Source organism: Streptococcus sp. CF8_St5-11, from assembly GCF_024295625.1.
In the GTDB taxonomy this organism is placed as follows: Bacteria; Bacillota; Bacilli; order Lactobacillales; family Streptococcaceae; genus Streptococcus.
Genome location: NZ_JANCOJ010000001.1, coordinates 230,685 through 461,370 on the forward strand (window position 1 = coordinate 230,685; position 230,686 = coordinate 461,370).

Sequence of the window (230,686 nt, forward strand, 5' to 3'; positions counted from 1 at the left end):
CTTTCGATATTGTCAATGGCTTGTTTAGCCTTCATGAAACGGAAAGAATTGTTATAGCCTTCCGCTTCAAACAGATTGTTTTCAATATCAGCAAATGAATTTAAGGATAAATCTACCCATTTTTGATTCCATTCACGAAATGCAATTTGACTTTGACCAATCAAATGCATGTTTTTTACGGCCTCTACTTCATCGTTGACCGGAAGGTTGTATAACTTTTCTTTTCGTTCTTCCAGTGCTGCCAGTAAGGCTTCATTTCGTTTTCTCAAAATGACTGCAACCACATATCCTACAATCAAGATAAGGGCGACAATAAAGATGAGAACAATTAGTCCACTAGACATATAAAAACTCCTTCATCGTATTACTTGAACGTAATCCTAGTAATTATACCATAAAATATCCATTAATGGGAAGCGTTCGGTGAATTTTATACATCGAGTGTACTATATTCAGCGTTTTCTTCGATAAATTCACGACGTGGTTCCACGCGGTCCCCCATCAACATATCAAAGATCTTATCTGCTTCCGCAGCATCGTCTACTGATACTCGTGCCATCAAGCGGTGTTCTGGATTCATGGTTGTTTCCCATAATTGGTGATCATCCATTTCTCCAAGACCTTTATAGCGTTGGATGGTTGGTTTTGAGCGACCTTCTGAATAACGTTCCATAGCTGCAGCTAATTCAGCTTCTTGGTTGGCACCAGGTTGGATATATTCTTTGATTTCACTACCGACTTTGACCCCATAGATTGGTGGTTGCGCAATATAAACATATCCCGCTTCCAAGACTGGTTTCATATAGCGATAGATCAAGGTCAATAGAAGGGTTCGGATATGAGCACCATCGACATCGGCATCGGTCATGATGACTAATTTTTGATAACGCGCTTTTGTAACATCAAATTCGGCACCAAATCCAGTTCCCATAGCAGTAAATAAACTACGGATCTCTTCATTGGCTAGAATTTTATCCATACTGGCTTTTTCAACGTTCAAGATCTTACCACGGATTGGGAGAATCGCTTGGAATTCCCGATTTCGACCAGATTTTGCAGATCCTCCGGCTGAATCCCCTTCGACGATAAAGAGTTCTGTTTCTTGTGGATTATTTGAAGAGCAATCTGCCAATTTACCAGGTAGGTTGGAAATCTCAAGCCCTGATTTCTTACGGGTCACCTCACGCGCTCGCTTAGCAGCTACGCGAGCTTTCGCCGCTAAAATCCCTTTTTCGACGATTTTCTTAGCAATTTGCGGATTTTCCAAAAGGAAATCAGAAAAGGCATCACTAAAGAGTCGATTGGTAATCTTAACAACTTCTGAATTTCCAAGTTTGGTCTTGGTTTGTCCTTCAAACTGTGGATTTGGATGTTTAACCGAGATCACTGCTGTTAAGCCTTCTCGAACATCTTCCCCAGTTAGATTGTCTTCGTTTTCTTTTAAGAGTTTATTTTTCTTAGCGTAATCATTGATCACACGAGTGAGAGCTGTACGGAAGCCCTGTTCATGAGTCCCACCTTCATGGGTATGAATGTTATTGGCAAAACTCATGACCGTCTCATGGTAGCCTGTGGTATATTGCATAGCCACTTCAACGGTAATATCATCCATTTCACCATCTGTGTAGATTGGTTTTTCAAAGATGACATCTTTGTTTTCATTGATGTATTCGACGTAACTAGAGATCCCACCTTCGTAGTGGTAATGCTTTTCTTGCTCCAGGCCTTCTCGCTTATCCGTCAAAGAAATACGCAAGCCACGATTCAAAAAGGCTAATTCTTGAATCCGTTTATTTAATTTTTCAAAATCATACTCGGTGGTTTCCGTGAAGATTTCTGGGTCTGGAATAAAGTGGACGGTTGTCCCTGTCCGATCTGTCTCCCCGATGACTTTCAAATCATCCACAACGTGTCCACGTCGATACTCTTGGTAATGGATACTGCCATTTTTATAGACGCGAACATCGAGGGATGTGGAGAGGGCATTCACGACGGATGACCCTACCCCGTGAAGACCACCAGATACCTTGTAGCCGCCTCCGCCGAATTTTCCTCCTGCGTGAAGTACGGTAAAGACAGTTTCGACGGCAGGTCGACCTGTCTTTTCTTGGATATCCACTGGGATCCCACGACCATCATCGACAACCGTGATCGAATTATCTGCTTCAATGAAAACTTCAATATGGCTAGCAAAACCAGCTAAGGCTTCGTCAATCGAGTTATCTACGATTTCCCAGACCAGATGATGAAGACCTTCTTTTGAGGTAGAACCAATATACATCCCCGGACGCATCCGAACGGCTTCTAGTCCTTCCAAGACCTGAATCTGACTGGCATCATATTCTTGCGCTTGAATTTCTTGCTGTTTATCCTCTGTCATAATTTCCCTTTTCTATTCAAATATAAACTGGTGTAAGTGGGGCATGGTGTCAAATAAATAGGTTGAAAGCCCTGCAGCCTTCCCAGCTTCAATATCGATCGGACGATCTCCGATGACCAGACCGTCTTGAATGCCATATTTTTCCTTCAAAAAAAGCATAGAGGCTGGGTCTGGTTTTCGAGGAAAGCCCTCGTCTGCTGTTACAATCTCCGTAAAGTAGGGTGCAATGCCTGTCTGTTCAATAAGGGTCAAAACTTGGCGATCCCGATGAGATACCAAAAAATGGCGTCCTCCATGTGCTTGGATCTCTTCTAGTAACTCTTTTGCTCCCTCAAATAAGACCGGCTCTTGCAAGCCCAAGGCTTCTTTTTTCTTGTATTCCGTACGAAAATTGGAAATATGAGGGGCAAAGGTTTGAATTGCATCCTGTGTTGAGATTTTTAATGCTGCATAAACAGAATCATGATCGGCTTGGATGTGAAAGTCCTTCAATGTCGCTACAAAGGCATTTGTGGACGTTTCGTAATTATCCAATAGCGTCCCACCAAGATCCCATATAAAATCATGATAATTCATAGTCAATATTATACCACAAATGGACAAAAAAAATAAGCTAAAACCCTCATTTAGGGGGGATTTTAGCCATTTTTTACGGTCATTTCATTTTAAATCATAGAGAAGTCATTTCCCGTCATAGAATGTAAACTTTCACCAGAAAATATGGTGTCCAAAAGAGCTCTTTTAAGCATCTCCAAAGACATCTTGATAGAGCATTCCTTGACGAAGGCTTTGGGCATCTCCTCCAAATTGCTCTACCAAGGCATAAGCCAAGGCAAGCGCAGTTGAAGGACCACGACTGGTCAAGAGATTCCCGTCTTTCACCACTGTTTCTTTCTGATAGTGCCCATCTTGAATCTCTTCTTCAAAACCATCGTAACAGGTATAGTGTTTATCTTTTAAGAGGCCGGCACGTGCCAAGACAATTGGTGCTGCACAAATCGCAGAAATGATTTTTCCTTTTCTACTTTCTTCTTGAAGAGCTGCAATCAATTCCGGATTATCCCGCAAATTCGCAGCTCCTGGCATCCCACCTGGTAAGAAGATTCCATCATAATCTGACAGGTCCCCATTCCAAAGGCGATCTACTTCCACTGTGATCTGGTGAGAACCTGTGACCGTTTCTTCCATCCCAACGAGGTCACAGTCGATCCCAGCACGTCTCAAAACATCGACAATGGTCAAGGCTTCAATTTCTTCAAAACCGTTTGCTAAAATCGTTGCTACTTTTTTCATTTTCATTCCTTCTTTCTATCTATTGCGCCTTTTTAAGGACTACTTTTTTACGGATTGGAGGCCCTTCTTCTGGCTCTTTCTTTTTGCTACTATGATTATATATTGAAAGGACCAGACCAATACCAATCAGATTACTAATAATAGAGGACCCACCTTGTGAGATAAAGGGGAGGGGAATCCCCGTCAAAGGGAGAAGACCCGTTACTGCTCCAACATTTTCAAAAATATGAAAGACCAGCATCATAATAAATCCAATGGAAATATAGGTATAAAATTGGTTATTGGACTGGAGGGTAATTTTTAAAATGCGGTAAATCAGGGTCACATATAAATTCAACAGCACCAGAGCTCCAACAAAGCCAAAGTCTTCTGCTACTACTGTAAAAATCATATCACTTTCCCGTACGGGAACCAATAAATTGGAGACATTAAAGCCTTGCCCAAAGAGGCCACCACTTGCAATGGCTAACTGTCCTTGCGCCTGCTGGTAGGTGGTGGTTTGTGCATAGTCAAAAGGATTTAACCAGGCTAAAATACGGTTCATCTGATAGGTTGGCATCCCTACTTGCTGGTGCAGAAAAGCTCGCCCCCCTTCTGAAAGAAAGAGGAAGAGAAAGCCTGCTAACCCACCTGCTAAAAGCAAGATGACCGGCAAGATAATTTTCCAGGAAACTCCTGAAACGAGCACTAAGCCCGCAAAAATGGCCAAGAATACTAAGGCCGTTCCCAAGTCCTGCTGGAGAGCCAATAAGGCAAAGACCGGAATCGTATAGATGGTCAACTCTAGAATCAAAAACCAATCTTGTCGTAATAATCGCTCACGCCCCTTATTTCTTTGCAAAAATCGGACAATAGAGCGTGACAGCATCAGGATGAAGGGGATCTTCATAAATTCTGAGGGCTGAAATAAGGTGATGTTCCCATAAGCCACCCAGTTTTTAGCTCCTGTTGAAGCTACCAAGTTGGGATTATAAAAAACAAGGGGAAGAACCATCAAGGCCAGGCCAAGCAGGTAAAGAAAGGGAGTGATTTTCCAAAGAAATTTCGTGCTAAAAATGGTCACAATCAGGCAAATGACGCATCCCACACCAATCCAGGCCAATTGCTGCCCTAAAAAAGGCCACACCATTTGGGGATAGTCATGAGAAACTGCTACATAAACAGATAAAATCCCAAGCATGAGAAGGGCGAAGACAATCCCAATGATCGAATAATCCAGGTGAATCGTCCAAAAATGATGTTTCTTCATTCACGTTCCTTTCTGTGAGAATCATCAAATCAATTAATAGAACAACATTTGTAGAATCAAGCTAGATCCTGCTACACAAAACCAAGCAATCAACCCTACTAGAAGGGGGGCTGCTCCTGCTGCACGGAACTGTTTCCAAGAAACCTTGCTTCCGATTCCGACCAAGGCCATGGCCATAAAGAGGTGAGAAAGGTCCTTAAGGTAAGGAAGAACCACTTTAGGTACCAAGCCGATAGATGAAAGAATAGAAGCCACAATAAACCAGATGATGAACCAAGGAATAATTTTCTTTAACATTCCTTTGTTTCTTCCTTGTTGCTTGCTCCGATACCATTTTAAACCGATCAAGCCTAAACAAACTGGTACAATCATCAGGGCGCGTGTTAACTTAACAATGGTCGCCATTTCACCCGCCGCTTTACTATAAGAAAACGCTGCTGCTACAACTGATGACGTATCGTTAATGGCTGTTCCTGACCAGAGGCCAAATTGAAAATTAGACATATGCCATACATGCCCTAATACTGGAAAGATAAAGACAGCCAAAATGTTGAAGAAGAAGATAGTTGACATAGATAAGGCAATTTCCTCTTCGTCTGCTTCAATGATCGGAGCAGCTGCTGCGATAGCAGATCCACCACAAATAGCCGTTCCAAATCCAATTAAGGTCCGTAGGTGAGATTTCAGATGGAAGACTTTCCCAAAGATCATCGCTGCAAGAAAGGCAACTGTTATTGTTGGCAGACTAATCTTCAAAGAAGACAAGCCTGTAGAAGCAACCGTCGCAATCGGCAAGCTAAATCCCATGAAGATAATCGAATACTGCAATAATTTCTTACCAGACCAGTTCAGTCCTGGTCGTGAATTCTCTGGCAAATCTACTAATTCATTGAGGACAATTCCTAAAATCAAAGCAAAGACACTGGAGCCAATGATGGGAAAGAAAGTTCCCAATAACATGGCACAAAGAGCCAGTACAAATGCAATTGCAAGTCCAAATCCTTTATTTTTCATTCTCTCAATTCCTTTCAAAAAAGTCAGCTGCTTGCTCAACAAGCCGCTCTCTCACTGTTGTGTGAAGGGGCAACACTTGCTGCAAGCCATCTAAAATTTGTTTTCCATATCGTTTGGTCACCACCCGCTGATCCAATAAGAGGACCAACGATTCCTGGTCTTGAAAACGGCTGGTTCTCCCAATAGCCTGTTTGAGCCTTAAAATCGCGACCGGAAGGCTATAGTCATAAAAGGGATTTTTCCCCTGTTCTCTGAGTTGGGTATTCAGCTTTTGAACCATATAATCTTTAGGGTTGTCAAAAGGAAGGCGCGTGATGATTTGAATCACTTCTTTTTGTTGGGAAAAATCGACTCCCTCCCAAAAGCTTCCTGTTCCCAATAAAATAGAGCTTTCTCCTCGGTCAAATCGTCGCTTAATATTAGCTGCATCGCCATTTCGATACTGGGCCAAATGAGGAAAGTTCAAGGCGTTTGACGTCTCCAGTAACAATTCTTTTGAGGTAAACAAAAGAAAAATTGGTTTTCTTAGAGGAAAAAGTTCATCGATGAGCTGACAAATTTCTCCTGCATACTCCACAGAAGATAAAGAAACGACATCTGGAAAATCTATCGGCACTAACAATTCCTGGTGTTGTTTGACTGTTATTGGCACCCGGTAGATTTGCTGCTCTTGGTATCCCAAAAGGGCAGGTAAATGCACCTTTTTACTGATCGCGATCGTTGCTGATACAAAGAGCACGGGCACTTCTTCAGGAACAAACTCCTTAAAGGATAGCAAGTCCTCAACTCCTCCGTGGAGACGAAGAATCTGGTGGCTTTCGACCACTTCCTTGTCCATCCAAAAGGTTTGGTAGCGCTCATCAAACAATTCCCTTAGATTCTCTAATGATTCGTTTTTTAATTCTGAGACATCCTGTCGAATTTTTGCCACTGTTTGATCTGATAAGATCGCTGTTTTTCCTTGTACAACTTCCTTAGAGCAGGCATTTAATTCAAATTGAATACTTTCCAGCAAACGCCGTTGCAGCAGATCTTTTTCCTCTTCGATGGCGTGTTGCAAGCTTAGAAGAAGAGATTGCAAGGTTTCTTCTCTCTGTGAAAACTGCTCCAAAGCAAAGAAGAGTTTTTGCGCTTCATCCACTACCAGAACAGATTCTTGAAGTAGACTCTTATCATCTTCTAGACGAGTTAACAGATAGGCATGATTGGTCAGAATTACCCGGCTTGTTTTCACTTTTTCCTGGCCGAGGCACCAAAAATCTTCCTGATAAAAAAGCGAACGTTTCGACAATTGGCCATCGTGGCAAATGTCAGCTACAAAATGAAGATGACGATAGAGTTGACCAATTTCACTGAGCTCTCCCGTTTCCGTCATCGTCAGCCAAACCAACAGTTGCATTTTAAAGCGTCGGATCATCCCATTATCTGACTCACTCTGTAAGGCCTCATAAAATTTATCGAGTTGGATGTAATCCTTGGGACTTTTCAGGCTATGAAAGGGAATTTGGAAAAGATCTTGGATGGTCTTTCCTTCCTTCTTCATAATTTGATCCTGAAGAATTTTAGTCGGAACACTGACAAGAATGCGTTTGGAGGTTTTCGCCAAAAGCGTTAATAGATAGGCATAGGTCTTCCCAATACCCGTTGGCGCTTCAATAAAACTCGGAAGTGGCTGTTGCAAACTGTCCTCGATATAGGCAACAAATTCTCTCTGCTCCGGATAAGCCTCCATTCCCAACAGCTGCATATTGAGTTCAAACTGTTCAGACAAATGACGACTTTTTAAAAACTGCTGTGGCTTTCGCAGATAGAGACCATGAACCTCTACTAAATGAGCTGGTAAAAAAAGGCTACTGTCTTCAAGCGCATCTTCTATTAAGAGTCGTGATTCATAAATCAAACAATCTGCCATCGAAAGAAGTTTTTCGATCAATCCTCTTGGTAAGCTCGCAATTTTCTCTCTCAATTTCAACAGCAGCTGGGCTGTTGCCATAGCATCCGCTAGAGCGGAGTGAGCATGGTACAACTCAATTTCCAGTTCAGCCGCAAGCGCTCCTAAATTGTAGCGTTCTAAAGTCGGATAGAAAATTTGAGACAATTCAACCGTATCAATCCGAGGAGTCGTTAGCTCAAATCCTTCCCAAAAGAGGGCTTCTGCCAATAAATTCGCATCAAATTTGACATTATGGGCCACAAAGACGGCATCTTCTATTAATTCAAAAATTTCTTTTGCCACTTGTGCAAACTCTGGTGCTTTTTTCAAGCGAGCATCTGTCAGGCCAGTCAATTGTTTGATATGCTCATCCAATCGTTCATGGGGATTCACATCCGTCTCATAGGATTGCCTAATCCTCCCATCTTCGATGATGACAATCCCAACCTGAATGATCTTAGCATTGCTTCCAGCACTGGTCGCTTCCAGATCCACAATGGCATATTTCCGTTTCTGTCTTGTCATAATACTTAAAATTATATCACGTTTGAGCAAGCTCTGCAGATTTTTTTCTCCTTTCAGGCTGACTTCAATCCTGTTATTTTCCTCGCAATTTGATACACTATTCTAGAAAGGAGTCCTTATGAAAATCTATCGTACTGTTAATCCTGTAGCTTATGAAAACACCTACTACCTTGAAAATGACCACTCCCTCATTCTTGTCGATCCAGGTAGCGACTGGGCGACTATTCAAAAACAAATAGATCGCATCGGAAAACCAATCGTAGCGATTCTTTTAACCCATACGCATTATGATCACATTATGAGTCTTGAAAAGGTTCGTCAAACCTATCGTTTCCCACCTGTTTATGTCCATTCAGCAGAAGCCAGTTGGTTGTCTTCTCCTGTCGATAATTTATCTGGTTTGGATCGTCATGCGGATTTAGAAGATGTTGTATGCAAGGAGGCCGACTTCCTTTATGACATTCGCTCCGATTACCAGATAGCTGATTTCCACTTTTATGTTCTGGAGACACCAGGCCACTCTGCAGGAGGAGTCTCCATCGTCTTTCCTGAGGATCACCTGGTTCTATCCGGTGACGCCCTTTTTCGCGAAACCATTGGACGGACCGATCTTCCAACAGGGAACGCGACACAGTTGCTTAGCAGTATCAGAGAAGAACTCTTTACCCTTCCATCTTCCTACACTGTCTATCCGGGTCATGGCCCTGAGACTTCTATTGGTCACGAGAAGATGTTCAATCCCTTCTTTAGACAATCCTAAAGAGTCCTTATCATCCTTCCTGTCCTCATAAAAGTAGACAAAAAAAGCAAGTGCGAACTTGCTTTTTTATTATATCTTAAGAAAACGTCTCATGGAGATTGAAGAACCAATCGCTCCAATCAAAATTCCTAATCCAAAGAGGCCACCGACCATGATCGGTACCAAGAGATGAGGACTATAGAGATACAAGTTTTGATCTGCCAAATTATTGTTCATAGATGTATAGACAACATTATAAACGTAGAAGACTAAAGCTGAAGGAACCAAGGCTCCCAAAAGACCGATCCAAGCACCTTCTAAAAGGAATGGTGCACGAATATAGCCATTTTTTGCTCCTACCAGTCGCATAATCTTAATCTCACGACTACGTGAAATGATGGTAATCCGAATGGTATTTGAAATCAAGAAGACTGCGATGAAGATCAATAAAGCTACACCAATCAAGCCCCAGTTTCGGATGAAGGTTCCAAGAGCAAACAAGCGTTGGGTATCGACCCCACCATCTTTAACTTCAGAGACCCCTTCAATTTTTTTGGCATCAGCCGAAACTTGCTTTACATATTTAGGAGCTGTTGTCTCTACATAATAAGCATCATAGAGAGGATTGGCATCTCCATCAAAAATCTTCCAGTTGTTCCCAGCCGTTTTGATCAGTTTATCATACTGCTCTTCCTTGCTAGAAAAATCAACCTTGTCAACATGCTTCATGGCTGTCAGAGCATCGTAGACCTTATGGTAGTTTTCATTGGTCACGGTTTGACCGTCTTTTTCAATCTGCTCGCTCTGATCTTGAATATCCTTGCGCATGTATACTACAACCCGCACACTGTTTTGAATATCATCTGAAAGCTTGATGGTATTGGCAATAACTGAGGCGAAAATAGCAACCAAGCTAAGGGTAATCATAACCGAGCTGACCGCTGCAATCGTCATCCAACCATTTCGTTTCAAGCTTTTAAGCGATTCGATTAAGTGTCGGAAAAATCTTCTAATCATCGTATCCGTACTCTCCTTCCGCTTCATCACGCACTACACGACCATTTTCAATCGCGATGACACGGTGACGTAAAGTATTTACAATCTGGCTATTGTGGGTCGCCATCAATACTGTGGTCCCTTGCAGATTAATCCGCTCCAAAAGATTCATGATTTCCCATGAATTATCTGGGTCCAAGTTCCCCGTTGGCTCATCCGCAATCAAGACTTTCGGATTGTTGACGATCGCACGAGCAATCGCAATCCGTTGTTGCTCCCCACCGGACAATTCATTCGGGAATGAGCGGACCTTGTGTTTCAATCCGACAAGATCCAAAACTTCCATCACACGCTTTTTAATATTGCGACGGCGCTCACCGATAACTTGCATAGCGTAGGCAATATTTTCATAAACGGTTTTCTTTGGAAGCAATTTATAATCTTGGAAGACCACTCCCACATTGCGTCGCAACATAGGAATATCGCGTTTTTTGATTTTATCCAAATCAAAATCAGCTACTTTCAAACTTCCTTTATCGTGTTTGACTTCACGGTATAAAAGTCGAATAAAGGTCGACTTCCCTGCACCAGAAGGTCCTACGATGTAGGCAAATTCTCCTGGTTCAATTTGGACAGAGACCCCGCGAAGGGCCGTCGTCCCGTTGTCATACTTTTTGACAACATCTTTCATTTCAATCATTGACATGTAATGAAATTCCTTTCATTCTTTTCTGGTTGATTCCCTCGAGGTTATTGGAGACGCCATTTAAGGTAGGCATCGATAAAGCCATCGATATCTCCATCCATCACCTTGTCTACCTGCGCTACTTCGTAGTTGGTCCGGTGATCCTTAACCATGGTGTAAGGGGTAAAAACATAGGAGCGGATTTGACTTCCCCAGGTGATTTCTTTTTTATCCCCTTTTAGAGAATCCACTTCTGCTGCTTTTTTCTCTTGCTCTAATTGGTAGAGTTTAGCCTGCAACATCTTCATCGCACGATCACGGTTCCCGTATTGGGTTCGATCCACGGTGGATGCCACTACAATCCCTGTCGGAATGTGGGTCAAGCGCACCCCTGTAGAGACCTTGTTGACGTTTTGTCCACCAGCTCCACCAGAGCGGAAGGTATCCATCTTGATATCATCATCACGAACTTCAACCTCGATGGTATCGTCTAATTCGGGCATAACCTCAACAGATGTAAAAGACGTATGACGCCGTTTAGCAGAGTCAAATGGAGAGATTCGAACCAAACGGTGTACCCCCATTTCAGATTTCAGAAGACCGTATGCATGTGGCCCTTCAAAAGATAAGGTCACAGACTTGATTCCAGCCTCATCTCCAGCCTGATAGTCCAAGACTTCAACTTTAAAGCCGTGAGCATTTCCAAAACGAGTATACATCCGAAGAAGCATGTCGCCCCAGTCCTGAGCTTCTGTTCCTCCTGAACCTGGGTGGATTTCTAAGATGGCATTATTATTGTCATAAGGTTCAGACAATAGTAAGGTCATCTCATAGCTGGTCATACGTTTATCCAGCTCCTCCAACTTCTCGATCAATTCTTCCTTGACCGAATCGTCTTCTGCCAAAAAGTCCAGTAAGATTTCTGACTCATCAAAGAGATCCACCATTTGATGGAAATTTTCATAGGTCTGCTTGAGTTCATTTAATTCTTGAGATGTCTTTTGCGCAGCAATATTATCATCCCAAAAATCAGGTTCTGTCATTTTATTTTCGAAAATGGCAATTTCTTCTTCCAATGCCTCTAAGTCAAAGAGACCCCCTGAAAGAAGCTAATTTTTCACGATTTGCGTCAATTTTTTGACGAATTTCTGAAATGTCCATAAGTACCTCTTTCTATGTATCTAGTCTATTATATCATAACCTTCACTATTTGCCCACCTTCCAATATTGGATCTGCTAGTTGACCACTGCCAAGCCAGCTGATTTTCAGCATTTTTTCTATTCATTTGTAACCTAAATGTTAGAAAAAAAGATCCTCTTATGCTAGACTGGTAGCATGACAACAGTAGCTTTTATGTCCGATTTACATATTGATTCGAACAACTTCGGCAAAGAAGAATTAGAGACCCTGATCACTCTTTTCAAGGACAAAAAAATTCAACATCTCCATATTGCAGGAGATATTGCCAACGGCTTTGAAAAGACCTCACAGGAATTTTTAGACCAACTTCAATGTCACCTTCCTGTGACCTTTAGCTTGGGAAATCATGATATGCTGGGCCTATCAGAAGAAGCCATAAGACCTTTTGAATTTCAAAAGATTCCCTTCTCCAATCATACGCTTCTTGCTTTTTCGGGCTGGTATGACTACAGCTTTGTTCCTACCGTCTCTCCCCAAAAACATCTTCAAACCAAGAATCTGTTTTGGTTTGACAGACGCCTCCAACGAAGGGGATCTGATCCAGCCATTACCAAAAATCTTTTGCAAGAGCTGGAACAAGAGCTCATGCAAGTGGATCAACCCTTGATTATCGCCATGCACTTTGTTCCTCATAGTCAGTTTCTCCTGCGCCACCCTTATTTTGAACGCTTTAATGCTTTTCTAGGTAGCCAAGCCTTTCATGATCTGTTTAGGCAATATCCTGTCAGAGAAGTGATTTTTGGTCATAGCCACCACCGAATGCCAGCAACAACGATTGACAACATCACCTATCATGCTAGACCTTTAGGCTATGTCCGAGAATGGGAGCTCTGCAAACAATTTTTCGAAGCTTTTCCTGAATATGATTTTTCAAAACGATACGATCCCTACAAACGCTATCGCAGAATCAAAGACCTCCCCGAATTTAAAGCATACAAGAAAAAAAAGCTCGCTCATGAATTTTCTCAAGCCATGGCGATCCTTGAACTATAAAAAAATTGGTTCCTTCGGAACCAATTTTTTTACTCTTCTGTATCCAAGAGATTTTTTGCAACGATTGCAGCCAGAACACCACCGACAATTGGAGCCAAGATAAAGATCCAAATTTGTTGAAGGGCTGCACCACCAACAAAGAGGGCAGGTGCCAAGCTACGAGCTGGGTTAACAGAAAGTCCTGTAATGTTCAAACCAACAAGAATAATCAAAGTCAAGCTCAAACCGATCACAAGACCAGCGATCTTGCCATTACCTTTGGTAGCTGATGTCACTGTCATGATGACCAAAATAAAGATAAAGGAAGCAATTACTTCAAACAAGAATCCGCCAAATGGAGTCACACCCTTCGCTAGGGCATTTTCACCAAGACTAGCTGTTGACATACCTGAATTTGACAAGAGGAAGAGTACTGTTGCAGATGCGAGAACCGCCCCCACTACTTGAGCTGCAATATAATTAACCAAGTCCTTTGAAGACAAGCGTTTGTTCACAAACATGGCAATCGAAACAGCCGGGTTCAAGTGGGCACCAGAAACAGTCCCAATTGAGTAAGCTGCTGCAACAATGGATAAACCGAATGCCAAGGCTATTCCTAAATGTCCCAGACCTTCTGTTCCATTTCCAAAAACAACTGCGCCAGTCCCGATAAAGACAAGCATAAATGTGCCGATTACTTCAGCAAAAAACTTTTTCATAACTAAGTTTCCTTTCTTCAAACTGTTGACTAGTTTATCAAAAATCCACACGTACCTCAAGAAATATGCCCAGTATATTTTGCCCGCAAAAAAGCCATCCGAAGATGACTTTTCATGATTGTTTAAATAGCGTTTTTATCTTTTCCAAGCGCTCGTTGGACTGCTTTAACAATCTCAACAAGGACCACGATCATAAGTGCTCCTACGGCAACAACCATCCATTGAGTCAAGCTCAAGTTTGAAACGTGGAAGAGATTATTAAATCCAGGAACCAAAATTGTCACCACAAAGAGGACGAAGGCAACTGGAATAGACCAGTTAAAGGTCTTGTTCGTAAAGAGTCCCACTTTAAAGATTGATTGGTAAACCGACTTAACGTTAAAGGCATGGAGCAATTGGATCAAACCGAGAGTTGCAAAAGCCATGGTAAGGGCATCCGCATGGATTTCAGTATGACTTTGGTGCTCTGGGAAGAGAAGAGCCCAACCATAAACACCTAAAACTAGCATGGTTTGGAAGATCCCTTGATAAATGATTGCTCCGAAGACACCACCATCAAAGAAGTTAGACTTACGCCCACGAGGTTTGTGAGTCATGACACCTGGTTCAGCAGGCTCTACCCCAAGGGCGATAGCTGGTAAAGTATCAGTTACCAAGTTGATCCAGAGAAGATGCACTGGTTGCAACACATCCCAACCAAACAAGGTTGCAAAGAAGATAGTGAAGACCTCAGCCATATTAGCAGACAAGAGATATTGGATGGATTTTTGGATATTTGAGAAGACCTTACGTCCTTCTTCAACCGCTACGATAATAGTTGCAAAGTTATCATCGGCAAGGACCATATCAGATGCTCCTTTAGAAACTTCTGTACCTGTAATCCCCATACCGATACCGATGTCAGCTGTCTTAAGTGAAGGTGCATCGTTGACCCCATCACCCGTCATAGCGACAACCTTACCTTCATTTTGCCAAGCTTTAACGATGCGAACCTTGTGCTCAGGTGATACACGTGCGTATACAGAGTATTGCTTGAAGACTTTTTGGAATTCTTCATCAGTGAGTTCATTCAATTCAGCACCAGTGAAGACATGGTCTTCTGTATCATTTGGATCGATGATTCCGAGACGTTTGGCAATAGCTTCAGCTGTATCTTGGTGGTCACCCGTAATCATGATTGGGCGGATACCTGCTTCTTTAGCGACACGTACAGCTTCTGCAGCTTCTGGGCGCTCAGGGTCAATCATGCCGACCAAACCAGAGAAAATGAGATCAGACTCAACGATTTCAGATTCCAAGGTTGGAATTTCATGGCTTGTCTTATAAGCCATCATCAAGACACGAAGGGCTTGTTTAGCCAAGTCTTTGTTGGTTGCAAGGATAGCATTTTTATCCTCTTCTGTGATTGGACGAACTTCCCCATTGACTTCAATACGAGTCACGCGCTTGAGCAATTGATCAGGAGCACCCTTGACAGCGATAAAGTAAGAACCGTCTGCTTCCTTATGAATGGTAGACATGAGTTTACGGTCTGAGTCAAATGGCAATTCAGCCACACGTGGCTCATCCTTCAAGACTTCACGAACATCAAAGTTGTGGTCCAAACCAAACTGTACAAGAGCTGTCTCCGTTGGATCCCCAATCAGCTTGCCAGATGGGTCCACCTTAGTGTCATTGGCAAAGTTCATGATACGTAGCGTATTGTTGTTAGCAGCAATTTCAGATGCCGAGCTTTGCAATTGACCGTTGGTATAAACTTTTTCAACCGTCATTTGGTTCATGGTCAAAGTACCTGTTTTATCAGATGCAATGATTTCTGTTGAACCAAGCGTTTCAACCGCTGGCAATTTACGGACAATCGAATTACGTTTTGCAAGGGTTGTAGTTCCCAAAGATAGAACGATGGTTACAATGGCAGGGAGACCTTCTGGAATAGCTGCAACCGCAAGGGCAACCGCCACCATCAAGCCTTCTAATGGGTGTTCGCCACGAACAAAGACACCAACCAAGAAGGTAATCACTGCAATCACAATGATTAAGTAAGTCAAGGCCTTAGATAATTGTTCCAAGCTTTGCTTCAACGGTGTCTCTGTCTCGTCGGCATTAGCCAACATATCTGCAATCTTACCAACTTCTGTGTACATACCAGTGTTTGTCACGACACCAATACCACGACCGTAAGTTACGTTTGAGTTTTGGTAACCCATATTAACTCGGTCCCCAATACCAGCATCTGCTTCTACCATTTGAGTAATATCCTTTTCAACCGGTACAGACTCACCAGTAAGAGCAGCTTCTTCGATTTTAAGAGACGCCGCTTCAAGCAAACGCATATCGGCAGGCACCACATCTCCAGCTTCAAGCAAGACGATGTCCCCAGGCACCAATTCTTTTGAGTCAATCTCAATAACATGACCATCACGACGAACACGAGCCATCGGGCTAGACATATTTTTCAGAGCTTCAATGGCTGCTTCTGCTTGCCCTTCTTGGTAAACCCCAAAGGCAGCATTCAAGACTACAACAGCCAAGATGATAATGGCATCCGTTAGACCGTCCATTCCTTCTGTAATCACAGAAAGTGCCGCTGCCGTAAGCAAGATGATAATCATCAAATCCTTAAATTGATCAAGGAATTTAGCTAGTAGGCCACGTTTCTCTCCCTCTTCCAACTCATTACGACCATAAGTCGCTAAGCGTTCTTGAGCTTGAGCAGTTGACAAGCCTTCAATTGAAGAGTCCAATTCCTTTAGAACTTCTTCTTTACTCTGTGTATAAAACAAAGCTTTATTTTGTTCTTTTGACAAAATAATTTCCTCCTTATAGCTTTCTACTAGGTCTCTTTTGCACAAAAAAGAGACCTGTTTGAAAAAACAAGTCTCGCCGTTTAATATAGTGCCGGAAATAATTTCGTAATGACGACACTATCGCGGAAAACCGCCAGCTACTCCCTTGAGTGGTTTTATTATACCATTTTTATAGAATAAAGCAAGCGGGATCTCTAATAATTTAATGAGGATTATTCTTCCCATTCCACCAGTAATTGATAATCGGCAAATTCCTGTTCTCCATCGAGAGTTAACAAGCGATAAGAGACTTGCAAATGACCTGCTTCTAATTGAAAGAGGTCTGTTGTAATCAAAAACTGCTGAATGCCCATCGGAGTTGGGATGATTGCCCCACCATATTCATTTTTGTAGAAACGCATGATGGATTTAGGACTTGAGAATCGTGTCATGACCAATTCATCATTGGAAAATTTCAAAGCAACCTTTTCATCTTCTTCATTGGTATACAAGAGATATTGAAAACCTGCTTTTTCCTTCCATTCACCTTGATAGTACTGATCAACAATTTCCATTTCTTCTCCAAATCGAATGGTATTTTGAATGCGAATCTGCATCTTTGTCTCCTTCTCTTCTTTTCTTGCCTTACTATTCTATCAAATTTTACGCATTTTGACTGCCCCTATTAGCCTCTAGATCGCAAAATAGGCTTTTTTTTGCTATAATAGACCCATGAATGAAAAAGTCTTTCGCGATCCCGTTCATGATTACGTTCATGTGGATCATCCCATCATTTATCAATTAATTAATAGTAAAGAATTTCAACGACTACGCCGCATCAAACAACTGGGGACATCTGGTTTTACCTTCCACGGTGGGGAGCATAGTCGTTTTTCTCACTGTCTTGGCGCCTATGAAATTTCAAGACGTATTCTGTCTATTTTTGAGGAAAAGTATGCAGAGCAATGGAATTCTGATGAAAACTTACTGACCATGACAGCCGCTCTTCTTCATGACATTGGACATGGTGCCTATTCTCATACCTTCGAAGGACTCTTTGGAACCGATCATGAAAAGATGACCCAGCTGATCATCACCAGTCCAGAGACGGAGGTCAATCAAATCCTCTTACAGGTAGCACCTGATTTCCCAAACCGTGTAGCCAGCGTCATTGATCATACCTATCCCAATAAACAAGTGGTGCAATTGATTTCTAGTCAAATTGATGTGGACCGGATGGATTATTTACTGCGGGATGCCTATTTTACGGGTGCTTCCTATGGAAAATTTGACTTGACCCGTATTTTGCGTGTCATTCGACCGATTGAAAATGGTATTGCCTTCCAACAAAATGGCATGCACGCTGTCGAGGATTACGTGGTCAGCCGTTACCAAATGTATATGCAGGTCTACTTCCACCCGGCTACTCGTGCCATGGAAGTCCTCCTTCAAAATCTACTCAAACGCGCTAGAACCATTTATCCAGATCAGAAAGAGTATTTTCAACTGACTTCACCTCGCTTGATTCCATTTTTTGAAGAAGAGGTCACCATTCAAGACTACCTAAATCTAGATGACGGTGTGATGAATACCTATTTCCAAGTCTGGATGGATAGCCCGGATACCATCCTGTCTGATCTTGCTCAGCGCTATATTAATCGGAAAGTCTTCAAATCGATTCTATTTACAGAAGATAAGCGAAAAGACTTAGCAATCCTTGAAAAACTGATTAAAGAGGTTGGCTTTAATCCAACCTACTACACAGCTATTCATCAAAATTTTGACCTGCCTTACGATATTTATCGACCAGAGCTTGAAAAACCACGGACCCAGATCGAGATGATCCGAAAAGATGGGAGTCTCGCTGAATTGTCTCAGTTGTCTCCACTCGTCGCTGCTTTAGCAGGAACTCGCTATGGGGACAACCGCTTCTATTTCCCAAAAGAAATGCTGGAGGTTAATGGACTTTTCAGTAAGCAAGTAGAGGAATTCACTTCCTATATCACCAATGATTATTTTACAGGAGAGACGGATGTCCATTAAATTAGTTGCGATCGATATCGACGGTACACTTCTCAATTCAAAAAAAGAGATCACACCTTCTGTATTTGAAGCCATTCAAGACGCTAAAGCCGCAGACGTTAAAATCGTGATCACAACCGGTCGTCCTATTGCAGGGGTCTCAAAACTTTTAAAAGGACTCCATTTGATGGATCCTGGAGACTATGTCATTACCTTTAATGGCGGTCTGGTGCAAGAAACTGCTACTGGAAAAGAACTCATCAAAGACCTTTTAGATTATGAGGACTATCTCGATATCGAGTCTCTTGCTAACAAACTCCAAATCCACTCTCATGCTATTACTAAAGACGGCATCTATACCAGCAATCGCGATATCGGACGCTACACCATTCATGAATCTCAACTGGTCAATATGCCCCTTTATTACCGGACGCCTGAAGAAGTTCGTGAGAAAGAATTTGTCAAGGCCATGTATATCGATGAACCAGACATTCTGGATGATGCGATTGCAAAAATCCCTAAAGAATTTAAGGATCGCTTCACCATGGTCAAATCAGCTCCTTTTTATTTAGAAATTCTAGGGAAAACAACCAATAAGGGATCAGCCCTTCTTCATTTAGCTGAACGACTTGGAATCCAGCAAGAAGAAACCATGGCCATCGGAGATGAGGAAAATGACCGTTCCATGCTAGAAGTCGTGGAACATGCCGTCGTTATGGAGAATGGCAATCCAGCTCTTAAAAAAATTGCTACACATATTACCAAATCAAATGATGAATCTGGCGTTGCATACGCCATTAGAAAGTGGGTATTATAAGAAATGTACCATTACCAGCTAGGAATTTCTGCTAGTGAGCATGATGACTTTGTTATTCAGAGTGACCAAACCAATCTCTTACAAAGCAGCTCATGGGCAAAAATCAAAGATAATTGGGGAAATGAACGGGTTGGTTTTTATCAAGAAGACCAATTAGTCGCTGTTGCAAGCATCTTGATTCAACCCCTGCCACTTGGCTTTTCCATGCTTTACATTCCTCGAGGCCCAATCATGGATTACCAAAACAAAGAGCTGGTTTCATATGTGATCCAGTCCCTTAAAAAAATTGCCAAACAATACAAGGCCTTGTTTGTGAAATTTGATCCAAGTCTTTTCTTGAGTAAACACTTGATTGGACAAGAAAAGACGGAAGCTCCTGCTGTGCAAGCGATGATCGACACCTTAACTAAAGAAGGGGTTGAATGGACTGGCCGAACCAGTGATATGGCAGAAAATATCCAACCACGCTTTCAAGCAAATATTCACAAAGAGTTTTTCACTGAGCAAGATCTTTCAAAATCTACTCGACAAGCCATCCGAACTGCTCTAAACAAAGGGATCCAAGTCCAATTTGGCGGGACTGAATTGTTGGAGGACTTTGCTTCTCTCATGAAAAAGACTGAGGCTCGTAAAAGCATTCATTTACGTGGAAAAGACTACTACGAAAAACTGCTCACAACCTACCAAGGACAATCCTACATTACTTTGTCTACGCTAGATCTCGAGAAACGGAAAAGCTCCCTTACAAAAAATCTTGAAAAAAATAAGGCAGAGGCTGAAAAATTCACAGAAAAAACAAAGCCTGGCAAGGTTGAGAATAACCAAAAAGAAAAAGAGCGGATAGAGGAAGAACTGCAATTTCTTGAACAGCATCTCCAAGCAGGTATACAGGTTGTTCCTTTATCTGGGACCTTAACCCTTGAATTCGGTGGGACATCTGAAAATGTTTATGCAGGGATGGATGAAGAATTCCGCCGTTACCAACCTGCTATCCTCACCTGGTATGAAACTGCCCAACACGCTTTCGACCGTGGTGCTTCTTGGCAAAATATGGGGGGGATTGAAAATTCACTCGATGGTGGTCTCTATCATTTCAAATCAAAATTTAATCCTGTCATTGAAGAATTTGTTGGGGAATTCAACCTCCCAACCAGTCCACTTTATCCACTTGTAAACAAAGTCTACAAGATCCGGAAAAAATTAAGGAGTAAATAAAGTTACATGACTCTTACGACAATTTCAAAAGAAGAATTTACCTCATTTGCAAATACTGTTTCCCATCGCTCTTTTATCCAGTCTGCTGAAATGGCAGATCTGCTTGAAAAGCGAGGAAACACGGTCCAATTTATCGCTTGGAAACAAGAAAATCAAGTCCAAGTGGCAGCAATCTTGTACAGTCTTCCTATGACAGGTGGTCTCCATATGGAAATCAATTCTGGCCCCCTTTACCAAGAGGAAGCTATGCTAGAACCCTTCTATGCAGCCTTAAAAAACTATGCGAAAGAAAATGGGGCTATTGAACTAGTTATCAAGCCTTATGATACCTATCAAACCTTTGATAGTGACGGCAATCCAACCAGTGAAGAGCAAACTCATTTTATGGATACCCTTAAAAACTTGGGCTATCAGCATGATGGTTTAACAACAGGTTATCCAGGAGGAGAAGGTGATTGGCATTATGTGAAAGATATGGAGGGCATCACCGAAAAAAATCTTCTCAAGAGCTTCAGTAAAAAAGGAAAGCCACTTGTCAAAAAAGCCAAATCTTTCGGTATTGAACTGAAACGATTAAACCGGGATGAACTGCAACTCTTTAAGGATATTACTTCCTCTACCAGTGACCGTCGCGACTATCAGGATAAGACCTTGGATTATTACCAAACTTTCTATGACAGTTTTGGCGACAAAGCAGATTTCATGATCGCAACGCTGAATTTCCACCATTACTACACGAATCTTGAAAAAGACCAAGGAAAACTAGCTCAGAAGATTGAGAAATTACAGAAGGATCTTGAAGTCAACCCCAATTCAGAAAAAAAACAAAATCAACTTCGTGAATTCTCTAGCCAGTTTGATACCTTTGAGGTGAGAAAGAAGGACGCAAAAGAATATATTGAAAAATATGGAGATCAAGACGTCAATCTTGCAGGTAGCCTCTTCGTCTATATGCCACAAGAATCCACCTATTTATTCAGTGGCTCTTATACAGAATTTAATAAGTTCTATGCTCCTGCTGTTCTCCAAGAATATATGATGCTTGAAACCATCAAACGTGGTATCCCAAGATATAACTTCCTTGGTATTCAAGGAATCTTTGACGGGTCAGATGGTGTGCTTCGTTTCAAACAGAATTTCAATGGCTACATCGTCCGTAAGATGGGAACCTTCCGTTATTACCCAAGTCCTCTGAAATACAAACTGATTTCTCTCATTAAGAAACTATTAGGACGTTCCTAACTCAAAAGACCAGCTTTGAAGCTGGTCTTTTCTACTATAAAAAAGACAAAAAAGACGAGAAATCTCTCGCCTTTTAGATGTTATTATTTAACGAAGTCAAGCAATGCCAAGAAGCTTTCTGGATCAAGTGATGCACCACCCACAAGAGCTCCGTCAACGTCTGGACAAGCCATGTATTCAGCAACGTTTTCAGGTTTAACTGAACCACCGTATTGAACACGTACTTTATCAGCCACTTCTTGACCAAAGTCAGCAGCTACAACGTCACGAACAACTTTACACATTTTTTGTGCGTCGTCTTGTGAAGCTGATTTACCAGTACCGATCGCCCAGATTGGCTCGTATGCGATAACTGTTGAAGCGACTTGTTCTGCAGTCAATCCAGCAAGAGCAGCTGAAACTTGAGCTCCTACGAATTCTGCTGCTTTACCAGCTTCGTAAGTTTCAAGGCTTTCACCACAACAGATGATTGGAAGCATACCGTTCGCAAAGATTGCTTTTGCTTTTTTGTTGATATCTTCATCAGTTTCATGGAAGTAGTCACGACGTTCTGAGTGACCGATAACAACGTAGTCAGTGCCGATTTCTTTCAAAACTTGTGGGCTAGTTTCACCAGTGAAGGCACCAGCATTTTCAAAGTAAGTGTTTTGGGCAGCAACTTTAAGGTTTGAACCTTTAGCAGCAGCAAGAACAGTTGTCAAGTCAACTGCAGGAGCTGCGATACCAGCTTCAACAAGGTCAGCTGAAGGAAGTTTTGATGCTACAGCTTCAACGAATGCTTTTGCTTCTTCTGGATTTTTGTTCATTTTCCAGTTACCAGCGATAAATGGTTTACGTGACATTTCACATACCTCTTTTTTCTAATTTTATACTATCTATTTTACCATAATTTTCGTCATAATGAAAGGTTGCACAAGCTCATTTTAATTTTTACCAAAATAAAAACCCCGTCTTCACGGGGTTTTCTGTCTGTCTATATAATTGTTAATCTGGGAACTAGATCGAATTAAGCTTCGATTTCAGTAACCATACCTGAACCAACAGTACGTCCACCTTCACGGATTGAGAATGTAGTACCTTGTTCAACGGCGATTGGATGGATCAACTCAACGTCGATAGTCACGTTATCACCAGGCATTACCATTTCAGTTCCAGCTGGAAGTTCGATAGATCCAGTTACGTCAGTTGTACGGAAGTAGAACTGTGGACGGTAGTTGTTGAAGAATGGAGTATGACGTCCACCTTCTTCTTTAGTAAGGATGTAAACTTCACCTTTGAATTTAGTGTGTGGGTTGATTGAACCTGGTTTAGCGATAACTTGTCCACGTTCGATTTCATCACGTTGGATACCACGAAGAAGCACACCAACGTTATCCCCTGCAAGACCTTCGTCAAGTTGTTTACGGAACATTTCAACACCAGTAACAACTGCTTTTTGGATTTCGTCTTTGATACCAACGATTTCGATTTCATCGTTGACACGAACAACACCACGGTCGATACGTCCTGAAGCAACTGTACCACGTCCAGTGATTGAGAATACGTCTTCGACTGGAAGAAGCAATGGTTTGTCAGTATCGCGTTCTGGTTCTGGGATGTACTCATCAACAGTATCCATCAATTCCATGATGATGTCTTCATATTTAGAGTCACCTTCAAGAGCTTTAAGAGCTGAACCTTGGATAACTGGAAGGTCATCACCTGGGAAATCGTATTCTGAAAGAAGGTCACGGATTTCCATTTCAACCAATTCAAGCAATTCTTCATCGTCAACCAAGTCAACTTTGTTCATGAAGACGATCAAGTGTTTAACACCAACCTGACGTGAAAGAAGGATATGTTCACGTGTTTGTGGCATTGGTCCGTCAGTTGAAGCTACTACAAGGATAGCTCCGTCCATTTGAGCGGCACCAGTGATCATGTTTTTAACGTAGTCCGCGTGTCCTGGAGCGTCGATGTGAGCGTAGTGACGTTTAGCAGTTTCGTACTCAACGTGTGCAGTGTTGATGGTGATACCGCGTTCGCGTTCTTCTGGAGCAGCATCGATAGACGCATAGTCTTTAGGTTGGTTAACTGATGAAGGCAAGCGACGTGCCAAAACAGTTGTGATTGCTGCAGTTAGGGTAGTTTTACCGTGGTCAACGTGTCCGATTGTACCGATGTTAACGTGCGGTTTACTACGATCGTATTTTTCTTTTGCCATTTGAGTAAAAGCCTCCAATAAAATATATTTTATAGATAGACAGTAGGCAATACAGTCTAACTTTCCTTACTATTCTATCGAATTTTAGATAAAATTGCAAGCCTTTTACCTATATTTTCTTAATTATTCCTCTTCTTTTCTTTTATTTTATCAGCTTGCTGAAAGATCCTGTTCTAGCTTTGAAAATTCTCATTTAAAATCTTCTATTCAAGCCCAATACGTACCTTTTGCGCCTTTGGGTTCAGGGAATAAAAAAATCGGAACAGTCGTTCCGATTTTTTTAACCTGAATTACGTAATCCTGTAGCCACTCCATTGATCGTAATATGGATTAGCTTGTCTTGATCGGCTGGTAATTGGCCGGTCCGTTGACGTCGAATCAGTTCTAACTGAATATAGTTCAAGACGTTAAAGTACGGCATCCGATAGTCCAAACTTTCTTTCAGATAAGGGTTCTCCGCGAGCAACTCGTCTTGTTCCTCAATCATCAAGATGATGTCCTTGGTCAATTGCCATTCATGTAAGATAATCTGATAGATATTGCGAACTTCTTCTTCTTCACACAATTGGGCGTACTCAAAGGCAATATCCATGTTGGCTTTGGATAAGACCATGTCCACATTTGACAAGAGAGATTGGAAGAAAGGCCAGTTTTTATACATGTATCGAAGGGTTTCGATATTCTCAGGATCCTCATCGATAAATTCCTTAAAGCTAGAACCTACTCCGTACCAACCAGGGAACATCACCCGACTTTGTGACCATGAGAAGACCCATGGGATAGCACGCAAACCACCGATTTCTGTAATGGTCTTACGAGCAGCAGGACGTGAACCAATATTAAAGCTTGAAATTGCTTTGATCGGACTTGATTCAAAGAAGTAGTCATAGAAGTGCTCATTTCCAAAGACCAAATCACGATAGATATCGTAACTGCGATTCACGACTTTATCCATGACTTCCCCGAAACGATCAAACATAGAGAATGGACTCTTTTGTTCGGCAATCATTCGGTTAATGGTTGCAGAGACGAGCATCTCAAGGTTGTAGTAGGCAGCATCTTTATTTCCATATTTATTGCCGATCACTTCCCCTTGCTCAGTTAAGCGGATACGGTCATTAATGGATTTCAATGGTTGAGAAGTGATGGCTTCATAAGTAGGACCTCCACCACGACCAACAGTACCACCACGACCATGGAAGAAGGTAATCTTCACTCCAAACTCGTCACCGATAGCAGTCAATTGTTGTTGGGCTTTAAAGAGGGTCCAACAAGAAGACAAGTATCCACCATCTTTGTTGGAATCAGAGTAACCTAACATAATCTCTTGGTAGTTGTTCTTAGAAGCAATCCAACGTTTGGCAATCGGAAGAGACAAGTAACTTCTCATGGTTTCTTCTGAATGATCCAAATCTTCGATCGTTTCAAACAACGGTACGATTTGAACGCGAGCTTTTTCTGTATCGACTAAGCCCACTTCTTTCAGCATCACAGCCAATTCCAACATATCTGACACACTGGTTGCATGAGAAATGATGTTTTGACGAATGACTTCTTCTCCTAAACGATCCTTCAATTCACGGGCTGTTTGGAAAATCGCCAATTCTTTTTCAAGCAGTTCAGATTTTTCAGCATGAGTTGCTGATAAAATACGTGGGTCTTCTAAAAGTTCTTTCAGGAGAACTTGACACTTTTCATCCTCTGATAAATCAGAATAGTGGTCATTAATCCCTGCTGATTTCAGCAATTCTGCCACACAGGCTTCATGTACACTCGAATCCTGGCGCATATCAATAGAGGCCAGATAGAATCCAAAAACATCGATGGCTTCTAGAAGTTCTGCAAACTCACCAGAAATTAAATACTCTGATTTGTTTTCTAACAAGGAATCTTTGATCTTTTCAAGGTCTTCTTTAAATTCTTGAGCTGATGCATAAGCTGGAGCTTCTTTCTCAGAAATTTTCTTTAGAGCTCCAGAGATACGATTGCCGATATAATCAGAAACTGGCCCTTGTTGATGAGCATTTGCTCCTAATAACCTCTCGACAGCATAACGATCTTCTCTAGTTTCCCCAACCATAGTCCATTCTTTTAAATTGACCAAAGTCTGGATCAATTTTGACTGGATATAGTGGAAAGCCCGACGGTAAGGTTCTTTTTCACGAAAGACGGATGTATCACTTGATAGGGCGGCCATTTCAGCTACTGCTTCACTTGTTTTAGAAAGACTCGTTGAAAGGGAGAAATGACGGTATAATTTTGAAATCTTTTCGATGTAATAGTTCAAAATGACTTCACTTTGAATAGTTGCTGAACGCTTCAAGGTCTCAGCTGTTACAAACGGATTCCCGTCCCGGTCTCCCCCAATCCACATGCCCATTGTGATCGGACGTGGTTGTTCAAGCTCTAATCCATGCTCTTTTGCCAAGCGTTTGTATTCCAACATCAGATTTGGAACAGCTTGTAAGAAAGAGCTATTGTAATATTCCATGACATTGGTGATTTCATTAGTAACCTTCAATTTTTTGTCACGAATCATATCCGTTTGCATCATGATTTCGATATTACAACGGAGGTTGTTATACCACTTATTCTCATTCATTAAACCAGCTTTAACATCCCGATGCTGACGAAGAAGAGCATGAATATGATTGGTTAGATCCAGCATGGTTTTTCTTTGCACTTGAGTTGGATGGGCTGTTAAAACAGGTACAATATTGAGATTTTCAAGAATTTCCTGTGCATCTTCATTTTTTGCAACTTCTTTAATGGTTGAAGAAAGTTTTCCGAGGTATTCACCATCCACGTTATTCAAATGATTGATTTCATAGGCCAAATCGACATCTTCTGAGATGTTAATCAAGAGTGGTAAAATAGCAAAATAACGTGAAATCACTGTCATTTCTTCATTTGTCAAATGTTCCACTAGTTGATTCAACTCACGATAGTTCTGTGTTTTTGATAGATCCTTCAACTGCCTAATTTTATCAAAGGTTTCCGGACGAACCAAATTTTTCGTAATATCATCTAATAAATTGGTTAAGATTTCGGCTTCTTCTTTGATAATATCTTTATTTGTGAAATTCTCTAATTTTTGTAAGACCATTTTTTCTCCTTTTTGAATAGCCATTCAACAATTCCCTTTTAATAATAAGGTTTGATTTTACCTTTTTCTTCAAAAACCATGCCTTCTCGTTCCATCCTAGCCCGTTTTTCACTAGCGTCGATATTCAAAACGAAAGCAATCGCTACGGATAAGACCCATAAGCTATTTCCCCCTTGGGATAAGAAGGGGAAAGTCACTCCTGTAGACGGAATCAAACCAGAAATTCCTCCGATGTTAATGAAGGTTTGCACTAAGATCATCCCACCGATCCCAATGGCCATCATCGAATTAAAAGGATTCTTTGCTCGAATACCGACTAAAATGATCCGAAGAATTAAGAAGAATAAGAGAGCAAGGATCAAACTAGCTCCAACAAAACCTAATTCTTCAATCACAATCGCAAACACAAAGTCTGTGTGCGCTTCTGGTAAGTAACCTTGTTTTTCAATGGAATTTCCTAGCCCCAAGCCAAACCAACCACCGTTACTCATGGCATAGTAGGAATTAGCTAATTGGTGACCTGCGCCAGACAAGTCATTAAAGGGGTTAAAGAAGGCACTAAAGCGTTTGGCTACATAACCAAAGACTGGAATTTTAGCGACACGGTCCACACCGATAATCCAAATGGAACCAAGGACAATGGACGATACTCCAACAACTAAACCAAGTAAAGAGGTAAACCAACGGTAGCCCACTCCACTAGCCGTAATCATGATCAAGACCGTTAAGGCCAAGATCGTCGCATTTCCCAAGTCCGGCATAATCACAACGATTCCAATCAGAATCAAGGTCAGCCAACGCCAATCGTTTAAATTCCTTGGAATCCATTCATTGTGGGTCAAGGCTTGATAATCATAATCGCGTATCTCGTCTTGTCGTTTAGAAAAGATCAAGGCTAGATACCAGACTAAGATCACCTTGAGGTATTCTGCCGGCTGGATACTAAACCCTCCAGGAATCGTCAACCAACCGTGAGCTCCATTGACGGTATCTGTGATAAACCTAGACAGAATCAACAAAATCACTTCAATAAAAATGACAAAAGCCAGCACTTTTTTATTTCGAAGGAAGTTTAGGCTAAATTTATAAATCAAGGCGATGGTTAGGAGACTTAGGATAAAAAAGAGCCCCTGTGTCCGGACCATCCGAATCGAACTCACTCCACTTTGAATTGCCAAGGCACTTGTTGTCGAATAGACAACAATCAAGCCAATGATGGATAAAATCAAATAGGGAATGAGGATGGAATAATTTAAAAGATGTCTTTTTTCAATTTTCATAATTCACCATATTCCTAATATTCAACCTTCATTATATCATTTTTAAGAAGCAAAACCAAGGAAAGGCCAGAAAAGATTCGGCTTCTTCCCCATTTTCAAGAAATATTCTAATCATTCTTCTTATTTTCATATATTTTTATCCTTTTTCGATGAAAAGATTCCTTTTTTTTTGAAAATAATGGCTGAAATCAGCATCTTTTAAGCATTAAGTTTTGCCTTTTCGTTTTTTTTACGGTAAAATGTTTCTGTATGAGAAAAAGGATAAAACCCGTTGTTCTCTTGGTCTTTTTTATCGGTTTCATTTCTTTTCTCGTTCTTTCACGAACGATTGCCGATCTGCAAGCCAGAGAGCGACAAGAAACAACCCAAACGATTCCGAACTCCAATACACCTAAAAAAACAACCACTGCAAGCTCTTCTTCTCAAAAAGAAGAAGACATCAATCCAGAACTGGTTGGCCGTCCGATCATTGATATCTCAGGCTGGCAATTGCCTAGTGAAATTGATTACGATGTCCTTTCCCAAAATGTGGGAGGTGTAATCGTACGTGTCCATAGTGGGGCTCAAGCTAAAAAGGAAAATGCAGCAACCTACTTAAATGGTCTGGATAAATCTTTTAAAACCCATATCCAAGAATTCCAAAAACGAAATATCCCTGTCGCAGTCTATGCTTATGTCGCTGCTAAGGATAAAAAAGAAATGGAAAAAGAAGCAGAGGAATTTTACAAGGCTGCTTCTCCTTACAAACCGACCTACTATTGGTTAGACGTTGAGGAAAAAACCATGAAGGATATGAATGCAGGCGTTGAAGCTTTCCGAGCAAAACTACAAGCTTTGGGTGCAAAAAATATTGGACTCTATATCGGAACTTACTTCATGGAAGAACATAGTATCTCCACTGATAAATTTACGGCTCTTTGGATTCCTACTTATGGATTTGATGATGGCTACTATAATGCCGCGCCAGATACTAACACGGAATACGACTTGCATCAATATACCTCTCAAGGGCAATTAAATGGATTCTCACACTACTTGGATCTCAACCAAATTGCTCCGACGCAAGACCAAGAAGCGATTTATCGGAAACTTTTCAAGGTACAAAAAGATAACTCTTCCTCATAGCCTTAAAACAGCAGATCAAGTGGCTTTCACTTTTTCTGCTGTTTTCTATTTTTCAGGAGAAGGCAATATTGCCACTATTATATGTTATAATGGTCTAATGAAATCTGGTTTTGTAGAGAAAAAGAGAAAAGGAGAAAGCCATGGCAAAAAAAAATAAAGTGAAAAAAACCTTGGTCGAGCAGATCTTAACAAAAGCAAAAATTGAGCACATAGGCTTACAAATCAACGCCCTTGAAGGAATCATTCCAGATGGGATTACGACCGATCAAATCTTTAAGACACTGGCTCTAACAGGCGATAAAACTGGTCCTGTCATCGGGATTATTCCCATCTCTGCCCACTTGTCAGAAAAAAAATTGGCCAAATTATCGGGAAATAAGAAAGTGGCAATGATTCCTCAAAAGGATCTCGAAAAAACAACAGGTTATATTCATGGTGCCAATAATCCCGTGGGCATTCGTCAAAAGCATCCTTTCCCAATCTTTATCGATCAATCAGCCCTTCAGTTAGAGACCATGATCGTATCTGCTGGGGAAATCGGCCATAGTATTCAAATCAAACCACAACTTCTAGCAGACTTCGTACAAGCGACTTTTGCAGATATTTTAGAATAATGACAGAGAAGGAGACAAGATTGTGAAACTATATTTTATTCGACACGGACGGACAGAATGGAATGAAGAAGGACGTTTTCAGGGATCAAATGGCGATTCTCCGCTGTTACCAGCCTCTATTCATCAGCTTGAAAAATTAGGAAAGCACCTAGCTAGTGTCCCTTTTGATGCAGCCTTTGCAAGTGATCTGCCACGAACAGTCCATACCGCACAGATCATCCTCGATCAATTGGAGACACCTCTAGAATTGCAAGCAACGCCTGCTCTTCGTGAGTGGAATTTGGGAAAACTGGAAGGTGCTAAAATTTCTACTATTTCAGCTATCTATCCCCAACAAATGGATGCCTTTCGCCATAACCTAGCCCGCTTTCAAAATGAAATCTTTGATGCAGAATCTGTCTATGAAACGACCAAACGTACCTGTGATTTTGTAAAAAGCCTGAAAGGAAAAGAGCTCGATACTGTTCTCATCGTTGGACATGGGGCTAATTTGACAGCTTCTATTCGAACCTTGCTCGGTTATGAAACAGGAGAACTCCGCAAAAATGGCGGACTAGATAATGCCAGCGTGACGATTCTGACAACAGATGATTTTGAGCACTATCACTTAGATACTTGGAACGACACCTCTTATATGGAAGACTAAAAAACACTGATCTTGCGATCAGTGTTTTCTTTTAGCTTATTTCATAGTTGGGAAGAGAAGAACGTCGCGAATTGTTGTTACATTGGTCAACAACATAACGAGACGGTCAATACCAATTCCAAGTCCACCTGTTGGTGGCATACCATATTCAAGGGCTTCAACATAGTCATAGTCGATGCCTGTAGCTTCGTCATCTCCCAATTCTTTGGCACGCGCTTGCGCTTCAAACCGTTGCAATTGATCGATTGGATCATTCAATTCCGTGAAGGCATTGGCATACTCTTTGGTCATGATGAAGAGTTCGAAACGGTCAGTGAAGCGTGGATCTTCCGGATTTTTCTTAGCGAGTGGTGATACTGCTACTGGGTGACCATAAACAAAAGTTGGTTGTGTCAAAGTTTCTTCAACGAATTCTTCGAAGAAGGCATTGATAATTTGTCCCACTTCTGTGTAGTGTTTTTCAACTGGTACATGTTTTTCGTTTGCCAGTGCTACAGCTTCTTCAAAGGTCATGTCTTGCCAGAAGTCAACACCTGTGATTTCTTTGATCGCATCCACCATGTGAACCCGTTTGAATGGTTCGTTGATTTTGATTTCTGTTCCTTGGTAGTCGATTGGACCATCACCATGGACCGCTTTCGCAGCATGTTGGATAATGCCTTCAGTTAAGTCCATGATATCGTGGAAGTCAGCGTAAGCTTGATACACTTCGATCGAAGTGAATTCAGGGTTGTGAGTGGCATCCATACCTTCGTTACGGAAGATCCGTCCGATTTCGTAAACGCGTTCCATCCCACCAACAATCAAACGTTTCAAGTGAAGCTCAGTCGCGATACGAAGCACCATGTCAATGTTTTGTGCATTGTGGTGAGTGATAAATGGTTTAGCAGCCGCACCACCAGCTTCATTGTGAAGCACTGGTGTTTCCACTTCAAGGAAGCCTTGACCATCTAAATAACGACGGATTTCAGAGATGATTTTTGAACGGGTTACAAAGCGTTCGAAGCTTTCACGGTTTGAAATCAAATCCAAATAACGTTTGCGATAGATGGTTTCAACATCTGAAAGTCCGTGGAATTTTTCAGGCAAGGGACGAAGGGCTTTTGACAAGTGAGTGATATGAGTTGCTTTAATCGAAAGTTCACCCATATCTGTGCGCATGATTTCTCCTTCAACACCAAGGAAATCACCAAGGTCTGCTTTTTTGAAGATCTCGTAGTTTTCTTCTCCAACAGCATCCTTACGAACGTAGATTTGAATTTGACCTTCACGGTCTTGAAGATGGGCAAAGCCAACCTTTCCTTTTCCACGTTTTGTTACAAGACGACCGGCAATAATAGCTGTTTCGTTCAAGTCGTGGAGTTGTTCTTTATCTAATTCTGAATATTTTTCTTTTAATTGACCTGAATTTGCAGTGCGTTCGAATCGCTTCCCAAATGGATCGATTCCTTGTTCACGAAGGGCAGCCATTTTCTCACGACGGACAATCTGCTGGTCATTTAATTCTTCCATATGTTCAGTAGTCATTTGGAACCTCCTAAGTTATTCTCCCCTATTCTATCATATTTAGACCAGAAATTCACTAATATTTACCAATTAAACAAAAATAAGATGGAAGAAAAAATGCAGCTTCTTGAATGAATACTCAAAAACATCTGAAGACAGTCGTTGACTACCTAAATAGCTTGACCTGTATAAGACGAGATGATTGAAAAGGTTTCGACAAGCTATTCCACAACAGCAACAAAAAGGAGCGTGGAGAATCTTGAACCATTCATCCTGACTCGCTCCTATTTTTTTATTCATAACGCAGTGCTTCGATCGGATTTAACTTAGAAGCCTTATTCGCTGGTAAAATTCCAAAGATGATGCCTACAAAAGCAGAGAAAATAATACTGCCGATGGCGACATTTAAGGAGATAATCGGTGGTCCTTCTAGGGAGGCTGCTGCGAATGTAGTAATCAAGCTATTCACACCATAAGCAAGGCCAAGTCCAATCAGCCCACCAATGATCGTCAAGACCATCGACTCAATCAAAAATTGAACCAAAATCTTACCTCGGGTTGCTCCCAATGCTTTGCGAAGACCGATTTCTCTCGTCCGTTCGGTAACAGAAACCAACATGATATTCATGACTCCAATGCCACCAACTAAGAGGGAAATCCCAGCAATAGCTCCGATGACTGATGTCATAATTCCTACTACTTTATTGGTTTCCTCTAAGATGCTATCCAAATTAAAGATTTGAAATTCTCCCTGGCGAACACCTGAAAGTTCTGTTAACTTTTGAGCAGCTTCGATCCCAACGGTTTTGATCTGTTTCACATCTGGTACATGGACGACAATATTTTGAATTTCATCGGTTCCAAATTCAGATGCCAGCTGGGTATTAGCCATCAAGGCACTTCCACCTGAAGAAGCTCCATAGAGGGCTGTCCCTGCATTTGGATCCTTGAAAATACCAACGACGCGATAATTGTTATCCCCAACAGAGACCACCTGATTCAGTGGATTCTCCGTTCCAAATAATTGTTGGGCCAATCCTTCATCAAGGAGCACCACCCGGGAGAAATTACTATAGTCTGAAGGGGTTAATTTTCGTCCAGATAAGAGCTCAACCTTTTTGACAGAAAAATAGGTTTCATTTACCCCTTGGATGTTTACCCCTTCTGCTTTTTTCTTTTGAAAAGCAATGGTTGCATTGGAGGTATTGCTAACATAGTAACCATCGATGCCTTGAATCTTGGTTAATTCCTTAACCCAAGATTCTTGCACAACTGGTGGTGCTTCTTGGACTTGACCATCAACATCTTCAGCGTTTTCCCCATCGATATCCGATGGAGCAGCCATCCCTCGGTCTTCAGCTGCAGGGCCACTTTCGCCTCCGCCTTCTCCTTCTCCAGTATCATCAGAAGGACCAATATTGATCCCAGTCACATAGCCACTCTTGTTGGGAGAATAGGAGATTTGTACATACTCTTGGTCCTTGGTGAAGGTCTTGGTGACACCAGCTTTCATACCATCTCCCAGAGCCATGATGACAACGACAGAAGCGACCCCAATAATGATCCCCACCATGGTCAAGAAAGACCGTAATTTATGGCTCATAATTGAGCTGATCGCAAATTTCCAATTTTGCATTAGGTCCCCCTTTCCAGCTTGCTATCTGAGGAGATCACTCCATCACGAATGACGATGCGACGATGCGCAAAGGCTGCAATTTCTGGCTCGTGTGTAACCATGATAATGGTTTTTCCTTCTTGGTTTAGCTTGGTTAACAAGTCCATTATTTGCTCCCCCGTCTTGGTATCTAGGGCTCCAGTCGGCTCATCTGCTAAGACGATGGCTGGCTGATTGACGAGAGCTCGAGCGATCGCAACCCGCTGTTTTTGACCCCCTGAGAGCTCTGAAGGCAAATGGTGCATACGAGAATGGAGCTCTACCTTTTCAAGGTACTGCTCAGCTAATTCCTTCCGTTTAGCAGGATGAACTCCCGCATAAATGAGAGGTAGTTCTACATTTTGAAAGGCATTGAGCTTAGAGAGAAGAAAGAATTGTTGAAAGACAAAACCGATCTGTTCATTTCGAACACGTGCTAATTTTTTCTCACTGAGATTTCCAACCTCCTGACCTTCTAGAAAATACTCTCCACTGGTCGGGCGATCCAACAAGCCAATGACGTTCATCAAGGTCGATTTTCCTGAGCCAGATGGACCCATAATGGCCACAAATTCTCCCTCTTCGACTTCTAAATCGATGTCTTTTAAGACACGAAGTTCCTGATCCCCATTTTTATAGGTTTTATTGATTCCTTTTAGTTCAATCAATTTTGTCATATTTTCCGATCTCTTTTCCATCTTCCAGTTTCTCATTAGGATTCACAATGACTTGAGCATCTTTCTTCAAGCCTGACAAGATTTCCTGATTTTCAGCATCGGCGTTACCAAGCGTCACTTTTACTTTCTTAGCCTTGCCATTTTCGACCGTCCATACATAGCTCGTATCCCCATCAGCCATGATACTTGTCACGGGAACAAGGGGATGTTGAGTAGAACTTTTGACTTCAATATTGACAGAAAAGCCTTGTTTGAGTTCCCCAATCTCACTGGTAATATCCACTGTGAATGGGTACTTGGCTCCACCGCTTCCTTGTGTTCCACCTGCTGCATTGGCACCTGCTTGACCCGCGTCGGTCGGATAGTTGGCTACATAAGAAATCTTTCCTGTCCAGGTTTTATCTGGATAAACCTTGGAAGTGAGGACCACTTCCTGACCTTCAGAGATATTGGCCAAATTGTATTCAGACAACTCCCCTTTGACTTGTAAATTCCCGTTGCTCACAATGTGAACCAGAGTTTGGTTGGTCCCTGTAGTCGATTTTGAAACATCTTTATTGACTTCGACCACGATACCATCTGTATTACTCCTAACTGTTGTCGCATCCAGAAGAGCCTTAGCCTTGTTCATATTATCGACCGCATCCGACTTAGCATCTCGTAAATCGCTAGCTTGAGAATCGACTGTTCGTTGGGTCTGAGAAGCTGATTTGTCATCTGCCTCTTCATCGCCTGTCGTATCAATGGTCACACCATTTGTCAGTAAGTCATTTAACTGACGATCTGCCTTATTGACAGCACGAACAGCGGCATCATATGCGGTTTGGGCCTCTGTACTGCTATACTGAACAATTGGCTGACCTGCCGTTACTTGATCTCCTACATTAACCAAAATCGACTGCAAATCCCCTTTGGTTCCATCAAAATAGACATACTGTTCCTGGTTGGCAGTGACTTTCCCAGTTAACAAGACTGAAGAAGCGATCGATCCATCCTTGACCGTTTGCACCATTGGAGTTTCTTTCGTGATTGCCTGATCAGGTGTAGTTGGGTGCGAAAACACCATCACACTTCCTGTTCCAATCACCGCAATAGCTGCACCTGCAGCTGCAAATAGTTGCCATTTTTTCAATTTCTTCATCGTTTTTCTCCATCAAAGAAAGCGTTTTATTCTATACCATAGTATACCATATTTCCTTACTTTTCTATCTAAAATTGACACGGCAACATGAAATTTAAATGCTTGGTAACATGCTAAACCCTTGACTTTTGTAACAGTTGATATTACAATCAAACTGAAATCCCATTTAGGAGGAAAACATGAAAGAATTTGATATTATTTCAATCGGTGGAGGTAGTGGAGGAATCGCTACGATGAACCGGGCTGGAGAGCACGGAGCTCGCGCTGCCGTCATTGAAGAAAAACAATTGGGTGGCACCTGTGTCAACAGAGGATGTGTACCTAAAAAGATTATGTGGTATGGTGCACAAATTGCAGAAGCTATTCGCGATTATGGACCAGACTATGGATTTACTTCTGAACAGACAAAATTTGATTTTGCAACCTTAAGAAAAAATCGCGAAGCCTATATTGACCGTTCCCGTAATTCATATGATGGCAGTTTCAAACGCAATGGGGTTGAACGAATTGAAGGACGTGCTCGTTTTGTAGATGCTCATACGGTTGAGGTCAATGGGGAAACCATTAAGGCCAAGCATATCGTGATTGCGACCGGTGCCCATCCCTTTATTCCTTCTGTTCCTGGAGCTGAATTTGGCGAAACTTCTGATGATGTCTTTGCTTGGGAAGAACTTCCAAGTTCCGTTGCCATTATTGGAGCTGGCTACATCGCAGTGGAACTAGCTGGTGTGCTCCACCATTTAGGAGTCCAAACAGACCTCTTCATTCGAAAAGATCGGGTTTTACGTAGTTTTGATTCCTACATTGTCGATGGTTTAATGGAAGAAATGGAAAAACAAAACCTTCCGCTTCACAAACACAAGGTTCCCATGAAGCTTGAAAAATTAGAAGATGGTCGTGTGAAGATTTATTTTGAAGATATGACCAGCCACGTGGCAGATCATGTTATCTGGGCAACAGGACGAAAACCAAATGTCCAGGATCTCAATCTAGAAGCTGCAGGCGTCACCTTAAATGAAAAAGGATTCATTGCAGTGGATGAATACCAGAATACAGTGATTCCAGGAATCTATGCTCTTGGGGATGTCACAGGAGAAAAAGAATTAACTCCTGTCGCTATTAAAGCTGGACGCACTCTTTCTGAACGACTATTCAATGGAAAAGTGAATGCCAAAATGGATTATACAAACATCCCGACCGTTGTCTTTTCTCACCCTGCTATCGGAACCGTTGGCCTAACGGAGGAAGAAGCCCAGCAAACTTATGGTAAAGAGAATATCAAAGTCTATACTTCTCAATTTGCTTCCATGTACACCGCTGTTACCCAACACCGCCAGCAAGCAAAATTCAAACTCATCACTGCTGGTCCCGAAGAAAGGGTCGTTGGCCTTCATGGTCTTGGCTACGGAGTCGATGAAATGATCCAAGGATTTGCAGTTGCTATCAAGATGAGAGCGACAAAAGCCGATTTCGATGCAACTGTCGCCATTCACCCAACCGGATCCGAAGAATTTGTGACAATGAGATAAAACATAAGCTTGAAGTTGTTCCACTTTAAGCTAAAAGGACTATTTTAATAAACAATAGTCCTTTTTCATTTATCTGATTTTTATAAAATTTTTAAAATTTCATAGATAAAATATTTTTATTGTTAAAATTTTACTAATTTGTGATATAATTCACTTTGTAGATATCTTTTTTGAAAATAGACGAGTGGGGGGTGCACTTTTATTAATGTCATCTTAAAAGACACCTATAAAAATTTCTCAATTTTGTAAGTTTTTGGCAACAACATACAAATTGATGTAAATATTGGAGAAAAATGGGAGAAGAAAATGAAAAAAATAAATCTAAGTAGACTTGCCAAAGTCTTCTTTATTGTATTTTTACCATTACTATTCATCGTATTGTCGCAATCTGATATGGTAAAAGCTGGCGATGTCAGCAACAATATTAGCTCACTTACTGTTTCATCAGAAGAAATCACAGATGGTGGACAAACAACTGTTAAGTTTACATTTGATGAGCATGCACAAAAGATTCAACCCGGGGATACATTAAAAGTTAATTGGACCAGTTCTGGAACAGTCTTCGGGGTAGGATTTAAAAAGACTATTCCATTAAGTATTGACGGAACTTACGTTGGAGACATGGTCATTACAGATGGATCTGCGACAGTTACTTTCAATGAAGCTATCAAAAATCTTCAAAACATTCGCGGTTGGGGTGAGTTTGAGATTGAGGGTCATAACTATACAGCAACCGATAAGGAGCATGTTGGAAAATTCACTATTATTAGTGGAGCTAGAAAAGTAGAATTAAACGTTAAGAAAATGGCTACTGGTGTTAACAGCGCTCCATTCTATCTCAAAGCGGGTGATATGCACGCGAATGATCCTGAACATATTCTTTGGACACTAACCATTAATGCAATGAACTTAGATGTAGATGGTGATGTTCGTGTTGAAGATGACATCCAAAGTGGTCATTCACTTGTAAAAGATAGTTTTAGTATTACTACTACAGGTAACAAACAAGGATATTACGGTGGCTCAACTGCTATCGATGATTTCTTAGCAGCCTTTCCTGGAGCAACTTTCACAATTGATGCAGCAGGAAAAATTACGGTTACTATTCCTCAAAGTGAAATTAATAAGACTGGTGTCCTGATCTTTTACCAGACTAAAGTAGAGAATGAAAATCAAAAGAATTTCTTAAACAATACTAAGGTCTGGTATCACGTTAAAGGTGAGCAAGCCGTTGTTGCCAAGGAAGTAAATGCATCTGTTGCAAATATTAATGCAAACGGTGGAGTGGATGGCGATATGACATCAACCACTACTACAACTACTACAACAACCACTACTACAACTACGACTCAAGAGCCGACTACTACAACCACTACGACTCAAGAGCCGACTACTACAACTACTACGACTCAAGAGCCGACTACTACAACTACTACGACTCAAGAGCCGACTACCACAACTACTACGACTCAAGAGCCGACTACAACAACTACTACGACTCAAGAGCCGACTACTACAACCACTACGACTCAAGAGCCGACTACAACAACTACTACGACTCAAGAGCCGACTACTACAACCACTACGACTCAAGAGCCGACTACTACAACCACTACGACCCAAGAGTCGACTACAACAACCACTACGACTCAAGAGCCGACTACCACAACTACTACGACTCAAGAGCCGACTACTACAACCACTACGGTAACAACTACTGATGAACCTAAGACTACTTCAACTACAACTGATGAGCCTAAGACCACAGTAACGACTACCGATGAACCTAAGACTTCTTCATCTACAACAGAAAATCCAAATAAACCTGATCATTCTGGTACTACAACGACACCAAGTGCGCCAGGTTCAAATGGTGGAAACAATGGGGGAGGTCGCAAAACACTTCTTCCAAATACAGGTGAAGTTGTTGCATCTGGACTCGTCTTCTCTGGAATTCTTGTCTTAGTAGGTGCTGTTGGAATCAAACGGAAATTGACTCGTCAATAATTTATTCATTAAAAATAGTCAATTTTCTAACGAAATAGATTTTCAATGCATCTTAACAAATAGTTCAACTAACAAAGAGAGAAACTTTTAGCTCTCTCTGATTGATAAAAAGAGGCTGGGACAAAAGTCCTAGCCTCTCAATTATTTTTGGATTGTCGAGCAAGACGCAGTGGTTGAGTGGGCTCTACTACGCTGATTTCATCAGCTTTTATAGCCCTACTCAACTGTGCGGAGGCGGGACGACGAAATCGAATTCTAACGAATTACCGATTTCTGTCCCACTCTCTTTTCTTTGTTGTAAGCCCTATAAAAATTTGGCTTACACCGGTTCGTCTACATCTCAAAACATTGGCAAAATAATTAACGAAAATTCCTTTTTATTTTTTCTAGATCAGTTTTTTAGATGGAATATCAGATGATAACGAAAATAGTTTCGAAAATACAAAAAGACAAACGTCCAAATGCGACGTCTGTCTTCAAGCTTTTCTCTTTGTTTATGGTAAGATGGCAATGGCACGGACAGGTGAACCAGTTGCCTTGTCCCAGTGAGGGAAAGCAATCGAAATCAAGGCACCTACAGCTGGAACTTGATCCAATTGATTCAAAACCTCAACTTGGTAGATATTTTGTTCCAAGAGGTAGTATTCATTGACCAAGCCATGCTCTGCTGCTGGAATACCTGCATCGGTATCGAAGGTTTCATGACCCACGGCCTTGACATGGCGTTCATGAATCAAGAATTCCAAGGCTTCACGGCTCCATCCTGGACTTTGTTGAACCCCATTTTCATCTAGGTTACGCATAGCATCTTGATCTGGCCAACGTTTTGACCAATCACTACGGAAGGCAACAAAAGCACCCTCAGTAATTTGTCCATGCTCTGCCTCAAAGTCTAAGATATCTTGTTTGCTCAAGATAAAGTTTGGATTGGCTGCAACTTCTTTAGACTTGTCGATAACATAGAGTGGCAAGAGGAGATCTTTGAGGGCAATCTCATCCAACCAACGACCCCCTTCTACAAAGTGAATCGGTGCATCAATATGCGTTCCGTATTGACCAACCACTGTAAATTTTTGAACATGGAAACCATCTTTTAATGTAAAAAGGTCTTCTTGTTGCAAGGCAGGAAGGGCTGGGAAGTGTGGACTTTCCGCATTGATTTGGTGACTCAAGTCCACCCATTTTTTAGCTTGCAATTCTTTATAAATACTTAGTAAATCTGACATGTTTCTTCCTCCTTATTCGCCCCAAACTTCAGCGACAATTTCCTTAATCAAACCGATTTTTTTCCATTGGTCTTCTTCTGTCAAAATGTTTCCTTCTTCTGTCGAAGCAAAGCCACACTGAGTAGACAGGTAAAGATTTTCCAACGGTACATACTGACTTGCTTCTTTAATACGAGCAATCACTTCATCCTTGTTCTCCAGTTGACCACTCTTAGATGTCAAAAGGCCTAACACCACTCCTTTACCAGGGGTTACTTCTGCAAGTGGTTCAAAACCACCAGCACGATCAGTGTCAAACTCAAGGAAGTAAGCATTGACCGCTTCTTCTCCAAGGAGTTCTTTGGCAATCGGCGCATAGCCACCTGATGAAGCCCAAGTAGAATGGAAGTTCCCACGACAAACGTGCGTATTGACGGTCAAACCAGCTGGAACATTTTGGTAGACATCGTTGTTAAAGGTCAAGAAGAGATCAGCGAGTTCTCGGCGAACCTCATCTTTTGACTTGCCTTGAGCTGCTCCCCAAGCCGTCAAGAAATGATCGTCTACCAAGACACCCCACGTACAGTCATCTACTTGAAGGGTCCGAAGTCCTGCATCATACAAATCTTGAATCACTTGAAGATAGGCTTGCTTGATATCTTCACGAACAGCCACAAAATCAGGATAGATGGTATTTAATTGTTCTACATGCTCTGCATCACGGATCAATTCAAAATAGAATTGCGCAGGTGCTGGAATAGTATATTTAGCCTCTACACCATCTACATCTGCTACAAGATCCCGCAAGAACTTGTAATGCTCTACAAATGGATGATTGGCTCCTGTGATTTTTCCAACGACAAGTGCTGAGTCCGCCTTGGTTGTTTCATCATGGAATTGATAACCTTGAGCAGCTTGGACATGATCAATGCCACCAAAGCCCCAGAAGAAATCCAAATGCCAATAAGCACGGCGGAATTCTCCATCTGTTACTGACTTCAGACCAGCAGCAATTTCTTTTTCAACGAGGTCACGAATCGCTTGATCTTCTACTTTTGTTAAGTCAGCCTGACTGATTTTTCCAGCTGCGAAATCTTCACGAGCTTGAACCAAAGCTGCTGGACGAAGGAATGAACCAACATGGTCTATGCGATAAGGTGCATGTGTATGTGTCAATATGAATTCCTCTTTCCTATAAGTTTTACATTAATTCATCAATGCAACCATTATAGCAGTCCAATACCTGATAAACAAGGGTTTGGGATAATCTAATATCTTTGACATCTATATAGTCTTAGACTATAACAAAAAGAAGTCCTTGAAGGACCCCTTTTCTTAATTTTTAAATGCATCGAGCATGACTTGGAACTCTTCGTTCGTGAGTGTAATGCCTTTTCCCATCTTTGTATGGTCGGGACTCCAGGTCCGAATATCATACTTAGCAGGAGCACCATTAAAACTCACACGGTTCAATTCTTTTGTCCAACCCTTGTCATTTTCTGACAAGACCAGCAAATGTTCTTCGATTTGGAATGAAAATTCTGCCATTTCACGACTCCTTTCTTGCCTTCTCATCTCTAATATTCGTAAATCATTTACAAAATCGTTGAAATTATCTATAATATATTGTATCAAGTTATGGAGAATTTAGCTATGAAAAAATTTCTCGAGATCGTTAAAGACCGAGCAAATGAATTTTTCAATGGAAAAGTCAGTACCCCTGCCCCATTAGAAGATGAGAGAATTATTGAAATCATTCAACAAGCATTGCGAAAAAAACAAGGGGTACATGTTATTTTTTCAAACAAGAGTTTTACAGGCGATATTGTCAAGTATGACCAAGAACGCCGACAACTGATCGTGAAAAATTTTAAAAAGAGTATGTCCACGATTATTCGGATTTCTGAGATCCAGAAAATCAGTTTGGTCCCCAATAATATTCGCATCGCCCAACAAAAAGGAGAGGTTTAACCCTCTCTTTTTTTTTGTTATACTCGAACAGTTTTACTTGCCCCATCTTTTGAGTAGAGATTGATTAAGCCCTCCTGGCAAGAACGAATCATATCTCCTGGCTTGACTTCTTGTGGGACCGTGATCGTGAGAAGTTCCATCGGATTTGGTGCGCGATCAATCTTCACTCCATCCTTATCATGCAAGTCTTGGATCTGGCATTCAAAATGACGGAAGCCTGGTCCGTAGAATTCCACTTGGTCGCCTTCATTGATGACATTCCGTTGGCGAATCGTCGCAGTCATGGTAGATGGATCAAAGTCCACCACTTCTCCTACAAATTTGTATTGAGGAATCTTACGACGTGCCCCAAACAATTGTTCATTTTCAGTCGGTGTTTGGTAGTAGAATCCAGTTGCTAATTCACGTTGAGCGACTTTCCACAATTCATTGATCAAATCATCCTTGATGGCATAAAAGGCTTCTGGACTTTCCATATAGGCATCACAAGCCGCCTTGTAACAGTTGGCCACTGTTGATACGTAATGGACAGATTTCATACGGCCTTCGATCTTCAAACTATCAACCCCATTATCAATCATGTCTGGAATATTTTCGAGCATACACATGTCCACGGCTGACATAGAGTATTCTTCTGGGACTTGTCCTTTGATACTCTTACGTTCTTGGCCAAATGGCATATCGTAGAGATCGTATTTCCAACGGCAAGATTGAGAACAGCCACCACGGTTGGCATCCCGGTCAGACATGTGGTTAGAAAGGGTACAACGTCCGGAATAGGAAATACACATGGCTCCATGAACGAAGGCTTCGATCTCAAGATCGGTACGCTTACGAATCTCAGCCAACTCTTCCATGGATACCTCACGGGCCAAGACGACACGAGTCAGGCCATATTCTTTCCAGAAATGGAAGGTCTCCACGTTGGTTGCAGAAGCTTGCGTAGACAAGTGAATATTGAGTCCAGGTGCATAAGTTGCACAGATTTCAATCAAGGCCGGGTCTGAGACGATCACGGCATCAAGGCCCATATCCCGCAATTCACGGAACCATTCACCAGCCCCTTGTTCATTTCCCTCATGGGTTACCATGTTTGAAGCAACGTGAACATCAACGCCACGTGCATGAGCATATTCGATACCTTCACGAAGCTCATCCATGGTAAAGTTTCCGGCACGGCTACGCAAACCATAGGCTTGTCCACCAACGAAAACAGCATCTGCGCCATAATTAACGGCAACTTTTAACTTTTCTAATGTTCCAGCCGGTACCAAGACCTCTGGACGTTTTTTTGTATTTGTCATGTTTTCTCCAATTTACAAGATTGTCGATATGATGAATAGCTTCTTCGTTCCCTGAAAAAGGAAAACTCACAAACGAAGAGGCTTAATTTTTTTATTATTTTACACGATCTGGTTCATAATCGTAGAAACCAGTATCCAAACCACGATTAGCTGGATGCAATTTGCGGATTTCTTCATCAAACAGATAGGCTTGATCCTGTGTAAATGTTCCTTTTTGAATCAAATCACGGGCCTTGACAAAGTACTCTGTAATCTTGACAAAGTTTTCACCCGGACAGTAGACACCATCGAGTTTCCAATGATCAAAGCCATGTTCAACCAACTCAGACAATTTGGTCATCATATTCAAGTCATTATTTGAGAAGATATGGGTTCCATGTTTGTCTTCGTAGACCGAATAATGAGAATTGGGATCTCCTGGCTCGGCCAAGAACAGATCCCGATCTTTGGTCACAGACTCTTCTGTCTTGATAAAGTTGTAATAATTCTGAAGAAGCGGTCGTTTCGAATGGTGAATAATGCTAGCACCATAGACCAAGACTTCTGCTGGAATCTGAAGATTCTCAGCCATTACGAATAATTCGGCAGATGGAATCTCACGAGCCAAAACAGCCTCAGAAGCTCCTGCTTGTTTTCCCCAGAAGTTGATCTGGCGGCTAGAAGTGACCATGGTAGAAGCATCGTAAATCGTTTTGAATGGATAGCCATCTCGTTTCAAGACATAAAAAACGCCCGCATCTCCGACAGTAATATAATCAGCTTGAATTTCCTTTAGAAAATCTAGGAAAGGCTTGATTGAATCCATCATCGATTGGTGCATGAGTGCATTTACAGCCACTGTCAATTCTTTGCCAGCAGCATGGACTAGTTGAGCAATTCGATTTATTTCGTCATAGCTTAAAGTTTGAGGCAATCGTAATCCGTAATCTTTTTCACCGACATAGATTCGGTCAACCCCTGCATCAATCAGGGCTTGCGCTTGCTCAACACTCTCTGCTGTTGCTGTAATAATAATATTTTTCATAGAACCATTATAACAAAAATTCCGATATTCTAGAAAAAATTATTCATTTTGTAAAATTTGTAACATTTTTGTAACATTTATATAGCTGAATTCATGATAGAATAATAGAGTACTGTTAGGAGAGAGAAAATGCCCGTAAGAAATTTAAGACACTATGATGAAAAATTCGATTATATCGAATTAACTAAACAAACCCAAGAATCCCCTGTTCAGGACTATGCTCCTGAAGTTGAACCCGCGCCTCAATTAAGTGAATTGCTATATTTTTTGAATATCGCTATTTTCTGTGTGTTGACAGTTGTATTTAGTTTTATCTTTTTAGCAACGAAAATGAATACCTTCTTTGCGTTTGCCTTAGCGATTGGTTCTAGCTTTGCTAGTATTCAAGGGTTCCGAATTTACTACAATAAACGAAAAAAATAAAAATCAGGTTCGCCTGATTTTTTTATTTACTCGAATTTTTTTAATTGGAATAACAATTGGAAGACAAAAGCTAACTCCAATTGATCAGGTAATTTCCATAAAAAATGAGGCTCACTGAGCCTCATTTTTTTATGCTTCTTTTGTTTCTTCTTCAGCTGCTTCTTCAGAATCTTTTTCATCCAACTCTAACACGATGTCTTCTGATTCTGTTTGTTTGCGAATGGATTGAACCAAGTCATTGCCACTTAGATTTTCTTTTTGAAGTTTATCCTTAAATGAGTGATAGACTTCTTGAGATTTTTCAACCACATCTTGCGTCTTTTCTTTGACAGACTCCAAAACAGTTCCTGTCGTAATTTCTCCAGAACCAACTTTTTCTTTAGTTTGTTGGATCACTTCTGCTGCTTGTTTTGAAACATCCTTAGCAGTTTGTTTCACCGATTCATGTACTTCTTGAGGATCTTCTTGATAATCTTTTACGAAGCGCACCACTTTTTTAGTGACTTTCTTTCCTTGCTCTGTTGATAAATAGTAGGCTGCTGAAGCACCTGAAATCACACCAATTAATAAACTAGATAAACGTCCCATATTCTTCCTCGATTCTATTTAAATAATTTTGAAGCCATCTTAATCGCTTTTAATCCGATAGAGGCTTTCACTGTTTTTTCACCAGCTGACACTGCTTTGACACTCAATTGACGGGCTTGATCATTCAAATCTGAAACAGACTCTGAAAGATCCGCCACGGCTGTAAAGAGTGGATCAATCGTTGCAACTTTTTGATTCAAATCATCCGTTAAAACGTTGACTTTTGCCAATAGATCATTGGTCTGATGCAAGGTGACATTGACATCTGATGTCAAAACTTGGATCGTTTTTTGCGTCTCATCTACAACTTTTCCAATCTTTGAGAGGAAAAAAATCATATAAATGACAAGCGCTACTAAGGCAAGGCCTAAGAGGCCGTAGGCAATTTCAATAAACATATATTACTCCTTTGCTTCTACATAATAAGGGGCTTTTTTGCGACGTTGGTAAAGAATGATGGCAAGTCCAACTAGAATTAGGATCATAGACAACCACTGGGAAACACGTAAGCCCGCAAACATCAAGCTATCTGTCCGCATTCCTTCGATGATCATCCGACCAAAACCATACCAGATAAGGTAAAAGGCTGTGATCTCACCTTGTCGCAAAAATTGGGGCTTCCTCCGAAGAATCAAGATCAAGAGAAATCCTAGCAGATTCCAACTAGATTCATATAAGAAGGTTGGCTGACGGTAACTACCATCTATATACATTTGGTCTCGAATAAAAGAGGGCAGGTAGTTGAGGCTCTTAACAGCAGCTCCATAAGCTTCCTGGTTAAAGAAGTTTCCCCAGCGACCAATACTCTGTGCAATCATGACGCTTGGAGCCGCAATATCTAAAAAGTCGATCGGTTCAATCAAACGTCTACGAGAGAATAGATAGAGGACAAGGGCACCTGTCAAGAGGCCACCATAAATCGCGATTCCTCCGTTCCAGATGGCGAAAATCTCACCAAGATGCTGGCTATAATAGCCCCATTCGAAAATAACGTAATAGAGTCTGGCACCCACAATCGCAAGCGGAAAGGCGATCAAAATGAAATCAATGATATCATCTGGATCAATTTTTTTACGGGGCGCTTCTTTCATGGAAAGATAAACGGCTAGTATCAAGCCAGAGACAATACAAATTGCATACCAACGAATACTGATCGGACCTAATTGAAGGGCTACTGGATTCATTCCTTCACCTCATTTTGACTAATCAACTGGGACAAACGTTCTTCAAAAGTTTTGGTAGCATCATAGCCCATTTCTTTGGTCCGAACATTCATCGCTGCGGCTTCGATCACGACCGAAATGTTCCGACCAGTCTTCACAGGGATGCGAATCCGAGGAATGGTCACGCCACCGATTTCCAACTCTTCTGCATTATTACCAAGACGATCATAAACTTGATCCTTAGCATAATTTTCCAAGTAAACGGCGATTTGGACTTGTGAAGAATCCTTGACAGCACTCGCACCGTAGAGACTCATGACATCGATAATCCCGACACCACGGATCTCTAGTAAGTGGCGTAGGATTTCAGCTGGCTCTCCCCAAAGGGTCATCTCGTCTCTCGCATAGATGTCGACTCGGTCATCTGCTACGAGGCGGTGACCCCGTTTGACAAGTTCCAGACCTGTCTCGCTTTTTCCGATTCCGCTATCTCCTTGGATCAAGACACCCATCCCATAAATATCCATCAAGACACCGTGTACACTCGTACGTTCTGCTAGCCGACTATCCAAATAGCTAGAAAGCTCTCCAGATAAACGACTCGTTGCAACATTGCTCTTCAAAATGGCTAGTTGCTTCTCTTCAGCAGCACGCAACATTTCTTCTGGAATTTCTAAATTCCGCGCGACAATGATGACAGGTGTCTCTGGCTGGAACATCTTGCGCAAGACCTGATGACGGTTGTGAGAGCTCATCTTCACCAGGTAGGACCATTCTTTCATTCCTACAAGCTGAATCCGCTCAGGTGTGTAATAGTCGAAATAGCCCGTCATTTCAAGACCTGGACGTGAAATGTCCGCAGTCGTAATTTCCTTGCTTAAGAGGCTATCATCCCCATAAACAACCGATAGACGAAGCTTTTCCTGTATATCGCGAACAGTAACTGCCATATCATTCTCCCTTTTCAAATTCTCTCTCTATTATAGCAGATTTTCTCTTCAGACGAGAGACTGAAGTGTCATTTGAATGATCCATTTTCAACTCCTTTTTAATGCGACTAAAAAGAGGCCAAGACAAATGTCTCTAACCTCTAGTAAATGATGGTAACATCTGAAGAATGCTCCAGCCTTCAGCCTTGCAAGAAATCTTTGATCATAGATTTGATTCCGATAGAGACCGCATAGACCACCGCATTTGAAGGAAATGCGATCAAGCCGTGCATAAAGGCGAAAGGACCTCCCCCCAACAAGGAGAAAACCAGATACAAAACCGGCAGAAATAAAATCGAAAACCGATAAATTTGTGGCTTTCTAGCCTCTTTTGTTGGCAGAAACAAGAGGTAGAAGAGGCTATTCCAAATGCCCAGTGGAAAAAGGAGCATTCCGATCAAAACTGTTCCAACTCCTTCACCAAAAAAACGATTTAAAATGAAAAACTGTCCTATAAAACTGAAGAAGAGATATAGAATAAAAGCAAGGGAATAGAACTTCTGCTTCACTCAAATCTCCTTTTAGAAAAATGGACTATCATTCTGATCATGGATGGGTTCGGCCTCTTTTCTTCGACGAGGTCGAGGGCCATAGTCAAACATTTCCTGCTCCTCCTCGTCCTTATAAGGCAAGGTCGTATCTAACAGTAAATAGATAATCACACCGATAAAGGCATGAGAAACCGTAAAAAGAATAAACAAGAAGCGTAGGAGAGTTACACTAAGACCAAATTTATCAGCTAAGCCAGCTAGCACACCTGAAACCAGGCGATGTCGTTTTAATTTGTAAAATGATGATGTCATTTGATTTTCCTCTTTCTAGTTAGACCTATTTTAGCAGAGTCGAACTGGAAAGAGATCCGCCTAAAGACTGATTCTTACACTTGTCTCATTTCAAGAAATTGCAGGCAGCTGTGACAGCGACCGCAGGCATATTTCTTCAGATCGATTTTTCGCTTTCGTCTATACTCTTGGCCACAATGGGGACATTGATAGAGATAGATCCGCTTGACTCGCCCAGTTCTATCTGGTAGAGGAGGTGTGAAACGAAGACCGTCCACTTGCTGGAGAAGTTGCTTAAAGTCTAGATCTTTGTGGCGATACCCTTTACCTTGATCGTAAAGATGGTAATGGCAGAGCTCGTGGCGGACGATTTTGCGAAAGACCTCTAACCCGAAAACTTGGTATATTTTAGGGTTGAAATCAAGGTGTCGATCCTTGGGAAAGAAACGACCTCCAGTAGTTTGAAGACGTGAATTCCACTCTGCTCGATGACGGAATTCTCTCCCAAAATCTTCTAGGGATACTTGGCGTACATACTCAGTCAGATTCATTCGGAGCTACCAAACTGAGATTGACTTTTTCGCGTTCCACATCAATCTTCTTCACCCAGACGGTAACCAAATCACCTACTGAGACGACCTGGCTTGGATGCTTGATAAACTGCTTGCTCATATGGGAGATATGAATCAAGCCATCTTCGTGAATGCCAATATCGACAAAGGCTCCAAAGTCAACCACATTGCGCACAACCCCTTCTAATTTTTGGCCAATATGCAGGTCTTTAATATCCAAGACATCCTGACGGAGCACGGGTGCATCAAAGGAATCCCGCAAATCGCGACCCGGTTTTAGGAGATCAGCAATGATATCTTTCAGAGTTTCTGGTCCCAGATCCAGCTGAGTAGACATCTCCTTTATGTTCACAGCTTTTAATTTTTCCTGAGCGGATGCATCGAGTTCGGTAATTTCAAGAAGTTGAAAGAGTTTTTCAACTTCCTTGTAACTTTCAGGGTGGACACCGGTATTGTCCAAGATGTTATTACTTTCAGGGATGCGTAAGAATCCAGCAGCCTGCTCGAAAGCCTTGGCGCCGAGGCGAGGCACTTTTTTAATCTGCGCTCGTGAGAGGATCATCCCTTCTTCTTCCCGGTACTTCACAATATTTTCAGAGATAGTCTTATTGAGTCCTGCTACATGCGCTAATAGAGAGGGACTAGCCGTATTGATATTGACCCCAACTTGGTTTACGACAGTATCTACCACGAAATCCAAGCTTTCTGTCAGTTTTTTCTGATTGACATCATGCTGGTATTGACCCACACCGATAGATTTGGCATCGATTTTCACCAATTCTGCTAGCGGATCTTGCAAGCGACGGGCAATGGAGATGGCCGAGCGTTTTTCAACGGTTAGCTCTGGGAACTCATGACGGGCCAACTCACTAGCTGAATAGACAGATGCTCCGCTTTCATTGACAATAACATAGCGATCTCCTGGATGGTCATGAAGTACCTCTGCGACAAAGGCCTCACTTTCACGGCTGGCGGTCCCATTTCCAATCGCAATAATTTCTACGCCGAACTCCTTGATCAAGGAGGACAGATCCTTTTTAGCCTGCTCGATCTGAGCTGGTTTTGCAGGAGCAACTGGATAGATGACCTGGGTAGCAAGCATTTTGCCTGTCTCATCAACAACGGCTAGTTTAGCACCGGTCCGAAAGGCTGGGTCAAATCCAAGGACCACGCGCCCTTTTAATGGAGGAATGAGCAATAGATTCCGTAGATTTTCAGAGAACAATTGAATGGCCCCGTCTTCTGCCACCTCCGTCAACTCTGTCCGAATCCGACGTTCAATCGCAGGTACGATTTTTTTCTTAACCGCTTGTTGAATAACCTCATCGACATAGGTATTTCTAGTTTTAAAACGAGCCTCAAAAATACGAATGATCCGATCCAAATGGTGCTCAAATCCGACTTTGAGAACGCCCAATTTTTCCCCACGATTGAGAGCTAGAGTCCGGTAGCCTTGCATATTCTTGATCTTCTCAGAAAAATCATAGTAGATTTCAAAGGTTCTCTTAGGATCTAAGCTTTCATCCTTCAAGGTTGACGTCATGAGGGAATGCCCATGAATTTCTTGATAGGTGAGGGCCCGTAATTGGGGATCCTCTGAAATAGCTTCTACCAGAATATCCACTGCACCAGCTAAAGCCGCAGTTTCAGTTGGGAAGGCCTCACAGGTGAATTTCTGAGCCTCTGCTTCCAAGTTTGGACTATTTTGCAAAATGAGACGTGCCAAAGGAAAAAGTCCTGCTTCTCGAGCAATCGTCGCCTTGGTCCGCCGTTTTTCCTTATAAGGGAGATAAAGCTCTTCGACATCCGCTAATTTTTCAGCAGCTTCAATAGCCTGCTTGAGCGCCTCTGTCAGTTTACCTTGTTCCTCAATCTTAGCAAGGACGGTTTCCTTTCGTTCAGCCAGAGCCGTTAACGATTTGTCCCGGTCAATAATGGCCTTGATCGCTACTTCGTCTAAATTTCCCGTCATATCTTTTCGATAGCGGGCAATGAAAGGAATAGTTGAGCCTTCTGCGGTCAGACTCAATACAGTATCGATTTGTTTTAAGCTAACACCCAATTCTTGGGCTATTTTTTCATATTTATCCATAGCTTCTATTATAGCATATTTTGCTGCCACCAAGGGGTGAGATCGCCAGTTCTGGTCTCTGTTTCAGGGATTTTTCATAGAATAATTTTGACCCTATGGATCTTTTCTTTTATGCTCCATTTCCCCCTTGCTCTTTCCTTTTTGTTATAATGAAAGAAAATAAAAAGGAGGCCCAACAATGGCTATTAAATTCTCAAAAACAGATGATCTTGATAAAATGTTTGAAAACTTTGCAAGTTTCCCAGATGTAGAAAAAACAGTCGAATTCCCCGAAGAAAAAAAGAAGGAAGAAACTGCTACAACTAAAGAAGCAAAGAAGGCTAAGTAATGACATTCTTTCAACACCTTCCCTCTAGCGTCTTGCAGGCTGGGGCTATTTTTCTCTCGATTATTATCGAAGCCCTACCGTTTGTCCTAATCGGAAGTATCATTTCAGGGATTATTGAGGTCTATATCACCCCAGAGAGGGTCTACCGCTTTCTTCCCAAGAATAAATTTGGGCGGATCTTCTTTGGGACCTTTATCGGCTTTATCTTTCCTTCCTGTGAATGTGGAATTGTTCCCATTATCAATCGCTTTCTAGAAAAGAAAGTCCCAAGTTATACTGCTGTTCCCTTTCTGGTGACAGCACCTGTCATCAATCCCATCGTTCTCTTTGCGACCTACTCAGCCTTTGGGAATTCTGTCAAGATGGCCCTCTACCGAGCCCTTGGTTCCCTACTGGTCGCAACGGTACTTGGAATCTTTCTTGGTTTTATTCAGACAGATTCGATCCAAAAAGAACATCGTAAGGCTGTACATGAACATGATTTTAGGGACTTGAGCAAAGGTCAAAAGCTCTTCCAAGTCTTGGTACAAGCCATTGATGAATTCTTTGATACAGGACGTTACCTGGTATTTGGTTGCCTCTTTGCCAGCCTCGTCCAAGTCTATGTCCCAACACGGATCCTCACTTCGATCAGCGCGACACCGGTTATTGCTATTCTCCTTCTCATGGTCTTGTCCTTCCTCCTCTCACTTTGTAGCGAGGCGGACGCCTTTGTTGGATCCTCTCTTCTGACGAGTTTTGGAGTAGCGCCGGTTCTTGCCTTTCTGGTGATTGGGCCTATGCTTGATGTCAAAAATCTCCTCATGATGAAAAATTATCTCAAGACCCGTTTCATCTGGCAATTTATCGGAATTGTGAGTGGAGTTGTGCTCCTTTATGCTTGGTTTGTGGGGGTAGTGCTATGATTCGTTTCTTGATATTAGCTGGCTATTTTGAGCTCACCATGTACCTGCAATTGTCTGGTAAGCTCAATCAATACATCAACTTACACTATTCTTACTTGGCTTATATTTCCATGTTCTTGTCCTTTGTTTTAGCTCTTGTGCAGCTGATCATCTGGGTCAAGCAGATGAAGATCCACAGTCATCTCTCTGGCTTCTGGGCAAAAGTGGCGAGTATCTTCTTGCTCTGTATTCCTTTGTTTGTCGGGCTATTTTTCCCTACAGTGACACTGGATTCCCAAACAGTCTCTGCAAAAGGCTACCACTTCCCGGTTGCAGCCGGTTCTTCCAAGGAAATCCAGCAGGACGAAGGGACAACAACCCAGTATCTCAAACCAGATACTAGTAGCTATTTTACCAAGTCAGCCTATGAGTCAGAAATGAAGCAGGCTGCAAAGAAATATGTTGATAAAAAAGTAATTCAGGTGACCACTGAGAATTACATGGAAGTCATAGAAGTTATTTATGATTATCCTGACCAATTTGCAGGAAAGACGATCGAGCTGACCGGTTTTGTATACAATGACCCCAATAACAAGGACAGCCAATTTCTCTTTCGCTTTGGGATCATCCACTGTATCGCAGATTCCGGCGTCTACGGTCTCTTAACGACAGGTGCTCCGCAGCATTTCGAAAACAATACCTGGATCCATGCGAAAGGAACCTTGTCCATTGAATACCACAAGCAGCTCAAGCAAAGCTTGCCTGTCCTCCACATTAGCGATTGCCAGACCATTACAAAACCGGATAATCCTTATGTCTACCGCGTATTCTGATGGATTCACCAAGTTTCTTCGGTGGTCGATCCAAACATTTTATAACAGCTCAAGCTAGAATCCACATTGGTTCTAGCTTTTTCTATGCTTTCCTCTCAAATCCTCTAATCCAAGCGGAAAATATTCGGAACAACGATTCCATCAAAGAAATCTTGTGGATTTTATGGTAAAATATGGTTAATAAAATAGGAAATAGGTACTTAAATGTCTTCAAAAGTTATTGTAACCATTTTCGGGGCCAGTGGAGATTTAGCCAAGCGCAAACTCTATCCATCCCTTTTTAGACTCTATAAATCAGGAAATCTATCTGAACACTTTGCGGTTATCGGAACAGCCCGCAGACCATGGAGCAAGGAATACTTTGAATCAGTCGTGGTAGAATCCATCACAGACCTGGCAGATAGCCCTCAACAAGCCCAAGAATTCGCCAGTCATTTCTACTACCAAAGTCATGATGTTAATGATACCGAACATTACATCGCCCTGCGCGAATTGCAAAATAGCTTGGATGAAAAATACCAAACGGAACACAACAAGGTCTTCTTCTTGTCCATGGCTCCTCAATTTTTTGGAACCATTGCTAAACACCTCAAATCAGAAGGCATTGTGGATGGACAAGGCTTTGAGCGCTTGATCGTTGAAAAACCTTTCGGTACAGACCTAGAAACGGCTAGTCAGCTCAACAAAGAATTGGAAGAAACCTTTGATGAAGAACAAATCTTCCGAATCGACCATTACCTTGGAAAAGAAATGATCCAAAATATCTTTGCCATTCGTTTTGGAAATCTTATTTTTGATAATCTTTGGAACCGAGATTTTATTGACAATATCCAAATTACTTTTGCTGAACGCTTAGGAGTTGAAGAACGCGGTGGCTACTATGATCACTCGGGAGCCCTTCGAGATATGGTGCAAAACCATACCCTTCAGCTTTTGTCTTTGCTTGCTATGGATAAACCAGCTACCTTCACCAAGGATGCGATTCGGGCAGAAAAAGTTAAAGTTTTTGAGCAATTGCACAATCCAACAGATGACGAATTGAAGAAATTCTTTATCCGTGGTCAATACCATTCAGGTACGATCGAAGGGAAAAAAGATATCTCTTATCGCAGTGAGCCCAATGTCGACCCTGAGTCTACTACAGAGACCTATGCTTCTGGTGCGTTCTTTGTTGATAGCGATCGCTTCCGCGGTGTGCCTTTCTTCTTCCGTACCGGAAAACGCTTGACACAAAAAGGAACCATGGTCAATGTGGTTTTCAAGCAAACCGACTCCATCTTTGGACATAGCTTGCAACCAAATATCTTGACCATTTATATCCAACCAAACGAAGGTTTCTCATTGAGCATCAACGGAAAAGAGGTCGGAGAAAAATTCAGTATCGCACCGATTTCCTTTGATTACGAAACAGATGCGACCGCAACTGGGGCTTCACCAGAGCCTTATGAAAAATTAATTTTCGACGTTTTGAACAATGACTCAACCAATTACAGCCACTGGCACGAAGTCCGTGCTTCATGGCAATTGATTGACCGGATTGAAAAACTATGGGCCGAAAATGGAGCACCGCTCTATGAATACAAGTCTGGATCCATGGGACCAACTGCATCCGATGATCTCCTTGCAGAATACGGAGCCGAATGGGTTTGGAAACCTGAACCTAAGAATTAAGGAAAGCCACCTTCGGGTGGTTTTTTTGATAGCGCAAGGAAACAAAAAGACAAATTGTCTTTTAAACAATTTGTCTTTTTCTATTTGACTCTTAAATCAAGCCTTCCAAGAGGCCTCTCATGAAGTTTTCTGAGTGGAATGGTCCGATGTCATCAATCTTTTCTCCGAATCCAATCAACTTCACTGGGATATCCAACTCTTCTCGAATCGCAAGGACGACCCCACCTCGAGCCGTTCCATCGATCTTGGTCAATACAATTCCTGTCACAGGTGTAATTTTTGAAAATTCTTTAGCTTGCACCAAGGCATTTTGACCGGTTGATGCATCGAGGGCCAGCAAGGTTTCATGCGGTGCATCGGGTACAACACGTTTGATAATCCGGCCGATTTTTTCAAGCTCCGCCATGAGGTTGTCCTTGTTTTGCAGACGACCAGCTGTATCAATCATCAGAACATCAATGTTTTCAGCGATCGCGCGTTCCATTCCATCAAATACGACGCTGGCAGGATCTGATTTTTCAGGACCTGTCACAACAGGAACATCTACGCGGCGTCCCCATTCTGCCAGTTGAGCTACTGCTCCTGCACGGAAAGTATCTGCTGCAACCAGCATGACTTTCTTGCCTTCTTGTTTGTAGCGGTGGGCTAACTTCCCGATAGATGTTGTTTTACCAACTCCATTGACCCCAACAAAGAGCATGACCGTAAGACCATCTTGAAAACGAATGGCTTCATTAAATTGGCCATCCTTTTCATACAAGTCCACCAATTTTTCGATGATCACGCGCTTGAGAGCATCTGGTTTTTTGGCATTTTCCAAACGGGCTTCATAACGCAGCTCTTCGGTTAAATTAGAGGCCACTTGAACCCCAACGTCACTCATGATCAAGAGTTCTTCCAATTCTTCAAAGAATTCTTCATCAACTGAACGGAAATTGGCAAAGAAGGCATTGAGGCGTGCTCCAAATCCAGTCCGTGTCTTTTTCAAGCTACGATCATATTTTTCCTGGATGGTTTCTTGCTGAGGTGCGACCTCATCTTGAATTGGCCCCTCTGCCTCTTCAACAGTTCTTTCCTCCATAGCTGATGCAGCTTGTCCTTCAGGAAAGCTAGACTCGGCTTCCGCTACTTCTGAAGTTTCCTCTACTTCAGCGATCGCTTCTGATGCTTCCGGTTCTGGAATATTCTCTTCTGTCGTGCTCACTTCTACTGGCTCAGCGTCCGGTGATGGTGACTCTTCTTCCAGTTTTATAACATCAATCTCATCTGCTTCTTTAAGAGGCTCAGTTTCCGTTTCATCAGCTACAGGTGAAACTTCTTCAGAACTTGTTTCTGTTTGAGCGGATTCAAAGACAACCGGAGACTCCTCTCCTGCTGCTTGGTCTTCATGAGTCTCTGAAGTCACATTTTCTTCAACAAGAGGTTCCACTGATGACTCTTCTTGAGTGACGGTTGAAACAGGTTGATGTGTGGCTGCAATCCGCGCTTTAAGCTCTTGGTAGTAAGCCTCCATATCAGCGATTTTTTGCTCTTCCTTGTCATTTGAGACAGCCGTCGTCGGCTCCTCTTTGACAACTTCTTCAATCTCATTACTTTCCGTCACTTCTTCAGTAGACGGAAGCACTTTTTCAGTTTCTTCTTTTTTTCCAAATAAACGATCAAATAATCCCATTTATTCACTCTCCTTTAGCACATAATTTTCAATTGCCCATGCGACAGCATCTTGGTCATTGGTCACGGGTGCAACAAGCGCTGCCACCTCTTTTACTGCCGGGATCGCATTGCCCATAGCAACCCCTAGTCCAGCCCACTGAATCATAGACAGGTCATTGGCCTCATCTCCACAAGCCATGACTTGATCAGATGTAAGACCCAAAATAGCTGCCAATGCCTCTAAACCTGTTGCCTTGTGAACATTTTTGGGGCACCATTCCAGCAACATTTCCCGAGATTTAAAAATTTCATAGTCTTGAAATAAGTCCGGCCTGATCTGCTTGATCGCTGCATCTAAAAAGTCTTGATCAACGGCTGTCACACACTTGTTGTAGGAAATCTTGGATGGCAGGTCTTTAAAATCTGTCTCAACAAAGTTTAGATAGGGATTGTAATGGGAATAGAGGGACTTCCGTTCCGAATAAATCTCATAAACCGTTCCCTCACTGATCGCATCCAGCGGAAGTCCGAGACGGGCTGTTTCATCATGAATGGTTGCGACATCTTCTGGTGCCAAGACAACTTTCGAGAGGATTTCTCCATTATTTCGCTGCACCAAACCACCGTTGAAGGTAATTGTATACTCTTCTTTGAGGCCTGCTGTTCCCAATTCTTCTAAAAGAAAATCCATGGCTTTCAAGGGGCGACCAGTGGTTAGAACCACCTTGACACCTTGGGCCTGTGCAGCAGCGAGAGCTGCTCTATTGCGAGGGGAGATCTTTTTTTCAGAATTGAGAAGGGTCCCATCTAAATCCAGCGCAATCAAGGAAATCTGACTCATACGATTTCCTCCATGTAGCGCAAGACAGAACCCGTCGCATGGTGGCCGATGACTGTTTCAGCAATCGCTAAGATTTCAGGACGTGCATTTTCTGGCGCTACAGGATGGCCCACGACTTGCATCATATGGAGGTCATTTAGGTTATCCCCAAAAGCCATCACCTGATCCATCGAGATCCCTAGTTTATCCGCTAAGGCGGTAATCGCCACTCCTTTATCGACATAATCGAGGACAATATCAATCGATTCAAAACCTGTCGTCATTGCTTTGACGCCTGGGATATTCTCAGTGACCCATTGCTCTCCTTCAAGAACAAGAGCTGCATCAAAGTTGGTGGTCAATTTGAAAATTTCATCCTGAATATCTGCTAGGCTTTTCACTTTTTGAATGTTTTCATTGTAGTGCTGACTCAAGGCCAGATAGTCGGGATCTACTGTTTCTAATACATAGCTCCCTTTTTTCCCAGTCAAAAGAAGCTTATTCGGGTCTGCATAAGGTGAGGATTTCAAAGCCTCAAAAACACCCAAATAAAAGTCTTTGGACATGGTCGCTTCGTAGAGATCGTCTCCATGAAATTCTACCACACTACCATTTTCAGCAATGAAAATCATCTGGTCCTCAAATCCTTTAAAGAGAGATTTGAGAGAAAGGAGGGCACGGCCACTTGCAGCAGCAAAATAGATGCCTTTTTCTTTGCAACTTGCTAATACCTTGCGTAAAAGGTCTTGATCGTACTGATGTTGGTCATTTAGAAAGGTTCCATCCATATCCGTAGCGATCAATTTAATATCATTATTCTTCATTTTCTAAGTCTTTCAATTTTACTGAGACGATTTTAGAAACCCCAGATTCCTGCATGGTCACCCCATAGATGGAATCTGCAGCCGACATAGTTCCCTTCCGGTGCGTCACGACAATAAATTGGCTTTCCTTATCAAAGCGGTTCAGATAATCCCCAAAGCGCTTAACATTGGCCTCATCTAGGGCAGCCTCTACCTCATCCAGAATGACAAATGGAATGGTCTTGACACGAATAATCGAGAACAAGAGGGCCAAGGCAGACAAGGCCTTTTCTCCACCACTCATGAGGTTTAAGGATTGGATCTTTTTACCAGGTGGCTGCACAGAAATCTCAACACCAGCTGTCAGAAGATCTGGCTCTGTCAGAATCAAATCAGCAGAACCCCCACCAAACATTTGACGGAAAGTGACTTTAAAGGATTCACGAATAGCTTCAAAAGTCGATTTAAAGCGTTCCTTGACTTCGTCATTCATGTCGTTAATGGTAGACAGAAGCATGTTTTTCGCAGCCAAGACATCCTCACGCTGGTTTGAAAGGAAATCAAAGCGCCCCTTCACCTCATCGTACTGCTCGATCGCATCCACATTGACCGGACCAAGTGCCTTAATATCTTTTTCGATGCTCTTGAGCTGGTTTTCAGCTGCCGCAAGATTTTCAACAGGTTTGGCCTGCTCTTTGGCTTGGTCAAAGCTTTGCATAAATTCATCGGTAATTTGCGTTAAAAGCTTGTTCAAGCGATCCGCATGCTTTTCACGTGTCGCTTCAGCTTTAGCTTGTTGACGAATCCACTCTTCGTTTTTCTTGCGAGCTTGCTCCATCTGTTCTGCCACATCTTCGGCCTGGCCTTCCAAATCATCCAGCTCAAAGCGTTTCCGAATGACTCCTTGTTCCAGTTCCGTTTTCTTGGCTTGGGCCTGCGTCAATTGGTTGGCTAGCTGCTCCACATCAACTATCTGAACTTGGGCCTCGCCTTGTTCAATCAATAATTGCAACTGATGCTCTTCTACTTCCAACTGAGAGATCGTTTCTTCTAAGCGACGAACATCTGTTTGCTCGTAGCTTTGTTGGCTCAACCATTCCGTCTGTTGAAGTCGCAATTCTGCCAATTGCTCTTGCAGGTTTTGTACCTTTTGTTGCAGAACATCTTTATCGGACTTCATGGTTTCAATGTCGCGATTCAGATTTTCTTTTTGAAGCTCAATTTTTGCTAATTGCTCAGTAAGGGATTCCAGCTCTTCTTGGAGAGACTGGGTCGCATCTGTTGCCAATTCTGACTTCAAAGCTTCTAAGAGTTCCTGAATTTCTTTCAGCTGCTCTTGGCTTTGTTGGTAGGCCAATTGGGCCCGCTGTTGCTCTAGACGCGCTTGCTCACCTTGGCTTTGAATAGAGGCCAGGTATTCTTGCGCCTGCTTGAGCAGATTGTCCTTGGTCTCGACCTCCTGCTCTGCTTCTCTCAAACGAGCATCCAGAGCTTGCATTTCCTGCTTCAAACTATCCAATTCTGGTTTGACAAAAACCGTATTTTGGGAGCGATTGGCACCACCGGCATACGATCCTCCGGTCCGCAATTCGGTCCCATCCAAGGTCACCATCCGAACTTGATAATTGACTTTACGAGCCGCCTCACGCGCATGCTCTGTCGTGTCAAAGATGGCCGTTACTCCAAGCAAGTTTTGGAAAATCTGTTCAAACCGATGCTCATAGGTCACTAAGTCACTCGCGATTCCAAGAAATCCTGCACTGGCTTGAATCAATTCCAGATTCCGAGGGGATAGTTGACGGGCTTTGATGGTCGTTAGCGGAAGGAAAGTTGCCCGTCCCAAGCGATTGCGTTTCAAGAAATCGATAGCTCGCGTTGCAGCCTTTTCATCCTCGACAATGATCTGTTGGCTGCTAGCTCCCAGAGCAATTTCAAGCGCTGTCTGGTAGTCTTTTGAGAAACTCAAATTCTCACTAACAGCCCCACAGATGCCTCCTAACCGTTCTGCTTCTTGCAAAACGCTCTTGACGCCTGCGTAGAAGTTACTATGGTTCTTCTGAATGGCTTCCAAGCTATTGATCCGCGCCCGCTTGTTCTTGCTCTCATCCATCAAGTCAAACATGGCCGCTTGAGCCTCTTGGTAGGCAGCTTTGGCCTGCTCCACTTTTACCAATTGCTCTTGGTATTCTACTAGTAAACCTTTGACCGTCGCTTGTGCCTGATCCAACTCTTCCAATTGTCGGACTTCTTTTTCCTTGGCAGTTTCAAAGTTTGTTTGTGCCTTGGTCAAATCCTCTTGACGATGGCTTGATTCTTGCAGGAGTGCTTGGATCCGGCTCTCAATGGCTGTCCGCTCATTTGATTTTTCAGCCTCAGTCTGTAAGAGCGCGACATACTGCTCGCGTAGATGCTCAATGACTTGTTCCGGATCTTCTTCGTAGTTGGCTAATTCTTTTTCCAACTCTTCTTGTTGCTGACGGTTCTCTGTCAGCCTTTGTTGAAGCACAGCTAGCGTCTCTTGTTTTTGAGCCAGCTCATTTTTCGCTTCTTCCAGACGGGCCAAAACAGCATCCAGGCGCTCAAGATTTTCCCTGCGACTATGGGCTGCTTGAGTCGATTGCAACTTAGCTACTTCGATTTGCTTTTCCAAATCACTGATCAAACGAGTGACCTCAAGCAAGCTGGCCTGGTCCTCAGCTAAGCTTTCATCCAACTGATGGCGGGCCTTCTTGATGCGTACATTCTCTTCTTCTAAGACCTGACGACGTTGGTAATAAGAAGCCAACTGTTCTTGAATGGCCTTTTCTTCTTGATCAGCCTTTTCATAAAGGTTCTTTGTCAAATCAACTTGAGCAACTAAAACATCCAGCAAGAGAACCTGCCGTTCTTGGTCTAATTCCAAGAAACGGCGAGCGACAGTCGCTTGCTTTTCAAGAGGTTGGATTTGTCCTTCTAATTCATAGAGGATATCCTCCAGACGGTCCAAATTCTCCTGGGTTTGGTTGAGTTTGGTCTCGGTTTCCTTGCGCCGCGTCTTAAATTTCAAGACACCTGCAGCTTCTTCAAAGATTGCCCGGCGTTCTTCCGGTTTGGAGTTAAAGATCTCCTCTACCCGACCTTGGGAGATAATGGAGAAAGAATCCCGTCCCAATCCCGTATCCATGAACAAATCATGAACATCTCTGAGACGTACTTTCTTGCCATCGATCTTGTACTCGCTGTCTCCTGAACGATAAATATGCCGTTCGACACGAATTTCTTTCCCTGCCTGCTGGATAAAACCATCTTGGTTATCTAAGACAACTGTGACACAGGCATAATTCAGCGGTTTACGCGATTCTGTCCCTGCAAAGATGACATCGGGCATCTTGCCCCCACGTAGACTCTTGACACTGGATTCCCCCAGGGCCCAGCGCAAGCTCTCTGTGATATTTGATTTTCCAGATCCATTAGGCCCTACAACAGCAGTGACTCCTTTGTCAAACACGACTTTTGTCTTATCCGCAAAGGATTTAAAGCCTTGGATTTCAATCTCTTTTAGATACATGGCCCATCATTCCTCGTTTCAACTGCATTGCGGGCTGCTTCCTGCTCCGCTAACTTCTTGGAACGACCATGACCATGTCCCATCGTTTGACCGTTCACGAACACTTCTACTTCAAACTCTTTGGCATGAGCAGGACCGGACTCGCTAACCACTTGGTATTGGATCTCCACATCTCCGTGAACCTGTAACAGTTCTTGCAGGCGGGTCTTGTAGTCAATGACTTGAGAAAATTGACCCGTTTCAACCTTTGGAATCATGACCTGATAGATGAAGCGTTTGACTGCTTCCACTCCTTGATCCAGTAAAAGAGCACCTAAAAAGGCTTCAAATAAGTCACCAAGAATCGTATCACGGTCCCGGCCACCAGATTTTTCTTCGCCCTTGCCCAGTTTGATGAAATCGTCAAATTGGCAATCTCGAGAAAAGCCAGCCAGACTCTCTTCACGGACAATCATAGAACGGAATTTGGACAAATCTCCCTCCGGTCTGTTTGGGTGTTCCTTATACAAATATTCGGAAATAACTAATTGAAGAACAGCGTCTCCTAAAAATTCCAAACGTTCGTTATGTGAAATTTTTAAGAGGCGGTGCTCATTGGCATAAGAGGTGTGCGTAAAAGCTGTATCTAATAAACTGCTATCTGAAAAAACGATCTGAAACCGTTCCGATAACAGGGCTTGTAATTTCTCCATAGGAAGCCTACTTTCTAATAAATTCATACTCTTAAGTATACCAAAATTTTAAAACGATTACCATTAGATATCCATTAGATACAGTTGATTGCTTTTACTATATTTTAGGTGTGTTTGGATATCGATCCAATAAGTTGAATATCACGTTTTGTAAGTTTGCTCCATGAATTTTAAGTTTCTTTAACTGGCGCATTTCTATATCTTACCAACATAATGCCCACTTCTTATAGTGAATTTTATTTCTTTACCTCGTTATTATTTCATTCCCCTTCGTTATTTGATATAATTAAAACAAAAAAGTTTGGGATTGAAATAATAATAAGGAGTATTACTATGAAAATAGGAGTTAGAAAACCCAGTCTTTCAAAGAGTTTAAAAGCTCGGACAACATCGAAATTAAAGAGACAGGTTAAACGAGCAATCATTCCAACATACGGCCAAAAAGGGACAGGCCTTATTAAAGATCCTAAACGTACAATATACAATAAGGTATATAACAAAACTACTGTGGATGCTTTCAGCAGTGTTAAAAAAGGAAATATAAATCACCAACGAACAAATCGTGATCTTTATACTTATAGAGGGGCAAAGGTATATCCAGCTTCTTCTTGGTATTTTCCTGTAGGATTATCTGCATTTTGTAGCCTTTTATACTTTACCATCAACCCTGTTATCGCTTGTATTTTTTTGATTATCACACTCATTCTCTTTGTTAAGAAAATAAAAAATAATCCTTTCAAGACGCAAAAGGATATAAAAGAAATGTTAGAAAAGATAACTGAGTTAGAACAATGATATAATAGATACATATCACAATAAGAGATATTTAATAAAAGATGGATCAACTCTTAAATATACTTTAATCATATTTAAGAGTTGATCCTTTTATAGAAAACTAAAAATCCTAAAGTAGATCGCTTATTAAAATTTCTCGAAGCGTAGTCAAAAACGTAGTCAGCACACGAAAACCCTTGTGTATCAAGGGTTTTTACTTTTATACCAAAAAAGAAGCACGAACGCACTTCTTTTCCTAGTTCTAGGGCCTGAATTCTCCAATTTTAATCAGGATTTTCTTCTGTTGGATTTTCAGGCTTATTAGGGATCACTTTTAAGAGATAATAGGTGATAAAAATCGTCAAAGCACCTAGAGCAAGCTTCACCCAAATAATCGGGGCCAGATAGATCGATATCCCCATCAGAATGTAGATCTGAAGAAGAATCCATTTCTTCCGTTCTTTGGCAATCGATTTGGTCTCTCGGTAATCCGCTACATAGGTTTGATAAAGCTTGGTTTGGTAGAGCCAAGTTTCAAAGCGTTTTGAACTTTTAGCAAAGCAGGCCATCGATAGCAATAAAAAGGGAGTCGTCGGTAAAATCGGTAAAGGAATCCCAATAATTCCTAATCCCAAAGACACAAAACCAATCGTAAGATAAACAAGGCGCATTTACTTCTCCTTTGTATGGTTCATTTTTGTAATCACTCTACAGCGTTCACATCTGACATTTGAAGCTTCATCTTAGATGGATCTGACATTCCATCTACAATTCCCAATTGTTCCTCATTCAGTGGCAACAATATCAAAGTTGCTGAATGAGATGGTAATTCTCCACTATCCTTGATAAAATAACTAACTTTTTGATTGTCAAGAATAGATTTTCCATCATAAGACCAAGAAATTGAAAAATTCAAATCTTTCTTGATATCCACATCTGTCTTATTGACCAACATGAGCGCTGCTCTTCCTTCAGAAATAGCTCCCGTGAAGTAGAGCGCCATATTACCTTCACTTCCGAGTTCAGGATGTTCCTTGACCAATTTTTTTCCTAACTCAATTAGCTCAGATGTTTTACCTTCATACTGAGGTGCTACTACAAATTTCAAACCCTTTTCTTCTTTAGAAGACTCTGATACTTTTGTTTCCTTCGTCGTTTGATTGGAAGTTGACTCTTTCGTATCTTGCTTAGACTGACTACAAGCTGTTAAAGCAACCAAACTAGCCAGTAATAACATCATTTTTTTCATTTCTATTTTTCCTTTCCTATGACTAATAGTCATCTCTCTGCCATTCAGATTACTGCTTTATTGTTCTATCTGAATTTTTTATATGCACTTCTATATTATTTCATTTTAGCTTTGAAAGTTGACTCAGCTGAGAAATAGATTGTATTTCCAGACAATAAAAAATTAAGTGCAAAAACAAATAAACCTAAATGAACTACAAAGTTCGGAGCAAAATTAGTTATTACCGCATAACAAACCACACCAACAATGATAAGAGAAATCGTTGGCATTAGAAGCGATAAAAAAATAAATTTTAATGTTGTTGGGACACAATATACTTTGATAAGATGATCATCATTCTCTAGCATGGACACAATTTTTCTTCTGCTCATCCACACGCGAATTCCCATCACAATACCAAAAACGAATAACGTCAATCCAATATTGAGTAAATGAGAGTTGAAGTACAGATAATCTTCAATCGGAAACGCTCTCGATAAAAGCAATGCCACAAACGCAGCTCCAGAAGCTGAAATTCCTTTGTTATGTGTTAAACCATTCCTTTGCTTGTCGTTTCTAGATGTTGTTAATGTGTTAAATTCATCCTCAGTTAACCGAATAGCCCAATGGGATGTAAAATACAAAAACCACGGGAAAAAGTATGAGATTATAAAAGGACGATCCACGTCTACTAAATAATGCTCATTATCTACATTTAGAATGCGATAGCGAAAATTTTTTTTTGCTAAATGTTCTATGTTTGCTTTTTTAAGCATAAACACCCTTTCTTTTCATATCAATTAATCAAGGAGATTTTTAAATGATGAACCACCCAAAATTTCTTGACCCATATTATCTACCATTAAATCGCTTATCAAAGATGCAATACTCTCATTCTATTGCAGTAAAACATATTTCGATGGAATTATTGTCCAGTTGATCCTGTTTGACGCTTCAATAGTTTAAGAATCTTTCTGGTCTTAATTTCCTGACGAAAATGTATCACACAAGCAAAAGCAAGAAGGTAGATCATCAGACACAAAAAATCAGTTTCTCTAATATAAGTAACCAAGAAAAAAATCCCTAAAAAAGCAAAAAGAATCTTCATAATAAAAATTGCAAGCACCTTTGCTCTGAGTGTTTTGCGCTCTTTTTCCTTCAAAACAACCGTTTTCCAACCCGTTCTTGGATCTTTTTTTCTCGACCTCGCTGTCATCAGCATTCCGAAAACTATCAGAGTTCCAATCATTGCAATACTGATATTAATCGTATATGATAACGTCCCAAAGGCTGAATTTAAAACACTTGCAATTCCTTTTAAAAGAAAGACTGTAAGTGGAGCAGTAACCATTATCCAATTGGAAGTATTTTTTTGATCATTATATTGAAATACTTCGTTTTCTTCATCAAAATAAATCCATTTCGAATCCAAATAACCGATATATGTTTTCAAAATTAACATTTCTCCGTCAATTTATTCTTGAGATAAAGTACTCCTATCATACACGAATTTTGGGTAAAGAGCAAATTCATTACTAGATGTAGATTTCCTCAAATAGGCATATAAAAAACCACCCGCAGGTGGTTTTCCATCTTATATCTTCGTCAAAGGGGTTGCGGTATCTGGCGAGGTATCTAGCACCTCAAAATCATGGCCGACAGCTAGATCTGCTCGAGCCAGTTGATTCTCCATCGTCATATGGGCCAATTCTTTGATATTGTTCTCTTTTGACAAATGTCCCAGATAAATCTTCTTGGTGCGATTTCCCAAGGTTCGGATCATGGCATCCGCACCATCTTCGTTAGAAAGGTGGCCTAGGTCTGACAAGATCCGCTGCTTCAAGCGCCACGCATAAGAACCTGCTCGAAGGATCTCTACATCATGGTTGGACTCAATCAGATAGCCATCCGCATCCGCGACGATTCCTGCCAAGCGATCACTCACATAGCCCGTATCCGTCAGCATGACGAAGCTCTTGCCATCCTTCATAAAGCGATAGAATTGAGGGGCAGCAGCATCGTGACTGACCCCAAAACTTTCGATATCAATATCGCCAAATGTCTTGGTCTTCCCCATTTCAAAAATGTGCTTTTGAGCATCATCGACCTTGCCTAGATACTTGGTGCCTTCCATGGCCTTCCAAGTTGCTTCATTAGCATATAGATCCATGCCATATTTCCGCGCTAAAACACCCACACCATGAATATGGTCTGAGTGTTCGTGCGTAATCAAAATGGCATCTAAGTCCTCTGGTTTGCGATCAATTTCAGCCAATAGTCCCGTAATCTTTTTCCCTGATAGCCCTGCATCAATAAGCAGTTTTTTCTTTGGCGTCTCAAGGTAGAAAGAATTCCCACTAGAACCTGAAGCTAAAATACTATACTTAAATCCCTTTTCTGTCATTGACTCCTTATTCTTCCTCTTCTGTATCCCAGTCGTCTTTAATCGCATCTTTGTCGTACGGCAAGACAATGGTAAAGGTAGATCCCTTACCATATTCACTCTTGGCCCAAATAAAGCCTTTGTGTTGCTTAATGATCTCCTTAGCAATGGCTAAGCCCAGACCAGTCCCACCTTGGGCCCGGCTACGCGCCTTATCCACTCGGTAAAAGCGATCAAAAATGCGTGGCAAGTCTTTCTTGGGAATTCCCAAGCCCTCATCTGAGATAGAGATAATCAACTGGGCATCTGTTGTTTTCATCCCTACCTTGATTTTCCCACCATCGGGTGAGTATTTGATGGCATTGTTCAAGATATTGTCGATTACCTGGGTCATTTTATCCGTATCAATTTCAACCCAAATCGGGGTGATTGGATATTCACGGATCAGTTCGTACTTTTTGGTATCTTCTTGCGATTGACTCTTGATCTTATCAAACCGGTTTAAAATAAAGGTAATAAAGGCTGTAAAGTTGGTCAACTCGATGTCCAACTGACTAGTTTCATTATCGATTCGTGACAAGCTCAAAAGATCTGTGACCATGCGCATCATGCGGTTGGTTTCATTCAGTGAAACCTTGACAAAATCTGGTGCCACCGGCTCTGACAAAGCGCCATCATCTAGGGCTTCCAGATAGGATTTCACACTGGTCAAAGGTGTTCGCAGTTCATGACTTACATTGGAGACAAAGAGGCGACGTTCCCGTTCTTCCTTGTCCTGCTCTGTCGTATCGTGCAAGACAGCTACCAGACCAGAGATAAAACCTGATTCGCGACGAATCAAGGCAAAGCGCACACGAAGGCTTAAGTACTCCCCATTTTCATCCTGGGAATCGATGGTTAACTCTGGTACTTCAGTAATCAAGCTTCGCAAATCATAGTCGTCTCCAAGCGAAAGCAAATCAAGAATACTGGTATTGAGAACCTCGTCCGGATTGACGTTCAATTGCTTGGCCGCCATTTCATTGACCATGATGATCTGACCCCGTCTATTGGTCGCAAGCACTCCATCTGTCATATAGGCTAGAATACTAGTCAGCCGCTTGGTTTCCTGCTCTAGGTTTTCATGCGTCAGACGAATGACCTCAGATAGATCATTGATACTGTTGGTCATATCGGTCAGCTCTGGGCTTCCTTGCATGTCGACCACTTCGGAATAGTCCCCAGCAATCAGATCCTTAATTTTAGCGTTTAGTTGTCGGAGCTTGATATTGTCCCTACGGTTTTCTAGGAGAAGCAAGGCAACCACAATGATAAACCCAACCGTAATCAGAACAAAGACAAAGTTCGACGACATGACAAATTGTTTTATTAGATCAATCATTGTTTCTCATATAATATCCGACACCACGGCGGGTCAAGATATATTCTGGACGTCCCGGTGTGTCCTCGATTTTTTCACGCAAACGACGAACCGTCACATCCACCGTCCGAACATCACCAAAGTAATCATAGCCCCACACCGTCTCAAGAAGGTGCTCACGGGTCATGACTTGACCGACATGGGTCGCAAGGTGATAGAGCAATTCAAACTCACGATGGGTCAAGTCCAATTCTTTATTGGCCTTTTGAACCAAGAAAGCGTCTGGAAGGATGTGAAGATCACCAATTACAATTTCCGTATCGGCCTCATTTTCAAGCTGAGGATCCGCCGCAAACTCCGAACGACGCAACAAGGCCTTCACACGTGCTTGCAATTCCCGATTAGAGAAGGGTTTGGTCACATAGTCATCCGCACCAATTTCAAGACCGATCACCTTATCAAATTCCGTATCTTTGGCAGAAAGGACAATGATGGGCACATTGCTGGTCTTGCGAATGGTACGCGCCACTTCCAGACCATCAATCTCTGGCAACATCAAATCTAGAATAATAATATCCGGATTCTCAGCCGCAAAGACTTCCAAAGCTTCTCGGCCATCAAAGGCTGTCAAGACTTCATAGCCCTCTTTTGCCATGTTAAATTTGATAATATCTGAAATTGGTTTTTCATCATCAACTACTAATATTTTTTTCATCTTACATACCTGTTTCTAATGCTTCTTTTCCTAATCAATCTCTATCTTCTTATTATATCAAACTTATGAAGAAATGTGGAGCCTCAATTGCTGGACTTTCCAATAAGAAAGGGTAAAAAAGACCGAGATGTTAAAATCTCAGTCTCAGAAAAAACGAATGATATGTAGAAAATAAAATCACTTGAGTGATTCTAAAAAAAGTTAATTTCCTACTTGCTTGAATGAGTGAATCATTTATTAAAAACTTTCCGTCGTGAGAAAAATGAGAGTGGGACAGAAATCGGTCATTCGTTAGAATTCGATTTCGTCGTCCCACCTCCGCACAGTTGAGTAGGGCTGTAAAAGCTGATGAAATCAGCGTAGTAGAGCCCACTCAACCACTGCGTCTTGCTCGATAATCCAAAGACAATTGAGAGACTAAAACTTCTGTCCCACTCTCACTCGGGAGTTTTGGAACTTCATATAAGTTCGCTGACGTTCTTACTCACCTAAGGAAGGTTTTTTAGAATGTTTCATCCTCAATCCTTTTATTTTTTCATTATTTCTCAACACGTGATTTGTTGGAAATATCTGCTAGGATTGCTGCTACAAACTCATCATGTTTAAACATCAAAACGGTATCTACTTTCAGAGGAGATATCGTTTTTCTTCCTTCTTTGAATAAGAATCTAAAATTTCTGGCTTTCTCTATCTGTTCAATTGATAGATTTCTTCAGAGAAAGACTGTAAAATTTTTGATATAATATCAAGGATGGACTGATGGATATTTAAAAGATAATGTTCAAAAGAATCACAGGTAAGAATTAAAAACATGTCAGTTTGGACAGAAGTCTCTCTACCATCATCCATGCAGAAACAAGATTATATGAAATAAAAGGAGTAACCAATGTCCGGAAACTATTCAACACGTGAATTCCGCGAGAAACTATATGATGACCTTCATGTTCGATTAAGAGATACAATGATTTTGATGTGTTCGATTTTTATTGCCTCTATAGGTCTAAATATGAATTCAACAGCTGTCATTATTGGAGCCATGCTGATTTCCCCTCTTATGACACCGATTATTGGACTGGGGTTTGGTTTAGCTATTTTTGATACGCGTTTAATTAAGCAATCTCTACAGGTTTTATTTACTCAAGTATTGGTCAGTTTGCTTGTCTCGACTCTATATTTCTGGATTTCTCCCTTATCTTATGCAAGTAGCGAATTGATTGCACGAACCTCTCCAACCATTTGGGATGTTCTCATTGCTATTGCGGGTGGGATAGCAGGTGTCATTGGTTCAAGAAAAAAAGAAGCAAACAATATCGTGCCAGGAGTAGCCATTGCAACAGCTCTGATGCCACCTATCTGCACTGCAGGCTATGGTTTAGCTAATGGAAATGTACGATTTTTATTTGGGGCTCTCTATCTTTTCTTGATCAACTGTGTCTTTATCATGCTAATCAATATTGTTGGAACAAGAATTATGATGAGACAATCTCCCTTAAGTTCATTTAAAGAGCTAAACATGAAAATGAGAATTGGGTTGATCTCCTTGATTGTATTATTGGTTCTTCCAGCCAGCTATTCAGCAGTCACTCTGACGATGGATCAAGCACGAAAAGAAGGGATCAAACAGTTTGTAGGAAAAGAGTTCGCCAATCATACAATCATTAATCAGGTCTACAAGTCAAGTAGCAATGAATTGGTCTTGACAGTTGTTGGAGATCCGATGTCAGAAGAAGAATTAGAAACCATTCGCCAAAAACAAGACTCTTACGGTATTCAATCTGTTCAATTGAAGGTCAATCAAGTCCATAATTCGACAAAATTAGATAGTGAGACGACCAAGGAATTTTACGAAAACATTGACAAGTATATCGATCAAAAACTCTCTGAAAAAGATTCACAAAACGATCTCGTAAAAGAAAATGAAGCAGACAAGGACTGAGGATAGTCAACTTATCTAACTCATGGAAGCAAATCTTGGGAGGATATCCTATATCCAAAAGTTAATGGATAGAAAGGATTGTTGATGAAGATACTATTTGTGGTGGTTTGACCGATCACTACTAGCTCAGGTTAAACAAAATAGAAAAAGCAACAACTGAAATAGTTGTTGCTTTTTCTTACTAATAAATATTTTTCAGACTGTGATCGTTTTATTTCTCAACACGAGATTTATTTGCAATATCTGCAAGAATCAATTCTACAAATGCATCTACCGGCATGGTTTCTGTTTCTTTTTGACCATAACGGCGAACGTTTACAGCCTGCTCTTCCATTTCCTTGTCACCAACGATTAATTGGTAAGGAATTTTTTGAGTTTGAGAAGCACGAATCTTGAACTGCATTTTCTCATTGCGTTCATCCACATCGGCACGAACACCGCGATCACGAAGTTTCTTAGCCACTTCCCAAGCGTAGTCTACGTGTTTTTCGTTAGATACTGGGATGAGGGTTACTTGGTGTGGCGCAAGCCAGGTTGGGAAAGCTCCCTTGTAGTTTTCAATCAAGATCGCAGTAAAGCGTTCCATGGTTGAGATTACCCCACGGTGGATCATGACTGGACGGTGTTCTTCCCCGTCTGCTCCAATGTAATGAAGATCAAAGCGTTCTGGAAGCAAGAAGTCCAATTGGATAGTTGAAAGAGTTTCTTCTTTACCAAGAGCTGTTTTCACTTGGATATCCAATTTTGGTCCGTAGAAGGCTGCTTCCCCTTCAGCTTCATAGTACTCAACACCCATATCATCAACGGCTGCTTTCAACATGCGTTGAGCATTTTCCCACATTTCATCGTTGTCAAAGTATTTGTGTTTGTCTTCAGGATCACGGTAAGACAAGCGGAAACGATAATCTGTCAAGTTAAAGTCTTCATACACATCGATGATCAATTGAAGGATCTTCTTGAATTCTTCCTCGATTTGTTCTGGAGCCACAAAGGTATGACCATCATTCAGAGACATTTCACGCACACGTTGAAGTCCTGTAAGGGCACCAGATTTTTCATAACGGTGCATCATACCGATTTCAGCGATACGGATTGGCAATTCGCGGTAAGAGTGCACATGGTGTTTGTAAACTTCGATGTGGTGAGGACAGTTCATTGGACGAAGAACGAACTCTTCTCCATCACCCATATCCATTGGTGGGAACATGTCTTCACGGTAGTGATCCCAGTGACCTGAAGTCTTATAAAGTTCTACAGAAGCAATTGGTGGAGTGTAGACGTGTTGGTAGCCTGCTGCGACTTCTTTATCAACGATGTAGCGTTCCAACTCACGACGGATCGTAGCACCATTTGGCAACCAGAATGGAAGACCTTGACCAACTTCTTGAGAAATCATGAACAAATCAAGCTCTTTCCCAAGTTTACGGTGGTCACGCTCTTTAGCTTCTTCACGCATTTGAAGGTAGTTCTTCAAGTCTTTCTTGTCAAACCAAGCGGTACCGTAAATCCGTTGCATCATCGCATTATCGCTATTACCACGCCAGTAAGCACCTGCCACATTCAAAAGGTGGAAGATTTGGATGCGACCAGTTGATGGGACGTGTGGGCCACGGCAAAGGTCCACGTATTCACCTTGACGGTAGATGGTCAAACCACCTTCGTCTTCAGAGTGTTCTTCGATCAATTCCAATTTGTATGGATCATTTTTGAAGATTTCACGCGCTTCATCTTTGGTCACTTCTTCACGAATAGATGGGAAGTTTTCTTTAACAATTTTCTTCATTTCTTCTTCGATACGAGGAAGGTCTTCGTTAGAGATTTGACCAGCTTGGTTGTCTGTATCGTAGTAGAAACCATCTTCGATGGCTGGACCGACACCCAAGTGGATATCTGGGAAGAGGCGACGAGCTGCTTGAGCGAACAAGTGAGCCGCTGAGTGACGCAAGATTGGAAGAGCATCTTCGTGATCAGGTGTCACGATTTCAATGCTTCCGTCTTCAGTGATAGCACGAGTAGTGTCGATGAGTTTACCGTTGAATTTACCAGCAAGAGCTTTTTTAGCTAGGGAATTGCTGATGGATTGTGCAATTTCAAAAGTTGTAACGCCAGATTCGAATTCACGAACAGCGCCATCTGGGAAAGTAATTTGAATCATGATATTCTCCTTAAATTAATTTCGTAAGTAATGTTTGGGAAGAGGTGTCTTCAAGCAGGAGATGAACACAAAAAAGCGACATCCAAAAAGGACGTCGCAACGTGGTTCCACCTTCATTTATGTTCCTCAAAAAAGAGGGACACCTCTGATTGGCTCTAACGTGGCCACCGTTTTATGTTTGCATAAAAGTATATCGAGTAGTCCCAAACCTATCCTCTACGCGATTTCCAGCTCCACGCGCTCTCTATCAGATTTCCTAGATTTGATATGTCTCTGTCAGTAATTATAACACGATTGAAAAATATTGCAAGAGAAAGTTTCATTTTCAATCAAAGAAATGCGTGATTTTACGGATTTTCTTCACCTGTTTGACAGACGCCTTCATTATCTTCACAGATCCATTAACCGGAAGAGCAATGACCTTGGTCGGGATTTTCACAATGGTCTTGGACATCCGCTTCACCCGACTTTGCTCTGGGTTCAAGTCATTTGAGAAGTCTTTAGAGATGATTTTATCCAAGTAAAATTCATAGACTCGACGGCCGAAGGTTGCTGCAGAAATATCATCGATCTTTTCTGCCCACTTGGTCTCGTCGATTGCAGGCATCTCGTCAATCGCTTCAAGAATCGCTTGGGCCAGATCGCTCTCCTCATAAAAGAGTTTACCAAACATAGGGTCATCAATCACATGATCGAGATAAGGATTGCCATGAGCGATGATCGGGGTACCACTCGCAATACTCTCTAAATAGGTCAGCCCTTGCGTCTCACTCGTTGAAGCTGAAATAAAGAAGTCAGCCGCCTTATAATAGAGAGCTGTTTCATTGGGTGGGATCATTCCTGTAAAGACAACCGCATCTGAAACGCCAAGTTTCGCCGCTTGTTTTTTCAGATCATCCAAATAAGGTCCATCCCCAGCCACAATCAACTTGACTTTTTGATTGACCTGAAGGACATCAGGAAGAGCCGCAATGACAGCCTGAATATTTTTTTCATAAGAGACCCGCGACAGGCTCAATAAAAGCGTTTCATCTTCTGCGACTTCATATTTTTCACGAAGAGCCGCAGTCTCTGTCGGAGTAATTTCTGGCCGGTCAAACTTGGCCAAATCAATCCCTGTCGGAATAATGCGTTTTTCTGCCTTGACCTTGTACTTTTGGAGCAAGTCATAGACGATCTCGCTTGGGCAGATGACGCCGTCCAGATCATTCATGTAACTTCTCACAATGTATTTGACCATACTTGGGCGAATGACCATGCCTCTCGCAATATAGCGGACATAGTCCTCATACTGGGTATGGTAGGTATGAATGACTGGAATCCGCAATTCGCGTCCAATCCAAACTCCCAAAAGGCCTAATGAAAACTCAGTCTGGGTATGGATAATATCCAACTGGTATTGCTTGGCAATGGCAAGTGCCTTTGAAAAACCACGATAAGCAACGCGGCGGTCCTTAAAGGCGAAGAAAGGCACACTTGGAATCCGAATAATCTGCCAATCTTCATAGCGGTTCACATCTTTATCCGTTGTCGTAAAGATAAAGACCGTGTGACCCAATTTTTCTAATTCTGTTTTGAGCGTCCGAATGCTGGTCGCCACTCCCGAAACTTGCGGGAAATAGGTATCTGTAAATAATCCTACACGCATCTTACATCTCCAAAACTGTTTGATAGGCTTCGACCAATTGATGAGCCACTAAGTCGATCGAACGACTCTCAGCAACCTTGTAGCCAGCCTCCCGCTTATCTACTTGTCCGTTCAAGACCTTGTTCAAGGAATCCACAAATTCGTCTACATTATGGCACAATTCAGAGGACGTCTCGTCAATCCAGCCATTGTATACAGGAATATCCCGCAAGACCGTGTGCTGATGACTGGCCAAGGCCTCCAAAACAACGATCCCTTCTGTTTCTTCATAAGATGGGAAGAAGAAAGCATCTGAACCCGTCATGGCCCCTTGGAAGACCGCTCCCTTGAAGTAGCCAGGGAATTCCACATTACTCGGATGATCCTTTTCTACGATACGACGAATCTTACGCGGAATGATCCATTTGTTGATAGAACCTAGCCAGATAAAGCGCACATCCGGCATGCGACGGGCCACTTCTACGAAATCTTCAATCCCTTTGCGTTTAAAATAAAGCCCTGCACAGATGACAACCTTTTGGCCTTCTTGGATATTAAAATGCTTTCGAAAGACCTCTTCTTTTTTCGGATCCTTCTTGTATTTTTCCAAATCAATTCCATTGGAGACCGCGATAATCGGTGTGGTCACCCCATAAGACTGAATCAGGTGTTTAGAATATTCAGATGGCGTGATCACATAGTCTGCCTTTTGGTACATGTGAGCCAAATACTTCCCAAACAAGGGCGCAAAAAAGTTAGACCCGATAAAGGAATTTTCAAAATCCTCACGGGTTGAATGGCCATGCATGATGACTTTCTTTCCACGACGCTTTGCTGCATGGAGCAAAAGGAAACTCCGTGGGCCATAGGTATTGATATGCACCACATCATAATCTCCTAAAATATCTGTCGTATACGGAATCCCAGCCAAATCAAGCGCATGCATTTGATGCTGCAAGGCTCGACCAATTCCTGATTTTTGTAATACGGATTTTCCTTCTAAATACAGTAAAACTTTCATACCTTCTATTATACCGAAATAAAGAGTGCCCAGCAAGTCTCTACCTGTTCGCAGTATAAAAAAGAGGCTAGAACAGTTCTGTTCGAAATTTAAAATTCTATTTTATTTATATACGATATACAAAATCCAATTGCGATTCTGTTTTTCCTCAATTTTTGAAAAACCAATACTTGTTAGTAACTGACTAAATTCATGACTTGTACGATAATCTGTCATATGATAATGTATTTTTTCTTTTTCAGAAGCAATTATCAAAGTAGAATTGCTGGACAGGACTCTATAAACTTCTTGAAAACTCTTTTTTATATCCTTCCAAAAAATATGGGTCTGAATAGCAAATATTCTATCAAAATAGTTATTTTGATAAGGCATATTCTCCACATTTCCAATCTTAAGTTGGACACTACCTTTTCTTATGGAATCTGAATGAACACGTTGGGCAGTTCTATATGATTCCTTAGAAATATCAATACCATGAATCTCAAGATTTTTATTTAAAGCAAGAAGGTTCTTGATAGTACTCCCGCCACCGTAACCAATTTCTAAAATTCTATAATTATCTGAAATAGTAGTCTGTTTAATCGCCCAAAGACTAAGTTTTTTAAAATAGAATGACCATATTTTTGTGATGACTCTACCAATAAGACCACTAGGTTTTTGAGACTGCTTAATAAGAAATTCAGTTAACATTAAATATCTTCCCTCAATTATTATAAGTTTGAAATATCATTAATTATATTTCAAACTTAATTGTATTGTAAATATCAGATATCGTCAAGAATTAATGAAATAATCTGAGATAAATTTCAAAGTTGTGCTATAATTGATATCAAATGGAGTGTTCAAATGAATCAATATCAAAAAACAACAGAAAAAAAGAAGCAAGCTATTATTCAGTCTGCTCTTTCTTTATTTAAAGAAAAAGGGTTTAAAGAAACAAGTATACAATCAATTGCAAAAGTCGCAGAAGTTTCTCCTGTGTCAATCTACAATTACTTTGATAAGAAAGATAATTTAGTAGCTTTATGTATTAATGAATTGTTTAAAGACATCATACAAGAAGCTGAAAACATTCTACTCAGTAATATAGATTATAAATCAAAATTAAATCAAGCCTTAGCTTTATGTCAGAAAAAAATAAGCCAACAGATTTCTAACTACTTTCAAGAAAAAACGTTAGAGGATCCTACTTTTACGAAACTTATGACAAAAGCGATAGATGAGAAAAAGCGTGAAATATATCGTGCATATATTGAGCTAGGTAAAAATGAAAATATAATTGCTAAAGATTTGTCAACAGAGGTTATATTAAACGTCATGAGTGCTCTCAATAGCACAGGAAATCATCTATCTCCAAATAAAAACATAGAAGACGAAACAAAACAAATTCATCATATTTTGTTGTATGGTATTTTAACAAACTCTAGAACGATTTAATTGTAACTTACACATCAATATTTGAACCAACACTCATTCAATTTCACTTCATCATTACTTATGATTAATGACACATATAAAAAGAGGCTAGAACAGTTCTGTTCTAGCCTCTTAGACTAGTAGACACGTCTTCCCAAGTCGAGACTCTAGTCTACTAATCCTTATTTTTTGGTCGTTCCACGTTGGTTGATCGTATGAGACAACAGTACTTCGCGTTCTTCCAACTCTTCTTTGTGCATGATCTTGGTCAACATGCGCATACTGATCGCACCAAGGTCATACAAAGGTTGGCCAATCGTTGATAGATTTGGACGCGTATAACGAGTTACTTGTGAATCATCACTGGTGATAATTTCAAAGTCTTCTGGTACCTTGATCCCCTTATCAGACAAGCCGTTCAAGAGACCTGCAGCCAATTCATCCCCTGTTACAAAGGCAGCTGTTGCTTTGGATGCAATGATGCGTTCTGCCAAGTTGTAACCTTCATCATAACGGTATTTCGATTCAAAGACAAGTCCTTCGCTGTAGCTCAATTTTTTCGTTTTCAAAGCTTCTTTATAGCCAGCCAAACGGATTTTTCCATTGATATCATCCACCAATGGACCACTTACAAAAGCAATTTTCTTGTTGTGTTTTGCCAATTGTGCAACAGCATCCACAGTCGCTTGCTTGTAGTCAATATTGACACTTGGTAATTGGTGTTCTACATCGACTGTCCCAGCAAGGACAACTGGCGTCCGAGAGCGTGAAAATTCTGAGCGAATCTTTTCTGTCAAGTGATAGCCCATGAAAATGATCCCATCCACTTGTTTTGAAAAGAGGTTGTTTACCACTGAAACTTCTTTGTCGTCGTCTTCATCGCTATTTGCAAGAACGATGTTGTACTTGTACATTTCAGCAATGTCATCGATCCCCTTAGCCAAGGTAGAGAAATAGCTGTTGGTAATGTTTGGAATCACAACACCGACTGTTGTGGTTTTCTTGCTGGCAAGACCACGCGCAACAGCATTTGGTCGGTAATCCAAGCGTTCGATCACTTCCAAAACTTTTTTACGTGTATTTTCTTTAACGTTCTTATTTCCATTCACTACACGACTAACGGTTGCCATTGAAACCCCTGCTTCACGGGCGACATCATAAATCGTTACTGTATCGTCTGTATTCATAAGATTTCCTTTCATTGTTGAAAATTTCGTTTTCATTCTCTAATTAATCCTATTTTATCATGGATTGTAAACACTTTCAAGTATTTTGGTAAAATTTTGTAAACTCTTGCTTTTTTGGGGAAAATTTGACAAAATAGATCCATAGAAAGAAGGTAGCATTATGTCTAAATTAGATCAAATCGTCGATTTTCTTGAAACTGAAAAAACAGATGTCGCTGTTGTATCCGATCCTGTCACCATCAATTACCTGACTGGATTTTACAGTGATCCCCACGAACGTCAACTCTTCTTGTTCGTTTACACAGACCACGAACCCCTTCTCTTCGTTCCTGCACTTGAAGTGGAACGGGCGACTGCAGTTGTCGATTTCCAAGTGGTTGGCTATGTGGATTCTGAAAACCCTTGGGAAAAGATTAAAGGGGCTATCGCAAAACCAGATGCCAAAACCGTTGCACTTGAATATGATAACTTGATTCTGACCAAATACAATGGCTTGCGTACTGTCTTTGAAAAAGCAACATTTACCAACTTAACACCACGAATTAACCGCATGCGCTTGATCAAATCTGCTGATGAAATCCAAAAAATGTTGGTGGCTGGTCAATATGCAGATAAGGCTGTCAATATGGGATTCGACGCCATCTCACTGGATAAAACGGAAACTGATATCGTAGCAGAAATCGACTTTGGTATCAAACGCTTGGGCTATGAAATGAGCTTTGAAACCATGGTCTTGACGGGAAATAATGCAGCTAACCCACACGGAATTCCTGGAAGCAACAAAGTCGAAAACGATGCCCTCTTGCTCTTTGACCTTGGCTGTATGGTCAATGGTTATGCATCAGATATGACCCGTACCGTCGCTGTTGGTAAACCAGATGATTTCAAAAAAGAAATCTATCACTTGACGTTAGAAGCTCAACAAGCTGCCATTGACATGATCAAACCAGGTGTAACAGCACATGACGTAGACCGTGCTGCACGGAGCGTCATCGAAAAAGCTGGCTATGGTGAATACTTCAACCACCGCCTTGGACACGGTATCGGTATGGATGTGCATGAATTCCCTTCTATTATGGAAGGAAATGACCTGGTGCTTGAAGAAGGCATGTGCTTCTCAGTCGAACCAGGAATCTATATCCCAGGTAAAGTCGGAGTCCGTATTGAAGACTGCGGCTATGTCACAAAAGACGGCTTTGGACTCTTTACAGAAACTAGCAAAGACTTACTTTACTTTGACTAAGCCTTTTGTAAATCCAAGTCGCAGCAAACAGAATGTTTCGTCAATAAATATAAAAAATGAGGCTGGGACAAAAGTCCTAGCCTCTTAATTGTTTTTGGATTGTCGAGCAAGACGCAGTGGTTGAGTGGGCTCTACTGCGCTGATTTCATCAGCTTTTACAGCCCTACTCAACTGTACGGAGGTGGGACGACGAAATCGAATTCTAACGAATGACCGATTTCTGTCCCACTCTCATTTTTCTTATGAAACCGATTCGAGGTCCATTCTTTTCTGCGCGTCTTCTACGACTTCTTTTAGGCTGGTTTGAGCCATCTCTTTTTCCATAGCAGTCTGAATGTCTTCGAGCTTCCCATCTAAGACATAGTGGATATTGTGACCTATTGGGCAATTTGGATTGGGTTTTTCATGGAAACCAAATAATTGGCCTGTCGAACCTAAGCATTCGACCGCTTGATAGATATCCAACAGACTGATCTCATCAGCTGCTTTAGCGAGTTCAGCTCCTCCTGTCCCACGCGCTACATGGATTAATCCCGCTTTCTTTAACTGAGACAAGGTCTTTCGAATAATAACAGGATTCACACCAACACTTCCTGCCAAAAAATCACTGGTTACTTTTGTTTTTTCTCCTTGTAGAGCAATCATGATCAAGACATGAGTCCCAATGGTAAAGCGACTCGAAATTTGCATAACTTCACTCCTTTCTACCCGTTTTTGAAGGTAGAGTCTATTGAACAACCGTCAAGGGACGACTTTCGTTATTCCTATTATACTCTTTTCAGTTGTAATGTCAACAGTTACACTATTGAAAGAAGTCCTCTAACCAAGCATCGATTTCTCGATCATGACCTTCTCTCTGCTCAATCTCATGAAGAAGCTCATGATTGTGGGTATGATGAATGCCATTGATCAAACTTTCATAATACACTTGGTAATAAGGAAGATGGAGGTCTTTTGCAAGTTTCAGTTCTTTTTGGACATCATAGTCCACCCGTCTAAAATCTACATCTTTTAACCCCATTTGATCAAATTCAAGAATAGCATACATGGCCCGAAGGTCCTTGCGAAGATTCTTTTCCAAAAAGAAAGGTTGACCGATTGAGCCAGGATTGATAATCAGTTCTCCTCCTGTCCCGTAGCGGAAAAACTGCTGGTGAATGTGTCCGTAGACTGCAATATCACAAGACGGGTTTGTCACCAAGCGATCAAAATCCTTCTGCTCACCAATGTGGATCAATTCGCGCCCCCAATTCTTATCAGGTAAGTGGTGGGTAATGCCGATCTTTAAACCTGCGATTTCTCTATGGACCTGCATGGGCATTTTCTGCATGTCTTCAATTTCCTGGGGCGTGATTTCTTCAAGAATATATTGACACTGGCGCATGAGGTAGCGATGACTTGGTCTGGTCTCATCCAACATCCCCCTCATGGCCCGCCAAAGACTATCTTCCCAGTTTCCAAGGACTTTAACCGTAATCGGTAACTCCTCTAACATCTCCAAGAGGGCCCGTCTCCCTGTCCCAGGCATCAAACTATCTCCCAAGAGCCAATATTCATCCACCTTGGCTTTTCGACTATCCCCTAGAACAGCTTCCAATGCTGTCGTATTTCCATGAATATCTGAAAGTAAAGCAATTTTAGTCATGATCTTCTCCTTCTCTCCATTATAACAAAGAGAAGAAAAACTTCCACCCAAAGGTGAAAGTTTTATGAACATTCCATGCTACTAGAAATGAAAACTCAGGCTAGAGGGCCTGTCGCTATCAGCTACAGGCTTTGTATCTTAGTCTACTGATTTGAGGGCTTCGAGCATGTCTACTTTTCGGAGATAATGGTCAACATAAATTCCTAACAGGATCAAGAGAAGGATCATTCCTCCGACAGGAAAGAGAAAAACTCCAAGTCCCACTTTAGGGTAAAAGAGAATGGCATCTGGTGCAATCATGGCAATGAGGAATTGATGAAGATAATAACCACCCACTAATCCCATGAGGATCCCTATGATAGACAATAAGATGGTTTCGCGGTAAATATAGAGCGTCACTTCCTTATTATGGAATCCTAAGACCTTAATGGTCGATAATTCACGGATCCGCTCTGCCACATTGATATTGGTTAAATTATACAAGATCACGATGGCTAGCAAGATCGATACGACTACTAGAATCATCATAGTAGTGTCCAAGGATTTGGCAACTGAATTAAAGAGGGAAATCATCGAAGCGTTCTGACTAACCGCCTTCACAGCTGCAAGATTCATCATATCCCGACTGACAGCCTGTACTTGTCGTGTAGAAGGATTTTTCAACTGCACCAAATAGCTATTTGCTGAAGTCCGCTTTCCGTAGATTTTTTGGTAACTTGCCTGACCCATATAGATAAAATGGCCGACATAATTTTCAGTGATTCCCGCCACCTTAAAAGTGTGACCATCTAAGATCAGTCGATCCCCGACTGTAACCTGGGCTAGTTGTGCTAGCTTACTACTGATGATGACCCCTTTCTTGAGAGACAAGGACTCTCCTTGCTTGAGAGAACGCAAGCTGACAAAGGGAGAAAAATCTGTACGATCCGTTACCATCATCGTAATGGTCTGCTTGTCGCGTCCACCCTTTAAAGAAGCTTCGATGACCTTACTATAAATCGGTCGATAATCTTTGATATCTGATTTTTCCAGACGATTGGTTAGTTCCTTGCTTTCTTGGCTTGATGCATTCGTTTTTTCAGCTACAATCAACTCATATGATAGGATCTCTTGAAATTGGCGTTTGGGAACCCCTCCTACAGAAGATTGAATCCCTAGCCCTGCGAAGAGAAGAGCAACAGAACCTGCCACTCCAAATATGGTCATCAGCATCCGTTGTTTGTAACGAAAGAGATTACGAGCAGTGACCTTGTGGGTGAAACTCAGACGTTTCCAAATAAAATGGAGACGCTCCAGGAAAATCTTCGAACCAGATACCGGTGGTTTGGGCAGTAATAAAAGATTGGCTTCTTCTTTTAATTCCTTACGCGAAACCCAGTAAGCCGGAAGCACACTCGCAACGAAAGACAGTCCGAGCGCAATCAGAGTCATATCTCCATAAAAATACTCTCTGCTCTCTCCAATCACCATCCCTTGCGTGATAATGTTGGAAATGATCCCCGATAGGAAATAATGGCCCAGCAAGGTTCCTAGAAGGGTACCGATCGTCCCTGCAAAGAATCCATAGAGGACAAATTTGAGAATGATGTCCCTGGTACGATAGCCCAGCGCCTTAAAAATACCTGCATTGGTTCGCTCTTCATCAACAAAGCGGGTCATCGTGGTAAAGGTCACCATGGCGGCTACCAGATAAAGAACGACCGGAAAAATATTTCCGACAGCAGAGATACTGCTACTAGCATTGCTATACATCAGGTAACCTTGTCCACCTGGCATGGTCTTGCGGTCATAGACATGATAAGTTGGAATTTCCAGTTGATCTCGCTCGGTTTGAGCTTTTTTTAGCTCCTCCTCTTTTTTTGCAAACTCCGTTTCACCTGCAGTCCAGTCCTTCTTTTTCTGATCCAGTTGTTCTTTGGCTTGATGGATCTTTTCTTGGCTGGCTACTTGCTCTTTAGCTGGCAGAAATGGAGCTAGTTTACTGAGCTGCGTCTCCTGCAAGTCTAATTGCTTTTGAGCCTGATCAATCTGACTCTTGGCTGACTGGAGTGTTTCCTTGGCACGACTGAGTTCTTTCTGGCCTTTTTGAATCTGCCCATCCGCTTCCTGCTTGAGTCTTTGATAGCGGGCCTTTCCATTGTCTTTCAGAAGTTTTTCTAACTCTTCTTGATGAGCTTCGAGCCGTTTTTGGTAGACTTGCGAAAAAGAATCTAAAGACTTCAGATCATCAAACTGAATCCGCGCTATCACAGGAAGTTTGGTCGTAAAGACCTCTTTTGAAACTAGTGCATAGGCATCTAGATTTCCACTGCCACTCATGGCAGTGCCTAAATTTTTTTGAGACCACATCTCAGAGGATTGAACAAAGCCAACAATGGTGAATTGCTTTCGCTTTAAACTAGAGCGCGTTCCAGCCTTTTCTTCGAGTGTGAGGGTATCCCCTATCTGATAGCGATCCTTCCAAAAACTTGCTAGGGCCAGTTCCCCTTCTTTTTGGGGTAGGCGCCCCTTGGTCACACGAAAAGAAGAAAGACTTTTTGGAGGAGAAAAAAGTCGAATCGCCTCTCCTGTTCCTTTCACTGTCAGATCCAGTAGGGAACCAAATTCGACACGCGCCCCTTTGAGTCCTAAAAGCTCCTCTTGGTCTGCCTGGTCTAATCCCAAGTCCCCCATGACAGCAAGATCTAGCATATTTTGTTGCTGAATAAACTGGTTAGCCGTTCGGTGCATATTTGGAGTAGTCACCTTTAAGCCAACCAAGGCCAAGCTTCCCAACAACATCAAGGTTAAGATGGAGAGAAAGCGTCCTTTTGAATGTGTAAAAGAAGCAAACAAATCCTTCCAATAGACTTTTCGTTTCATGCTACCACCTCTTCTAATATTCTAGCGTAGCAATATCTTGAGGAAGCTCATTGATTTCTACCGACTTGACCTTGGCATCATGCATGCGAATCACACGGTCTGCAATCGGAGCTAGGGCACCATTATGGGTTACGATGATGACCGTCGCTCCCTTTTTTCGAGACATATCCTGTAAAATCCCCAATACTTGCTTACCCGTCTGGTAATCCAAGGCTCCCGTTGGCTCATCACAAAGGAGAATTTTAGGGTTTTTAGCCACTGCCCGAGCGATCGCCACCCGTTGTTGCTCTCCCCCTGACAATTGGGCAGGAAAATTATCAAGACGATTGCCAAGTCCTACTTCTTTCAAAACAGCTTCCGGATCCAGAGCATCAGAAACAATTTCTGAAGCCAACTCAACATTCTCCTTAGCTGTCAAATTAGGGACCAGATTATAAAATTGAAAGACAAAACCAACATCATCTCGTCGATAATCCGTCCGTTGATGAGCATTGAGTTTTGCAATATCCACTCCATCAATCAGAACCTGACCCTCGTCATTGGTGTCCATCCCCCCTAAGATATTGAGAACCGTTGATTTTCCAGCTCCTGATGCTCCCAAAATAATGACCAACTCGCCTTTTTCAATCTCAAAGGAAACATCCCGGTTAGCGAAAATCTCTGTCTCTCCACTCGTATAGCGCTTGTAACAGTGCTGCATTTCGATGTAGGCCATTTCCTCTCCTCCCTCCTACTTCCTATCTATATTATAGTCCTTTTCTGATAGATTACAAAGAAATCGAGGTAGTAGAAAACAAGGTTATCCTAAATTATCATGAAGGATTATAAATTTTATGCTATAATTAGAGACAAATTTGAATTATTCTTAGAAAGAAGGCTCATTGTGAGTTTACAACAGTTTGAAAGGAAATCACTTCAAGAAATCAACCAATCTATTGACGTGCCAAAAGGGATCCCTTTTTGGAAGACTCTCCTGCTCTTTTCAGGGCCAGGAAGTCTAGTAGCTGTCGGCTATATGGATCCGGGAAACTGGATTACGAGTGTCGTTGGAGGGGCCCAATACCGCTACCTCCTCTTATCAGTGGTTCTTCTCTCGTCTTTAATCGCCATGCAGTTGCAACAAATGGCTGGTAAACTAGGGATTGTCCATCGTAAGGACCTGGCCCAAACAACCGCCCATCATTTACCCAAATGGCTTCGCTATACCCTTTGGATTGTGATCGAGCTTGCCTTGATGGCGACAGATTTAGCAGAAGTCATCGGATCAGGGATTGCCCTCCACCTTCTTTTTGGCTGGCCCTTGCTCTTTTCTATCCTGATCACTATCTTTGATGTCTTTCTATTACTGGGGCTCATGCATTTAGGATTTCGAAAGATCGAGGCCATTGTATCAACCTTGATCCTCACGATCCTTGCAATTTTTGGCTATCTGGTATTCCTATCGAAACCAGATATCGGAGGAATCTTCGCTGGCTTCCTGCCTCAAAAAGAGGTGTTAGGAATTGGGCTTCCAAAAGGAAATGAGGCCTTGACCTTGGCGCTTGGAATCATCGGGGCAACCGTAATGCCCCACAACCTCTATCTCCACTCTTCCATTTCGCAAACGCGAAAGGTGGACTACAAAGATCCAGCAGATATCAAACGGGCAGTGCGCTTTATGACCTGGGATTCAAATATTGAATTGAGTTTGGCCTTCGTCGTCAACTCCCTCCTCTTGATTCTTGGAGCAGCCCTCTTCTTTGGTCACGGAGATAAGATCGGTGCTTTCTCTAGCATGTATAATGCTCTCAAAGATAATCATATTGCCGGCGCTATCGCTAGTCCCTTCTTGTCCACCCTCTTTGCCATCGCTTTGTTAGCCAGTGGTCAAAATTCAACCATTACCGGGACCCTAACCGGTCAAATCGTTATGGAAGGTTTCTTGAGATTCCGCCTGCCACAATGGGTCGTTCGTCTCATGACTCGGATCATTGCCCTTCTTCCTGTCATCATCGTTGCGATCTTATTTGGTGATCAGGAACATGTCCTCGACGACCTTCTGGTTTATTCTCAAGTCTTCCTATCAGCGGCTCTTCCATTCTCCATCTTCCCTCTGGTTTATTTCACCTCCAACAAGGAAATCATGGGAGAACATGTCAATGCGAAATGGAACACTTTCTTAGGTTATCTCGTTGCGATTGTCTTAACTATCTTAAATTTCAATCTGATCGTGACAACTTTTATCAAATAAAGAGAGAGTGGGACAGAAATCGGTAATTCGTTAGAATTCGATTTCGTCGTCCCACATCCGCACAGTTGAGTAGGGCTGTAAAAGCTGATGAAATCAGTGTAGTAGAGCCCACTCAACCACTGCGTCTTGCTCGACAATCCAAAAATGATTTAGAGGCTAGGACTTTTGTCCCAGCCTCTTTTGGTTTATTACACTCCCTTTTCCATCTTGCTCCTCCTTTTCCTAAAAATTTCCTGACCATTTTTTTAGGAGGGAATTATTTTAAATCACTAATTGTTGTGAGATTTTCACAAAATCTTGCCAGTGCCCGTCACTCATAAACTTGTAAAATTTTTGTACATTTTTCGTTATCTGTACAAAAATGAGAATTGTTGTCTAATTTATTCTTTTGGAGTATAATGCTCTTTGTTAGTGTCGTGAAATTATTTAACATATAAATTATTTTAACGTCAAATAAATAAGAATAAATTTATACAATTACAGAAAGGAACATATGGTACGCCAAAGACAAACAACAACCAAGTCAGACTTACGAAATGCGCTCTCAAAACTCCTCTTGCAACAACCTTTTGAAAGCATCACTATTCGACAATTAACTGAAACCGCTGGGATTAACCGCGGGACCTTCTACTTGCACTATGTCGATAAATACGACATGTTTGAGCAAATGAAAATGGACATGATGCAAGAATTGGATAGCCTCTTCGTTGAAGGAAGCCCTGTCAAGGTGAATTTTCTCAATGTCTTGACTGCTATTAAAGAGAATTATGATTTTATTTATGCCTTGTCCCAATCCTGCTGCTCGGACTTCCGTAAATTGGTAAGAAGTTTTACCCTCCATGCACTAGACGATACTCCCCATGCGAAAGAACACATCATTTCAGACTTTCAAGTTCCATACAAGTATGGGCTAGAAATTTTCATCGCTACGATTGAATCTGTAATTGTGACCTGGTTAGAATCCGGTGCCAAGGAAGAGCCAATCGAAATCGGGACGATCATTCTCAGCGTCTGCGACTTTGCTAGCTGGAACTAAATTCCCCAACCTTTTCCTACCTTTATGGAGAAGGTTTTTCTTTTTGGCAAATGAACAACATATAGATCACCTTGTTCAACTTGTTTGTAGAAAGCAAAAAAGCAGGATGCTAGGCTCCTGCTTTTAGAATGTAGACAAATTACTTTAAAGTAAAATAAGTTAAGCGATTTTGCAAAAAAAAATAAAAATGAGTTCCAATTTTTAAATCGATTCAAGAAAATACCGAAACTTTCCGCTGTGAGAAAAGTGCCTGAAACAATAACATTTCAGGCACTCGGGAGTTTTGAGACCCTAGGCTCAAAACTAAGTCTTGGAACTTCGAAGAAGTTCGCTGACGTCCGTACTCACCTAAGGAAAGTTTTTTATATGACTTTGTCTTCAATCTGAGGGCAGGATCTTAACATCCTGCTTTTTCTTTATTTTTTCTTTGCCAACATGGTTGCAAATCGAAGTTGAATCCGATGGCCATTCTCATCTCGACGATGGAGATGGCCAGGATTTTCATTGTACTTGACCAATTCCCAATCCTTGTAATACTCCGCCAATTCTCCTTCTTTAAAGGTGAACGAGAAGGGCATCTGGCAAGGATAATCTTCCGTATCCATGGCACAGACAATGAGATTGTAACCACCTGGATTGGTATGCTCTTGCATATTGCGGATAATCGCTGGAATCCGATCAGCGTCTAAAAACATGAGGACCACAGTCGATACGATGAAATCATAGTTTTGGGTAAGAGCTGCAGAATTGATATCATAGAGACCCACAGGCATGTCCAGATCTTCCTCAGCGACAATACTTTGTAAGATCTCAAGAGCCAGTTCATTTTGGTCTACTGCTGTCACGTCAAAGCCATGTTGGGCCAAAAAGAGGGCGTTGCGTCCTTGCCCGCATCCTAGATCCAATGCCTTTCCAGCGGGGACAATGCCCACTGCTTCTAGCACTTCTGAATGGACAGGATTGGTGTTGTACTTTTTGGGGAAATAGTCTTTTGGCTCACAGTAAAATTCTAGGTACCACTCCACATCGTCAGTCGCCGCTTCCACACGGTGCCAGGCCTGGGGTTCGGCCATGGGGTTTTCTGCTCCTGCTTCAAAGAGGTGGCTCGCAATTTCTTCCCCCTCTTCGGTCAATTCAATAAATCGTAATTGACCCTTTAAAACTGTAATCTTTCCCCAGGTTCCTACCTTGGTATTGTGCTTTCTTTGAAGAGCTTCTGGCATGGTATCCTTGGTCCAGATAGGCATGCGCTTGTAAGCGATCAATTTTTGTGTCATGCTGCTTCTCCTTTTTCTTTCTGTACCCTTATCATACAGAAAAAAGCCCCTTTTTACAAGTTGGAAAAAGAGGCCCCGCTTTCTAGCGGAACCTCCATGTTAGGATCTCATCATCCTCTTTATTTTTTTGATTTCTTATAAAAGAATCCAGCCAAACTAAATCCACAAACGGCCAATACTCCAAGAAGGACTGAGAAGACCACACTTGAATCTTGGGTCTGGCTAGCCTTTTTAGGGGTATCTCCAAGAGCTTCCTGACAAGTTTCTGGCTTCTTATCTGAAGGATCTTTTTCAGCAGCAGCCATTAAGTTCGCTTTATTATAGCCATCATAGACAAAGTCTGCTTCCAAGCCCTTTTCCTCACGGATCTTATCTTCCATTTCCTTTTCAGTAGCCTTGATTTGTTTGAAGATTACATCCGCACGGTCCATGGATTCCTTGGTGACTTCACCTTGAAGGGCTTTGGCTTGGTCATCTGTGAGACCACTGTATTTTTTATCCAAAGCAGCTTGTTCCTTGATCCAGCCGGTTTCCATTTCTTTCCATTTATCTTGGATACTGGTACCAAAGAGGTCTGGATATTTCATGACCATTTGGTCGATGTGCCAAACAGCCCAATACCATGAAGTTGGATCGTACTTAGCAGAGCGGACTTTAAAGGCACCGTAGGTGTCATTGACCAAGCCATAGAATGGGACATATGGGGTATTGCGACTTTGGGCAAGACCCAACCAAACGATTCCACCAAATGGACTTGGCAAGTCTTTCTTGATTTGATAGACATGGGCATCAATGACGTTTTCATTTCCTAGAGCATACTTGTATTTCTTGGTATCGACTTTTTTTCCTGGTTCGGCCAAGTCATCTGCTGTAAATTGTTTGAGGTGTTCAAAACGGTTCCGTTGTTCTGCGAAAACATCTTCTAGACTATACTTTTTAGAAGGATCTGTTGGTTTACGAAGCAGATCAAAGTGTTGATCATCATATTTGACATCCGCTTTTGGATCCATCAAGGTAATCCCTGCATAGGTCCGTGAGCGGTTGCGTTCGGTGTATTCGTCCGGACCATAAGAGTCCGCAATATGGAACTTGCCATCCTTATCCGTCTTATAGTGATCTGCTTTCTTAGCTACTGCTTCTACATCTTTTGAAGCAATGACATTGTCCTTATCCTTAAGATCCACATGTCCCAGATAGTAGGTATTGGCAAAAATAGCATAGCGGTCTTGTGGGAATTTAATAGCCACATATTGGTGACCTGAGAGGATTTCCATGTACCAGAGCTCATTTTTATCTGCTACAACGATAATGTTCCCTTCGGCAGAACCTTTTTCATCCAAGGTCTTGGCAACAATTTCGATTCCTTCTCGAGCAGTTTTTGCACGAGGCAAGACCAAGTCGATCATGGAAGCTTCTGGTAGGCCATCCTTGACCAAAGGGTCGGCTTTCAAAATCTTGTCATGAGGAGTCGCTGATACTGTCGCTGTCATTGACACGCCCACTTCATTAAAACCATGAGCTCCGAAATTCCCGTTACTTCCATCACCACGCGCAGCATCATAGGTCGCTGTGTACTTCATTTCATGGCTCAAATGAGGATAGGTAAAGCCATTGGACTCATCTTCGATCTTATCCCCTTCCTTGTAGTCCTTTGCTGGAACTACAACAAAGTTTTGATTGTGGCGCCCACCATCTGGTGCGTAGGGATAGTCCTCTGTACGGCCATAGAGCATGGAGCCATCCGTGGTTAAGTCCTTCCCTACAATGAAGGCCGAACAGGCTTGTGCGACCTGCACAGGGAAGAGAGCGATCAGCATGAGGCCAAACAGTAGTTTGAATAGGATTTTCTTCATAGTCTTTCTCCTTATTGACTACAAAAGAGGCTAGAAAAACTTTCAAGCCTAAGAAAAGCAACTATACCAACACCCTAATTTTAGTATATAATATAAGCATTTCTTTTGCAAGCGATTACAAGCAGAAACCATAAAAAAGACAGATCTGAAACAAGTTTCAAAACTGCCTTTTTCTTTAACGTGTATTGTATTGTTTCATGACCCGTGCGATGTCTCGGTTTTGTTCCCGACGCTTGATGGATTCACGCTTGTCATAATCATGTTTCCCTTTAGCGAGTCCCAAAAGCAATTTGGCATAGCCGTCCTTGAGATAGACCTTCAAAGGCACCAAGGTCATTCCGGTCCCTTTGGTGTCTTGGTCCAGCTTTTGGATTTGCTTTTTATGAAGCAGGAGCTTGCGACGACGGTCTGGATCTTGGTTCCAGATATTGCCTTCTTCGTAAGGAGCAATGTGGACATTGCTAAGCCAAACTTCGCCATTTTTTACTTGTGCAAAGCCATCTTTCAAGTTAATGCGTGCTGCACGGACACTTTTGATCTCTGTCCCCGTCAGCACCATCCCTGCTTCAATCGTATCCACGATGGTGTAGTCATGTCTCGCCTTTTTATTTTGCGCGACTACCTTTCCTTCGCCCTTTGCCATGTTTGGCTCCTTTCTTTGCTACTTCCTTGTAAAATGGTTTCTTCCCTTTTTTCTTTTTGGATTTATAGGAAGAATCTTTCCGCTTGTCATCTTTTCTAGCAGTTGATCCCTTAGAAACTTTTTTGTCCTTGCGTCTGCGATCTCTACGATTGCCATCTCGGTCACGTCCTTTAGACTTGAGGCCTTTTTCGACGACATCCCATTCACTTGGAATATAAGAGAAATCAATCTCTCCTGTCATCTTGTCGGCTCTTTCTACCTTGATTCGGATTTGCTGACCGACACGGAAGGTTACTCCTGATTTTTCCCCGCGAAGGGTTAGATCTCGTTCGTTAAAATGGTAGAATTCAGGGAGATTGGTAATATGGATCAAGCCTTCAACCGTATTTGGCAACTCCACAAAGAGGCCAAATTTTACCACACTGGAAACCACGGCATCGTACTCTTCCCCAACATAGTCTTCCATGTATTCTGCCTTCTTCATGGCTTCTACTTCGCGCTCCGCATCAATAGCTCGACGTTCCCGACTAGAGGATTGGCTGGCAATGTCCGGAAGGACTTGTTCAAAGTGTTCAGCTACTTCTTGGGATTTTCCATATTCGCGCACCATTCGATGAACCATCAGGTCCGGATACCGACGGATGGGACTGGTAAAGTGGGTATAATACTCAGCAGCAAGCCCATAGTGGCCATGGTTATGCTCTGAGTAGCGAGCCTGCTGCATCGAGCGCAACAACATCATCGAAAGGACATCTGCATAGGGTTCCCCTTCGACCTTGCGCATAATTTCTTGCAGGGCTTCTTGGCTCATCTCACTAGCCGTTCCGTAGATTTGGATCCCGAAGCTAGAAGCATAATCGATAAACTTCTGTACTTTTTCTGCCTTTGGATCTTCGTGGATCCGGTAGATGAACGGCAGTTCTAGTCGTGTAAAGTGCTCCGCCACTGTTTCATTGGCAATCAGCATAAAGGACTCGATCATCCGCTCAGCAATTCCTCTTTGACGAAGGACGATATCGACCGGTTTTCCTTCTTTATTGACCAGGATTTTAGCCTCATTGGTATCAAAATTAAGGGCGCCGCGACGAATCCGCATGCTTTCTAGAATGCCATGCAAGGTGGCCATTTGATGAATACTTGGGACAATTTTCTTAAAGGTTTGAGCCTTTTCTTCGTCGCCCGCTAAGATATCATTGACGTCGCTATATGTCATTCGGAAGGTTGTATTGATCACTGTTTGGGTAATGGTATGCTTGACGACCTTGCCATGAGGATCGATCTCCATGATGGCAGACTGGGTCAGGCGGTCCACATTCGGATTTAAAGAACAGATCCCATTGGAGAGACGCTCTGGCAACATGGGTACTACTCGGTCGGTCACATAGACAGAAGTCGCCCGATTAAGAGCTTCCTTGTCGAGTGCTGAACCTTCTGTAACATAATAAGAAACATCTGCGATGTGAACACCCAGCTCAAAGTTGCCGTTCTTGAGTAGCTTGATATGGACTGCATCGTCCAAGTCTTTGGCATCTGCCCCATCGATGGTAAAGGTGATCTCCTCTCGCAGATCTAACCGTCCCTCTAAATCCTTTGCAGACGGTGCATCTGGAACATTCTCGGCCTCTTTCAGCACTTCTTCTGGAAATTCTGAGACAATGTCCATGGATTCTAACACTTCCAAGACATCGATTCCTGGATCTGTCACATGACCGACCACATCCCGCACAGTCGCCACAAAATAATTGTGCTTGCGGCTCGGGTATTGATCAATTTCGACCTTGAGGATTTCGGTCCCTTCCAATTGAATGGCTGGCTTCTTCACATAGATCAGCTGGCTGATCTTTTGATTTTTCGAACGAATGTAGCCGGCATATTTAGGTTTTTCCTCATCCAGAACGATTTGTCCAACTACCGTTTTGATGCTATGCTCCAAAACATCAATAATCTTAGCTTCTGCTGCTGTTCCTTTGTTTCGGTCTGCCACCTTGGTAATGACGATCTCAACGGTGTCACCATCGATAGCGTGGTTGACATCATTTCGGCCAACAAAGAGGTCCTCTTCTTCGCCTTCTAAACTGACAAAGCCAAAGCCATTCTTATGCGCATGAAAGATCCCCTTGAGGGTAATAGCTGGGGCCTTCTTTTGAGCCAAACGAAGAGAGCCATCATCTTCGAATTTCAACTCATGACGGCGTTCCATCAGAGAGATGGTTTTGACCAAGTCACGGAAATCCTTAGACCCTTCCTTTCCTAGAGCTGCTGCCAGATCATTGATCTGGGCCTTGTCATGCTCTTGTAAATATTCTTTAATACTTGTTTTCATTGATTTATTTGCTGGTTATCCAGCCTCCTTTTTTCTATCCACTTGTGTCTTTGTTTTACAAAATAAAAATAGGCAAAGACATTGTCTGAGCCTATCTTATCTACTAGAAAGTACCATTAAGATCATCGCGATCAATAACCAAAAGAAGATCATAATAGCTGTTAAACGCTGCATCACGGCTTCAAACCCGCGCGCTTTTGAACGTTCAAACAAGTCATTTGAGCTTGCGTCAAAGACGTTGCTCGATTGGTTTTTTGTTGGTTGCATAAAAATTGCGATAATAATCAATACTGATAATACTAGTAAAATAGTTGTTAATGCTCCGCTCATATTCAAAACTCCTTAAAATCTTCACTATTATACCATGAAAATCATTTTGATTCAATATGTAAGGTTACTTTTCTTTCCTTGGGACAATACTTCAAGACCTCGATCTTTTCAGGATGGGTTTTGGTATTTTTACTGGTCAAATAATTCTGACTCCCACAGCTGGTGCAGGTCAATTGAACTTTAATTCGCACGTACGTCTCTCACTTTCAAATACTTTCTAAATAAGAATAAGAGGAACATCAAATCGGTAAAAGCCAAAAGGGCTGTACCGTAAAATACCCAATGATAGCCAAAATGCATGAAAATACTCGACCCCATCATTGGCCCTAATACACCACCTAAGTAATAAAAGAGCTGGTTGTAGCTAAAGATCCGAGAAATCCCTTCAGGAGGGGTTAAACGATTCAATAATGCAGAAACTCCAGGTAGTAGGGCTCCTGTCCCGATCCCAAAGAGGAAGCGTAAAATCCCTAATTGAAGGGGTGATTGCGCTTGGGCACAAAGGATATAGAGACAGCCACTATAGAGAAGGGCGATTAATAAGAGCCGGTGATTCCCGATTCGGTCTCCGAGTTTTCCCATCCAACCTGAAAAGAGCATACTAGAGACTCCCATAGCTGAAACAATCATCCCCGATACAAAGATCAGGTTATCTCTTTGTCCCAAAGCTCGCACATAAAGAGGCAGGATCGGAGAAATAGATTGGGCGATCATTTGAATGGTCATGCTGGTCAAAAAGAGTCCCAAGAGGATATCTTTTTGCTGAATGGACATGAGCAACTCCCAACTGGATTTTTGTTCTTCTTTTGGAAGGGGCTCATAGTCTTCCTCAATGCCCCAGAAGGTTAAGAGGGAAACCAAAAATAAGAAGAAGCCGACCAAGAGAAAGACATTGCGCATGCCTAGATTTTCAGCAATGAGTCCCCCAATCAAAGGCCCCATCAAGGTTCCAGCCACGACACCAGTCGATAAAGTCCCTAGAGCGTAGCCAGATTGGTCCTTTGGAACTTGACTGGCAATCAGGGCTGTACTATTGGGGACAAAGCCTGAAAAGACCCCATTGAGCAAGCGTAGGACCAAGAGCCAAAAGACGGATGGTACAAAGGCAATGCCTCCCATGGTCAGTGTCATGGCAATGGAGGCTCTAAGCATCATGGGTTTTCGACCATAGCGGTCGGCTAAGCTCCCCCAGATGGGAGACATGATCGCAGAGGTCACAGAAGAACTCGCAACGGCTATGCCAGCATAAAGGGGAACAGCCTTGCCCGTAACACCCAACTCTTCCACAAAGAGGGCCATAAAAGGAACGACTAAAGAAAGGCTGGCTCCGATGAAAAAGCAGCCGATCCAGGCAATATATAGATTTTTACGCCAATTGATTTCTCTTGTGATAAAATCATCTTCTTTCTAATTGTTTTAGGGCTGCATCTAATTGAGCATAGAGGGCCGTTAGATCGCCATTATTGTCTAAGACCAGATCTGCATGGGCTCTTTTTTCATCTAGCGGCATTTGAGACGCGATGCGTTCTTGGGCCTGCAGTTCTGATAAGTGGTTGCGTTCCATCAGACGCTTGAGCTGGGTTTCTTTTGATACAGCTACCAACCAGACAGATTCAAACCAATCTTCATAGCCTTGCTCGATTAAGAGAGGAATATCCATAAAAATGAGATCGGATTGTGCAGCTTGTCTGTCTCTTACCTCAGCTAGAGCCTCACGAATAAGCCTTCCTTGGACGCGATTGGACCAGTTTCTTTCACTAGGATTTGAAAAGATCCGCTGACCCAAAGCGACGCGGTCCAGCTCTCCTTCTTTGGTAAGGATCTCTCTCCCAAAATGATCTACTAAGACACGGTAGAGAGCTCCTCCTGGTGCTTGCAAGTCATGGACCACTCGATCAGCATCAATAACCGGATAGCCTTTTTCTCTCAAATAGGAGGTGACAGTGGACTTTCCTGAAGCAATCCCTCCTGTTAATCCAATGATTCTCGCCATCTAGTTCTCCTTTTGGCAGTGAGGGCAAAAATGGGTTCCACGTCCCCCCAGCTGAATTTTCTCAATCGGCGTCCCGCAGCGCAAACACGGCTGGCCTGTTTTTCCATAGACCTGGTGTTCTTCCTGCATGGTGCCGTCTTCTCCAAAAGCATTGCTGTAGGAGCGAATGGTGGAGCCACCCTTTTCAACAGCTTGAGCAAGCACAGCAATCGTTTCTTTGCGGATTACTTTGGCTTCTCTAGCAGTCAAGCTTTGACCCAAACGGGCTGGATGAACCTTGGCTCGATAAAGGACCTCATCCACATATATATTGCCCAGACCAGCCACTAATTTTTGGTCTAAAAGAGCTGATTTAATTGGTTTCTTTGATTTTTTAAGAGCTGCTTGGAAGGCTGGTTCTTTAAAATCCGCTTCCGTTGGCTCTGGACCAATCTTTTTCGCCAAAAAATAGCTCTCGACAAGCTCAGGTATGAGGACTTCCATGGTCCCAAACTTGCGGACATCTTCATAGACCAGAGTGCTACCATCTGTAAAATGAAAGAAGACATGGGCATGCTTGCGAAGAGGAACCTCGTCTGGATAAAAGAAATACTTGCCTTCCATCCGCAAATGCGAGATGAGGACCAGATCCGTCAGATAAAATAAAAGGTATTTCCCACGGCGCCCCATGGCCCGAATTTCTTGGCCTGGGAGATCTTGTCGAAAAGCATCCAGATCCGTCTGAATCATCTTTGGATACTTTACTTCCACTGACTGGATGGTTTTCCCAAGAATTAATTTCTCAAGACCTCGTCGAACGGTCTCTACTTCTGGTAATTCAGGCATAGAACTCCTTTCAAAAACAAGAAGCAGGCTTCTGCCCACCTCTTCTTAATATTCTTTTTCGTTGTATCCAAAATCGGCAAGATCCAATTTCTTATCCCGCCAATTTTTCTTGACCTTGACCCATGTTTCTAGGAAGACCTTGTCCCCTAGCATGAGCTCAATATCCTTACGCGCAAGGGTTCCGATCTTCTTAAGCATGGCGCCGCCTTTTCCGATGACAATACCTTTTTGGCTATCGCGCTCGACCATGATGGTTGCACGGATATGGACCTTATCTGTCTCTTCATCCCGCTTCATAGAATCCACTACTACTGCCACAGAGTGGGGAATTTCTTCCCGCGTCAAGTGCAAGACCTTTTCACGGATCATTTCAGAGACCAAGAAGCGCTCTGGGTGGTCAGTGATTTGGTCAGCAGGGAAATATTGAAAACCTTCTTCTAAGTTTTCACTTAAAATATCAATCAAACGCGAAACATTGTTTCCTTGAAGGGCTGAAATCGGCACGATTTCCTTGAAATCCATCTGACTACGGAAGTCATCGATTTGCGCCAAGAGTTGGTCAGGGTGCACCTTGTCGATCTTGTTGACCACCAGAATAACCGGCACCTTAGCAGCCTTGAGGCGCTCGATGATCATGTCATCGCCCTTCCCACGTGGCTCATCTGCTGGCACCATAAAGAGAACGGTATCCACTTCTCGAAGGGTACTATAGGCCGACTCCACCATGAAGTCTCCAAGCGCTGTCTTGGGTTTGTGAATCCCTGGGGTATCGATAAAGACGATCTGTTCCTTATCCGTCGTATAAATCCCCATAATCTTATTGCGCGTTGTCTGCGCTTTGTCACTCATGATGGCAATTTTTTGCCCCATGACGTGGTTCAAAAAAGTTGACTTCCCAACATTGGGACGTCCTAAAATGGCTACAAAACCTGATTTAAATGTCATATTATCCTTTCACGAGGGCATACTCCCTCTTATCCAAATACCAAGGCCCAGAATTTGGGCACAAAAATCACCAGTCCTGTTAGTAGGGCAAAACCTGATACGACAAGGACTGCTCCAGCCGCCATGTCTTTGGCATTCTTTGCCAACATGGAGAAATGGTAGTTACTCGCTAAATCCACCACATTTTCAATGGCTGAATTCATAATTTCAAAAGCAATCACCAAGGTGATACTGAGCAATAAAAAGAGCCACTCTGTCGCAGAAATCCTAAACACCAAACCAGCAAGAATTGCTGCAAGGGCTGATAAGGCATGCTTGCGCATATTGCGCTCTTCCTTGATCGAAGTAAAAATTCCTGTTATCGCAAACTCCAGGCTTGAAGTGAAGTCCCGATTTTTCCATTTTCGCTTATTGTCTTGTGAGTCCATAGGCTGTCAAAATCTCTTCCTGTAAGCCAAACATTTCCTTTTCTTCCTCCGGCGTATAGTGATCATAGCCATTGATGTGAAGAAAACCATGCACTGCTAAAAATCCCATTTCGCGCTCAAAGCTGTGGCCATATTCTTCGGCTTGCTCACGCGCTTTGTCAATTGAAATAAAGAGCTCACCAATATAGGTATCGAATTCAGCCATCATCTCTGCCAATTCTGGATTTTCTGCAAGGTCTTCCTCATCAAAAGAAATCTCCATCTCTGGCTTGTATTCTAAACTGATGACATCCGTCGGACGATCCGTATCACGGTATTCAAGATTTAGTTCATGACTGCGTTCATTGGTTACAAAAGTCACAGCCATTTCCTTGTCTTCTTTCCCAATTTTTTGAGCAGCAAATTCTAAAATTTCTTGCGTTTGTTTTAAGATTTCGTCAGAGACTTGACCAGTCTCATCTACCATTTCAATATACATCTGGATCACCTCACTATTATCACTTTATTATATCACAAAAACCAGCCTATATACTAGATACAGGCTGGTTTTCAATCTTTTTCTTTGCAGGACAATCTTACACAACTGTTTGCTGGATGGCATTCATCTGGGCATAGATCCCGCCTTGTGCAACCAGTTCTTCATGTCTACCACGTTCCACAATGCGTCCTTCGGATAAGACTAAGATCTGATCCGCATCTTGGATAGTGGACAAGCGATGGGCAATGATAAAGGTGGTCCGGCCCTTTTGCAGGACTGCCATAGCCTTCTGGATGATTTCTTCTGTTTCCGTATCGATGTGAGAGGTAGCCTCATCCAAAATCAGAATTTGCGGATTCATATAGAGCGTCCGCGCAAAGGAAATCAATTGGCGCTCGCCACTTGAAAAGGCGGATCCTTTTTCTACGACTGGATGGTCGATTCCCTTTTCAAGGCGCTCTACAAAGGGCCAAGCTCCGACTTTTTTCAAGGCATCTTTGACCGCATCCCGATCAATGTGATCCTGACTCATGGCCACATTACTAGCAATGGTTCCTGTAAATAGATAAGGATCCTGCAGGACAATCCCCATATGGCTTCGTAGGCTCTCACGAGAGACTTGGCGAATATCTTGACCATCGATCAAAATCGCTCCTTCTTGAGGATCATAAAAACGATAGAGCAGGTTCATAATCGAAGACTTACCCGATCCAGTATGACCCACAAGAGCGACGGTTTGCCCAGGACTTGCTTGAAAGGCAATATCCCGCAGAACTGGCTTGCCTTCTTCATAGGCAAATTGAACGTCGTCAAACACGACTTCTGCCTTTTCTATATTCAGTTCCAATGCACCATCAGCCTCTAACGGTTGGTCTAAGAAAGCAAGGACGCGGCTCCCCGTTTCTAAGGATCGCCGAATATTTGGGAATTGACGACTAAGATTGGCCATGAGATCAAATAGATTAATCACATAGTTAATATTGATAAATAAGAAACCAGCCGTCACACCGATATTACCCTGTAGGAAAGAAATCCCAGCGATAGTCAAAATGCCTGCAATCACTAAAAACTTGAGCAATTCTGTCAAGGTCCAAGAAGCAATAGAATCGGCTAAGAGGATTCGATCATTGGCTCCTAACATCTTCTGAGTAGTGGCTTCAAACTCATCCACCACACCAGGCTCTTGATGATAGAGTTGAATCATACTGGCACCATGCAAGAGTTCATTGACCTGGGTATTGACCTCGCTTCGCGCATCAAAGAAATCCTTCATAGGCTGGTCCGTCATGACCTTGTAGAGATACTGGATCCCATAGAAAATCGGAAAGACCAAACACAAGAGAAGGCCCATCATAGGACTCAGGTAAAAGAGAATCCCTAGGATAAAGAGGAAACGCACCAAGTAGATGACTAAAATCATACAAGAGTTATAAAACTGGGTCCGCAAGGTCTCCGTATCATTGACAATTCTTGTCGCGATCTTCCCAGCCGGCTTATCATCAAAATAAGAAATAGGCAGTCCTTGCATGACTTGAAAGGCTTGGTCTCTCAGACTAGCGGTTACTTGATTACTTCCATGCAGTAAGATCCGATTGCCCATGTAGCTAATCAGCTGCCCCAGGCTCAAGACCAAGAGATAGAATCTTCCCATCTGAAGCAAGTCCCCTTGTCCGCCACCGTGGGTCAGTGCGGTCAAAGGCCCATCGATCATCTTTTGGAGAAGAAAGGGTGACAATTCAGAAAAAATGGTGGCTAGTAAGAGGCAAATAAAGCCAGCAAGAAAGACAGTTGGATAAAGCGTGATCCTCGATAATAATCGTTTCAATACTTTCATCTTATTCTCCTTCCTGTTTTTGTTGCCGTTGGTATTGTTCATAATACCAGCCCTCTTGAGCTAATAAATCACTAGCCCTACCTTCTTCTACAATACGACCTTGATCCAAGACGATGATCCAATCCGCCTGATGAACAGCAGACAAGCGATGAGAAACAATGATGGTCGTCTTGTCTTTTCGTTCCTTTTGAATCGTATCAATAATGGCCTGTTCGGTCTTCGCATCCACCGCTGAAAGGGAATCATCTAACAGCAAGAGCTCTGCATCTCTTAAGAAGGCACGCGCCAAAGAGATCCGTTGTTTTTGACCTCCTGATACAGAGACCCCTTTCTCACCGATCAGGGTGTCCATTCCCTGAGACATCCGCTTGAGATCATCCGCAAAAGCAGCTTGGGCTACTGCTTCCACCAAGTCTTCTTGGCTGGCATCTTTTTTACCAAGCGCTATATTCTCACGGATAGACTTAGAAAATAAAATATGTTCTTGGGAAACATAACCAATTTTTTCTTCAATCGAGTGTCGGTTGTAGTCCACGATCGGTTGCTGGTTGATCAAAAACTCTCCCTCACCAACTGGGTACTGCCGCAAGAATTGTCGAACAAGGGTAGTCTTTCCTGCTCCGGTACGACCAACAATCCCAACCGTCTGTCCTTTCTGAATAGTCCAATCAATGCCTGACAGGCTCTTTCGCTCAGCACCAGGATAGCTGAAAGAATAGTCCTTAAACTGCACCAAATCAATCTGTTCTAGGTAGTGAGAACCATCTGGCTCCAGATCATCCGTTTCATCAATCACTTCTTTTAATTTTTTATAGGACATTTGCCCTGTCTGGTAGACCAAGATTAAGTCTGCCATCATCCACATAGGCTCAATTAAAAAGACCAAATACAGCTGTAAAGCCAATAATTTCCCAAGACTCAACTGCCCGCTTGCCAGGGACTGGCCTCCAAATAGCAGGAGCAAGACTGTCGAGAATCCAATAAACAACAGGGCTAAAGGTCCAAAAGAATACTGGATAGAGGCAATTTTGTCCCCTGTTTTGGATAGACTGGCTGTTTTCTTCTGAAACTGTTTGACTTGCTGGTCCCGTCTACTATAGGCCCGCATGACCCGGATTCCTTCGATGGACTCCAAGACTTCATCATTCAACTGAGCGACTGCTTCCCGGTTTTGCTCAACATACTCCTCCTGCTTTTTACTTAAAAAATAGGTAGAGACGACGAGGAAGATCATAGGAATAAAGGAAATCAAGGTTAATTGCCAAGAAATGAAAAACATGGTCGGAATAATAAAGGCAAACAAGCCACCGCCAAACAGGAGCACCATCATCCCGTAACCAGCCATATCGGCCATCCCATCCACATCTGTCGTGAAGCGCGTCAAGAGGTCCCCTGAACGGAATTTCTCAAAAAAGGGACGCCGCATGGCTACTAGCTTACGAAACGCTTGTCCCTGAAGGGTTGCCTTGAAATGGACTGACGACTGAAAGAGTCGCAACTGCCAATAAAAAGCCGTTAGATAATTGAGGATGGCTGATCCTACCAAGAGGACCATATCCCATACAAAGTTCGATTGCGTCAGCGTCCGCTGACTCAAATGATCCACTAAGCGCTGGATGACTTGCGTCGGGATCAATAAGGTGTAATCATAAAGAATCAGGACCATAGCGATCTTCACATATCGCCACTTGCGCTCCCTGATATACTCCCAAATAGCTCTGATCATATATTCTCCTTTTCAAAATGGCACAGAAAAACCCAAGCAAGGAGCTGAGAGCAGTCTCAGTCCACACTTGGGCCTTCTGATACCTATCACCAATTCAGTTAAGGCAGGTAAAAATGCATACAAAAAACCCAAGACAGACTCCTCCATCTTGGGTTCCATTTATAGTTTACATCGAACTCAACTGAGATTGGAGAAGCTGTGTATTCAATTGTGTCATCAAAACATCTACTTTGTTCATGATGGTTTTCTCCTTTCTCTTTGTTGTTCTAACTTTACCACGTATTTCCTTGCTTGTCAACGTTTTTTTGAAAATTGTTGAAAAAAGCAAAATTTTTAAGATGGAGTCGCAAAAAAAGAAGCCTAGATCTTCTCTAAGCTTCTCTCTTCTGCTATGCTAGTTGCCGGGATTGAACCGGCGACCTCATCCTTACCATGGATGCGCTCTACCGACTGAGCTAAACCAGCAGTACCTATCTACTATATCATGGAGATAGGTCTTTTGTCAATATCCTGACTCATTTTTCTGCCAAATATTCTTCCTTAGTGAGGATATAATGAACTCTCGTCACCATTCTCCCTTTTTCATGCAAGTCTAGCATCGCGTAGGGCTCCTCGTGAGAATATTTCATTCCTGATTTTGCCATCACCCGTCCAGAAGCTGGGTTGTCCTTATCATGAACGGCAATGAGCTTGTTCATCCCTAACTGTTCAAAAGCCAGAGCAATGACTGCCTTGGTAGCCTCTGTCGCAAGACCTTGGTTCCAATAGTCTTTATTCAGAACATAGCCGATACTCCCCTTCTTCAGACAAAGATCCAAATCCAGTAAATCAATCGTCCCGATAAATTTTCCATTTTCTTTGAGCTCGATCCCCCATCTTCCAAGTGGGCTCGCTAGGTAAAAGAGGGCAATATTATTACGCGTCTCTTCTAGACTTTGATTGGTTGGAAAAGTGTAGCGCGTAACTGTTTCATCAGAAGCATACTCAAACATAGCCGGTGCATCTTCAAGAGTGACCGGACGCAAGTGCAAGCGCTCAGTCTCTATTTCTCGATAAGCCGCTAACTTCACATATAAATTTTCCATTTGACACTCCTTCTTTAGGGATTAGTTTAGCAAATAACCTAAAGGAAGGCAAGCTCAAATTTTTCTTGCTTTTTAACCCACTTTTCTATACAATAAAATCAATCAAAACAATCAGATAAGGAGTGAAAAGGTCATTGAGTCAAGAGAGCCATCTCACACCAATGGCCTTTTTACACCTAAATCTGAGCAAGGAGGCAAAAATGCTCATTGGAATTCCTAAAGAAATTAAAAACAACGAAAATCGGGTCGGTTTGACACCTGCAGGTGTACAAAGCTTGGTGAAGAAAGGTCATCACGTTTTGGTAGAAACAAATGCTGGACTTGGTTCTGGCTTTGCGGATGAAGATTACACGAAGCAAGGGGCAACCATCGTTGCAACTGCTGCAGAAGCTTGGGCAGCTGAGATGGTGGTCAAAGTCAAAGAACCCCTCGCTGAAGAATATGGCTTCCTTCGCGAAGACCTCTTGCTCTTCACTTACTTGCATATGGCCGCCGCACCTGAATTAGCAGACGCTATGGTCGCAGCCAAGACAACTGGGGTGGCCTACGAAACGGTGCGTGACTTAGATGGACAATTGCCTCTCTTGGTGCCAATGAGTGAGGTTGCTGGACGGATGGCCGTGCAAATCGGTGCTCACTTCCTGACCAAACAAGAAGGTGGGTCTGGTGTCCTCCTAGGTGGAGTGCCAGGTGTTCCCAAAGGGAAAGTCACCATCATAGGAGGCGGGGTCGTTGGAACCCATGCAGCTCGGATCGCCCTTGGACTCGGTGCCCAAGTGACTATCTTAGATATCAGCGCTAAGCGTTTGGCAGTTCTGGAAGATGTCTTTGGTCACCAAATCCAAACCCTTATGTCCAACCCATTTAACATTGAAGCCAGCGTCCGTGATGCCGATGTTGTCATCGGTGCTGTCTTGATTCCTGGTGCTAAAGCTCCTAAATTAGTAACAGACGATATGGTTAAACAAATGCGTCCCGGTTCAGTCATCGTCGATGTGGCCGTTGATCAAGGTGGTGTTATCGAAACAGCAGACCGTGTCACAACGCATACGGAGCCAGTTTACGAAAAACATGGCGTACTCCACTATGCCGTTGCCAATATCCCAGGGGCTGTCGCTCGTACCTCTACTATCGCCCTTACCAATGTTACACTTCCTTATGTCGAATCCCTAGCTGACAATGGCTTCCACAAGGCAATTTCCCTCGACGAAGGCCTGCGCCAAGGGGTCACCACTTACCAAGGTCACATCACTAGCCAACCCGTTGCTACCGGTTTAGAGCGTGACTTCACACCAATTGATGAATTGGTTTAATATCTAACATTCAAAAGGCAAAGATCCGATGATCTTTGCCTTTTCTTTTATTCTTCTTCCACATCTGGTTCTTCTTTGAGGACTGGATTCGGAATGGGCTCGTAGGCCCGGATAATCTCTGCTACTACTGGATGACGAACGACATCCTTAGCAGAGAAATGCACAAAGTCAATTTGAGAAATGTTCTTCAATTTCTCCTGAGCATCAATCAAGCCGGATTTGACATTTCGCGGAAGGTCAATCTGGCTGGTATCTCCATTGACAATCATTTTGGAATTAAAACCAAGACGGGTCAAAAACATCTTCATCTGCATGATGGTGGTATTTTGCGCTTCATCGAGGATGACAAAGGCATCGTCCAAGGTCCGCCCCCTCATATAAGCCAAAGGCGCAATCTCGATAATCTCCCGCTCCATCATCCGAGTTGTTTGGTCTTTCCCTAAAATCTGGTAAAGAGCATCATAGACCGGTCGTAGATAAGGGTCCACTTTTTCTTTAAGATCCCCTGGTAGGAAACCAAGGCTCTCTCCAGCTTCTACAGCAGGACGCGTCAAAATGATCCGCTTAACCTGACCACGCTTGAGGGCGGTCACGGCCAAAGTCACTGCTAGGAAGGTTTTCCCAGTCCCCGCTGGTCCAATCCCAAAAGTGACATCATGGTTCTTGACACTATCGACATAGATCTTTTGACCAAGTGTTTTAACCCGAATGGGCTTGCCGTAACTATCCTTGATAATCTCTTCTTCATAGAGAGCGATGAACTTATCCAATTCCCCATTTCTCACCATGGTAATGGCGGTCACCACATCCGGCGTTCCAATGGTCATGCCACGGTTAACGAGGACCAAAAGAGCCTGAATGACTTGACGAACCTGCTCGCAGCTTTCTTCTTCCCCAATGATTTGGACGATTTCTGTCCGGGCATGAATAGTCACCCCAAATTCTTGCTCCATCAAACGGAGATGGCGTTCGTTAGATCCAAACAAATGAAAGAGATCGTCTGGATGCGTTAATGTAATTTCAACTGAATGTTCTTGCAAATAAAGAACCTCTCTACCTGTGTTTTTCTATTATTATAACAAAGAGGCCGAGAAAAAACCATCCTCGACCTGTCCTTTTCTAGTGGGCTTGGTATTCTTCCCAAATCGCATCAAAATCGCCAAGATTAAAGGAAAAGCTGGCATGCTCTTCTAGATAGCGACTGACCTCGTCGAAGTCATCTGTATGCTTGGGAAAAGCGGACTCATGAAATGCAAGATCCGCCAAAATGGCCTTAGGAGCATTGCTTTTAGGATTGCGCTCCGTCATCAGCCAAGTATAAAACGATTTTCGCATAAGACTCCTCTTAAATCAACTCTGTTCCAAACTGGTCTTGCTTGATTTTTTTGGCCTTCATCAAACCACCCAAAGCCTTTTTGAACTGGCCTTTTGAAATCCCAAAAGTTGCTTTGATTTCTTCTGGAGAGGACTTATCATTCAAGGTCATAAAGCCACCATTGGTTTCCAAATAGGTCAAAATCATTTGGGCATCGTTTTCCAACATCTCAAAGGAGCGTGGCTTCAAAGATAGGTTCAAGGTCCGGTCCACCTCACGAAAACCGATGACGCGAGCATTTACGACCTCTCCCAAACGAGGTTCTGCATAGCGCTCACTTGGGTGGATAAAGCCCAGCATATTGTTCTCTGGAAGGTAAACAAAGGTTCCAGACAATTTCAAGCGGTAGACAATGGCTGGCCAGTTTTGGTTTTGCATATTGTTGTAGGCTGGACGAGCCAAACGCTGGAAATCTTCCTGGTAGGCTAAGATCCCCCAAATCCGATCTTTCTTATCAACTTCTAAGCGAATATAGAGACGATCGCCCTTTTTAGGCCATAGATCTTTGATCTCCGGTAGGATATCTAGTGAGACAACAATCTGCTTATCTGGAAGCCCTGTATCCACGAAGACTCCCAAATCCTTGCGCACTTCCGTGACCGTTCCCCAGCCAAAGCTTTCTTGAGTTGCAGTGACTTCAAGTGTCGTGAGTCGTAGTTTTTGCTTCATATCTGTATAGGCAAAGCCCTTGACACTTTCTCCGACTTGGTGTGGGCCTTCTGCTTTATCAAGCGCGTAGGTCTGGCCATCTTTTTGAACAAAATAGAAGTGATCATTTTCATCGATGACCATTCCCATGATGTAGCTTGCTAGATTCGTATTCATGTTTCCTTCTTTCCTCTTGCTTCTTCACAAGAATAATGGAAATAAAACCCAGCCAGCAGTGCCAACTGAGTCTTTCTTTCCTGTAATGGTTGGGATGGATTAAACTTCCATCAATTCTTTTTCTTTGTGCGCTGTCATTTCATCTACATGCTTAACAGCGTCATCCGTAACTTTTTGGATCTCTTTTTCAAGACCTTTCAATTCATCTTCTGTGATTTCTTTTGCTTTTTCTTGTTTCTTCGCTTCATCCATAGCATCACGACGGATGTTACGGATCGCTACTTTAGCATTTTCACCCACTTTTTTCACTTCTTTTGCCAAGTCACGACGAGTTTCTTCTGTCAAAGCTGGGATAACCAAGCGGATAACAGATCCATCGTTGGCTGGAGTGATACCAAGGTCAGAAGCATTGATGCTGTGCTCGATGTCTTTCAAAGATGATTTATCAAATGGTGTGATCAACAAGACACGCGCTTCTGGAATGGTGATAGATGCCAATTGGTTCAATGGTGTCTCTACTCCGTAGTATTCTACGAAAATACGATCCAAAAGACTTGCATTTGCACGTCCAGCACGGATGCTACCAAATTCACGTCCCAAACTTTGGTGAGACTGGGTCATTCTTTCTTTTGCTTTTTCTACGATTGGGTTTGCCATAATCTTCCTCTATTTTCTATTATTTTTCTACGTTATTCGATACAGTTGTACCAATATTTTCACCAAAGACAACGCGTTTGATATTGCCTGGTTCATTCATATTAAAGACAACCAAGTCAATGTCGTTGTCCATGGAGAGAGTAGAGGCTGTTGAGTCCATGATGCGAAGACCTTTGTTGATCACATCACGGTGAGTCAATTCCTCAAATTTCACAGCTGAAGCATCTTTTTTCGGATCGGCATTGTAAACACCATCGACCCCATTTTTGGCCATGAGAATGGCATCTGCTTCAATCTCAGCTGCACGAAGGGCTGCGGTTGTATCTGTTGAGAAGTAAGGAGAACCGATCCCTGCACCAAAGATCACGATCCGATCTTTTTCAAGGTGACGAAGGGCACGACCACGGATATATGGTTCTGCAACTTGTTGCATGGCAATCGCTGTTTGAACACGGGTATCCACGCCAACTTGTTGAAGCGAATCAGCCATCACAAGAGCGTTCATGACAGTACCGAGCATACCTGTGTAGTCTGCTTGGACACGATCCATCCCTGCTTCAGCAGCAGGTTCTCCACGCCAAAGGTTTCCCCCTCCAATCACCAAGGCAATTTCAATTCCAAGTTCATGAACTTCCTTGATTTCTTGGGCCATATTTTGGACAGTTTTGATATCGATTCCGACACCACGTTCGCCGGCAAGAGCCTCACCAGATAGCTTGATTAAGATACGTTTATACTTAGGTTCTACCATTTTCTCTCTCCTTTTTTGATCTGTATTATTTTACCATAAATTACGTTTTTTATATAGTCATATCCATCAAAATTTTCTTTTTTCCATCTGATTAGTTTTACCAACTGTAGCAAATAAAAATGGAGTACAAAAAAAGCTACCCGAAGGCAGCTTTTCATTTCAATTAAAGTGAGTTAACATCCACTTTGATACCAGGACCTTGAGTTGTAGTCAAAGTCAAGCTAGTTACGTAAGTACCTTTAGCTGTAGCTGGTTTTGCTTTTTGGATTGTGTCGTTGAAAGCTTTAAAGTTTTCAACCAATTTAGTATCATCGAATGAAACTTTACCGATGATCGCTTGAACGATACCTGCTTTATCAGCACGGTAAGTGATTTTACCACCTTTAGACTCTTCAACTGCTTTCGCAACATCCATTGTTACTGTACCAGTTTTAGGGTTTGGCATCAAGTTACGTGGTCCAAGGACACGTCCAAGACGTCCAACAAGAGCCATCATGTCAGGTGTAGCGATAACAACGTCGAAGTCCAACCAACCATCGTTGATTTTCGCAACAAGGTCATCTTCACCTACGAAGTCTGCACCAGCAGCTTTTGCTTCTTCAGCTTTTGCACCACGTGCAAATACAAGTACGCGAGCTGTTTTACCAGTTCCGTTTGGCAATACCATTGCACCACGGATTTGTTGGTCAGCTTTTTTCACGTCGATGTTCAAGTTGTAAGCAACTTCTACAGTTGCGTCAAATTTTGCAAAGTTAGTTTCTTTTGCAAGAGCTACAGCTTCTTCTACGCTGTAGACTTTTGTGCTGTCGATTTTTTCAAGAGCAGCACGAAGTTGTTTGCTTTTTTTAGCCATTTTATCTTTCTCCTTGTAATGTGGTCATATCGATTTTCATCTCCCACGTCACTCGTCATTTGATCAAGTGTATTGCGGGCAAATAGGATTGTTACAATTAGTCAGTAACAGTGAATCCCATAGAACGAGCAGTACCTTCGATCATACGCATTGCAGACTCAATGTTTGCAGCGTTCAAATCTGGCATCTTAGTTTCAGCGATTTGTTGTACTTGTGCACGAGTTACAGTTGCAACTTTCGTTTTGTTCGGTGTACCTGAACCTTTTTCAACACCTGCAGCTTTTTTCAAAAGAACAGCAGCTGGTGGTGTTTTTGTAACGAAATCGAATGATTTGTCTTCATAAACAGTGATAACAACTGGGATGATCATACCAGCTTGATCAGCTGTACGAGCGTTAAACTCTTTGGTGAATCCCATGATGTTGATACCTGCTTGACCAAGCGCTGGACCAACCGGTGGAGCTGGAGTAGCTTTACCAGCAGGGATTTGCAATTTTACAAGTTTTTCGACTTTTTTAGCCATTTCTTAAATCCTCCTTTGTGGTTTTGGCGGTAATTACAGATTTTTACCTCCCACAAGTATGCTTTGTGCATACCTTTCTATTATACACGATTTCTCTTTTTTTGCAAGAAAAAATTAAAATATAGTAAACTTTTTTTTCGTTTTATGATAGAATGAAGCTATGTTAATCAAAGTTGCTTCTGTATTATTTATTTTTTTAACGCTGATTCTGAGTGGCATCATTGTTCACTTCTTTAAACTCCAAAAAAGAGGATGGCGATCTACCGATATTGCCTTTCCTTTATTTGCCTTGGAGTACTACCTGATTTCAGACAGTGCCTTTTACCACAGCCTCTTACCACTGCTGGCCTTGAGCCTTTCGCTTTTGGCCTTGGGGCTAACGGTTTATTTCTTAAAAAAGAAAAAGAGTTTTTATTATCCGAAATTTATCAAATACTTCTGGCGCGCTGGATTTCTGGTTACCTTCTTGCTCTATCTGATCTTAACCGCTAGTTTGTTTATCTAATACCAAAAGACAACTCTATCTTTGGAGTTGTTTTTTTTATAAATAACCTAGATGATACTGCATTGCCTAAAATCATTTTAATTTTATATTCTCCAAATATTTACTGAAACTTTCCGCCGTGAGAAAAGTGCTTGAAACAACAATGTTTCAAGCACTCGGGAGTTTTGAGACTTTAGGCTCAAAACTAAGTCATGGAACTTCGTGGAAGTTCGCTGACGTCCGTACTCACCTAAGGAAAGTTTCAAAATTATCTTTTTCTTCAATCTGAGACAACTCTATCTTTAAGAGTTGTCTTTTTTTTATTTCTTTCGATGAAAGAACCAGCCCACTAGTTTCTTGAATACTTGAATCAAGAAGAGAGCAAGAACTGCCATGATAGCGCAGATAACCAGCGTTTGAAGCCTCAAGGGGCTCATGTTAAAGAATCTCCCTAAGATACTACTTGAAACCAGGAAGGCTAGGATATTTCCTAGAAGAACCAGTCTCTTGTAGTGATTGAGAGGCTGGGATTCTTGATAGATGATCGTAAAGCCAACGAAGGCCATCAAGCAGATGGCTGCACTCGAGAGTTCTTCCGACCTCATGCCAAATGTTGAAGAGAGCAATACCAGACTGAAGATCAGTATAAAATCCGTCAAGGCAGCAGGTAGCGCATTTTTAAAGACCGTTTCGATAAAGCGCCCTTTGATGCGCTCGCTATTGGGCTCAAGCGCTAGGAAGAATCCTGGAATCCCAATCGTAAAACCACTGATCAAAGACATCTGCGACGGCATGATGGGATAGGTAAAGGCTAAGAGCGTCACTGAGATAGCCAACAAAATGGAAAAGATATTCTTGATCAAAAAGAGACTGGCTGATCGTTGAATATTATTGACCACCCGCCGCCCTTCTGCCACGATGGACGGCATCTTCCCAAAGTCAGAATCCAGTAAGACCACTTGCGCCATCTTCTTGGTCGCATCGTTTCCAGATTCCATCGCAATACTACAATCCGCTGTTTTGAGGGCCAGAATATCGTTGACGCCATCTCCAGTCATGGCGACTTTATGCCCCTTTGCCTGCAAGCCTTCTACAAGGCTTTTCTTTTGCTCTGGGGTCACCCGACCAAAGACTGTATACTGGTTCGCAGCTTGGTGCAAGTCTTCTTCCGTCAGTAAGGTTCTGGCATCGATCAAGTCTTCTGCTCCTTCAATGCCTGCTTTTTTTGCAATAGCTGAGACGGTAGCAGGGTTGTCCCCTGAAATGACCTTAATGGTTACACCTTGTTCTTTAAAGTAGGCGAAGGTTTCTTTGGCATTTTTTCTCAAAGGATTGGAGAGAATAATCCAGGCTACCAAATCTACAGGAGCCTCTAAAATCTCTCCCAGGTGATCTCCCCGATATTTCCCAAAAGCCAAGACCCGATGGCCTGCCTGAGTAGCAAGAGCGATCTCTTTTTCAAGCTCAGAGAAGCCTTCTCTTAAGACAAATTCTGGTGCGCCTAATACATAGATCCCCGATTCAAAGGCAATGGCCCCATACTTTTTCTTGGACGTAAAGGGCTGAACGTCGAGGGCGTTCAAAGGATGGCTTACTGTAGTCTTGTGAAAAATTCGGATCGCATCCATAGTATCGTTTTGATCCATACTAGCCTCTACATACTGAGCCAGAGCTTCCAAGTCTTGAGCGTCTTTAGCTGGACGAATCTCTGTCACTTCCATACCAGGCTCTGTAATAGTCCCTGTCTTATCGACACAAAGGACATCCACGCGCGATAAGGTCTCAATCCCCTTCATGCTATTGAGCAGAACCTTTTCCTTGGCCAATCTGACAGCACCAAGAGCCAGCGCCAAGGTCATCAAGAGGTACAAACCTTCTGGAATCATCCCGATCAAGGCTCCGACTGTTGAAGTCACACTGAGCTTAAGGCTGTCACCTAGGCTGATATAGCTACGAAGAAAAAGGAGGGTACCTAGCGGAATGATAAGGAGACCAATGATCCCTACGATGCGGTTAACCGCCTGAACCATATCAGATTCCTCATGGGACTTGACCTGCTTGGCTTCCAAGCTCAATTGGTTGATGTAGGAGTCATTCCCCACTTTTTCCAATCGTGCCAGTCCTTGACCAGCAATCACAAAGCTACCTGACATGAGCGCATCTTGCGCTCCTTTTTTGACCTCATCGGCCTCACCTGTCAATTGAGATTCATCGACTTTTAGCTCGCCCTCCAGCAAGACCCCATCCGCATAGATCTGGTCTCCAGCTTGAAAGTGAACGAGATCGCCCTCCACCAGCTGATCGATAGGTAGAGCGACTTCTTTGCCTTCGCGAAGAGCGATCGCCTCACTCATGTGTAGAAATTGCATCTGACGCAAGATCCGTCTAGAACGGACTTCCTGCACAATACCAACTAAAGAGTTGACCACGACAATCGGGACAAACAAGAGATTGTTCCAAGATTTCACTGCTACCAGCAAAATAGCCAAAATCAAAAATATCAGATTAAAGTAAGTAAAGACATTGTCTCGAATGATCTGTCCTAGGCTTTTTTCTGTCTTGATTGTGACCTTATTTTGCTTGCCCTCTTGGATCTTTTTCGCTACTTCTTCCTGACTGAGTCCTTCTAATCTATCCATTGCGTTCCTCACTCATGTATTTCCAAGGGCAATCCTTCTGGATCGAAGAAAAATGCCATTTTCTTACCATCAAAGTCATCATAGCGAAGGCCTGTATTCTCAATACCTAGCTGATCCAATCTAGCTAGATACGCCTCGACATCTTCCACTTTAAAGGCAAGATGACGCAGTCCCGCATGCTCGGGCAAGGGAAGCTTTGGCCGTTCTGGGGCCGTCGGTTTGATAAAGAGTTCTAACGTCAGCTGGCCCTGACGGAGATTGATCAAGATATCTCCGCGTTCAGGACGGTCATATTCACTGACAATCGCAAAACCCAACTGGTCCACATAGAAATGCAACATGGCATCGCGATCCCGTCCAATGATGGCAATATGATGAATCCTGTCTAACTTCATCTGGTCCTACTTTCTATTTTCTATAAAAAGAAAAGGGAGTGGGACAAGCGCCCTTTTTCCCTATCCTTATGATTGTTGCAATACTTTCCGAGGCTTGGTTCCTTCAGCAGGTCCAATCACACCGGCTGCTTCCAACTCTTCCATGAGGCGAGTCGCTCGGTTAAAGCCAACTGACAAGCGGCGCTGAATCATCGAAGCACTGGCTTTTTGAGTTTCAACCACGAGCGCCTTGGCCTCTTCAAAGAGAGGATCGCCTTCATCAGAGCCACCCATGCCTCCGTCAAAATCTGATTCCGATACTTCTCCTGGATCAAAAGCATCATCATAATCGGCTTCTGCCTGCTCTTTAACAAAGTTGACAATCCGCTCCACATCGTCATCTGAGATAAAGGATCCTTGCAGACGAATCGGATGATTTTCATCGATCGGTTTAAAGAGCATGTCTCCGCGACCGAGCAATTTCTCTGCTCCATTTTCATCCAAGATGGTCCGTGAGTCGGTCCCAGATGATACCGCAAAAGCAACACGAGAAGGCACATTGGCCTTGATCAAACCTGAGATAACGTCAACCGATGGCCGTTGGGTCGCAAGGATCATGTGGATCCCAGCCGCACGCGCCTTTTGTCCAAGGCGAATAATGGCATCTTCCACTTCTTTACTTGCGACCATCATCAAGTCTGCCAACTCATCGACAATGACCACAATCAATGGAAGTGGTACTTGCTTCATCTCAGACTGGGCATTGTACTCAGCCACCTTGGCATTAAAGCCAGCAATATTCCGAGCGCCCACTTTCGAGAAGAGCTCATAGCGATTTTCCATCTCATCAACGACCTTCTGCAGGGCCCGACTGGCCTTGCGTGGGTTGGTCACCACTGGAATCAAGAGGTGAGGAATATCATTGTAGACAGAAAGCTCCACCATCTTAGGATCGACCATCATAAATTTGACTTCGTCCGGACGGGCCTTCATCAAGATACTCGAAATGATCCCATTAACCGCTACTGACTTACCAGATCCGGTAGAACCAGCTACCAAGAGGTGGGGCATCCGGGCCAAATCAAAGGTCCGAGCTGAGCCATCTACAGCCTTCCCAAGTGGAATCTCAAGGAGTTTAGCTGGGTCTGTTTTGGACTGCTCCCACAATTCACGGAAGGAAACCGTCGCAATCTCTGAGTTGGGCACTTCAATCCCGACCAGAGACTTCCCTGGGATCGGCGCTTCGATCCGCACATCCTTGGCTGCTAGGGCTAGGGCCAAATCATCTGCAAGGTTGGAGATGCGGTTGACCCGCACCCCGACAGCCGGCTTGACTTCATACTTGGTAACAGAAGGACCGATCTCAGCCCGCTCCACTGTCGCCTTGATGTTAAAGCTTGCAAAGGTTTCTTCCAGAATGCGGATATTCTGGCGAACGATGTTTTTCTCTTTTGATTGATTTTTGGGCTTATCAGGCGCAAAGAGATCAATCGTTGGAAGTTTGTACTGAAGGAGTTCCTTAGGTGTGAAGTCAACCTGAACTTCCTCCCCATCGTCTTCGAATTCTTCGGCTACCGGAAGCTCTTCATATTCTTCAGGCTCTTCCAGCCATTCTTCATCTGGCAGGTAGATTTCTGGTGTTGCTGGTGCAACAATTTCAGCTTTTGGGAAGGGCTCTGTGAACGGCTCTTCCGCCAACACTTCTCCTGTTTCAGGATCTACAGGGTGCCCTTCCATAGAAAGGGGAGTTGGAAGAACAGCTCTTGCTTCTTCTTGCTCTCTTTCAGCTGCAGCAGCTTCCTCGGCAACTCTTGCTTCTTTTTCAAGGAATTTCTGCTCGCGACGCTCTTTGCGTTTTTCCATAGAAGCATGGAAGGCTTCGGACCCCTTTTCAAACAAATCATAGATGGAGTAAGGGCTCATCAAGAGGATCCCCAACCCGATAAAGAGAAGACCGATAAAATAAGAGCCAATATTTGAAAACAGGAAGGAAATCGGAGCATAAAGAAGAGCACCGATCATACCACCACCCGCAAAACTCTCCACCCGCAGATGAATCAAGTCTGCCATGATTCTTGAAAAGGTGACCTTGATTCCATTATTGTCTAAATGAAGGGAGGATACAAAGAAGGCCTGAAACATCAAAAGAACCCCAACAAAGAAGCTTAGGAATCCTGAAATCACCCCTTCGTGTTTATCCAGCCATTTAAAGGCATAAAGGTAGAAGAAGGTCGCTAAAATAGCCAAATAAGCCAAACTTCCGACAAAAAGACGGATCAAATTATAGGCTAAGACCCCTACTGCCCCCAATTTCAAGGCCGCAAAAATTAAGACCAAACTAATCAGAATGGTCGCAATCATGCGATGAATTGCTTTTTTTCTTTCTAATTCTGCTTTGGACAGTCGTCTTGTCGACCGTGTTTTTTTTGATTGATTATTGTTTGCCATAACCTTTATTATATCACATTTCCAAGCTAGTTCTCTAGTAAAATCTCTTCCACAAATTTGTAGCAGAAAGCAGAAAAACAGCACCGAGTGGGCACTGTTCTTTAGAGCTGTTTAGAACGATATTCAATGATGTTCAAATTCCAAAATGGTTCTTACTCAGATTTTTTATCCTCCGGTGTGATGGTATCTAGAACTTGGTCGAATTTTTGCTCTCTTTCCAAGTCATGATCCATTTGAATGATATCGATTTGATCTTGTACATTTGTCTGTTGGACTTGTGGTTTATATAGTGAGGTAAATCCTACTCCAATCACCAGTAGACTCGCTCCAAGGACGCAAAGTCTTTTGACATGCCAAGCCATAGGCAAGGGAATTTTTGCTCCGAAACCTGATTTCTTGACCCAATCCGGATGGTCTCGCATCACGCGATTTGCTGCCATCAGAGGCATCAGGTAGGCAAAGAGCGCAATGACCGTGGTCAAACCAATGACTCGAAAACGATTCTGATTGGAAGGAGAAACATGGTTCACTTCCATCAAGACCATTCCCACAATCACTAAAATAATGACCAGCAATAGTCCCAAAGATCTCCAAAGACCTTCTCTACGGTAGCATTTCAATTCATCAAACGACATCTCGTTAAAATTCTTATTCATTATTTAATAACTCCTTGTGTTTTTTCAGGTATTTAATTCCATACCATTCTTCCAGCGATTTTCCTTCGAACTCTCGATACTCTTCTGAATACTTGTTTCGGTAATAACCATACAGTGAATATGGTAACATCATCACTACTATCATACCCAGCATAATAATATTTCCAAAAAATATCATTCCTATAAATGATATGGTTCCTAAAAAATCAGCTTTCACTTCCCCAACTTGGGGGAAAAGAAATTTCAGAGCTAACCAACCTACTATAATTATCCCACCTAGTCCAGTAATGACTTCTATAAACTTTTTCTGTCTAGCAGTTGCACTAGGATCCTGCACTCCATAAAGACGAGTTTTTAGCGATTTCATTCTAGATTGGATAATCATAAACAATATGATTCCGGTAAGAACATAGAATAAAACCAACCCCAAAATCGTAAGGTATCTACCTATGAAGGTGATAAAAAACAAATTCAGAACAAGCACCATCCAAATCAGAAATAGATTCGAATTCAAGATACTAGTATAAGGAATCTTTGCATCATATTTTCTACGCAGATTTTTTCTACAAACAAGAAACCATAAAAACCAACACAAGAAAAACAGCCAGAGTGGATAGAAATTGATCCCCCAGGTTTCAACTGGTGCATCTGGATCAGGGTGATGAGTTTGCGACTCCATTAATGCAGAAAATCCAAACATGAACAGTATCCCCATAAATGAAAATAGTTTCCTCGCAATACTAAATGGCTTTGTGTAGATTTTCCGACTATTTGTGTCCTTGACCATATAATCGATAAAGCCATCGTGACGCAAACGACGGCTCTCATAAAAATTGGCCTTAAAGATTGATTTCTTCATTCTTATCTTCCAATAACTCCTTGTGTTTTCTCAGGTTCTTTCATTTAATCTCTATTTCGATTGTAGAATTTACAGATGATTGCCTTCATCCTTCAAGTATTGTTGAGCCTTTCGAACGATATAGAGCGACTCATCTTCTGAGACTAACTTGTGAAAGAGATCATTTGCTCTATGCTTATCTCCTTTGAGAGCAGCATTCAAGGCTTGGTAGTAGATGATTTCCAACTGCTGGTACTTGAAGTCATTGCTTAAGCCTTCAAAATAATCATTGCTTTGGTACGCAATGGTTAAATCATAAAGAGCGAGACAGACCTCTTTTGTTTTCTCAGCCAGTGTAAGGTCTGTAATGGTCAATCCATTTAACTGAGCCTCTAGCTCTTCTCTAGACAAATCAGGATCTGTCAGGACCGTTGATCGCATGAGATAACTCTCAAAAAAGTTCTTATATTTCTGCGGTAGTTCCTTCTGACTAAGTGCCTCCCTAGCTTCCTCTATAACAGCATCGAAATCTCCCATCATAAAAGAATAGGCGACCGATGTTAGCTTCATATCTATCTGTAAAATGGGCTTTTTCACATTCTTGTTCAACTGAAGGTATTGCTGCCAAAAAGCTAAATCTAAGTCTACATGTAGCAAGGTGTTGCACTTGTTAGTGTAGCTCTTCCTGAGCCATTGGATAAATAAAAACAAGCCTGCAAGGACCAATAAGAGACCACCCGTCTGAAGAAGGGTATCTCTGACCACTAACCCAATGCAAACAATCAGAAGCATTGCCAACAAGCCAGCAGATCTAATATAGAGTCTATAGTTTTTTCGTAGAGTTTTATAATCCAATTTGTATCCTCCTATTCATGATACAGTTTTTGAGGGAATTCGTTTATTTTCCAACAAAACAACTTATCTCCCATCATACCGAATTATCCATCTATATGCAACTTCCTTCTTAATTAGTGATTTATCAAGTATTTACAATCTTTAACCAACTTAAGTGAAGAGAGATTTCCGTCTAAATTTGAAAGTATCGCAAAATTAAGGTACAATAGAGAAAGACAACTTTGTTGGAAAGGAAGAATATGAAAAAATTAATCGCACTACTATTATTTTCCGGCTTGGCTTTAACAGCTTGTTCGTCCAATAAGACTGACGCTAACTCTTCAAGCTCAAGCAAAGAAAAGACAGAGCAGACCGCAACTTCTAGCTCTAGTCAAAAAGATCAAAAGAAAATTGAAGAAGAACAAAAGAAATTAGAACAACTGCGCAAAGATTTTAACGACGCCATGACCAATGAAAATGCCGTCTTCCCACAACTTTCAACTGACGTGGCTGAAGACGAAGCGGAGGTTAAAATCACAACGACAGAAGGCGACATCACTGTGAAGCTCTTCCCTAAATATGCCCCACTTGCAGTTGAGAACTTCTTGACCCATGCAAAAGAAGGCTACTACAATGGCTTACTTTTCCATCGTGTCATTAACAACTTTATGATCCAAACTGGGGATCCTAAGGGAGATGGTACTGGTGGTGAATCCATCTGGAAGGGCAAAGACAAATCCAAAGATACAGGTACTGGTTTTGAGAATGAGTATTCTCCATACCTTTACAACCTTCGTGGAGCCCTAGCCATGGCCAATTCTGGTCCAAACACCAACGGTAGTCAATTCTATATCAACCAAAATAAGGAAGATATTTCTAGCAAGCTCCCGACGGACCGCTTCCCAGCTAAGATCATTGATGCTTATAAAAATGGTGGAAATCCAACCCTTGATGGTGGTAACTACACTGTCTTTGGACAAGTCATCGATGGCATGGATGTCGTCGATAAAATTGCGTCTGCCGAAACTGATGATAAGGACAAACCAAAAACAGACATCAAGATTGAAAAAATCGAGATCTTAAAAGACTATAATTTCAAAAAATAATGAAAAGAGAACCGCGCGGTTCTCTTTTTAAAATATTGATAAACATTTTACATAAAATTACCTAATAGATTCATTGGTAAATAAAATCAATTATAATTATTTGAGACATTCATCTACTGAAACTTTCCGCCGTGAGAAAAGTGCTAGAAACAAACTTGTTTCTAGCACTCGGGAGTTTTGTAAGTAAAACAGTTCGGGGAACTGTTTTAGCCTAAGCCTAAAAATTTAAAAAGCGAAGGGGTTCAAAACTAATTGAACACGGGCTACGGATTGTGTCAAAAAGATAAGTACTCCTAGAATCGAAAGATTCTGCGTCAAACTTCCTATTTTGACTTTATCCGCAGACGCCCTTTGTATCTTAATTAGTCATGGAACTTCTACGAAGTTCGCTGACGTCCGTCCTCACCTAAGGAAAGTTTCTAAGAAGTATGTAACGTCAATCTAAAAAGAGAACCGCATGGTTCTCTTTTTGTGTTTACGTTAATTCATTAAAGTCCCAGATTTGGTCCATCCAGCCTTCATAGAAGTCTGGCTCGTGGCAAACCATGAGGATCGATCCCTTGTATTCTTTCAGGGCCCGTTTCAATTCATCTTTAGCATCCACATCCAAGTGGTTGGTTGGTTCGTCCAAGACCAAGACATTGTTTTCACGATTCATGAGGAGACAGAAGCGTACTTTGGCTTGCTCTCCACCGGATAAGACCTGGATTTGGCTCTCGATATGCTTGGTGGTCAACCCACAGCGGGCAAGGGCTGCACGGACCTCTGCTTGGTTGAGAGCTGGAAAGGCATTCCAGACTGCTTCTAGCGGTGTCTGACGATTGCCTCCTTCGACCTCTTGCTCGAAATAGCCAAGTTCTAGGTAATCTCCACGTTCTACTTCTCCAGCGATCGGTGGAATGATTCCTAGCAAGCTCTTCAAGAGAGTGGTTTTCCCGATCCCGTTGGCACCGATGATGGCTACCTTTTGATTGCGCTCAAACGTTAGGTTCAAAGGCTTGGTCAAAGGACGGTCATACCCAATCTGGAGATCCTTGGCCTGGAAGATAAAGCGTCCTGGAGTCCGGGCATTTTTAAAGTCAAAGGATGGCTTTGGTTTCTCACTTTGCAGTTCAATGAGTTCCATCTTGTCCAGCTTCTTCTGACGAGACATGGCCATATTCCGCGTTGCCACACGCGCCTTATTACGGGCTACGAAATCTTTCAAATCAGCAATTTCTTTTTGCTGGCGCTCATAAGCCGCTTCTAATTGCGACTTCTTCATTTCATAGACTTCGAGGAATTGGTAATAGTCCCCAGAATAGCGGGTTAACTGCTGATTTTCCACATGGTAGACGATATTGATCACATCATTCAAGAATGGAATATCGTGGGAAATGAGGACAAAGGCATTTTCATAATTTTGCAAATAGCGCTTGAGCCAATCAATGTGCTCTGCATCCAAGTAGTTGGTTGGCTCGTCAAGTAGCAAAATATCAGGTTTTTCTAGCAAGAGTTTGGCCAAGAGGACCTTGGTCCGTTGCCCACCTGACAATGAGGTCACATCCGTCTCCATCCCAAAATCCATGACTCCAAGAGCACGGGCCACTTCATCGATCTTGGCATCCAAGGTATAAAAATCACGACTTTCTAGACGTTCCTGAAGTTCTCCGACCTCTTCCATGAGAGCATCGACATCGGCGCCGTCTTCCGCCATGGCCATATAGAGGTCATTGATCCTAGCTTCTGCTGTGAACAACTCATCAAAAGCTGTCCGCAAGACATCGCGCACCGTTTGTCCTTCTTTTAGGACAGCGTGTTGGTTCAGGTAACCAGCGGTCACATACTTAGACCACTCGACCTTTCCTTCGTCTGGCTGCATCTTACCGGTCACGATACTCATGAAGGTCGATTTTCCTTCACCATTAGCCCCGACTAGACCGATATGCTCTCCCTTTAACAAACGGAAAGACACATCCTCAAAAATCGCACGGTCCCCAAAACCGTGACTCAAATTTTTCACTTCTAAAATACTCATGCTTGACTCTCTTTCGTAGATTTCACTCGTATGATTATATCATCTTCAACTCAAAATGAAAAGGGAGTCCAACTCCCTTTAGAATATATAAAAATAAATTATAAGTAAGATAGGTTACGCGATTTTGTCAAGAAATCAAAATAAGTTCTAACTTATGAATTTCATAAAGAATATACCGAAACTTTCCGCCGTGAGAAAAGTGCTAGAAACATTATTGTTTCTAGCACTCGGGAGTTTTGAGACCTTAGGCTCAAAACTAAGTCATGGAACTTCTTTGAAGTTCGCTGACGTCCGTACTCACCTAAGGAAAGCTTCTGGCATACTTTTATTATAGATCTGAAGAAAATCCAACTCCCTTTTTTTTACAAATCTAAGTCTGCGTATGGTTTCCGGTAGCCCACTTGAACCACTTTTCCGTCTTTGACAAGTAGGGGGCGCTTGATCAGCATACCGTCTGATGCAAGGAGATCCGCCGCTTCTTTCATCGTCAGTTGATCCACCTTATCTTTCAAACCGAGTTCTCGGTATTTCATCCCGCTAGTATTGAAGAAAGACTTGATCGGTAGGCCAGAAGCTGCCATCCAGTCTTGCAATTCTTGGCTAGTCGGTGTTTCTGTGACGATGTTTTGGCTTTGAAACTCACATTGGAGACCGTCCAATTCTGATTTAGCCTTTCGACAAGTCGAACATTTTGGGTATTCAATAAAGGTATACATCGATTTTATTTCTCCTTCCAGGTAATTCCTTCATGGTGTAAGAGCCAGCGTTTGCGATCAAGTCCAGACGCATAGCCCGTCAGTTGTCCATCTTTTCCCATCACGCGGTGGCAAGGGACTAAGATCGTCAAGGGATTGCGTCCGACAGCCTGTCCTACGGCCTGGGCTGAACCACAAGAAAGATCCTGGGCAAGTTGGCCATAGGTCTTGGTCTCACCATATGGGATCTCTCGCAATAACTGCCACACGCGCTCTTGAAAGGCTGTCCCTTGCGGTGCTAGTGGAAAGCTGATCGCAATTGGATCCCCCGCAAAATAGTGATCCAACCACTCCTTTACCTTCTCATGGTAGGGATGGATCTGTTCCAGCGCCCCATAGGGATCAGGAGCATCCTCTTTCGGATCATAAAAATCAAGCTCTACAAGGCCTTCTTCACTGACAATGATCGAAAGAAGCCCCATAGGGCTTTCATAAAATTGTTTAAGATAGAGAGTCATCGTAGGCCGCTTCTGCTCTTTGATCCCAGCGATCTTCTTCTGAGACCACTTGGAATAAACTGGTTTCTGCTTTTCGCTTGATCTTTTGATAAGCCAGGCGGACGCCATCAATAGGGACCTTTCCACAATAATGGTAGCCCAATTTTTCAAGCAAATGTTGCATGACCAGATTATCCGGGTGGGTATCGCAACGGAAATCTGGCCCTTTTTCTCCTTCGATTAAACCTTGAAGGAAGGTCTGAGCAACCCCTTTGCCAGCAGCTTCTTTGGCTACAGCGACTCGGTGAAAAGTGACATACATATAGTTGTCATGCTCCCACTTGCCATCGTAAATCTCATTATAGGCCGCTTCATTTCCCTTGTGGACGGCTGCATAGGCGACAACTTCCTGATCTTCAACTGCCACATAGCCACGACTTTCTAGAATATCCTCAAAAATGATCTCTTCATTTGGATAGCCATCCTGCCACTGATCGACCTGTCTTTGAGCCAGGCTTTCCTTGGCGTCTTGGATGATTTCCATAATTCGCTTAATCTCATTGGGATAAGCCATTCTAATTTCCATCCTGCTTCCAACCTTTCCTAGTCTTGATGGTAACGAGCATAGAGCTCACTCTTTTGCAGGCCGTATTGTTTGGCGACCTGTTTAATTGCTTGATTTTTCTTCATGCCCTCTTGGACCAAGGTGTCGATCTCTTGGATCAAGTCGACCTCTTCTAGGTCTAGCTCTTCTTCCTTGGCTCCTTCGACGATCAAGAGGCACTCCCCTTTGAGAGGATTTTCTTCAAGAAATGCGACTAACTCAGAAATACTGCCGCGAGTATATTCCTCGTAGATCTTGGTTAATTCACGAACCAATACGACAGGACGATCCCCATAGACAGCCAACATATTCTCTAGGGTTGCCTTCACTCGATGGGGAGACTCATAAAAGATCTGGGTCTCAGGATAGGCCACTTTTTCTTGGAAAAAAGCCTTCTGTTGCCCCTCTTTGCGAGGCAGAAATCCATAAAAAATATGAGGTTGAGGGGCTAGGCCACTGGCAATCAAACCCGTTATACCTGCACTAGGACCAGGCACAGCTACGACAGGAATCTCGCGTTCAATCGCTGCCTTGACCAAATCATGACCAGGGTCAGAAATACTAGGGAGTCCTGCATCTGAGACTTGCGCCACATCCTTTCCGGATTCTAAATGGGCGATCAGATCAGGAATTTTCTCCATGGCATTGTGCTCATGAAAGCTGGTCTGGGGCGTCGTAATCTCAAAATGCTTGAGCAAGAGGCCTGTATTTCTAGTATCCTCAGCTGCGATTAAGTCCACATCCTTTAAGGTCTGGACCATGCGGTAACTCATATCCTCCCGGTTACCGATCGGTGTTGGGACCAGGTAAAGAACCCCTGTTTTCTTTTCCCCTTTAAAACTTCGTTGGATCTGCATGCTTACTCCCTAAATAACAACTCGTCACAAAACATACACTCTTCATCGTTCTCACGGCGTTGACCGTAGGAATAAGTGCAGATATGAAAGCCATCGTTGTAAATACGTTGCAAATTTTCACGACCGTGGTGTTGTGACTTTGCGGATGAAGTCTTCTCAACTTCTCCCAAACGCTCTCTCAATTTATCATTTTCTAAGCGAAGAGCTGTATTTTCTTCGATGACTTGTTTCAAATTTTTCTTGATGGCTTCGACTTCAGCCAAGGTGACCAACAAATTCTGAGAAAAGCCGTCTAAAGCATCAAATAATTCTTTTTTATTCATTCTGACTCCTTAACTTTCTAAGCTCAAAACCATATATTCTAGAGCATTTTGAAAAGAAACATTGGCCTTCCACATCCTGCGAGCAAAACTCAATTTCTCAAGCAACTGCTGGGATCTGCTCAAGCGCAACTGCTCTTCTAAAGCCAACTCCATCAAACGAAAGGCCTGGCTTTGTTTTTCCTTATCATCTGCTAGGCTTACTAAGCGGGTCACTTCCAAATAAGCACGATTCAAATTGGATTGACAACGTTCGATGAACTGATCACAAACTTTGGCCAGTTCAAAAAATGTAGCATTCTTTTTTTGCTGCTCTGCTTCTTCGAGACTAAAACTAAAACGAGCTACTAAATTTGCCTGCGATTTAATCAAACCTTCTTTTTCTAGACGTTCGGTAAGGTAGGCTTGCTTTTTGGGAAAATGGACCTGCTGGGCCCGACTCTTGATGGTCGGTAAGATCAAGTTTTCATCAGATGTCAACAAGAAGAGATAGATCTCACTCTGGGGTTCTTCCATAACCTTTAAGAGAGAATTCGCTGCATTGGTGTGCATCTTGTCCGCATCTTGGACGATAAAGACCTGCCGACTTCCTTCAAACCCGGATTGAGAAAAGTCTTGAACCAACGAGCGAATACGATCAGTCTTTATGATCTGGTTGACTGGACGCACGATCTTCACGTCTGAGAATTCTTCTTCAGCAATCAAGCGGCAGGACCGACATTTGCCACAAGGCCAGACTCCCTGCAAATCTTCGCAAAACTGACTCTGAGCTAGCAAGAGGGCCATCTCAAAACTGGCAAACGAACCTGTAAAAAGATAAGCATGACTGAGCTGTTTGTGTTCTAGGATCTGGGTGAAGCGCTCCACCAGTTCTGGCTGGAGCTGTTGGATCTCTTCTAGATTCATTTCAATGTCCCCAAGCGATTTTCTAAAACAGCCAAGACATCCGTAAAGACTGCTTCAAAAGATTGACTGGCATCGATTTTCACGATGCGCTCTGGTTCCTTTTCATACAAGGCCAAATAACCTTGTCTGACTTTTTGGTGAAGCTCCAATCCTTCCAAATCCAAACGATTGACTTCCCGCTCTTGGTTTTTCGCAATTCGTGCGAGTCCTTCTTCGACATCCAGATCAAAGTAAAGGGTTAGGTCTGGTTTAAGGCCATCTGTCGCGAATTGATTGAGCCACTCGATGTCTTCCACACTCAGACCGCGACCATACCCTTGGTAAGCCACCGAGCTGTCAATAAAGCGGTCCATCAAGACAACCTTCCCAACTGCAAGAGCTGGCAAGACACGTTCCACCAAATGCTGCCGGCGACTAGCAATATAGAGCAACAACTCGGTCTTGGCATCCATACTAGTATGGTCTGGATCCAAAATGACTTGGCGGATCTTTTCGGCAATGTCAACACCACCTGGTTCACGGGTTGTAATAAAAGGGATTCCTTTTTCTTCAAGTAGAGGCAAAATGGCTTCTAGGACCGATGATTTCCCCGCTCCTTCTGGACCTTCAAATGAAATTAATGTACCGTTTACCATAGTATCCTCTTTCTGTTTTTCTTCTTTTTATTTTACCAAAAATAAGGGTAAAAATCTTGTATTTTAGGAGAGAAAATTTTTCAAAGTCATTTTCATTTTTTCACTTTTTTGTTACAATATTCTTATAAAGTTTTAGGAGACAACCTATCATGTTTAAATTTAAAGATATTCTGGCTATCATTTTTGGGGCCGGCATTTTTTCGTTTGGGATCTATTTTTTAGTCATTCCCTTTCACTTCTATGAAGGAGGAGCAACAGGGATTACCTTGATCACCTATTACCTTTTCAAAATCCCTGTATCCATCATGAACTTGCTGATCAATATCCCTCTCTTCGTTTTGGCTTGGAAGCTCCTGGGCAAGAAATCTCTTTATCTGAGCTTACTGGGGACCTTTTCGGTTTCGGCTTGGATGGCTATTTTTGAAGCCATGCCCCTCAGCCACCGCTACCATCACTTCATCTTTGACGCCTTTAAAGGAGATATTCTGCTTGCCTGTATTGCCTCAGGGGTTGTGCTTGGTTTGGGGCTAGGGATCATCTTCAATGCTGGAGGAACTACTGGAGGAACAGATATCCTCGCTCGCATCTTTAATAAATACACTTCCCTCAGTATGGGAAAACTCATGTTGATTGTAGATGCCATTGTTCTGACAACTGTTGTCGTAGTCTTCCAAGATGTCCGTACCGCCATGTATACTCTCTTCTTCATCCTGATTGACACCCTTGTGATCGACTTGATTGGAGAAGGTGGTTTTGCTGGAAAAGGCTTCCTCATCGTTACATCTAAACCAGAAGAAATTGCCCAAAAGGTATCTGACGATCTGGGTCGCGGGATTACCTTTATCCGTGGGATGGGCTATTACAGCCGTAAGGACCTGGATATCGTCTACTGTGTCGTTTCGCGGAATGAGATGAAACAAATGAAAGATATCATCAATCGTATTGATCCATTCGCCTTTATTACGATTTCCGAAGCCCATGAAATTCTCGGCGAAGGCTTCACTTTAGATAGAGAAAAACAACCCATTACTCGTTAATACAAAAATCAGACTGGATGATCATCCAGCCTGATTTTTTATTAAATAGCTTTTGCGCTAGTTCGAATGATTTCATCGACTTTCAAACCGTTGGCTTCAAATTTACTACGGATTCCTTCTAGATCTGTCACCCCATCAATTTGGACTTCGATAACGACACGATCGTCTTTGGTTGGGATATTGACTGTATTGGCGATGTTATACCCTTCTTCTACAATCAAGTGAATGATTTGCTCGAGAACGCCAACCTTATCTTCCGTCACAAAGCGTACACGGACTCCTTCTTCTCCATAACCGGACACTTCAAGGAAGGCACGGAAAATATCACGATCCGTGATGACACCGGATACTTGCTCATTGTCCACGACTGGAAGAATTCCCACCTTGTTCTTATACATGAGGTAGGTCGCATCTTCTAAGCTAGCAAATTTTGAGATGGTAATGACATCGCGAAGCATGACATCTTTGACCTTAGTTTTGTTCAAGAGATAGTTCATCTCATAAATCGACAAGCTGGTTGCTTTAGATGGACTTGCTTCTGCAATCGTACCTTCTGTCACTAAGCCAACTAATTGATCATTTTCAATGACCGGTAAACGGTGTAAGCCTTGTTCGCGCATCAAATCTGCCGCATGAGCAATTGTCGTATCTGGACTAATGTAAACCACTTTACGTGTCATAAAATCTTTAACAGCCATAACAAGTTCTCCTATGCTTTTATTAGTTTTATTATACTTGATTTTAAGAATGATTTCAAACGCTTTCAGCAGTTTTCTCTTGTTTTCAAAATTTAGAAAAATCAAACAGGAACAATGAAAAAGAAAGGCCTTTTGGACCTTTCTTTTTAACATTCTAGTGAACTTTAGAAATCTTATCCACCAAGGTAAGCCTTGCGGACTTCTTCTGAGGCTAAGAGTTCTTTTCCTGTTCCGGAAAGAACGACTTTCCCTGTTTCCAAAACATAACCGCGATCTGCGATGGCAAGGGCCTTGTTGGCGTTTTGCTCAATCAAGAGAACGGTTGTTCCTTGTTTTTGGATATCTTGGATGATATCAAAGATTTCTTGGATAAAGATTGGGGCCAATCCCATAGAAGGTTCATCCAACAGCAAGAGTTTTGGTGTTGACATAAGTGCACGACCCATTGCTAGCATTTGTTGTTCCCCACCAGATAGGGTGGCTGCATCTTGGTTCTTCCGTTCTTCCAAACGTGGGAAACGTGAGAAGACTTTCTTCAAGTTAGCTTGATTTTCTTCTCGATCTTTCTTCAAGAAAGCTCCCATTTCCAGGTTTTCCATAACGGTCAAGCCAGGAAAGACATGGCGGCCTTCTGGAACTTGAGAGAGTCCAGCAGCTACAATTTTTTGAGCCGGAACCTTTTGAATCTCCTGACCCAAGAACTCAATTTTCCCAGCACTTGGACGTACCAAGCCTGAAATGGTACGAAGAATAGAGGTTTTCCCAGCACCGTTAGCACCGATAAGAGAAACAACTTCTCCTTCATTGACTTCAAAGCTGACATCTCGGACAGCCTGGATCATGCCGTAGTGTACAGAGAGGTTTTCAACTTTTAACATAGACATTAGGCTTCACCTCCAAGATAGGCTTCTATTACGCGTTTGTTGGTCTTGATTTCATCTGGCGTACCATGGGCAATCAAGCGACCGTATTCCAATACATAAATCCGTTCTGTTACTTCCATAACCAAGCTCATATCGTGCTCGATCAGCATGATCGTAATATTAAATTCTTTTTGAATGCGACGGATCAATTGGGTCAATTCTGCTGTTTCTTGAGGGTTCATCCCTGCAGCAGGCTCATCCAAGAAGAGGATTTTTGGCTCTGTAGCAAGGGCACGAACGATCTCCAAGTGACGTTGTTGTCCGTAAGCTAAGTTTTTGGCCAAGGTATCTGCTTCTTTTTCCAAACCAAAAATCGCTAACAATTCAAGGGCTTTTGCTTTCAAAGCTTCTTCATTCTTGTAATAGCTTGGCAAGCGGAAAAGACTCGCAAAGACATGTGGTTTGTGGTGATTAGCAAAGGCAATCAAGACATTGTCCAACACGCTCAAATCTTTAAAGAGACGAATATTTTGGAAAGTACGTCCCAGACCACCTGCAGCGATTTTATAAGGTGCTTTACCATTTAGGAGCTGACCATCTAAGGTAATGGTCCCTTCACTTGGTTCATATACCCCTGTTAGGAGGTTGAAGAGGGTTGTTTTCCCGGCACCGTTGGGTCCGATCAAACCAACCAATTCCCCTTCATTGAGTTCCATGGTCACATCCCCAACGGCTGTCAAACCACCAAAGTTTTTTGTTAAATTTTTTACTTCAAGAAGTGCCATTAGTTAGCCTCCTTTTTTGAGAGTAGTTTTTTCAAGCTGAATTCCCATGTTCCAAGAAGACCACCTGGACGGAAGATCATCACGAGAATCAAAGCCAATGAGTAAATGATCATACGTACACTTGAGAAGTCTTGAAGCACCATATTCAAGATACCCAAGACGATGGCTGCTACAACTGTTCCTGACATTGATCCCAAACCACCAAACACGACAATGATCAAGACATTAATGGTATTGGTGAAAGAGTAATCTTTAGGAACAACAGATCCGATAAAGCCAGCTTGGAGAGATCCAGCAATCGCCGCTGTGATCGCACCAAATACAAAGGCGATGACTTTGACTTTGGTCGTATTGATCCCAACAGATTCTGCTGCGATTTCATCTTCACGAACAGAAAGGGTAGAGCGTCCAATTGGACTGCGTAAGAAGTTAATCGTAAAGATCGTTGTAATGACAACAAAGAGGTAAACCAATTGCCAAGTTGTAAAGGCTGGCAAACCAAGGATCCCAGCAGCCCCATTGGTGAGAGTACCCCCATTGACGATCAAGATCCGGATGATTTCAGAAACCCCAAGTGTCGCAATCGCGAGGTAGTCCCCTTTCAAACGAAGGGTTGGAACCCCAACGATCAAGGCAACGACACCAGCAATCAAAGCACCTAAAACCATCGCGCCAAAGAAAGCACCATAGGTTGGTGATTTAGAACCGAGAATGGCTGCAGAATAGGCACCAATCGCCATAAATCCGGCATGCCCGAGCGAGAATTGACCTGAGAAACCAACAATGAGGTTCAAGCCAACTGCAAGGATAATATTAATTCCAATTTGTTCTAAAATTTGGATATAGAAGAGGTTGAGCACACCCGCTGCAACCAAGACTTGGATCAAGGCAAAACCTGCGACCAAAAGACCAAGCCAGACTAAATTCACTTTTAAATTTTGTTTCATGGCTTACACCTTCTCTTTCACATTTTTACCGAGGATACCTGCTGGACGGATGAGCAAGATCACAATTAAGATGGCATACACAATGGCATCACGGAAGTCTGAAAGACCGATCGCTGTAGCGAAGGTTTCCAACAAACCGATAACAAATCCACCTAGGGCCGCACCTGGAATGATTCCGATTCCTCCAAGAACGGCTGCGACAAAGGCTTTGATCCCTGGTGTCATCCCCATCAAAGGCTCGATCGAGTTGTAATACAAACCAATCAAGACACCACCAGCACCTGCCAAGGCTGATCCCAAAGCAAAGGTAAAGCTGATCGTACGGTTTACGTTAATCCCCATCAATTGAGCGGCATCACTATCGACAGATACAGCCCGCATGGCTTTCCCCATCTTTGTCTTTTGAATAATAAATTGAAGAGCGACCATCAAGAAAACAGACACTCCCAAGATCATCAACTGAATATTGGAGATTGAAATAGGACCGAAGTTGTAACGAACCGTTTTAATCACTTGCGGGAAGGAACGGGTATTGGCCCCTACGAAGAAGACCATCCCATATTCAAGCAAGAAGGAAACCCCGATGGCTGTGATCAAGGCAGCAATCCGAGTCGAATGACGAAGCGGACGATAAGCCAGGTATTCAATTACAACCCCTAAAATAGCTGTCCCAACCATTGCTAGGAGCAAGGCTACAAAGAAGTTCACTTTCCATGAGTTCAATAAGAAATATCCCATAAAGGCACCTACCATGTAGATATCCCCATGGGCAAAGTTGATCAATTTGATAATTCCATACACCATGGTATAACCAAGGGCCAAGAGTGCATAGACACTTCCCAAGATTAGACCGTTCACTAATTGCTGGAGCATTTGAACCATCCTTTCTAACAATAAAGAGCGAGGCCAGGAATTTTCATTCTCCCAGCCTCTTGTACAAACAACAAATGATAATTATGGTTTTACAGACTCAACTGATTTGACTTTACCATCTTTCAAGCCAATCATAAGAGCTGATTTAACCGGGTTGTGGTTCTTGTCAATTGACATTGTACCAGTCACACCTTCCAAGTCTTTCAACTTCGCAAGGTTATCTTTCAATTCGACAGAGTTCTTAGCACCTTTAGATGCTTCTGCAACCATGTAAACTGAATCATAAGCCAAAGCTGCGAACATTGAAGGTTCTTCATTGTATTTCGCTTTGTATGCTTCTACGAATTTCTTGGCTTTATCAGTCATTTCACCTTCAGTAGAGAATCCAGCTACGTAGTAGATATCTGTAGCTGCAGCAGGTGTTGCTTGTTCAACGAACTTAGCATCGCTAAATCCATCCCCACCAATGATTGGTTGTTTGATTCCCATACCACGCGCTTGGTTTACGATCTTACCAGTTTCAGTGTAGTAACCTGGAAGAACAATCGCATCGAAGTCTTTATCTTTGATTTTTGTAAGGGCAGCTTGGAAGTCTGTATCCTTAGATTGGAAGGTTTCTGTTGCTACGATTTCACCTTTGTAAGATTTCTTGAAGGCTTCAGCAATCCCTTTCGCATAGTCAGATGAGTTATCGTAGTAAAGAACGACTTTCTTCGCTTTCAAGTTATCAGTTGTGTACTTAGCAATGATTTTTCCTTGGAAGCTATCGATGAAGGTTGCACGGAAAAGGTAATCTTGACCTTTTGTCAAATCATCTTGAGTTGCAGATGGTGTAACCAATGGCACACCTGCTTTACCAGCATTGGCAACGGCTGCTGCAGTAGCACCTGAAGTTGCAGGTCCTACAAGAGCGTTCACTTTTGATTGGGTTACAAGGTTTGTTGTGACTGTAGCTGCTTCAGCTGTTTCAGATTTGTTATCTTTATCTGTGACAACGATCTTCTTACCGTCAGCTCCACCCTTAGCGTTGATTTCATCAACGGCCAATTGAGCACCTTTTTGTTCAGCGCTACCGTAGGCTGCTACTTCACCAGTTTTTTCAAAGTTAAAACCGACTTTTAGTTCTTTGCCGATTTCGTTACCAGTTGTGTTTGAACCTGAAGTAGAAACTTCACCACAAGCAGCAAGAAGAGCGACACTTGCAATGGTTAAAAATGAAAGAGCAAATTTTTTCTTCATTTGTAATGATCTCCTTAAATGAATCTTAAAATAAATACATTAAGAATATACCGAATTATCTGACAATTGTCAATAAAAAAAACGCAATCCATCAAATGATTGCGTTTTCTAACCTTCTGTGACCACAGATGGGGTCTCCAATCGTTGCAAACTCCCCACAAAATCTGTATCTAAATCTTTGAGATGGCAAGGCAAGACCTTTTTGACATAACGTTCTTTCTTTAAGTCTTCCATGACTTGATCGGCCTTGTCACTGTCCACATACAATTGGACATAACGGCATTTCTTAGAATGGTACAAGACATCTCCGACAGATTGTAATTTTTTCCCGTCTCGATTGTAATACAATTTAACAATTAAGCCTGTTCTTTCTTGTTTCTCAAACATGGTCAATCCCTTTCTCGTTCTGTTACTAGTATATCAAATTTCAAGAAAAAGAACTACTCTTTTATGAGAGCAAAAAAGAGAGTGGGACAGAAATCGGTAATTCGTTAGAATTCGATTTCGTCGTCCCACCTCCGCACAGTTGAGTAGGGTTGTAAAAGCTGATGAAATCAGCGTAGTAGAGCCCACTCAACCACTGCGTTTTGCTCGACAATCCAAAAATAATTGAGAGGCTAGGACTTTTGTCCCAGCCTCTTGACGGACCTTCCCATCGGATGGTTTAACCCAATTTATTATTGGCCATGATTTCATCAATAAAGCCATATTCAAGTGTTTCTTGTGCGCTCATCCAATTATCACGTTCCGCATCAGCATGCACTTTTTCAATGGATTGACCTGAATTTTCCGCAAGGATTTTTTCCAAGTTATTCCGTGTTTTGAGCAAGTGTTCTGCTGCAATCGCCATATCGGTTTGTTGGGTACCACCACCAGTACCACCCATTGGTTGGTGAATCATGTACTCGGCGTTTGGCAACATGAAGCGTTTGCCCTTCGCACCGCTTGAAGCGATAATTGTTCCCATAGAAGCTGCCATCCCCATGACAATGGTTTGGACATCTGACTTGATAAAGTTCATGGTATCTACGATGGCAAGACCTGCAGAGACAGAGCCTCCTGGTGTATTGATATACATATAGATATCTTTTGTATTATCTTGGGCATCCAAGAAGAGCAATTGAGCGATAATGGAGTTAGCCATTTGGTCCTCAACGGGTCCTGTTACCATGATAATTCGATCTTTCAACAGACGGGAATAAATATCGTAAGAACGTTCTCCACGACTGGTTTGTTCAATAACTACTGGAATCATCTATTCTTCTCCTTTAGTATCCATTCATTCTCACGATTCGTGAGGTTCAAAGTATATGTGCTATTATAAACCAATGGTCAAAAAAGGTCAAATCTAAAGCACCTTTTGGACGAATCATGAATGGTTTCTTTATTTGGTACCGAATAAACGGTCACCTGCATCCCCAAGACCAGGAACGATGTAACCATGTTCATTCAAATGTTCATCGAGGGCTGCAGAAAAGATGTCGACATCCGGATGCGCTTCTTGAAGAGCTTTCACCCCTTCTGGTGCTGCTACTAAGCAGACAAACTTGATATGGCTAGCACCACGTTTTTTCAAAGAATCAATGGCTAGAATAGCAGATCCACCCGTTGCAAGCATCGGGTCTACTACAAAGATGCGACGTTGATCAATATCTTCTGGTAATTTCACCAAGTATTCGACGGGTTTCAGGGTTTCTTCATCACGATACATCCCGATATGGCCAACCTTGGCTGCTGGCACCAAACTCAAGAGGCCATCAACCATCCCAATCCCTGCACGAAGAATGGGAACAATAGCCAATTTTTTCCCTGCGATTTGCTTTTGAACAGTTTTGGTAATCGGAGTTTCAATTTCAACGTCCTCAAGAGGCAATTCACGCAAAACTTCGTAGCCCATCAACATAGCAATCTCATCTACTAATTCACGAAAGGCCTTTGTAGAGGTATCTGTACGACGGAGAATAGACAATTTATGTTGAATGAGTGGATGTGTAATAACTTCTAGTTTTCCCATTTTTGAGATCCTTCTTTCTAAGCTGCTATCTTTTAAAAAGGAGCTTGGATTGAGGAAGAGTCAAACTTTCCCTCTTTCTGTTACTCCTTTTTGATACGCGCAACACGTGGAAATCTTCATTTCCAACTTTATATTCGTCTTATTATACCAAATTTCACCAAAAAAAGAGAGCCCTTACACTTAATTTTTTAAAGTTCGGACTCACTCTTTCTATGGAAAAATCACAACCATTCCTTGTATTTCTTGATATAGATACGTTTGACAACCGTCACACTAAGCATATAGAGGACGATAATCGCAAACAATAGAACAAAGTACAATCCATTGAGTTGGCTCAACTTCAAGATAGGGGCCAAAGGACTATATGGAAGGGAGGTCACAAAGATGGCTGCTGCTAGGGTCGTCACCACAACTGAGAAGGCTGGACGACTTTGGATAAATGGCAATTTTGGTGAGCGCAACATATGAATAACCATAGTTTGCGACCACATGGATTCGATAAACCATCCGGTTTGGAAAACCATGATAAAGGCTGCTGCATCTGCTACTCCATGGTTGTAGCCATGACCTAAAATCATTGGGACAACAAGGAAGTAGAGAAGCATGTAGGTAATAATATCAAATACGGATGAAATTGGACCGATCCAAGCCATGAAGCGCATAATAGAATTGGCTTCCCAGATACGAGGTTTCTTGAGGAATTCCTTGTCGACATTGTCAAAAGGAAGGGCGATACAAGAAAGATCATAGATAAGATTGAGCACAATCAAATGAACAGGAGCCATTGGAAGGAAAGGCAAAAAGATGCTGGCGAAGAGCAGAGAGAAGATGTTCCCGAAGTTAGAAGAGACCGTCATCTTGATGTACTTGGTCATATTGGCATAGACCTTGCGGCCTTCAACCAAACCTTTTTCAAGGACCATCAAATCCTTATCCAGAAGGATGACATCTGCCGTTTCCTTGGCGATATCCACAGCGGTATCCACGGAGATCCCAACGTCTGAGACCTTCATGGATGGAGCATCGTTGATCCCATCTCCCATGTAACCAACCTTGTGGCCATTATTCTTGAGGCAGAGGATGATCCGCGCTTTTTGATCTGGTGATAGTTTGGCAAAGACCGTTGTTGTTTCCACAACTTCTGCTAACTCTTGGTCTGTCATCGTATCGATTTCGCTTCCCAAAAGAATCCGCTCGACATCTAGTCCTACTTTTTCACAGACAGCTTGGGTGACCTTTTCATTGTCCCCAGTTAAGATCTTGGTGGTTACCCCATATTCTGCAAGAGCTTTGATTGCTGGAGCTGCAGAAGGTTTTGGTGGATCAAGAAAGGCAAGGTAACCGGTTAGGATCATGTCTCGTTCATCTTCAACACTAAAGATTTCATTTTCGTCCAAGTCGGTTTTGTAGCTGACTCCCAAAACACGAAGACCTTGTTCATTTAATTGAGCGACCTCAGCGAGGACCTCTTGACGGACCTCGTCTGTTAATCGTTTGATATCACCCTTGTATTCAACATAAGTCGATACAGAAAGCATTTCTTCCAAGGCACCCTTGGTCACCATGCTGACCACACCGTCTTCGTCTTTGACAATGACACTCATGCGACGACGTTCAAAATCAAAGGGCAATTCATCTATCTTATGGAAGGTTTGATCTAAATCGCGGACGATCTCATGTTTCTTGGCTTCTTTATGGGTTCGATTGATAATCGCCCGGTCCATCAAATTTTTTAGCCCAGTTTGGAAATAGGAATTCAAATAAGCCCGGCGAAGGACTGATAGATCCAAATCGCCATGGATATCAAGCGGATACTCCAAAACGATTTCGTCTTGGGTCAAGGTTCCTGTCTTATCTGTACACAAAATATCGATGGCACCGAGGTCTTGGATCGCATTGAGTTTTTTGATAACGACTTTTTCCTTAGCCATGATGATGGAGCCTTTGGCAAGACTCGCCGTAATAATCATCGGCAACATTTCAGGAGTCAAACCAACCCCAACACTGAGGGCAAAGACACCTGCTTCTAACCAGTCACCATCTGTTAGGCCATTGATCACAAAGACGACGGGCACCATGACTAACATGAGCCGAATCAAGAGCCAAGAAATGGTGTTCATTTCTCTCTCAAATGAGGTTGGTTCGTCATAGGTGTTGATGGTTTGCTCAATGGCGCCCATCATGGTTTCATCCCCCACGACCAAGACTAAGGCAGTCGCCCGGCCGGAGATGACATTGGTCCCCATGAAGGCCAAGCTTTCACTCTCCAAGAGACTATCTAAGTTTTGACTGTCGGCTTTTCTAAGACAAACCTTTTCAACAGCATCACTTTCCCCTGTGAGACCAGATTGTTGGACAAAAAAGTCACGGGAATCAATCAAGACCACATCTGCTGGGATCATATCGCCGGCACTCAGTTTGATCACATCTCCGACAACGATTTCATCGATCGGAATTTCTTGTTCTGATCCATCACGCAGAACGGTCGCAGTATTGACAATCATACGTGATAAGTTGCTGGCAGCTTTGTCGCTCCGCAATTCTTGAATGAAGCGGATCCCACCAGAAATCAAGACCAAGGTCACAATGATGATGGAGGTCGTTGGGTCCTGCTCACCTGGCTTCGCTAGCCAGACATTGGTGATGAAGGAAACCAGCGCAATGACCAACAAAATCACCGTAAAAGGATTGATGATCGATTCGTAGATCTTTTTGATCATAGAATCTTCTTGACCTTTTGTGATGACATTTTCGCCATAGGTATCGCGGTTTTCTTCTACTTGATCGTCAACTAGACCAAGGGCACTGGTTTTGTAGGTGGCAAAGGTAGTTTCAAGTGGTTCTTGAAGAGCAGTAATGAATCTTTCTTTATTTGTTTGCATTGGTATCTCCTTTTTCAATCAGGAGCCAATCACTTTTGGAGTCCCTACGACACAAATCAGCGATTGGCTGGCTCGGTGCGGTTCGGGATGATCGTCGATTTGTATCATAGCTCTCTCCTTTCACTTTTCTTGGTAAGGCATAAAAAAGAGTCCTACCCTCGATCGGTAGGACTCATGAAACTTGTCATTTATTTTTTAATCAAAACTCTTAAAAAATTGACCGTTCAAGCTTTAGCTCCGCAAGGCGATGAAATGAGCTTAGTCTTGACCTTTGCGATCAGGACTGTTGACCAACGAGTAGTGTCTCCACTGCTTTGCGGTAGTCATCCGTATCCTTGTGGTAGCCTCACCTACCGTATTTCGAGTTTATTTTACTCCTTCATTTACAGAAAGTCAACACTTATTTGTGAAAAATATCAACTAATCGTTTGGTAATTTCTTCAATAAGAGAGAAAGGAGCCGCTACATTAAGGCGGGCATGCAAGGTTCCTTCTTTTCCGAAATCTGTTCCACGGTTCAAAATCAATTTGGCTTGGTCATGGATTTTAGCATGTAGCTCATCATCGGTATAAGGATAAGCTGAAAAGTCCAACCAAAGAAGATAGGTTCCTTGGGGCTTCATGACCCGGATATTGGTCTTTTCCTGCAATTCATCTACAACATAGTCAATGTGTTTTTCAAAGACTTGCTTGAGCTCTGTCAACCAAGGTTTGCCATGGCGATAAGCTGCTTCTGTAGCAATATAGCCCAAGCCTGAGATTTCATGTTGGTTATTGGCCAATTGCCGTTGTTTAAAAGCTGTGCGAAGTTTTGGATTTTCAATAACCACATAAGAATTTTTTGTTCCTGCAATATTGAAAGTCTTGGTTGCACTGGTTAAGATCAAGCTAAAGTCTTTAAAGCTTGGGTCAACTGTGTTAAAGCTGATATGACGCTGGCCAAACAAGGCTAAATCTTGGTGGATCTCATCTGAAATGAGAAGGACACCATGTTTTTGACAGAGATGGCCAATTTTTTCCAAGACCTCACGATCCCATACACGGCCTCCAGGATTGTGCGGATTGCATAAAACATAGAGTTTAACCTCTTGCTCCACAATGTCTTTTTCTAGCTGATCAAAATCGATTTGGAAAAGTCCGTCTTTTTCAACTAATGAATTTTCGATCAATTTTCGACGATTGAGCTTGACGCTTCGTGCAAACGGAGGATAGACTGGTGTATTGATTAAGACAGCATCCCCTTCCTTGGTGAAGGCTTGAATGGCTGTTGAAATAGCTGGCACAACACCTTCGATAAAGACGATCGCTTCCTTGTCAAAGGAATAGCCGTGCTCATTTTTTTCCCACTCAAGGATCGATTGATAGAGGCTGTCTGCTGCATAGGTATAGCCGTAGACCATTTGGTCAGCATAGCCAATTACCGCTTCTCGCACTTCTGGAATGACGTTAAAATCCATGTCCGCGATCCAAGCCGGAATGATCTCTGGATCCGTCTCTGTCTCTTTCCACTTATAGGTATGGTGGGTCAAGCGATTGGGTAAAGTCGTAAAATCATATTTGCTCATCTTAAGCCTCCAATGCTTGTTTCAAATCGTCAATCAAATCATCCGCATCTTCGATTCCGATAGACAAACGAAGCAGGTCATCTGTCAAGCCGTATGAATGACGAACCTCTGCTGGAATATCAGCGTGGGTCTGAGTAGTCGGATAAGTGATCAAGCTCTCCACTCCGCCCAGACTTTCTGCAAAGGTAAAGACTTGAAGAGAATTTAAAAAGTTAGGAATTTTTTTCTCATCTTGAATTTTAAAGGAGACCATTCCCCCTTTTCCAGTATAGAGAACTTCTTTAACCTGAGGTTCTGTTTTCAAGAATTCGACCACCTTGCGAGCATTCTCTGTCGAGCGCTCCATCCGAATCGAAAGCGTCTTGATCCCACGGATCAACAGATAGCTGTCAAATGGGGAAAGAACAGCACCGGTCGTGTTCAAATTGTAAAAGAGTTGGTCATACAGGTCTGGATCATTTGTCACGACAACACCAGCCAAGACATCGTTGTGACCAGCTAGGTACTTGGTTGCTGAATGAAGAACAATATCAGCACCCTCTTCAATTGGGCGTTGGTAAATAGGGCTATAGAAGGTATTATCCACCACGACTTTGGCACCTTTTGCATGGGCCAATTTGGCTAAATGATCAATATCAAATTCCAACATCAATGGATTAGTTGGTGTTTCAATATAGAGGACATCCACCGGATCATGATCTAGATGGTGGATCAGTTCTTCTTCTGTATTGGCATAGGTGAAAGAGAAACGACCTTCTTGCTCTTGTTGGTTAAACCAGCGGAAAGAACCTCCATAAAGGTCACGAACGGCCAAGACTTTTGAACCAACAGGGAAAATGCTAAAAGCAAGCACAATAGCTGACATTCCAGAGCTTGTCGCCAAAGCATAATCTGCACTTTCGATAGCTGCCAAAGTCTTTTCAGCTGTTGCGCGTGTTGGATTTTTCGTACGGGTATAGTCAAAACCTGTAGACTGACCAAATTCTGGGTGTTGGTAAGTCGTAGAGAAATGCAAAGGAGTCGTCAAAGCTCCCGTTGCTTTATCCGACTTGATTCCTGCCTGTGCCAAGATAGTATTGATATTGCGTTTTTTACTCATATTGCCCTCCGATAAACATTCAATCTAACTGCTTACTATTTTATCACTATTATGAGGAGAGCGGTTTTCCCATTTTCAAGACCTAGCTATAGTTTCAAACTATAAGAAAAGAGAGTGGGACAGAAATCGGTCATTCGTTAGAATTCGATTTCGTCGTCCCACCTCCGCACAGTTGAGTAGGGCTGTAAAAGCTGATGAAAGCAGCGTAGTAGAGCCCACTCAACCACTGCGTCTTGCTCGATAATCCAAAAATAATTGAGAGGCTAGGACTTCTGTCCCAGCCTCTCAGGTTTATTTAATCCGAAATTTTTGTCTAAGACGTGTAGCTTGACCTCCGATAAAGCGGTCAAAATACCGTAGCCATAATCCTAAGGCTCCATAGATAACAACCCCTAATCCGCCAATGACGATGATATAAATCATGCTCGATACACGGCCATTTGGTGGGAAAATCCAGCCCAAAATCAAACCGGCGATCAAGACTCCAAGTAGCATCACCACGGTCAGAATGGAACCAAGCAAGGTCCGCTTGAAGACGATGGTGCGATTAAACTGAGTAATGGTTTGGATCTCCCGATACATGAGGACGATTGGCACCATTAACGCAATGGTCGTTGACAAAAGCGGCCCATAAGAACGAAAGACCAGAATAAATGGAATTTGGAGGACCAATTTCACTACTACTCCATAGAGGAAGTAGCGAATAGCTTTGCGGTTTTGGAAGAGAGCTTGAATCATTGGGGACAAGACTGTGTAAAGACCCAAAATTACCGTTTGCAACATCGCTACGATAAAGAGTCCCAAAGCCAAGCCATCTGGTTGCCCATAAAATACCGTATAAAGTGGTTTTGCGACTGCTACTGCACCAAAGGTAGCTGGAAGCAAGAATGCTAGCAACATAGTCAAGTTATCCTGTACGAGCTTGCCTGCAGCTTTTAGATCGCCCTTGACATAATTCTCTGTCAACAGTGGAATTCCTACTCCCCCAATCGAAGTCGCTACTGCGATCAAGATCATGGTGATTTTGTTTGGATTAGCAGAGAAATAACTAAACATGACCATCAGCTGTTTCTGACTATAATCTGTAAACCAAGACATGACATTGATAAAGGTCATCTGGTCGACAATTTGAAAGAGCTGAATGGCGGAACCAGTGATGATGAAAGGAATGGCCTCACGGATAGTATCCATGAGAAGCGCACGAGTATCGATTCCTTCACTTCCCTCTTGCTTTCTCAAAATAGATGAGAGCAAGCCTGTTTTTGCAAGGTAATAAAAGAGAACCAGAAGGCTCGCTCCCATACCGATAAAGGCAGCAAAGGTCGACTGCGTAACAGCCTGCACATAATCTCCTGAGCCAATCTTCATAATGAAGAAGGTCGTGAGCAACATCCAGATGACCCGGATGACTTGCTCTGCGATCTGGCTAATGGCATAAGGTTTCATGTTGTTAAAACCTTGGAAAAATCCGCGAATGACACTCATCGAAGGAAAGATCAAGACAGCCCAAGAAAGGCTCTGCATGATCGGAATCAACTCTTTTCCCCCACCTGAAAGGCTCGCAAAGACAGGAGATAAAAGATACATGAGAATGGCAAATCCAAGGCCTAGAATTCCCATGAATTTCAAGAATCCTCGAATCAAAGCAAAGCTATGATCGGCTTGATCCCGGGTATTGTACTTGGCTACTTGCTTGGCAACAGCTACAGGTACCCCAGCTGTCGAAATCAAGAGAAACCAAGCGTAGATATTGTATCCCATTGTAAAAAGACCATTGGCTTGTGGCCCATATTTTCCCATCCAAATATACCAAGGAATAATATAAGCGGCTCCTAGCAAACGGCTGATAAAATTGCTGGCTGTCATCCAGGCAGTCCCGCGTAGCATCTGGGCTTGCTGGTCATTTTGTTCGTGACTCATAAACGTCCTCTTTCGTTTCTTCTTCTCTTCATTATAAACTTTTCCATGTTACTTGTAAAATTCAGACTTTCGGTTTACAATAGTTTTATGATTACAATTGAACAAACCCTCAACATTTTAAAACATGACCAAAATTTCCGAGAAGTTCTAATGAATGGTGAATACCATTACCATCTAGAAGGAACAAGTTTTGATGCCATTAGCTATGATAGCCGTAAGGTGTCTGCTAGCACCCTCTTTTTTGTCAAAGGGGCGAACTTCAAAAAAGAATACCTGGAACAGGCGATTTCTAATGGGCTCGGCTTTTATGTCTCTGAAAAAGATTATGAAGTTGGTATCCCTGCCATTCTTGTCAATGATATCAAGCAAGCCATGAGCTTAATTGCCATGGAGTTTTATGGGCACCCTGAGAAACAATTAAAATTATTAGCTTTCACAGGGACCAAGGGAAAGACAACAGCGGCCTACTTTGCTTACCATATTTTGGAACAAAGCCACCGACCAGCTATGCTGTCTACCATGAATACGACACTGGATGGTATAAACTTCTTTAAATCAGCCCTGACCACACCAGAGAGCTTGGATCTTTTTGCTATGATGGCTCAGGCAGTAGCCAATGATCGGACTCACCTGATTATGGAGGTCTCTAGTCAGGCCTATCTGGTGAAACGGGTTTACGGTCTTACCTTTAACGTCGGCGTTTTTCTAAATATTAGTCCTGACCATATTGGACCGATTGAACATCCAACTTTTGAGGATTACTTCTACCACAAACGTCTCCTCATGAAGAATAGCCAAGCTGTTGTCATCAATAGCGATATGGATCATTTCTCTGTCTTGAAAGAACAAGTCGAGGACCAGGAGCACGACTTCTATGGTAGCCAGTCTGAGAATCAAATTGAAAACTCCAAAGCTTTCAGCTTCTCAGCTACTGGTAAATTAGCTGGAGACTATGATATCCAACTCATTGGTCGCTTCAACCAAGAAAATGCTGTGGCTGCTGGACTTGCCTGCCTTCGCCTAGGTGCGAGCCTCGAGGATATCCAAAAAGGGATTGCTAAGACGCGCGTTCCAGGCCGAATGGAAGTCTTGACTCAGCAAAACGGCGCTAAGGTCTTCATCGACTACGCCCATAATGGTGATAGCTTGAAAAAACTACTCTCTGTTGTCGAAACCCATCAAACGGGGACCATTTCACTAGTTCTCGGATCAACTGGGAATAAAGGAGAGAGCCGCCGCAAGGACTTTGGCATACTCTTGGAAGACCATCCTGAGATCCAAGTCTTCCTCACAGCGGATGATCCCAACTATGAAGATCCTTTGGCTATCGCTGAAGAGATTAGTAGTTTTATCACGCGCCCTGTCGAGAAAATCGCAGATCGCGAAGAAGCCATTCAACTGGCTATGGCGACAACCAGCAAGCCTGAAGATGCTGTTATTATCGCTGGAAAAGGAGCAGACTGCTACCAAATCGTCAATGGCGTAAAAGAAGAGTATCCAGGTGACGCCGCCATCGCTGAACGTTATCTATAATCAAAAAAAACAAGGCTAGGAAGTTTTCCTAGCCTCTTTCTATTGTTTGATAAACATCAGTCTTTCCTTATCCAAGTCCACTGCTAATTCATATTTGCCTTCATCATTTTTGCGGATATAACCTAAGACTTCTAAACTATCGACAAAGATGTCCTTGCGCTTTTGCTGGACTTCTTCTTTTTTGAGAAATTTGAGCAAAAAGCTGGTCATATACTTAAGAGCATACTCAGGATTGACATCTCCCAAGATGGCATAGAGCTTTTCTTGATCCTCCGTCAATGGGTATTGGTGAGCTACCTTATAAAAGTAATTGGAAAGGGTCTGTGCATGTCGCGCAAAGTCCGTCTCCTCTATGAGAATCGCTGCATTGGTCGTGTTGCGGAGTTCCGTTTGGAAGACCTTGGCTTTTAATTCTTGATAAACTGCACTGTCCTCTCGAACAAAGACCTCCTGATCCAAGTCAACAAGATCAGCTGACTTCAAGAAGGGCAGGTTGAGGGTGTAGCGTTTATTTTCTCGAAGGATGAAGCCCGCTTTGATATACTCCTCCATCAGCTTATCCACTGGTTGATCTGGAAATTGGGCCTTGATTTGCCGCAGGATCACATCGTCATGCTGATCCAAAAAGTTGATCAAGTCCTTGAAAAATGGCTGACGTGTCAAACGTGTGGGATTAATGATTGTAATCATAAATAGGTCTCGTTTACTGTTTTATCGGTTCGTTCTTATTGTAACATAAAAATTAGTTTAAGCGAAATCAATACCAAAGGACAAAATCTTCAATTTATGGATAGGCAGGCAAGAGGGGAAAATAAGGCAATAAAAGAACTTAGTCTTTTCAATCCAAGTTTACTGTAGAAGCCCCATAAGTTATTCCAACTCATTTCATTCCTATTATTTTAAAAGAAATAAAATCAGTCAGTAGTTGCTTAATGCGTTCTGGACATTCTTCATTGTCCCTACTGTAGATACTTACTAAGCCATGTAAAAAAATAAAGATTCCACTACGAATATTTAGCGCTTCTGCATCAGATAAGTTTTTCGGTAAAAAGACATCAATAGCTTCTTCCAATAAACGATAACTTTTCATTCTCAATTGCATCAACGGTTGCGAACAATCGCCTGAATCTTCATGCTCTCCACGGTAAAAAATCAATAATTCATAAAAATTACGTTCTCTAAACCCAAAATCCACGTATGTTTGACAGATTTGAAGCAGACGTTCCTTATCATTCTGCTTGGAATGACTGATTTCTAAGCAAGTATGATAGAGGTGAGTTAACGGTTTTTCCGCTACTGCATATAATATATCCTCTTTCTTTTTAAAATACTGATAAATAGCTGAATGTGAACATCCTGCAGCTTGAGCAATCTGCCTGATTCCTACTTTTTGCTGAGATTCTGTCCGGTAAAGTTCCTCGGCTGCCTTGATAATTCTAGACCTTGTATTCTTTGCCATTACAAACTCCCTTTAAACCCATCCGATGCCTCAAAATCTCGTACAGCATCTTTTACCTCACTACCATGACAAACACTAACAAGTGCCTGTGAATAATCCTTGAGAATTCTTTCACCACTAGCTAAAGCCTGTCTCATATCTGCTGTATATCCTTTCATTGGTGGACGCAACTTTCCATTTCTCGTAGCTGTAAAAAGATCTCCAGCAATTAAAACTTGATCCTCTTCATGGTAATAAACAACATGACCAGGGGAATGACCAGGAGAAAATAGGGGTTTTAATCCTGCCCTACTTAACAAGTCTTGACCTTCTTGACTTTCAACAGTTATAAAAGTAGCCGGATCAAAAATCACTTTTTCCGTCTCTTTTCTATTAGGAAAAGGTTCTTTGCCTGAAATATAGGGGAATTCCTTCTCACTGATTAAAGTCGGGATGTTCCCAAAGTGCTGTATAAGATAGGGCAAACCTTTGATATGATCTGGATGTCCATGGGTCAGAAAAATTGCTTCAATTTTTTGTGGGAGTAAAAACTGGGCAGCGTACTTCTCCATTCCTCGCATTCCCGTATCAATCACATAAAAGCGACCAGATGATTCAACTAGCCATATGCTGACAACAAAAATGCCCAATTCGAACTCAAACTTTTTTATATGTGGACTGATTTGTTTTGTACGTGTTAATAAACGATACAAGAAAGACATATTTACTTCCTCCTTTGATTTCCAGCAAAAACTAACCAGTGGTTAGTTTTTTGTGAAGTATATCATATTTTATCTGTCTAAACAAGAAACATCCAGAGGATATTAGAAAAAAATACAACTTTTACAAGTTGTATTCGAACGTAGAACATATTTTTAAAATCAGAAAATAATATATCGAGACTTTCCGCTGTGAGGAAAGGATTAAAATATTATTTTTCTTTAGTTTGATGTAACTCTTATAAACTGTATCAAAGATTCAGATTGTTGTTTCATGAATCCAAATCATCCAAATACCTTTCTTTAAACTGTAGCTGTTGTGATTGGGCTAACTGACTAGGATTGGTCCCGGGCTGATCTAAAGGAACCGCTAGACCGAGCCCTCTGTAGTAATCTTCCCAAAACGGACTAATCTCTTGTTCCTCATCTCCAAACTTCATGGGAATGGTTTCAAAAATAGGGAGTAGTTCTGCGATGAACTGGGAACAGTAATAACCATCTCCATCCGGATAAAAGGAAGCATTGTAGGGAGCCCCTAAAAGGTTTTCTGCCCGCTTCTTGACTTCTTTGAGATCGATTTTCGGGTAGCGATAAAGGTCATAGACTTTCTCAGCTTCAAAGAAATCTTCGGGTGACTGGGCAAGGACACCGCCTTCCACCGTTGCATGATAGACCTGTCCGTCCAAAAAGATGGCCACATGGCTATAGTTGCCAGTTGATGCCTGGATGGCTTGCCCCATTTCTGTATTTTCACTGACAAAAATCAAATCGCCCGTCTCTAACATGATCTTCTCCTAGCAAAAAAGGAGCCGAAACTCCTTTTTAATAATGGGTTTTCCCACCTATCATTAAGCATTAAAGCTTTCTGTCAATTGTGGTACCACTTGTTTCTTACGTGAAACGGCACCTGGAAGGAAAGCGTGGTTGTTTTCAAGTTTGAAGTTGAAAGCTGCTTCTACCTTGTCCATGTTGGCACCAAGAGCCAAAATTTCTGAGTTTGAGTTGACGATGTCTGTAATCATCAAAACAAAGTCAGAGTAGCCGTTAGCTGCATTGGCAGCTTGGATAGCTGCTTCGATTTCAGCTTGGCGTTCCAAAACTTCCGCAATATCAACTGTGTTCACTTGAGCCACACGAACGTTGTTTCCGTTCAATTCAAAAGTCTTAGCATCGATATCGATCAATTCTTCTGCTGATTTGCTTGCCAAGTTAGTACCAGCCTTGAGCATGGCAAGACCGTATTCTTCTAAGTTGACACCAGCCAATTCAGCCAATTCAGGCGCAATCACTTTATCAGATGGGTGTGTTGTTGGAGATTTCAAAAGAAGAGTATCTGAAATCAAACCTGAAAGCATCAAACCTGCCAATTCTTTTGGCACTGCTACACCGTGTTCTTTGAACATGCGGTAAACGATAGAAGATGCTGATCCAACTGGTTCCAAACGCATGTAAAGTGGGCTAGCAGTTTCGAAGTTAGCCACACGGTGGTGATCCACTACACCATAAACTTCTACTTCAGCAATATCTGAAACAGATTGTTGGAATTCATTGTGGTCCGTCAAGATGACTTGTTCTGCACCTTCTGCTTTAGCTGATGTGATGACGCGTGGTGCTTCCACACCAAAATAGTCCAATACGAAAGCTGTTTCTTCATTTGGAGTTCCAAGAGCCACTGCTTCTGTATCCAAACCATAAGCTTCTTTTGCAAGATAAGCAAAAGCTACAGATGAGCCGATAGCATCTGAGTCAGGATTTTGGTGACCAAAAACGAGAATTTTTGACATGTTTCTACCTCTTTATTTCATTTATAGATTCACTCTATTTTAGCACGTTTTGCCATTTAAAGAAAGGGAATAGTTGTGCATTTCAATAGAAAAGACAGCTGGAGTGACCAACTGTCTATACTTTTTATCCTTTGACCCGTTTCAGGTAATCTTGGTAACTTTCTGTTTCCATCAAATCTTTTGCATTTTGGACACGTTCTTTTGTCGGTGGTTTCACACCCTCCAACTTGTACGGAATGCCCAATTCACGCCATTTGAATTCCCCCATAGTATGGTAAGGAAGGATCTCAAATTTATCGACATTTTTAAGGGTTTTAACAAATTTTCCAAGCTCGATCAAGTCATCATCTCGGTCTGTCAAACCTGGCACCAAAACGTGACGAATCCAGACTGGTTTTCCAATATCAGATAGGTACTTGGCACAAGCTAGAATCGTTTTATTGGTATGGCTGGTCACAATTTTGTGACGTTCATCATTGATTTCCTTGATATCAAGAAGCACCAAGTCTGTCACTGCCATCAAGCGGTCAAATTTTTCCAAATAACGAGGCGTATTCCGGAAAGGAAGAGCACAGGTATCCAAAGTACAATGAATGCCCAACTCTTGAGCCTTGGTAAAAAGTGCAATCAAAAAGTCAATCTGCAAGAGGGCTTCTCCACCACTGACAGTGATTCCCCCTTTTTCGCCCCAAAATCCACGATAACGGAGGGCTTCTTCTAAGACATCATCCACCGTCCGCTCACGGGACTTGTTGGTTTCCATTGCCCAAGTATCTGGATTGTGGCAGTATTGACACCGCATTTGACAGCCTTGAAGGAAGACAATAAAGCGGATCCCAGGCCCGTCTACTGCCCCAAAACTTTCTGTTGAGTGTACCATTCCTGTTACTTTTCCATAGTCAACTGTTTCATTTTCCATTGAGGAACCTCTTCTCTTGAAAACGTTTTATGGTTTTATTATAACACGATTCCATCTATTTTAAAGAGTTTAAGCTTCTTTTTGAAAAGAAACTGTTCTTTTCAGTAGTTTTCATTGTCCTAGTACAGTTTCCAATATGGGACTATCTGTCCTGTATTTTAGGAGAAAAAAAGGAGCCAGCGACTCCTTTTTTAGATCTTTCTTTTGAAAACGTTAGTAAGTCTTTTTCTTCTTATACCAGACAAGACTCATCGTAGCTATTGCCACTCCAAAAAGAGCTAGATAGCTTGTTTCTTGTCCAGTTGATGGAAGGATTTTCCGCTTGCCTGGTGTCTTCGTTTCTGTTGTTGCCTCTTCCTTGTCGTCTTGCTTCTCATCTTCGTTCTTGCCCTTCTCTTTGCTTTCAGCTGTTGAACTCTTTTGTTCATTAGCTTGGGCCTGATGAGGGACTAGTTGAGATCCTGTATTCGATGAGGAAGGGCTGTTTTGATCCGTTGCTTGGACTGTATTTCCTTGTTGATCATCCGTCGGCGTTCCTGGAGTTTGTGCTCCACTAAAGTCGATTTGGACCAAGACAGGATCATGGTCTGATGCACGACCGTGTTCCTTCATAAAGGAAGCATTGATATGGACTGGTTCAAACCTTGCTTTAGCTGCCATGTTGTTTGAGATAAAAATGTTATCCAAAACCTGATTGCTTCCACGGTAGAAATAAGAATAGCGATCGCCTGCATCATGTTGGGCCATTAAGTTTGTTAGTTCGTTGCCAGCAAGGATCTGCGCCGTGGTTGAGAAATCGTAGTCATTAAAATCACCCGTCAAAACAAAGGTGGTCTTCGGATTTTGCTTCAAGCCTTCTTGAACGAATTGATGGATGACACTAGCTTGTGCTTCACGAGTTGGCAAGGTATGTTCCACTGCTGGTTGGCTTGCCCCATAAATAGCATCATCTCCGATTTTTGATTTCAAGTGATTGGCAATCACCACAACTGGTTGACCTTTGAATTCAAATTCAACAGCTAAGGACTTGCGAGTATGATCAAACGATGGGTCATTAGGGGCAATCCGAGCTGGATTTTTAACCAGGTGTCCCTTGTCAAATTGCGCTGCCTCGTTGCTAGTTGCTGCCTCTTTTTTGGCTAAGGTTACGCGTTCTGGATTGTAGAGGATTCCCAAACGAATATTGGAACCAGGCTTTCCTCCGTCAGCGCCATCTACTGGAGCAACCTCCGTATACTCATAGCTCTTGCCACCCAATTCCTTGATCCGATTGGCTAGTTTGCGTCCACTTTCAACACCACTGGTCGTTCCGTCATCCACACTACCATTATTGTCCTGCACTTCGATCAAAGTAATGATGTCTGGATTGTGAATTTCATGGATAAAGGAATTGGCAATCAGCGTCACCTTATCCTCTGGGGTTTCATTTTTGGCATTGTTGGCCGAGAAATTTTCAATATTGTAGGAAGCGATGGTCAGCTTGTCCTCACTTGGTTGGGTTTGAGCTGCTTGACGCTGCAAGCCACCGTCTTGGACCATCAACTGTTGAGTGGGCTCTAATTTATAGAAGCTATTTCGATACGTTACCACTCCTGTCACATCTTCTGTAAAGTAATCCTTGGCTTTTGCGACAAACTGATTCCCAACATAAATCGGGATTGTCGCTGTATTTTGCGCATGTGGCCGTAGATTCAGACCCCCAATATTGTTAAAAGGAAGGCCTGTAAAATCTTCTCCCAATACATAGATATCTCCTTTGTACTGGGGACCAAGGACATGCGGTTTCTTCACCACCGTGAGCATTCCTTCCAGGCTTTCCCAATAATCGAGGGCATCGGTTTCTGGAGCATAAGCAGTCGGATTAGGCTTCACATCTGCTGGCATGCCCGCAGTGATATTCACAGCTTCTGGAAGAGGGGCTGTCCCGTCTTTGGTGATCCAAGCATCGACCAGCATGGTCACTGTTAAACTATTCGTTGGTTCCTTAAAGGTCTTCCCTGCTCCCAAGGTAACCTCTTCCATATAGCCTTCCTTGACGGTACCGGTGATTTTCACCTTGTCGCCGACTTTCACCTTGTATTTGGAAACAACATAAATCCCATCTGAAGTCCGACTATTGCCATCCGATTCAATATCTTGGGCATAAAAACCATAGCGGTCTGTCTTGGTCACCACTGCATTTTTGATAGCTACCTTTTGGCCTTCCAGTGGAGAGCGTTGCGATTCCCCTTGAATGTCCCCGATCTTAACCGTTTTCTCCTCAGTATCGTCTGAGGAACTGCTAGATGTCTCTTCTTTATCACTCGAAGCTCTCGTCGTAGCGTCTGTAGTTGTTGTTGTAGCGGAAGTCGAACTATTTGTCGAGCTTTCCTCGCTGCTAGTATTCGTCACAAGCGCTGGCTCTGAAGTCGAAGCTGTGGTCTCGTCTGCAACTACCGTGAGGGCACTGCTAAAGACCCCCAACTGACTAGCCAATAAGGTGGCTACTCCCAGTAGGCGAATCTTTTTACCGTTTTTTCTCATGCGTTTCTCCATCCCTAAAAAGTTTTCCTCTTTTATTATAAGGGAATGACTTTGCATTTTCAAGCGCTTTCAAAAATATTTTTCAAAAAGAAAAACACTTCGACCCAAAAAGATCGAAGTGTGAAATACTTAAACTAAAATCGCCAGTGTCTGATATGGTTTCAGAATTACTTTTTCAGAAAGCTCTACGTTCTCATAGTTGGACAAGAGCACGCGACCTGCTTGGTAGTCTGCTGGAATCTCCACTTCTGCTTCACTTCCATAGAAATGATTGAGTACCAAGAGTCTTTGACCGTCTAAGTGGCGTTCAAAAGCGTAGATTTCTTGACTATCTTCCAGTGCAGGCAGGTAGCTTCCTTCTGAAATGATAGGCATCTCTTTGCGCAAGCGAATCAATTCTTTATAGAAAGTAAAGATTGGGCCATCCATTTCCTTTTCAACGTTGATGTCTTTATAGGACTTCCCAACTTTCAACCATGGGTTCCTGTTGAAAAACCGGCATTCAGAGAAGCATCCCATTGCATGGGCGTACGAGAATTATCTCGTGACTTGGCTTGAATAATCTTGAAGGCTTGCTCAGATGACTTGCCTTGGTCCAAGAGCATTTGGTAAGCATTGATGGACTCGACATCCACATAATCTGCCATGGAATCATAGTCTGGATCAATCATGCCGATCTCTTCACCCATGTAAATATAAGGGGTTCCGCGTGACAAATGAATGCTAGCTGCGAGCATGGTCGCTCCTTCATTGCGGAAGTTCTTGATATCCACAAAGCGATTCAAAGCACGAGGTTGGTCATGGTTGTTCCAGAAGAGGGCACTCCAACCACCTCGTTCACTCATTTCCTTGCCCCAGGTATGATAGAGACGTTTGAGCTCTTCAAAATCAAATGGAGTAATGGTCCATTTTTGACAATCTTCATAGTCGACTTTCAGATGATGGAAGTTAAAGGCCATAGATAACTCGTGGCGCTCCGGTGCTGAATAGAGAACACAGTTGTCAATGGTTGTCGATGACATCTCTCCAACTGTCATAAAGCTATCATCAGCGCCGAAAGTCGCTTCATTCATCATGTGTAGATAGTCATGGACAATGGGTTTATCCGTATAAGCTGGTTTCCCTTCATTTTCAGGGCAATCCACCAAGACTTCATCTTTCCCAATCAAATTGATCACATCGAAACGGAAGCCTTTGACGCCCTTGTCCCGCCAGAAATTGACCACCTTAAACAACTCCTTGCGGACATTGGGATTGCGCCTAGTGAGAACGACTTAAAAGAGCACTACCAGGTCAGTCGAGATACCATTCGTAAATCGCTCAAGCTCTTGCAGGAAGAAGGCTTTATCGAGACTGTTCAAGGAATGGGGTCGCAAGTTTCTAGACAAGCGCACTTTGACTTCCCCGTTTCCCAATTAACCAGCTACCAAGAAATCGTCAAAGCTTCTGGTCTTCGCTCAGAAACCAGTGTCATTCGATTTGAAAAAATCAGTATCGATGAAAAAGGAGCTAAAAAGACAGGTTTTCCCCTTCACCGTTTGGTTTGGAAAGTAACCCGGCAACGGGTAGTGGATGGCGTCGCTTCTGTCTTAGATATTGATTACCTAGACAGAGAGCTGATCCCAGGCCTAACTAAGGAAATTGCCCAGCACTCTATCTACCAATATATAGAAGAAGACTTGAAATTGCAGATTGGCTATGCCAAAAAAGAAATTTTGATTTCACCAATCGATAATCGCGACAAAATCTTACTGGATCTTGGAAAAGACCAACACGTGGTAACGGTCCGCTCCCAAGTTCACTTAGCAGACGGACGGCAATTCCAGTTCACCGAAAGCCGGCACAAATTAGACAAGTTTCATTTTGTCGACTATGCAGAGCGGAGGAAATAAAGGAGGCTGGGACAAAAGTCCTAGCCTCTCAATTATTTTTGGATTGTCGAGCAAGACGCAGTGGTTGAGTGGGCTCTCTACGCTGATTTCATCAGCTTTTACAGCCCTACTCAACTGTGCGGAGGTGGGACGACGAAATCGAATTCTAACGAATAACCGATTTCTGTCCCACTCTCATTTTATCCTAACACCAATTCATCACTAACCAGGGTTTCACCACTGTTTTGTTGGAAGAGGCGCATCAAATCTTCAACCGTTAGGTTTTTCTTTTCTTCTCCTTTTACGTCGACAACGATCTTGCCTTGGTAGAGCATGATCAAGCGGTTGCCGTATTCAATGGCATGGTTCATATCATGCGTAATCATCAAGGTTGTCAAATCATGGCTTTCCACGATCTTTTGTGTCAATTCCATGACCATTTCACTGGTCTTGGGATCGAGCGCTGCGGTATGTTCATCCAGAAGCAAGAGTTTGGGTTTGACCAAGGCTGCCATGACCAAGGTCAAAGCTTGACGTTGCCCACCAGACAAATATTGGGTATCGACTTTGAGGCGGTTCTCTAAACCGATATTCAGTTCCTTCAAGGCTTCACGGAATAATTCGCGATCTTTCTCCCGAACTCCCCAGCCCAAACCACGAGATTTCCCCCGACGTTGGGCAATGGCCATATTTTCTTCAATGGTCAAACGAGAAGCTGTCCCCATCTTGGGATCTTGGAAGACACGCGCAATATCTTTCGCACGCTTACGAACACTCGTATTTTTGATGGAGTTACCTTCTAGCAAGATATCCCCTTCATCTACAACTAGATTTCCTGCCAAGATGTTCATCAAGGTTGATTTCCCAGCTCCATTTCCACCGATAACCGAAATGAAGTCTCCTTCTTCTACTTGGAGATCCAAGCCTTTTAAGACATGGTTTTCATTGACTGTTCCTGCTTCAAATGTCTTATGAATACCTTCAATTGATAATAATGTTGCCATACTTTTCTCCTACTTATTTCCTAACTTCAATCCACGAACACGAAGACGTTTTTGCGCCTCAGGAGCGAACAAGACAATCGCGAGCAAGATCGCATTGAAGAGACGAACCATATTTTGATCGAGATTTGGGATCTCGTAAATATTTAAGATAATCAAACGGTACACAATAGCTCCAACCCCGATGGAAAGCAAGCGCCAACCAATGGTCAATTCGTGGATCAAAACTTCAGCGATAATCACCGCACTCAAACCGACTACGATCGTCCCTGTACCAGAAGTCACATCTGAGAAACCATCATTTTGCGCAAACATGGCTCCACAAAGGGCAATCAAGCCATTGGAAATCATATAGCCCAACATCTTCATGTTATCTACATTGACCCCATTGGCCTCACTCATTGGAATGTTATCACCAGTCGAGCGCAAAACCAAGCCAAGTTGCGTCTTCATTAAGAGAGTTAACAAGATACAGACGATGATCAAGCAAGAAATACTAATCAAAAAGACTGCTTCTTCATTGGACAAGCCCAATTTCATGACACTTTTGAAAATGGTACTGGCATCGCCAATAGAGAGGTTGGGTACTCCCCCCATGATTTTAATATTGATAGAGTAGAGACCGGTCAAAGTGACAATCCCTGTCAAGAGGGCTGGAATTTTCATTTTTGTATGGAGAATCCCAGAAACCAATCCTGCGATCATTCCTGCCAGAAAGCCCAACAAGGTTGCAAGCCAAGGGTTTCTTCCTGCTTGAATTTGGGAAGCTACAACTGCTGCCCCAAGTGGAAAGGCTCCTTCTGCCGTCATATCGGCAATATCTAAAATTCGAAATGTTAAGTAAACACCGATCGCCATGATCGACCACAATAAACCTTCTGATAAACTTGATAAAACGAAATTCATCTCAAACCTCCTATTTTTCTACCTTCAACGAGCTAATATCAATTCCAAGCTCTTTAGCCATCTCTTTATTGGTATGCAATTCTAATTTTTCAGGTGTTTCAACTGCAACTTTGCCAGGTTTCTCACCCTTCATGATGCGAATGGCCATCCGAGCAGCTTGTCTTCCCAATTCCTCATAATCGGTACCAAAGTTGTACAAGCCACCAGTAGTCACCATCTCAGCAGACCCACCAAAAACTGGCACCTTATGGCTGAGGGAAACCTGTTTTACAGTGTCCATTGTAGAAGAAATAATGTTATCCGTCGGAACAAAGACGATATCTGCTTCTGACATGATACTGTCTGCTGCAGCTTTCACATTGTTACTATCGAGGATGGTTTTTTCAACCACTTGATAGCCTTTAGCTTCAAGGATCTTCTTCGCATTGTCTTTTTGGACGACTGAGTTAGGCTCACTTTGCGTATAGAGAATCCCAACTGTTTTCGCCGTTGGAAGCACTTGCTTAATCATGTCTACCTGTGTAGCGATCGCATCTTCTGACTGGTCACTTGTCCCTGTGATATTGCCACCTGGTTCTTTCAAGTTTTTCACCAATTTCGCTGCCAAAGGATCTGTGACAGCTGAGAAGACAATAGGTGTTGATTTAGTGGTATTAGCCAAACTTTGTGCAGAAGGGGTTGCAATCGCAAAGACTAGATCACTTTCTTCTGCCAATTGTTTAGAAATATTTTTCAGATTTCGTTGCTCCCCTTGAGCATTTTGGAAATCGATCTGAATATTTTTCCCATCTACATAACCCTCTTTCTTCAACTCCTCGATAAAGCCTTTTCGTGTCGCATCGAGCGACTTATGGGTGATGTACTGGGAAATCCCAATTCGAAAGACATTGTCTTTTTTAGTATCCTTTAGATTGTGTAAGGTCACCAATGATGTTAACAGAAGTCCTACAACCAGGACAGGTGCTAGCAATTTTTTCACTACTTTCATTTATTGACTCCTTTTCTGCAAAATAAACAAAAAATCCGCTTAGATGATACTCTAAACGGATGCTTGAAATTCTCCAACAAGTTACAAAACCTCGGTCCATTTAGATACTAGCTCTATGGACCATCATCAAAAATCTTAGCCACATAGATACAAACAAATTGCTTGGGTTGTTTGCATCAATGAGATCATGTCTACAAACACTATCTAAAGTAGCTAAAGTAAAATTTTTGAGTTGAAATGGCTTGTTGCTTCATGTTTATTTTCTGCTTTCTTTTTTTATGGGTATTATCTTACCTTAATTTTTTTTGGCTGTCAAGACTATTTCAGAAATTTTTCAAATTTTTTGAAAATTCAACTGGTCCTGACAAGAAAAAAACAGAGGCTGGAACACGTCCAGGCCTCTATTTTTTAATCTTCTTTTGATTTAGTTTCTTCATCTTCCTCGACGATTTCAGAAATTTCAACTTTCACCTTGGTCACACGACCATTTTTTACTTTGTCGTTTGTCAAAATGAGGTGTTTCTTTTGACTATCGACTTCACAGCTGAGTCGCTCTTTCAAGGTTGGAATTCGCCCAACCTCTGTCAGATAATACCCTGCAATGGTATCCACATCATCACTTTGCAACTCAACATCAAAATATTCGTTAAAGTCATTTAGTGACATGGCTCCTTGTACGACATAGGTATTGTCCGCAATTTCAAAGACATCAATTTCTGCTTTGTCAGTCTCATCGTCAATTTCACCGACGATTTCTTCCAAAAGGTCTTCAAGAGTAACCAAACCAGACATCCCACCATATTCATCAAGCAGAATAGCCATTTGATTTTGGGTATTGCGCAATTCCTTCAAAAGATCATCCACAAAAATGGTCTCTGGAACAAACAAAGGTTCTTGTAAAATCTTTCTTAAGACAATATTATCAAAGCCATTGATAAATCCTTCGTTCAAGAGACGTTTGGTATGGATGAGACCGATGACATTGTCCTTGTCATCATCATAGACAGGAATCCGTGAAAAGTTTTGCTTAAGGATACTTTCAATGATTTCTTTGGTATCATCATTGATATCAACCATGAAGGCATCTGTCCGTGGCACCATGACTTCACGCGCTACCATTTCATCTAATGAAAAGATCCCTTGGAGCATCTCAATCTCGTCCGCATCTAGTGTTGCTTCACTATTGGTCAGCATATACTCGATTTCATCCCGCGTCATCTTTTCATCCGGATCATCGAATTCCATTGGCGTGATACGGCTCAAAAGGTTGGTCGACGCTGAAAGCAACCAAACAAAGGGGCTAACAATTTTTCCTAATAAAATGACAATCGGAGCCGTTCGAACAGCTAACTCATCTTTCAGGTTCATAGCGATTCGTTTCGGATAGAGTTCCCCAAATACGATCGAAATATAAGTCAAAAACGCTAGAGATAAAAAGCTTCCAGCTGCAACAGCCGTTTTAGTATTGCCCATCCATCCAGCAATAACATGACCAAGGCTATCTGCAAGACTCGCCCCAGATAAGATGGTAATCAAGGTGATCCCCACCTGAATAGTGGATAAAAAATGGTTGGGCTGTTCCAAAACGCTAAGAAGACGAATGTATTTTTTATCTCCTTCTTCAGCCTTTTGCACTACACGAGAACGATTCAACGATACCATTGACATTTCGGTTGCCGAGAAAAAGGCGTTCAATAATGTCAAAACAATCAATAAAATAACTTCCAGTAAAATTTCCTGACTGCCAGGGTCTTCCATGGATACTTTCCTCCAGTATATAATATTGTATATTATACCACAAAACATGAGAGCCTGCATTCTTCTATAAAATTTTCTTTTTTTACCATCAAAAAATCAGGAACAAGTCCTGATTTTAGAATGTGAACATATTGTTTTTTCACATAAAATAACCTAAGTAACGCTGAAAACTTAAAACAAAATATATAATCGTTTCATTCAAACCTACACTGAAACTTTCCGCCGTGAGAAAAGTGCTAGAAACACGATTGTTTCTAGCACTCGGGAGTTTTGGAACCTCAGGTCCAAAACTAAGTCATGGAACTTCTTCGAAGTTCGCTGACGTCCGTACTCACCTAAGGAAAGTTTCTAAGAAGACTTTGTCTTTAGTGTTCTGCACTGGTAAAATCATAAAAGAAGGCATTGAGTTTTTCAACCAGCTCAAGCGATGAGAGACTACTTGTACAGATAAAAGGTTTTTTCTTTAATTCAGGCATCATAAAGTTGGCCACCACCACATCTGCATCCGAAGCTTCGATATCATCCACTGTCAGATTGTACTTGATCATCTGCGTAAATTCAAAGTTATCCGTACAATAGAAATCTAGGAAATCGATCATGGATTTGGCATGGTGATCGTCAAAACGACTGATAATCAAGACCTTGATGGACTTCCGACGGCGCAATAACTGCGGCAAGAGACGTTCCCAGTGAGTGTAGACCGTGTAGATCATGTGCTTGATGATCTCATCATTCAGATCATGCTTCATGGTCTTCATATAAGTGATGATATGCTCCTTCAAATCATCATAGAAGGCTGGGAAGATGCTCATGAAATCTTCGTTGGTATTGGTCTTGGTATCAAATAAGAGGAACTCGGAGAATAATTCCTTCCGATCGAGATGAGACGTGTTATGGACATGCATCAACATCTCATCAAGATTTTCAATGTCTAAATCATAGGTATAGCATAGATCCTTGAACATATCTCTGATGAGCGTCGTTGATTCTTTGGCATAAGGATCTGTTTCTGCAGCTTCGATCAAGCTTTCTGGACTGAAATAGAAATTCTCTTGAATAAAGATAATAAAGAACTGCTCCAGCACTTTTTCATTCAACTCGACACCCAACTGCAAGCTAAAGTAGCGCAACATCTCCTCAACATTGGTCACCCCTTGATACTGGTCCTTATACACATCATAGTTCGTTGGCATGTCAATAAAATAGCCTTGCTTAATCCGTGACAAGTAGACTGTCAAGAGAACTTTATAAGACCTGAGTACAGAGAAGGTCAATGGATAGCCATAGAGCTTGAAGAAGAAGGTGATCAAATCGGTCACAGCCTCTTCCTTAAATTCTGGGAAAGGCCACTCCATATAGTAATAACGCTCTGCAAAATATTGGGCATAAAAGAAACGAACGTCAATCTCATCTCCGACAAGGTTCAAGGGTTTCAAATCAATCTTTACATTGTATTTGGTTTGAAGCTTCTGATTAATCGTCCGAATCAAGCGGTAGAAAGATTGGTAACTCAAATCAAACTTTCTGCAAATATATTCATTGGAAACATCCTTGTGGAAGAAGAGATATTCAATCAAGGCGAAGGCTTGTGATTCTTTAAAAAAGTGATGGTAAATCACCTCAAGACCAACCGAATCCTCATAACTGATCTTGATCCCATTGGTGGACGATTCAATTAAAAAGTCATCAAATGTACTACGAAGATTAGACAAATCTTCTTTTAACGAACGTTCTGTACAATCCAAACGCTTGGCCAACTCTTTCAAGTGGAACCATCTTTTTTCCTTAATCAAGATTTCCAACAATTGCAATTGGCGTCTCTGTTTTTTCGATAAGAGCAGTCTCATCTTTCCCTACCTAATTTCATATTTTCTTTCAAAATTACTTATATTTTAACACATTTCATAGCACTTGTTGACTTTTTTCCAGCATTTTTCAAAAAAATGTACAAAAAAGACTCCAAGGCCCATATAGGCGCTAGAGTCTATGATTTATTAATGATACCAAATTCTTCTTTTTTCTTCTGTTCCTTAGCAGCACGGTGGTTATCATAAAGATTCACCAAGAATTTTACAATTTCTTTTCCAATCGAATAGACTGGAATCGCAACGACCATCCCGATAATGCCGTAGATATTACTTGAGAGCAATAAGAGAACCATAATGGTAATCGGGTGAACCTTCATCACGCCTCCAACGATACGCGGATAAAGAATATTCCCATCGATCTGCTGGATAATCAACATGTAAATGACTGCTTTGATCATCATATCCATATCTGTGAAGGCATAGGTGATGATCATCGGAATCAACCCGATGGTTGGTCCTACATATGGAATGAGGTTGGCTAATCCAGAAAAAATGGCAAAGACCAAAGCGTACTTCAATCCAATAAAACTATAGCCAATGTAGGCTAGGGTTCCAATGATAAAGGCATCGATCGAAATCCCACTAATATAGCGAGAGACCGTTTCATTCAAACTAATCAAGAGGCTTGAAATGTGGAGTTTGTCATTGCGTAAAATGGTACGCTCCAACATCGGCAATAATTTCTTCCCATCGACCAAGAAATAAACCAAGAAGACGGGGGTCATGATCAAGATAAAGACCGTATTGACAATGGTGTTAACCACACTTCCCAAACTGTTGGTCACACTATTTAAGAGATTTTGTAGGATATCCATATAAGAGAGATTCAACTGTTGAATCGTCGATTGGATATTCACATTCTGGAACAAAGGATTGGTCGAGAGTTTTCGAACCAAACTTTGAACTTCCCAGTAAAGCCCTTGAGTCGAATTGATCAAGCTGGTTAACTGATTGATTAAGATAGGAAGCAGATAAAAGATCCCTAAGCCAATGATCCCAAACAAGAGTACTAAGGTGATCAAAATCCCAAACCCACGCTTGATTTTTAAGTGTTTTTCCAACAATTCAACAATCGGATTGGTAATGTAATATAAAAAACCTGCAATTAAAAATGGTAAGAGGATGGTATTCAGAACAGATACAAATGGAGAGATTAAAGTACCCATTGATTTCCAAATATAGAAAATCACCGTCAATAATAAAATTTCACATGTCCAGAATAACAATTTACTATTTCGAAACATTCCTTACCTCCTGTTTTCTATTCTACCATATTTTATGTTAGAATAAAGGGGATTTTAATCAAAAGGATGAAGTTATGAATAATTTGATTGAACTACAAGACGTCAATTTGATCCGCAATGGAAAAGCCCTTTTAAAAGAGGTTAACTGGCAAGTGCAAGAAAATGAATGCTGGGCCATTTTAGGCCTCAATGGGGCAGGAAAATCGACTCTCCTTAAACTTCTCATGTCTGAATACTGGGCTAGTTCTGGCCAGGTAACGGTCCTTGGAACCCGCTTTGGAGATGGGGGTATTCCTGAGTTACGTAAGCGTATTGGGATCGTTAGCTCCTTTATTTCAGAAAGACTGCCAGAGCATCTTTTGACAGAACAAATTGTCCTAACTGGTCAATACAAGAGTAGTATCTTATATGCTGCATACGGGGAGGAAGAACTGAACTGGGCACGGGATATGCTAACTTCAATTGGAGCTAGCTCTTTGATCGGCCGCAAATACCGAGAGCTCTCCCAGGGAGAAAAACAGACCGTTCTCATTGCACGAAGCCTCATGGACCAGCCAGATCTGATCATTTTTGACGAAGCTTCTAGTGGATTGGATCTCTTTGCCAGAGAAAAACTCCTCCGTCAGATCCATCATATCAAACAACTGGATCACGCGCCTACCATGATCTACGTCACCCACCATGCCGAGGAAATTACAACAGACATGACCCATGTCCTCTTACTCAAACATGGCCAAGTGGTCGAGCAAGGACCAAAGGAAAAGATCCTAACTCCCCATGTCCTAAGCCAATTTTATGAAGCACCAGTATCCCTTATTGATCTTGGTGACGAGCGACTCTTTGTCAAACCAGAAATCGCACACTGAAAAGAAAGTAAATAAAGCAAAAGAGAGTGGGACAGAAATCGGTAATTCGTTAGAATTCGATTTCGTCGTCCCACCTCCGCACAGTTGAGTAGGGCTGTAAAAGCTGATGAAATCAGCGTAGTAGAGCCCACTCAACCACTGCGTCTTGCTCGACAATACAAAAATAATTGAGAGGCTAGGACTTTTGTCCCAGCCTCTTTTACTCTTATCTCAACGATTCCGTGCATACTCGATCAAATCGTATGGAAGCGTATTGGCACTTTCTCTTAGGGAATAGCTTTCTAATTCATTGACATTTTGTCGCATACGTCGCGCTTGCTTGGCAGTAATCAGGTGTTGCGCTTCATATTCAAAAATAATCTTACGCTCCAAATAATAGCCTCTCAACATTTCATCGATATTATTTGGTTTCACGCGATTAATAACCCGCTCCACAAAGGCCCCACTGGTAATAATAGCTGTCTCTCTCAGACGAGATTCTTGTAGGAAAGAAATCAAACTGCTCCGATAAACCCCCTTGAGGTCTTCCAAACTTTCGATGATGATTTCCGTATTGGCCAGATAAAGGGCCGCAATCTGGTCATAATCAATGGCCTCTAACTTGCTGTCTTCTCGGGTCCACCAGTTTCGCAAGCCAGACCCAAAAGTTAAGATCTCATGGACTAATAAACGCAAAAGGCGGAAAGACACCAAGAGGTAATAGGTTAAGCGAGACGAAAGATTGCGATTGACACGTTGCTCCATATTGCGAAGATAACGTTGGTAGACGCGGTAGCCCCGCTCTCGAATCTTCCCTTCTTCATAGGCTTGTTCCAAGCCGTCACTTTCAATACTCAAAATCAGGAGCTTCAACTGTTCCCAGTCCTTTTGAATGAGCTTGTTTTCTTGGCCCAGAATCAAGTTTTCTATACGCCCATGGTAGTTATCAATCGCCGCATACAAGGGACCCTTGTGCTTGCTATTCTTTAGGTCTGCTTCTAATTCCATGACGACATCATTTAAAATCGCGATCTGCATCAGGTAGTCATTGGTTTCTTCCTTTTCTTCTGATAATTTTGGAAGTACCACTAAGCCAGCAATAAAGCTGACAAGGGTAACTCCTGCCACTAAAAAGAGTAGGATAGGGTATTCTTTTTCGATCTTGGTTGGAATCAAAAGAATCGTCGCAATCGAAACCGTTCCCTTCACACCCGAAAAGGTCAGCAATAAGGCATCTTTTAGATAATTTCTCAACGATTTTTTTAGTCGAACCGTTCGGAACCAATAAAAGAGGTAAACCATGACAAAACGAATCAAAAAGAGCAAGGCTGTCAACACAAAGACCGAAAGAACTAAAAGAAGATTATTGTAAATGGGACTACTTAAGATGGGCTTGGCGATCATTTCCAATTCCATTCCTAAGATAACAAAGACCGACCCATTTAAGATAAAGTTAACCGTATTCCAGACAGTGTGACTCACAGTATCCACCCGCGCTTCAAGGAGGGTAATGTGCTTAAAGCGACTGGCTTTTAGGATCCCTGACACAACTACTGCAATGATCCCAGAGACATGAAGTTCTTCTGCTAAGAAGAAGGTCAACAAAGGGAGGCTCAGTTCTAATAACAATTCACTGGCAATATCACTAGCGCGAACACTCAAGAGCAAGGTTTGCAGCCACCGGTTCACAAAGGCCGTCAAGATCCCCACTGCAAATCCTCCAATAATGGAGATTCCTAAGGAAACCACTGCCTCTCCAAGAGAGAAACTTCCGGTCGCAAGGGCTGCCAAGGCCACTCGAAAGGCGACTAGACCAGAGGCATCATTTAGTAATCCTTCGCCTTTTAAGATATTCGAAACCCGCTTTGGAAAGCTAAAGCGCTCAGACAGGGAGGCAAAGGCTACTAAGTCTGTAGGCCCAAGGGCTGCCCCCACGGCCATACAGGCTGCTAATGGAAGGCTCAGCCACAAAGAGTGAGCTGCCCAGCCCAAACTAATGGTTGAGATAAAAATCACTGGAAAAATCAAATAGAGGATGACCCGCCAGTGCTTTAAAACAGAAGTAATATCTGCTTCTTCTGCTTCTCGAAATAAGAGAGGGCCAATGACCAAGGCCAGAAAGAGCTCGGTATCCAGATGAAAATTTTCTTCTGGCACAAAGAGAGCCCAGCCAATCCCTAGTAAAATTTGAATCAAGGGTAGAGGAAGACTCGGGACAAGTTTATTCGTGGCATTTGAGACGATCAAAATCATCGAAAAGATCACTGCATAAAGGAGTAGTTCCATATCACTCCCTCCCTAGCGTTCTTGGCAGCAGGTCTCAAATTGCTGTTTTAACTCCGCAATCTTTTGGTCTGTCTTGGTTACATCCTTGTGCTCAATCTTCTTTTGGCACCGTTCCATCTCAAGCGAAACCAATTTCTTTTTTATTTTGAGCATCTTTTTGGTCATATGGGCTTCATCATAAAAACCTATTGCACGCTCGTGGATGGTTGATTCGACAAAATGATGTCTTAATCCTTCGATTTTATTCTTTAAATATTCTTTATCCATGACGGTAGCTTTCTAATTTTTCGATCATGACCAAAAACGGTGGCTGATTCACTTGATTCAGTGTCCGGTAGATGGTCGCTGTATAGTCTTTTTGAGGAAGCTGACTGACAAAATCCAGCACTGCATCACGCTCGATGTCTCCTCCCTCATGACCATAATAGATCATAATAGCCATTCGCCCACCTTTTTCTAGGCGAGCACAGATTTTTTCCATCGCTTCAATCGTGGTAGCTGGAAGAGTAATGACCGATTTATCTGCAGATGGCAGATAACCCAGATTAAAAATAGCTGCTTTGAGGGTCTCCACATATTGGTCCACATGCTGGTGGCCATCCAAAATCAACCGGACATGTTGAAGTCCCAACTTTTCCAATCTTTCTTGGGTATTTACAAGGGCCTGCTCTTGAATATCAAAGGCATAGACCTGGCCTGCTAGTTGGGCTAAAAAGGCCGTATCATGTCCATTTCCCATGGTCGCATCCACCACCACATCTTCTTTGGTGATGACTTCTGCTAAAAACTGATGGGCCATTTCAAGTGGTCGAAGCATCAGCAGTCTCCTTTTCTTCTAGCTTACATCCTTGCGTACTTCCACGGCGACGCATTTCAGTTTCAATGGCGTTTAGGACTTCCCATTTGTTGAGGCTCCACATAGGGCCAATCAACATATCCCGTGGCGCGTCCCCTGTAATCCGGTGGATGACAATGTGTTTGGGGATGATCTCCAACTGGTCACAGATGACCTTGACATACTCCTCCTGGCTCATAAGTTGAAGTCGTCCTTCATGATAGTCCCGTTGCATCCGTGTATTGGTCATCAAATGCAAGAGGTGCAACTTGATGCCATCAATTTCATTATCGGTCACACAACGGCGAACATTTTCCACCATCATCTCATGGGTCTCCCCAGGAAGGCCATTGATCAAATGGGAGACGATCTCTGCCTTGGGCACCTGTTGGCGAATCCGCTTGACTGTTTCAACATAGAGGTCATAACTATGGGCCCGATTGATCAATTCAGAAGTCGCTTCATAAGTCGTCTGAAGGCCCAACTCAATCGTCACATGCATGCGCTCTGTCAGCTCTGCTAGGTAGGCCAAGGTCTCATCTGGTAAACAATCCGGACGCGTACCAATGTTGATTCCTACCACTCCTGGTTCATTGATGGCCTGTTCATACCGCTCTCGAATGACTTCCACTTTATCGTGGGTATTGGTGAAATTTTGAAAATAGACCAGATACTTCTTCACATCTGGCCATTTCCGATGCATAAAATCAATCTCTTTGTAAAACTGTTCTCGGATTGGAGCTTCTGGAGCCACAATGGCATCTCCTGAACCCGAGACCGTACAAAAAGTACAGCCACCGTGGGCGACTGTTCCGTCTCGATTAGGACAATCAAAGCCTGCATCAATTGGGACTTTAAAGGTCTTTTCTCCAAATAAGGTTCGATAATAATCATTCAAGGTATTGTAGGATTTCATACCCTTCATTATAGCAAAAAAAGAGTCGAACTCAAAACGCGAGTTCGACTCCTAGTTGTTAGATGCTTATTTTTGCTTGCCAGTAAAGCGCCATTGAAATCGCAAGCGATCATACAAGGGATACTCAAACTGTAAGACAGCAAGACCCAAAATCATACTGCCGAGAACGTCTGATGGATAGTGGACCCCAACATAAACGCGGGAAACCACAATGGTCACAATTCCCAGAACCAGCAAGCCTTGAAGGCAATAGCGGGCTGTTTTATTTTTTACATGTTGGCTGATGATGATGATCAAACTTCCCAAAACAAGGGTAGACGCCAGTGAATGACCACTCGGGAAAGAAAAGCCTTTTTCCTCTACTAGATGAAGAATACTTGGTCTCGGTCTCTGGTAGATATTCTTTAGAAGAAGCACCAAAAGACCAGTCAATACCAGATTGCTCCCTAGAAAAAGAGCTTCACTGTACCACTTCTTATAGGCAAAAACTGCTAGCAGAAGCCCCACCCAGATGACAATGATCTTGGTATCCATGACATGGGTCACCTTGGTAAAGAAGGCCGTCAGTGTTGCAGGCAGATCGCCTCGAATAACAGATTGAATCGTGCTATCAAAGCCTGTTAATTGTTGCGGGTAAAAGCGAATCACATACCCAAGAATGACAAAAATGAGAAGGGCGAAGCTTGCCTTCGCCCAATGTTGTTGTTTATTTTTCATATTTTTTCAAAATCGGTTGCAATAAGGTATAGATCAACCCAAATGCGATGGCCCAAATCACCCCTTCGATCAGGTTAAACGGTGCAACCATTGCGGCTAAATAGTGGACAAGCCCTAGTGTTTTCGAAATATCATAGTTCATAAAACGAGCATACAAAGGGATTGCATAGACATAGTTCACCAACACCATCGTGATACTCAAGCTGATCGTTCCAACAATCGTTGCCAGGACAAATCGACCATGGGTCCGTTCTTTGTTCCAAATCCAAGCAAAAGCAAGGACAAAAACAAGAACACCAATGATATTGATTGGTAATCCGATCAAGGTTTCAAGTCCCTTATTATTAAGGGCTAATTTAAGAACAGATCGGATCAAGGTCACCCAAACGGCACTTTTAAAGTCCAACAGGACCAAGGCCAACAAAATGGCGATGATACTCAAATCAATTTTGAAGAAATCTATCAAGAAAGAAAATTGATAGAACATCAAAATAAAAGATAAAGCGGATAAAACAGCCACTAGGGTCAGTTTACGTGTATTTGTCATAACAGGTTCCTCCAATTTTTTAAAAATTAGAGAAGCTGGAAAGACGTCTACTCCATCATTCTACTCTAAACTATTTAAACAAAGCTTAAACTAGAAACTATTCTAGTTACTTTAGCTGGTCTCCATCGAAACATGCCGTTAGTCAGTCTTAGACCCTAACGTTCCATTTCCATGCATCAGCTCTAAACAGATCAGAATAGCTGTCAGTCTATTCGTCTCTCGTCTTCTCCCATCCAGACTATACTGTCGGTTGTGGAGTCACACCACATCAGCTTGCGCTCGCGGACTTCTTTTAGAGTATGGAAAAGAACATTTCCTAGTAAAAGTCACCGCCGGTCGGGAATTACACCCTGCCCTGAAGACCCTTTTATGATAACAAAAAAAACTTGCCTAGGCAAGTTTTTGTAACTTTATAGATTACATCGTTCGGTTTTTTAGTTTTCATCGGCTATTTGAGCTTATCATGCTCATAACGATGACTCAACTCCAGCCCCTTAAAACCTTGCTGGCGGAGTGCCTCATAGACAATCATACAGACGGTATTGGAGACATTTAAACTACGGACATGCTCATCATTCATCGGAATGCGAATGGCCTTCTCTTCGTGCTGGCGCATAAATTCTTCCGGCAATCCTTTATCCTCGCGTCCAAACAAGAAATAATGGGACTTCCCATCCTGATAAGAAACGTCCGAATAGGTCTGATTTGCAAACTTGGACACTAGGTGTACCTGACCATCGCTCGCTGCTTCCATAAACTCTTCCAGGCTATCATAAAAGCGGACATCCAGCTTGTCCCAATAATCGAGTCCTGCTCGCTTCATTTTGCGATCATCGATCGGAAAAGCCATGGGGCGAATGATATGTAAGGGGGAATTGGTCGCCGCACAAGTCCGTGCAATATTTCCCGTATTTTGTGGAATCTGAGGTTGGAACAAGACGATGTGGTTTTGAGCTGCTGACTCTTGGTAGTCCAGTTCTTCAATATTCATACTCGATCTCTTTCTGATAAAAAAATAGCCACACTGCCCGGAGTCAAGCTCAGCAAACAGCGTGGTTACAGCTTCATTAACTTAACTCACAACAGGTTTGAGGTAAATCAACGAAGGTACTTTTTAAGTATATCACTTTTGAAGCTCCTGTCAATAGTTTTTTTAGATTTTTTTAAGAAACTTTATCAAAGTTTTCGATCCCTCCTCATTCTTCTATTTTGACAATTTTTCCCACTTGTTCTTAGCTTGGTAAGATTCCTCCAGAAAGTCCTTAAAATAGATGAATTTTTCTTGAAAATAGAGTATGATAGAAGCATACTCTGGAGGTAATCTATGAAAATTATTGTTGTTGGTGGAGGAAAGGTCGGAACGGCCCTTTGTCGTTCTCTCGTTGCTGAAAACCACGATGTTATTTTGATCGAAAAAGACGAATCAGTTCTCAACCATATTACCAAACGGTTTGATATCATTGGGATTTTAGGAAATGGCGCAAACTTCAAGGTCTTGGAGCAAGCAGATGTTGAAGACTGCGATATCTTCATTTCCATGACCGAGTACGACGAAGTGAATATGGTTTCTGCTGTTTTAGCTAAAAAAATGGGAGCCAAAGAAACCATCGTTCGGGTGCGGAATCCGGAATATTCCAATTCCTACTTCAAGGAAAAAAATATCTTGGGCTTCTCCCTGGTTGTCAATCCTGAATTGCTGACAGCTCGTTATATTGCTAATATCATTGACTTCCCAAATGCCCTTTCTGTGGAGCATTTTGCAAACGGCCGTGTTGCCTTGATGGAATTTAAGATCAAGCCAGATAGCAATCTCTGCGATATGAGCCTATCCCAATTCCGAAAGAAATACGGAAATGTCATTGTTTGTGCGATCGAGCGTGGCAATGAACTCACGATTCCAAATGGAGACTTTGTTTTGCAGCCCCAAGACAAGATTTTCGTGACAGGAAATAGGATCGAGATCGTTCTCTTCCACAACAATGTCCGACCTCAAGTCATTAAGAGCATGATGATGATTGGTGCCGGAAAAATTGCCTACTATCTGCTCAATATTCTCCAGGATGTGCGCCGCAAAATCGATCTCAAGGTCATCGAGGTCAATCGCGAACGAGCTGAATTCTTTAGCCAAGAATTCCCTGACCTCTATGTCGTCCATGGAGACGGAACCGCTAAAGACATTCTTTTAGAAGAGAGTGCCAATAATTTTGATGCTGTGGCTACTTTGACAGGGGTCGATGAAGAAAACATCATCACCTCCATGTTCTTGGATTCTGTCGGAGTCAAAAAGAACATTACCAAAGTCAACCGAACCAGTCTGTTGGAGATCATTGGCGATCAGGATATGACCAGTATTGTCACTCCAAAACGCATCGCTGTAGACACCATTATGCACTTTATTCGCGGGCGCTACAATGCACAGTTCTCAAACCTAGAAGCCTTGCACCATGTCGCAAACGGCCGGATTGAAACCTTGCAGTTTCAAATTAAGGAAGACAACAAACTAACCCAATATCCCCTCTCTGAATTGAAATTGAAGAAGGGCGTTTTGATCGCTGCCATTATTCGAAACGGCAAGGCTATTTTCCCGAATGGGGATGACCGTTTGATGGTAGGGGATCGGATTATCGTGACCACCTTGATTCAAAATGTCACTAAAATCTACGATCTACTTGAGAGGTAAGCCTGATGAATAGAAGCATGATTCGTTACCTCTTATCCAAACTCCTCTTAATCGAGGCAGGTCTCCTAATCGTTCCCCTAGTGGTCGCTGCAATCTATCGGGAACCTGCCAAGGTCTTTGTCTCCATTGGAGCAACCATGGCCATCCTACTTGCGTTTGGCCTCCTTGGTAGTTTTCACAAACCTAAGGATTTTCACATCTATGCTAAGGAAGGAGTCCTGATTGTAGCACTTTGTTGGATCCTATGGTCCTTCTTTGGTGCCCTTCCCTTTGTCTTTTCGGGCCAAATTCCAAACATTATCGATGCCTTCTTTGAAGTCAGCTCCGGCTTTACAACAACAGGGGCAACGATTTTAGACGATGTGGGTGTCCTCAGCCACTCTCTCCTCTTTTGGCGTAGTTTTACCCACTTGATAGGGGGGATGGGAGTATTGGTCTTTGCCCTTGCGATTATGGACAATAACAAGAACAGCCACCTTGAAGTCATGAAGGCAGAGGTTCCTGGTCCAGTTTTTGGCAAGGTCGTTTCCAAATTAAAAAACACGGCTCAAATCCTCTACTTCTTGTACTTGGGTTTGTTCTTCCTCTTTGTGATTCTTTATTTCCTTGCTGGCATGCCCCTGTATGATAGTTTCGTCATCGCCATGGGGACGGCTGGTACTGGGGGCTTTACCGTCTTTAACGATGGGATCGCTCACTACAACAGTAGTCTAATTACCTATTTGGTCAGTATCGGGGTCTTGGTCTTTGGGGTTAACTTTAACCTCTACTACTTCCTTATGATCCGAAAATTCAAGGCCTTCTTTAAAGATGAGGAATTGCGGACCTACATCACTATTGTAATCCTATCTAGCGTATTGATTGCCTACAATTGCCTTCATCTCTATGCTAATGTTGCGAAGAGCTTTGAGATTTCCTTCTTCCAAGTGTCCAATATCATCACCACCACCGGTTTTGGTTATGGAACGACGGAAAAATGGCCTCTCTTTTCTCAGTTCATCCTCTTAATGCTGATGGTCATCGGTGGGTCTGCTGGCTCGACCGCTGGGGGGTTAAAAGTCATTCGGTGCTTGACCTTGTGGCGAATCGCAAAAAATCAGGTTCTTTCGACCTTGTCTCCAAATCGCGTTTTGACCTTGCATGTCAACGATACGGTACTCGATAAGGATACCCAACATCAGATCCTCAAGTACTTTACAATATACAGTTTTATTACGATCGGCTTACTCTTTGTAGTGAGTCTAGACAACAATAACTTCATGACGGTTGTCAGTGCTGTCTTTAGTTGTTTCAACAATATTGGACCTATGATTGGTACGGGTCAAACCTTCTCCATCTTTAGTCCGATTTCAAAACTGTTACTTTCCTTAGCCATGATTGCCGGACGGCTTGAAATCTATCCAATGATTCTGCTCTTCCTGCCTAAAACATGGTCTAAACGCTGATAAAACGAGAGTGTTATAAAAAAATGAGGCTGGGACAAAAGTCCTAGCCTCTTAATTGTTTTTGGATTGTCGAGCAAGACGCAGTGGTTGAGTGGGCTCTACAACGCTGATTTCATCAGCATTTACAGCCCTACTCAACTGTGCGGAGGTGGGACAACGAAATCGAATTCTAACGAATTACCGATTTCTGTCCCACTCTCATTTCTGTTTATTTGTGATCGTCCTATTTTGATTCTTCATTTCGTCTCAGACTAAAGTGGTCTGGCAGAGGGTCTGGTCCCGCTTGGGTACCAGGATGGCATCGCAAGATTCTCGCAACCCCCATCAAGACACCTTTCACACCAAAGCGTTCAATCGCTTGGATCATATAATTGGAACAGGTCGGTTGAAAGCGACAAGAAGGCGGAAATAGGGGAGAGATCCATTTTTGATAGCCTCTGACCATAGCAATCAGGATTTTTTTCATGATTTTTTAGATTTAGTCACTGCTAGATTGTGCAACTGGCTAATTTCTTTTTTGTTCAAGCGACGGTATTCACCCGGACGAAGTCCTGAGACATCTAGGTTTCCAAACTGGGTTCGGGAGAGTTTGTCCACTAAAAGTCCTACAGCTTCAAACATCTTTTTGACCTGGTGGTTGCGCCCTTCATGAATGGTCAACTGAACCACTGAACGGTTCTTTTCAACATCCACTTTTAAGATCTCGTAAGTCGCTGGCTTGGTTTTCTTGCCATCAATGGTCACCCCTCGTGTCAAGGGACGCAAATTTTCCTTATTGGCAATCCCTTTGACACGCGCCACATAGACCTTATCAATCTCATTACGTGGGTGAATCATCTCATCTGTAAAATCACCATCATTGGTCAAAATCAAGACACCAGATGTATCCCAGTCCAAACGTCCCACTGGGTAGATACGCTCTGGCACTTGAGATAAAAGGTCAACGACTGTTGTCCGCCCTTTATCATCAGATACACTAGAGATGACGCCACGTGGCTTATTTAAAAGATAGTAGACCTTTTCTTCGTTGTAGATTGGAGTGCCTTCTACTTCAACCTGATCACCGGTCTTAATAATAGTCGCTAATTCACGCACAACTTGGCCATTTACTGTAACCAAGCCTTGCTTGATCAGTTCTTCGGCCTTGCGACGACTAGCCACGCCTGCATGGGCAATATATTTGTTAATTCTCATCTAGTTCCTCTGTTCTCTCTGAAAATAATTGACCTTCTTCTGGATCAATGTCCACTTCTTCAACCTTTGGTAATTCCTCCAAATGATTGATTCCCATATAATCCAAAAAATACTCCGTCGTGACATACAAATTGGGGCGCCCGAGGACTTCTTTTTTCCCATCCTCTCGGATCAGATCAAATGACAGTAGTTTGGTAATGGCACCGCTGGAATTGACACCCCGAATATCATCGACCTCCACACGGGTGATCGGTTGCTTATAAGCAATGATTGATAAGGTTTCGAGGGCAGCCCGAGACAAACTTTGGTTCATGGGCGTTCTAGAATAGTCTCGTAAAACCGAAGCGTAGTCTGCCTTTGTCACCAATTTATAACGGGAAGCTGTCTCCATCAAACACAGACTGCTATCTGTGTCCTCCTGGTATTTTTGGCTTAATTTTTCTAAACTTTGCACCACACCTGTCGGAGGTAAAGAGAGAAGGTCTGCGATTTGTCTGGCAGTAATTCCTTCTTCACCCGCTACAAATAAGAGTGCTTCAATTTCAGCTAATTTGCTCATGTTCAATCCTATTTAAGTAAATTTCTCCAAAAGCCCTATCCTGGATCACCGTTACTTCTTGAATCTTGATCAATTCAAGGGCTGCAAGAAATAGAGTAATGACCTCTTGGAGATCCGTTGCTTCTAGAAACAAGTCCTGCAAGAGAACTTGTGAGCGATCGTGGAATCGGTGACGCAGCTGGTCCATCAGATCCTCAATCTTGTATTCATCCTTTACAATGGTTGTATGGTTCTGGCGGAATTCTTCTTTTTTCTTGGTCAATAGTTTTGAGAAAGCCAAGAAGAGATCCACCGTGGTGCGATCATGAAGTAATTCGGTATCGTCATAAATCAATTCCATCTTTGGTTTTGAATAATAGAGGGCGCGCTCCTCGTGCTGAGAGGCCATCAACTCTCCTAATTGCTTGTAAGTACGGTACTCTTCCAATTGAGAAAGGAGGTCCTGCTCGAGATCCTCTGCTTCATCCATCTCCTCTGCAACCTTAGGAAGAAGTCTTCGACTCTTGATCAAGGTTAGTTGACTAGCCATCAGCATGTATTCTCCTGCTACCTCTAGTTTCATAGCCTGGAGGGTCGCCAGATAAGCCAGATACTGTTCGATCACCTCAATCAAGGGGACCTCATAGATATCCATCTGGTATTTAGAGACCAAGTGGAGCAAGAGGTCCAAAGGCCCTTCAAAATCTTTAATTTTAATATCCATTATTTATATTTTTCTAGTGTCACCATGGTTTTTAGGCCCAATTCACGCGCAATACTAAAAAGATCCACACCGAGTTCACGTTGTTTCAAAATATACTGCTCACGAATCGATTGTGCCGAAAGGTCTTGGTTGCCTTTTTCGATCAAGAAGGCTTCTAATTGTCGAAATCCCCACTGACGGGAGTAGCATTTTCCTTTATTATCAAAGAGATAAATACCATCTAGGAAGAGTTGCAATTCATCCAGTAACGGCTCTGGAACCTTTAAAACCCGTTTTTGGCCATCTTTGCCCACTCGAATGACATGAAAGTCCAGCTGAATATCTTCGACTTTGACTCGGAGGATCTCACTTGGCAACAAGCCCATCTCCAGAATCAACAAGGCCATCAAGCGTCCCTGTGGGTTGGTTGATTCTTCCCAAAAATGGGTCAGATCCAACAATTCCCGATCATGGGTCTTGGCCGGTTGAATTTTAGGCAATACCAAACGATGGTATTCAGAAATAAAGCGTTCTTGATACAAATAATATAAAAATTGGTTGACGGCGGATAATTTTCGTTTTTGGACCGCCGGTTTAAAATCTTTAATCGAAGCTTGGTAAATTCTCAAATTTGTCGGTGTCACTTTTCCATGGATCGACTCAATAAATTGGTCCAAATCATAGAAATAGGCAGACTGAGAATTTTCACTTAATTCTTTTTGGTCAATAAAACTTGCAATAAATTCTTTCATTTTGGAATCATCTCGTATTCATTTGAAAAATCATGCATTAGCGAATTGATGGCTTTAAGAATCGATTTCCGTGTAATAATCCCTTGGAAATACCCTTCTTCATCCACCACCGAAAGGAAGGAGTCATCCACCAACTTGTGAAGGACTTCTGTCAAATTGAAGTCTAAGCCGATGACCCCGACCTCTTTTTTTGCAACGTCTACGATATCCATCGAGGCAAAAGTCTCCTCAGGAATCTCGTGTTTCAATTGATAAGATAGAATATCCGTTAGGGAGATCGTCCCCACAAACTTGCGTTCATCCGTCACTACCGGAATACGACTATAGCTAATCTGGCTCAACAACAGGACAGCATGGTCTACATTGTGGTTATCAATCAAGACCGCTAAATTTTTGGCCGGAGTTAAGAACGTTTCTTCCTGCGCCAGCAAGAAACGTTCAAATTCCTTTGCTATCATCTGCTAAACTCCTTTGTCAATTCAGGATACAACTCATGATCTCGCGTATAATACTCTACCTTGAAGTTAGAATCATCTATCTCAATTTTAGCATAGAGACACTCTCGAATCAGACCGCGTGGCTGACTAACGGATCCAGGATTCACAAAGAGGGTTCTTCCTTCCTTCCAAGCATCTGGGATATGAAGGTGGCCGTAAAGACAGATATCTGCTTCTTCCTCTTGGGCCCACAGATCCAATTTTTGAAAACTAAAATTGATCTGGAAGAGATGCCCATGGGTCTGGATGATTCGTGTTGGCCCTAGTTGGGTCACCAAGCGTTCTGGATAGCCATCATAAAAATCCATGTTTCCTTGGACAACGTGAATCCCTTCCCAGACAGGATCATCACTTTTTAGTTCAGAATCCCCATTGTGAAAGATCCCATCGACCTGGCCTAGGTATTTTTCTTTAATAGCTTCAACAATGGAGCGGTCTCCATGCGAGTCACTCATAACGATGATTGTTTGCTTTGCCATGATGGAAATACCTCCAATAACTTTTTAACAGCTAAAGCACGATGCGATTGTGTATTTTTTTCTTCAAGTGTTAATTCCGCAGCAGCACGGCCCGTTTCCCCAACTAAGAAGAGTGGATCATAGCCAAACCCGTTTTCACCCTTAGGTTCAAAATTAATATACCCTGGCCAATCAGCTTCAACCACCAAGCTTTCCTTGCCTGGCCTTGCGACCACCAAGGTCGTATGGAACTGGGCTGAACGGTCTTTCAAGTCAAAGACCATGGCCAATTCGTGCAACAATTTCGCATTATTTTCCGCATCTGTCGCACCAACTCCCGCAAAGCGAGCGGACCAAACTCCTGGTAAGCCTCCCAAGATATCTACCTTCAAACCTGAATCATCCGCTAAAACTGTTTTCCCAGTTAGCTCTGCGATGGTTTCAGCTTTTAGGCGGGCATTCTCTTCGAAGGTCATCCCTGTTTCTTCGACTTCTGGAAGCTCTGGGTATTGATTGAGATTTTCCACTTCAAAGCCTAGCTTTTCAAACATATTACGGAATTCTTTGGTTTTTCCTTCATTTCGAGTCGCAATAAGAATCGTATCTTTGACCTTGTCTTGACCCAAGAAGGCTTCCAAATCCACCCCATCACTTGGCAAATGTAAATAGAGCAATTTCCCTTTTTCAACCAAGAGCAAGGCTCCTTGACGCTGGATAATTTCAAAAGATCTTCCCTTGACTTCATTCAAGATTTCCGTCAAAAAGGTTAGGAAACGAAAGGCTGATCCATAGCGCATCACCGATAGATTGAGAGGAAATCCTTCAGGATCCTTGGCAAAGAGAAGTTCCAGCTGGTCTAAAAGAGTGGAAGCTTCCGCAGGAACTTGACTAAATTGGTTGTAGTCTGCATCTTCTCCCCATTGGGCAATATACCAATCTTGGGAATCTTTGTATTCAAATAGTTTGTCACTCATAAATTTACGTGCTCCACATTCACTGAACGTTCTAGCCATTTTTCGGCAATCGCTGCAAAGCTATTAGCATTTGCAGTGGTATAAAAGCGGTGGGTCTTCTCTAAGAGTTCGCGGCTCTTATTGAGCTCAAAATAGTTTAATAAGACGGAAATATCCCGAACACACTCCGCTCCACTATCAATCAATTTGACATCCGGTCCCATCACATTTTGAATAATCGGTTTTAACAGAGGATAATGGGTACATCCCAAGACTAAGGTATCAACCTTTCCAACTAGTGGTTTTAGGGTTTCGTAAACCACCTTTTTGGTCACACTGGATGCCAATTCGTTTGATTCCACTAAAGGAACAAACTTGGGACAAGCTAAACTGGTGACTTTCATATCTGGTGCCAGACTTTGAATCTTCTCTTTATAAATTCCAGAAGAAACCGTCATCGGTGTCCCAATCACCCCAATTTTTTGATGGGTCGTTGATTTAATGGCTGCAGAAGCTCCGGGCAAAATCACTCCCAAAACAGGAATATCAAGTTTTTCCTTGACTTCTTCCCAAACCACTGCAGTCGCTGTATTACAAGCTAAAACAATCATCTTGACATTTTTGGTCAGAAGGAAGTTCACCATCTGCCAAGTATACTCGCGAATTTGGTCTGCTGGTCTAGGACCATAAGGTGCACGTGCTGAATCTCCAATATAGACGACATCTTCGTGAGGAAGCTGACGGAGCAATTCGCGGACAACAGTCAAGCCCCCTACTCCAGAATCTAAAAAACCAATCGGTCGGTTATCCATATCTCTTCCTTCCAAAAGGAGGGACTAAGAAATTCCTCCAAGCCCCTCTCATTTATTATCGTGAGATTGCCCCACTCTTATTTTTTCTTGTTTTTCGCCATTGCTGATTTTTGTTGAGTCACAATTTGGCGATAGACTTGTTGAACTTTTGCTTCGCTTGGACGTTGGCCACTCGCACCTAAAAGTGTGCGGACTGCTTCAACATTCAAACGTGGATTTGATGCAAATTCTTTTTCAAATTGACGACGAAGCAAGAACATTCCTGCAACCATCCCACCAAAGAAAGCCAAAATAATCAACAAAATTCCTAAAAAGAGATTCATACAATTTTCTCCGATCCATTATTTTTACATAACTATCATTATATCAGACAATCGCTTATTTTTCAATGTCAAAGCCGTAGAGTGTCGCAAGATAATCTTCTGGTTTTTCTGCTCGACGAATCAAACGGGCCTGCCCATCTTCTTGAAGCAAAACTTCTGCAGAACGCAATTTGGCATTGTACTGATACCCCATTGAAAATCCATGGGCTCCGGTATCATGGATCACGAGCAAATCTCCAATCTCCGTCACTGGTAATTCACGTTGTTTAGCAAATTTATCGTTATTTTCACAGAGACTTCCCACAACATCGACCACTTCAGTCGGTCCATCTGGACGATCCATATTGGTAATATGGTGATAAGCACCGTACATAGCCGGTCTAAGAAGGTTCACAGCTGAAGCATCGACACCCACATAGGTCCGGTAGGTTTTCTTTTTATGCGTCACTCTGGTTACCAAAAGACCGTGTGAAGCTAGCATAAAGCGACCAAGTTCGGTATAGATTTTCACATGGCCAAGTCCTGCCGGTTTGAGAATCTCATCAAAAACGCGGTGCACGCCTTCCCCAATAATGGCAATATCATTTGGTTCTTGCTCTGGCTTGTAATTGACCCCAACTCCACCAGAGAGGTTGATGAAGCCCAAATGGACACCTGTTTTCTCGACGACTTCCACTGCCAATTCAAAAAGTTGACGCGCTAGCTCTGGATAGTAATCGTTGGATACTGTATTAGAAGCTAACAAGGCGTGAATGCCAAACTCTTCCACACCCAGTTCTTTCAACTCGATAAAGGCTTGAATCAATTGCTCCTTGGTCATTCCAAACTTGGCTTCTTCCGGATTGTCCATAATATCAGTTCCCAGTTCAAAAACTCCACCAGGATTATAACGGCAAGAAATAACCTTGGGGATGCTAGTCACAGACTTCAAGAAAGCAATGTCTTCATAGGCGTCCAGATTGATCGTCGCTCCTAATTCTCTAGCATAGACAAATTCATCAGCTGGCGTGTTGTTAGAAGAAAACATGATCTCTTTTCCACTAAAGCCAAGTTTATCTGCCATTAACAATTCGACGTAGCTGGCAGTGTCAACTCCACAGCCCTCTTCTTGCAAAATTTTTAGGATCGATGGGTTCGGAGTCGCCTTGATGGCAAAGTATTCTTTAAATCCTTCATTCCAAGCAAAAGCTCGATGGAGGGCACGAGCCGTTTCACGAATTCCTGCTTCATCATAGAGATGAAAAGGGGTAGGAAATTCTTGGGTCAGGCTTTCTAATTGTTCACGGGTTACAAAAGGTATTTTCATAAGTACTCATTTCTATTCTGTAGTCACTATAAGTATAGCACAAGTCGGAAGACAAAAAAAGCCGAGGCTATTGCCCCAGCTCAATCTCTCTTTGATTAGTCGTTTCTTCCGAAGATACGAAGAAGGCTGATAAAGAGGTTGATAAAGTCAAGATACAGTTCCAAAGCCATGGCCACTGCCCAGCCTGTCGCAGGTTGACCATTGGTTTGATCATAGACATAGCGGATTTTTTGGTTATCCCAAGCTGTCAATCCTGCAAAGAGGAAGACAGAGATAATACTCAAGATATAATCCATGCCAGAACTTCTCAAGAACATGTTCACAACAGAAGCGATGATCACACCGATCAAGACTCCCATCAAGGCACGTCCCATTCCAGAAAGGTCTTTTTTCACGACGCGTCCGATAGCACCCATGACAATAAACATCAAGGCACTGACCAAGAAAGCCTTATAAACCGTCGCTTGCATGTAGCGAGCAATGATAAAGCTCAAGGTAAAGCCATTCAAAGCTGAGTAGATCAAGAAGATCGGAAGAGCAGACGGGCTATTTTTAACAGCCTTCCCACTGGCAACAAAGACCAAGATCAATTCTACAACAACTGCTGCATAGTAAACCATTGGTGCTGTTGTCAAGATTTGAACGAAGAAATCTTGAAAGACTGTCATCATAAGACCAGAGACAAGGGCTGAAATCCCAACACCGATCCCAACTAATGAGTAGATTTTGTTATAAAAAGCATTCAATCCACTTTGTTCTTGGATTACTGAATCATTATACATATAAACAAGTTCCTTTCAAATTTGTTTACTACGATTTTAACATTTTTCGATGAAAAAATCTCCTTTTGGCCATCTTTTTACGCCAAGGTTCTGAAGCTTCCTTAACAGCCCAGTATTTATCCACCATGGTCACCACGAAGGATTCTTTGTAGCGAGGCGGAGCAAGGGTAGCCCCCCACATGTGTTTAATGATGATATCTTCTTCCTTAGCATTGAGATCTGTAATCTTTCGCGCATTTCTCACGGCAATGCGTGGATGGATCCAGGCGTGACTCTTGGTAAACTTGGTCTCACGCCAATCATAGTAAAAGAGGTCATGCAAGAGGCCACCCCGAGCCGTACTTTTAGCATCCCAGCCAAATTTTTTTGCCAATTTATAACTAGTATAGCTAACATGAATGGAATGCTCCAAACGATTGGAATGAATATGATGAGGAATGTCGGCTAATTTTTGAACCTTAGGGTGCTGAATCAACTGTCCCACATAGGTCATGTATTCTTTGTCACGATGATATTGCATCAGATCACCACCTTTCCTTGATAGGCTCTCCCAATAAGATTTCCACCAATTTCTTTTTTCAACTTAAGTATACTGCTTTTTCTCAAAAATTCCTTAAATGAAACATCAAAATTCCAGCAGCTACTGCAACATTCAAACTCTCAGCCCGACCTGGCATGGTAATATGAACAAGCTGGTCGGCTCGTGTAGCCATTTCTGGACTGATGCCCTTGCCTTCATTACCCATTACCAAAATCAATTGATCAATCTGAGGGAGCTGACGGTAATCGATGGAAGCTTCTGATAGCGTCGTTGCGAGGACCGCTAGATTGGATTGACTAGCTCGTTCAAACAGTTCTTCTCGGTCCATTTTCCAGATAGGAAGATGGAAATGACTGCCCTGCATGGATCGAAGAGTCTTGAGACTGTATAGATCTGCGGATGCTTTCGAAAGCATAACACCATCAAAGCCGGCTGCATCTGCTGTTCGAATCATGGTTCCCACATTACCTGGATCTTGGACATCCTCCAAATAGAGGTAACGACCTTGTAACTGATCTGGAAGTTCTGGCTGCTCTAGAAGAATCTCTGCGACAATTCCTTGAGGGGTCTTCGAATCAGCCAAGAGACTCAAGATCTCCGAAGTCACGACAGTGACGTTTTGGATATTCTCTACCCGGTCTAAATAAGCTTCTAAAACAAAGATCTGACGAATCTCCGCCTGATTTTCTACTGCCTCTTCAAAGAGATGCCAACCTTCAATGAGATAGGAATCTGTCCGATATTTTTTTTGATGTAATTTTTTAGCATTTTTGATTACATTATTGGATTTAGACGTTATAATATTCATAGACCTATTATAGCACAAAGAAAAAGAAGAAATCATGCCTCAGATAGATTTCTTCGAGTCAAGGAGGATGCACATGCAAAAGGTAAAAATGATTGCCCAAGGACGGGTTCAAGGAGTTGGTTTTCGCTGGGGAGTCTACAGTCTTGCCTTGGAGATTGGTGGGATCACTGGCCGTGTCTGGAATAATGACGATGGGACGGTTGGTATTCTAGCTCAGGCAGAGTCTAGCAGTCAAATGGCCAAATTCATCCAAGAAATACGCAAAGGTCCTACGCCGTTTGCGCATGTGACTTATTTGGATGTTACGTTAGCAAACTTTGAAAACTATAAGGACTTCAAAATTGCAAATTAAGGCTAGAGAACTATTGTGTATTTTCAAAAAAAACAGTAGAATAGAAAGGTAACATTTTAAAAAAGAAGGAACGATTTGTGAAAAAAAATAAACTTGCATTATTGGCATCGATGGGACTAGCTTCGCTCGTCTTCTTATCAGGATGCGTGAGTGTCGATCGGAAAACTGGAAATCCAACTGGATTGATTTGGAATCTTCTTGGCCGTCCAATGGGCGAAGCCATCAAATTCTTTGCGAATAACCTTGGCTTGGGCTTTGGGATCGGGATTATTATCGTCACCTTAATCGTGCGTTTAATCATCTTGCCACTTGGTTTGTACCAATCATGGAAGGCAACCTACCAATCTGAAAAGATGAACTACTTAAAACCCATCCTTGGCCCAATCCAAGAGCGCATGAAAAACGCTAGCACACAAGAAGAAAAGCTATTGGCACAACAAGAATTAATGGCTGCTCAACGTGAAAATGGGGTTAGCATGTTTGGTGGAGTTGGATGTTTACCACTCTTGATCCAAATGCCATTCTTCTCTGCCCTCTTCTTTGCAGCTCAGCACACCAAAGGGGTGGCAGAAAGTAGTTTCCTTGGTATTGCTCTTGGGAAACCAAGCTTGCTCTTGACGGCTATCGTAGCGGTTCTCTACTATATCCAAAGTATGCTCTCTCTTCATGGGATTGAAGATGAAACCCAAAAGGAAAGTATGCGTAAAGCATCACTGATGAGCCCGATTATGATCGGTGTCTTCTCATTGATCTCTTCAGCCGGAGTGACTCTTTACTGGGTAGTCGGTGGGGTGATCCAAATTATCCAACAATTTGTCATCAACTACTTGATTCGTCCAAATCTTCGCAAGCGGGTCGCTGAGGAATACAAAAACAATCCTCCAAAAGCGACTAGTCACCGTGTGAAAAAAGACGTTACACCAACTGCAACGACACAAATTCAACACAAACCAAAAAACAACCGCAATGCAGGAAAACAACGCAATAAAAAGTAGTACAAACTTCTAAATTCTAGCGGAATTACTTAAGCACCTGAACCCTTTAGTTCAGGTGCTTTTTTAATCCCTTTCAATCAAGGAAGAATTATTCTCTCACAAGGGGATTAAGAGCACAGAAAAACAAGCCCTCTTGGAGTGCTTGCTCTTTATATTTATGCTGTTTTTTCTACATTCAAAATTTTCACTTGGTAGCTTCCAGCTGGTGTCTCAACAGTGACAACGTCACCTGTCTTCTTACCAATCAATGCGTGACCGATTGGGCTTTCGTTCGAGATCTTCCCTGCAAAGGCATCTGCCCCTGCTGAACCGACGATGCTGTATACTTCTTCATCTGTTTCGCCAACTTCTTGAACGGTAACGGTTTTTCCGATCGCTACTTCGTCTACTGCAACAGCGTCACTATCGACGATTTCCGCATAACGGATTTTTGTTTCCAAACTAGAGATTTGACCTTCCACAAAAGCTTGTTCATCTTTTGCTGCTTCGTACTCAGAGTTTTCTGAGAGGTCACCGTATGAGCGAGCGATCTTGATCCGTTCTACCACTTCAGGTCGACGGACCAATTTCAATTCTTCTAATTCTAGTTCTAATTTTTCTTTTTCTGCTAGGGTCATTGGGTATGTTTTTTCTGCCATTATTCTTCTCTTTCTATTATTTGAATGAAAAAGCTGTGGACGCGCCACATGCTTTTTCTAGTTTGAACTTGCTTGTGTCAATTTACTATTGACGTGTTCTTCTACATTTTTATTGTGTTCTTCGTATGTCTTAGCGAAGAAGACTTCACCATTTTCGACATTTGCGACAAAATACAAGTAGTCTGTCTTACTTGGGTTCACCGCCGCTTCGATCGCTGATACTCCAGGGTTATCCACTGGACCAGGCATCAAACCGGTATTCTTATAAATATTATAAGGTGAATCCAGCTCTGTATCGATCGTTGCATCTTCTTTCAAGGTCGTCTTTTGACCAAGCTTCCCTTCGGCATAAAGAATTGCAATATTACTTTGCAAAGGCATGTCTTGGTTCAAGCGGTTATAGAAGACACTTGCGATGTCTTTGCGGTCTTGATCCGTCGCCCCTTCTTTTTCAACCAAGGAAGCAAGGGTCAATACTTCGTTTACATTGATGTTCTTGCTCTCAAGTGTTTCATAATACGGGGTTAAGTTTTGATCCATGGCCGCCAGCATCTGATCGATCATTTCTTTCACTGTGGTATCTTTCCCATAGTTATAAGTTGCTGGGAAAAGATAACCTTCCAAACGATAGCGAACACCAGAATCCTTACTTGGCAGGTTAGCCAAGAGCTTAGGATATTTGGCCACCATCTTCTCAATAAAGGCATCATCTTGGACAGCCTTCAAGAAATCTTCTTTCTTAAATGGAGTCTTTCCTGCCTTCTTACTAGAGACATCTGCTGTGATAGCCGTCGCAATCTGATCGATCGTATAGCCTTCTGGAATCGTCACCTTTCCAAGAACTGGAGCCTGAGGAGTTTTAGTCCCCTCTTCCTGCAGTTTTTGGATGATGGTTTCTAAATCCATGCTCTTTTGAAGGTTGAAATAACCGGATTTGAAATTGCTATAGTTCTTGAACTTGGTATAGTAGTTAAAGAACTGACCATTTTTCACGAGTCCTTTTTTCTCAAGGATCGCGCCAATCTCACGATTACTTGAACCTGCTGGAATCTCAACCGTCACGAATTCTGTTGCATTTTTATCCATTGGCTTGACAGCTGAATGGATATAGGTCGCTGCAAAGATACCTGTAGCCACGATCACAATCAGCAAAAGGCTGACCACTGTCCGCACAATTCGTTTAGCGATTTTATTTTGTTTCTTTTGTTTTTGTTGGCGCTGGTTACGAGAAGAGCGAGATAAGCTTTCCTCTACCGGTTCCTGACTTGGTTCTTTTATAAAAGGCTTTGTGGACTCACTCTTTTCTTCTACAATAGGAGTCGCCTTTTCTGGCTCCACTGGTATTTCTGTGGAAGCCACAACAGCTTCTTCTTTTGGAGGTGGTGTTGCTTCTTCCTCCTCTTTCAGTGAAGAAGGGGTTTCAATGCTTCGATCAGGTAGATCATACTCTTTTTCGATCTTTAGAAGTTGCTCATTTGCCTCTTCTAAATCTCTGAGGATCTGCTCTTTGAAGCTTAATAACTTCTCACTGTCTTGTGATTTATCAGTCAAATAATTGACCTCCCTCATCATAATCCTTAATATTATATCTTAAAAGATTTAGAAAAGCAATACAAATCGCCCTTCTTCTTCAAAATACCTATTTAATCAAGGTTTTCATTTTCCCAGACCAGATTGTACCAAACTTCACCTGCATATTGGGATTTCGAAAGACCTTCATTGGTGAACCCTTGCTTCTCGTAATAAGGAATCAAATAATCATGACAGGTCAGATTGATCCCTTGACGATGATCTTTCACCGCAATCTCTTTGAGCGCATCAAGCAAGAGGGTTCCAACCCCTAGTCCTTGGGCTTCTTTGGCAATGGATAGACTCGTGATGGAAATAAAACCCTGTTCTAGATGGCTTAGATCTTCAACCTTTGAAAAAGAGGAATCGATCAAATAGCGCTCCGGTCTAACAGGTCCTTCTAAGTACCCTAAAATCTGACCTTCGCACTCTGCTACAAGAAAAGTCGCTTGAATCTTTTCAATGTGATCTTTTAAAATCTCACGCGCAATCGCTTCTTCTTCTGAGAAATTCTCAAGCTCAATGCGCTCGATGGCATCCAAATCCTGCAGCTCTGCCTGTCTAATGTGAATCTTTTCTTTCATCATTTACTCCTTCTATCGTTCCCAAACCATATGGACACCTCGATCAGACTCAGCTTCATCTCGAAATCCTTGCTGGGAAAAATAAGATAGTAAGTCTTCTGGGCAATCGATCCAAATGGCTTCCTTTTCCTTTTGAACAGCTAGATCCTTTAAAGCAGCGATTAAAATAGAACCATAGCCTTGACCTTGAAAGGCTGGTCTCACTGCTAGTCGCAATACAATTAGGTCTCTTTTTAAAGGCTGGTCTTCTGTCGCCAACAAGTAAGCCACAGCATCCCCCGCCTGCTCTGCAAGCAAAGAAATGGCTTCCTTCGAACCTAGCGCTTCCTCAAGAGTGGCCCTGTGCTCCTTTCCTTCATTGCCATGAAGTTCTTCTTCTAGTAACAGCAGCTGTTCTTGATCAGCTGGGGTGATTGATCGAATCATCATCCTGCTTTCCTCATCTCATACTCCTTCAGTGGACAGATAAATTTGAGTCTGGAACCAAAAGATTCCAGACTCAATCATCTCTTATTGTACACTATGTGTCAAACTAGATAATAAACGCTCAAATGAGTATTCATAGGTTTGAATATCTCCTGCTCCCATAAAGACATAGACTGCATTATCATGGTCAAGAAGAGGAGAAACATTCTCAGCTGTAATAATCGCTGAGCGTTTGACAATTTTTGCTTCCAAATCTTCAACTTTCACATCGCCGTGATCGACTTCACGCGCAGAGCCATAGATCTGTGCCAAGTAAACAGCATCTGCTTGATTCAAGGCTTCTGCAAATTCATCTAACAAGGCAATGGTCCGTGTAAAGGTATGTGGTTGGAAAATGGCCACAATCTCTTTACTTGGGTATTTTTGACGGGCCGCATCCAAGGTTGCAATAATTTCCGTTGGATGGTGCGCAAAGTCATCGATGATCACTGTTCCATTGACTACTTTTTCAGTAAAGCGACGTTTCACTCCAGCAAAGGTCTTCAAATGCTCGCGGACTAAATCTAAATCAAATCCTGCAATGTAAAGCAAACCAATGACTGCTGTAGCATTCATGATGTTGTGACGACCAAATGTTGGGATATGGAATTGCCCCAAATCTTCTCCACGGAAATGAACGTTGAAGGTTGAACCTGTCGTTGAGCGAAGCAAGTTGCTTGCCACAAAATCGTTCGTCTCCTTATCAAAACCATAGTAATAAATTGGTGCTGATGAGGTAATCCGACGCAATTCTTTGTCTTCTCCGTAGATGAAGAGGCCCTTACTGATTTGTTTGGCATAATCGTTAAAAGCATTAAAGACATCTTCCAAGCTCGTGAAATAGTCTGGATGGTCGAAGTCAATATTGGTGATGATGCTGTATTCAGGATGGTAAGGCATAAAGTGGCGTTCATACTCATCTGATTCAAAGACAAAGTATTTGGCTGCTGCAGAGCCACGACCTGTCCCGTCACCAATCAAATAACTGGTGTCAGTGATATTTGATAAGACGTGAGAAAGCATCCCTGTTGTCGAGGTTTTTCCGTGTGCTCCGGCAACCCCCATGCTGACGAAGTCACGCATAAATTCACCAAGGAATTCATGGTAGCGTTTATAAGTTAGGCCATGCTCATCTGCATAAGCAATTTCCACATTGTTATCTGGACGGAAAGCATTCCCGGCAATGAGGATCTTGTCGCCTTCCAAATTTTTCACATCAAATGGATAAATTTGAATTCCTACTTGTTCCAAGCCACGTTGCGTAAAGTAATACTTCTCAACATCTGACCCTTGAACCGTATGTCCCATTTGGTGAAGCATGAGGGCTAAAGCACTCATCCCTGCTCCTTTAATTCCAATAAAATGGTATGTATTAGACATGTTTTCTCCTTATTCTTGATCTAGATGGGTTAAATCCAATTCTTGTTTGATTGGCTGTGGTTTCAACTTGTGCTGATCTTTATTGTATATTTGGCTAGTCTTTAAGAAATCATAATTGTTTTTCTTTTCAGTCGGTTCTGCCACTTCTGGTTCTCCTGCAGATTCGAACTCTGCAAGGATCAACTGATCTTGTCGTAATCGTTTGCTATATTTCAATAATTCACCCGGATTTTCCTTTTGGAAGGGAGCCGTTGGCTGACCAGGTTTTCGTTCAGAAATAAACGGTTTTTTCCGTTTACTTGTAGTAGCTGCTGGATCCGTTGTCAGATAGGGAGCTGTGCGTTTCTTTTTCAGATCTTCACGAGCGCGCTCTCTCGCTTCCTCTGCATAACGATTGGCTGGGCTTTTTTTATCAATCGGCTCTTTAAAATCAGGTTTTCTTACTGGCCGTCTTTTCGGTAGGGGCTCTTCTAATGGTTGGTGGTAAGGATGCTTAGGTTTGGTATTTTCAGCAATCGGTTGCCATTCCAAATAATTTTTATCCACATAGTCGCCTGTAATGTTACTAATCAAGTCTGTTTCATCATACAGGTTCATGTGGGGCATCTCTGTTAACATCAACTCATTATCCCCTACTTGAGGAAAATATTTTTCTGTCATGCTTTCTTCCTTTCGACACTCCATTAATTATAAACTATTCACAGAATTTTTCAAGCTATTCTGACTGAATTCCAAGAATCTCACGAATTTCCTCAACCGATAAACTAGATCGTGTTTCCGTTCCGTCTAAAATCGTTGAGACCAAGTGTCTTTTGGAAGCTTGTAGTTCTTGGATTTTTTCTTCGATCGTACCACGAGTAATCATGCGGTAAACTTCAACATTTTGTTCCTGTCCCATTCGATGGGCACGTCCAATAGCCTGGTCTTCCACTGCAGGATTCCACCACAAATCGACTAAGATGACCGTATCGGCACCAGTGAGGTTCAATCCAACCCCTCCAGCCTTCAGAGAAATGAGAAAAGCATGGCGCTCACCTGCATTAAAAGCATTGGTCATTTCTTGTCGATCTTTAGCGGGAGTAGAACCTGTGATTTTAAAGGAGGTCATGCCAAGCTGGTCAATCTCCTGCTCTAGGATATCCAGCATGCCTCTAAATTGAGAGAAGATCAAAACCCGGTGTTCGCCATCCTTGATTTGACCCAAAAGATCTCGAAGGCTCTCCAATTTCCCACTATCTCCCTGATAGTCTTCCATAAAGAGGGCGGGGGTATCACAGATTTGGCGAAGGCGCATGAGACCCGAGAGAATTTCCACCTTACTCCGATTTAGTTCTTCCTCGCTAGAGCTTCGAACCCGATCTTGAATTTGTTTTAATTGAGCCAAATAGATCGTTTTTTGGCTTTCATCCAACTCATTGTGGTAGGTTGTTTCAATCAAGTCCGGTAATTCTTGGAGCACTTCATCTTTTTTCCGTCTCATGACAAAAGGTTTGACAAATCGTGCAATGGTCTCAGGACTCAATTTTTGAAATTCTCTTTTAGCTGGGAAGAGCCCTGGAAGGACAATTTGGAAAATGGACCAGAGTTCACCCACATGATTTTCAATCGGTGTCCCAGATAGGGCAAACACATGCGGAACCTCAAAGCCACGTAAGTGTTGGGCAATCTTGGTTTGGGCATTTTTCATGACCTGGGCTTCATCTAGAATCAAGTACTCATACTGATTCTTCTGGTATTCCTCCACATCTTGACGAAAAGACGCGTAACTAGTGATAACTACCTGTGGATTGGTTGCGATGAGTTCATCTCGGTGCTGCTTGAGACCATAGACGACTGCCACTTCCATCTGAGGAGCGAATTTTGAAAATTCTTGTTTCCAATTGTAGATGAGACTAGATGGAGCTAGAATCAAGATTTTAGTTTCTTTTTTTGCGACACTGGTCAAGAAGGAAATAGTCTGCAGGGTTTTCCCAAGCCCCATATCATCCGCTAAAATACCACCAAAACCATAATGATTTAACATGGAGAACCATTTAACCCCTGTTTCTTGGTAATCCCTTAGGGTCGCTTGGATTGTCATCTGAGGGAGTTGGAAGTCTTCTGGATGAGTCAAATCATGAGCTAAATTTCGAAAGTCTTCTGAAAAATGAACATTGTCTTGATCTGCCAACAAATCAGATAGCTGATAAGCGGCAATCCGGCGGGCTTGTAGTTTCCCACCCTTGCTCATTTTCGCCCGCAGATCTGCTAAGGCTCGACTGATCTTCTTGGTTTCTTCATCAAAGACAAGAACTTTCCCTGTATGGCTGACAAAATAGTCTTTTTGCCCTACTAGAGCTTTGAGGACCTGGTCCACTTCGGCTGGATCCACACTTTCAAAGTCAAAACCGATCTCCAGTAGACTGCCATTGGTTTTAACATCAATTTTTGGACGCTCCACTTGATAAAGATCTAAAAGGCTATCAGAGAGGGTAACCTCTCCTAAGGCTTCAAAAGTCGGGATCTGTTGGTGAAAGAATGGATAGATTTGCTCACTTGATAAAGGACTTCTTTGGGAAGAAAAATCATCCGTAAAACCTGCTGCTAGCATGGTTGAAAAAACTTCTTGCTCCTTATCGAAATCACTAGAATAAGGAAGATTGAGAAGTTCCTCACGCGTGGTCACCACACGATCCTGGTATTGAAAGACAACATCCAGTAATACAGTCTGATCCTGTGCTAGATCAAAATGAAATTCCGGAGTGAAATCGTGGATTAAAAAGCTGGTCGGGGCTGTTATTTGTCCCAGTTTTTTGAACTCTTTTAGACTATAGGAAAGTTTGGTCTGATCCGTTGGACCAAAATGCAGGCGTTTTTTGCGATCCTGATCCATTGGAAGATCTTGGATGGCCTTCCATAGGGTTCGCTGTTGGGGCGTCAGGTGATAGAAGACACCATTTCGAAACAGGTAAACAGCCGACTCGACAACCTTCACTTGTGGCTCCGTAATGATCAATTCGTAAAAATCACCATGGTCTTCCACCTGAAAATGAAAGAGATCTTCCTCCCCATGGACATCCTGAAAATAGACTTCAGAAAAATCATACAAGCTGTATTGCAAGAGGAAAGAATCCAAATTCATCAGTAATTCTACAGCTTCTTCAAAGAGAGTCGGTGGAAAATAAAGATGGCGCCCAGCATTGGGAAAGAAATCTTGCTCTTTCGAGCCACTATCTGTGACCAAGCCTTGTAGGAAATTGATCACATCCTGACTAGGCCCATCAAATTCTAAATAAGAAATGGGTTCATAGTAACTTTTGCCAATTGCAAAGTGGCCTTCTTTTTGAAGGGTCTGCAAAAAAGCTAGCACATCTCTGATCACATAAGAACGCTCGTCTGGCAAGCGACGAATGCGAAGGGTCCACAAGAATTGACCAGAGTATTCATCCTCCTGCCCGACTGCTGATAAGACATAACGTGTTGCTTTCTTTTCGATTTTTGGAAGAACCTGGTCTAAAAACAAACTTCCAAAAGAGACCTTCTCCTGCGTTTCTTCAGTCGCCGTGGCGTCTTCTTCAAGACTTGCAAGAGCTGCTTTCCCACTGTCATCATTCTTCAAGAAAGCTTCTACAGCTGCCAGATGCGTACAGAATTTTTTCTTTTGAAAGAAAGCACAGCTACAAAAAACGGCGTCGTCATCCAAACTGTACCGCAAGCTTTCTTCTTCCACCCGAAAATACAGGTATTTTTCTTTTACTTCCTGAAGGGAAACCTTCCCAGCTTCATAGAGAAGGCTCCCTTGTGAACGAACCTTCCCAGGAATTAATTTTGCCATGTTTACCACCTTAGATTAATCCCTTTATTATACCATATTTAAGATAAAATTAGAAAAGATAATTTTACTATTAAAAGGATTTTAACTTACTTTTAGAAAAAAACTGAGACAGTCTTGTCCCAGCTTTTCACCTGATTTCGTAATAGAGTTACCTCAATCAGCTATCCATGATTTTTCTCTTTTAACCGTCTGAGCGAACAATAGACAGAATAGCTAAATAGAGAGGAGAAAGATCCCGATAGCCCACAAAAAATACGACCTATTTTTTAATAAAATCCCCAACAATAGGATCAAGAGCTCCAAGCTTACGATCGAACCGAGAAACAAGAGATACAGATAGATTTTAAATAATAAGTACACAAACCTAAAGCTCTCATGATCTTCATGAGTTTACTCTACTCATCCTTAAAAAAGCATAAGGAATAAAGAATATCCGGACTATGAAACTACGCATCTGACTATCCTTCACTTCATTTTACCAGCTTATTAAAAAAAGCAACGCTTATGCGCTACTTTTAGTTGTTTTCATAGTTGGAAGAATGAGCGTTTTATCATTTGAAATATCCTTCTCCACTTTGATCCATTTGTCTCGTATTCCCTACTTCCGTTTTCGCGCAATCAAATGGATCGGAGTTCCTTCAAAAACAAAGGCCTTGCGAATTTGGTTTTCTAAGAAACGGAGGTATGAGAAGTGCATCAGTTCTTCTTCGTTAACAAAGACCACAAAAGTTGGCGGCTTGGTTGCCACTTGTGTCGCATAGAAGATCTTGAGGCGTTTTCCTTTGTCGGTCGGAGTTGGATTAATGGCAATGGCATCCATAATCACATCGTTCAAGACAGCTGAAGGAATCCGTGTATTTTGACTTTCACTGATCTGTTTGATCATCTCTGGCAACTTGTGCAAGCGTTGTTTGGTTAAGGCAGAGACAAAAACAATCGGCGCATAAGAAAGGTATTGGAATTGATCGCGAATGTCATCTTCCCACTGCTTCATGGTATGGTTGTCTTTTTCAATGGTATCCCATTTGTTGACAACAATGATCATGCCTTTACCAGCTTCATGAGCAAAGCCAGCGATCCGCTTGTCATACTCCCGAATCCCTTCTTCGGCATTAATGACCATCAAAACCACATCTGAACGGTCGATGGCCCGCATGGCACGCATGACAGAATATTTCTCTGTGTTTTCATAGATTTTACCAGATTTGCGCATACCAGCTGTATCGATCATGGTAAATTCTTGGCCATCTGCATCGGTAAAATGGGTATCGATGGCATCACGTGTGGTTCCAGCAACAGGGCTTGCGATGACCCGGTCTTCTCCAAGGATCGCATTGATCAAGCTTGATTTCCCAACATTTGGGCGACCAATCAAGCTAAATTTGATGATATCTGGATTTTCTTCTTCTGTGTCATTCGGAAGATTTTCGATGATGGCATCGAGCACATCCCCAGTTCCGATCCCGTGGACAGAGGATACCGGTAGTGGCTCACCTAGTCCTAAGGCATAAAAGTCATAGATATCATTGCGCATCTCTGGGTTATCCACCTTGTTGACTGCAAGAATCACCGGTTTATGGGTCTTATACAAGATACGAGTGACATATTCATCCGCATCCGTGATCCCTTCTTTCCCAGAAACGACAAAGACGATCACATCTGCTTCGTCCATAGCAATTTCTGCCTGATGCTTGATTTGCTCCATAAATGGGGCATCTACGTCATCAATTCCCCCCGTATCAATGATACTAAATTTTCGATTCAACCACTCAGCTGTTGCATAAATGCGGTCACGAGTGACTCCTTCTACATCCTCAACGATGGAAATCCGCTCACCGGCAATCCGGTTAAAGAGTGTAGATTTTCCGACATTGGGACGGCCTACAATCGCAATAGTTGGTAGGGCCATGATTTCCTCTTTTCTAATGAAAGGCGAGACCTCGGTTCAAGAACGCCTCTCTTCATTTCATAATAGTTTGTGTTTTTCTAGTAGTTTTTTGGTCTCTTCTTGTTCAGGTTGACCAAATTGAGCTGCAAGGCGCTCGCTCCAGCTGTCTGTTGCACGCGCTCCAGCATAATCTGCCTGAACCTTGTCATAGGCAGTCACAACTGATGGGTCTTGTTCTTGGTATTCTTCTTCAAAAGCAACCTGCTCCAATGGCAAACGTGGTTTCACCGCATGTTGCTGGTTGGGTACTCCGAGAGCAATCCCAAAAACCGGATAGGTATAGTCTGGCAGACGGAAGAGTTCTGCGACTTCTTCTGAACAGTAGCGCAACATGCCGATCATCACTCCACCATAGCCGAGACTTTCAGCTGCCAATAGCGTGTTTTGAGCTGCTAGAGCCGCATCCACTGAGGTGATCAGTAAGTTGTCCACCCCTTCAGGATGGAAATCCTGCTCATGAAGTTTGACAGCTTTTTCAGCACGGTTTAAATCTCCAACAAAGAGGAGAAAGACATCTGATTGGCGAATCGCTTCTTGAGGAAGCAAGTCGTAAAGAGCTTCTTTCTTTTCCTTGCTTTTGACCACAATCACAGAATAAGACTGAAAGTTTTTCCAACTTGATGCCATCTGCCCAGCTGATAAAATTTCCTTGAGGTCAGCTTCTTTGATGGCTTCTTCCTTAAAACGGCGAACAGAAAAATGAGATTTCATTAAACGGATGGTTTCATTCATCGGCGATTGACTCCTTCCAGATGAATTTCCTTGGCTAAAAATTTTACGCGCTCCATGACCCGTTTGGCCTGCCAGGTTTCATCTCCATTACGCGAAGCTGCAAAATGACGTTCCAACTCTTCAAAATTAAAGTTAGAAGTAAAGAAGGTTGGGAGATTTTCCTGCATTCGGTGCTGCAAAATCACTTGTAAGATTTCATCTCGCACCCAGGCTGACATCTGTTCCGCACCGATATCATCGAGAATTAAAATTTCGGCTTTTTTCACCTGATCGACGGTTTCTTTGACCGAGCCTGAACTGATGGCATTTTTGACATCGATAGCAAAACTTGGGAAATGAAGTAGGGTAGTAGAGGCCTGACGTTTTTCGGATAAATCATGAGCCAAGGCTGCCATCATGTAGCTCTTTCCTACTCCAAAATCACCATAGAGGTAGATCCCCTTTTGATATTCCGGATAGTTGGCCACAAAATTAGCTAATTCCTCAAAGGCCACAAATCTTCCCTTATCATCGAGTTCTACCTTGGCTAGACTCGCTTCTTTCAAGGTTGAAGGGAGATTGATCAAGTTGAGACGTTGGTTGATCGCAGCTCGTTTTTGGGCTTCGATTAACTCTGGCGTTTCCTCATAAGCGACATCCGCATAGCCTTCATTCATGGTGAGGATGGGCTTATAACCTTTGGCAATATAATCCGGATCTCCCAATAAGAAACGGTTGCGTTCACTAATGTATTGATTAAATTTTGAAATACTCCGTCGAATTTCTTGTTCAGACAAAGACTGGTCCTTGATAAAAGCAGCAACTTCTTGGTCTGCCAAGATCTGTGCGACCAAATCCTCATAGTTAAATTGACGCGCACGGTTCATGTGAGACATGGTTTGACCTACACTTTCCATCTACTCACCTCCTTGATTCAGTTTTTCTAATAGGCGTTGTTTCTCTTTAGCAAGATCCACCTTTTCTGCTTGACTGGTTTGATTTTGATAGTTTGGTTGGCTCCACTTGGGAACATTGCTGTTCTTGCCCTTAGCTGATGTAGGACTCGTCCCCTTGTTTCCTTGAGCTTTAGCTTGTTCCTGGCGTTCTCGAACTTTTAAAATCGCTAGTTCTGCACTGTTGACCCCTTGATAAGAAAAATCATTTCCCACCTTCAAAGCATACTTTTCATTGAGATTAGCAGACTGGGTCTTATTAAAGGTCAACAATAAGATGATATTGATCACCTCATCTAATAAGCCTAGATCAGCTAACTTGGATAAAGTCTTGCGTTCGCTCTGCGTAATGGTCGCATTGCGCGCCTTCTTAATCTCCGCTAGAAATTGTAGGCTGGATTTTGCCTTAGCTTCCCTCAGAATAGTTTCTTCCTGACGGCTATAGGACATGCGGGGTTGCTCTTGGCTAGCCTGAGCTAATTTTTGTTTCATTCTCTTTGGAGAGACGGTACGGTCTACAGCTGTTTCTTTGGCTAAAAGATACGTTTCATACCAGGTCCATTGCTGCTCATCTGCAATGGCAAAGAGGGCAAGAGTCGCTTCTCCTTCATCCGCAAAACGAAGTCCATCACGCCCCATCATTCGCTTAAACATCTCCATATCAAACTGCTGTTTCTTGCTTGGAACAACGGTCACCTCACCAGCATCTAGTCCAAAGACTTGAGAGAAGGAAACTTGCCGTCTAGTTCCTAAAGAGCGTGCTGGGATCAGATCCTCAACAGCCTTTTCCCCAATCTTTTTTTCAAGCAAGCGTTTGAAAATAGCATTCGAAAAAAATTGTTCTGATTCAAGAGGAGCATGTAACTGGATGGTGATCCCAACTTCTTCCTCATAGAGATCCATCAACCCCATAGCAATTAAACGATCAAAGGCTAGTAGCAACTGTGGAAATCCTATATTCAAGTGATTGAGGATTTGAGCAAGTAAATATTGTTTTTCACCCTGATCATAAGAGGCGAGCAGATAACGATAAATCGCTACTGTTTCTGTCTCTAAAATAGGCAGGTAATACTGCTCCAATGCAGCCCCTGCCGGTGGAAGAAGATTATTTTTTAAAAATGCGAAAGGCGTATTGGGCTTCATCTATTTTTCCTTTTTCTTCTTGGTTCCCTTCGTAATTTGTTTCAAGAGGGTCTCTAACTCACCGACATCCTTGAAACTCCGGTAAACACTAGCAAAACGGACATAGGTGATCTCATCTAGATCTGCTAACTCATCCATGACCAACGAACCAATATATTCACTGTTGATTTCATTATCACTTTGGCTGCGAACCTTTTGCTCGATCCGGTTTACAATTTCTTCAATTTCGTCACTAGAAACAGGCCGTTTTTGAGCTGAGCGGATAATACCATTAAAGATTTTATCACGAGAAAATTGCTCGCGTGTCCCATCCTTTTTGACAACCACTAGGGTCCGCTCTTCCACTCGTTCGTAGGTAGTAAAGCGATAATGGCATTCTTCGCATTCCCTGCGACGACGGATGGTGTTCCCATCTTCAGCTTGTCGACTATCCACCACACTAGACTTACTTCCACCACATTTTGGACAACGCATTTGCTACCTCCTTAAACTGTTTTAACACTTCATTCTACCATAAATTGAATCGTAAAGAAAGCAGAAGAACAGGAGAATCCCCTATGGTTGCTCCTCATTGATCCATAAAAAAGAGTCGAAGGACGATTGAATAAAATCGTTTTCCTTTCGACTCTCCATTTATATTAAAGTGATAATTCAGCTTCTAAGCCATAGTGATCACTGACATGGGGTTTGTTTTGATCATCAAAAATGACATGTAGACGCTGGATGTCCCATTCTGGACTTGCAAAGACGTAATCGATTCGCAATGGAACTTGATTATCCGTCCAGCCATCGATTCCAGGACCTACAGTATAAGTCCCCTTTGTTTCTTTGGCTTCGATAAAACTATCTTGAAGTTTTAGCGAACTGGATAGAATCGTTTCATACCCTTCTTGACCAGCAGGATTATTGAAATCACCAGCTAGAATAAAAGGTTTGCCTACTTGGCTGAAGTAGTTCTCAATGCGTGGCCACTCAAATTGGAAACCTTTGTCCCACCAAGAAAGATGGACGCTGGCAACAGCAATCTCTTTGCCATCTACACTTGTATGGGCAACAGCTACTCGACGAGTATGGTAGTCCGTTGGATCATCCATATTGGATACCAAAATCTCATCCGCCTTCAAGGGTTGACGCGAAAGAACGGCCACACCCTCATTGAGGTGATCATAGCCAATATGGTTGTAGGCCCAAGTCCAATAATAGTGGAGTCCATGAGCAGCTAACTCTTCTACCAATACGCGAACAAAGTGATCCTTGTGAATCGCTACAGATGATGGCAAAGCTTGATAATACTCATCTGTTTCGACTGTTTCTGAGGCCATTTCTTGATTGACCTCTTGGAAACAGATCACATCATATTGCGCTTCTAAAATTTGTTCCTTGAGGGTTTCAAATTTTTGCTGAGCATTCTCTTCCATCCAACTATGGGAATTTAATGTTAAAAATTTCATCCCCTGATTTCTCCTTCTCTCCAAATCAAGAAACGGCAAGAGGCCGGGTGCACTGCCCCAACCTCATTTTCTTTGCCGACGTCTCTTATAATTCTACTGTTGCAACTGGCGCATTTGCTGCCAATTTACCAGTATGTTCGACCTTAACGGATTTAATCGCATCTGCATTTGTGAAGACAACAATTGTTGAAGTTTCACGACCAGCTGCACGGATCGCATCAAGGTCTGCTTCTACCAAGAGGTCTCCAGCAGCCACTGTTTGACCTTCAGAAACTTTAACCTCAAATGGTTTTCCTTCAAGACTAACAGTATCTAGACCGATGTGAACCAAGACTTCCAAACCATTATCTGTTACCAAACCAAGGGCATGTTTGGTTGGGAAGACGCTAGTAACTTTACCAGCAACTGGTGAAACGATGTGGCCATTTTCAGGCTCAACCGCAAATCCGTCACCCATCATTTTTTGTGAGAATACAGGATCTTTCACATCTTCGATGTTGATCACTTCACCATCTGCAACGGAATGCACTTCATCAGTTACCCCTTTAAAGGTTGCTTCAGCTTTTTGAACTGCTGTCATTTGGCTAGGAAGTGTTTCAGGAATAACTTCACCCGAATCAAGAACGTCTTGGATATCAGATTTCAATACGTCAGCTTTAGGTCCGTAGATTGCTTGGACACCTTGTCCTTTCATGACAAGACCCATAGCGCCTTCAGCTTTCCATTGTTCTTCTGTTCCGACTTTTTCAGCGTCCTTAACGGTTACACGAAGACGAGTCATACATGCGTCAACGTCTACGATATTGGCACGTCCACCAAGAAGGTTGATGATGTTAATGACTTGTGAGCTTGCTGAGCTTGTAGCAGCACCTGCTGCTGCACCATCTCCTGCAGGGGCGTCATCATTTTGTTCATAGTTACCGTTACGTCCTGGAGTTGCATAATTGAATTTCTTAATCATGAAGTTAGCAATGAAGTACATGATAAAGGCAAAGAGGACTGTTACCCATACAAAGTTAAAGATATCTAAAGCCAAACCAGCGTTGATGGCCATTGGGGTACGTGTCAAGAACTCGATTGAACCGAATGAGTGGACACGAAGGTGAACCAAGTCAGCCATTGCAAAGGCAGCTCCTTGAACAAAGGCATAGATTAGGTATAAAGGTGTTGCAATGAACATGAACATGTATTCAATTGGTTCAGTAACACCTGTCAAGAATGTAGCAAGGGCAGTTGCAAAAAGCATCCCTTTGTATTTTTCTTTCTTATCTGGGTCAACATTGCGATAGATAGCAACTACAACCCCCATCAAGATACCAAATGATCCAATCATTTGACCAACTTTGAAACGAGCTGGTGTGTACGCATGAAGCAAGTGTTGGTATTGGCTAGGATCTGCCTTCTTCAAGTTAACAAGGTCTGTTACCCAAGCCAACCAAAGTGGATCTTGTCCAAATACAGTTGTTCCTTTGGCAGCACCTGTAAGAACTTGGTAGCTACCACCCAATTGAGTATAGTTGATTGGAATGGTCAACATGTGGTGAAGACCAAACGGCAAGAGAAGACGTTCCAAGGTACCAAACAAGAATGGTGCCAATACTGGAGCTGTTGATTGTGAGTTGGCGATCCAGACACCGAATCCATTAATTCCTGATTGAACCACTGGCCACAAGGCTGCCAAAACCAAGGCTGTAAGAGCTGAACGAACGATAACAACGAATGGGACAAAGCGCTTCCCGTTAAAGAAAGAAAGGGCTTCTGGAAGTTTACGGTAGTTATAGTATTTATTGAAAGCAGTTGCTCCAACAAAACCTGAGATAATCCCTACAAACACCCCCATATTAAGTGCCGGTGCTTCAAGGACACTAATGAAGTAGTCTGCAACTTTAATTGATCCACCTAAGATCGTATGAACGGTAGCATCCTTATCAGCCAACATTGCAGATGTAACTCCAAAAACTGCACCGGTAATACGGTTAATCAAGATGAAAGAGAGACCAGCCGCAAAGGCACCCCCAGCACGCTCTTTGGCCCAGCTACCACCGATAGCGAGTGCAAAGAGGATGTGAAGGTTACCGATAACCCCCCAACCGATTTGTTCGAGAATCCCACCTGTAATAACAAGTGGAGATAAATTCGGGTTGATCATAGGGATTGATTTCCCGATTGAAATCATCAACCCAGCAGCTGGCATGACAGCGATAACGACCATCAAGGCCTTACCAAACTTCTGCCAGAATTCAAAGCTAAATAAACTTTTGAATGATCCTTTATTCATCATTCAACCTCCTTATATTGTTTAAGGCTTTTGTTTTTAAGAAAACGTTTGCGCTTAATTTGTTTCTAGTATACCACATTTTAAAAATTTGTAAAGCCTTACATTCATTTTTTTCTCTAAATTTTATCTTTTTTTATCTTTTTTTAGCCAAATCCTTTTTAAAACCCATCCTTTCCAAACGCAAACGTTTCCCTTGAGTCATAAAAATATTCGAACCCTCTAAGGGTTCGAATATTTTATTCTAATGTGTCTTGCATGGCATAGCCAATCCCACGAACGGTCTTAATATAGCTTTTTTGACCGGGTAGATCAATTTTCCCACGGAGATAACGGATATAGACGTCCACAATATTAGTCTCACCTGTACTCTCGTACTTCCAGACACTTTCCAACAACTGATCTCGTGTCACCACCCCTTTGCTTCCCATCAGAGTCGCTAAGAGATCATACTCTCTGCGGGTTAAACTAATCATGTCTTTCCCACGATAGACGGTATGGTGTTCCACATCAATGCGCAAATTGCGGTATGATGTTGGGATTTTCATCTGGCTACAATGTTGGTCAATATAATCACGTCCTCTAAAAATGGCTGTGATCTTATCTACCAAATCGCTGATAATAAAGGGTTTAACCATATAGGAAACGGCAAAGCGCTGAATACTCTCTTTGTGCTCAGCAATTTTTTCGCGGCTATCCAAAACAATCAAAACAGAAGCTGGGCGAATCCGACTGATTTCCTCTGCGAATGTTTCACCAGACATATCTGACAAATCGTAATTAAACAAGATCAGATCATATTTAGTCGCAGCAATTAAGGCCAGACCCGCTTTTCCATCCTCGACCACATCAACTTGATACCCCTCTTTTTGAAGTTCCAAATCAATGAAGCGAGCGATTTGCTTCTCATTTTCTACTAGTAGAACTCGTTTGACCATAGAGCAAGATTATTTTTCGTCGTACCAAGAATAGTGGAAGGTACCTTCTTTGTCTTTACGTTGGTAAGTGTGAGCACCAAAGTAGTCACGTTGTGCTTGGATCAAGTTTGCTGGAAGATCCGCTGAACGGTAGCTATCGAAGTAAGTGATGGCTGCTGAGAAGGTTGGTACAGGCACACCAGCTTGAACAGCAAGAGCTACGATATCCCGAACTGATTGTTGGTACTTAGCAGTAACATCTAAGAAGTACTCATCCAATAGAAGGTTAGCAAGATCTGCATCGCGGTTGTAAGCATCTGTGATCTTTTGCAAGAAACGAGAACGGATGATACATCCATCGCGCCAGATAGATGCGATGTCTGCAAATGGCAAGTTCCAGTTGTTTTCTTTAGAAGCAACACGCAATTGCGCAAAACCTTGTGCGTAAGAGATGATTTTTGAGAAGTAAAGGGCTTGACGAATCTTTTCGATCAACTCAGCCTTGTCTCCTTCAAATTTGAATGCAGCTGGTTTTGGAAGAACCTTGCTAGCATGTACACGTTCTTCTTTGTAGGCAGAGATGTAACGGGCAAATACTGACTCAGTGATGAGTGACAACGGCACACCAAGGTCAAGCGCTGATTGGCTAGTCCATTTACCAGTTCCTTTGTTTCCTGCAGCGTCCAAGATGTAGTCTACGATTGGTCCATCTTGACCTTCGTCGTCTTTGCGTTTCAAGATATCCGCAGTGATTTCGATCAAGTAGCTGTCCAATTCACCCTTGTTCCATTCAGTGAAGATTTCAGCCATGTCTTCTGCAGAAAGTCCAAGCAAGTGTTGCATGAGGTCATAGCTTTCTGCGATCAATTGCATATCCCCGTACTCGATCCCGTTGTGGACCATTTTCACGTAGTGACCAGCTCCATCAGGACCGATGTAAGTCACACATGGTTTTCCATCTTCAGGCGCTTTTGCAGAGATTTCTTCAAGAACGTCAGCTACCAAGTCATACGCTTCTTTTTGCCCACCAGGCATGATTGAAGGACCTTCAAGGGCACCTTTTTCCCCACCAGATACACCAGTACCAATAAAGTTGATTCCTGAGTTCGCCAATTCTTCATTACGACGGATGGTATCTTTATAGAAAGTATTTCCTCCGTCGATCAAGATGTCACCTTTATCCAAGTGTGGAAGAAGGGCTTGGATAGTTGCGTCTGTACCAGGTCCTGCTTGAACCATGAGCATGATACGACGTGGTTTTTCGATTGAGTTTACGAAGCTTTCGATATCATAGCTTGGCACAAAGTTTTTATCAGGGTGGCAAGCAATTACATCTTCTGTTTTTTCTTTACTACGGTTATAAATGGCAACTGTGTAGCCACGAGATTCGATATTAAGGGCAAGGTTACGACCCATTACGGCCATACCAACAACACCAAAGTTTGCTTTAGTCATGTGACACTCCTCTTTATAGTTTGCCTTTATTCTACCATTTTTCCTCCTCAAAAGAAAGCAGAAAATAGCTTCCCGCCTTCTCCAAGAGGGAGAAGATCATGCAAGTCATTTGATCTTAAAAACAAAAGTGCCCGAGAAACAGTTCTCAGACACTTCTTGATGAATGGCATTAATCTTCTTTAGAAGCTAACTCCTCTGCTTCAATGACCGGTTGTTCTCCTTCTTTGAGTTTATTGACCGTCATATTGACCCCAAGGGCTCCTGCTAGCAATTGACGAATATCAAATCCGGCTCCTTGAGAGACTTGGTCGATACTTTGCATAATATCGCCCACCATCTTAGAAGCATTGCCTTCCCCGTACATGGTGATCTTATCAACCTTGGTTAATGGTTCTGCGACAGCACGCGCAATTTCAGGCAACTTGTCAACGACCATTTCAGTAATGGCTGCTTCTTGCATTTTCTTCATGGCTTCGGCCTTTTGGTCCAAACCTTTGGCTTCGGCTTCCAGTTTCAAGCGAATAGCTTCAGCCTCGGCACGACCTTTGGCTTCAATAGCTTCGGCCTCTTGCAATTGGGCAAATTTCTCAGCTTCGGCTTGGGCTTTCCGAGCTTCGGCTTCTTTTTGTGTTTCGAAGAGTTCAGCTTCGGCCTTGCGTTGGCGTTCGATCAATTCTGCTTCTGCAGCTTGTTGACGCGCATATTTTTCAGCTTCAGCTTGTTTGCGGATGTTGGCATCCAATTCTTGCTCACGAACCTTAACTTCGCGCTCTTTGACTTCCGCTTCTTTTTCCTGTTTCATGATATTGGCTTCGGCTGCCACGCGCTCTTGTTCACGACGTTGCACTTCTGCCTCAATTCCTTTAGCGGCATCTGCTTTTGCTTGGGCAATGTCTGCTTCTTGCTTGAGGGCTGCTTGTTTGAGTTTCAGTTCATTTTGTTTTTGCGCAATTTCAAGATCGGCAGCGACGCGTTTGTCGTTAGCCAATTTATCTTGTTCTGCTTCGACTTCCTTGCGTTCACGTTCTGCTTTGGCTTTGGCAATCAAGGCATCTTTCTTAATGGTTTCAACATTTTCAATCCCGAGGTTATCGATGACTCCCCCTTCATCAGAGAAGGATTGAACCGTAAAGGCGATGACTTCTAGACCCATTTTTGCCAAGTCTGGTGCTACGTTGTCCTGCACTTTTGAGGCAAACTCTTGACGGTCATTGACCATCTTACGGAGCTCCATCTGACCGATCACTTCCCGCAAGTTTCCTTCCAAGACATCTTGGACAGAATTGGAAATATCTGTCGTATTCCAGTTCAAGAAGTTTTCTGCAGCCCGGGCAATCATTTCATCGGTTGTACCGATTTTTAATTTAACAGCTGCATCGGCACGGACGTTAATGAAGTCCAATGTTGGGACTGCTTCTGACGTCCGAACATCTGTCGAGAATTGCTCAATATCAAGATAAGAGCGTTGTTCGACAAAGGGAATCATAAAGCCAGCTTTCCCACGCAAGTGACGTTGCTTCCGAAGACCGGTAATGACCACGACTTCGTTGGGTTTAGCGTTCACATAACCTTTAACAAGCAAAATCAAAATAATAACTGCGACTATTAGGCCGGTAATCAACCAACCTGGAATAAATAAAGTATCCATACTTTTTCTCCTTTTTTAGAGGTCTCCCCTCTGTTATTTATTAATCCTAGTATATCAAAAGAAGGCCTTTCCTCAAAGAAAAGACCTGTATTTATGTCTAAATTTATCAAATGCAATCTCTAGCTTATTCTTCGTCAAACAAGCCATTTAGACCGGCGAAAGGACTGTTTTCTTCTTTCTTAATCGCTTGAGCGGCTTGGTATTCTTCTTCGGATAGGATTTTCCAATCATTGCCTTCGATAAAACCTTGTCCAGCCTCTTCTTCTGGAGTGAGAACCTTGAGAGGAATATTGAGCAGGATATTATCCGCTACACTCTCACTCAGGTCAATCTTCCCACCTTCGATTGGAAGGATCAAGTCTTCCTCTAGGGCCTCGATATCTGCGTCAGACTGTACATCCTCCGCAAACACCTCTGTTACAGGATAGCTCTCTTGAAGCTCAACAGGCTCCATGCTTCGGCTAGATGCCAAAACGATGGTATAGCTCAACTGGTAATCCAAGACATAGAGGCCTGTATCATAGGCTACTCGTCCTGTCGCTGTCACATTCTTTAAATCAAGAATTTCTGGATTACGCTTTTGCAATTCTTTGAGCAAATCCAACTCTTGATCAAAGGCTAGTCCTTCAGGATTTTTACGGATTTCTTGTGTAAATAGGTTCATTCTTTTGTCCTCAAATCTTCTAGATACTACTAGTATATCATGAAGCTGCCCCTCAACCAAGAAGTCTCCTCAAAAATTTGTTATAATCATGAAAAAAGATACAGTAACTAGGCCAATTGGTGTTGTACACAAGGTCCCACCATCTCTTGGACAAAAGAGGGTCACTTGCTAGGGCATTGAGCAATGTTAGATAGAGGAGAATTCATGAAAGATATCGGAGCAGTTTTTCGGCAAATACGTGAAAGTCGCCACATCTCTTTAGAGGAGGCTACGGGTGGCGAATTTTCACGCTCCATGCTATCTCGATTTGAAAGAGGGGAAAATGACCTGACCACGCAACGTTTTTTTCAGGCCCTTCAACAGATCAAAACCAGCCTCAGTGAGTTTTCCCATCTAGCTGGAATCGATCAGCACTCTTTTATTCCCAAATTGTTGAAAGAGCACTATGAAAACATGAGCTTGGAACACGATCAAGCCTTGTACCAAAGCTACCAGCAAGCCTATCAGAAATATCAGAAAAAAGAAGACTTCTTAGCTAGCATTATTCTCAAAGTCCAAATGCTTGGCTTCTATCCTGAAGTAGAGCTCACCGCTAGCCAAGAGGAACTCGATTTCCTCCATGATTATCTCTTCTCTGTCACAATCTGGGGAAATTTTGAATTAAACCTGTTTTCTCTGACCTCTCCACTTTTCTCTAGTCGCCTCTATCGACAATACACAGAGGAGTTGGTCCAAAGGGAGGATTTCAAGCTTCTCCTAGATTCCTCTCGTCCTGCCATCAATTCTATTTTCCTTAATGGCTTTTTTCTGGCCATTAGTTCAAATGAATTTGAAGATGCATGTTTTTTTGACCACCTAATTAACGACCACTTTTACTCTGAGAACGAAGCCTACCTTCGGACGGTTTATCTCTACGCCAAAGGAGAATTTCTCTATCGAAAGGGAGAAAAAGAAATCGGTCTTGAAAAGATGGAACAGGCCATCCAGGTTCTCTCTATTCTGGATTGTAAGGACAGTGCCAACTACTACAAACAGGGCCTGCAAGAACTGATCAATAAATCCTAAAAACTCACAGATCTACTCTGTGAGTTTTTGTTGAAAATATGCAACATTAATTTTTTCTTGCTTTTTAGGTTTACAATAGGACTATCAAGTAAAGAAAGAAGGTTCTTCCCATGATGACCAAACTAAAAAACCACTTCCTCCGCTTTCTTCTCTCACATACCAGCGTTTATCTGAAGGATCAGGAACTTCTTCTCTCTGATGATGAGAAACTAGACCTCTTCAAACAGATCGTTCGATCTATCAAACAAGTCCTAGCAACTGATCACGTGAAGGAGGAAGGCTTATGAAACTCTTAGCTCGTAATAAAATTTTTGCCTTACTCAGCCTTTCTCGCTTTTTGAATACCCTTGGTGCTGCCATCTACAATCTGGTCTTTGTGGTCTTTGCTGCCAGTATGCCGCAACCGAGCCTAGCAGTTGGCATTGCCAATCTCATTGTATTTATTCCTAGCCTCTTTACCATTTTTGTCGGGATGAAGGCTGACCGCACGAAGAAAAAAGCTAACTGGTTGATCCGCATTGGCTATCTTCAAGCCATCCTCTTCATCCTTATTGCGCTCATGACCAAGATTCCGGGTTACCTTGCCTTTTCGATTGTTTGCTTTTTAAACATTGTTTCAGATTGTTTAAGTGATTATCGCGGTGGCTTGCAACTCCCTATCATGAAAAAGAACATCCCCGACCAGGATTTAATGGAGGCTTATTCCTTCAACCAACTGCTTAGTATGGTCTGCTCGATTTCTGGACAAGCTCTAGGAGTTTGGCTGCTAGCTATCAGCCATCAAAATTTTGCCCTGGTCGCTTCGATCAATGCAGTGACTTTTCTCCTGTCTTCTACCTGTCTCTTGATTAGAAAAAAGCAGCTGACACATGATCCCGTCATTGAGCCCAAAAGTAAGAATTCGTTGGTACACGAATGTCAAGAGATGTACCAGAACGCCAAAAGTATTTTTGCAGATGAGGAGGTCCACCACTTTGGCAAGTTGCTCTTCTCATTGGTTCTCATCAATGCCCTAGGGGGATCCATCTCTGGTATCTACAATTTGCAACTGCTTCACTCCCCCTTCTTTCAGTTGAGTTTTAGCCAATCCCTCTTGATCTTGGAGGCAGTGACTATTTTAAGTATGGTCTGGGCTAGCCTGACACCCCACGATTATTTTTCCAAGCAATCGCTCCACCATACCCTCCTGTGGATCGCAGGTGGGCTGACCATGCTTGCTCTCACAAATATCCTGATGCACTGGGACATTCTTTCCCTTCTACTCATCACTTTCCTTGGTTATCTTGTAGCAAAAATCAATCCAAAAGTTTCCAGTCTTTTAATGAGCAAATTACCCGCTGAAAAATTAGCTTCTACCTCTAGCTTTTTGGGACTGATGGTCAGCTTTGCTATGCCACTTGGAACAGCTCTCTTTTCTAGTCTAGCTATCTGGAGCCTTCCCCTAGCTTGGGGGATCTTTGCCATCCTTGGTTTCACTACCCTCCTCTTAACAACCAAATAAAAAATCCACCGTTTGGTGGATTGAGCTTGAGGACAAAGTCATCTTAAAAACTTTCCTTAGGTGAGGACGGACGTCAGCGAACTTCGAAGAAGTTCCATGACTAATTATTGAGTCTAAGGTCTCAATAATTCCGAGTGCCTGAAACTAAATAGCTTCAGGCACTTTTCTCACGGCGGAAAGTTTCAATAGATGAGTTAATAATTCTAAAGAATAAATTTCTTTTATTTGTATAGAATTTATTAGATTTATAAAGAAAAACAGTTTTCCCACACTCTCAATCCTGCTAATGATGGATTTTTTACATTTTTCTTAGGCGAGCCACTCGCTCAGCAATGGGTGGGTGGGTATAAAAGAGTTTTTGCAAACCGGTTTCTTTTTTTGGATCGTTGATAAAAAGTGCACTGCTCGCATCATCGACATGTCGTTGCATTGGTTCACTATTGTCTAGCTTTAACAAAGCATTTATCATTCCTTGAGGATTCCGTGTCAATTCAACACTTGAAGCGTCTGCTAGGAACTCCCGTTGACGAGAAATGGCTAACTGGACCAAGGTCGCTGCTAATGGCGCTAAAACGATGGCAAGCAAGGAAAGGATCAACATAACAATCTCCAAACCACCGCTACCTTCTCGATCATCGTCCCGGCTACGGCCACCGCCCCACCACATCATCCGACCACCAATGCTAGAAAGCATGGTGATGGCACTAGCAAGGGCAACTGCAATCGTAGAGATGCGGATATCGTAATTGCGAATATGGCTGACTTCGTGTCCGATGACTCCCTCCAATTCCTCACGGTTCATCACAGCCAGAAGACCTGTCGTTGCTGCAACAGCAGCATTTTGAGGATTGGACCCTGTCGCAAATGCATTCATCGAAGGATCATCCACAATATAGACCCGAGGCATGGGGATCTGAGCTACCATGGCCATATCTTGGACAATATGGTAGAGCTGAGGAGCTTGCTCTTCCGTTACCTCACGCGCCCCGTTCATCCGCATGACAACTTCCGTGGATTGGAAAATCATGCTAAAGGCATAGATTCCACCAATAATCAAAGCTAGAATGACGCCACCAAGGGAGGAGCCTAACCAGAGGTAGCCAACGGCTGCTCCGATGAGAGCCAAGAGTATGAAAAAAGCAATAAGGAGAATCCAGGTTCTCCTTTTATTGCTTGCAATTTGGTCAAAGAGCATATTAGTCTCCTAATCCGCTAAAGTCCACCTTTGGTACTGCTTTTTCTTCTTCAGGCACTTGAAGGAATTCGGCTTGTTTGAAGCCAAACATTCCAGCAATCACGTTTGTTGGGAAAGTTTCCAACTTGACATTGTAGTTGCTTGTGACACTGTTGTACAATTGACGAGCATAAGAAATTTTGTTTTCTGTGTTGGTCAATTCTTCTTGCAACTGCATGAAGTTAGTGTTGGCTTTCAAGTCTGGGTAGTTTTCAGCCACCGCAAAGATACCTGCCACTTGACGTGAAAGAGCATCACTGGCTGCCATTGCTTCTGCAGGTGAAGAAGCTTGAGCCACTTGTTGGCGAAGTTGAGTGACCTTAGCAAGGGTATCCCCTTCGTACTTGGCATAGCCTTTTACTGTTTCGATCAAGTTTGGAATCAAGTCATTCCGACGTTTCAATTGCACGTCAATTTGACTCCAAGCTTCGCGAGTTTGCATCCGGCTTTTCACCAAACCGTTGTAAACTCCTACTACAATCAACACAAGGACCACAATGATCCCAAGAATAATCCAAATCATTTTATTGAATTCCTTTCATTTCTTTCTACCAGTATATCAAATTTCCCTTATTTTGTGGTAAAATAATAGCATGAAACCAGAAGAATTTTATGTCCGTTTAGCCGATCTCGGCTTTCCATTAACTGATCGTCAAAAAGAGCAATACGAACGCTATTTCGAGCTCCTCGTGGAATGGAATGAAAAGATTAATCTCACCGCCATCACCGAAAAAGACGAAGTCTATCTCAAGCATTTTTATGATTCGATCGCACCCATTTTACAGGGTTTGATCGAAAACCAACCCATCCGTCTCTTGGATATCGGGGCTGGCGCCGGCTTTCCGAGCCTTCCTATGAAGATTCTTTTCCCTGAACTAGATGTGACCATCATTGATTCCCTTAATAAGCGGATCAATTTTCTTCACTTGCTGGCTGAAGAGTTGGGCTTGAGCGGAGTACGTTTCTACCATGGACGAGCTGAGGACTTTGCACAAGACAAGGCCTTTCGTGCCCAATTTGATATCGTAACTGCCCGCGCGGTTGCCCGCATGCAGGTCTTGTCTGAACTGACCATTCCCTATCTGAAAGTAGGGGGACAGCTTCTTGCTCTCAAGGCTAGCAATGCTCCAGAAGAGTTGGAGGAAGCCAAAAACGCCCTCAATCTGCTCTTTAGCAAGGTTGAAGACAATCTACAGTATGAATTGCCTAATGGGGATCCACGCTATATCACTCTTGTAGAAAAGAAAAAAGAAACCCCCAATAAATACCCAAGAAAAGCAGGCATGCCCAATAAGCGTCCATTGTAGTAAGATACAAAGGGCTAAGCGGATAAAGTCAAAATAGGGAATTCGACGCAGAATCCAAAAGATTCTAGGAGGATTCATCTTTTTGACACAATCCGCAGCCCGTGTTCATTTCAGTAAGATACAAAGGGCTAAGAGGATAAAAGTCAAATAAGAGGCTGGGACAAAAGTCCTAGCCTCTCAATTATTTTTGGATTGTCAAGCAAGACGCAGTGGTTGAGTGGGCTCTACTACGCTGATTTCATCAGCTTTTACAGCCCTACTCAACTGTGCGGAGGTGGGACGACGAAATCGAATTCTAATGAATTACCGATTTCTGTCCCACTCTCTTTTTTATTTTTGTTTCAATTCTGTTCGCAGGGCTTCTTGCTGCTCTTTTGTCAGATGAACCCCCTTACTTGCAACAATCTGGCTAGAGACTTTGTTGGCAAATCTTAAGGCTTGCGCAATGTCTAAGCCTTCTAAACGGGCGGATATGAAGGCTCCCACATGGCTATCTCCAGCGCCTACTGTATCGACGACTTCTGTTGGAAAACCGTCTGCCTCATACCAGTTGTCATCATAGGCAACCGCGCCTTTTTCACCCAAGGTGACAATGACCAATTGCCCCGTTCTCTGATACAAGTATTCGATGGCTGGCTGGATCTCTCTACACCCTGAGAAAGCCAGTGCTTCAGCCTCATTAACATGGAGAATCGGATGCAGATCATAAATTTCTTCCAGTCGATCCTTTGGAATCAAGTGTCCGCGTGGCCCAGGTGCGAAAATCACCTGGCCTTCTAGTTGCGAAACAGACTGAACCAATGCAAGACCGGTTGGCTCCTCGACTTCAAGGCCACATAAGTAGATGTAATCAAACCGATCTGTCTCAATCTCTTTTAGCCACTCTGCTTGGAAGCTATACTCCACTCCGTGGTCCGATAAGAAGGTCCTCTCACCATCAAACTCTACAAAGCAGTAACAGCAACCATTGGCCCCTTCTAATGAGATACTAGAGGAAATCCCTAATTGTTTTAGCTCTTTCCGAATAAAATCACCATATATTCCAGAACCGACTGGCGAGACAAACCGGTAGGGTTGCGACAAAAAATGAAGGATATTAACGACATTAAAGGCACAACCTCCCACAGACCATTGCTGGTGATCAATATGGGCATCTCCTTCACGACTTGGCAAACGATCCAAGTAAATCATCACATCACAAACGGTAGAACCAATAATTAACGCAGCTGTCATCTTTTTCTCCTTACTTTGCCTTCTATTATACCAGAGGAAAGATAAAAAACAACCAACCCCTTGTGGAGTGGTTGCTTCTCTTTTTAATCACGATAAACGGGTTGAGGACCAAAGGTTTGGGAAACCGGCATGATTTCAATCCGGTTGACATTGACATGCTTGGGCTGTTGGATCAACCAAGCTACAGTGTTGGCAATGTCTTCAGACTGAATGGCATGGGCATCTCGATAGAGAGCTTCTACCCGTTTTTCGTCTCCTTTAAAGCGAACAGAAGAGAACTCTGTCCCTTCGCAAAGACCAGGTTCAATATTGCTGACACGAATCTTCTTGCCAGCTAGATCCGCCCGAAGATTGAGGGAGAATTGCTTGACAAAAGCCTTGGATGCCCCGTAAACATTGGCCCCTGGATAGGGCACTGTCCCAGCAGTTGACCCCATATTGATGACATAACCGTCATTTCTTTCCACCATCTGGGGGAGGATTTGCCGGGTCAAATAGGTCAGACCGATAATGTTGGTCTGAATCATGGTCAGCCAGTCTGCGACCTCTGCTTCATAAGCTGGGGCGAGGCCTAGAGCCAAGCCAGCATTATTGACCAAAACATCCACTTTCTCCCAATCTTTTGGCAAACTGGCAAGTGCATGATCTACCTGAGAAAGATCCGTCACATCCATTTGCAGGGGATAAAAGGCTTCTCCCAGCTCTTCTTGAAGTGCCTGTAATTTATCGATGCGTCTAGCTGATCCGATCACACGGTATCCATCTGCTACTAAGCGACGGCAAATCGCTTGACCAAAACCAGCTGAAGCTCCTGTTACTAAAATCGTTTCTGACATGTCATTACCTCCATGGATTGTAAAAACGTCCCTGATTGAGAAAGATCAGGACAATACTCAAAACCAGAACAGCCAAGGCTGATAGAATCATCCCATAATCTTTCATTTCCATGGCTTGATGAGAATACCAGGTCCGCTTTTTATTTTTACCAAAGCGACGTAATTCCATGGCTGTAGAAATGCTGTCAATCCGCTCAAGTGAGCTAAAGATTAAGGGAGAGATGATTTGTAAATTGCCTTTGATCCGCTTGATCAGCTTGGCCTTTTTGGACAACTCCACCCCTCTAGCTTCCTGAGACAATTTAATCGTTTGATATTCTTCTTGTACGTCAGGAATGTAACGCAGAGTCAAGCTGACAGAATAGGCAATCTTGTAAGATACGCCAATTTGGTTGAGGCTTGAAGCAAACTGACTAGGATGGGTCGTCATCAAAAAAATCAAGGCTAGAGGTATGGTACAGACATACTTAAGAGCTAGATTAAAAAGATAAAAGAGTTCCTGCGAGGTGATACTATAGGAGCCCCACCCCTTCATCAGTACCGTCTTTGCCCCGTAGATCTCTACACCATACTGGGGGGCAAAGAGATAGACCATGACAACATTTAACAGTGCAAAAACAAGAGCAAATGCAAGTACAAATGAAATATCCCGAAATCGAATACGAGCTGTAGAGAATAACAGTAAGGCGCCCACACCAATTCCTAGAAGGAGCCGGGTATCATAACTCAACATGGCCGCAAGAGATACAAAAAGAAGAAAGAGTAACTTACTCGCACCTGAAAGGCGATGAAGAAAACTCGTCCCCTCATGGTAGCCGACTAATCGATGATTCATGACCTGCTCCTTTCTGTTGCATATAAAACTGCGTTAGCGCCAAGGGATCCATTCCTAATCGATTGGCTAAGGCAAAAATCGAAGTCTCTTTGAGATTAGCCTCTTGTAAAATATCCGGATGAGTGAACAGCTCTGCAGGTGGGAGATCTGCTAGAATTTGTCCGTCTGATACTACAAGGGCACGATCAGAATAATCCAACATCAGCTGCATATCATGGGTAATCATGACAATGGTATGGCCTTTTTCTTGCAAGCTATCTAGAAATTCCATGATTTCAGTGTAATTGCGTTGGTCCTGACCTGCTGTCGGCTCGTCCAAGACCAAAATTTCTGGTCCTAAAACTAGTATAGAGGCGATGGTCACCCGTTTCTTTTGCCCATATGAGAGAGCAGAAATCGGCCATTTACGAAACTCATAAAGACCACAAGTTTTCAGTGCTTGATAGACACGCTCCTTAATATCTTCTTCCGATATCCCCCGCAAGCGCAAACCTAGAGCGACTTCATCAAAAATCATATTGCTCGAAATCATTTGATTGGGGTTTTGCAGGACATAGCCGACTCGCTCTGCCCGTTCCTTGACACTCTCTTGCTTGATATCTTCACCTCTAGAGGTGTATTGCCCTTCTGTAGTAATGAATCCACAGATGGCTTTCGCAAGAGTTGATTTCCCTGCCCCATTCTTCCCGACAATCGCTAAGCGCTGCCCCTTAGGTATACTGAGGGAAATATTTTTTAAGATCGGATGATCCTTTTGATAAGCAAAGGAAATCTGCTCCAACTTCAATAGTTCTTCCGTCTCACCAGTTTTAGTAAAGGTCGCTTCTGGAATGGAACGATTCACACCAGTAAGTTCGATATCTTCTAGACGATCTAGATGCTCCAATTGATCGATATCCTGCCCTAGCTGGCGAAGAGTTGTTAAATAGAGGGGTTCTCGAATCCCATTTTCAGCCAGCAGTGTCGTCCTCAACAACTCATCTGGGCTCCCATTAAAGAGAACTTGACCTTGATTGATCAAGATAACCCGATCGACAGGACGGTAGAGTACATCCTCTAAACGGTGTTCGATAATAATGGTGGTCGTCCCCTGTTCTTCATGAATCTGATCGATCAGATCAATAATATCCTGACCCGACTTGGGATCTAGATTAGCCAGTGGTTCATCAAAAAGGAGGATCGGACTTTCGTCAATCAGAACACCTGCTAAGCTCACTCGCTGTTTTTGCCCACCGGACAAATCTTGTGGCCGATGATCCAAGAGCTTCATCAAATCCAAGCGTTCTGCCCAACTCTGCACACGCTCTTTCATCGTTCCCAGATCCACCATGTCATTTTCAAGAGCAAAAGCCAAGTCTTCTGCGACACTCAAACCAATAAATTGGCCATCTGTATCTTGCAAAACCGTACTGACCAAGTGAGATTTCTCATAAATACTGAGATCAAAGGCTTCTTTCCCCTGAATGAGGAATTGCCCACTACTGGTTCCCTTATAGATATTAGGGATAATCCCATTTAAGCACTGGCCAATGGTTGACTTACCAGAACCAGACGGCCCAACAATCAGAACCTTTTCCCCCTTATAAATGGTTAAGTTGAGATTTTTCAAGGTTGGTTCAGACTGTGCCTTGTATTGGAAGGAAAAATCCTTCAGTTCAATCATTGCTTCTTTCATTTAGTTTGCCTTTTCCCAAAATAGCGCAAATTGGATGGCTAACTCCGCGATGCGATCCTTGCTATCTAAATCTTCATGACTAGATAAGGTTCGGATATCCCATTTTTCTTCCGAGAGGTGGTCAGCTGCATAGAAGAAATGGCAGAGCTCAAAGCCTCTATAAACTGCTAGGGCTGCCACTGCCGAACATTCCATATCCACACAGATGGCTCCTGCTTCCTTTCGTCGCTTCATCTTGTCGATGGTTTCCCGGTAGGGTGCATCTGTCGTCCACACTTTTCCTGACTGATAAGAAACCTTGTGACTATCCAGAAAGGCTTGGAAGAGAGGGAGGGTTTTCTTGTTTACTTCCACTTCATCACTAGCCGGCAGATAGTGGTAACTGGTCCCCTCGTCGCGAAGAGCAGCCGTTGGAATGATGATGGAAGTCGCTTCGATATCACGGTCTAAAACCCCACAGGTCCCAAAGAGCACCAGTTTTTCCATCCCAAATTGAATCAAATCCTCTATAATCCCCACACAGGAAGCAGCCCCAACGGGTGCATTAAAGGCAGCAATTTGTTGGTCTTCAATAGTGATCCCATAGACCAGGACTTCAAAGTTGGCCATGGAGGTTCTTGCAATGACCTCATGATCGTAATTCTCAAGGAGGCGAGCAAAAGTTACTCTTGAAAAGCAAGAGATGACTACTTTGGGAAATCCTTCAATTGGTTGGTGTAAGTCTTGTGGATTGATAATCGCCTGTCGATTGGCATCAAATTCTTCTAACAGCATTTCGTGCACCTCTTTCATTCTACTTCTAGGCCCCTATTATACCACAATTAGCCTAGTCATTGGTTTTTGATCAAAGGAAGGAGCATAAAAAAGAACTGCTTCCAGACGTTAGATTTTTCGGATCAAACGTCGGAAGGACAGTTCACTTCGATATTTTTTACTTGTTTTCCAATTGCGCTAATTCTAGCAACCGTTCTTTGGACAATTTTTTGATTTCAATTTGACTAGCATCTAGCAGCTGGAATTCATCTGGCTCTAGCGCTGCCAATAGATTCTTCAGTGCAAGAGACCCAATTGGATGGTAATTTTCTGGCTTATCAGGATCTCCATCGATCGCTACCAATAGAACCCGCCAATCACTGATACCCGCTAAGCCCACAATTTCTACATATTCTGCAGGAACATGTGGCACGCTTGGCAAGACCGTATCCGTATCTTCTGTCAAGCTATAGCTGGCTAAGAAGGCTCCTGTCTCCTCCTGTTGATAAAAACGGACTTGACTGAAATAAGCTGCACTATATTGAATCTTCTTGATAAAGGCAGAGTAGGCTTCTAGTGGATGGACATGGTTCAATACTTCCTGCACTGTATCCCGATCCAAATAGACTGGATGAGCGAAGCCTTGCACTTCAAACTCTTTTAGATCTTTTTCTTTTGTCAAATTCCCCAGCGTTTCTAGGATAACGACTTCATAATCAAAATGGAAAATAGAATCTGGAGTATAGCTCACGCCGTCGCTAGCCACAATCTCCGTTCCTAATACTTCTCCTAGGCGACTGATCCAGCGAAGGGCCAACTGCCAATCTTCTTCTATCGCAAAAGAGGGCACCTGAATCTGATAAGACTCTTCCTCATCAAAATAGCGTAACTGCAGAGGAAGACCGCTCTTGCCAAATACGATACAGTTCAAGCTTTCAAAATCATTTAAGGGACGATGAAGGGTGGCAGGATCATAGTTGTAGGTTGTTAACCCCTCCACTAATTTAAGAACTTCCTGTGCTGCGAGTACTTTCTGATAGCCAAATAAGCTCTTTTTATTTTTGATTGAAAACACGATACTCATTTGTTTTCTCCTTTGTGAAATCGCTTACCTAAAGTATAGCACAATTTTCAATCAATTTCCATATAAAAAACAGCCTGAGTTTTCAGACTGCTTGTTTCCATTATGCAGGTGCTCCATCAAGCGTCTCACCGATAATCTCTAAACGCTCACGAACCTCTGCTTGTGACAAGTTGTGTTCTTCTACATAGCGATTGCGAGGGTGAACCCGGCACTCATGTGAGCAGCCACGGAGGTACTTGTCTTCGTTTTCTTCTGAGGTCAAGATGCGACGGTTACAGAAAGGATTTCCACAGTTGACATAGCGTTCACATGGTGTTCCAACAAACCAGTCTTTTCCGACAATGCTTGGATCGACATGGTTGACATCGACTGCAATCCGCTCGTCAAAGACGTACATTTTCCCATCCCACAGTTCGCCTTGAACTTCTGGGTCTTTTCCGTAAGTCGCGATACCACCGTGCAATTGACCAACATCTTTGTAGCCTTCACGCACCATCCAACCCGAGAATTTCTCACAACGGACTCCACCAGTACAGTAGACGACAACACGCTTGTCCATGAATTTTTCCTTGTTATCACGGACCCATTGCGGCAATTCACGGAAATTGCGGATGTCTGGACGAATAGCCCCACGGAAGTGACCAAGATCGTACTCGTAGTCATTCCGAGTATCAAGGACAACGGTATCTTCGTCGAGAAGAGCTTCTTTAAACTCTTTTGGAGACAAATAAGCACCTGTCGTTTCAAGGGGATTGATATCGTTATCGAAGTTATCATCTTCTAAACCAAGGTGGACAATCTCTTTCTTATAACGTACAAACATCTTCTTGAAAGCTTGCTCTTCTTCCTCATCGATCTTGAACCAGAGGTCTTCCATCCCTGGAAGGCTGTGAACGTAGTCCATGTATTTTTGCGTTGTTTCGTAGTCACCAGAAACGGTTCCGTTAATCCCTTCATCAGCAACTAGGATACGTCCTTTAAGGCCGATTGATTTACAGAAGGCCAAGTGATCATCCGCAAATTGTTCCGCGTTTTCGATGGGAACATATTTATAGTAAAGTAATACACGAATAGGTTTTGCCATGTCATTCTCTTTTCTAAGATTAAATTATCAGAATTTTTCATTCAACTATACCAGTATACTCTCCCAAGAAAACGAATGCAATTTATTTGACTGAAAAATAAAAGCCTGGTTTCCCAGACTTTTATAGGACGAAACCAGGGTTTCAACTTTCTACTCTTCCTTTTCCAACTGATCCAGATAGGCTTCATAGCGTTTTTTCTCAACTTTTGCAAGAAGCGTCACAAGGGTATTCACTCCCCATACAATTGGAAGATTTAGTAAAAAGGTAATAGGAAGTACTAGTAAGAATTTTGAATGGAAGGGATTGGCCTGATAGACAGCCTGGTTTAATTGAAAATTTTGAGCCCAGATGAACAAGGAGAGAATTGAGGTTACTGCTACAATTCCCGTCACATTTAGATAGCTATAACTGATAAATCTCACACCCAATCGTTGACAACGCACCGAATAATACAATCCTGAGACGATGAGTAAGGCTACCACCATGATTGGACTGAGCCCCACCTTAGATGTAAAAATGGATCCTACACTAAAAACAGTTAAGGCAAGGAAAAGAAAACCAGCTGTCTCAGCACCAGCCTTATTAGCTAGGCCTTCTTCTCGTTCATCTATGATTTGTTTGTTCAGCAATTGTAATCTCATCTCTTCCTCCTTATTCTTCATCCTCTAATTCTGCCTCGATCTTTGCTTGTTTTTTCCGATTGATAAGAGCAAGTGGTTTTTCAAGCAGATCTGTCAGGATGGCAAAGACGAGAATTTCTAATAGAATTTTGACCAGATACTTGGGACTCAAGATAAAGCTCGTTGCCTCTCGTTTTCCAATCACATCCATAGCTGTCACAAGCACAGCAAAGAATAGACCTGACCCAAGGCGACTCAACCAGCTATCTTTTTCTAACATATCTCGAACATCAATCCCTGAACTGATCCTTCTCACAAAGGCATAGGCTCCCATGGCAATCAGAAGGAACATCTCAGGGAGATAAGCGACTAGGTCTAAGTCCAGGATACTGGATTTCACAAAGGCGGATAGGGCAATAAAGCAGGTCATGCCAAGGACAAGTTCTCCTGCGATTTTTCCATCAAGTAGCATGGTCCGTTCATCTTTTACAATTGGTTCTTTCTTTTGTTTCATATGTTTCCTCTTTCTATGTTAAAACTGTTACTCCCAGAACAGTTGATCCAGCGTCTTATCCAATGTCTTACAGATGGCAAGGCAGAGACTGAGGGTTGGGTTATACTTTCCCGCCTCGATCAGGCCAATGGTCTGGCGTGTCACCCCGATGGCATCTGCAAGATCCCCCTGGGTCATATCATGCTCGACCCGGGCCATTTTTAATTTGAGATTTTTCGCCACAGGCTTTTCCTTTCTTGTTTTTATAGCTTTATTATACACTATATTTTCTATTTTGCAATATATATCTTCCATTTTGTAAAAAATATTTTTGATAAAACAAAAAAGAGGCTGGGACAAAAATCCTAGCCTCTCAATTATTTTTGGATTGTCGAGCAAGACGCAGTGGTTGAGTGGGCTCTACTACGCTGATTTCATCAGCTTTTACAGCCCTACTCAACTGTGCGGAGGTGGGACGACGAAATTGAATTCTAACGAATTACCGATTTCTGTCCCACTCTCTTATCTTCTGTACATTTAATCTTTGGTCAAACTTCCATCTTTTGTTTGAGTCCGTGCATAAGCAATCAAGAGAAGAGAACCTGCAACAGCTACTGTTAATGCATTAAATGAACCCGCAACAACACCTTGTAGGAAGACTTTATTGGCACTTTCCTTGTAGATCAAGACATCTCCAACCGGAGCAATCAAGCCCCAGATCACAAGGTTGGATACGATTTGAACAACGTTAAAGACAATTAATTCTTTCTTTGTCACTTCCCCTTTAAATTCACCGATTTGTTTGCGGAAGAAACCAACAAAGAGTCCAAACAAACCACTTGAAATGATCCAAGTCCACCAAAGACCACCTGACATAGCGTCCTTAATGGCATGACCAATCAAGCCGATTAAGAAGCCGACAATTGGGCCAAAGACTACACTAAAGAGAGCTTGAAGGGCATATTGCAACTGAATGCTCGTATTCGGTGCAGGTGCAGGGATTTGCAACATAGCAATCACGACAAAGAGGGCTGCTCCAACCCCAATAGCTACAACATCTTTAATTGAAAATAATGATTTCTGTTTCATTATGATATCTCCTATTAATTTTCCATTTTTCTAATCTCGATATGCCAAGAAGCCCCAACTCCTACATTATAGGCCTTGGCAAAGGATCCCTGGTTGATGGCAAGACCAACACGGTAAAGGGAATTGATATAAAGGATTGGCTGTCCAATCCGCACGTCGGCGAAAGACTTGCCGTAGGTTACTTGGTTTTGATAAACCAGCATGTCATTGTTATAGATGGTCACTTCAAAACGTTCCCCAAATTCAGGTGCCAAATGATTGAACTCTTCCCGAGTAATGGAAGTCCAAAGAGAACCAAAGCGCACATCTAGGATGTCAACTGCACCTTTAACAAGATTGTCCTCAAGAACCGTCTCAACCACTGGGATTTCCACAATATGTTCGACACTGAGTTCTGGTCCGACTTCTTCAAAACTAATATGGCCACTGGCCAACTTAGCTCCTGTATAGGCGTAGACATCACGCCCATGGAAGGTATAAGAAAACTCTGTATTGGCCCGGCGGTTCTTCACTTCTGAAATCTCACGGATAGCAACAATCCCTACATGTTTCTTGATAAAAGAGAGAGTTCCATTATCCGGAGTGACAATGTATTGATTTTTCGCCGTTTTAGCTACGACACTCTTTCGTTTGGAACCGACACCAGGATCGACCACCGAAACAAAGGTTGTCCCTTCTGGCCAGTAATCTACTGTCTGAAAGAGACGGTAACTCCCTTCAAAGATATTGTAGGGGGTAATATCATGAGTTAAGTGGTGAATTTTAAGGGTTGGTGATTCTTCTAAAGCAACCCCAATCATAGCTGATACTGCTCCATCCACCAAACCAAAGTCTGACTGAAGAACTAGTAAATTATTGTGCATCTTTATCTCCTTTTTTGGCCAATAATGGAAGAAGGATGTTCGATAGTCCCCATCCTAATCCAGCACCCAGTATGACCGTGAGGACAAACCAAGTGATGGTCGCTAGATCTGGTGATACCATCACCCGATTGACATAGTCTATCGATTTACCACGATCCAGTAACGACATGCGGTAACTGGCTGGATAGAACCACATCATAAGAATGGGCCCTGTCGTCGCAAAGGCAAAAATAACAAAAGACAAGGCATTTCGTAAATTCGAGCGAAAACGACCACTTGAGGCGACCATTTCCGCAAAACTTCCGGCGATCAAGGCTGGAATAAAGGCCCCTGCACCATGACGCGAAAAGAGGAAGAAGGATCCAATCACGCAGCCAACTATAAAGATAGATCCAACTCCTTTTATTTTTTCTAGATAATAGCGGTAGATCATCCCGCCAAACAAGGCTGAAAAGGCAGGAGCATAAAACATATTTCCTTGATGATCGACCAGATTTCCAACTAAGACCCCCAGTCCAATCGCAAGAAAATAGAGGAAAGTGAAGGCTCCAACTTGTTTTATTTGATTCACATTTATTCTATTCATTGGATACTGATCCTAACGGTGGCTAATTTTCTTCGAAAGGAAGTCCCCGATAAATTGGACCAGAACGATAAGAATCAGGATCAATAAGGTCGCCACAAAGATGACATCATTGTTAAACATGTTTTTCCCGTAGTTGATGGCCAAGGTTCCTAATCCTCCAGCACCAACGGCACCCGCCATGGCGGTTTCTCCAATCAAGGAAATGATGGTCACTGTTGTTACACGGATCAAATCAGGAAGCCCTTCACGAAGGTAGACACCAACAATATCCCAGAAGGTTGCCCCACTGGCTTGTGCTGCTTCAATCACGCCTCCATCCAATTCTGACAAGACTACTTGGACTTGGCGGGCAAAGAAAGGAAAGACAGCCAAGGATAGCGGAACAAGGGCCGCTGTAGGACCGATGGTATTTTTCAAGAGCAAGTAGGTCAAAGGATTAATAAAGGCCAACAAGATAATGAAAGGAATGGCGCGGAACAAGGAAGTAATTTTATCCAAAATTTGGAAAACGATTCTATTTTCGATGACACCACCTGGACGGGTCAAGACTAACAAAAGTCCTGTCACCAAACCTAAAAATCCACCAATAATGAAGGAAATAACGGTCATGTAAAGAGTCAAGTAAATAGCGGTTCCCCATCCATACTGGCCAGACCACCCTAATTTATAGACATTTGGTAAATATGTTTGAATTAACTGGATCATGCTTTTCTCCCATCTTTCACAATAGTCACGGAAACTCCTGCATTTTCTAACTCAGCTTTGGCCGTTTCCAGATTTTGATTTTCACCTGATAAGATGACCACCAATTCTCCAACAGGCGTGTTATCAAGGATCTCGATGTTCCCAAATAAAATGTTGGCAGATACTTGGTACTGCTTGTAAATATCATTGATGATAGCTGTATCTGTCACAGAACCCGCATACTTGAGATGCGCTAAAATCGAGTCATCTGGCAAGTTCTTCACAATCGCTTGTTGATTGATTTTCACCATGGCTTCATCGATTCCTGTTGCAACTGTGATAAAGTCTTGCGTCAAAGCATTTTTCGGATTCGAGAAGATATCTAACACAGACCCTTCTTCAATCAGCTCGCCATTTTGCATGACTGCTACCCGGTTGGCAATATCTTTGACAATTTGCATCTCATGGGTGATCAAGACAATGGTTAAACCAAGTTTCTTGTTCAATTCTTGCAACAGAGCTAGAATTTGTTTGGTCGTCTTTGGATCCAGGGCGGAAGTTGACTCATCTGAGATCAAAATCTTTGGATCATTGGCAAGGGCACGCGCAATCGCTACCCGCTGCTTTTGACCACCAGACAATTGGGCTGGGTAATTTTCTGCACGGTCAGCTAGACCAACCAATTCCAACAATTTCGCCACTTTCTCATTCTTTTGTTCTTTGTTTAATTTAGAATGTTTAAGAGCAAAGGCTACATTTTCTGCAACAGTCATTTGAGCCATCAAGTTGAAGTGTTGGAAAATCATTCCGATATCCCGACGTTTCTCCCGAAGGGCAGCCGGTTTTAGGGTCACCTGATCTTGATAAATCACATCCCCATCCACAGTGATGGTTCCGGCACTAGGCACTTGCAAGAGATTGATCACCCGAACCAAGGTCGATTTTCCGGCTCCGGAATACCCTACAATCCCATAGATATCGCCTTCATTAATATGAATGGTCACATCTTTGACGGCTTGGATCTGACGTTTCTTTTGCTGGAAGGTCACATCAATGTGGTCCAGCTGAATCATTGCTTTACTCATAACTTACTATTAACTCCTTTATCAATTCAATATGGGTGTAATAATCGGCAATTTTCACATTTTCGTCGCCCCCATGATCACGGCTATTAGCATTGCCAATTCCAAAGGCTGCCATCGGCACCTGCAAAGCCTCAAATACCGTATGCATTGGCCCTGTTCCCGCTGTTGTTGGAAGAACAGAAACTCCTTCTCTATAGAAGTCTTTGGCCAGCCGAATGACATTTAAAATCGATGGGGCACTCATATCACTTCGGTAACTCATTTCACCGAGAGTATAGACCAATTCGACCTGATCATAACCGTTCTTCTTCAATTGTTGCTTGATCTTTTCTAAGACATCCTTGGGATCCAGTCCAGGAACCAAACGCACCTCCATCTTGGCACGTGCCTCTGCCGGAAGAATCGTTTTAACACCTTGGCCTTGGTAACCAGAGCCAAAGCCTTCAATATTCAGGGCTGGTTCAAAATAAAAACGGCGCAGGAATTCTTTTCGATCTTCCTTCAAGATTGGAAGGGTTAGACCATAGGTTTCCGCTACATCTTCTGGTCCTTTGTTGGCATATTGCTCGATCAAAGCTAGTTCGCGTTCATTGGGTTCTTGGATCTGATCATAAATCCCATCCACCAAGATTCGGCCTTCTTTGTCACGAAGACTGGCGATGGCATTTAACAAATACCAAGAAGCAGAGTCCACCACACCGCCATAGCTGGAATGGATATCCACTTCTGCACTCTTCACCACCATATCAAATGTGACGATCCCTTTGCTACCACCGGAAATTTCCAACTGACCCTGATTATTTCGGGTACCTTGTTCCCACACTAAGAGGTCTGCCCCACGCAAGTGTTTCTTATGTTTGGCCAAGTATTTATCCAAGTCAGTCGATGCAGACTCCTCTGCCCCTTCGATAATAAAGGTGATATTGACTGGCAAATCGCCACTTTCACGAATGTATTTTCGAAGAGCTGTGAGACGAGCTGTGATATGCCCCTTATCATCATCAACCCCTCGACCGTACATGGTTCCATAATGGACCGATAAGGTGAAGGGGTCTCCCGTCCAAGGTTGGTCTCCATCAGCTGGTACCGTATCATAGTGGTTATAAAAAATGATGGTTTTGGCTTCAGGATTTGGCGAGAAAAATTTGGCAATCACAAAAGGAGCTGTATAGCTATCATCAACTTCGACTTTGGCTCCTGCAGCTGTAAAAATTTCCCCCAAATAGTTGGCCACTTCCTTGAGACCAACTTGTTGGGCAAAGATGGATTTTTTTGAAATCAATGTTCGCAACACTTCAAAATAATGTTGTGCGACCTCATCATTTTCAAATTTACGGATTTGTTCCGCTTCTGTGGCAAAAGGCATGCATTCCTCCTAATACACGATAAGAGGTAGAGAATTGCTTCTCCACCTCCTTCATACACTTGAGATCAAATCTTAGAAGACTGGTTGGTCCATTCCTTCTGAAGATTCTTCGATCACTTTCTTCACATTGTCTTTGTTATAGGCTTTGATGATTTCTTTGATTGCTTTTGCTTTATCAGATTTTTCCCAATCTTTCTTAGCAGCGATCACGTTGTACCATTGTTTTGAGTTGTTGTCTTTCTTTTCAACATAGATAGCTTTTTTGAAATCAACGCCTGCTTCACGAACGAAGGTATTATTGATGACTGCAGCATCTACTGATGGAAGAGCAGATGGTGTTTGTGAAGCATCCAATTCAGAAATCTTCAAATCTTTTGAATTTTCTTTGATGTTTGACACGTTTGCCAATTGACCATCTTTGGTATCCAATTTAATCAAACCAGCTGATTGCAAGACATACAAGGCACGGCTTTCATTTGTTGGGTCATTTGGTACAGCGATTGTTCCACCTTTAGGAATTTCTTTAATTGAAGTGTATTTGTTTTTACCGTTTTCTGTACCAGAGTAAAGACGGATTGGAGCGATGTACGTATCTGCTACTGCAACAAGGGCATTGTCGTTTTTAGAGTTCCAGTTATCAAGGAAGTTGTAGTGTTGGAAAGCATTGATATCCACGCTACCATCTTTTACAGCCACGTTTGGTTGTGAGTAGTCTGTAAATTGAGTGAATTCCAATTTGATTCCTGTTTTAGCGTCATCCAAGTTCTTTTGAACTTGATCCCAACGAGCTTTTTCAGTGTCGCTCAAAGTCATAACACCCACTTTTACAGTTGTTTCACCATCTTTGCTAGATGATTTTGAAGAACCACATGCTGCAAGAGCAAATGTTGCAATAGCTGCAAGAGCTGTTAAACCAAGAATTTTTTTCAATTTCATTTTGAAGTCTCCTTTAATTATATATTATTCTTTAATATCTTTTGCTTCTGGTAGATAAACTCCACCAAAGTATTTTTTAGACAGTTTTTCAAGGGTTCCATTGTCATAGAGTTCCTTGATACGTTTGTTGACAAATTTTTGAAGGTCTTTATCTTCTTTTGCAATAATTGGATACACATAAGGTTGTTGGTCGCTTGGAAGCTCGATAACCTTCAAGTTGTCATAGCCTTGATCACGAATGATAGTATCTACTGAGATCCGTTCGAAGATCTTGTAATCTGTACGACCATCCGCTAAATTAGCCATGATGGTTTGAATGGTTCCATCTGTGTATTGTAAGTTAGTTGGATTATCTGAATGTTTTTTATTGTAATCTTCTAATTGTTTAGCAGTAGATGTTCCTTGAACAACTTCTGTTTTCTTGCCACCAATGTCATCCAACGATTTAATAGAAGAATCTTTTGGTACGACCAACACTAATGGATTACGAGCATATGGATTTGGATAGAGGTATTTTTCTTCCCGCTCTTTTGAGTAACTAATGTTGTTGGCACCGATTTGGAAACGGTCACTATCTAAGCCAGCAAAGACGGAAGACCACTCTGTTTTGTTAAAGTTTACTTCATATTTGTCTGAACCTTTGAAGATTTCACGCAAAACTTCGATTTCATAACCGGTTAGCTTGCCGTCTTTTTCTTCGTAAGAGAATGGTTTGGTTGTTCCAACAGTCCCAACTTCAATGGTTTTCTTACCACTGGCTGATTTACCAGATGAACATGCTACTAAAGCACTGGTTGCAAGGACTGCAACTAATCCTAAAGCAGAATACTTAATCACTTTTTTTAGATTCATAGGATCTCCTTATTCGTTTCAGGCACATAAAACGCCATTTTAAAAGTATTTTTTTATTTTATCAGAAAAGCATTCACTTGCCTAATATATATTTTTTATGGAGGTGATAGTTTTTCTTTATCACACTTATTTTTCTTTGAAATACCGCAATAAAGCTTGCGCATTTTCAACATAATAGGGAACCGACACCTCAAAGGCTGCATCATCGATGGTCATGTGATCATGATGGAGGTCTGGCGCATCCGGCTCTCCATTTGAACCGATAAAGGCAAAGACTCCAGGAATTCGTTCTTGGTAAAAGGCGAAGTCTTCTCCAGCTGTAGATGGATTTGCTGGAAGCACCTCAGCCAAGTCTTGTGAAGCTTCCCAAACGACTTTGGTCAATTCCTCATCATTAAAGGTAACAGGCGGGGTCACTCCCCACTCAAAAGCCACATCCACTTCCAGGCTTTTTGCTATATGACGAATGATGGAAATGAAATGTTCCTTCAACTCTCTTTGCACACTCGGATTAAAGGAGCGAATCGTTCCTTCAAAATAGCCTGATTTTGGGAGTACATTCCAGGTTGAACCCACATCTAGATGCGTTATCGATAAAACAGCTGTTTCAAAGGGAGAAATGGTCCGTGAAATTAATAATTGTACATTCTGAACCATGGTTGTGACGGCTGTTACCGTATCAACTCCCAAATCCGGTCTTGCAGCATGGCTACTAACCCCTGTTACGGTGACCTTAAATTTCTCTACCCCTGCCATCATAGCTCCAGCATTCAAAGCAAGTTGTCCTGCTTTTAGCTGAGGCATATTATGAAAACCAATAATTCCTTGAACATCCTCCAACAGTCCTGTTGCTAAAACGTCAGAAGCACCTTCTGAAATTTCTTCTGCCGGTTGAAAGATCAAGCGTATTGTCCCTTCCAGCAGGTCTTCTTTTTCCTTGAGAAGAGCTGCTGCTCCTAGAAGACTGGTTTGATGAAAATCATGGCCACAAGCATGCATGACACCTGGATGTTGACTTTGGTAGGGCAGATTTGTTTGTTCCAAAATTGGAAGAGCATCGATATCTGCACGTAGCGCCACCACTGGTTTACCAAATCCAATTTCTGCAATCAGACCAGTTTTTAACCCACTCTCTAAAATACGAATCCCCAACTCTTCCAAACGTTCCCTTAGAAAGGCGGTTGTCTGGTATTCTTGACCAGACAATTCAGGGTGTTGGTGGATATAGTGGCGAATCTCTGCTAACTCTTCATAAGAAAAAGACACAAGCCTTCATCTCCTTTCAAACTTAAAATTATTCTATCACTAATAGGTGTTTCCGTCTAATTCCTGTTTCTTGGGTTTTGATATAGTTTCAAACTATAGATAAAAACACTCCTAGATTCACGTTCTAGGAGTGCCAAATTCCGCATTAAGAAAGATTTCCCTCGAATTTTTCCATAAAGCTATCACTATTATAGGCTTTTTCCACTTCCCATTTGCCATCTTTCTTAACAAAGGTCAACTGGTAGTCGTACCGATCCGGCGTCGTCAAGGGGCGATCTGCAAGAGAAGCCATCATTTCCTCTCTATAGGCTTTGTTTTGAGCCTGATTGGCCTCAATGATACTCGAATAATCTTTCCGATGTTCTTGATAGAAGGTCTGCATGTGGTTTAAAATCGTCTTTTCCATGCTGACAGTCTCAGGATTTAGACTAATGACCACCTTGTCCGGGAGATATTGTTTAACCTTATAGGTTAATTTAGCGCGCTTTGCATTTTCCTTTTCATAAGCATCGATAAACTGGGTCACTTCTTCTTCTGGGAATTGGTAATCATGCAATTGACGGGTAAAATCAGCCGCAAATTTCGCACGGAAATCACTGGCTTCCTTTTTCAAATCAGTTCCCAAAACAAAAGCATTATCCTTTTTGACCTTTCGTTGGCCACTAAAGTAAACTTGATTGATGTATTCATCAGCTAGAAGGGTGGAAGCTTCCACCTTGTCCTCATACTGAGAAGAATCCACCACAAATTTTAGAGGCTTCGTTTTTTTATCAGAGCTATAGGTTTTTCGTTCATACTGCACTTCGTATTTTTTGCCTTTTTCGACTGGAAAGACGATATAGCCGGTCATTTTTTTATCCTGGGCCAACTGATCACTCTTGAGCAATTGGAAGGCTTCCGTTTGGTCATAAATCCCTGACTGCAATTTGACCTTGTTATTCTCCGCATCGTAGATGGTGATATCTGAATCTGACACGTTGATAGATTCTTTGGAAACATTCTTAAATTCTAATTGAAGGGCCAAATAAGTGCCGTCTTCTGAGTCATTGAGGACAGGCGGTTTGATGTATTGCCCTCCTTTTAGGCTCAGCTCTACTTGACCGTCAGATGCTGAGCTTTTCGCCGCTTTTTCCGTCTTTGATTGCTGCGAATTTGTCTTTTGACCAGTGGTGCCACAAGCTACTAGACTCAAAGTCGCCACAGCAAATAGGGTCCATTTAAAAATCTTTTTCATTCTCATCTCCTTAAAAAAGTTTTGTTCTATTTTAACATCTTTTTCTATCTATGTATACGCTATATAGTGATAACTCTTCCCTGTCATAAAAAGGCTAAGACCTTCGTCTCAACCTTTTTACTAAAATATGATTGGTTTTGATTTTACAGGATGCCTTTTTCTTTTTGAATCATGAAATCCTTGAGGGAAATCAAGAGAACTGCAAGGAGGATCATGGCCATCCCAATCACATCAACCATAAAAAAATGCTCCTTCATAATGACAAAGGCAAAGAAAACTGCCGAAACAGGCTCAAAGGACGCCAGCAAGCTTCCTTTAACGGCTCCTACCAAAGAGGTTCCTTTCAGAAAGGCTGTATAGGCAAAAATCGTCCCAATCACCACCAAGCCAAAAAGGGCCATCCAGGTATCGAGTCTGTAGTTTCCAGAAGAAGAGAGAAGGCCACTAAAAGGGAGCATTAGGATTCCTGGAATAGTCATCCCAACTCCAATCACCAGCATACTTCCCCATTTTTGAATTAAGTTCAGAGGTAGAATGATGTAAAGGGCATAGGCAAATGCTGATACCACTCCCCAAGCCAAACCTTTGGGATTGATGGCCAATTGATTGAGTTGACCATGGGTTGCTATTAAGAATGTGCCACCAATCGCTAGAAGCATCGAAAACACTTCTGCTAGTGTAGGGGCCACCTTATCCATGATACAGGTATAGGCTAAAATTCCCACTGGACAGAGATACTGTAACACCGTAGCAGTCCCAGCATTGGTTTCAGCAATTGCCTCTAAATAGGTCAACTGAGTCAATAACAATCCTAAAAAGGCAAAAATAAGAAGGGGAAGGTAGGAAGATTTATCTTTGGCAAAGGCCAAAAACTTCTCCTTATCTGCAACGTAGGAAAGAAGAATAAGGACAATTCCAGAAAAAAGCAAACGGAGATTTGTTAACTCAATAGCCGAAAATCCATGAACCATTAAATATTGCCCGCTAACTCCGGATAGTCCCCAAGCGATCCCAGCGATCAAGGTCATGAGTGTTCCTTTCATCGTCTTTGACATAGTCCCCTCCTAAATCTGTTCCTTACTTTTATTGTATCATAAAAGGCCGAAACGAAACGTTTCAGCCTCATATATTTCATATAAATTTATTCGCTTATTCAGGTTGAACCAAGATCTTGATTTGAGATTTATCTTGTGTTAATTCAACAAATCCTTCTTCAACAATATTTTCCAATTTAATTTTCTTGGTAACCAATTTTTCAGCAGAGAAGTAGCCTTGTTCCATCAATTCCAACACTTTAGGGAAGATATGACGGTAGGCAATAATTCCTTTGAGAGATTTTTCTTGGATAGCGAATTCATTTGGATTGATGCTAGCTTCACGTTCCCAGATAGATACGACCATACATTCCCCAGCTTTATGAACCGCTGCCAAGGCTTGACCTAAAACAACTGGAACCCCAGTCACTTCATAAGAAACATCTGCTCCACCACCTGTCAAGCGATGGATGGCTTCGACAATTGTTTCTCCTTCTTCTGGGCGAACAACGATTGCTCCCAATTCTTCCGCTTTCGCTTGGCGTTCAGGAGATAATTCAACCGCATAGATTTTTGATGCTCCTGCTGCACGAAGGGCTTCAACAATCAAAAGACCGATTGGACCCAAGCCAAAGATAACGGCTGTATCCCCAGTTTTCAATGCAGATTGACGAACGGCATAAACAGCAACAGCTGCAGGTTCTGTAAGCGCAGCTTGTTCATAGCTCAAGCTATCTGGAATCACATGGACAAGATCACCGTCAAGGACACAATATTCGGCAAAACCACCATCTGCAGCAAGGCCGACAAAGTTCAAGTTTGGATCAAGGTTATAGTCACCGATTAGGTTATGTTTTGCCAAAATTGGTTCAATCGTCACGCGATCCCCAACTTTGACACGAGTCACATCACTTCCGACTTCTACAATTTCACCAGAGAATTCATGTCCCAAAGTAACCGGTGCTTTTTGACCAGAATACACATGTTCTTCAGTTGGGATGAAGATCGGTCCATCCAAATATTCATGCAAGTCCGTCCCACAGATCCCTGTGAACTTAACTGCCACTTTTACTTGATGTGGTTGTACTTCAGGTACTTCCACTTCTTCGATACGAACGTCTTTTGCTGCATGCCAGCGAGCTGCTTTCATAGTAGCCATAGGATAATCTCCTTTATATTTCCATGATTTGCATTTTCCTTTTCAGGAAACTCAACAAATCCATTGTAAGCCTTTTCACAAACTTTGTCAAGAAAAAACTGAAGATGAAAAAAGAGCCGCCCTTCGCCTGCTCCTTCTTACCTCTTCTTGATTCGTGAATTCTCTATTCTCCAGCCCACAATCCAACCAAGGACAAGGAGATAATTTTCAAGCGCACCAATCCCATTGACCGGCAGATGATAGTGAAAATAACTGAAAAGATGATTGGTCCCAATTCCAAGCCCACCGATGATCAAGGCCACTAGTACCGTCCGAAGATAAAACCAATCGTATTTGAGATTGACGGCAATCAAGATCACAAGGACTGCCATATTCCAAATCCCAATCTCCCGTTGCCAACCGACAGAAATACCATATCCCGAATGATTGCCCATATAGGATGGAAAGAATAACTGGAAGATAATCGCTCCAGACATAGCGATAATGACTAGGATAAATAAAACTCTTAAAAATTTGTTCATGTGACTCCTCCTAATGCTAGTTGATATGTAATGGTCTTTCCTATTCTAACACAATTTTATGGATAGTAAAAACCAACCTCTCGGCTGGTTCTTTTTCTATCAATCTTCTTTCAACTTCGCCAATTCTTGAGCAAGTAACTTGAGGGCTACTTGTGGGTTGGCTTGGCCTTTGGTTGCTTTCATAAGGAAGCCTGTGAAGGCCTTGTCAGCATTCCGTTTACCTGACTTGAAGTCGGCTACGGCTGCTTCATTGTCTGCGAAGACTTGGTGGATGATTGGAATCAAGACTTCAGGGTCTGAAATCTGTACCAAGCCAGCTTTTTCGACGTATTCTCGCGCACCGCCACCGTTTTTCGCCAAGTGAACGAAGACTTTCTTGGCAATCTTAGAGGAGATGGTTCCATCTTCGATGATGGCAATCATTTCCACCAAGTTTTCTGGTGTCAATTGGATTTCTTCCAGCGTTTTACCTTCTGCGTTCGAGAATTGAGCCACTTCACCTTGGAGCCAGTTAGACACTTGCTTGGCATCTCCACCAAGGGCTACGGCTGCTTCAAAGAAGTCAGAAGTGACTTTCGTCGCTGTCAATTGGTTGGCATCATAGTCAGACAAGCCAAGCTCTGCCACATAGCGAGCACGGCGGTCTTTTGGAAACTCTGGCAACTCCATGCGCATTTCCTCAATCCACTCATCTGAGATTTCAAACAATGGAAGGTCTGGTTCTGGGAAGTAACGGTAATCCGCTGCTCCTTCTTTGACACGCATAAGGATCGTGCTCTTGTTGGCTTCATCATAACGGCGTGTTTCTTGACGAATGACACCACCTGAACGCAAGATTTTCGCTTGACGCTCCACTTCGTATTCAAGACCTTTACGGACGTTGGAGAAAGAGTTCAAGTTCTTCAACTCCGTCTTGGTACCAAATTCCTCTTGACCGTAGGGGCGAAGAGAAATGTTGGCATCCACCCGCATCGATCCTTCTTCCATCTTGACGTCAGAAATGCCAGTGTATTGGATGACTTCTTTCAAAGCTGTCAAGTAGGCGTAGGCTTCTTCTGGAGAACGCATGTCTGCTTCAGATACGATCTCAATCAATGGAACTCCTTGACGGTTGAGGTCTACATAAGAGAAGCCATCTGTTCCGTGGGTGTTCTTACCAGCATCTTCTTCCAAGTGGGCCCGTTCAATCCCGATTTTCTTGGTTGAGCCGTCTTCCAATTGCACTTCAATCCAACCGTTGTATCCGATTGGCTCATCAAATTGCGAAATTTGGTAAGCTTTTGGATTATCAGGGTAGAAATAGTTCTTACGGTCAAAGTGCATGTGCTGGTGGATATCCATATTCAGGGCCAAAGCAGCCTTGATCCCAGCGTCCACAACACCCTTGTTCAAGACAGGAAGCACCCCTGGGAAAGACCAGTCGATCACATTGGTATTGGCATTTTGCTCGTTCCCAAAGTGAGCAGAGGTTGGTGAGAAAATTTTTGAGTTTGTATTCAATTCAACGTGGACTTCAAGTCCGATGACTGTTT

General features: G+C 42.5%; 220 protein-coding genes, 1 tRNA gene, 1 pseudogene and 2 riboswitches (2 of these 224 only partly in view). Of the genes and pseudogenes, 38 read left to right on the forward strand and 184 right to left on the reverse strand.

Translation table 11 applies throughout. The annotated features are described in order from the left end of the window. The 7 genes from ezrA to NMM13_RS01150 all read right to left on the reverse strand — a co-directional run. Positions 1-344, reverse strand: the 5' end (the start) of a protein-coding gene (gene ezrA, locus NMM13_RS01120; protein ID WP_129299116.1) for a septation ring formation regulator EzrA. 1,381 nt of this gene lie to the left of the window's left edge; 344 of the gene's 1,725 nt are visible here — the first part of the coding sequence; the start codon lies at positions 342-344; its stop codon lies beyond the left edge, outside the window. Positions 345-430: 86 nt separating this feature from the next. Continuing rightward, positions 431-2,380, reverse strand: a complete 1,950-nt coding sequence (gyrB, locus tag NMM13_RS01125) for a DNA topoisomerase (ATP-hydrolyzing) subunit B (RefSeq protein ID WP_254727026.1) — start codon at positions 2,378-2,380, stop codon at positions 431-433. 12 nt (positions 2,381-2,392) lie between these two features. Further along, positions 2,393-2,956 carry an HAD-IA family hydrolase gene (locus tag NMM13_RS01130; protein WP_134974090.1) on the reverse strand — a complete coding sequence of 188 codons (564 nt, stop codon included), beginning with the start codon at positions 2,954-2,956 and terminating at the stop codon, positions 2,393-2,395. 165 nt (positions 2,957-3,121) lie between these two features. Then, positions 3,122-3,673, reverse strand: coding sequence for a DJ-1 family glyoxalase III (locus NMM13_RS01135; protein WP_049486074.1), 552 nt, complete (start codon positions 3,671-3,673; stop codon positions 3,122-3,124). A gap of 19 nt (positions 3,674-3,692) precedes the next feature. After that, positions 3,693-4,922, reverse strand: coding sequence for an FtsW/RodA/SpoVE family cell cycle protein (locus NMM13_RS01140; RefSeq protein ID WP_254727029.1), 1,230 nt, complete (start codon positions 4,920-4,922; stop codon positions 3,693-3,695). A 33-nt stretch (positions 4,923-4,955) separates the two neighbouring features. Continuing rightward, positions 4,956-5,936: a YeiH family protein gene (locus NMM13_RS01145; protein WP_070448771.1), complete on the reverse strand. Its 981-nt coding sequence runs from the start codon at positions 5,934-5,936 to the stop codon at positions 4,956-4,958. Positions 5,937-5,940: 4 nt separating this feature from the next. Further along, entirely contained in the window at positions 5,941-8,394 is a 2,454-nt protein-coding gene (locus NMM13_RS01150) for a bifunctional DnaQ family exonuclease/ATP-dependent helicase (protein WP_254727032.1), read from the reverse strand. Positions 8,395-8,512: 118 nt separating this feature from the next. Here NMM13_RS01150 and NMM13_RS01155 point away from each other — a divergent pair, with 118 nt between their 5' ends. After that, positions 8,513-9,154, forward strand: coding sequence for an MBL fold metallo-hydrolase (locus tag NMM13_RS01155; protein ID WP_155124738.1), 642 nt, complete (start codon positions 8,513-8,515; stop codon positions 9,152-9,154). A 69-nt stretch (positions 9,155-9,223) separates the two neighbouring features. On the opposite strand, the gene ftsX is transcribed toward NMM13_RS01155, so the two are convergent. From ftsX to prfB, 3 genes are all read right to left on the reverse strand, one after another. Next, positions 9,224-10,150 (reverse strand): permease-like cell division protein FtsX, encoded by a 927-nt coding sequence (gene ftsX, locus NMM13_RS01160; protein WP_042759907.1) that lies wholly within the window; start codon positions 10,148-10,150, stop codon positions 9,224-9,226. Beyond that, complete coding sequence (ftsE, locus tag NMM13_RS01165; RefSeq protein WP_003008021.1) at positions 10,143-10,835, reverse strand: cell division ATP-binding protein FtsE; 693 nt, start codon at positions 10,833-10,835, stop codon at positions 10,143-10,145. The genes ftsX and ftsE overlap by 8 nt, the downstream gene beginning before the upstream one ends. Before the next feature lie 44 nt (positions 10,836-10,879). Next, positions 10,880-11,975 (reverse strand): peptide chain release factor 2 gene (gene prfB, locus NMM13_RS01170; RefSeq protein WP_141754487.1). Its coding sequence is split into 2 segments (ribosomal slippage): positions 10,880-11,902 and positions 11,904-11,975, totalling 1,095 coding nucleotides; the frame shifts between segments, so codons are not numbered across the junction. Between the two features lie 175 nt (positions 11,976-12,150). Here prfB and NMM13_RS01175 point away from each other — a divergent pair. Then, positions 12,151-13,008 (forward strand): metallophosphoesterase, encoded by an 858-nt coding sequence (locus NMM13_RS01175; RefSeq protein ID WP_155124736.1) that lies wholly within the window; start codon positions 12,151-12,153, stop codon positions 13,006-13,008. A gap of 29 nt (positions 13,009-13,037) precedes the next feature. Here NMM13_RS01175 and NMM13_RS01180 read toward each other — a convergent pair whose 3' ends face one another. The 3 genes from NMM13_RS01180 to NMM13_RS01190 form a co-directional block, all read right to left on the reverse strand. Continuing rightward, complete coding sequence (locus tag NMM13_RS01180) at positions 13,038-13,706, reverse strand: MIP/aquaporin family protein (protein ID WP_045759670.1); 669 nt, start codon at positions 13,704-13,706, stop codon at positions 13,038-13,040. Between the two features lie 122 nt (positions 13,707-13,828). Beyond that, a complete protein-coding gene (locus tag NMM13_RS01185; protein WP_254727035.1) occupies positions 13,829-16,513 on the reverse strand; it encodes a cation-translocating P-type ATPase in 2,685 nt (894 codons plus the stop codon). A gap of 212 nt (positions 16,514-16,725) precedes the next feature. Beyond that, positions 16,726-17,109 carry a DUF1934 domain-containing protein gene (locus tag NMM13_RS01190; protein WP_254727038.1) on the reverse strand — a complete coding sequence of 128 codons (384 nt, stop codon included), beginning with the start codon at positions 17,107-17,109 and terminating at the stop codon, positions 16,726-16,728. A 115-nt stretch (positions 17,110-17,224) separates the two neighbouring features. Between NMM13_RS01190 and NMM13_RS01195 the strand changes: the two genes are divergently transcribed. The 4 genes from NMM13_RS01195 to NMM13_RS01210 are packed head-to-tail and all read left to right on the forward strand — an operon-like array spanning position 17,225 to position 21,788. After that, complete coding sequence (locus tag NMM13_RS01195) at positions 17,225-18,535, forward strand: HD domain-containing protein (protein WP_013903868.1); 1,311 nt, start codon at positions 17,225-17,227, stop codon at positions 18,533-18,535. Continuing rightward, complete coding sequence (gene yidA / locus NMM13_RS01200; RefSeq protein ID WP_195189474.1) at positions 18,525-19,331, forward strand: sugar-phosphatase; 807 nt, start codon at positions 18,525-18,527, stop codon at positions 19,329-19,331. Before NMM13_RS01195 ends, yidA begins: the two co-directional genes overlap by 11 nt. A 3-nt stretch (positions 19,332-19,334) precedes the next feature. Further along, positions 19,335-20,546, forward strand: a complete 1,212-nt coding sequence (locus NMM13_RS01205; protein WP_254727041.1) for an aminoacyltransferase — start codon at positions 19,335-19,337, stop codon at positions 20,544-20,546. A 6-nt stretch (positions 20,547-20,552) separates the two neighbouring features. Further along, on the forward strand, positions 20,553-21,788 hold the full coding sequence (locus NMM13_RS01210) for an aminoacyltransferase (RefSeq protein WP_254727044.1): 1,236 nt from the start codon (positions 20,553-20,555) through the stop codon (positions 21,786-21,788). Positions 21,789-21,871: 83 nt separating this feature from the next. Here NMM13_RS01210 and tpiA read toward each other — a convergent pair whose 3' ends face one another. The 4 genes from tpiA to NMM13_RS01230 all read right to left on the reverse strand — a co-directional run bounded on the left by tpiA (position 21,872) and on the right by NMM13_RS01230 (position 28,377). Next, on the reverse strand, positions 21,872-22,630 hold the full coding sequence (gene tpiA / locus NMM13_RS01215) for a triose-phosphate isomerase (RefSeq protein ID WP_003002560.1): 759 nt from the start codon (positions 22,628-22,630) through the stop codon (positions 21,872-21,874). Positions 22,631-22,794: 164 nt separating this feature from the next. Further along, positions 22,795-23,991, reverse strand: a complete 1,197-nt coding sequence (gene tuf / locus NMM13_RS01220) for an elongation factor Tu (RefSeq protein ID WP_003008055.1) — start codon at positions 23,989-23,991, stop codon at positions 22,795-22,797. Positions 23,992-24,271: 280 nt separating this feature from the next. Then, on the reverse strand, positions 24,272-27,097 hold the full coding sequence (gene ppc, locus NMM13_RS01225) for a phosphoenolpyruvate carboxylase (RefSeq protein ID WP_254727046.1): 2,826 nt from the start codon (positions 27,095-27,097) through the stop codon (positions 24,272-24,274). Positions 27,098-27,135: 38 nt separating this feature from the next. Beyond that, entirely contained in the window at positions 27,136-28,377 is a 1,242-nt protein-coding gene (locus NMM13_RS01230) for an FtsW/RodA/SpoVE family cell cycle protein (protein WP_254727050.1), read from the reverse strand. A 249-nt stretch (positions 28,378-28,626) separates the two neighbouring features. Between NMM13_RS01230 and NMM13_RS01235 the strand changes: the two genes are divergently transcribed. The 3 genes from NMM13_RS01235 to NMM13_RS01245 all read left to right on the forward strand — a co-directional run bounded on the left by NMM13_RS01235 (position 28,627) and on the right by NMM13_RS01245 (position 30,762). Then, positions 28,627-29,502, forward strand: a complete 876-nt coding sequence (locus NMM13_RS01235; protein ID WP_070674302.1) for a GH25 family lysozyme — start codon at positions 28,627-28,629, stop codon at positions 29,500-29,502. 140 nt (positions 29,503-29,642) lie between these two features. Beyond that, positions 29,643-30,116 carry an aminoacyl-tRNA deacylase gene (locus NMM13_RS01240; RefSeq protein ID WP_254727053.1) on the forward strand — a complete coding sequence of 158 codons (474 nt, stop codon included), beginning with the start codon at positions 29,643-29,645 and terminating at the stop codon, positions 30,114-30,116. Positions 30,117-30,138: 22 nt separating this feature from the next. After that, positions 30,139-30,762 (forward strand): histidine phosphatase family protein, encoded by a 624-nt coding sequence (locus NMM13_RS01245; RefSeq protein ID WP_151191498.1) that lies wholly within the window; start codon positions 30,139-30,141, stop codon positions 30,760-30,762. A gap of 36 nt (positions 30,763-30,798) precedes the next feature. Here NMM13_RS01245 and lysS read toward each other — a convergent pair whose 3' ends face one another. The 4 genes from lysS to NMM13_RS01265 all read right to left on the reverse strand — a co-directional run bounded on the left by lysS (position 30,799) and on the right by NMM13_RS01265 (position 35,740). After that, positions 30,799-32,289 carry a lysine--tRNA ligase gene (gene lysS / locus NMM13_RS01250; protein ID WP_003016025.1) on the reverse strand — a complete coding sequence of 497 codons (1,491 nt, stop codon included), beginning with the start codon at positions 32,287-32,289 and terminating at the stop codon, positions 30,799-30,801. Between the two features lie 271 nt (positions 32,290-32,560). Next, positions 32,561-33,904, reverse strand: coding sequence for an ABC transporter permease (locus tag NMM13_RS01255; protein ID WP_254727057.1), 1,344 nt, complete (start codon positions 33,902-33,904; stop codon positions 32,561-32,563). Beyond that, positions 33,904-34,599, reverse strand: a complete 696-nt coding sequence (locus NMM13_RS01260) for an ABC transporter ATP-binding protein (RefSeq protein ID WP_003002759.1) — start codon at positions 34,597-34,599, stop codon at positions 33,904-33,906. The genes NMM13_RS01255 and NMM13_RS01260 overlap by 1 nt, the downstream gene beginning before the upstream one ends. Then, the gene (locus tag NMM13_RS01265; RefSeq protein WP_254727059.1) at positions 34,583-35,740 is read right to left on the reverse strand and encodes an efflux RND transporter periplasmic adaptor subunit; all 1,158 of its coding nucleotides are present in this window, start codon (positions 35,738-35,740) and stop codon (positions 34,583-34,585) included. Before NMM13_RS01265 ends, NMM13_RS01260 begins: the two co-directional genes overlap by 17 nt. A gap of 179 nt (positions 35,741-35,919) precedes the next feature. On the opposite strand from NMM13_RS01265, the gene gorA reads away from it, so the two are divergent. Both gorA and NMM13_RS01275 read left to right on the forward strand, forming a co-directional pair. Next, positions 35,920-37,269 carry a glutathione-disulfide reductase gene (gorA, locus tag NMM13_RS01270; RefSeq protein WP_254727063.1) on the forward strand — a complete coding sequence of 450 codons (1,350 nt, stop codon included), beginning with the start codon at positions 35,920-35,922 and terminating at the stop codon, positions 37,267-37,269. Positions 37,270-37,575: 306 nt separating this feature from the next. After that, the gene (locus NMM13_RS01275) at positions 37,576-39,276 is read left to right on the forward strand and encodes a Gamma-glutamyltranspeptidase (RefSeq protein ID WP_254727066.1); all 1,701 of its coding nucleotides are present in this window, start codon (positions 37,576-37,578) and stop codon (positions 39,274-39,276) included. Between the two features lie 494 nt (positions 39,277-39,770). Here NMM13_RS01275 and NMM13_RS01280 read toward each other — a convergent pair whose 3' ends face one another. The 3 genes from NMM13_RS01280 to NMM13_RS01290 form a co-directional block, all read right to left on the reverse strand. Next, positions 39,771-40,502 (reverse strand): cyclase family protein, encoded by a 732-nt coding sequence (locus NMM13_RS01280; protein ID WP_254727069.1) that lies wholly within the window; start codon positions 40,500-40,502, stop codon positions 39,771-39,773. Positions 40,503-40,514: 12 nt separating this feature from the next. Next, positions 40,515-41,657, reverse strand: coding sequence for a 5-methyltetrahydropteroyltriglutamate--homocysteine S-methyltransferase (locus tag NMM13_RS01285; protein WP_129824053.1), 1,143 nt, complete (start codon positions 41,655-41,657; stop codon positions 40,515-40,517). Positions 41,658-41,816: 159 nt separating this feature from the next. Next, positions 41,817-42,029 carry a YdbC family protein gene (locus NMM13_RS01290; protein WP_003002541.1) on the reverse strand — a complete coding sequence of 71 codons (213 nt, stop codon included), beginning with the start codon at positions 42,027-42,029 and terminating at the stop codon, positions 41,817-41,819. A 90-nt stretch (positions 42,030-42,119) separates the two neighbouring features. Here NMM13_RS01290 and NMM13_RS01295 point away from each other — a divergent pair, with 90 nt between their 5' ends. Next, positions 42,120-42,452 carry a hypothetical protein gene (locus NMM13_RS01295; protein WP_013903885.1) on the forward strand — a complete coding sequence of 111 codons (333 nt, stop codon included), beginning with the start codon at positions 42,120-42,122 and terminating at the stop codon, positions 42,450-42,452. Positions 42,453-42,469: 17 nt separating this feature from the next. Here NMM13_RS01295 and NMM13_RS01300 read toward each other — a convergent pair whose 3' ends face one another. Further along, complete coding sequence (locus NMM13_RS01300; RefSeq protein WP_254727072.1) at positions 42,470-43,756, reverse strand: U32 family peptidase; 1,287 nt, start codon at positions 43,754-43,756, stop codon at positions 42,470-42,472. 94 nt (positions 43,757-43,850) lie between these two features. Next, positions 43,851-44,780 carry a peptidase U32 family protein gene (locus NMM13_RS01305; protein WP_045759685.1) on the reverse strand — a complete coding sequence of 310 codons (930 nt, stop codon included), beginning with the start codon at positions 44,778-44,780 and terminating at the stop codon, positions 43,851-43,853. A 129-nt stretch (positions 44,781-44,909) separates the two neighbouring features. Between NMM13_RS01305 and NMM13_RS01310 the strand changes: the two genes are divergently transcribed. Further along, entirely contained in the window at positions 44,910-45,203 is a 294-nt protein-coding gene (locus tag NMM13_RS01310) for a DUF3270 family protein (RefSeq protein ID WP_049507431.1), read from the forward strand. A 129-nt stretch (positions 45,204-45,332) separates the two neighbouring features. Here the strand turns inward: NMM13_RS01310 and NMM13_RS01315 are convergent, their stop codons facing one another. From NMM13_RS01315 to NMM13_RS01350, 8 genes are all read right to left on the reverse strand, one after another. Then, positions 45,333-45,791, reverse strand: coding sequence for a YtxH domain-containing protein (locus NMM13_RS01315; protein ID WP_021153588.1), 459 nt, complete (start codon positions 45,789-45,791; stop codon positions 45,333-45,335). A gap of 14 nt (positions 45,792-45,805) precedes the next feature. Next, positions 45,806-46,189, reverse strand: a complete 384-nt coding sequence (locus NMM13_RS01320; RefSeq protein ID WP_003008109.1) for a DUF948 domain-containing protein — start codon at positions 46,187-46,189, stop codon at positions 45,806-45,808. A gap of 3 nt (positions 46,190-46,192) precedes the next feature. Further along, positions 46,193-46,975, reverse strand: coding sequence for a prolipoprotein diacylglyceryl transferase (lgt, locus tag NMM13_RS01325; RefSeq protein ID WP_254727076.1), 783 nt, complete (start codon positions 46,973-46,975; stop codon positions 46,193-46,195). Then, on the reverse strand, positions 46,972-47,904 hold the full coding sequence (gene hprK, locus NMM13_RS01330) for an HPr(Ser) kinase/phosphatase (RefSeq protein WP_254727079.1): 933 nt from the start codon (positions 47,902-47,904) through the stop codon (positions 46,972-46,974). The genes lgt and hprK overlap by 4 nt, the downstream gene beginning before the upstream one ends. Positions 47,905-48,083: 179 nt before the next feature. Next, on the reverse strand, positions 48,084-48,452 hold the full coding sequence (locus NMM13_RS01335) for a hypothetical protein (protein ID WP_254727082.1): 369 nt from the start codon (positions 48,450-48,452) through the stop codon (positions 48,084-48,086). Between the two features lie 12 nt (positions 48,453-48,464). Continuing rightward, complete coding sequence (locus NMM13_RS01340; RefSeq protein ID WP_003005023.1) at positions 48,465-48,746, reverse strand: PspC domain-containing protein; 282 nt, start codon at positions 48,744-48,746, stop codon at positions 48,465-48,467. Positions 48,747-48,820: 74 nt separating this feature from the next. After that, positions 48,821-49,276, reverse strand: coding sequence for a SprT family protein (locus NMM13_RS01345; protein ID WP_254727085.1), 456 nt, complete (start codon positions 49,274-49,276; stop codon positions 48,821-48,823). Continuing rightward, positions 49,263-51,389, reverse strand: a complete 2,127-nt coding sequence (locus NMM13_RS01350) for a Tex family protein (protein WP_254727089.1) — start codon at positions 51,387-51,389, stop codon at positions 49,263-49,265. The genes NMM13_RS01345 and NMM13_RS01350 overlap by 14 nt, the downstream gene beginning before the upstream one ends. A gap of 178 nt (positions 51,390-51,567) precedes the next feature. Between NMM13_RS01350 and NMM13_RS01355 the strand changes: the two genes are divergently transcribed. The 4 genes from NMM13_RS01355 (at position 51,568) to zwf (ending at position 55,105) form a co-directional block, all read left to right on the forward strand. Continuing rightward, positions 51,568-51,717 (forward strand): SPJ_0845 family protein, encoded by a 150-nt coding sequence (locus tag NMM13_RS01355; protein ID WP_254727092.1) that lies wholly within the window; start codon positions 51,568-51,570, stop codon positions 51,715-51,717. Beyond that, positions 51,717-52,622 carry a permease gene (locus tag NMM13_RS01360; protein ID WP_014713646.1) on the forward strand — a complete coding sequence of 302 codons (906 nt, stop codon included), beginning with the start codon at positions 51,717-51,719 and terminating at the stop codon, positions 52,620-52,622. Before NMM13_RS01355 ends, NMM13_RS01360 begins: the two co-directional genes overlap by 1 nt. Then, complete coding sequence (locus NMM13_RS01365) at positions 52,619-53,434, forward strand: TIGR03943 family protein (RefSeq protein ID WP_254727096.1); 816 nt, start codon at positions 52,619-52,621, stop codon at positions 53,432-53,434. Before NMM13_RS01360 ends, NMM13_RS01365 begins: the two co-directional genes overlap by 4 nt. A 204-nt stretch (positions 53,435-53,638) precedes the next feature. Continuing rightward, the gene (gene zwf, locus NMM13_RS01370; RefSeq protein ID WP_195623458.1) at positions 53,639-55,105 is read left to right on the forward strand and encodes a glucose-6-phosphate dehydrogenase; all 1,467 of its coding nucleotides are present in this window, start codon (positions 53,639-53,641) and stop codon (positions 55,103-55,105) included. A gap of 91 nt (positions 55,106-55,196) precedes the next feature. On the opposite strand, the gene ftsY is transcribed toward zwf, so the two are convergent. Genes ftsY through rnc form a run of 5 tightly spaced genes read right to left on the reverse strand, consistent with a single transcriptional unit; the run spans position 55,197 to position 62,620 of the window. Next, the gene (gene ftsY / locus NMM13_RS01375) at positions 55,197-56,777 is read right to left on the reverse strand and encodes a signal recognition particle-docking protein FtsY (RefSeq protein ID WP_254727099.1); all 1,581 of its coding nucleotides are present in this window, start codon (positions 56,775-56,777) and stop codon (positions 55,197-55,199) included. Next, positions 56,778-57,599, reverse strand: a complete 822-nt coding sequence (locus NMM13_RS01380) for a Cof-type HAD-IIB family hydrolase (RefSeq protein ID WP_254727102.1) — start codon at positions 57,597-57,599, stop codon at positions 56,778-56,780. It abuts the gene before it with no gap. Continuing rightward, the gene (locus tag NMM13_RS01385) at positions 57,596-58,402 is read right to left on the reverse strand and encodes a Cof-type HAD-IIB family hydrolase (protein ID WP_254727105.1); all 807 of its coding nucleotides are present in this window, start codon (positions 58,400-58,402) and stop codon (positions 57,596-57,598) included. Before NMM13_RS01385 ends, NMM13_RS01380 begins: the two co-directional genes overlap by 4 nt. Further along, complete coding sequence (gene smc / locus NMM13_RS01390) at positions 58,392-61,928, reverse strand: chromosome segregation protein SMC (RefSeq protein WP_254727108.1); 3,537 nt, start codon at positions 61,926-61,928, stop codon at positions 58,392-58,394. Before smc ends, NMM13_RS01385 begins: the two co-directional genes overlap by 11 nt. Beyond that, positions 61,919-62,620, reverse strand: a complete 702-nt coding sequence (gene rnc, locus NMM13_RS01395; protein WP_254727111.1) for a ribonuclease III — start codon at positions 62,618-62,620, stop codon at positions 61,919-61,921. The genes smc and rnc overlap by 10 nt, the downstream gene beginning before the upstream one ends. 333 nt (positions 62,621-62,953) lie before the next feature. On the opposite strand from rnc, the gene NMM13_RS01400 reads away from it, so the two are divergent. Next, the gene (locus tag NMM13_RS01400) at positions 62,954-63,415 is read left to right on the forward strand and encodes a hypothetical protein (RefSeq protein ID WP_254727114.1); all 462 of its coding nucleotides are present in this window, start codon (positions 62,954-62,956) and stop codon (positions 63,413-63,415) included. A gap of 263 nt (positions 63,416-63,678) precedes the next feature. Here NMM13_RS01400 and NMM13_RS01405 read toward each other — a convergent pair whose 3' ends face one another. From NMM13_RS01405 to yycF, 7 genes are all read right to left on the reverse strand, one after another. Continuing rightward, positions 63,679-64,065 carry a YbaN family protein gene (locus NMM13_RS01405; RefSeq protein WP_045759697.1) on the reverse strand — a complete coding sequence of 129 codons (387 nt, stop codon included), beginning with the start codon at positions 64,063-64,065 and terminating at the stop codon, positions 63,679-63,681. Between the two features lie 32 nt (positions 64,066-64,097). After that, positions 64,098-64,643 (reverse strand): hypothetical protein, encoded by a 546-nt coding sequence (locus NMM13_RS01410; RefSeq protein WP_254727118.1) that lies wholly within the window; start codon positions 64,641-64,643, stop codon positions 64,098-64,100. 95 nt (positions 64,644-64,738) lie between these two features. After that, complete coding sequence (locus NMM13_RS01415; RefSeq protein ID WP_254727121.1) at positions 64,739-65,398, reverse strand: DUF443 family protein; 660 nt, start codon at positions 65,396-65,398, stop codon at positions 64,739-64,741. A 149-nt stretch (positions 65,399-65,547) separates the two neighbouring features. Next, positions 65,548-66,075 carry a hypothetical protein gene (locus NMM13_RS01420; protein WP_254727124.1) on the reverse strand — a complete coding sequence of 176 codons (528 nt, stop codon included), beginning with the start codon at positions 66,073-66,075 and terminating at the stop codon, positions 65,548-65,550. 141 nt (positions 66,076-66,216) lie between these two features. Beyond that, on the reverse strand, positions 66,217-67,026 hold the full coding sequence (locus NMM13_RS01425; protein WP_003015609.1) for an MBL fold metallo-hydrolase: 810 nt from the start codon (positions 67,024-67,026) through the stop codon (positions 66,217-66,219). Between the two features lie 7 nt (positions 67,027-67,033). Further along, positions 67,034-68,386, reverse strand: coding sequence for a cell wall metabolism sensor histidine kinase VicK (gene vicK / locus NMM13_RS01430; protein ID WP_129299090.1), 1,353 nt, complete (start codon positions 68,384-68,386; stop codon positions 67,034-67,036). Then, positions 68,379-69,080, reverse strand: coding sequence for a response regulator YycF (gene yycF, locus NMM13_RS01435; RefSeq protein ID WP_049483721.1), 702 nt, complete (start codon positions 69,078-69,080; stop codon positions 68,379-68,381). The genes vicK and yycF overlap by 8 nt, the downstream gene beginning before the upstream one ends. Positions 69,081-69,966: 886 nt before the next feature. Here yycF and NMM13_RS01440 point away from each other — a divergent pair. Further along, the gene (locus tag NMM13_RS01440; protein WP_254727127.1) at positions 69,967-71,016 is read left to right on the forward strand and encodes a DUF389 domain-containing protein; all 1,050 of its coding nucleotides are present in this window, start codon (positions 69,967-69,969) and stop codon (positions 71,014-71,016) included. A gap of 211 nt (positions 71,017-71,227) precedes the next feature. Here the strand turns inward: NMM13_RS01440 and thrS are convergent, their stop codons facing one another. The 4 genes from thrS to NMM13_RS01460 form a co-directional block, all read right to left on the reverse strand. Next, positions 71,228-73,171, reverse strand: coding sequence for a threonine--tRNA ligase (gene thrS / locus NMM13_RS01445; protein WP_049514695.1), 1,944 nt, complete (start codon positions 73,169-73,171; stop codon positions 71,228-71,230). Positions 73,172-73,496: 325 nt separating this feature from the next. Beyond that, the gene (locus NMM13_RS01450) at positions 73,497-74,819 is read right to left on the reverse strand and encodes a glycosyltransferase family 4 protein (protein WP_049514697.1); all 1,323 of its coding nucleotides are present in this window, start codon (positions 74,817-74,819) and stop codon (positions 73,497-73,499) included. 1 nt (position 74,820) lies between these two features. Then, positions 74,821-75,819 carry a glycosyltransferase family 4 protein gene (locus NMM13_RS01455; RefSeq protein ID WP_155126792.1) on the reverse strand — a complete coding sequence of 333 codons (999 nt, stop codon included), beginning with the start codon at positions 75,817-75,819 and terminating at the stop codon, positions 74,821-74,823. 102 nt (positions 75,820-75,921) lie between these two features. Next, complete coding sequence (locus NMM13_RS01460) at positions 75,922-76,509, reverse strand: class I SAM-dependent methyltransferase (RefSeq protein ID WP_049485661.1); 588 nt, start codon at positions 76,507-76,509, stop codon at positions 75,922-75,924. A 156-nt stretch (positions 76,510-76,665) separates the two neighbouring features. Between NMM13_RS01460 and NMM13_RS01465 the strand changes: the two genes are divergently transcribed. Beyond that, positions 76,666-77,256, forward strand: coding sequence for a TetR/AcrR family transcriptional regulator (locus NMM13_RS01465; protein ID WP_024055141.1), 591 nt, complete (start codon positions 76,666-76,668; stop codon positions 77,254-77,256). A gap of 161 nt (positions 77,257-77,417) precedes the next feature. Here NMM13_RS01465 and ccpA read toward each other — a convergent pair whose 3' ends face one another. Continuing rightward, positions 77,418-78,422: a catabolite control protein A gene (gene ccpA, locus NMM13_RS01470; RefSeq protein ID WP_254727130.1), complete on the reverse strand. Its 1,005-nt coding sequence runs from the start codon at positions 78,420-78,422 to the stop codon at positions 77,418-77,420. Between the two features lie 160 nt (positions 78,423-78,582). Here ccpA and NMM13_RS01475 point away from each other — a divergent pair, with 160 nt between their 5' ends. Further along, positions 78,583-79,665 carry a Xaa-Pro peptidase family protein gene (locus NMM13_RS01475; protein ID WP_254727133.1) on the forward strand — a complete coding sequence of 361 codons (1,083 nt, stop codon included), beginning with the start codon at positions 78,583-78,585 and terminating at the stop codon, positions 79,663-79,665. Positions 79,666-79,905: 240 nt separating this feature from the next. On the opposite strand, the gene NMM13_RS01480 is transcribed toward NMM13_RS01475, so the two are convergent. The 4 genes from NMM13_RS01480 to NMM13_RS01495 all read right to left on the reverse strand — a co-directional run bounded on the left by NMM13_RS01480 (position 79,906) and on the right by NMM13_RS01495 (position 84,887). Then, on the reverse strand, positions 79,906-80,355 hold the full coding sequence (locus tag NMM13_RS01480) for an Rrf2 family transcriptional regulator (protein ID WP_254727136.1): 450 nt from the start codon (positions 80,353-80,355) through the stop codon (positions 79,906-79,908). Between the two features lie 112 nt (positions 80,356-80,467). Beyond that, positions 80,468-81,310 carry a metallophosphoesterase gene (locus NMM13_RS01485; protein WP_254727138.1) on the reverse strand — a complete coding sequence of 281 codons (843 nt, stop codon included), beginning with the start codon at positions 81,308-81,310 and terminating at the stop codon, positions 80,468-80,470. Positions 81,311-81,448: 138 nt separating this feature from the next. Next, the gene (locus NMM13_RS01490; protein ID WP_254727141.1) at positions 81,449-84,172 is read right to left on the reverse strand and encodes an FtsX-like permease family protein; all 2,724 of its coding nucleotides are present in this window, start codon (positions 84,170-84,172) and stop codon (positions 81,449-81,451) included. Positions 84,173-84,185: 13 nt separating this feature from the next. Then, positions 84,186-84,887 (reverse strand): ABC transporter ATP-binding protein, encoded by a 702-nt coding sequence (locus tag NMM13_RS01495; RefSeq protein WP_049514710.1) that lies wholly within the window; start codon positions 84,885-84,887, stop codon positions 84,186-84,188. Between the two features lie 168 nt (positions 84,888-85,055). Here NMM13_RS01495 and NMM13_RS01500 point away from each other — a divergent pair, with 168 nt between their 5' ends. Together NMM13_RS01500 and NMM13_RS01505 are read left to right on the forward strand one after the other, a co-directional pair. Beyond that, positions 85,056-86,402 carry an Nramp family divalent metal transporter gene (locus NMM13_RS01500; RefSeq protein ID WP_003013089.1) on the forward strand — a complete coding sequence of 449 codons (1,347 nt, stop codon included), beginning with the start codon at positions 85,056-85,058 and terminating at the stop codon, positions 86,400-86,402. A gap of 493 nt (positions 86,403-86,895) precedes the next feature. After that, on the forward strand, positions 86,896-87,438 hold the full coding sequence (locus NMM13_RS01505; RefSeq protein WP_049483745.1) for a TetR/AcrR family transcriptional regulator: 543 nt from the start codon (positions 86,896-86,898) through the stop codon (positions 87,436-87,438). A gap of 416 nt (positions 87,439-87,854) precedes the next feature. Here NMM13_RS01505 and tehB read toward each other — a convergent pair whose 3' ends face one another. The 16 genes from tehB to NMM13_RS01585 form a co-directional block, all read right to left on the reverse strand. Then, the gene (gene tehB, locus NMM13_RS01510; RefSeq protein ID WP_254727144.1) at positions 87,855-88,715 is read right to left on the reverse strand and encodes an SAM-dependent methyltransferase TehB; all 861 of its coding nucleotides are present in this window, start codon (positions 88,713-88,715) and stop codon (positions 87,855-87,857) included. A gap of 119 nt (positions 88,716-88,834) precedes the next feature. Further along, positions 88,835-90,568 carry a C69 family dipeptidase gene (locus NMM13_RS01515; protein ID WP_254727146.1) on the reverse strand — a complete coding sequence of 578 codons (1,734 nt, stop codon included), beginning with the start codon at positions 90,566-90,568 and terminating at the stop codon, positions 88,835-88,837. 175 nt (positions 90,569-90,743) lie between these two features. Beyond that, positions 90,744-91,211 (reverse strand): SsrA-binding protein SmpB, encoded by a 468-nt coding sequence (smpB, locus tag NMM13_RS01520; protein ID WP_003005443.1) that lies wholly within the window; start codon positions 91,209-91,211, stop codon positions 90,744-90,746. Then, positions 91,174-93,534, reverse strand: coding sequence for a ribonuclease R (rnr, locus tag NMM13_RS01525; protein WP_254727149.1), 2,361 nt, complete (start codon positions 93,532-93,534; stop codon positions 91,174-91,176). Before rnr ends, smpB begins: the two co-directional genes overlap by 38 nt. Before the next feature lie 96 nt (positions 93,535-93,630). After that, positions 93,631-93,864 (reverse strand): preprotein translocase subunit SecG, encoded by a 234-nt coding sequence (gene secG, locus NMM13_RS01530; RefSeq protein WP_003008189.1) that lies wholly within the window; start codon positions 93,862-93,864, stop codon positions 93,631-93,633. A gap of 41 nt (positions 93,865-93,905) precedes the next feature. Then, positions 93,906-94,055 (reverse strand): 50S ribosomal protein L33, encoded by a 150-nt coding sequence (rpmG, locus tag NMM13_RS01535; RefSeq protein ID WP_003005699.1) that lies wholly within the window; start codon positions 94,053-94,055, stop codon positions 93,906-93,908. Further along, entirely contained in the window at positions 94,045-95,244 is a 1,200-nt protein-coding gene (locus NMM13_RS01540) for a multidrug efflux MFS transporter (RefSeq protein WP_277612641.1), read from the reverse strand. Before NMM13_RS01540 ends, rpmG begins: the two co-directional genes overlap by 11 nt. 16 nt (positions 95,245-95,260) lie before the next feature. Continuing rightward, complete coding sequence (coaE, locus tag NMM13_RS01545; protein WP_254727153.1) at positions 95,261-95,857, reverse strand: dephospho-CoA kinase; 597 nt, start codon at positions 95,855-95,857, stop codon at positions 95,261-95,263. After that, complete coding sequence (mutM, locus tag NMM13_RS01550) at positions 95,858-96,682, reverse strand: DNA-formamidopyrimidine glycosylase (protein WP_201087818.1); 825 nt, start codon at positions 96,680-96,682, stop codon at positions 95,858-95,860. It abuts the gene before it with no gap. Between the two features lie 45 nt (positions 96,683-96,727). Then, positions 96,728-97,627, reverse strand: coding sequence for a GTPase Era (era, locus tag NMM13_RS01555; protein ID WP_003004993.1), 900 nt, complete (start codon positions 97,625-97,627; stop codon positions 96,728-96,730). A 29-nt stretch (positions 97,628-97,656) separates the two neighbouring features. Beyond that, a complete protein-coding gene (locus tag NMM13_RS01560) occupies positions 97,657-98,055 on the reverse strand; it encodes a diacylglycerol kinase family protein (protein ID WP_021153635.1) in 399 nt (132 codons plus the stop codon). Next, a complete protein-coding gene (gene ybeY / locus NMM13_RS01565) occupies positions 98,036-98,533 on the reverse strand; it encodes an rRNA maturation RNase YbeY (RefSeq protein ID WP_003005431.1) in 498 nt (165 codons plus the stop codon). The genes NMM13_RS01560 and ybeY overlap by 20 nt, the downstream gene beginning before the upstream one ends. Before the next feature lie 97 nt (positions 98,534-98,630). Next, on the reverse strand, positions 98,631-100,367 hold the full coding sequence (tetB(46), locus tag NMM13_RS01570) for a tetracycline efflux ABC transporter Tet(46) subunit B (protein ID WP_254727156.1): 1,737 nt from the start codon (positions 100,365-100,367) through the stop codon (positions 98,631-98,633). A 1-nt stretch (position 100,368) separates the two neighbouring features. After that, entirely contained in the window at positions 100,369-102,093 is a 1,725-nt protein-coding gene (tetA(46), locus tag NMM13_RS01575; protein ID WP_254727159.1) for a tetracycline efflux ABC transporter Tet(46) subunit A, read from the reverse strand. Positions 102,094-102,485: 392 nt separating this feature from the next. Next, positions 102,486-102,558, reverse strand: a tRNA-Thr gene (locus NMM13_RS01580). Positions 102,559-102,608: 50 nt separating this feature from the next. Then, positions 102,609-103,178, reverse strand: coding sequence for a GNAT family N-acetyltransferase (locus NMM13_RS01585; protein ID WP_014713679.1), 570 nt, complete (start codon positions 103,176-103,178; stop codon positions 102,609-102,611). 200 nt (positions 103,179-103,378) lie between these two features. Here NMM13_RS01585 and ald point away from each other — a divergent pair, with 200 nt between their 5' ends. Continuing rightward, positions 103,379-104,491 (forward strand): alanine dehydrogenase, encoded by a 1,113-nt coding sequence (gene ald / locus NMM13_RS01590; RefSeq protein WP_041826407.1) that lies wholly within the window; start codon positions 103,379-103,381, stop codon positions 104,489-104,491. 47 nt (positions 104,492-104,538) lie between these two features. On the opposite strand, the gene NMM13_RS01595 is transcribed toward ald, so the two are convergent. The 7 genes from NMM13_RS01595 to rplK form a co-directional block, all read right to left on the reverse strand. Next, positions 104,539-105,531: a PhoH family protein gene (locus NMM13_RS01595; RefSeq protein WP_014713681.1), complete on the reverse strand. Its 993-nt coding sequence runs from the start codon at positions 105,529-105,531 to the stop codon at positions 104,539-104,541. Between the two features lie 79 nt (positions 105,532-105,610). After that, positions 105,611-105,826, reverse strand: coding sequence for a YozE family protein (locus NMM13_RS01600; protein WP_003005127.1), 216 nt, complete (start codon positions 105,824-105,826; stop codon positions 105,611-105,613). 10 nt (positions 105,827-105,836) lie between these two features. Beyond that, positions 105,837-106,691: an RNA-binding virulence regulatory protein CvfB gene (cvfB, locus tag NMM13_RS01605; RefSeq protein WP_014713682.1), complete on the reverse strand. Its 855-nt coding sequence runs from the start codon at positions 106,689-106,691 to the stop codon at positions 105,837-105,839. 99 nt (positions 106,692-106,790) lie between these two features. Beyond that, entirely contained in the window at positions 106,791-107,348 is a 558-nt protein-coding gene (frr, locus tag NMM13_RS01610) for a ribosome recycling factor (RefSeq protein WP_003005165.1), read from the reverse strand. Between the two features lie 19 nt (positions 107,349-107,367). Further along, entirely contained in the window at positions 107,368-108,099 is a 732-nt protein-coding gene (pyrH, locus tag NMM13_RS01615; protein ID WP_003005706.1) for a UMP kinase, read from the reverse strand. Positions 108,100-108,262: 163 nt separating this feature from the next. Further along, positions 108,263-108,952: a 50S ribosomal protein L1 gene (gene rplA / locus NMM13_RS01620; RefSeq protein WP_003005355.1), complete on the reverse strand. Its 690-nt coding sequence runs from the start codon at positions 108,950-108,952 to the stop codon at positions 108,263-108,265. Positions 108,953-109,049: 97 nt separating this feature from the next. Further along, the gene (gene rplK, locus NMM13_RS01625) at positions 109,050-109,475 is read right to left on the reverse strand and encodes a 50S ribosomal protein L11 (protein ID WP_003005369.1); all 426 of its coding nucleotides are present in this window, start codon (positions 109,473-109,475) and stop codon (positions 109,050-109,052) included. Positions 109,476-109,635: 160 nt separating this feature from the next. Here rplK and NMM13_RS01630 point away from each other — a divergent pair, with 160 nt between their 5' ends. Next, on the forward strand, positions 109,636-109,980 hold the full coding sequence (locus NMM13_RS01630; RefSeq protein ID WP_014713684.1) for a DUF3397 family protein: 345 nt from the start codon (positions 109,636-109,638) through the stop codon (positions 109,978-109,980). A 299-nt stretch (positions 109,981-110,279) separates the two neighbouring features. Here the strand turns inward: NMM13_RS01630 and NMM13_RS01635 are convergent, their stop codons facing one another. From NMM13_RS01635 to NMM13_RS01660, 6 genes are all read right to left on the reverse strand, one after another. After that, entirely contained in the window at positions 110,280-112,598 is a 2,319-nt protein-coding gene (locus NMM13_RS01635; RefSeq protein ID WP_041826408.1) for an HAD-IC family P-type ATPase, read from the reverse strand. A gap of 8 nt (positions 112,599-112,606) precedes the next feature. Next, positions 112,607-112,993 carry a VOC family protein gene (locus NMM13_RS01640; RefSeq protein ID WP_254727162.1) on the reverse strand — a complete coding sequence of 129 codons (387 nt, stop codon included), beginning with the start codon at positions 112,991-112,993 and terminating at the stop codon, positions 112,607-112,609. A 66-nt stretch (positions 112,994-113,059) separates the two neighbouring features. Beyond that, on the reverse strand, positions 113,060-115,420 hold the full coding sequence (locus tag NMM13_RS01645; RefSeq protein ID WP_041826409.1) for a DNA translocase FtsK: 2,361 nt from the start codon (positions 115,418-115,420) through the stop codon (positions 113,060-113,062). Positions 115,421-115,572: 152 nt separating this feature from the next. After that, positions 115,573-116,076, reverse strand: coding sequence for a hypothetical protein (locus NMM13_RS01650; RefSeq protein ID WP_254727165.1), 504 nt, complete (start codon positions 116,074-116,076; stop codon positions 115,573-115,575). Then, positions 116,069-116,935 carry a hypothetical protein gene (locus tag NMM13_RS01655; RefSeq protein WP_195424133.1) on the reverse strand — a complete coding sequence of 289 codons (867 nt, stop codon included), beginning with the start codon at positions 116,933-116,935 and terminating at the stop codon, positions 116,069-116,071. The genes NMM13_RS01650 and NMM13_RS01655 overlap by 8 nt, the downstream gene beginning before the upstream one ends. 69 nt (positions 116,936-117,004) lie before the next feature. Further along, complete coding sequence (locus NMM13_RS01660) at positions 117,005-117,769, reverse strand: hypothetical protein (protein ID WP_195424130.1); 765 nt, start codon at positions 117,767-117,769, stop codon at positions 117,005-117,007. A 239-nt stretch (positions 117,770-118,008) separates the two neighbouring features. Between NMM13_RS01660 and NMM13_RS01665 the strand changes: the two genes are divergently transcribed. Beyond that, positions 118,009-118,854, forward strand: coding sequence for a peptidylprolyl isomerase (locus NMM13_RS01665; protein WP_254727168.1), 846 nt, complete (start codon positions 118,009-118,011; stop codon positions 118,852-118,854). A gap of 475 nt (positions 118,855-119,329) precedes the next feature. Here NMM13_RS01665 and abc-f read toward each other — a convergent pair whose 3' ends face one another. The 8 genes from abc-f to tmk form a co-directional block, all read right to left on the reverse strand. Then, positions 119,330-120,871, reverse strand: coding sequence for a ribosomal protection-like ABC-F family protein (gene abc-f / locus NMM13_RS01670; protein WP_254727172.1), 1,542 nt, complete (start codon positions 120,869-120,871; stop codon positions 119,330-119,332). Between the two features lie 362 nt (positions 120,872-121,233). Beyond that, on the reverse strand, positions 121,234-121,587 hold the full coding sequence (locus NMM13_RS01675) for an arsenate reductase family protein (protein WP_254727175.1): 354 nt from the start codon (positions 121,585-121,587) through the stop codon (positions 121,234-121,236). A 5-nt stretch (positions 121,588-121,592) separates the two neighbouring features. After that, positions 121,593-122,084, reverse strand: coding sequence for a methylated-DNA--[protein]-cysteine S-methyltransferase (locus tag NMM13_RS01680; protein WP_254727178.1), 492 nt, complete (start codon positions 122,082-122,084; stop codon positions 121,593-121,595). Continuing rightward, the gene (locus NMM13_RS01685; protein ID WP_254727181.1) at positions 122,068-122,649 is read right to left on the reverse strand and encodes a GNAT family N-acetyltransferase; all 582 of its coding nucleotides are present in this window, start codon (positions 122,647-122,649) and stop codon (positions 122,068-122,070) included. Before NMM13_RS01685 ends, NMM13_RS01680 begins: the two co-directional genes overlap by 17 nt. A gap of 17 nt (positions 122,650-122,666) precedes the next feature. After that, complete coding sequence (gene rsmI / locus NMM13_RS01690; RefSeq protein ID WP_134974130.1) at positions 122,667-123,524, reverse strand: 16S rRNA (cytidine(1402)-2'-O)-methyltransferase; 858 nt, start codon at positions 123,522-123,524, stop codon at positions 122,667-122,669. A gap of 2 nt (positions 123,525-123,526) precedes the next feature. Beyond that, positions 123,527-123,847, reverse strand: a complete 321-nt coding sequence (gene yabA / locus NMM13_RS01695) for a DNA replication initiation control protein YabA (protein ID WP_003005416.1) — start codon at positions 123,845-123,847, stop codon at positions 123,527-123,529. 9 nt (positions 123,848-123,856) lie between these two features. Further along, a complete protein-coding gene (locus tag NMM13_RS01700) occupies positions 123,857-124,750 on the reverse strand; it encodes a DNA polymerase III subunit delta' (protein ID WP_254727184.1) in 894 nt (297 codons plus the stop codon). Beyond that, positions 124,747-125,385, reverse strand: a complete 639-nt coding sequence (gene tmk, locus NMM13_RS01705; protein ID WP_254727186.1) for a dTMP kinase — start codon at positions 125,383-125,385, stop codon at positions 124,747-124,749. Before tmk ends, NMM13_RS01700 begins: the two co-directional genes overlap by 4 nt. 149 nt (positions 125,386-125,534) lie before the next feature. Here tmk and NMM13_RS01710 point away from each other — a divergent pair, with 149 nt between their 5' ends. Beyond that, the gene (locus NMM13_RS01710) at positions 125,535-126,422 is read left to right on the forward strand and encodes a YitT family protein (protein ID WP_254727188.1); all 888 of its coding nucleotides are present in this window, start codon (positions 125,535-125,537) and stop codon (positions 126,420-126,422) included. Between the two features lie 41 nt (positions 126,423-126,463). On the opposite strand, the gene NMM13_RS01715 is transcribed toward NMM13_RS01710, so the two are convergent. From NMM13_RS01715 to NMM13_RS01775, 13 genes are all read right to left on the reverse strand, one after another. Then, entirely contained in the window at positions 126,464-127,120 is a 657-nt protein-coding gene (locus tag NMM13_RS01715; RefSeq protein ID WP_254727191.1) for a CBS domain-containing protein, read from the reverse strand. A 173-nt stretch (positions 127,121-127,293) separates the two neighbouring features. Beyond that, on the reverse strand, positions 127,294-128,004 hold the full coding sequence (locus NMM13_RS01720; RefSeq protein ID WP_003008277.1) for an ABC transporter ATP-binding protein: 711 nt from the start codon (positions 128,002-128,004) through the stop codon (positions 127,294-127,296). Then, positions 128,004-128,768, reverse strand: a complete 765-nt coding sequence (locus NMM13_RS01725; protein WP_003005595.1) for an ABC transporter ATP-binding protein — start codon at positions 128,766-128,768, stop codon at positions 128,004-128,006. The genes NMM13_RS01720 and NMM13_RS01725 overlap by 1 nt, the downstream gene beginning before the upstream one ends. Next, positions 128,768-129,715 carry a branched-chain amino acid ABC transporter permease gene (locus NMM13_RS01730; RefSeq protein WP_003008278.1) on the reverse strand — a complete coding sequence of 316 codons (948 nt, stop codon included), beginning with the start codon at positions 129,713-129,715 and terminating at the stop codon, positions 128,768-128,770. Before NMM13_RS01730 ends, NMM13_RS01725 begins: the two co-directional genes overlap by 1 nt. 3 nt (positions 129,716-129,718) lie before the next feature. Next, positions 129,719-130,588: a branched-chain amino acid ABC transporter permease gene (locus NMM13_RS01735; protein WP_021153669.1), complete on the reverse strand. Its 870-nt coding sequence runs from the start codon at positions 130,586-130,588 to the stop codon at positions 129,719-129,721. 81 nt (positions 130,589-130,669) lie between these two features. Beyond that, positions 130,670-131,827 carry an ABC transporter substrate-binding protein gene (locus NMM13_RS01740; RefSeq protein WP_023918808.1) on the reverse strand — a complete coding sequence of 386 codons (1,158 nt, stop codon included), beginning with the start codon at positions 131,825-131,827 and terminating at the stop codon, positions 130,670-130,672. Positions 131,828-131,935: 108 nt separating this feature from the next. Beyond that, positions 131,936-132,214, reverse strand: a complete 279-nt coding sequence (locus NMM13_RS01745) for a DUF2129 domain-containing protein (RefSeq protein ID WP_003013098.1) — start codon at positions 132,212-132,214, stop codon at positions 131,936-131,938. Between the two features lie 277 nt (positions 132,215-132,491). Further along, on the reverse strand, positions 132,492-133,082 hold the full coding sequence (gene clpP, locus NMM13_RS01750; protein WP_021153673.1) for an ATP-dependent Clp protease proteolytic subunit ClpP: 591 nt from the start codon (positions 133,080-133,082) through the stop codon (positions 132,492-132,494). 129 nt (positions 133,083-133,211) lie between these two features. Further along, complete coding sequence (upp, locus tag NMM13_RS01755) at positions 133,212-133,841, reverse strand: uracil phosphoribosyltransferase (protein ID WP_254727193.1); 630 nt, start codon at positions 133,839-133,841, stop codon at positions 133,212-133,214. Between the two features lie 221 nt (positions 133,842-134,062). Further along, on the reverse strand, positions 134,063-136,723 hold the full coding sequence (gene mgtA / locus NMM13_RS01760) for a magnesium-translocating P-type ATPase (RefSeq protein WP_254727197.1): 2,661 nt from the start codon (positions 136,721-136,723) through the stop codon (positions 134,063-134,065). Between the two features lie 208 nt (positions 136,724-136,931). Continuing rightward, positions 136,932-137,088: riboswitch (M-box (ykoK) riboswitch) on the reverse strand. A gap of 35 nt (positions 137,089-137,123) precedes the next feature. Further along, positions 137,124-138,287 carry a MalY/PatB family protein gene (locus tag NMM13_RS01765; protein WP_254727200.1) on the reverse strand — a complete coding sequence of 388 codons (1,164 nt, stop codon included), beginning with the start codon at positions 138,285-138,287 and terminating at the stop codon, positions 137,124-137,126. 1 nt (position 138,288) lies between these two features. Beyond that, positions 138,289-139,386 carry a cystathionine gamma-synthase gene (locus NMM13_RS01770; protein ID WP_254727203.1) on the reverse strand — a complete coding sequence of 366 codons (1,098 nt, stop codon included), beginning with the start codon at positions 139,384-139,386 and terminating at the stop codon, positions 138,289-138,291. Positions 139,387-139,677: 291 nt separating this feature from the next. After that, positions 139,678-141,306 (reverse strand): polysaccharide biosynthesis protein, encoded by a 1,629-nt coding sequence (locus tag NMM13_RS01775; protein WP_254727206.1) that lies wholly within the window; start codon positions 141,304-141,306, stop codon positions 139,678-139,680. A gap of 87 nt (positions 141,307-141,393) precedes the next feature. Here NMM13_RS01775 and NMM13_RS01780 point away from each other — a divergent pair, with 87 nt between their 5' ends. Beyond that, the gene (locus NMM13_RS01780) at positions 141,394-142,839 is read left to right on the forward strand and encodes a UDP-N-acetylmuramoyl-L-alanyl-D-glutamate--L-lysine ligase (protein ID WP_254727209.1); all 1,446 of its coding nucleotides are present in this window, start codon (positions 141,394-141,396) and stop codon (positions 142,837-142,839) included. Positions 142,840-142,878: 39 nt separating this feature from the next. Here the strand turns inward: NMM13_RS01780 and NMM13_RS01785 are convergent, their stop codons facing one another. The 8 genes and pseudogenes from NMM13_RS01785 to NMM13_RS01820 all read right to left on the reverse strand — a co-directional run. Further along, a complete protein-coding gene (locus NMM13_RS01785; protein WP_061591022.1) occupies positions 142,879-143,529 on the reverse strand; it encodes a DUF1803 domain-containing protein in 651 nt (216 codons plus the stop codon). Between the two features lie 190 nt (positions 143,530-143,719). Continuing rightward, positions 143,720-144,298 (reverse strand): TetR/AcrR family transcriptional regulator, encoded by a 579-nt coding sequence (locus NMM13_RS01790; RefSeq protein ID WP_254727212.1) that lies wholly within the window; start codon positions 144,296-144,298, stop codon positions 143,720-143,722. After that, positions 144,298-144,999 carry an MBL fold metallo-hydrolase gene (locus NMM13_RS01795; protein ID WP_254727215.1) on the reverse strand — a complete coding sequence of 234 codons (702 nt, stop codon included), beginning with the start codon at positions 144,997-144,999 and terminating at the stop codon, positions 144,298-144,300. The genes NMM13_RS01790 and NMM13_RS01795 overlap by 1 nt, the downstream gene beginning before the upstream one ends. A gap of 269 nt (positions 145,000-145,268) precedes the next feature. Further along, entirely contained in the window at positions 145,269-145,781 is a 513-nt protein-coding gene (locus NMM13_RS01800) for a YiiX/YebB-like N1pC/P60 family cysteine hydrolase (protein WP_254727218.1), read from the reverse strand. A gap of 63 nt (positions 145,782-145,844) precedes the next feature. After that, on the reverse strand, positions 145,845-146,780 hold the full coding sequence (locus NMM13_RS01805; protein WP_003005572.1) for a manganese-dependent inorganic pyrophosphatase: 936 nt from the start codon (positions 146,778-146,780) through the stop codon (positions 145,845-145,847). A gap of 124 nt (positions 146,781-146,904) precedes the next feature. After that, positions 146,905-147,699 carry a pyruvate formate-lyase-activating protein gene (gene pflA / locus NMM13_RS01810; protein ID WP_003005017.1) on the reverse strand — a complete coding sequence of 265 codons (795 nt, stop codon included), beginning with the start codon at positions 147,697-147,699 and terminating at the stop codon, positions 146,905-146,907. Positions 147,700-147,912: 213 nt separating this feature from the next. Further along, positions 147,913-150,222 carry an endonuclease/exonuclease/phosphatase family protein gene (locus NMM13_RS01815; protein ID WP_254727221.1) on the reverse strand — a complete coding sequence of 770 codons (2,310 nt, stop codon included), beginning with the start codon at positions 150,220-150,222 and terminating at the stop codon, positions 147,913-147,915. 129 nt (positions 150,223-150,351) lie between these two features. Further along, positions 150,352-151,481, reverse strand: a pseudogene (locus NMM13_RS01820) (alpha-amylase family glycosyl hydrolase); the annotation flags it as partial. On the opposite strand from NMM13_RS01820, the gene treR reads away from it, so the two are divergent. Then, positions 151,440-152,114, forward strand: a complete 675-nt coding sequence (gene treR / locus NMM13_RS01825) for a trehalose operon repressor (protein ID WP_368077070.1) — start codon at positions 151,440-151,442, stop codon at positions 152,112-152,114. The pseudogene NMM13_RS01820 and the gene treR sit on opposite strands and share 42 nt — an antisense overlap. Positions 152,115-152,293: 179 nt before the next feature. Here treR and NMM13_RS01830 read toward each other — a convergent pair whose 3' ends face one another. The 6 genes from NMM13_RS01830 to NMM13_RS01855 all read right to left on the reverse strand — a co-directional run bounded on the left by NMM13_RS01830 (position 152,294) and on the right by NMM13_RS01855 (position 159,858). After that, positions 152,294-153,097 (reverse strand): ABC transporter ATP-binding protein, encoded by an 804-nt coding sequence (locus NMM13_RS01830; protein ID WP_021153686.1) that lies wholly within the window; start codon positions 153,095-153,097, stop codon positions 152,294-152,296. Between the two features lie 9 nt (positions 153,098-153,106). Beyond that, positions 153,107-154,000: an ABC transporter permease gene (locus NMM13_RS01835; RefSeq protein ID WP_003005682.1), complete on the reverse strand. Its 894-nt coding sequence runs from the start codon at positions 153,998-154,000 to the stop codon at positions 153,107-153,109. A gap of 10 nt (positions 154,001-154,010) precedes the next feature. Beyond that, positions 154,011-154,988: an ABC transporter substrate-binding protein gene (locus NMM13_RS01840; protein WP_254727224.1), complete on the reverse strand. Its 978-nt coding sequence runs from the start codon at positions 154,986-154,988 to the stop codon at positions 154,011-154,013. Positions 154,989-155,396: 408 nt separating this feature from the next. Beyond that, the gene (locus NMM13_RS01845; protein WP_254727227.1) at positions 155,397-156,746 is read right to left on the reverse strand and encodes a hemolysin family protein; all 1,350 of its coding nucleotides are present in this window, start codon (positions 156,744-156,746) and stop codon (positions 155,397-155,399) included. Positions 156,747-157,111: 365 nt separating this feature from the next. Next, on the reverse strand, positions 157,112-158,593 hold the full coding sequence (locus NMM13_RS01850) for a M protein trans-acting positive regulator PRD domain-containing protein (RefSeq protein WP_254727230.1): 1,482 nt from the start codon (positions 158,591-158,593) through the stop codon (positions 157,112-157,114). A 137-nt stretch (positions 158,594-158,730) separates the two neighbouring features. Beyond that, positions 158,731-159,858 (reverse strand): AI-2E family transporter, encoded by a 1,128-nt coding sequence (locus tag NMM13_RS01855; protein WP_049507210.1) that lies wholly within the window; start codon positions 159,856-159,858, stop codon positions 158,731-158,733. Between the two features lie 74 nt (positions 159,859-159,932). On the opposite strand from NMM13_RS01855, the gene NMM13_RS01860 reads away from it, so the two are divergent. Continuing rightward, positions 159,933-160,724 carry an ABC transporter ATP-binding protein gene (locus NMM13_RS01860; protein ID WP_254727233.1) on the forward strand — a complete coding sequence of 264 codons (792 nt, stop codon included), beginning with the start codon at positions 159,933-159,935 and terminating at the stop codon, positions 160,722-160,724. Between the two features lie 210 nt (positions 160,725-160,934). Here NMM13_RS01860 and NMM13_RS01865 read toward each other — a convergent pair whose 3' ends face one another. The 7 genes from NMM13_RS01865 to NMM13_RS01895 all read right to left on the reverse strand — a co-directional run bounded on the left by NMM13_RS01865 (position 160,935) and on the right by NMM13_RS01895 (position 166,995). Further along, complete coding sequence (locus tag NMM13_RS01865) at positions 160,935-162,989, reverse strand: sodium:proton antiporter (protein ID WP_254727236.1); 2,055 nt, start codon at positions 162,987-162,989, stop codon at positions 160,935-160,937. Positions 162,990-163,001: 12 nt separating this feature from the next. Beyond that, positions 163,002-163,256, reverse strand: coding sequence for a hypothetical protein (locus NMM13_RS01870; RefSeq protein ID WP_023918874.1), 255 nt, complete (start codon positions 163,254-163,256; stop codon positions 163,002-163,004). Further along, positions 163,249-163,806: a class I SAM-dependent methyltransferase gene (locus NMM13_RS01875; protein WP_003013293.1), complete on the reverse strand. Its 558-nt coding sequence runs from the start codon at positions 163,804-163,806 to the stop codon at positions 163,249-163,251. Before NMM13_RS01875 ends, NMM13_RS01870 begins: the two co-directional genes overlap by 8 nt. After that, a complete protein-coding gene (locus tag NMM13_RS01880) occupies positions 163,790-164,749 on the reverse strand; it encodes a TIGR01212 family radical SAM protein (protein ID WP_151378672.1) in 960 nt (319 codons plus the stop codon). Before NMM13_RS01880 ends, NMM13_RS01875 begins: the two co-directional genes overlap by 17 nt. A gap of 57 nt (positions 164,750-164,806) precedes the next feature. Then, a complete protein-coding gene (locus NMM13_RS01885) occupies positions 164,807-165,457 on the reverse strand; it encodes a phosphatase PAP2 family protein (RefSeq protein WP_254727239.1) in 651 nt (216 codons plus the stop codon). Next, positions 165,447-166,019, reverse strand: a complete 573-nt coding sequence (locus NMM13_RS01890) for an ECF transporter S component (RefSeq protein ID WP_324252899.1) — start codon at positions 166,017-166,019, stop codon at positions 165,447-165,449. Before NMM13_RS01890 ends, NMM13_RS01885 begins: the two co-directional genes overlap by 11 nt. Positions 166,020-166,221: 202 nt before the next feature. Then, a riboswitch (FMN riboswitch) is annotated at positions 166,222-166,371 on the reverse strand. 81 nt (positions 166,372-166,452) lie between these two features. Further along, complete coding sequence (locus NMM13_RS01895; protein WP_024055209.1) at positions 166,453-166,995, reverse strand: tRNA (cytidine(34)-2'-O)-methyltransferase; 543 nt, start codon at positions 166,993-166,995, stop codon at positions 166,453-166,455. A gap of 333 nt (positions 166,996-167,328) precedes the next feature. Between NMM13_RS01895 and trkA the strand changes: the two genes are divergently transcribed. Then, on the forward strand, positions 167,329-168,684 hold the full coding sequence (gene trkA / locus NMM13_RS01900) for a Trk system potassium transporter TrkA (protein WP_013904011.1): 1,356 nt from the start codon (positions 167,329-167,331) through the stop codon (positions 168,682-168,684). A gap of 5 nt (positions 168,685-168,689) precedes the next feature. Beyond that, entirely contained in the window at positions 168,690-170,129 is a 1,440-nt protein-coding gene (locus NMM13_RS01905; RefSeq protein WP_021153700.1) for a TrkH family potassium uptake protein, read from the forward strand. A 223-nt stretch (positions 170,130-170,352) separates the two neighbouring features. Here NMM13_RS01905 and yidD read toward each other — a convergent pair whose 3' ends face one another. The 14 genes from yidD to NMM13_RS01975 form a co-directional block, all read right to left on the reverse strand. Continuing rightward, on the reverse strand, positions 170,353-170,595 hold the full coding sequence (yidD, locus tag NMM13_RS01910; protein ID WP_195487478.1) for a membrane protein insertion efficiency factor YidD: 243 nt from the start codon (positions 170,593-170,595) through the stop codon (positions 170,353-170,355). Next, positions 170,592-171,323 (reverse strand): pseudouridine synthase, encoded by a 732-nt coding sequence (locus NMM13_RS01915; protein ID WP_013904014.1) that lies wholly within the window; start codon positions 171,321-171,323, stop codon positions 170,592-170,594. Before NMM13_RS01915 ends, yidD begins: the two co-directional genes overlap by 4 nt. After that, entirely contained in the window at positions 171,313-171,882 is a 570-nt protein-coding gene (scpB, locus tag NMM13_RS01920) for an SMC-Scp complex subunit ScpB (RefSeq protein ID WP_254727240.1), read from the reverse strand. The genes NMM13_RS01915 and scpB overlap by 11 nt, the downstream gene beginning before the upstream one ends. After that, positions 171,866-172,585 (reverse strand): segregation/condensation protein A, encoded by a 720-nt coding sequence (locus tag NMM13_RS01925; protein ID WP_254727242.1) that lies wholly within the window; start codon positions 172,583-172,585, stop codon positions 171,866-171,868. The genes scpB and NMM13_RS01925 overlap by 17 nt, the downstream gene beginning before the upstream one ends. After that, on the reverse strand, positions 172,585-173,316 hold the full coding sequence (gene xerD, locus NMM13_RS01930) for a site-specific tyrosine recombinase XerD (protein WP_061590848.1): 732 nt from the start codon (positions 173,314-173,316) through the stop codon (positions 172,585-172,587). The genes NMM13_RS01925 and xerD overlap by 1 nt, the downstream gene beginning before the upstream one ends. Then, complete coding sequence (gene cbpB / locus NMM13_RS01935; protein WP_045759761.1) at positions 173,313-173,774, reverse strand: cyclic-di-AMP-binding protein CbpB; 462 nt, start codon at positions 173,772-173,774, stop codon at positions 173,313-173,315. Before cbpB ends, xerD begins: the two co-directional genes overlap by 4 nt. Then, positions 173,771-174,292 (reverse strand): metallophosphoesterase, encoded by a 522-nt coding sequence (locus tag NMM13_RS01940; RefSeq protein ID WP_049472070.1) that lies wholly within the window; start codon positions 174,290-174,292, stop codon positions 173,771-173,773. The genes cbpB and NMM13_RS01940 overlap by 4 nt, the downstream gene beginning before the upstream one ends. Continuing rightward, positions 174,265-175,245, reverse strand: coding sequence for a nucleoside-triphosphate diphosphatase (locus NMM13_RS01945; protein WP_049514902.1), 981 nt, complete (start codon positions 175,243-175,245; stop codon positions 174,265-174,267). The genes NMM13_RS01940 and NMM13_RS01945 overlap by 28 nt, the downstream gene beginning before the upstream one ends. After that, positions 175,242-176,036, reverse strand: a complete 795-nt coding sequence (racE, locus tag NMM13_RS01950; protein WP_049472068.1) for a glutamate racemase — start codon at positions 176,034-176,036, stop codon at positions 175,242-175,244. Before racE ends, NMM13_RS01945 begins: the two co-directional genes overlap by 4 nt. 77 nt (positions 176,037-176,113) lie before the next feature. After that, positions 176,114-176,359: a YneF family protein gene (locus tag NMM13_RS01955; protein ID WP_013904022.1), complete on the reverse strand. Its 246-nt coding sequence runs from the start codon at positions 176,357-176,359 to the stop codon at positions 176,114-176,116. Positions 176,360-176,414: 55 nt separating this feature from the next. Next, complete coding sequence (locus NMM13_RS01960; RefSeq protein ID WP_045763981.1) at positions 176,415-177,665, reverse strand: diaminopimelate decarboxylase; 1,251 nt, start codon at positions 177,663-177,665, stop codon at positions 176,415-176,417. Between the two features lie 95 nt (positions 177,666-177,760). Further along, positions 177,761-178,447: a Bax inhibitor-1/YccA family protein gene (locus NMM13_RS01965; RefSeq protein ID WP_003008369.1), complete on the reverse strand. Its 687-nt coding sequence runs from the start codon at positions 178,445-178,447 to the stop codon at positions 177,761-177,763. A gap of 28 nt (positions 178,448-178,475) precedes the next feature. Beyond that, positions 178,476-178,967, reverse strand: coding sequence for an HD domain-containing protein (locus tag NMM13_RS01970; RefSeq protein WP_013904023.1), 492 nt, complete (start codon positions 178,965-178,967; stop codon positions 178,476-178,478). Between the two features lie 82 nt (positions 178,968-179,049). Then, positions 179,050-179,796 carry an RNA methyltransferase gene (locus NMM13_RS01975; protein WP_254727243.1) on the reverse strand — a complete coding sequence of 249 codons (747 nt, stop codon included), beginning with the start codon at positions 179,794-179,796 and terminating at the stop codon, positions 179,050-179,052. 73 nt (positions 179,797-179,869) lie between these two features. Here NMM13_RS01975 and NMM13_RS01980 point away from each other — a divergent pair, with 73 nt between their 5' ends. Further along, entirely contained in the window at positions 179,870-180,148 is a 279-nt protein-coding gene (locus NMM13_RS01980) for an acylphosphatase (RefSeq protein WP_041826422.1), read from the forward strand. 77 nt (positions 180,149-180,225) lie between these two features. Then, positions 180,226-181,143 (forward strand): membrane protein insertase YidC, encoded by a 918-nt coding sequence (yidC, locus tag NMM13_RS01985; RefSeq protein ID WP_368077069.1) that lies wholly within the window; start codon positions 180,226-180,228, stop codon positions 181,141-181,143. Positions 181,144-181,298: 155 nt separating this feature from the next. Here yidC and greA read toward each other — a convergent pair whose 3' ends face one another. The 18 genes from greA to NMM13_RS02075 all read right to left on the reverse strand — a co-directional run bounded on the left by greA (position 181,299) and on the right by NMM13_RS02075 (position 202,758). After that, positions 181,299-181,781, reverse strand: a complete 483-nt coding sequence (gene greA / locus NMM13_RS01990; protein ID WP_013904027.1) for a transcription elongation factor GreA — start codon at positions 181,779-181,781, stop codon at positions 181,299-181,301. A gap of 57 nt (positions 181,782-181,838) precedes the next feature. After that, a complete protein-coding gene (gene mltG, locus NMM13_RS01995; RefSeq protein ID WP_254727246.1) occupies positions 181,839-183,353 on the reverse strand; it encodes an endolytic transglycosylase MltG in 1,515 nt (504 codons plus the stop codon). Positions 183,354-183,424: 71 nt separating this feature from the next. Then, entirely contained in the window at positions 183,425-183,934 is a 510-nt protein-coding gene (locus NMM13_RS02000) for a GNAT family N-acetyltransferase (RefSeq protein ID WP_254727249.1), read from the reverse strand. A 12-nt stretch (positions 183,935-183,946) separates the two neighbouring features. Further along, entirely contained in the window at positions 183,947-184,363 is a 417-nt protein-coding gene (locus NMM13_RS02005; RefSeq protein ID WP_024054776.1) for a GNAT family N-acetyltransferase, read from the reverse strand. Positions 184,364-184,444: 81 nt separating this feature from the next. Continuing rightward, the gene (gene murC / locus NMM13_RS02010) at positions 184,445-185,779 is read right to left on the reverse strand and encodes a UDP-N-acetylmuramate--L-alanine ligase (RefSeq protein WP_024054775.1); all 1,335 of its coding nucleotides are present in this window, start codon (positions 185,777-185,779) and stop codon (positions 184,445-184,447) included. 9 nt (positions 185,780-185,788) lie between these two features. Then, positions 185,789-186,439: a hypothetical protein gene (locus tag NMM13_RS02015; RefSeq protein ID WP_003017389.1), complete on the reverse strand. Its 651-nt coding sequence runs from the start codon at positions 186,437-186,439 to the stop codon at positions 185,789-185,791. Positions 186,440-186,494: 55 nt separating this feature from the next. Then, entirely contained in the window at positions 186,495-189,593 is a 3,099-nt protein-coding gene (locus NMM13_RS02020; RefSeq protein ID WP_254727252.1) for a DEAD/DEAH box helicase, read from the reverse strand. 598 nt (positions 189,594-190,191) lie between these two features. After that, positions 190,192-191,502, reverse strand: a complete 1,311-nt coding sequence (gene der / locus NMM13_RS02025) for a ribosome biogenesis GTPase Der (protein ID WP_031575509.1) — start codon at positions 191,500-191,502, stop codon at positions 190,192-190,194. 57 nt (positions 191,503-191,559) lie between these two features. Then, on the reverse strand, positions 191,560-192,273 hold the full coding sequence (locus NMM13_RS02030; RefSeq protein WP_254727255.1) for a nitroreductase family protein: 714 nt from the start codon (positions 192,271-192,273) through the stop codon (positions 191,560-191,562). Further along, positions 192,270-193,169 carry a primosomal protein DnaI gene (gene dnaI, locus NMM13_RS02035; RefSeq protein WP_254727258.1) on the reverse strand — a complete coding sequence of 300 codons (900 nt, stop codon included), beginning with the start codon at positions 193,167-193,169 and terminating at the stop codon, positions 192,270-192,272. The genes NMM13_RS02030 and dnaI overlap by 4 nt, the downstream gene beginning before the upstream one ends. Continuing rightward, complete coding sequence (locus NMM13_RS02040; protein WP_254727261.1) at positions 193,170-194,348, reverse strand: DnaD domain protein; 1,179 nt, start codon at positions 194,346-194,348, stop codon at positions 193,170-193,172. Beyond that, positions 194,349-194,822, reverse strand: coding sequence for a transcriptional regulator NrdR (gene nrdR, locus NMM13_RS02045; RefSeq protein WP_003005476.1), 474 nt, complete (start codon positions 194,820-194,822; stop codon positions 194,349-194,351). A gap of 164 nt (positions 194,823-194,986) precedes the next feature. Next, on the reverse strand, positions 194,987-195,799 hold the full coding sequence (locus NMM13_RS02050; RefSeq protein WP_049474028.1) for an endonuclease/exonuclease/phosphatase family protein: 813 nt from the start codon (positions 195,797-195,799) through the stop codon (positions 194,987-194,989). Between the two features lie 85 nt (positions 195,800-195,884). Further along, complete coding sequence (locus tag NMM13_RS02055) at positions 195,885-198,077, reverse strand: PTS transporter subunit IIBC (protein WP_037608409.1); 2,193 nt, start codon at positions 198,075-198,077, stop codon at positions 195,885-195,887. 236 nt (positions 198,078-198,313) lie between these two features. Further along, the gene (locus tag NMM13_RS02060) at positions 198,314-199,012 is read right to left on the reverse strand and encodes a response regulator transcription factor (protein ID WP_049492430.1); all 699 of its coding nucleotides are present in this window, start codon (positions 199,010-199,012) and stop codon (positions 198,314-198,316) included. Positions 199,013-199,021: 9 nt separating this feature from the next. Next, positions 199,022-200,446: an NADP-dependent phosphogluconate dehydrogenase gene (gene gndA / locus NMM13_RS02065; protein ID WP_003004949.1), complete on the reverse strand. Its 1,425-nt coding sequence runs from the start codon at positions 200,444-200,446 to the stop codon at positions 199,022-199,024. Positions 200,447-200,615: 169 nt separating this feature from the next. After that, positions 200,616-202,094, reverse strand: coding sequence for a flotillin family protein (locus NMM13_RS02070; RefSeq protein WP_003005145.1), 1,479 nt, complete (start codon positions 202,092-202,094; stop codon positions 200,616-200,618). A 124-nt stretch (positions 202,095-202,218) separates the two neighbouring features. Beyond that, positions 202,219-202,758: a DUF177 domain-containing protein gene (locus NMM13_RS02075; RefSeq protein ID WP_003005275.1), complete on the reverse strand. Its 540-nt coding sequence runs from the start codon at positions 202,756-202,758 to the stop codon at positions 202,219-202,221. A gap of 204 nt (positions 202,759-202,962) precedes the next feature. Between NMM13_RS02075 and NMM13_RS02080 the strand changes: the two genes are divergently transcribed. From NMM13_RS02080 to NMM13_RS02090, 3 genes are all read left to right on the forward strand, one after another. After that, positions 202,963-203,823, forward strand: a complete 861-nt coding sequence (locus NMM13_RS02080; protein ID WP_070588744.1) for a helix-turn-helix domain-containing protein — start codon at positions 202,963-202,965, stop codon at positions 203,821-203,823. Between the two features lie 110 nt (positions 203,824-203,933). Continuing rightward, complete coding sequence (locus tag NMM13_RS02085; RefSeq protein WP_162837396.1) at positions 203,934-204,110, forward strand: hypothetical protein; 177 nt, start codon at positions 203,934-203,936, stop codon at positions 204,108-204,110. Beyond that, positions 204,107-205,324, forward strand: coding sequence for an MFS transporter (locus NMM13_RS02090; RefSeq protein ID WP_254727264.1), 1,218 nt, complete (start codon positions 204,107-204,109; stop codon positions 205,322-205,324). The genes NMM13_RS02085 and NMM13_RS02090 overlap by 4 nt, the downstream gene beginning before the upstream one ends. 298 nt (positions 205,325-205,622) lie before the next feature. Here the strand turns inward: NMM13_RS02090 and htpX are convergent, their stop codons facing one another. Both htpX and NMM13_RS02100 read right to left on the reverse strand, forming a co-directional pair. Further along, positions 205,623-206,519 (reverse strand): zinc metalloprotease HtpX, encoded by an 897-nt coding sequence (gene htpX / locus NMM13_RS02095; RefSeq protein WP_003008442.1) that lies wholly within the window; start codon positions 206,517-206,519, stop codon positions 205,623-205,625. 1 nt (position 206,520) lies between these two features. Further along, the gene (locus NMM13_RS02100) at positions 206,521-207,081 is read right to left on the reverse strand and encodes a LemA family protein (protein ID WP_003017390.1); all 561 of its coding nucleotides are present in this window, start codon (positions 207,079-207,081) and stop codon (positions 206,521-206,523) included. A gap of 70 nt (positions 207,082-207,151) precedes the next feature. Between NMM13_RS02100 and rsmG the strand changes: the two genes are divergently transcribed. Then, the gene (gene rsmG, locus NMM13_RS02105) at positions 207,152-207,865 is read left to right on the forward strand and encodes a 16S rRNA (guanine(527)-N(7))-methyltransferase RsmG (protein WP_254727267.1); all 714 of its coding nucleotides are present in this window, start codon (positions 207,152-207,154) and stop codon (positions 207,863-207,865) included. 330 nt (positions 207,866-208,195) lie between these two features. On the opposite strand, the gene NMM13_RS02110 is transcribed toward rsmG, so the two are convergent. From NMM13_RS02110 to gatB, 24 genes are all read right to left on the reverse strand, one after another. Further along, positions 208,196-209,098 (reverse strand): carbohydrate kinase family protein, encoded by a 903-nt coding sequence (locus NMM13_RS02110; RefSeq protein ID WP_155199914.1) that lies wholly within the window; start codon positions 209,096-209,098, stop codon positions 208,196-208,198. Between the two features lie 83 nt (positions 209,099-209,181). Next, positions 209,182-209,934, reverse strand: a complete 753-nt coding sequence (locus tag NMM13_RS02115) for an SDR family oxidoreductase (RefSeq protein ID WP_254727269.1) — start codon at positions 209,932-209,934, stop codon at positions 209,182-209,184. A 4-nt stretch (positions 209,935-209,938) separates the two neighbouring features. Next, on the reverse strand, positions 209,939-210,769 hold the full coding sequence (locus NMM13_RS02120) for an energy-coupling factor transporter transmembrane protein EcfT (protein WP_254727273.1): 831 nt from the start codon (positions 210,767-210,769) through the stop codon (positions 209,939-209,941). Next, the gene (locus NMM13_RS02125) at positions 210,741-212,444 is read right to left on the reverse strand and encodes an ABC transporter ATP-binding protein (RefSeq protein WP_247919960.1); all 1,704 of its coding nucleotides are present in this window, start codon (positions 212,442-212,444) and stop codon (positions 210,741-210,743) included. Before NMM13_RS02125 ends, NMM13_RS02120 begins: the two co-directional genes overlap by 29 nt. Then, positions 212,445-213,218 carry a nucleoside phosphorylase gene (locus NMM13_RS02130; protein ID WP_021153738.1) on the reverse strand — a complete coding sequence of 258 codons (774 nt, stop codon included), beginning with the start codon at positions 213,216-213,218 and terminating at the stop codon, positions 212,445-212,447. Between the two features lie 157 nt (positions 213,219-213,375). Then, positions 213,376-214,281 carry a DUF4299 family protein gene (locus NMM13_RS02135; protein ID WP_254727276.1) on the reverse strand — a complete coding sequence of 302 codons (906 nt, stop codon included), beginning with the start codon at positions 214,279-214,281 and terminating at the stop codon, positions 213,376-213,378. A gap of 100 nt (positions 214,282-214,381) precedes the next feature. Continuing rightward, on the reverse strand, positions 214,382-215,365 hold the full coding sequence (locus NMM13_RS02140; protein WP_254727279.1) for a rhodanese-related sulfurtransferase: 984 nt from the start codon (positions 215,363-215,365) through the stop codon (positions 214,382-214,384). Positions 215,366-215,515: 150 nt separating this feature from the next. Continuing rightward, positions 215,516-216,007, reverse strand: coding sequence for a DUF6773 family protein (locus NMM13_RS02145; protein WP_254727282.1), 492 nt, complete (start codon positions 216,005-216,007; stop codon positions 215,516-215,518). Positions 216,008-216,017: 10 nt separating this feature from the next. After that, the gene (locus NMM13_RS02150) at positions 216,018-216,500 is read right to left on the reverse strand and encodes a DUF6773 family protein (RefSeq protein ID WP_254727285.1); all 483 of its coding nucleotides are present in this window, start codon (positions 216,498-216,500) and stop codon (positions 216,018-216,020) included. A gap of 27 nt (positions 216,501-216,527) precedes the next feature. Then, the gene (locus NMM13_RS02155) at positions 216,528-216,722 is read right to left on the reverse strand and encodes a helix-turn-helix transcriptional regulator (RefSeq protein ID WP_003005328.1); all 195 of its coding nucleotides are present in this window, start codon (positions 216,720-216,722) and stop codon (positions 216,528-216,530) included. A 294-nt stretch (positions 216,723-217,016) separates the two neighbouring features. Next, positions 217,017-217,568, reverse strand: coding sequence for an ECF-type riboflavin transporter substrate-binding protein (locus NMM13_RS02160; RefSeq protein ID WP_003008479.1), 552 nt, complete (start codon positions 217,566-217,568; stop codon positions 217,017-217,019). A gap of 14 nt (positions 217,569-217,582) precedes the next feature. Then, positions 217,583-218,431, reverse strand: a complete 849-nt coding sequence (locus tag NMM13_RS02165; RefSeq protein ID WP_045759785.1) for an S-adenosyl-l-methionine hydroxide adenosyltransferase family protein — start codon at positions 218,429-218,431, stop codon at positions 217,583-217,585. Next, positions 218,421-219,017, reverse strand: coding sequence for an MptD family putative ECF transporter S component (locus tag NMM13_RS02170; RefSeq protein ID WP_254727289.1), 597 nt, complete (start codon positions 219,015-219,017; stop codon positions 218,421-218,423). Before NMM13_RS02170 ends, NMM13_RS02165 begins: the two co-directional genes overlap by 11 nt. A gap of 12 nt (positions 219,018-219,029) precedes the next feature. Further along, positions 219,030-219,722 carry a methionine ABC transporter permease gene (locus NMM13_RS02175; RefSeq protein ID WP_003008487.1) on the reverse strand — a complete coding sequence of 231 codons (693 nt, stop codon included), beginning with the start codon at positions 219,720-219,722 and terminating at the stop codon, positions 219,030-219,032. Further along, positions 219,719-220,786, reverse strand: a complete 1,068-nt coding sequence (locus NMM13_RS02180) for a methionine ABC transporter ATP-binding protein (RefSeq protein WP_070675161.1) — start codon at positions 220,784-220,786, stop codon at positions 219,719-219,721. The genes NMM13_RS02175 and NMM13_RS02180 overlap by 4 nt, the downstream gene beginning before the upstream one ends. Next, positions 220,779-222,152, reverse strand: coding sequence for a M20/M25/M40 family metallo-hydrolase (locus NMM13_RS02185; RefSeq protein WP_070675164.1), 1,374 nt, complete (start codon positions 222,150-222,152; stop codon positions 220,779-220,781). The genes NMM13_RS02180 and NMM13_RS02185 overlap by 8 nt, the downstream gene beginning before the upstream one ends. A gap of 72 nt (positions 222,153-222,224) precedes the next feature. Next, entirely contained in the window at positions 222,225-223,088 is an 864-nt protein-coding gene (locus NMM13_RS02190; protein WP_254727292.1) for a MetQ/NlpA family ABC transporter substrate-binding protein, read from the reverse strand. Between the two features lie 24 nt (positions 223,089-223,112). After that, a complete protein-coding gene (locus NMM13_RS02195) occupies positions 223,113-223,940 on the reverse strand; it encodes an amino acid ABC transporter substrate-binding protein (RefSeq protein WP_021153751.1) in 828 nt (275 codons plus the stop codon). A 126-nt stretch (positions 223,941-224,066) separates the two neighbouring features. Further along, positions 224,067-225,206, reverse strand: a complete 1,140-nt coding sequence (locus NMM13_RS02200) for an amidohydrolase (protein WP_254727295.1) — start codon at positions 225,204-225,206, stop codon at positions 224,067-224,069. 145 nt (positions 225,207-225,351) lie between these two features. Beyond that, positions 225,352-226,440, reverse strand: coding sequence for a DUF4352 domain-containing protein (locus tag NMM13_RS02205; RefSeq protein ID WP_254727298.1), 1,089 nt, complete (start codon positions 226,438-226,440; stop codon positions 225,352-225,354). Between the two features lie 143 nt (positions 226,441-226,583). Beyond that, the gene (locus NMM13_RS02210; RefSeq protein WP_003013343.1) at positions 226,584-227,495 is read right to left on the reverse strand and encodes a DMT family transporter; all 912 of its coding nucleotides are present in this window, start codon (positions 227,493-227,495) and stop codon (positions 226,584-226,586) included. Between the two features lie 94 nt (positions 227,496-227,589). Beyond that, on the reverse strand, positions 227,590-228,633 hold the full coding sequence (locus tag NMM13_RS02215; RefSeq protein ID WP_254727301.1) for a 2,3-butanediol dehydrogenase: 1,044 nt from the start codon (positions 228,631-228,633) through the stop codon (positions 227,590-227,592). A gap of 137 nt (positions 228,634-228,770) precedes the next feature. Beyond that, a complete protein-coding gene (locus tag NMM13_RS02220) occupies positions 228,771-229,154 on the reverse strand; it encodes a hypothetical protein (RefSeq protein ID WP_254727304.1) in 384 nt (127 codons plus the stop codon). Positions 229,155-229,253: 99 nt separating this feature from the next. Next, positions 229,254-230,686: the 3' portion of an Asp-tRNA(Asn)/Glu-tRNA(Gln) amidotransferase subunit GatB gene (gene gatB / locus NMM13_RS02225; protein WP_254727307.1), read on the reverse strand. Its footprint extends 10 nt past the window's final position; only the last 1,433 of its 1,443 coding nucleotides appear in the window; the start codon falls outside the window, past its right edge; the stop codon is at positions 229,254-229,256.

What these genes read in the sequence shown, in the direction of transcription:
- gyrB (WP_254727026.1), bottom strand. Translation starts at nt 2,380, where the DNA reads ATGACAGAGGATAAACAGCAAGAAATTCAAGCGCAAGAATATGATGCC.
- NMM13_RS01130 (WP_134974090.1), bottom strand. Translation starts at nt 2,956, where the DNA reads ATGAATTATCATGATTTTATATGGGATCTTGGTGGGACGCTATTGGAT.
- NMM13_RS01135 (WP_049486074.1), bottom strand. Translation starts at nt 3,673, where the DNA reads ATGAAAAAAGTAGCAACGATTTTAGCAAACGGTTTTGAAGAAATTGAA.
- NMM13_RS01140 (WP_254727029.1), bottom strand. Translation starts at nt 4,922, where the DNA reads ATGAAGAAACATCATTTTTGGACGATTCACCTGGATTATTCGATCATT.
- NMM13_RS01145 (WP_070448771.1), bottom strand. Translation starts at nt 5,936, where the DNA reads ATGAAAAATAAAGGATTTGGACTTGCAATTGCATTTGTACTGGCTCTT.
- NMM13_RS01150 (WP_254727032.1), bottom strand. Translation starts at nt 8,394, where the DNA reads ATGACAAGACAGAAACGGAAATATGCCATTGTGGATCTGGAAGCGACC.
- NMM13_RS01155 (WP_155124738.1), top strand. Translation starts at nt 8,513, where the DNA reads ATGAAAATCTATCGTACTGTTAATCCTGTAGCTTATGAAAACACCTAC.
- ftsX (WP_042759907.1), bottom strand. Translation starts at nt 10,150, where the DNA reads ATGATTAGAAGATTTTTCCGACACTTAATCGAATCGCTTAAAAGCTTG.
- ftsE (WP_003008021.1), bottom strand. Translation starts at nt 10,835, where the DNA reads ATGTCAATGATTGAAATGAAAGATGTTGTCAAAAAGTATGACAACGGG.
- NMM13_RS01175 (WP_155124736.1), top strand. Translation starts at nt 12,151, where the DNA reads ATGACAACAGTAGCTTTTATGTCCGATTTACATATTGATTCGAACAAC.
- NMM13_RS01180 (WP_045759670.1), bottom strand. Translation starts at nt 13,706, where the DNA reads ATGAAAAAGTTTTTTGCTGAAGTAATCGGCACATTTATGCTTGTCTTT.
- NMM13_RS01190 (WP_254727038.1), bottom strand. Translation starts at nt 17,109, where the DNA reads ATGCAGATTCGCATTCAAAATACCATTCGATTTGGAGAAGAAATGGAA.
- NMM13_RS01195 (WP_013903868.1), top strand. Translation starts at nt 17,225, where the DNA reads ATGAATGAAAAAGTCTTTCGCGATCCCGTTCATGATTACGTTCATGTG.
- yidA (WP_195189474.1), top strand. Translation starts at nt 18,525, where the DNA reads ATGTCCATTAAATTAGTTGCGATCGATATCGACGGTACACTTCTCAAT.
- NMM13_RS01205 (WP_254727041.1), top strand. Translation starts at nt 19,335, where the DNA reads ATGTACCATTACCAGCTAGGAATTTCTGCTAGTGAGCATGATGACTTT.
- NMM13_RS01210 (WP_254727044.1), top strand. Translation starts at nt 20,553, where the DNA reads ATGACTCTTACGACAATTTCAAAAGAAGAATTTACCTCATTTGCAAAT.
- tpiA (WP_003002560.1), bottom strand. Translation starts at nt 22,630, where the DNA reads ATGTCACGTAAACCATTTATCGCTGGTAACTGGAAAATGAACAAAAAT.
- tuf (WP_003008055.1), bottom strand. Translation starts at nt 23,991, where the DNA reads ATGGCAAAAGAAAAATACGATCGTAGTAAACCGCACGTTAACATCGGT.
- ppc (WP_254727046.1), bottom strand. Translation starts at nt 27,097, where the DNA reads ATGGTCTTACAAAAATTAGAGAATTTCACAAATAAAGATATTATCAAA.
- NMM13_RS01230 (WP_254727050.1), bottom strand. Translation starts at nt 28,377, where the DNA reads ATGAAAATTGAAAAAAGACATCTTTTAAATTATTCCATCCTCATTCCC.
- NMM13_RS01235 (WP_070674302.1), top strand. Translation starts at nt 28,627, where the DNA reads ATGAGAAAAAGGATAAAACCCGTTGTTCTCTTGGTCTTTTTTATCGGT.
- NMM13_RS01240 (WP_254727053.1), top strand. Translation starts at nt 29,643, where the DNA reads ATGGCAAAAAAAAATAAAGTGAAAAAAACCTTGGTCGAGCAGATCTTA.
- lysS (WP_003016025.1), bottom strand. Translation starts at nt 32,289, where the DNA reads ATGACTACTGAACATATGGAAGAATTAAATGACCAGCAGATTGTCCGT.
- NMM13_RS01255 (WP_254727057.1), bottom strand. Translation starts at nt 33,904, where the DNA reads ATGCAAAATTGGAAATTTGCGATCAGCTCAATTATGAGCCATAAATTA.
- NMM13_RS01260 (WP_003002759.1), bottom strand. Translation starts at nt 34,599, where the DNA reads ATGACAAAATTGATTGAACTAAAAGGAATCAATAAAACCTATAAAAAT.
- NMM13_RS01265 (WP_254727059.1), bottom strand. Translation starts at nt 35,740, where the DNA reads ATGAAGAAATTGAAAAAATGGCAACTATTTGCAGCTGCAGGTGCAGCT.
- gorA (WP_254727063.1), top strand. Translation starts at nt 35,920, where the DNA reads ATGAAAGAATTTGATATTATTTCAATCGGTGGAGGTAGTGGAGGAATC.
- NMM13_RS01275 (WP_254727066.1), top strand. Translation starts at nt 37,576, where the DNA reads ATGAAAAAAATAAATCTAAGTAGACTTGCCAAAGTCTTCTTTATTGTA.
- NMM13_RS01280 (WP_254727069.1), bottom strand. Translation starts at nt 40,502, where the DNA reads ATGTCAGATTTACTAAGTATTTATAAAGAATTGCAAGCTAAAAAATGG.
- NMM13_RS01290 (WP_003002541.1), bottom strand. Translation starts at nt 42,029, where the DNA reads ATGGCAGAATTTTCATTCCAAATCGAAGAACATTTGCTGGTCTTGTCA.
- NMM13_RS01295 (WP_013903885.1), top strand. Translation starts at nt 42,120, where the DNA reads ATGGAGAATTTAGCTATGAAAAAATTTCTCGAGATCGTTAAAGACCGA.
- NMM13_RS01300 (WP_254727072.1), bottom strand. Translation starts at nt 43,756, where the DNA reads ATGACAAATACAAAAAAACGTCCAGAGGTCTTGGTACCGGCTGGAACA.
- NMM13_RS01305 (WP_045759685.1), bottom strand. Translation starts at nt 44,780, where the DNA reads ATGAAAAATATTATTATTACAGCAACAGCAGAGAGTGTTGAGCAAGCG.
- NMM13_RS01310 (WP_049507431.1), top strand. Translation starts at nt 44,910, where the DNA reads ATGCCCGTAAGAAATTTAAGACACTATGATGAAAAATTCGATTATATC.
- NMM13_RS01315 (WP_021153588.1), bottom strand. Translation starts at nt 45,791, where the DNA reads ATGGGACGTTTATCTAGTTTATTAATTGGTGTGATTTCAGGTGCTTCA.
- NMM13_RS01320 (WP_003008109.1), bottom strand. Translation starts at nt 46,189, where the DNA reads ATGTTTATTGAAATTGCCTACGGCCTCTTAGGCCTTGCCTTAGTAGCG.
- lgt (WP_254727076.1), bottom strand. Translation starts at nt 46,975, where the DNA reads ATGAATCCAGTAGCCCTTCAATTAGGTCCGATCAGTATTCGTTGGTAT.
- hprK (WP_254727079.1), bottom strand. Translation starts at nt 47,904, where the DNA reads ATGGCAGTTACTGTTCGCGATATACAGGAAAAGCTTCGTCTATCGGTT.
- NMM13_RS01340 (WP_003005023.1), bottom strand. Translation starts at nt 48,746, where the DNA reads ATGACATCATCATTTTACAAATTAAAACGACATCGCCTGGTTTCAGGT.
- NMM13_RS01345 (WP_254727085.1), bottom strand. Translation starts at nt 49,276, where the DNA reads ATGAATCTGACTGAGTATGTACGCCAAGTATCCCTAGAAGATTTTGGG.
- NMM13_RS01350 (WP_254727089.1), bottom strand. Translation starts at nt 51,389, where the DNA reads ATGGATAAATATGAAAAAATAGCCCAAGAATTGGGTGTTAGCTTAAAA.
- NMM13_RS01355 (WP_254727092.1), top strand. Translation starts at nt 51,568, where the DNA reads ATGGCTATTAAATTCTCAAAAACAGATGATCTTGATAAAATGTTTGAA.
- NMM13_RS01360 (WP_014713646.1), top strand. Translation starts at nt 51,717, where the DNA reads ATGACATTCTTTCAACACCTTCCCTCTAGCGTCTTGCAGGCTGGGGCT.
- NMM13_RS01365 (WP_254727096.1), top strand. Translation starts at nt 52,619, where the DNA reads ATGATTCGTTTCTTGATATTAGCTGGCTATTTTGAGCTCACCATGTAC.
- zwf (WP_195623458.1), top strand. Translation starts at nt 53,639, where the DNA reads ATGTCTTCAAAAGTTATTGTAACCATTTTCGGGGCCAGTGGAGATTTA.
- ftsY (WP_254727099.1), bottom strand. Translation starts at nt 56,777, where the DNA reads ATGGGATTATTTGATCGTTTATTTGGAAAAAAAGAAGAAACTGAAAAA.
- NMM13_RS01380 (WP_254727102.1), bottom strand. Translation starts at nt 57,599, where the DNA reads ATGAGTCAGATTTCCTTGATTGCGCTGGATTTAGATGGGACCCTTCTC.
- NMM13_RS01385 (WP_254727105.1), bottom strand. Translation starts at nt 58,402, where the DNA reads ATGAAGAATAATGATATTAAATTGATCGCTACGGATATGGATGGAACC.
- smc (WP_254727108.1), bottom strand. Translation starts at nt 61,928, where the DNA reads ATGTATCTAAAAGAGATTGAAATCCAAGGCTTTAAATCCTTTGCGGAT.
- rnc (WP_254727111.1), bottom strand. Translation starts at nt 62,620, where the DNA reads ATGGAGAAATTACAAGCCCTGTTATCGGAACGGTTTCAGATCGTTTTT.
- NMM13_RS01400 (WP_254727114.1), top strand. Translation starts at nt 62,954, where the DNA reads ATGAAAATAGGAGTTAGAAAACCCAGTCTTTCAAAGAGTTTAAAAGCT.
- NMM13_RS01405 (WP_045759697.1), bottom strand. Translation starts at nt 64,065, where the DNA reads ATGCGCCTTGTTTATCTTACGATTGGTTTTGTGTCTTTGGGATTAGGA.
- NMM13_RS01410 (WP_254727118.1), bottom strand. Translation starts at nt 64,643, where the DNA reads ATGAAAAAAATGATGTTATTACTGGCTAGTTTGGTTGCTTTAACAGCT.
- NMM13_RS01415 (WP_254727121.1), bottom strand. Translation starts at nt 65,398, where the DNA reads ATGCTTAAAAAAGCAAACATAGAACATTTAGCAAAAAAAAATTTTCGC.
- NMM13_RS01425 (WP_003015609.1), bottom strand. Translation starts at nt 67,026, where the DNA reads ATGACAGAAAAGGGATTTAAGTATAGTATTTTAGCTTCAGGTTCTAGT.
- vicK (WP_129299090.1), bottom strand. Translation starts at nt 68,386, where the DNA reads ATGATTGATCTAATAAAACAATTTGTCATGTCGTCGAACTTTGTCTTT.
- yycF (WP_049483721.1), bottom strand. Translation starts at nt 69,080, where the DNA reads ATGAAAAAAATATTAGTAGTTGATGATGAAAAACCAATTTCAGATATT.
- NMM13_RS01440 (WP_254727127.1), top strand. Translation starts at nt 69,967, where the DNA reads ATGTCCGGAAACTATTCAACACGTGAATTCCGCGAGAAACTATATGAT.
- thrS (WP_049514695.1), bottom strand. Translation starts at nt 73,171, where the DNA reads ATGATTCAAATTACTTTCCCAGATGGCGCTGTTCGTGAATTCGAATCT.
- NMM13_RS01450 (WP_049514697.1), bottom strand. Translation starts at nt 74,819, where the DNA reads ATGCGTGTAGGATTATTTACAGATACCTATTTCCCGCAAGTTTCGGGA.
- NMM13_RS01455 (WP_155126792.1), bottom strand. Translation starts at nt 75,819, where the DNA reads ATGAAAGTTTTACTGTATTTAGAAGGAAAATCCGTATTACAAAAATCA.
- NMM13_RS01460 (WP_049485661.1), bottom strand. Translation starts at nt 76,509, where the DNA reads ATGTTAACTGAATTTCTTATTAAGCAGTCTCAAAAACCTAGTGGTCTT.
- NMM13_RS01465 (WP_024055141.1), top strand. Translation starts at nt 76,666, where the DNA reads ATGAATCAATATCAAAAAACAACAGAAAAAAAGAAGCAAGCTATTATT.
- ccpA (WP_254727130.1), bottom strand. Translation starts at nt 78,422, where the DNA reads ATGAATACAGACGATACAGTAACGATTTATGATGTCGCCCGTGAAGCA.
- NMM13_RS01475 (WP_254727133.1), top strand. Translation starts at nt 78,583, where the DNA reads ATGTCTAAATTAGATCAAATCGTCGATTTTCTTGAAACTGAAAAAACA.
- NMM13_RS01480 (WP_254727136.1), bottom strand. Translation starts at nt 80,355, where the DNA reads ATGCAAATTTCGAGTCGCTTTACCATTGGGACTCATGTCTTGATCATG.
- NMM13_RS01485 (WP_254727138.1), bottom strand. Translation starts at nt 81,310, where the DNA reads ATGACTAAAATTGCTTTACTTTCAGATATTCATGGAAATACGACAGCA.
- NMM13_RS01490 (WP_254727141.1), bottom strand. Translation starts at nt 84,172, where the DNA reads ATGAAACGAAAAGTCTATTGGAAGGATTTGTTTGCTTCTTTTACACAT.
- NMM13_RS01495 (WP_049514710.1), bottom strand. Translation starts at nt 84,887, where the DNA reads ATGGCCTACATCGAAATGCAGCACTGTTACAAGCGCTATACGAGTGGA.
- NMM13_RS01505 (WP_049483745.1), top strand. Translation starts at nt 86,896, where the DNA reads ATGGTACGCCAAAGACAAACAACAACCAAGTCAGACTTACGAAATGCG.
- tehB (WP_254727144.1), bottom strand. Translation starts at nt 88,715, where the DNA reads ATGACACAAAAATTGATCGCTTACAAGCGCATGCCTATCTGGACCAAG.
- NMM13_RS01515 (WP_254727146.1), bottom strand. Translation starts at nt 90,568, where the DNA reads ATGAAGAAAATCCTATTCAAACTACTGTTTGGCCTCATGCTGATCGCT.
- smpB (WP_003005443.1), bottom strand. Translation starts at nt 91,211, where the DNA reads ATGGCAAAGGGCGAAGGAAAGGTAGTCGCGCAAAATAAAAAGGCGAGA.
- rnr (WP_254727149.1), bottom strand. Translation starts at nt 93,534, where the DNA reads ATGAAAACAAGTATTAAAGAATATTTACAAGAGCATGACAAGGCCCAG.
- secG (WP_003008189.1), bottom strand. Translation starts at nt 93,864, where the DNA reads ATGAGCGGAGCATTAACAACTATTTTACTAGTATTATCAGTATTGATT.
- coaE (WP_254727153.1), bottom strand. Translation starts at nt 95,857, where the DNA reads ATGGCGAGAATCATTGGATTAACAGGAGGGATTGCTTCAGGAAAGTCC.
- mutM (WP_201087818.1), bottom strand. Translation starts at nt 96,682, where the DNA reads ATGCCTGAATTACCAGAAGTAGAGACCGTTCGACGAGGTCTTGAGAAA.
- era (WP_003004993.1), bottom strand. Translation starts at nt 97,627, where the DNA reads ATGACATTTAAATCAGGTTTTGTAGCCATTTTAGGACGTCCCAATGTT.
- NMM13_RS01560 (WP_021153635.1), bottom strand. Translation starts at nt 98,055, where the DNA reads ATGGACTCACAAGACAATAAGCGAAAATGGAAAAATCGGGACTTCACT.
- ybeY (WP_003005431.1), bottom strand. Translation starts at nt 98,533, where the DNA reads ATGTATATTGAAATGGTAGATGAGACTGGTCAAGTCTCTGACGAAATC.
- NMM13_RS01585 (WP_014713679.1), bottom strand. Translation starts at nt 103,178, where the DNA reads ATGGAAAATTTATATGTGAAGTTAGCGGCTTATCGAGAAATAGAGACT.
- ald (WP_041826407.1), top strand. Translation starts at nt 103,379, where the DNA reads ATGCTCATTGGAATTCCTAAAGAAATTAAAAACAACGAAAATCGGGTC.
- NMM13_RS01600 (WP_003005127.1), bottom strand. Translation starts at nt 105,826, where the DNA reads ATGCGAAAATCGTTTTATACTTGGCTGATGACGGAGCGCAATCCTAAA.
- cvfB (WP_014713682.1), bottom strand. Translation starts at nt 106,691, where the DNA reads ATGAATACGAATCTAGCAAGCTACATCATGGGAATGGTCATCGATGAA.
- frr (WP_003005165.1), bottom strand. Translation starts at nt 107,348, where the DNA reads ATGGCAAACCCAATCGTAGAAAAAGCAAAAGAAAGAATGACCCAGTCT.
- pyrH (WP_003005706.1), bottom strand. Translation starts at nt 108,099, where the DNA reads ATGGTAGAACCTAAGTATAAACGTATCTTAATCAAGCTATCTGGTGAG.
- rplA (WP_003005355.1), bottom strand. Translation starts at nt 108,952, where the DNA reads ATGGCTAAAAAAAGCAAACAACTTCGTGCTGCTCTTGAAAAAATCGAC.
- rplK (WP_003005369.1), bottom strand. Translation starts at nt 109,475, where the DNA reads ATGGCTAAAAAAGTCGAAAAACTTGTAAAATTGCAAATCCCTGCTGGT.
- NMM13_RS01630 (WP_014713684.1), top strand. Translation starts at nt 109,636, where the DNA reads ATGTTAATCAAAGTTGCTTCTGTATTATTTATTTTTTTAACGCTGATT.
- NMM13_RS01635 (WP_041826408.1), bottom strand. Translation starts at nt 112,598, where the DNA reads ATGGATAGATTAGAAGGACTCAGTCAGGAAGAAGTAGCGAAAAAGATC.
- NMM13_RS01640 (WP_254727162.1), bottom strand. Translation starts at nt 112,993, where the DNA reads ATGAAGTTAGACAGGATTCATCATATTGCCATCATTGGACGGGATCGC.
- NMM13_RS01645 (WP_041826409.1), bottom strand. Translation starts at nt 115,420, where the DNA reads ATGGCAAACAATAATCAATCAAAAAAAACACGGTCGACAAGACGACTG.
- NMM13_RS01650 (WP_254727165.1), bottom strand. Translation starts at nt 116,076, where the DNA reads ATGAATAAGAATTTTAACGAGATGTCGTTTGATGAATTGAAATGCTAC.
- NMM13_RS01655 (WP_195424133.1), bottom strand. Translation starts at nt 116,935, where the DNA reads ATGAAGAAATCAATCTTTAAGGCCAATTTTTATGAGAGCCGTCGTTTG.
- NMM13_RS01665 (WP_254727168.1), top strand. Translation starts at nt 118,009, where the DNA reads ATGAAAAAATTAATCGCACTACTATTATTTTCCGGCTTGGCTTTAACA.
- abc-f (WP_254727172.1), bottom strand. Translation starts at nt 120,871, where the DNA reads ATGAGTATTTTAGAAGTGAAAAATTTGAGTCACGGTTTTGGGGACCGT.
- NMM13_RS01675 (WP_254727175.1), bottom strand. Translation starts at nt 121,587, where the DNA reads ATGTATACCTTTATTGAATACCCAAAATGTTCGACTTGTCGAAAGGCT.
- NMM13_RS01680 (WP_254727178.1), bottom strand. Translation starts at nt 122,084, where the DNA reads ATGACTCTCTATCTTAAACAATTTTATGAAAGCCCTATGGGGCTTCTT.
- NMM13_RS01685 (WP_254727181.1), bottom strand. Translation starts at nt 122,649, where the DNA reads ATGGAAATTAGAATGGCTTATCCCAATGAGATTAAGCGAATTATGGAA.
- rsmI (WP_134974130.1), bottom strand. Translation starts at nt 123,524, where the DNA reads ATGCAGATCCAACGAAGTTTTAAAGGGGAAAAGAAAACAGGGGTTCTT.
- yabA (WP_003005416.1), bottom strand. Translation starts at nt 123,847, where the DNA reads ATGAATAAAAAAGAATTATTTGATGCTTTAGACGGCTTTTCTCAGAAT.
- NMM13_RS01700 (WP_254727184.1), bottom strand. Translation starts at nt 124,750, where the DNA reads ATGAATCTAGAAGAGATCCAACAGCTCCAGCCAGAACTGGTGGAGCGC.
- tmk (WP_254727186.1), bottom strand. Translation starts at nt 125,385, where the DNA reads ATGGTAAACGGTACATTAATTTCATTTGAAGGTCCAGAAGGAGCGGGG.
- NMM13_RS01710 (WP_254727188.1), top strand. Translation starts at nt 125,535, where the DNA reads ATGTTTAAATTTAAAGATATTCTGGCTATCATTTTTGGGGCCGGCATT.
- NMM13_RS01715 (WP_254727191.1), bottom strand. Translation starts at nt 127,120, where the DNA reads ATGGCTGTTAAAGATTTTATGACACGTAAAGTGGTTTACATTAGTCCA.
- NMM13_RS01720 (WP_003008277.1), bottom strand. Translation starts at nt 128,004, where the DNA reads ATGTCTATGTTAAAAGTTGAAAACCTCTCTGTACACTACGGCATGATC.
- NMM13_RS01725 (WP_003005595.1), bottom strand. Translation starts at nt 128,768, where the DNA reads ATGGCACTTCTTGAAGTAAAAAATTTAACAAAAAACTTTGGTGGTTTG.
- NMM13_RS01730 (WP_003008278.1), bottom strand. Translation starts at nt 129,715, where the DNA reads ATGAAACAAAATTTAAAAGTGAATTTAGTCTGGCTTGGTCTTTTGGTC.
- NMM13_RS01735 (WP_021153669.1), bottom strand. Translation starts at nt 130,588, where the DNA reads ATGCTCCAGCAATTAGTGAACGGTCTAATCTTGGGAAGTGTCTATGCA.
- NMM13_RS01740 (WP_023918808.1), bottom strand. Translation starts at nt 131,827, where the DNA reads ATGAAGAAAAAATTTGCTCTTTCATTTTTAACCATTGCAAGTGTCGCT.
- NMM13_RS01745 (WP_003013098.1), bottom strand. Translation starts at nt 132,214, where the DNA reads ATGTTTGAGAAACAAGAAAGAACAGGCTTAATTGTTAAATTGTATTAC.
- clpP (WP_021153673.1), bottom strand. Translation starts at nt 133,082, where the DNA reads ATGATTCCAGTAGTTATTGAACAAACCAGTCGTGGAGAACGTTCTTAC.
- upp (WP_254727193.1), bottom strand. Translation starts at nt 133,841, where the DNA reads ATGGGAAAACTAGAAGTTATTACACATCCACTCATTCAACATAAATTG.
- mgtA (WP_254727197.1), bottom strand. Translation starts at nt 136,723, where the DNA reads ATGCAAACAAATAAAGAAAGATTCATTACTGCTCTTCAAGAACCACTT.
- NMM13_RS01765 (WP_254727200.1), bottom strand. Translation starts at nt 138,287, where the DNA reads ATGAGCAAATATGATTTTACGACTTTACCCAATCGCTTGACCCACCAT.
- NMM13_RS01770 (WP_254727203.1), bottom strand. Translation starts at nt 139,386, where the DNA reads ATGAGTAAAAAACGCAATATCAATACTATCTTGGCACAGGCAGGAATC.
- NMM13_RS01775 (WP_254727206.1), bottom strand. Translation starts at nt 141,306, where the DNA reads ATGAGTCACGAACAAAATGACCAGCAAGCCCAGATGCTACGCGGGACT.
- NMM13_RS01780 (WP_254727209.1), top strand. Translation starts at nt 141,394, where the DNA reads ATGATTACAATTGAACAAACCCTCAACATTTTAAAACATGACCAAAAT.
- NMM13_RS01785 (WP_061591022.1), bottom strand. Translation starts at nt 143,529, where the DNA reads ATGATTACAATCATTAATCCCACACGTTTGACACGTCAGCCATTTTTC.
- NMM13_RS01790 (WP_254727212.1), bottom strand. Translation starts at nt 144,298, where the DNA reads ATGGCAAAGAATACAAGGTCTAGAATTATCAAGGCAGCCGAGGAACTT.
- NMM13_RS01795 (WP_254727215.1), bottom strand. Translation starts at nt 144,999, where the DNA reads ATGTCTTTCTTGTATCGTTTATTAACACGTACAAAACAAATCAGTCCA.
- NMM13_RS01800 (WP_254727218.1), bottom strand. Translation starts at nt 145,781, where the DNA reads ATGTTAGAGACGGGCGATTTGATTTTTGTCAGTGAAAATACAGAAATG.
- NMM13_RS01805 (WP_003005572.1), bottom strand. Translation starts at nt 146,780, where the DNA reads ATGTCAAAAATTCTCGTTTTTGGTCACCAAAATCCTGACTCAGATGCT.
- pflA (WP_003005017.1), bottom strand. Translation starts at nt 147,699, where the DNA reads ATGGAAAATGAAACAGTTGACTATGGAAAAGTAACAGGAATGGTACAC.
- NMM13_RS01815 (WP_254727221.1), bottom strand. Translation starts at nt 150,222, where the DNA reads ATGAGAAAAAACGGTAAAAAGATTCGCCTACTGGGAGTAGCCACCTTA.
- NMM13_RS01830 (WP_021153686.1), bottom strand. Translation starts at nt 153,097, where the DNA reads ATGGCAACATTATTATCAATTGAAGGTATTCATAAGACATTTGAAGCA.
- NMM13_RS01835 (WP_003005682.1), bottom strand. Translation starts at nt 154,000, where the DNA reads ATGAATTTCGTTTTATCAAGTTTATCAGAAGGTTTATTGTGGTCGATC.
- NMM13_RS01840 (WP_254727224.1), bottom strand. Translation starts at nt 154,988, where the DNA reads ATGAAAGTAGTGAAAAAATTGCTAGCACCTGTCCTGGTTGTAGGACTT.
- NMM13_RS01845 (WP_254727227.1), bottom strand. Translation starts at nt 156,746, where the DNA reads ATGGAAGACCCTGGCAGTCAGGAAATTTTACTGGAAGTTATTTTATTG.
- NMM13_RS01850 (WP_254727230.1), bottom strand. Translation starts at nt 158,593, where the DNA reads ATGAGACTGCTCTTATCGAAAAAACAGAGACGCCAATTGCAATTGTTG.
- NMM13_RS01855 (WP_049507210.1), bottom strand. Translation starts at nt 159,858, where the DNA reads ATGTTTCGAAATAGTAAATTGTTATTCTGGACATGTGAAATTTTATTA.
- NMM13_RS01860 (WP_254727233.1), top strand. Translation starts at nt 159,933, where the DNA reads ATGAATAATTTGATTGAACTACAAGACGTCAATTTGATCCGCAATGGA.
- NMM13_RS01865 (WP_254727236.1), bottom strand. Translation starts at nt 162,989, where the DNA reads ATGGAACTACTCCTTTATGCAGTGATCTTTTCGATGATTTTGATCGTC.
- NMM13_RS01870 (WP_023918874.1), bottom strand. Translation starts at nt 163,256, where the DNA reads ATGGATAAAGAATATTTAAAGAATAAAATCGAAGGATTAAGACATCAT.
- NMM13_RS01875 (WP_003013293.1), bottom strand. Translation starts at nt 163,806, where the DNA reads ATGCTTCGACCACTTGAAATGGCCCATCAGTTTTTAGCAGAAGTCATC.
- NMM13_RS01880 (WP_151378672.1), bottom strand. Translation starts at nt 164,749, where the DNA reads ATGAAGGGTATGAAATCCTACAATACCTTGAATGATTATTATCGAACC.
- NMM13_RS01885 (WP_254727239.1), bottom strand. Translation starts at nt 165,457, where the DNA reads ATGAAAAATAAACAACAACATTGGGCGAAGGCAAGCTTCGCCCTTCTC.
- NMM13_RS01895 (WP_024055209.1), bottom strand. Translation starts at nt 166,995, where the DNA reads ATGAATATTGAAGAACTGGACTACCAAGAGTCAGCAGCTCAAAACCAC.
- trkA (WP_013904011.1), top strand. Translation starts at nt 167,329, where the DNA reads ATGAAAATTATTGTTGTTGGTGGAGGAAAGGTCGGAACGGCCCTTTGT.
- NMM13_RS01905 (WP_021153700.1), top strand. Translation starts at nt 168,690, where the DNA reads ATGAATAGAAGCATGATTCGTTACCTCTTATCCAAACTCCTCTTAATC.
- yidD (WP_195487478.1), bottom strand. Translation starts at nt 170,595, where the DNA reads ATGAAAAAAATCCTGATTGCTATGGTCAGAGGCTATCAAAAATGGATC.
- NMM13_RS01915 (WP_013904014.1), bottom strand. Translation starts at nt 171,323, where the DNA reads ATGAGAATTAACAAATATATTGCCCATGCAGGCGTGGCTAGTCGTCGC.
- scpB (WP_254727240.1), bottom strand. Translation starts at nt 171,882, where the DNA reads ATGAGCAAATTAGCTGAAATTGAAGCACTCTTATTTGTAGCGGGTGAA.
- NMM13_RS01925 (WP_254727242.1), bottom strand. Translation starts at nt 172,585, where the DNA reads ATGGATATTAAAATTAAAGATTTTGAAGGGCCTTTGGACCTCTTGCTC.
- xerD (WP_061590848.1), bottom strand. Translation starts at nt 173,316, where the DNA reads ATGAAAGAATTTATTGCAAGTTTTATTGACCAAAAAGAATTAAGTGAA.
- cbpB (WP_045759761.1), bottom strand. Translation starts at nt 173,774, where the DNA reads ATGATAGCAAAGGAATTTGAACGTTTCTTGCTGGCGCAGGAAGAAACG.
- NMM13_RS01940 (WP_049472070.1), bottom strand. Translation starts at nt 174,292, where the DNA reads ATGGCAAAGCAAACAATCATCGTTATGAGTGACTCGCATGGAGACCGC.
- NMM13_RS01945 (WP_049514902.1), bottom strand. Translation starts at nt 175,245, where the DNA reads ATGAGTGACAAACTATTTGAATACAAAGATTCCCAAGATTGGTATATT.
- racE (WP_049472068.1), bottom strand. Translation starts at nt 176,036, where the DNA reads ATGGATAACCGACCGATTGGTTTTTTAGATTCTGGAGTAGGGGGCTTG.
- NMM13_RS01955 (WP_013904022.1), bottom strand. Translation starts at nt 176,359, where the DNA reads ATGAATCTCTTTTTAGGAATTTTGTTGATTATTTTGGCTTTCTTTGGT.
- NMM13_RS01960 (WP_045763981.1), bottom strand. Translation starts at nt 177,665, where the DNA reads ATGAAAATACCTTTTGTAACCCGTGAACAATTAGAAAGCCTGACCCAA.
- NMM13_RS01965 (WP_003008369.1), bottom strand. Translation starts at nt 178,447, where the DNA reads ATGTATAATGATTCAGTAATCCAAGAACAAAGTGGATTGAATGCTTTT.
- NMM13_RS01970 (WP_013904023.1), bottom strand. Translation starts at nt 178,967, where the DNA reads ATGCAATATCATCGTGACAAAGAATACATGACCTATGTGGGACAGTTG.
- NMM13_RS01975 (WP_254727243.1), bottom strand. Translation starts at nt 179,796, where the DNA reads ATGAATATTATAACGTCTAAATCCAATAATGTAATCAAAAATGCTAAA.
- NMM13_RS01980 (WP_041826422.1), top strand. Translation starts at nt 179,870, where the DNA reads ATGCAAAAGGTAAAAATGATTGCCCAAGGACGGGTTCAAGGAGTTGGT.
- greA (WP_013904027.1), bottom strand. Translation starts at nt 181,781, where the DNA reads ATGGCAGAAAAAACATACCCAATGACCCTAGCAGAAAAAGAAAAATTA.
- mltG (WP_254727246.1), bottom strand. Translation starts at nt 183,353, where the DNA reads ATGATGAGGGAGGTCAATTATTTGACTGATAAATCACAAGACAGTGAG.
- NMM13_RS02000 (WP_254727249.1), bottom strand. Translation starts at nt 183,934, where the DNA reads ATGAAAGAAAAGATTCACATTAGACAGGCAGAGCTGCAGGATTTGGAT.
- NMM13_RS02005 (WP_024054776.1), bottom strand. Translation starts at nt 184,363, where the DNA reads ATGATGATTCGATCAATCACCCCAGCTGATCAAGAACAGCTGCTGTTA.
- murC (WP_024054775.1), bottom strand. Translation starts at nt 185,779, where the DNA reads ATGTCTAATACATACCATTTTATTGGAATTAAAGGAGCAGGGATGAGT.
- NMM13_RS02015 (WP_003017389.1), bottom strand. Translation starts at nt 186,439, where the DNA reads ATGACAGAAAAATATTTTCCTCAAGTAGGGGATAATGAGTTGATGTTA.
- NMM13_RS02020 (WP_254727252.1), bottom strand. Translation starts at nt 189,593, where the DNA reads ATGGCAAAATTAATTCCTGGGAAGGTTCGTTCACAAGGGAGCCTTCTC.
- der (WP_031575509.1), bottom strand. Translation starts at nt 191,502, where the DNA reads ATGGCCCTACCAACTATTGCGATTGTAGGCCGTCCCAATGTCGGAAAA.
- NMM13_RS02030 (WP_254727255.1), bottom strand. Translation starts at nt 192,273, where the DNA reads ATGAATGAAACCATCCGTTTAATGAAATCTCATTTTTCTGTTCGCCGT.
- dnaI (WP_254727258.1), bottom strand. Translation starts at nt 193,169, where the DNA reads ATGGAAAGTGTAGGTCAAACCATGTCTCACATGAACCGTGCGCGTCAA.
- NMM13_RS02040 (WP_254727261.1), bottom strand. Translation starts at nt 194,348, where the DNA reads ATGAAGCCCAATACGCCTTTCGCATTTTTAAAAAATAATCTTCTTCCA.
- nrdR (WP_003005476.1), bottom strand. Translation starts at nt 194,822, where the DNA reads ATGCGTTGTCCAAAATGTGGTGGAAGTAAGTCTAGTGTGGTGGATAGT.
- NMM13_RS02050 (WP_049474028.1), bottom strand. Translation starts at nt 195,799, where the DNA reads ATGAAATTTTTAACATTAAATTCCCATAGTTGGATGGAAGAGAATGCT.
- NMM13_RS02055 (WP_037608409.1), bottom strand. Translation starts at nt 198,077, where the DNA reads ATGAATAAAGGATCATTCAAAAGTTTATTTAGCTTTGAATTCTGGCAG.
- NMM13_RS02060 (WP_049492430.1), bottom strand. Translation starts at nt 199,012, where the DNA reads ATGGTCAAACGAGTTCTACTAGTAGAAAATGAGAAGCAAATCGCTCGC.
- gndA (WP_003004949.1), bottom strand. Translation starts at nt 200,446, where the DNA reads ATGACTAAAGCAAACTTTGGTGTTGTTGGTATGGCCGTAATGGGTCGT.
- NMM13_RS02070 (WP_003005145.1), bottom strand. Translation starts at nt 202,094, where the DNA reads ATGGATACTTTATTTATTCCAGGTTGGTTGATTACCGGCCTAATAGTC.
- NMM13_RS02075 (WP_003005275.1), bottom strand. Translation starts at nt 202,758, where the DNA reads ATGAACCTATTTACACAAGAAATCCGTAAAAATCCTGAAGGACTAGCC.
- NMM13_RS02080 (WP_070588744.1), top strand. Translation starts at nt 202,963, where the DNA reads ATGAAAGATATCGGAGCAGTTTTTCGGCAAATACGTGAAAGTCGCCAC.
- NMM13_RS02085 (WP_162837396.1), top strand. Translation starts at nt 203,934, where the DNA reads ATGATGACCAAACTAAAAAACCACTTCCTCCGCTTTCTTCTCTCACAT.
- NMM13_RS02090 (WP_254727264.1), top strand. Translation starts at nt 204,107, where the DNA reads ATGAAACTCTTAGCTCGTAATAAAATTTTTGCCTTACTCAGCCTTTCT.
- htpX (WP_003008442.1), bottom strand. Translation starts at nt 206,519, where the DNA reads ATGCTCTTTGACCAAATTGCAAGCAATAAAAGGAGAACCTGGATTCTC.
- NMM13_RS02100 (WP_003017390.1), bottom strand. Translation starts at nt 207,081, where the DNA reads ATGATTTGGATTATTCTTGGGATCATTGTGGTCCTTGTGTTGATTGTA.
- rsmG (WP_254727267.1), top strand. Translation starts at nt 207,152, where the DNA reads ATGAAACCAGAAGAATTTTATGTCCGTTTAGCCGATCTCGGCTTTCCA.
- NMM13_RS02110 (WP_155199914.1), bottom strand. Translation starts at nt 209,098, where the DNA reads ATGACAGCTGCGTTAATTATTGGTTCTACCGTTTGTGATGTGATGATT.
- NMM13_RS02115 (WP_254727269.1), bottom strand. Translation starts at nt 209,934, where the DNA reads ATGTCAGAAACGATTTTAGTAACAGGAGCTTCAGCTGGTTTTGGTCAA.
- NMM13_RS02120 (WP_254727273.1), bottom strand. Translation starts at nt 210,769, where the DNA reads ATGAATCATCGATTAGTCGGCTACCATGAGGGGACGAGTTTTCTTCAT.
- NMM13_RS02125 (WP_247919960.1), bottom strand. Translation starts at nt 212,444, where the DNA reads ATGAAAGAAGCAATGATTGAACTGAAGGATTTTTCCTTCCAATACAAG.
- NMM13_RS02130 (WP_021153738.1), bottom strand. Translation starts at nt 213,218, where the DNA reads ATGCTGTTAGAAGAATTTGATGCCAATCGACAGGCGATTATCAATCCA.
- NMM13_RS02135 (WP_254727276.1), bottom strand. Translation starts at nt 214,281, where the DNA reads ATGAGTATCGTGTTTTCAATCAAAAATAAAAAGAGCTTATTTGGCTAT.
- NMM13_RS02140 (WP_254727279.1), bottom strand. Translation starts at nt 215,365, where the DNA reads ATGGCAAAACCTATTCGTGTATTACTTTACTATAAATATGTTCCCATC.
- NMM13_RS02145 (WP_254727282.1), bottom strand. Translation starts at nt 216,007, where the DNA reads ATGAGATTACAATTGCTGAACAAACAAATCATAGATGAACGAGAAGAA.
- NMM13_RS02150 (WP_254727285.1), bottom strand. Translation starts at nt 216,500, where the DNA reads ATGAAACAAAAGAAAGAACCAATTGTAAAAGATGAACGGACCATGCTA.
- NMM13_RS02160 (WP_003008479.1), bottom strand. Translation starts at nt 217,568, where the DNA reads ATGAAACAGAAATCATTATTTTCAATTAAAGATGTTGTAGCTATTGGG.
- NMM13_RS02165 (WP_045759785.1), bottom strand. Translation starts at nt 218,431, where the DNA reads ATGCACAATAATTTACTAGTTCTTCAGTCAGACTTTGGTTTGGTGGAT.
- NMM13_RS02170 (WP_254727289.1), bottom strand. Translation starts at nt 219,017, where the DNA reads ATGAATAGAATAAATGTGAATCAAATAAAACAAGTTGGAGCCTTCACT.
- NMM13_RS02175 (WP_003008487.1), bottom strand. Translation starts at nt 219,722, where the DNA reads ATGATCCAGTTAATTCAAACATATTTACCAAATGTCTATAAATTAGGG.
- NMM13_RS02180 (WP_070675161.1), bottom strand. Translation starts at nt 220,786, where the DNA reads ATGAGTAAAGCAATGATTCAGCTGGACCACATTGATGTGACCTTCCAG.
- NMM13_RS02185 (WP_070675164.1), bottom strand. Translation starts at nt 222,152, where the DNA reads ATGCCTTTTGCCACAGAAGCGGAACAAATCCGTAAATTTGAAAATGAT.
- NMM13_RS02190 (WP_254727292.1), bottom strand. Translation starts at nt 223,088, where the DNA reads ATGAAATTGAAAAAAATTCTTGGTTTAACAGCTCTTGCAGCTATTGCA.
- NMM13_RS02195 (WP_021153751.1), bottom strand. Translation starts at nt 223,940, where the DNA reads ATGAATCTAAAAAAAGTGATTAAGTATTCTGCTTTAGGATTAGTTGCA.
- NMM13_RS02205 (WP_254727298.1), bottom strand. Translation starts at nt 226,440, where the DNA reads ATGAAAAAGATTTTTAAATGGACCCTATTTGCTGTGGCGACTTTGAGT.
- NMM13_RS02210 (WP_003013343.1), bottom strand. Translation starts at nt 227,495, where the DNA reads ATGTCAAAGACGATGAAAGGAACACTCATGACCTTGATCGCTGGGATC.
- NMM13_RS02215 (WP_254727301.1), bottom strand. Translation starts at nt 228,633, where the DNA reads ATGGCTACTATGAAAGCAGCTCGCTGGCATGCAGCAAAAGACGTTCGT.
- NMM13_RS02220 (WP_254727304.1), bottom strand. Translation starts at nt 229,154, where the DNA reads ATGAACAAATTTTTAAGAGTTTTATTTATCCTAGTCATTATCGCTATG.